Below are 230,686 nucleotides of genomic sequence, written 5' to 3' on the forward strand. Positions count from 1 at the left end.
AAGAAAGTTCAATTGCCATTATCCGAAAGGACATACAAATGCGACACTTGTGGAATGGAAATGGATAGAGATTTTAATGCCAGTTTAAATCTGAAATATGCAAAAGACTTTACGGTTATCACCGCTCGATAATCGAAAGTGAGTACGGGGGGCTACCTCGGAATGTACGCCTGTAGAGAGCCATACCACGATAGTAGCGGGCAAGTGGCGAGGTCGGGTTCCATGAAGCAGGAAAAATCTAGCGTAAATAAGTGGACATTGCGTACATTTGTTTATGTTTTTAGTAGCAGAGTCCTTATGAATTCATTTCGTCGTTTATTCCTTATCAATGTCATTACATTGATTGTATTAGTAGGGGGTGGCTTTCTTGGTTACTATTACTACAATCAATCATCAAGCTATTTAAAAACAAATAATGCCAAGATTGATGGAAAAGCCATTCCAATCGCAGCACCAACAGCAGGCAAGCTGATATCTTGGACGGGAGAAGTCGGTAAATCATACAATGCCGGCGATAAAGTTGGTACCGTAGAATTCCAAACACCAACTGCAATGCAGCAGGCAGATATTACAATGCCAGCTGGCGCAACAATCGTTCAATCTAATGCGACAGAAAAATCCTTTGTCGGGGCAGGAACACCAATCGCTTATGCTTACGATATGAACAATTTATATGTAACAGCAAATATTAAAGAAACAGATATTGATCAAGTACAAAAGGGGCAACAGGTGGATGTGTATGTGGATGCTTATCCGAATACGGTCTTAACAGGTACAGTAGATCAAATTGGATTAACAACATCCGGAACCTTCTCCTTACTGCCAAGCGGTAATACGAATGCGAACTATACAAAAGTTACACAGGTCATTCCAGTGAAAATTTCGTTAAACCACAATAAATCCTTAAACATTGTACCGGGAATGAATGTAACAGTTCGTATTCATAAATAAGGGGGGGGACTACATGCTCTCAACCATGATTGCAGTTTATGCACTTTTTTGTATCCTTGTATTTTTCATTGTGAACGTGCTGTTACGAAAACAAAAAAATAAGAGTGATCGTACAAAACCGCTTGCTTCTGCAATGCCAAAGCAGAAGGACACTTTGGTAGAAGAGAAAAAAGAAGCCAAAGAGTTAACACAAGCAGTGGAAGAAAACAAGCAAGAAGGAGCAGAAGAGATTCCAGCGCCAAAGAAAGCTGCTCCGAAGCTGGCAGCAGACCCTGCGCTTAATATCAGATTGGTATTACTCGTACTAATCTTAGGTATGTTTTTTTCCATTCTTAATCAAACCGTTATTAACGTAGCGTTACCAGATTTAATGAATGAGTTCAATGTATCAACATCTACTATACAGTGGTTATCCACCGGTTTTATGCTGGTAAACGGAATCTTAGTACCAATTAGTGCTTATTTGATTCAAACCTTTACGTATCGAAGACTTTTTCTAATCGCTATAGGGTTTTTCACAGTCGGCTCTATTATTTGTGCTATCTCTGGTAATTTTCCAATGATGTTAACAGGTCGGCTTGTGCAAGCAGTTGGAGCAGGTATTCTCATGCCAACAGGAATGAATATATTTATGACGCTCTTTCCGCCAGAAAAACGCGGCGCGGCGATGGGGCTTCTTGGTGTAGCATTGATTCTAGGACCAGCCGTTGGACCAACGATTGCTGGCTGGCTTATTCAAAACTACACGTGGAAGATCATGTTTTATGCAATGTTTGCCATAGGAGCTGTCATCTTTTTGATGGCCATACGTTGGTTTAAGCTCGTACAGCCACTGTCTAAACCGAAATTAGACGTAACCGGAGTTATTTTTTCTACCATTGGCTTTGGCAGTCTGTTATACGCATTAAGTGAAGCAGGAAATAAAGGATGGGACAGCACAGAAGTCGATGCCATGCTCGCAATTGGAGTGATTGGTCTTATTGTCTTCGTTTGGTGGGAGCTCAAGGCAGAAACAAAGCTCTTGGATTTAACCATTTTCAAGATTCCAGCTTTCTCCTTTACGATTATCATCAATTTCATTATTACGATGGCACTGTATGGCGGTATGATTCTGTTGCCTGTATACCTACAGAACATTCGCGGCTTTTCACCGCTTGATTCCGGATTGCTACTGTTGCCAGGATCATTAATTATGGGACTAATGGGACCATTTGCTGGAAAGCTATTTGATCGCTATGGTATTCGTCCACTTGCGATTTTTGGATTAATTTTGATGACATTCGGTACGTATGAGCTATCTAAGCTTACGCTGGATACCCCTTATGCTACGATTGTCGGAATTTACATCATGCGCTCCTTCGGGATGGCGTTTATCTCGATGCCAATTATGACAGCAGGAATGAACGCATTACCATTGAAGCAGATTTCACATGGGACAGCATCGCAAAATACACTTCGCTCAATAGCTGGTTCGATTGGGACAGCGATCCTTGTTACATTCATGACGAGACAAACAACGTTCCATGCGGCAGACTATGCAAGTGCGATTACATCGACGAATCCAATTATGAACCAGAATATTACGCAGATGGGTCAGAGCATTGCAGCCGTAGCAAATGTATCACCGCAAACGGGCTCGTCACTCGGCACGGCGGCACTATACGGTCAAGTTATGAAGGTTTCCTCGGTAAACGGTATTAATGACGCATTTTTAATCGCTGCAATTTTAGCAGGAGTAGCACTTGTATTATCCATTTTCCTTCCCCCAGGCAATAAGCCGAACAGGGGATAAGGGGAGAAACTTACGAAGAAGTTAGCTATCTTTTAGGTAGTTAGCTTCTTTTTTGCTTTTATCCACTTTTTAATAGAAACATTTAATTCTGAATAATTAATCAAATGTTGTTCTATAATTATAGTAATCATGTTATATTTTATAAATAGAAGCGTTCGTGACAAGAACAATAAAATTTAATAATAGGATATAGGTTTAATCAGTTTTGATTAATTAAAAGGGAATCAGGTGACATTCCTGAACTATCCCGTAGCTGTATTAGATGAATTTAAGTACAATATGCCACTTGCATACAGGGAAGGCGTACTTAAATAATGATTCTTGAGTCAGAAGACCTGCCTATATTTTGCTCTGTAACCTCTACGAGTGATAGGGAAGGCATTATAATGAAGATTAATTTGCTTATTTCATAGAATAGGCATATTTTATCATGAAATCCTTTTAACACTTCAGTTAAAAGGATTTTTTATTTGCATGGGATAAAAATTGAAGGGAGGTGCAACATGGGAATAATTATTATGTTATGTATTGTGATTTTAACTTCCATAATTTATCTTATATTGAAAAATAAGAAGTGTAGGGATGGGGAACATCGCCATCGCCATAGAATGGGACACAACCACGGCGAAGGGTTTTCAATTGATTATTATGCTTATATGTCTAAAATCAGACACTGGAATCCTACTTTTAAAGTATCTCTTTCTGTGCTGACACTGATTTTGTGTATTGTATTGAACAACCCATATGTATCTGTGGCAGTCATCCTTGCAATGGCCTATATAACAATTATAAAAGGCGAGCTTCCCATACATAAATATATGCCAATACTCCTGATTCAAATAGGTTTTATCCTTCTAGCCACTTTTACCATTGCCATTGATTTTTCAAGGCAGCCTATGGGACAGTATAACTTATATCTTGGTTTCTATTATATGTATACTTCTCAGGCAAAGCTTATGGAAGCGGTTTTTTTAATCTTGAAAGTGTTTGCAGCTATCAGTGCCTTGCAGATGATGGCACTGTCAACTCCATCATCAGAGATTATATATGTGCTTCACAAAGCACATATACCAAAGATTATTATAGAACTGATGAATATGATTTACCGTTATATTTTCATCTTAATGGATGTCTTTATTAAAATGAAAAATTCTGCAGAGTCTCGTCAAGGGTACTGTGATATGAAAACTTCCTATTTTACCTTTGGAAATATTGCTAGCAATATGCTGATAATTTCTTTGAAAAGGGCTAATGCATATTATGATGCCATGGAGGCCAGATGTTTCGATGGAGAGCTTATTTTTTTGGAGGAAGATAAAAAGGTTGAGACAAAACAGATTGCCACAGCAGTAGCATTCGTATTATTTTTAATTCTGCTCTGGGGCTTTACAAGATAGAAAGGGGCTATTATGGAAGATCCAATATTAAAAATCGAAGATCTGTATTACGTCTATGGAAATGGAAATCCTGCGCTGAACGGTGTAAGTGTGGATATATATGAAGGTGAGAAAATAGCTGTACTGGGTACCAATGGGTCAGGAAAGTCCACATTTTTCTTGAATATAAACGGTGTCTATACACCGGAGGCGGGAAACGTTATTTATCGGGGTACAATTATAAATAAAAAAAATGTAAACGAGCTTCGAAAAAATATAGGTATTGTATTTCAAGATGCAGATAATCAAATTATAGCATCTTCGGTCAGGGCAGAAGTTGGGTTTGGCCCTATGAATTTAAAGCTTCCCAAAGAGGAAGTGATAAGACGTGTTGAGGAAGCACTGGCATATATGAACATATCGGATTTTAAGGATCGTCCGCCTCACTATTTGAGTGGCGGTGAAAAAAAGCGTGTTACTATTGCGGATATCATTGCTATGAAATCTGAAATCATTATCTTTGATGAACCAACAGCAGCACTTGATCCTTTAAATGCACAGATGTTAGAAGAAGTTTTAGCAAAGCTTAGCTCAGAGGGCAAGACAATGATGATTTCAACCCATGATGTGGATTTCGCATACAGATGGGCTGAGAGAGTTCTTGTATTTTGTAAGGGAAAAATTATTGCAGATGGAAGACCGCTTGAAATTTTTCAGGATACGGAAATCCTAAAACAGGCAAATTTAAAACAGCCAACCTTGTTTGAAATTTATGAGTTATTTGTACATAAAAATCTGCTGGAGGATATAAAGTATTATCCCAAAAGCGTTCATGAATTCAAGGAAATGCTTGAGGAACAGTTTACTTCTAGGGGTTTAGTTTAGATAAATATAAATTTAAAAGGGAAAAGGGGAAAAAGAAATTGAATCAGAAAGAAAAGAAAATTATCACTTTTGTTACAGTTTTTGCATTAGTCTTTGCAATAACCCCAGTGACAAATGCAATGCACATCATGGAAGGATATCTTCCACCAAAGTTCTGTATTGCTTGGGGAGTTCTCTGTATACCATTTTTAGTGGCTGGATACTTATCAATAAAGAGAACATTGGATAAGAATCGTAAATCTATTACTATGCTTGCTATGGCAGGCGCATTTATTTTCGTACTATCATCTTTAAAGATTCCATCCGTAACAGGAAGTTGTTCACATATGACGGGTACCGGACTTGCCGCAATTTTATTCGGACCTGTACCGGTGAGTATATTGGGTATTATCGTACTTTTATTCCAAGCAGTTCTGCTTGCACATGGCGGACTGACTACTCTTGGTGCAAATACTTTTTCTATGGCCATTGCAGGGCCTCTACTTTCTTATGGGATTTATATATTATGCAAGAGACTGAAAGTAAGTAAGAATGTAAGTATTTTTCTTGCAGCTTCAATCGGGGACCTTTTTACATATTGCGTAACCAGTTTTCAGCTTGCACTGGCATATCCGTCTGCAAATGGGGGTGTCTTAGCATCTGCGACAAAGTTCCTTGCAGTATTTGCACCGACACAGGTTCCGCTCGCTATAATCGAAGGTATTCTGACCGTTGTTATCATTATGACCCTTGAAACCTATGCAAAATCAGAAATGAAAGGTATTGGATTTCTATATAGAGGTGAAAAATAATGTCAAAGAAGAAAAAAGTTATTATTTTATTAGTTCTTGCAGCCTTGATTGCTATCATACCATTATTTACTTTAAAGGGTGCTGAATTTGGTGGTTCCGATGATGCAGGAAGCAAAGTTGTTGCTGAGATTACAGGTACCAATTATAAGCCTTGGTTTACACCTGTTATGGAAACTTGGATTGGTGGGGAATTACCAGGCGAGATAGAGAGTTTACTATTCTGTGTACAGACAGGAATTGGAGTCGGTATACTAGCTTTCTTCATGGGAAGATTTGTAGAAAGAACGAAGCAAGAAAAACTTCAAAAAACGAAAGAAAGTTAAATACTTTTGCTATATAAGTTATAGATGATTTTTGTTACAGGCCGCCCGTTTTAGCAGGAGTAGCACTTGTATTATCCATTTTCCTTCCTCCAGGCAATCGGCCGAACAGGGGGTAAGGGGAGATTTAAAGAAGTTAACTATCGAGTAGGTAGTTAGCTTTTTTTGATTTTTAAGAACAAATATTGGGGTGTTGGTTTCTGGTTTCGGGGTTTATCTTGTATTTTTCAAATAACCAAAAAACTAAAAAAAGCGGTGAATCCCCGCCTTTTTGATTTTATCAGGTGTTTTAAATGGTGGTTGCCATCAACTCTCGATCGTTTTCTTGATTGAACACATGGAAGCGAGTGCAGATGTATTGAATCCTTTAATGATAAGCCATATTGCTAAAATCATTTCGTTAGCTGCTATGGGCAGACTTAAAATGGCTCCCCAAACAGAAAGTTGAGTAATGACACCAAACATTTCTAATAAGGCTGCAAGAAAAACGAGTGCTGAACCTGTCATACCTAAGATGGGTATAAACCTGGGTACGAGCTTGGATTTATAAAATATATAACTGTACATCATTGTATTGATGCCCAGCATAAAATTGGGACCAAGTAAAAATGTCCAATCATGTATTGCTTTTAATACTGTACCTGCAGCTTGAAAAGAGGCGATATCTGGAGTTGCAGTTGTAGCAAATTCCCGGCTTAAGGTCAATAGGGACAATACACTGATTATACCAACAGTAATAATAACGGCTTCAAGAAACCTAAAGCAAACATGCCAAAGAGCTATGGTTTCGTTGTACTTTCTTAAGTACGGAAACATCGTTGTTGAAGTACCGACCGCTGAAACGACAAGAATTAATTCCATAAGTGCTCCCAGTATCACCTGGTTGGCGTGTTCGGAACCTTTAATCAGGTAATCGGGACCATTTAGGATAGGGTCATATAAAATTAGACCTATTATTGCTGTAACTGCTGCAAGTATAAACAGTACCCCTATAATTAATGTACTTTTTTTGCTAGTATTCATTTTTTCATCTCCCCTTTTTAAACAAATTGTTTCACTGATACATTACGTTATGGGAGGTGTGAGTAGAACATGAAACGAACTTGCCCGGTAGTTAATAAAATCGGCCGAACAGGGGGTAAAGGGATAAGGAGAAACTTACAGTTGTGAAGAAAGAAGTTAGCTATCTAGTAGGTAATTAGCTTCTTTTTTTTGTTTCATTTATGGCTGGCAATCTCTCCTTTACTTTTCCCTGCAAACTCTTTTTGTAAAAAGAATGTTTGCTGGCGATATTTCAAGAAATGATGATTTTATAGTTGCTTTTTACTTATTAAACAAACATTTTTCTATTATGTTTGTTTAATAAATAAACATATGCATAATTCGTTCACTAATTTGATTGACGATGAATAAATTATATATTAATATGTTTGGTATTAAGCAAACATTTCTTTTATATGTTGTGTTTTAGAAAATAAAATTTGGAAGTGATTTTATAATGGAGCTATCGGATTTTTTTTGGAATGCCTCACTAGATGAACTGAAACGAGGATATATTCAGGAAAAGGATTCTTATATTTGCTTGCTATGCGGCAAGAAAATAGAAAAGGGAATGATTTACCCTTACGAGAATATGCTTTACGACGCAGAAAGGTATACGCGTATTCATATTGAGAGCACCCACCAATCGGTATTTGAATACTTAATCGGAATGGATAAAAAACTTACGGGTCTAACCGAACATCAGAATCATCTCCTTCGCTACTTTTATCAAGGAAAAAGCGATAAAGATGTCCAGCAAGAAATGGGTATAGGCAGCACTTCTACGATTAGGCACCACCGTTTTGCATTAAAAGAGAAGGAACGTCAAGCTAAGGTCTTTTTGGCAATTATGGAATTATTAAAAGAAAAAGATCAGTATGCACCAGCCTTTATCCCTCCTCATAAAACAGCGAGATTAGTGGATGATCGATATGATATTACACAAGAAGAGCAGCAAGAAATCATAAACAAATTTTTCACGGAAGGATCAAAAGGATGCTTAACGAAATTCCCTCCAAAAGAAAAGCAACGGCTTATTGTCCTTCGGGAAATTGCAAAACATCTGGATAGTGAACGTACGTATGATGAAAAGGAATTAAATCAAATTTTGAAGGCTGTTTATCATGATTATGTCATGATTAGAAGATATTTAATCGAATACGGCTTATTAGATAGAAAATCGGATGGAAGCGAATATTGGCTAAAAAAATAATCCAAGGAAGTAGTTGAAAATAAATGGACCGTAAAAAGGAACTAAAGCAACTTTATAAAGAAACTCCTATTGAAGCAGGAGTTTACCAAATTAAAAATATGAAAAACCAAAAGATTTTTATCGGAAGCACGAGAAACTTGAAAAGCTTAAATGGGGCAAAGTTTACGCTTGATATGGGTAGTCATACCAATAAAGAGCTTCAAGAAGAATGGCGCCAATTTGGGAAAGATGCTTTCACTTTTGAAGTATTGGAGATTCTTAAAAAGAAAGATACCCCGTATTTTAATGAGAAAGAAGCATTGTTAGAAATTGAGGACAAATGGGTAGAACAACTTCAACCATATGGAGAACGAGGATATAATCGCAAGAAATCCTGTTAATATAGGATCAATACAAGTGACAAGAGAGGGGTAAGATGTGGAAAGAAAGGTAGCAGTTGTTACAGGGACTTCAAGCGGATTTGGCTTGCTAACTGCATTGGAACTAGCAAAACGTGAGTATGATGTTATTGCAACGATGAGAAACGTAGATGCCCGCTTTAATCTAGTAGAGGAAGCGAAGAGAATAGGGGTTGCAAATCGGATTCAGGTTCACCAATTGGATGTAACATCTGAAGAGTCTATGAAACAGTTTCTTCCTGCTCTGGAAGAATTGCAACAAGTACATGTTCTTGTTAACAATGCTGGATATGCAGCGGGTGGGTTTGTCGAAGAGATACCGCTTGAGGAATACAAAAGACAGTTTGAGACGAATCTATTTGGCGTCATTCGAGTCACACAAGCTGTTCTCCCTTTTATGCGAAAACAACGATATGGAAAAATTATTAATATGAGCAGCATTAGCGGAAGAATCGGATTTCCAGGGATATCTCCTTATGTAGCATCCAAGCATGCGCTTGAAGGCTGGAGCGAATGCCTTCGTTTAGAAGTAAAACCGTTTGGAATTGAGGTTATTTTGATAGAACCCGGTTCGTATAAAACGAATATTTGGTCAAGTGGCAAGCACATAACCGAAGCATCTGAATCATCTCCTTACTATGATTATATGAGTCAAATAGAAAGCTATTTGGATAAAGGAGAAAGCAAATTTGGAGATCCAAAGGAAGTAGCAGAGAAAATTGCTCAAATAGCAGAGCAGCCAAATGTATCTCTTCGTTATCCGATTGGTAAGGGAGTAAAGGCAGGGATATTTTTTAAGCAATTGGTTTCGTGGAAACAGTGGGAACGCCTTGTTTTACAACGTTTACATAAAAAGATGTAACTTTGAAATAAAGTTTAATCCAAATCATGACACTAGCCCTGATAAACGAGCACAAGAATAGAGCATGTTTTGAAAAAAGATGAATCAAATTATGCTTTTCGTTTTAGCCTTAACATAAAAAACCTGCTCCTATTAGCAGGCTTTTCCATAAAGTCACACTTCTTTTTGGTTGGCAGTTTCACCTGAGTTGATTGCCGATCCATCTCCTGCCACTGCATGTTGCTGTTTGGTATTGGAGCTTTCAATGGCAGCGTTAGTTCCAGATGCACTATCATCTCCACCACCACTTGCAACCTGAGTAGCACTAGCCTGTGCTGTACTTGTTGTATTTACTTGATTATTTATGACAATTACAATTTCTTCGTCATTTTCCGAGTGCTCTTTATCCTTTTCATGTGGTTCAGTCTGGTCACCATTCATACCAGTATTGGTAGCTTGCCCCTTAGCGCCTACAACTTGTTGCTGCTCGGTATTCGATGAATCGATTGCCTCATTACTCCCGGCTGCGCTGTTTCGTCCAGCTCCACTGGCAATTTGTGTAGTATTGGGTGCACTTGTAAACTGGTTGTTAATGACGATTACAATTTTTCGTTTATCAGCAAGAGAACCAACATTAACTTCTTGTCCATCTTCTTTTACGATTCGGAGCCTAATCGTCTGATTAAGATTTTTTTCATTACTGCTCATATTCTCACCACTCTTCCATTATCACTCATACTATTAAATGGCAAGATTATAATTATGGCTTGGACAAAAGTATATGTTCTTACAAATATGTAATCCCCATTCTGTAACAAAAATTATGTAACGCTATTTTATCCCGATAGTTAAGTTAACAGGCAAGTTTCAATTGCAATCAATGCGTCAATAATTCCTCTAAAAATAAGAATTTAAGGGAGTGATGCATTTGTTATTATCTAAAGTCTGGGAAACTTACACTCAAAGAATAAGGAGGAGGGACTTAACTTTCCTTCTAACATAAAAACATTCCTATCAGGTTCTTCAGCAGTTAGTTTCACTCCAACGAACAAGGTACGCTTTCCAAAACAACAAGAACGGCTCTGTTGCACAATACAACAGAGCCGTTCTTTCTAAAGTTTGAGTATGTAGTTCATGATGGGAAAAGATTCGTATAAAAATCAGATCAATAAATTATTGATGTTGACCTTCAGTGAAAATTTGGAAACCAACACCGAACTTATCTATTACACTGCCATAAGCTGGGCTGAAAAAGGTTTTTTGCAATGGCACGGTCACTTGACCGTCTTGCTTTAATGCATCAAACATCTGTCTTGATTTTTCTGCGTCATCTGTTGTAATACAAATGGTAACTTGTGTTCCACTTGAATGTGGTTGACCTGGGAAAGTGTCAGAAAACATAAGTTCTGTTTCGCCAACCTTTAATGTAGCGTGAGATATAAGTTCCTTTGCATCTTCAGGTAATGGAAATTCTGGGTTTTCAGGCATTTCTCCAAAAGATTGGGAAAAGAGTATTTCTGCATTCAATGCCTTTTGGTAAAAATCAATTGCTTCTCTTGCATTTCCAGCCATTACTAAATACGGAATCAATTTCAGCGTCATGAATAGTCATCTCCTCTATTTTTAAATATAATCAATAACTAAAAAGCTGTGCTTCCATCGAAGTAATAAAAGAAGCATATTTCTATTATTACCCATAACTTAATGATACACAAAAGAACATTTGTTCGCAATATAAGTTTTTGTAAATTAATCGTAAAGTAAAGTCATTCCTTTAGTTTAAAAAAGAGTTTGAATTAACGCAAAGTGAGACTATATCTTATTTATCCAATGACTTGTGTGAGCCGTCACAGTTGGGCTGCTTTTGAGATAGCCCACAAGTACAATCATTTAATCCCTTTCCATCGAGAATTTTCTGGATATATTTTTCCACCCTTGACTCTCGAGTTTTGGATTGTTTGGGCTGAGAAAAGTAAAGAATGTATGCTCTTTGCCGTCCCGGTGTCAATGATTCAAAAGCAGTTTTAAAAGTAGGCATTTCATCGAATTTATTTTGAAGTTCTTCAGGTATTATGAACTCTTTATGTTCTTTCTTTTTCACTTCTAAACCGGCTTTTTCAACTTCAATGGCTTCATAAATATAGGCTTTCAAGATGGGTTCCATCAGGGCTATTTCTTGAACATTGGTGAACCGAATCTGGCGCCCCGCCTGTACATTCTCCGTTTGTTGGATTAGAATCCCATGGGCATCCTTTAACAAGGAACCTTTGTGAAACAGAAGCGCACAATAATCTTTAAATCCATGTATTAAAACTATGTTTTTTTTCTCATATGTGTAACAAGGATGCATCCACTTAAATTCTTCGGTCAGCTCACAGTCAAGAACGATATTTCTCAACTTCTCATATTCTTCCTTCCACTTTTTAGATTTACTTAAAAATTCATCAACCTTAGGATTCAATCTACTATTTGTCATAAAGGAACACCCTTCTGCAATTATATTCGGACAATATTGTTTTTAACTCCATTAAGTCATTTATTACTAAATCAGCCTGAGCAAGTTCATCTTCTTGTGCAAAATCAAAATTACATCCAATTGCAATCAATCCATTATCTTTAGCTGCATTTATATCAGATAGACGGTCTCCAACTACTGCTGCCTTTTTTATATCATATTTTTTTATAATTGTTTTAACTAAATCTCCTTTATTGAGCGTTTGTATTTGTTGAATACTAAATGTTTCAGTAACCCAATTATCCAATTTATAGTAACTCACAATTGCTTGTAAATATTCCGTTAAACCATTACTAGCTATGTAAATTGAACAATTATTTTCTTCTAAATAACTGAAAACTTCCTTTACATTAGGATATAAAGCACCTTTCCCACTTCTTATGTTTTCAACTAATCTTTCCAGAAAATAATCATCCGTTTGTTCTCTTACTTCATTGGAATGATTAGGTAACAAAGCTTCCCAAACTTTTGGTAAAGGTACACCCATAATTTCACGGTATTTATCAATAGGGGTTACTGTATCCCATAAATTTAGTGACCGTAAATGGTTAAAAGTATCATCAAGTGATAATTCTAGAATTTTTTCTGTTTGAAATAGAGTTCCATCCATATCAAAAATCAGTGATTGCAACATTGTTTTCTCTCCCTTTCTACCATTGCTGAATAACCTAGTCAATCCCTATTCAACAAATGTGAATCGATAGTTGAAGATGTAGATCCTGAGTTTCTTTTTCAACAATATTGGTAATAATTCCTCTAAAAATAAGCCAATTATTGCCCCTCCAATAACGCCTAATCCGAAGACATAAAAACTAAACAATAATTAATATTAAATTATAATAATTATTGTTGACATAAAAAATAAACACTATATAATAATAAATATAAATTAATAATAATTATAAACAAAGTTCAACAGTATGTTCTGAACAAAGTATCTATAATTTTTTAAAAATCAAATTTAGGAGGAATTTTATTATGTCTCTTATTGGAAAAGAAGTACAACCATTCAAAGCACAAGCTTACAGAAATGGAGAATTTATTGAAGTTACAGATCAAGATCTAAAAGGTCATTGGAGTGTCGTTTGCTTTTATCCGGCTGATTTTACTTTCGTTTGCCCGACTGAGCTAGAGGATCTGCAAGAAAATTACCCAACACTTAAGGAACTTGGAGTTGAAGTATTCTCCGTTTCAACAGATACTCATTTTACACATAAAGCATGGCACGATTCTTCAGAAGCAATCGGCAAAATTACTTATACGATGATTGGTGATCCTAGACATGTCATTTCCCAAAACTTTGATGTGTATATAGAAGAAGCAGGTCATGCTGATCGCGGTACTTTTATCATCGATCCAGATGGTGTCATCCAAGCTATTGAAATTAATGCAAATGGTATAGGCCGTGATGCTAGTTCGCTTATTAATAAAATTAAAGCAGCACAATATGTTCGTAACAATCCTGGTGAAGTTTGCCCAGCTAAATGGAAAGAAGGCTCCGTAACCCTTAAGCCAAGCCTTGATCTTGTAGGAAAAATTTAAGAGGTGTAGCAAATGATACTTGATGCAGAAATTAAGGTACAACTCAATCAATATCTACAACTGATGGAAAATGACGTCCTGCTCAAAGTCAGTGCAGGCTCTGACGATTTATCAAATGATGTGCTGGTTCTAGTTGATGAGCTGTCAGCCATGTCGTCAAAAATTAAAGTAGAGAAAACAACATTAGAGAGAACACCAAGCTTTAGTGTGAATCGCATCGGTGAAAATACTGGGATCGCTTTTGCTGGTCTTCCTTTTGGTCATGAATTTACTTCATTCGTGCTAGCACTACTGCAGGTGAGTGGTAGAGCTCCAAAGGTTGAAGAGAGCGTCATTGACCGGGTGAAAAGCATAAAAGAAGAATATCATTTTGAAACTTACGTAAGCCTGAGCTGTCATAACTGTCCAGATGTTGTGCAGGCATTGAACGTGTTAAGCGTTCTAAATCCCGGCATTACGCATACCATGATTGATGGTGCCGCGTTCAAAGAAGAGGTAGAAAGCAAGAACATTATGGCAGTACCAACTGTTTTCCTAAATGGGAAATTATTTGGAAGCGGTCGTATGACACTAGAAGAAATCCTTGCTAAGATGGGGAATACTTCAGATGCTTCAGAGCTTTCTAATAAGGAACCCTATGATGTGCTTGTTGTTGGAGGCGGCCCATCCGGTGCCAGCGCAGCCATCTATGCTGCACGCAAAGGCATTCGTACAGGTATTATTGCTGAACGCTTTGGCGGTCAGATCCTGGACACAATAGGCATTGAGAACTTTATTAGTGTAAAGCACACGGAAGGTCCTAAGCTTGCAGCAAGTCTTGAAGAACATGTAAAAGAGTACGACATCGATATCATGAATTTGCAGCGTGCTAAACGTTTAGAAAAGAAAAATTTTATTGAAATTGAACTGGAAAATGGTGCTGTTCTAAAGAGCAAGACCGTTATCCTTACAACAGGTGCCCGCTGGCGCAATATTGGTGTCCCCGGCGAAGCAGAGTTCAAGAATAAAGGTGTAGCGTACTGCCCTCACTGTGATGGTCCATTGTTTGCAGGGAAAGACGTAGCTGTTATTGGCGGCGGAAATTCCGGTATTGAAGCGGCGATTGATCTCGCCGGAATTGTAAAACATGTAACAGTTTTTGAATATAATTCAGAGCTCAAAGCTGATTCTGTACTGAAAGAACGTCTTTACAGTCTTCCTAATGTAACAGTTATTAAGAACGCTCAAACAAAAGAAATTACCGGCACAGACAAAGTAAACGGCATTACCTACGTTGACCGTGAAACAGGAAAAGAACATCATATTGAATTGCAAGGTGTGTTTGTTCAGATTGGTCTTGTACCAAATACCGATTGGTTAGGGGAAACGGTCGAACGTACTAGAATCGGTGAGATTGTTGTGGATAACCATGGAGCAACGAATATACCTGGAGTGTTTGCTGCAGGTGACTGTACCAATAGTCCATATAAGCAGATTATTATTTCTATGGGATCGGGTGCGAATGCTGCGTTAGGTGCATTTGATTATCTAATCCGAAATTATTGAACAAGCTTATAATATAAAGCCATCAGTGTAGTCATCTTCAGCCTGCGCTGATGGCTAATTATAAGTAATTGATCTGTTTTAGCTTGGTAACTTACACAAAACTGCTCAATAAAGAAAACACAAGATAAACTGCTGCCCCCCACATAACTAAGGCAGATATTTTATTTAAACTCATCAAAAACTTTCCGGATTTATCAAGTTTTCCACTTGCTCGTCCAATCAGTGAAAGTCCTAAAAACCAAATCCATGAAACCAAAATACACGCAGCAGCAAATATTATCTTTTCTTCTCCCTGGTATCTTAATGAACTTGTTCCAATTACACCAACAGTATCCATGATAGCATGAGGGTTAAGTAATGAAACGGATGCTGAAAACAAAACTTGTTTTTTTAAAGAAAAATTATCGGCAATTTCCTTTCTTTCATTACTTGGTTTACTATTCCAGGTGGTCCATCCCATATAGAGTAAAAAAATAAACCCTCCCCCAATTAAAATAGCTTTCATCCAGAATGATCCTAGAATAAGTAATGAGACACCTAAAACAGCTACCAAAATTAAAAGGGTATCACACAAAGAAGCTGTTATTATGACTGGTAATACTTTCATAAAACGTGGTTGTAGTGCTCCTTGATTAAAAACAAAAACATTTTGTACGCCAAGAGGTAGAATTAGTCCTAGTGCAAGAATAAATCCATGAATAAATGCTTCTAACATCTAAAGTTCGCCCTTTCTTTGACATGATTCTCTTATATTATTTTAAAGTTGTGCCTTTGTCTCCAACCAATTGGATGGAATCTAAACCAACCAAGTAATATAATAATGTACAAAAAGGAGGACTATTTTGATGTTTACAACCGATTGGAAACCAAATAAGTCTTCACCTGTACCATTACATAAACAAATAACGGATTATATCAAAGAAAAAATATCAAATGGAGAATGGACGATAGGATATAAGCTTCCTCCTCAGCGTACTTTAGCCAAGGTTTTAGGCGTAAATAGAAGTACAGTTGTAACAGCATACGATGAATTAATAGCAGAAGGACTTATTGAAGGGAAAAGCGGCAGTGGAACAAGAGTGGTAAATAATACTTGGAATCTCCTGGCTACAGCTCATCCACCAGATTGGGGTTCATACGTAAATATCGGAATTCACAAGCCAAACTTGCCAACTATTCAAGAAATAAATCAGGCTGAATTTATTCCTAACATAATTCGTTTAGGAACTGGAGAATTATCGCCACATCTTATTCCTAGCACATCAATGAAGAAAATTTTCCACGAATTGTCTATGAAAGAAATCTCTTATGGGTATGAAGAACCAAAGGGGTTGCTGTCATTAAGAGAAGAAATAGCCAAATATCTAAAGACAATTGGGATTCCTGCTTCTCCATCATCCATTTTAATCGTATCAGGAGCAATACAAGCATTGCAGCTAATTAGTCTTGGTTTATTGCATAGAGGTTCTACCGTATTAACGGAAAAGCCATCATACCTTCATTCATTAAATGTGTTCCAGTCAGCAGAGATGCATTTAGTTGGCATTCCATTGGATAAAGAAGGAATTCAAGCAAATCAGATTCCTCAATATAAAAAACAACATAAAGCTGCATTACTTTATACAATTCCTTCCTTTCACAACCCAACCGGAACTTTAATGACCGTTGAAAGACGCAATCAGTTATTCAATATTTGTAGTCGGGAGCAATTACCTTTAATTGAGGATGATGTGTACCGAGAATTATGGTTCGAGGAAAATTCGCCAAAACCAATTAAGAGTTTCGACAAAAATGGACTTGTACTTTATTTGGGAAGTTTATCTAAATCATTAAGTCCTGGTCTCCGTATTGGTTGGATAGTTGGCCCAGAACCAGTTGTCGAGCACTTGGCAGATATTAAAATGCAAACCGATTATGGGTCTAGTTCTTTATCACAGTGGGCAGCAGTAGAGTTGTTTTCCAGCGGACTTTATTATAAACATCTTCATGAAGTAAGAAAACAACTGAAAATTCGAAGAGATTTTACCTTAGATATTTTAAACAAGTATTTTTCTGATATTGCAGTTTGGGAAAAACCAAGTGGCGGATTTTACATTTGGGTACGGTTGTTACCGTCAATCTCTATTAGAAAACTATTTGAAATAGCACTTACAGAAGGAATATTACTTAATCCAGGAAATGTTTATGATAATCAAGCTGAACAATATCTGCGAATTTCCTATTCATTTGCTTCTCTTCCTAATATAGAAGATGGTCTGAGACGCTTATCAAAAATTGTAAAAACATTAGCAAAATAAGGGCTTCATTTAAAGCCCTTTGGTGCATGATTGTCATGTAAAACAAGTGAGCAAAAATATTTTCTTTGTCGGTTGCTGCTTATTTTTCCATTACTGCAAAGTAATTTTCTTCACTATCTGCAAAGTTAAATACTCTACCAGATGGCATATTTACAATTTCTCCGACTTTGATATTTTTATTTGATAAGTCGTGATGGAATTGATTGAGATTTTCCGAGAAAAACATTAAAGAAGGTGTACCAAGATTTATTTCAGGTGACATTTTCGCAATGAATTCCTTATTATGTAGAATAATACTTGTTTCTGCATCCTTTGTTGGAGCAATTTCAATCCATCTCATTCCCTGACCGTTATCTTCTTCAGAAATTACAGTAAATCCAACTTTTTCCGTCCAAAAATTCACTGCCTCATCTTGGTTATTAACATACAACATAATTTGACCGACTTTACTAATCATGTATTTCACTCCCTTGTTCAGTTTCCTGAAATTATATCACAACCACTATTAAATAATAAATTTGGACATACTGACACGTTCTAGTCTAGGTATTGGCGAAAAAATTCTATTTGTTCATTATTGAGTTTTGTTGCTTCATCTTTTCTTATGTCGAGGTGGAATACGTGTCGAATGGACTTGTCATTATGACCATATTCCTTATAGATATAATGAATTCCTGCATTCTTTAAATTATCAAGGAAACCTGGCTTAATCCCTACCAATCCATCATTAACACTGCATGTAACAAAAGACGGAGGATAAGATGACGTAATGTTTGACTGTATATCCATTTCCTTTTCATATTTGTATATTTCTTTACCCATATAGTCCTTCATCAAACGATTTAAAATATTCGTTACCCATCTTTTTTCTTCTTTGTTTTTCAATCTATCAAGAGGGTCATACATTCCGCAGTTTAATCCCAGTGCTTTTATTTTAATATCAGGGGTTTTGAAGTGAAACAGTTTTGCATACTTTGCATTGGTTAGGATAGCTGCATATTGACTTGCAATCTGTGCTCCTGCTGAATCCCCCACAACGAACAAATTATTTAGGTCAATATGAAACCTTTCTGAATTTCTCTTTACCCAATGAAAAACAGCATTCACGTCTTCTAGAGCTGCAGGAAATTTATATTTTGGTGCAAGACGATAATTGAGGTTTACTATTGTAAATCCCATTTGGGCTAAATACATGCAGTAAAACTGATATGCTTCCTTGTTCCCGTATACCCAACCACCGCCATGAACTGAAATAATTGCTGGTAAAGGTTTTTCCGTACGCTTTGGATAATATACATCAAGCAAATGATCTTCGATTTTATCCCCGTAGTAGTCTATGTTGACAATTCTTTCGACATTTTCAGGAGTAGTTAGACCCTTATCCCTTTTCGTGTCTCCCCTTTTAAATACCATATTGAAAACAACTGATATTAACGACATTTCTTTACACCTCTAATTTTTTTTATGAAAAATTACTCGATATTAGGTTATTTTGATACTTATTCGGATCTTTAATCATATTTATGAAACGACTTCATGAATTTATTATTTCTTCTTTAGAATGCATAACAAATTGCATGAATCATTTTTGGCTCAACGAACCGTAGATTCCAAGAAATGGTTTTATTATAATGGTTAGTAGAATCGTTTATATAAGGGAGGGATTAAATTGAAATTGATTTCCATTTGTCCGAGCAATACCGAATTAGTCGCATATTTAGGATTAACTTCGTCACTAATCGGGGTAGATAATTTTTCTGATTGGCCTGAAGAAATTAATGGATTACCAAGGTTGGGACCAGATTTGGACATAGATATGGATAAGGTAGAAGACTTACAGCCTGATTTGGTCTTAGCCTCACTTTCTGTTCCAGGGATGGAACGCAATATTAAGGAGCTGGAAAAACGCAATATCCCATATGTAATTGTTCCGAATCCACAAACCTTACAAGAGGTCGGAGACTGTCTTTTGTTTGTCGGAGAAGTAACGAAAACATATGAAAAAGCAAACCAACTATACGAAAAATTTACTCGTATTCTTACATACTACGAAACTTTAAGCCAGCAAGTAGATACACAACTAACACTGTATTGGGAGTGGTGGGCGAAGCCAATATTCACGCCAGGTGCCGGGAATTGGCTAACAGAGATCAGTAGGCTTGCAGGAGGACAAAACATTTTTGAGGATAAAGCGGAGGCGAGTGTTCAAACAGATTGGGAAGACATAAAGCACCGAAATCCTGACGTAATATGTGTTGTATGGGTAGGCGTTCAGAAAGAGAAAGTGAATCCAAAGGTAATTCTAAAGCGTCCAGGTTGGGAGTATATGAACGCGATCAAAAACAATCAACTTTACATCCTAGATGAACCTCTTTTTTGCAGACCATCCCCTCGGCTGTTGAACGGGTTGGCTAAAATTGCGTATCTCCTTCATCCTGACATTTATCCAAAATGTAATGAGGAAGTTGACTTGTTAATAACTAGATAGACACGGAAAGACTTCGGTAACGAAACCGAAGTCTTTTTTAGAAATCTAAGCGCTATCCAACTGTTGCAAGTTCTACTGAGCGAATCCCAGCGATAGAGCGAATTTCATCATAGATAGCGGTTGTATGTCTGTTTTCGTAAGTAGAGATAGAGTAGGTTAATTGACGGTTTCCGTTTTTTAAATCGCGGATTCGTACGTGATGAATGATAATTTCTTTGTTTTTGATGCTCGTTTGGAGGGCATCTAAATCGATCGTTTCACCGACAATAAGGGTTAATTCTAATTCTTTTTCCCGCAGTCGACCAGGACCGATTTTTCGCAGAAAAACAGGAAGCAGCTCCACAGAAACAATCATAAAGCCGAGCGCGAGGGCCGCTTCTTCCCAAAAGCCGGCACCAACTGCAATACCAATACCAGAGGCACCCCAAATCATCGCAGCTGTCGTCAGTCCAGTTACGGTTACTCCTTTGACAAGAATGACACCTGCGCCGAGAAACCCGACACCACTAACAATTTGAGCCGCTAACCGCAGCGGATCCATCGTAATGTTTTGCATTTTCGGAAATTGATAAGCCGATTCAATCGATACGATCGTAATTAAACAACTAGCAACACAAATGACCGTATTCGTCTTAAGACCAATTGGCTTGCGCTTTAATTCGCGCTCAAGTCCTAAAATCATACCTAAAAGAGTAGCAATTGCTAGCTTTAGAACGGTTGATGTAACGAGCATACCTTGGCCTCCTGTCCGACATTTGGATACGACTTAGAAAATTATATTTACTTCATCGTATTCAGCGCATGGGTCAAACAGAAGGGGAAGAATATCTTATAAAAAACAAAGAGGGGATAGCTATGATTCTATTTAATGTTTTTCTTAGCATTACTGTAGTATGTTTTGTCATTTCAGGATTGTCGTTAGGTGTATGGACGAGCGGAGACAGAGGGCGAGCAAATTTTTACGGTGAAACAAAGGAACATCGCAGTTTTCGAGAAAAATTGAGTCTTTGGAGTGGTTTACTTGGTGTCGTGTTTTTGATTGTAACGATTATCTTTTATTTAATATCGTGGTAAATAAGAACTAGGTAAAAGATGACATCGAGCAAGGCTATGCCTTGCTTTTTTCTTTTCTTTAAAGTATGCATCATTGACAAATAACACTAAGAATAATTTGGTATATATGGAAAAAGAAAATTTGAAATTCAAATAGAAGGAGTAAAAAAATGAAAGATATAAAATTATATAATATTGTTTTCCCAATATGGATGCTTCTGTTTGTTCCGCCAATAATTCTCTTCACGCTTATCGGGAATTTTATAAAATAGCCGAGAACACTCGTGACTTTAGTCATGAGATGAATCGGCTTCGGATAGGGCGTGGCTTATGCCACGTTAACTATCCGACATATGCTTAGCTGGAAATGTACAAAAAGCACTAATACAATGACAATATTTTCCATAAATCTTTTGACATATGTTATTATAAATATAAGGTGGAACATATGGCAGAAGTAAAGCATGGCAGAGGATAGGTATACTCCATTCAGTATCATCTTGTATGGTGCGTAAAGGATCGCCATGAGGTGTTAATTGGTGATATAGATGCAAGATTAAAAGAGATGCTGCACCAAATCGCAACAGATAATGGTTTTACAATTTCAGAAATCGAAACCGATTGCGATTCTATTCATCTTCTTATCGAATGCACTCCCCAACATTCCATTCTAACCATGATCAAAACAGTAAAAGGCGTCTCTGCAAGATTGCTATTTAAAGAGTTTCCGAGCTTAAAAAAGAAACTGTGGGGTGGCCATTTGTGGAATCCTAGTTACTTTGTCGCAACCGTAAGTGAAAATACAGAACAACAGATACGCCAGTACCTTCGTAATCAACAAAAGAAATAGCGAAAGGGGCTGAACCTAGGGTGGCAACGCCAACATACGTGATGCCTTTGCCTTTAAAAGTTGAAACATGGCAAGAACACATTTTAGAAAAACGCCTAAACATTGGGCGGAATATCTACAACGCCTGTCTAGGTGAAGCATGGCGTAGGTATAAATACATGATACGCAATCCTAGGTATTGGGAAGTGGTTCGTATGCCGAAAGGGAAAGAACGCAATCAACTTCTAGATCAATGGAAAGAACAATACGGCTTTCGTAAATTCGACTTAAATATGTACGTGCAAGAAATGGGGCGTAAGTTTAAGCAAAACATTGGTTCCCAAATGGCCCAGAATATCGCTGAACGTGCGTTTCGAGCAGTTGAGAAAGTCCTGTATGGGAACGGAAAGAAGGTACGGTTTTGTTCAGTAGGTCAATTCTTTTCGTTAGAAGAAAAGACAAACAAGACAGGATTTCGGTACTTCCCCGAAACCAAACGCATAGAATGGCTAGGGCTTATCCTGCCTGTCATTCTTAAAGATCATGATGAGTACGCACATATTGCCCTTCAAGATAAAATGAAATATTGCCGACTTGTAAAGAAAGTGATTCGTGGTAAAAATCGTTACTACGTTCAATTTGCGTTAGAAGGTTTTCCGCCAAAGAAACACAATCAGAATTATTCCAAAGATGAAAGCGCTCGCGTTGGATTAGATATTGGTACATCCACACTCGCCATTGCTTCTGAAAAGGAAGTGAAGCTACTCGAGTTGGCGGAGGGTTTGTCCACCCGCGAACACAAAAAACGCATCTTACAGCGTAAATTAGATCGTAGGCGTAGAGCGAATAACCCTAACAAATATAAGGAAGATGGCACAATCAATAAATCAAATCGAGAGAAATGGATGCAAAGTGAAAATTACAAAAAAGCTCGAAAAGAAGTAGCGGAAATGAGCCGAAAGGTAGCTGATAAGAGAAGACTTGCGCACAACATTCTAGCAAACCATATTCTCTCGTTAGGTTTAGATATTCGAGTGGAAACAATGAATTTCAAAGGACTTCAAGCAAAAACAAAGAAAACAGAGGGTAGTGAAAAGACTGGACGATTCAAACGTAAAAAACGTTTTGGAAAGTCATTAGCGAATCGTGCGCCATCGATGCTACTTACGATTATCGACAACAAACTAAACTATTTCGGCTTATCCCTAAAGCGGATTGACACCGCTAAAGTAAAAGCCAGTCAATTTGAACACTTCACACAAACTTACGTAAAGAAAAAACTCTGGGAACGTTGGAACCACTTCGAACAATGTAATGTTCAGCGAGATTTGTATAGTGCCTTCCTGATTATGAATACAAAAGATAACCTACGTGAAATCGATGTTGGACGAGCAAATAAAACTTGGGATCACTTCTTTGAAAAACACGAACAGGAAATGGAACGAATCAAACATTTGAACAAAAAACAATTACGTAGTATCGGCTTGTAAAACTTCAATATAAAAGGGTTTTGAACCGAGCCAACAGGGCGCTAATGGCAGCAAAAGTTGCCTTGCCCATGAAAGTCTAAGGGAAACAGCTGAGTGGCTGATGTTAGCCGAAAACTCGTTTTCGGTCATTCAGACGAAGGCTGAATGAATGTACCTTAGAACCTCGTGACTTTAGTCATGAGAGGTTCAGTATTGATTCACTAGTAGTACTAGCTTGCTTTTTTCTATTCAAACTATCTAACACTAGTTTAAAAACATTTTACAAGGAAAGTATTTTAAAAGTATGGTTATTTGGATTTTTAGCAGATATAATTGGGGCGGCGTTTTTATATCTAATAGGGGCAGGTCTTCTAGAACTACCCAATAAACTGAGTTATGCAATATGTTATGATCCATTTAGCAATCCTCTAGCAGTAATCATCATTTTAATCTCGATGATACTAGCATCAACCTTTATTTTTATTTTTAATTATAAAATTACTTTTAAGGCGATCATTGAAGAGACAAAAATGAGGTTTAAGGTTGCGCTTACGATTGCAATTGTCACCATACCATGGACATTTTTATTGCCAATGAAATGGTTTTATAAAATGTAAAGTGTCTCATGTAGTAATTTGATAAAGCTATATAAGACTCCCACCTCAAGATTCTGAGAAAACAAAGAAAATGGGTGGGGAATAACTTAATTTCCCCAACTAGTTTAAGAATTAAAGCTGTTTCTGCATAGAGACAACGTTTATATTGATACCGTTTGGTTTATGTACAACTTCCTCATTATAAATGCTATATCCTATGGAACGATATAAATGAATATTTTTAGGCACAGTCATACGAACTTTACATAGTAACGAAGAAATTTCTTTATTGTTTGCATATTCTTCTAAGGACTTTAATATTTTTTTCGCAATACCTTGACCCTGTTTTTCAGGAATAACTGATAGTCTATAAAAATAAAGACCATTTTCTTTTACTTGAAAACGAACCATTCCTACTGGCTCATGTTCAACATAGCCAATTAAGCCCTGCTCACCATTCTTTAAAGCGATTGCTATTGATTGAACCGTTTCCTCTAAAGCACTTGATGGTGGCACTTCATCTTTATATTCCATAAATGCCTGAATCATTAAATCGTGAATTAATGGAGCATCCGATACTTCTGCAAATTTAATTTCCATACATAAGCGCCTCCTTTTATGATAAATATACAATATTCTAAATTTTTATACAATGAGATGTTAGCTGGTAGTATTGTACAGTGAGGACAGTTAAGTTAATCGAAAATCAAGCATTTACTTTAACAAATCCATATTTTTAAAGTAATTGATCATATTCAGCTAGTTGCTCCAAAGGCACGCACATTAATAAAATTATGATATATGATGATTACTTTGTTAATTTTGAGAACAAGTGAATCTGAAACGGATATGTATACTTGGCAATTGGAAGAATTATTAGCTACACCCCACCTCTAAGCGTAGGTGGGGCATAGCTTTAATACAATTTTTAACATTATATTGTAATTATGAAAGAATGCGTTTTTCCCCTTGAATTTCTTGAATTGGGTTAATATTTTGCGTGAACTCAAGAGTACCCATATATTCGCCGCTTTCATTCCGTACTGCGAAATAGCGAATGTATACATATTTATCTTGGAATTTTATCCAGAAATCTTCACAATCTTTTGTACCTGACTTGAAGTCTTCCAAGAGCTTTTCAACGACATGAACACTTTTAGGAGGATGGCAGTTTTGGACTGTTCTGCCGATCACTGCTTTTGTGCGGGCAAAGATGCGTTCCTTTCCGTGAGAGAAGTAACGCACAACATCATTATTATCAATGAATGTAATATCTACAGGTAAGTGGTTTAACATCAGTTCTAATTGTTTTAAAGACAGGATACCGGTTTCGAAACGAATCATTCCTTCAGATATTGCTTCTGCTTGTATTGCTTTTCTTTCAGGTACCCATATAGTTGTAGGACTTGTTAAGCAATAGCCGATTTCATCACTTTCATGAGCGATTTTCATCCATTCATCCTCTGTAAGGGTTTGAAGAGCCATTGGAAATAAAATGTTTTCCTCTTTAAAAATCATTTCGCTTACTTCACGGATAACGAAATAGATGCTATCTAGGACTGTCTTCTTATCTCCGCTATATTTCATTAATTGTTGTTTCGCTTGTTTAATAGATTCGCGAATTCTGTCGTCAACTCCCCACATTACTTGTGTTGGACCGAAAATACCGTATTTCTCTAAATAAGGGAATAGTAGATTTTCTTTCCGACTGTAATGTTTATCAATATCTAGTAACAAATTTAAATCTGCTATTAATTTATATCTATTTACTTCACTATCTTCTTTTTCAAAACGTTCATAGTGAAGCTGAAGTTTGAAGTTAACAAGCATATCGACTTCTTTATTTTCCATTTTAAATGTATGAACCGGATGCCCAGGCTGATCCTCTGGATTATCAGATCGGTGAATTTCTTCAATGGAACCCTTAAAAACAGCCGTATGCACGGAGCATAGATGTTGTACTTCTTCCACTGGAATTCCTTCTTCTTCCATAAGTGCCTGTTCGAGTTGAGAGATTTCTGCGACGGTAATATTTCCAACTGCTTCTTCAAATTGAGATTTTACTTCTTCCACGCTTTTTCCATTATGAAGATCTTTAATGATTCTTTTTAAGATTGCTTGTCGTTCGGATTTATTGATACTTTCTTGTTCACGGTTATTAATGATTTCACTCATAAAGATTCTCCTTTACTCGTTAATGGTAAATCCATTGTTTTTTAAGGTTTCTTTCACAATATCGAATGAGATTCCTTTCATTCGGCATCCATTTGGAATCGTCATGACACGGCCAGCTGTTTGCAGCATGCCGGGTTTTATTATATTTTCAAAGCCTAAATCTTTTAATATAGGGATCATTTCAGGAAACTGGGTAGTTAATTCGTAAACAGTTAGATGAAAATTAATCGACTTTGTCATCATTCTTACCTCAAAAATAAGTGATAGTAATTCTCAATCACAATGTAACATATAGATAGGAATTAGATTGTGAGATGAATCACATATTTGGTTTTTTAAGATGATTTAATGGAGTTTCTCAAGGAGTAACTAAAAATTGAAGTGAGCCTAAACTTGCAATTGTCACAATAATAGTGGGGGATAGAATTTTTTGAAGAATATAAGACTCCCACTCAAGATTCTGAGAAAACGAAGAAAATGGGTGGGAGATAACTGATGATACGTCCTTACTTTTAGGAAGTTTCACTTTATTTGATTTCTTGTATGTCTGTACCTACAGGAATAGAATCACTAGTTAATTGTTGACCGAATACCAATTTCCATTGGTTAGATTCCCTCAACATAGGAATCGTTCCGGAAATCTTATAAGATCCAAAATCCTGTTCAAGTGTAACCAAAGCCAAATTCTTTCCAATAACGGTTAACTGCTTGAGCTCCATTTTTGTAGGATGCTTGCTTAAACGTTGGAAATGTTGCTTGACTTGTTCCTTACTAGTGGGAGAAACAATATACAGATGTGTTAATAAGTCGTCTATTCTGTCCGATTTTAAGGCTTCAATACAACTGTTAACAGCTTCTTGAGCCTCATGTTCTGATGTAGTTGCTTTATTTAAGGTACTGGTCTGTGTATAACCTTGTGGTGGAATTCCTCTTACTATTTTCCATTGATTATTTTCTTTATATACAGGAGTTGTGCTAATCATAATTCTATCTTTAAAGCGCATCTCAGTAGAAAGAATAACAAGTGAATCATTGACTACTTTTGCATGAGTAATGGAAGCTTGGAGCAAAGGGTGATGCTTAATTATCCTTGCATAGAACTCGTTTAGGTTTGATATATCATGTACATATGTAGAATATTTTATCATTTGTTCAACATTGCCTGATTTCTGAGCAGAGAAGAAATGAACTGCAGCTTGACGTGCTTCTTGTTCAACTTGACTATTTTCATGAACAGCAGCAGATACAGTTTTTATAGATGGAGTTAAACAGGTACCTCCAATGAACAGTGTGATTGCTATTCCGCCTGTAACAATGCCTTTACATAAAGTTTTCATTTTATAACCTCACTTTTTTGTTTCATTCTTTACGTTAGTTTGAGGAAATATATAAAACTTTATGTGTAATGCTAAAAATCTATTTATATAGCCGTTCTTAAGAAATACATAAATAACTGCTGTTTTCATAAAATTGCAGCTTTTTCAGACAAAAAAATTAATCGCTCTTATGAATTAACTACCACTTGTGAGTCTTTCATAAGATTTACTTATGTAAATAAATAACAAACATAACATTTTCTTATTCCTTAAATTGACATAAAATTGATAGTAGAAAAGTAAAAACGGTATAAAAGCAGAAGGGAAGGATGTAAAGTGTCGTTTATTTTTAAAACCATTGACCATATTCAGCTAGCCGCTCCATTAGGTAGTGAAGAAACTGCAAGAAACTTTTTTAAGGGCATTTTAGGGTGGGATGAAATTGAAAAGCCGAAAGATTTAAAGAAACGGGGCGGGGTGTGGTTTACATTCGGAAATCAACAAATACATATAGGGATTGAAGAACCATTTTCTCCAGCTAAAAAGGCACATCCTGCATTTGAAGTGGAACATATAGAGGAACTAAAAAGACATCTGATTACGAACGGTGTTCATGTGATAGAAGATGATAAACTTCCAGGAGCGAAAAGATTCTATATTTCGGATCCTTTTGGGAACCGTATAGAATTGTTAGAGTGGATCAAATAATGAAAAATAGTCTCTGTTAAATTTAAAGTATGTAAGTTTTATTTTTCTATCATTAAGTGAGAGGAGAACCAGATGAAGAATAAAATTCCATTATTTTTGTCGCTATTCGCCTTAGTAGGTCAATTTCTTTATTTTTTAATTGTGTCTCTATATACAGGTGAATTTAGATATATGATATGGAGTTTCATGGTTAGTATGATTATTGGTGTTCCTTCACTGATAAAAACATTACAAAAAACGAATAAAGGCGATCAAAACTCGAACCTAGATTGATTTTGTTTTTTTTAACTTCGAAATAAAAATAAATTTATGTAATTCAATTTAAATGTTGATATATTGAAAATAAAATGGCTTGGCTCTATTTTAGTAGAACTAAGCCTATTTTACCTTAGCTATCACCATTTCACTTTTTAAAAATAGTTGTATTTTCAATACGAATAGAATCAACTTCTCCACATTTTAAACAAAATGTATAAACCTTATTGGAGCCACTCCATGAAAACTTATTAGGTTTAATAGGTATATAATCTGTCCCTTCAGCAAATTCGCTGCTTCCACATTTACCACATTTTTTGTTTTCCATATTGAAAATTCCCCCTGTAATTTCTTTATATTTCTACTTTTTAGCTGAATATTAGCTTAAGGAATAACACTGGTAGACTAACTGTTGTTCCCTTTTATATCATTACTTGTCTTTTCAAAACATATATTAACTGTCCGTTCATTTGAACGAGTTCGATGCATTGTATTTGCAGGAATAGTAAATATATCACCTGGCTTCAAAGAAACTGTTTCATTGTTTTCTAAATCTATGAAAAGTTCACCTTCTAAAACATAAAATAATTCATCGCAATCTTCGTGTTTATGCCAGTGAAATTCTCCATTGATAACGGCTATTCTTAGAGCATGGTCATTTACTTCGCTAACGATAAAGTTGGTATATTCCTGTTGGTCTTGTATTAATTTATGTAGGTTAAGAACCTCTAATTGTCCTTTTTTTGGCATGGTCTTTCTCCTTTAGAAATCTAAATTTTGTTAATTTGACTAAATTCGACAGCAGAAAGAAATACCCTTTTTTTACTACATTGTCCAGAAGAAGAAATTTACAACCACAAATGAATCAAAGCAAAACGAAAAAGGATTGAGTCCTGTACAATACAGAATTCAATCCTTACTAGCTGTTTAAAATATTTATTGTTTTTTACGTTTGTTAGTTAGTGAAAAATATCACAATATCTTATATAAGGGGAGCGTTTAGATAATGGCAGGAATACATTGATAAAACTAAGTAACTGTGATAAATTAGTATAGAAACACAATTAATATATTTAATTATATATTATCCCAATTATAATTATACAAGAAATAGTCTCTTCAGTCAACCCTCATTTTCAATTTTTTTAAGGAGTGCATAATATGAACACAGATCTTCGTCAGGAGCAAGAACGATTGGACAGTGTAATGGAGACCATCACGGAGCAAATAAGGAAGATAGAAGACGAAACCAGCCGGCGTCGAAAAGAAGTGGTCAATATCCGTAAATACTTTTGGGATGACGTCAAGGTTAACACAGATACTTTTGACGATTATCTCGAGACGATCATCGGTTTAAGACAACAGGCAGGGGCTCTGTCCGTAAGCCAAAGTACCCACAGGCACGCCTTCAATCGGCTGTCCGTCCTGCACCGAATGCAGGAAGTACCTTATTTTGGTCGAATTGATTTCATCGAAGAAGGAACTTCTGAAGTGGAAAGTATCTATATCGGAGTCTCTACGCTTACGGATACAACAGGAGAGAATTTCCTAATCTACGACTGGCGCGCACCGATATCAAGCATCTACTACGATTACGCGCCCGGACCAGCCGAGTACGTTGCGCCAGAAGAAGTAGTTCATGGCTTGTTGGATAAAAAGTGGCAATATATCATCCGCGGCGGCGTTGTCAAGTCAATGTTCGATACGAGTCTCACCATTGGAGACGAGATTTTACAGCAGGTGCTTGGTAAAGGCACAGACAAACATATGCACAGCATAGTGGCCACTATTCAAAGGGAGCAAAATCAAATTATTCGGTACGATCGTGGGCGGCTGCTCATTGTTCAAGGCGCCGCTGGCAGCGGTAAGACATCAGCCGCCATGCAGCGGATCGCTTACTTGCTCTACAAGTATCGAGAAAACTTGAAAGCCGATCAAATTATTCTATTTTCGCCTAACTCGATGTTTAATAGCTACGTATCCAATGTGTTGCCAGAACTTGGTGAAGAGAATATGCAGCAGGTCACATTCCAGGAATACTTGGACCATCGGCTGAGCAACGGATTTCAAGTCGAGGGTCCTTATGAGCAATTGGAATATGTGTTGACTGCATCACATGACCCTTCCTACCGGACTAGGACTGCAAGCATCCGATTTAAGGCATCGACCCGTTTTTTCGAGACGATCAAAGCATACAGGCAGTCACTAGAACGATCCGGGATGGTATTCAAAGGAATTAAATTCAGAGGAAAACCGGTCGTCTCCGCCAAACAAATTGCGGAAAGGTTTTATAACAGCGACACCTCGCTACGTTTTCACAATCGGCTTGAGAAGTTGATGGAATGGCTAAACGAGCGAATAGATGAAACTGAAAAGCTCGAGCTAACCAAGCCATGGGTACAGGAAGAAATCGAGTTACTTAGCAAAGAGGAGTATCAAAAGGCTTATAACCTCTTACAGAAAAAACGAGGCTTTACGGAAGACTCATTTGACGATTATGAGAGAGAGAGAAAGGTGCTCGGGCGTATGATCGTTCGCAAGAAGTTGAAGCCGCTGCGCAAATCGATCCGAACGCTTCGGTTCATCGACTTTACAGGAATATACAAGCAGCTTTTCGCCGATCCAGCACGAATCAAACTGTGGATTTCCGGGAAAACACCAGAAGAGTGGAAGGATATTTGCCTGTTGACGATGAAAATGCTGGATGAAGGAAAGCTGTTTTACGAAGATGCTACTCCGTTTTTACTTTTAAAAGAGCTGATTCAAGGGTTTGAGACAAACGTCTTAATCAAACATGTACTTGTAGACGAGGCACAAGATTATACTCCATTTCAATTCGAGTTTTTGAAACGTTTGTTTCCTTCGGCAAAGATGACCGTTCTTGGAGACTTTAACCAGGCGATATTCACCCATGCCAGCGAAATGGTCGATTTCCACACACTTACCGGCTTATATGGACCGGATGCAACGGATTCGATCAACTTGACCCGCAGCTACAGGTCCACAAGACCAATCACCGAATTTACACGCGGACTTGTGCCTGGCGGTGAACGGATTACCGCTTTTGAACGCGATGGCGAGAAGCCTGTACTGACGCAATTGTCCAATCGTGCCGAACTGCACCGCCGCATCGCTTCCAAAGTTGCAGACTTGCGGAAGCGGGTGTATAATTCGATCGCGATTATATGTAAATCCGCTGTGGAAAGCACCACCGCATACGATGCCCTGAGCAACGTCGATAAAATTAAGCTCGTGAAAAGCGGCTCGATTGAATATGAACAAGGCGTTGTCGTCATACCGGCGTATTTGGCAAAAGGCATCGAATTCGACGCTGTCATCATTTATGATGCATCGGCGCAAGTATACGGTGATGATAGCCTGCGCAGATTGTTCTATACCGCCTGCACCCGGGCTATGCATCACTTACAGATATACAGTGTAGGCGAACCGAGCCCTTTTTTGCATGGCGTTGCGCCGGAAAGTTTCCTACTGAGTTTGACTTAATAAGTGAGAAAGAACAATAGAAAAGGGTATGCTAGGGCAAATCAATAGGTTTGCTCTTTTTTTTTACGGAAATGATGGAAAAAGAGCTTAATGAAGATCACTCCTGTATAGAGTAGTTGAAGGAAATAGTTGAAAAATGGTAGGATGGTCTTATAATTAGTACCTAGTCATAATATTAAATATAATATAAAGTGAAACTTCCCTCGGTGGGGGTTTTCTCTCATCCCCCACCGAGGGTTAGTTGAACCAATCGGACTTTTACGGGCAGTTGACCCCCACTTAGCCTTCTCCGATTTCTCTAAGCCTTTACGTGGGGGGCTTACTGCCCGTTAAAGCGGGATAAAAAATAATCGGGAGTGGTTTCAAGGGATGAGCACATCAAAGGCGCGGATTACAGCGATTGGTTCCTATGTTCCAGAACGGGTGTTAACGAATTTTGATTTAGCAAAAATGGTGGAGACAGATGATGAATGGATTGTGAAGCGGACAGGGATTAAAGAAAGACGAATCGCAGATAAAGAGGAATTTACGAGCGATTTATGTGTAAATGCCGTTAGAAATTTAATGAAATCATCGAATAAGTCGATTGAGGATGTGGATTTGATTATTGTTTGTACGATTACACCCGACTTTCATATGCCTAGTGTAGCTGCAACCGTACAAGCAAAATTAGGGATTCGTAGAACAGGGGTACTCGATTTAAATGCTGCTTGTGCAGGCTTTACATATGGATTACATGTGGCAAATGGTATGATTACAGCTGGTTTACACAAGAAAATTCTAGTTATTGGAGCAGAGACTTTATCCAAGATTACGGATTATAGTGATCGTACTACATGTATATTATTTGGCGATGGCGCAGGGGCAGTTCTCGTTGAATATGACGAAGAAAATCCAAGTTTCCTTGCGTATCATCTAGGTTCTGATGGTGAGGGTGGCAGCAATCTTTATAGTACGAATTTATCAAATCGTTTGGGTGAAACCGAACTGGTTGATAATGGCTTCATTGTTCAGAATGGACGACAAGTCTATAAGTGGGCTGTAACAACTGTTACACAAGGAATACAGACCGTTATGGAAAACAGCAGCATGAACCTGCAAGATGTCGATTGGTTTGTCCCGCATAGTGCCAACTTAAGAATGATTGAATCAATATGTGAAAAGAGTGATTTCCCGGTGAATCGCACTTTGAGTAGTTTAGTGGATTACGGAAATACCTCAGCGGCTTCCATCCCTCTCTCTCTAGATAAAGGTGTTCGTGATGGAAAGCTACAAGCTGGGGATACCCTTCTATTATACGGATTTGGCGGCGGATTAACCCATTGTGGATTGTTGGTGAGATGGGGATTAGATGAATAATAAACATAGGTGATAAATAGCCTGAGTCCAGAAAGTATCGGACCCAGGCTATTTGAGATTACTTGTTTAAGTGTTACAAATTATTACATGCAAAATACTTTTTTAACCATTGCGGCTATTTCTTCAATGCAGTCTTCGGCATGCGGATATATTCCGTATTTGTCGATAAAAGCATGTTCCATTCCTTTATAACAGATACACTTTACGGGAACATTCCCTGCTTGAAGCTTAGCGGCATATCTTTCACTTGATGGTCTTAGATAGTCAAATTCAGCGATAGCTATAAAAGTAGGTGGCATGTTAGAAATGTCATTTGCTAATAAAGGTGAAAACGTTGGATCAGTAGGATCCATTTCTTTGATATACACATTCTCAATGAGTAGGTGACTGTTTACCATGCCCATTAAGTTATCGTTTAGGTGATTGTACAGTTCGGGTGCAGGTTTATACTGATCAACAGTCCAACTGCACTCTTCCGTTTTTTCTGAGTCTAGACAGACGGTAGGGTAGATCAAAGCTTGCATACCAATGTAGTTTGTGCCTTTTTCACGGTCCAACCATGCAGTTGCAGCTGATAAGTTACCACCCGCACTATCCCCGCCAACAATAATTTTGGTAGGATCTACTCCTAAAGAAGCAGCGTTTTCATGTACCCATTTCACTGCCCCATAACAATCGTTCACAGCTGCAGGAGCGGGAAATTCGGGTGCGATTCTATAATCAACATTAATGACCACAGCAGGAATTTTTTCAGCAAGTCCCTTACAGGCATTTGCCACTACTTCCGGTTTACCACCGAAGAAACCGCCTCCATGATAGAAGACAAAGGCTGGTAACAAGTCTTGTCTATCATTATTTTTGTAGATGTAAACTTTTATCGTGTTTCCTTCACTCGTAAATGAATCTTCACTCTCCGAGATATTTTTTGATAAATCCTTATTTGGTGATCCCATTAACTTCCGTATTTCAAGTGCCATTTCTGCTGAATTAAGAACATCTGGTTTGTCAATGTCAAAAGGACTTTTCGCATCCGTATCATTGGAATCATCCTTAAGGATATATGGATCGAGTGAACCTTCTTTTAAATGAGGAGATTTTTTAAAAATGACCTCCGCTCCTTCTTCAATTGACACTTCCTGTTGTTGTCTTAGTGAAGTTAACGTTTCTTGATAGTCCATATTTATTATCTCCTTACTTCTTTATATTGTTTAGTGGTTACTTTTTTAAGAGCATGGTTTCAATTTCTTCAAGTGATTTGTCTTTTGTTTCAGGTAGATATTTCAAAGTAAAGAAGAAGCCGATAGCACAAAATACTGCAAAGATTGAGAAGGCGATACCCCCACCGAGATGAGCCATCATGCTTGGGAAGCTTTGTGTAATGGCCCAGTTGGCTACCCACATTAAAAATGTAGAAATACTCATTGCAACCCCGCGAACCGCATTTGGGTAAATTTCTGAAAGAATAACCCAGACCACGGGTCCAAGTGAGAAGTTAAAGATTAGTAGATAAAGCATAATAGATGCGATCGTAAAGAAGCCGGTATAGGAAGATAGGAAGCCAATTGCGATTAAAATTAGTGCAAAGGTCATGCCAACTATACCAATGAGCATTAACGTTTTACGACCGACTTTGTCGACGAGCCACATGGAAATAAAGACACCAATAAATCCTATTACTCCAATTAATAATGGCATCAGAAATGCCCATTCACCAGTGGCACCCGCACTAGCGAACACTTGTGGAGCATAATAAATAATGGCATTGATCCCTACTAATTGTTGCAAGATTGCGAGAATCGATCCAATCACTAATATTTTTCTATATCTATGTTCAAACACAGTTGAAAACTTAGTGTTAGAGTTTTGGGTGACGGAATGTTGAATAGCCTCTAATTCTGATTTCGCTACTTCTTCACCATTTACTCGTTTTAAAACGTCAAATGCCTCTGAAATACGTCTCTGTTGCACTAACCAGCGAGGGCTTTCAGGTATAGGAATTAAGAAAATTAGGAAGAAGAGAGCTGGAATTCCTGAGCAACCTAGCATATATCTCCAACCATGGTCGATATTCCAAACATCTGCTTTTCCGCTCATAATAGCGTAGTTAATAAAATAAGAACCCGTAATACCAATACCAACTGCAAATTGATAAATAGTGGCTAATCTTCCACGAATGGTTGGCGGAGCGATTTCAGAAATATAAGTCACAGATAAAACAGATGCTGCTCCGACGCCAAGTCCACCAATAAGTCTTGAAAGAATAAGCATAGGGATTGAGCTTGCAGAAGCTTGTAAAACAGAAGAAATCCCAAATAATATTGCTGAGATCATAAGGACTTTTTTTCGGCCAATCTTATCACTTAGTGAACCTGATGCGATGACGCCAACTGCACCACCAATGAGGATGCTAGATACAACAAATCCTTCGAGTTCTGGAGTGATTGTGAACTTTTGCGCAATAAATCCGATGGCACCGGAGATTACGGCAGTGTCATAACCGTATAATAATCCTCCAATGGCTGCTGCGCATGAAACAAGTGTAACAAATAGTATGGAGTGTTTTTTCGCTGGAGTAACACTCTGTTGAATTGCGTTCATCTGTATTCCCTCCTACTCTAGTAAACAGCGTATGTAAAGCGCTTTCATTTTACGAAAACGATATACGTAAAACGTTTTCATGAGGATAATATAAATCAATCGTTTATAATTGTCAACGCTTTCGACGGCAAAAATTCTAATAAATATCTTTGTTTTGCTATAATATAAGAAATAAAAAGATTAGGGAGATAGAACATTGGCAGATAAAATTACAATATCAGATGTAGCGAAAAAGGCTGGTGTTTCTCCGGCTACCGTGTCGCGTATTATAAATAAAAAAAGTGATGGATCTATCAAGATTAGTCCAGCAACAAGGGAAAAAGTTTTAAAAGTTGCCTCTGAATTAGGGTATAGAATTAATCCTTACGCTTCTGCTTTACGGTCTAACCAAACAGGATTGATTGGTGCGGTGGTGCGAGACATTGGCGACCCTTTTTTAAATAAAATGATAAAAGAACTCCAGAAACAATTTCAAACGAGAAAACATGAACTGTTTATCGGTCACTCTGCCTATAAAGAATCTGTTACAGAAAATCAATTAAGCATGATGATTAACCATTGGTTTGATGGACTCATTATTTTAACAGCACCAGATAAACAATTTATCGATGAAATACATAAATCTCAAATTCCGTATATTTTTATCTATGGTGGCTTAATCGATATGTATAAACCGACAATTCGAACTGATGATAAAGAAGGTGTGAAAGAAGCCATAGAATATCTAAAGGATTTAAAGCATGAAAAAATTGCTTTTATAGGGAAAAAGGGGACAGGGACCAGCCAGCGAACAAAGTTTTTTAGGGAGATTCTTGACGAGAACTTGTTAAAAGAGGAGTGGGTGACAGAGATCACCGATGAAACGGAAATAAAAAGCTTTATACAACAGACGATGGAAAAGGATGAAAAACCCACAGCGTTGTTTTGTTGCACAGATCGAATTGCTATGAAAGCGATATACGCCTGCAATGAATTAAATATTAAAATTCCTGATGAGTTGTCAATTATGGGATTTGATGATATTGATTCAGCTAGTGACATTTTCCCTAGATTGACGACCATTCGCCAGCCTTATGAACAAATTGCGAAAGAAACATTGAATTATTTATTTCAGAGGATTAATGAAGAAGAAAACATCATGGAAGATTCCGTTATCCTGAAGCCAACTTTAGTAATTAGGGATTCGTGCAAGGAGCGATAACCGTTGGCCAGATTGGGCGGTAAGATGGGGATTGGATTCATAATACATTTGAAATAATGTTAATATTTGGATAAAATAGAGGTAGGATACAAAAAGGCTTGATAATAAAACATACGTAGGTTCTTGGTTTAACTAGCATTTCCAGAAGGGAAAATACTTCTCTAAAAGAAATGAGGTGTTGAAATGAAAAGATTTTTTAAGTCTTTTATGTATGGAATATGCCTTTCTATATTGTATATCGAAGTTGTTTTGGGTTCTACACTTGCTTTGCTTCTCATGGGTTATTCAGAGGTAGATTCAAACCCGAAAATACTAGGATTTCCATTATATTCGATTCGTATAAATGGAGCCACTTTTCATTCCGAAGCTACCACATTAGGAGTACTATTATCATTATCGGCAGGGATGATTCTATATTATGTAGTTAGTAGGAAGAGAAGGATAACCCCAAAAATGTAAATCTAGATTACGTGCATGAGTTTTCTGGAAGTGTTCTAACTTCCAGAAAACTTTTTCACTTATTAGTGAAAATATTCACATACATAAGGTGGGCTTCGTACTTAGTTAATCATTTTTCTTTACCATAAAAGTTAAAATGAGAATAAATAGGAAGGAAAGAAAACTCAATAATGGTAAAGTAATAAACCCTAAAATTTCAAACTGCACATCAGAACAGGATACTCCAACATGACAGAAGTTACTTGTGAGGTGAAAGAATTGAATATAATATTGATACCCAGCAACCAATAATCCAAATAGGGATAAAATTCTTAGATTGTACACAACATTGTACTCTTCTCTTAGGAGTGCTACCCCCGTTAAAACAGGTATCGGGTAGATCGCAATTCTTTGGTACCAGCAAAGTGTACAAGGAACAAGCCCCACAATGTCACTGAAATATAAACTCCCTACTACAGAAAGAATAGAGGTCATAAAAATAAGGATTAGTATTTCTCTAAGGGTAAATATCTTCATTTTTTGCTCCTTCTAACAAGACGGTGAAAATAATTTTTGGCTAATATCCTAACAATAAACGAGTATCATGATTTCATCAAACCCATCCGTATTAATATGAATTTGGATTGGAATCGTAGTTTTAGAGATTCCATTTCCTTTCCTTTTACTTATCTACCTTAAGCCAAAAATCTATACAAAAGTAAGCACATTTCATCGTCCTTTTCTCCAGACAAAATCCCCCTTATTTTGCATAAAAGGGTCTTATAAAGGGAATCATTTTTTGTAATGAAACCTAGGAGGCTCTTATGATTCTTAATACTGATCAACTAAGAACTAGGGGACACGAGTTTGCCCTTATGCATGAAGTTTGTGAACCAAATCGTTTGAAGGTTCGGTTTTGGCCGGCTTTCCGTTCTGATATGACTCATTTGCATTCGTTTGCCCAGCAGGTAAGTAGGAGTGTAGGTCATTGTAAGCAGCCAGCCGAGGATTGGCTCTTGGATCATATTCATTTTCTACATACGCAGTCCCAAGAGGTAATGCGAAATCTATCACGGGCAACACTCCATCGGCTTCCACGGATACGAACAACAGGGGTGCCGCGTATTTATGCGCTTTGTAATGATTACTTGGAACATGTAGATGGTTGCTATGATGCGGGCTCCTTTGAACAGTACGTGCAGTCTTATCAGGAGGTTTCCGTCCTTCAAGTAATGGAATGCTGGGTTTTGCCTAGTGCACTTCGGGTTATGATTATTCGTCGGTTGGCGAAGGAGATGCGTGAGGTGCAGCATCGACATGAAGTGTGTCATTTTGTTACATCCTTGCTTGCTAGAATCGGTGAGAAGGAGCGGTCTGATGATGAGGTGCGTGCTCTTTTAGAGAGTGTGGCACGCAAAAGGACACTCGGTCCCATTGAAATTGTACATATTGTCCGTCATTTACGGGAGCAACAGCCGGATATACGTGTTATTCATGAATGGCTTGCAGCTTATGTAGGAAACAGTGAGGCAAGTCTTGATCACATTGTTTCGCTTGAGCATCAGCTTCAAGCTGAGCTTCAGGTAACATGCGGAAATTTAGTGCAAAGCTTGCATCGGATCGAGCGGCTGCCTTGGCGAAAGTCGTTCGCATTGATTTCCCATGTTGAGCAAATCCTTTTAGCTGATACAACGATTGAATACAAGGATATGGATGAAGCGAGTCAAAATGTCCTACGTTCACAGGTGACGGATATTGCGTACCGCCTTCGTGTTCCGGAACCAGTAGTTACTCAAACAGCCGCTTCGCTTGCGCTTTCAAAAGCTCAGGAGGCAAAGCAAGGACTGGAAAAGGATGCAAGTCTTGCGTATTATTTGCTTGATCCGCACGGAATGACAGCTTTACATAAAGCTCTTTCCAAAGTAACCCGTCCTCGAAAATTACCGCAGCTCGCAATACGTCGTCAACCGATGTATTCGTATGTAACGGTGTCTGCTGTATTGTTACTTGTTTTAATGGCATTAGCAGGGAAATGGGTTACGTTTGGAATAACCGTTTGGCCGCTTGCTTGGCTAGCGATAGGATTGGCGCTCCTGTTCCCAATGAGTGAATGGGCGGTAACGCTTGTGCATAATTTAATCAGTCGGTGCTGCCGACCGGTTACCCTGCTTCGCTATGATTTTTCTGAAAAGCTGCCAAAGGATGCAAGAACGATGGTTGTTATGCCAATCATTTGGTCCAGTATCGAAGAAGTAGATGATGTGATGGATCGTTTATTGGTTCATTACTTAGCGAACCTGCAACAGAATATTTATTTCGGTGTACTCGCTGACTTTGCTGATGCAAAGCAGGAAACAGATGCTTTTGATGAACAACTGGTAGCCCATGCGATTCAGCGAATCGATGCATTTCGCAAGAAGTATGGGTCCGATAAGTTTTTTCTTTTTCATCGATCACGTCTATATAACGAGATTGACAATGTTTATATGGGGTGGGAGCGAAAGAGAGGAAAGCTAGTTGAGTTTGTTGAACTGCTGTCAGGCAGTAAGGAAACGAGTTTTACAACCGTACATGGGGACAAAGAGATATTGCAAGATATTCGCTATGTCTTTACGGCGGATCATGATACGCAGTTACCGATCGGAGTGGTTGGCCGTATGGCAGGAACGATTCATTTTCCATTCAATCGGCCGCGTCTCAATAAGGATGAGACGCGTGTGGTGGAAGGATTCGGCGTACTGCAGCCTCGCATTGGGGTGAACTTCGCATCAACGCAAAAATCTCGTTTTGCCGCATTGTGGTCGGATGAGCCTGGTATTGATCCGTATGCATTTGCGGTATCCAATGTGTATCAGGATTTGTTTGGGCATGCTGTTTTTGTTGGCAAGGGAATTTTTGATGTGGAAGCATTTCGCAAGACGCTGGTGAATCGGATTCCAGATCATCATGTTCTAAGCCATGATTTATTAGAAGGTGGCTTTTTGCGAACGGGTCTAACCTCTGATATCGAAGTGATTGAGTCTCAGCCGTCTACGTATTATGCGTTTGAGCGCCGCGCTCATCGCTGGATACGCGGAGATTGGCAATTGCTTAAATGGCTTGGTTCGTCTTGTAAAGACCGCTTCGGAGAGAGCAAAAAAGTGGATTTATGTGGACTGACTCGCTGGCAGATCATTGATAATTTACGAAGAAGCCTTCTTGCTCCTGCACTTTTCTTGGTTGCACTGCTTGGGATTCATGTCTTACCAGGACGTGCATCGGTGTGGGAAGCGATTGTTCTGCTTACAATTTTTCTTCCATTTTTAATGAGTTGTGTGCATCTGCTACTTGGTAATGGAAGAATGAAGAGCGTTAAGGTGAGCTTGATACAATGCGTAGTCCAGCTATTAACTTTACCTTTTGCGGCGATTCTTTCGGTAGATGCTATCGTTCGCACGCTCTATCGCCTGTTTGTAAGTCGTCGTAAGCTGCTAGAGTGGGTGACTTCGGCATTAACGGATCGCAGTCCAGCTCGGGGACGTGTATTTATGTACGAGCTTGCAGGCTATGTCGTCATTGCTGTCTTTTTAGCAATCGCCTTTCTTTCCGGCGGCAGTCGCAGTATAGCATTTTCCTATGCGGTTATTTGGCTGCTGGCACGGCCTGTTATTGTGCAATTGAATCGTCCGCCAGAGAAAATTTCTCGTACGTGGGTGCAAAAGGCGAAGCCAGAGCTGCGAAATTTGGCGCTGCAAATTTGGTCCTTTTATGAGCAGTATGTAACAGAGAAGGAATCATGGCTACCGCCCGATAATGTGCAATATCAGCCGAGTGAGATTGTCGCCCATCGCACGTCGCCTACGAACATTGGCTTATATCTAGCCTGTGCTGTCGCAGCTCGTGACCTTCATTTTACCGATACAGAAACGATGCTCTCGCGCATCGAAGCTACCTTACAAACAGTTGAAGGAATGGAAAAATGGAATGGTCATTTGCTAAATTGGTACGATACATGTACGGCTTCACCTCTTTCACCGCGCTACGTTTCTACGGTGGATTCAGGGAATTTTATTGCGTATTTGATGGTCGTACGCCAGGCGCTTACGGAGAGTGAGGAAGAGGAGTTTGCTGCTCGCACTAAGCAGATTATTGAAAAAATTGATGGACTCGTGGAACAAACCGATTTTAAAGCATTATTTAACTATGATGAGAGTTTGTTCTGTCTAGGATATCATGTAGACACAAACCAAAAAGATACCATTCTTTACGATTTGCTAGCTTCAGAGGCGAGACAAGCAAGCTTTATTGCTATCGCTCTTGGACAAATTCCTGTTTCCCATTGGTTTACGCTTGGACGTACAATGACCATTATCAATGGGTGCAAGACACTGTTATCTTGGTCGGGGACGATGTTTGAGTATTTGATGCCAAGCTTACTGATGCGGACGTATCAAAAGACGATTTGGGATACTACGTATCAAGCGGTTGTGCATCGGCAGAAGACCTATGCAGATAGACTGCATGTACCCTTTGGTATTTCCGAAAGTGGTTACTATGCATTTGACTATCAACTGAACTATCAATACCGGGCGTTTGGTGTACCAGGACTTGGACTTCAGCGCGGATTAGAGCGCAATCGGGTTATTGCTCCGTATGCAACGATTATGGCGCTGCCGTATGCAGGAGAAGCAGCCATACAGGCACTTCATAAGTTGGACCAATACGGTGCCAAGGGGACCTACGGATTTTTTGAAGCGGTCGATTTTACAAAATCAAGAATGCCGCGCGGGACGGATCATCAGGTTGTGCGAAGCTTTATGGCGCACCATCAAGGAATGAGTATGCTTACGCTCGTAAATTTATTGCAAGAAGACATAATGGTGAACCGTTTCCATCGTGATGCGCGCGTCACTGCTGCCGAGCTCTTGTTACAAGAACGTATACCAACAAAAGTAGCCTTGCTTACGGATCCGCTTGGAGTAGAGGCGAAGGTATTGGAATTCGATTGTCCGCATGATGAAAGCCGGACATTTATAGAGCCAACTGCTGTTCCGGAGGTTAATGTACTGTCTAATGGCCGTATTTCAAGTGTAAACACGAACGTAGGAACTGGGATGCTAACGTGGAACGGCCTCGCTGTGACGCGCTGGCGAGAAGACCCGGTCATTGATTCATCAGGTCCTATTCTGTATATGTATGATGTGAGGAAGGAAAAAGCCTGGAGTGTGACGAGCTTTCCATATGGTTCGGAAGAAGTGAAAACACAGTTCCGCCTCGACAAAACAGCCTATGATAGCATGTATGATGATATTGCAGCGAAGCTAGAATTGGCGGTTGGCTCGGATCTAGATGCAGAGGTGCGTCGCCTTACTTTAAAGAACAATAGCAAGGAAGACCGGCTGTTAGAGGTAACGTCTTACCTTGAGATTGCGCTTGCTCATCCATCGGCAGATAGTGCCCATCCTGCGTTTAATAAATTGTTTATTGAAACGAGTCATGATTCCAAGCGGCAATGCTTAGTAGCGAAAAGAAGACGGCGCGAGGATGAAGAAGAGGAGACATGGGCGGTTCATACGATATATGTGGATCAACATGAGATAGGTGACTATGAATTTGAAACGGACCGAGCAGCCTTCATCGGACGGGGACATTCGCTGCAAGCACCAAAATCGTTGAGAACACGCTTAACCGGTGCAACCGGCTCGGTTGTAGATCCTTCCTTTGTGATGCGCCGTAGTGTTCAATTGGCACCTCACGAAAGTGCAACGATCTATATGGTAACAGGGGTTGCGAAAGAAAAGGAGCAGGCGCTTGCCATTATCGAGCAGCTGCGTGAGCCAAGACAAGCAGACCGAACATTCCATTTGGCATGGGTACGTACGCAAATTGATTTACGGCATACTCATCTTTCGCATAAGCAGGCAATGGAAGCACATGTCCTTGCAAGCAGACTTCTGTTTACACCGCCATTGACTTCTTTGCGAAAGGAAGCGATTTTACGAAATACATTAGGGCAGTCGTCCCTTTGGTCACATGGTATTAGCGGCGATATCCCGCTCCTTGTTATTTCCGTACGTCATCATTCTGATTTGCCGTTCGTTATAACCGTTGCGTGCCAGCACCAGTATTTGTGCATGCTTGGAATTGCAGCAGAGCTTGTCATTCTTGATGAAACAGCTGGCGGCTATCAGGATGAATTTCTGCATCGCGTACGCGAGAATTTGGCGGCCCGTGGTATTTGGAATATTCAGCGGCTGATTGGATTAAAGGCAGCTAGCTTGCCAGAAGAAGTACGAACCCTGCTTCTTACGGTTGCACGTGTCATCTTGCGGGCAGGAGGTCCGAGCCTTCGTACGCAGCTGCGCGTGAACAAGCACATGATGCCTTCGTTGCCGGCTGTTTTGTCAAAACAGCAAGTTAATAATCAAGCGATTCGATTCAAAACAAAGGGAGAATTTTTCAATGGCTGGGGCGGCTTTGTTAATGATGGCCGGGCGTATCAGCTCTATGTTGGAAAGGAAGGGTATTTACCACGGCCTTGGAGCAATGTATTGTCGAATCCAACATTTGGCTGCATCCTAACGGAATTAGGGACTGGCTATACATGGTGGCATAATTCCAGGGAATGTAAGCTAACGCCATGGACGAATGATCCTGTCCTCGATCGAGTTGGTGAGTGCTTGTATATTCGTGATCTTGCCCATAATGAAGTATGGTCTGCCACGCCAAAGCCAGCTGGAGATGGGCGAACATACAAGGTGACGCACGGCTTTGGATTGAGCACATTTGAACAAGTAGACGGCGACATTGTGCATACGATGGAAACCATTGTTCCAAAAGAGGATCCGCTAAAAATCATCCAGCTTCGTTTGAAAAATACGAGCGAAGAAGAGAAAAATATTTCTGTCACGTATTATGCCGAATGGGTTCTTGGTGTTCTACGGGAAGCACAGGCACCGTTCATCGTTACCGAATGGGACGAAGAACAAGGCATCTTGCTTGCTCGTAACATGTATCAAGAAACCTTTCGAGAGGCGACTGCCTTTTTGCATATTGCATTGTCTGAAGCAGCATCTAGCTCGGTTTCTTATACTGGGGACCGTACAGATTTTATGGGCTACGGCGGGGCAGAACAACCAGCAGCATTATTTCAGGACAAATTATCGATGCAGGTCGGTACCTTTTCGAATTCATGCGGAGCTGTGCAAACAAAGGTGAGCTTGCCAGTTAACGGTGAGGTGACCGTCACGATTTTACTAGGCTGCGGAACATCGAAGGAAGAGGTGCAGAGGCTCGTTGGGCAATATAGTCAGCCTTCTGCTTTTGAAAAGACGCTTGCAGATGTAAGTAAGTACTGGGAGCGTACGCTCGGACAGGTGCAGGTGAAAACACCAGACCGCGCGTTAGATATTTTGCTAAATGGCTGGCTATTATATCAAGCCCTTGCTTGTCGCTTATGGGCTCGTACTGCTTTTTATCAAGCAGGAGGTGCCTTTGGCTTCCGTGATCAATTGCAGGATGCACTGGCATTCTTGCATGTAGATGCAAGTATTGTCAGACGGCAGATCTTAATAAATGCTGCCCATCAGTACCAAGAGGGAGATGTGCAGCATTGGTGGCATATCGACACGAGTAAAGGAATCCGTACCCTTTTTTCTGATGACCTTCTATGGCTGCCTTATGCGGTATCGCGCTATATCGAACAAACCGGCGACACTAGTATTTTGAAGGAAGAAGTACACTTTTTGCATAGTGACGTGCTGCGTGAGGGTGAATTAGAGCGTTATGAGGATACGGTTGTGTCTGAAGAAAAGGGGACCGTACTTGAACATTGCTTGCGAGCGATAGGGCATGCACGTAAGTTTGGGGAACATGGTATCCCGCTTATGGGTATTGGCGACTGGAATGACGGCATGAGCCGCATCGGTGCAAAGGGCCGCGGCGAGAGCGTCTGGCTCGGCTGGTTTTTACTTGATATTTTAAAACGATTTATAAGATTTGAAAAAGGAATCCTTTCTCAAGATGTAGTCGATCAGTTTGAGCAGGAAGTTCATGATCTAACGAAGCATTTAAATGAGAATGCCTGGGATGGCGGTTGGTTCCGCCGTGCCTACACGGACGCAGGTACTTGGATTGGTTCGATTGAAAATAAAGAATGTCGTATTGATGCGATTGCACAGTCGTGGTCTGTTATCTCAGACGGTACAGAGACGGACAGACAAGAAAGGGCTATGCGCTCCTTTGACCGTGAACTGGTCGATCGTGATCTAAACCTTGCCCGTCTACTAACAAAAGCATTTAGCGAAACAAAGCCTAGTCCCGGATATATTCAAGGATATCCAGCCGGCATCCGTGAAAATGGAGGCCAGTATACTCACGGCGTAATTTGGGGAATTGTCGCATGGTCGATACTAGACCGACGTGACAAGGCATTTGAGCTCTTTAACATGCTCAATCCCATTACACATACGAAAACAACCCGAGATGTGCAAAAATACGGGAATGAACCGTATGTCATGTCAGCCGATGTATACACCGCTCATCCGCATGAAGGAAGAGCCGGCTGGTCCTGGTACACCGGAGCTGCTGGCTGGATGTACCAAGCAGGATTAGAATATGTACTTGGCGTCAAACGCCAGGAGGATAAATTATATATTCAGCCATGTGTCCCTTACGAGTGGGAATCATTTGACATTGACTACAGATACGGCGAAACCACGTATGCCATCACTGTCTATTGCGAAGAAAGTCCAACATCTTGGACAGTGGACGGGAAGAGCATCGGGGAGCATTCGTACTTACAGCTAGTGGACGATGGTAAGGTGCATAAGGTTGAAGTGTATAGCGCAGAGAAATTTCGTGCAAATCGATAGAAGAGAGTTATCAGGAACCCATGGTGGATGTTTTCACCGTGGGTTTTTATCGTTACTGTTTCTGTTAGAATTGAGGTCATATCGAACGGAACGCTAGTCATTAATCGAGTATTTATTAGTCGAGACAATAGATGATGGTAGATAGTGGGATAATTCATTATTCTTTCTTTTTTTTGTAGTATTTGAAGCGAATAGATGATGATTAAAGGAAAAAATAATTTCAAAAAAATCATTTTTTTGTTTCTTCTAAAGGCAGATAATGTTATAGGCTTACAAGTTGCCGACTTAGTACCCAATTCATTAAATCGTAAGTTATGTAACAAAACAATAAGGACTTATGGTTTTATGGATGCCTTCGAAAAAATCGCTTATGATGGTAAAAATGGAATTATTGATCGCTTTGGAATAAAAATAATACCTTGACCTTATAGGTTGAACCTTTTATAATCCTTTGTAGGAACTGTGTAAACTCTTCCTTATCTTTAAAAAAGGAATGGCGAAAGCTCTTCCAAAAAAAACATACGATCTTGAATTTTACTACAAGTATTTTGGCATAATAATTATTACAGAGAATGGCGAAAGCTCTTCAATCTGTATTCGAAGCAAAAAAAGGAATGGCGAAAGCTCTTCGTTTTTTTTCAGGCACCCTTTAGGGTGTCTTTTTTTGTAGACTTTAGTCTGTTGAGCCTGAAGAAGGTGAAACGTAAAAGCACCTGTTATGCGGGTGGGTAGTAAATGGTTACACAAAAAAACTCACTTTCAGTTTTATAATAGAGATTGTTCAAGCCTCTAAAATAAGAAAGGAAAGTGAGTATCAAAAGTATAGACGAAAAATAATTTACAATCAATATAGGAAGAGCATTGGAGAAATCTTAAGAACGCTATGTAAATATAAAGGTGTAGAAGGTCATTTGATGCCAGATTATGTGCATATGTTGGTAAGTATTCACCCAAAGTTAATTCAGACTAAAGACTGCCTTTTCACTTAGAAGATGTATGTGGAACTCCTGCCCATTGATTCTAAAATGAATGTATTACCGAAAAACAATTTATTATCGAAACCAGCATGTTTATTATCGAAAATCAAAATTTATTATCGAAACCAGCATGTTTATTATCGAAAATTAAAATTTATTATCGAAATCAACATGTTTATTATCGAAATTAAAAAGCATGATTTTTTGTTCAATGCTTAAAGTACGCAAATACAGGATCCAATAGACCAGTAAATCGTAGGATAAGATAGGTTATAGAGAAAATTGTAAGTCCCATACTTAATTTTGATGTTTTTTTTGGTTCACCTAGTTTTTCCATGATTTGATCTCCTTATATTTGACGTGGAACTTTTATAAAACATCGCCATTAAAACTATTTAAATTTCCTTGAGTAAAAAAATTCAGTAATAGGAAGGATTACAAAACCTAGGCAGACGACAATAAGCAATGGAACATTCTTGATTTCATTTAAATTGGTTTTCCCTTCTGAAAAAAACAGAATAATACCGGATAGGATAAGGAGGGCAAAGTAACTAATCTTTGCACTTTGCATGATGATATAATGATCCAATTCGTCTTTCTTTGATCTCCCTCTATGGTCTCTCCAATTGAGAACATTGAAAAAGTAAGCAAATGCTAGAGATAAGCTGAATATGGTTCCGCCATCAATCGTTCCAAAATGCCACCATTTATAGAATGCAAGACCACCTACTATGCAGATAAATACAAATGCTAAGGTTACTAGAATGTTTTGTGATTTACACATGTTTCTTTCCCGCGCTATACGATGGAATAAATAATTCTTCCATTTTTACTTCAAGCTGATGCGCAATATCAAACGCCAGCTGCAAGCTTGGATTATATTTGTTATTCTCGATGGCATTCATCGTTTGTCTACTAACATGGCAAAGCTCCGCTAGCTTTCCTTGAGAAAGCCCGTTCTTATCTCGAAGTTCCTTTATGCGATTATTCATTACACACACCACCTAACGATAGGATGTTAAGAATGTTTTACATAAATATGGTAAAACAGGATAATTATAGTGTCAAATATTATTTGGGATAAATTGGATATTGTGTGTGTCTTTGTTTGTATACAGGATAAAATAAATAAATTAATTAATTTTAAAAAAGACCCCCATAAAATTTGCAAGCCGTTCGATATATATAGTGAATAACTTACTGGGGGAAAACAGATGAACAAGCTAATTAAAGGTGCAATGTCAACATTTATCGCAGGAAGCATGATGGTAACTGGAACGGCAGCGTTCGCAGCAAGCAATGACGGAACACAAGCAACACAGACAACACAAGCAACTCAAACAACGCAACCAAAACTTGTACAAGGTGATTTCTTCTATTTTGTAAAAACGACGATGGAACAGATTCGTCTTGCTTTAACTACGAATGATTTAGACAAAGCGAAGTTATTATCCGAACAAGCAGCAGAGCGTATTGCAGAGGCAAATGTGCTAAATGAAAAAGGTAAAGATGCGTATACGCAGGATACACTTCATAAGGCAGCAGCAGATATTGACGATGCAGAAAAGCTAACTGGCGATGACACAACAGCACAACCGGCACAACCAGCGCAACCAGCGCAACCAGCGCAACCAGCACAACCAGCGCAACCAGCGCAACCAGTGCAACCAGCGCAACCAGCACAACCAGCACAACCAGCACAACCAGCACAACCAACACAAAAGGAAAGCAAAGAAAAACCGGAAGACCTACAAAAGAAAAAAGATGTAGAAGTACATATCGGGAATAATATTGAAGCGCTAGCCAAAGTACTTGATAAGGTGAAAAATCCACAAGCAAAAGAAGCGATTTCGAAAAACATCGAGAAGAGCTTCACTCATCTTGCTCAAAAAATTGAGAAATTACAAGAAACCCAAACAGCGCAACAATCTAATGATCCTAAACTTCAAGTAGTACCGGAAGCACAAGCAGCGCCAGCAACAAACTCTACAGTAGCGCCAGCAAATACGGATAGCCAACAACAAACAACAGCTACTGCAACACAAAACGGATCAACGCAGGCAACAACAAATGGACAACAAGCAAGTGTTTCTGCCCCAGCATCTACAGTTTCTCACCAAGGTAAAGGAGAGAATGAAGATGATCAAGGAGATCAAGGAAATAAAAAGGTAGAAAACAATCAGGGACATTCTGAATCTCACAAGGAAGATAAACAAGGTTCAGAAAACAAAGATCAGAAGAAGGATCAAAAGCAAGATCAAAAGAAAGATCATGGAAACAAAGACTAATATCCTAACTGCTTGGCAGTACAATATAGGACATCCGAATTCGGATGTCCTATTTAATTTTCCTACGATGGACCAGTTTAGTAGGTTATCATCACCATCAAGTAGCAATACTATAAAAATGAGATGGAGGTGAAAGGATGGGTGTAGTAGCTGCAACAGAATCAGATGTTTCCTTGCTAGCAAGACTCCTTCGTGCAGAAGCAGAAGGAGAAGGGACGTTAGGAGAGCAGCTTGTTGGAAACGTGGGGATTAACCGAATACGAGCGAATTGTTCTGATTTTAAGGGGCTTCGCACGATTCCGCAAATGGTTTATCAAGAGCATGCATTTGAAGCTGTACAGCATGGTTACTTTTATCAACGAGCAAGAGAAAGTGAAAAAGAATTAGCGCGAAAGGCCATTAATGGATTCAGGCATTGGCCGGCAAAATTTAGTTTATGGTATTTTCGCCCGCCAGGAGATTGCCCTGATCAGTGGTATGGGCAACCAGTAGTCGGGCGTTATAAGAAACATTGCTTCTTTGAACCAACGGCAGAAACGTGCCAAAATATTTATAATACGTATTAACAGGGTGAAACCTTCACGAAATAGAGAATCAGATATTCCTATATTTGTGAAGGTTTCTTTTCATTTTCACTGACTTGTATAAAAAATTTGGTATGTAAGTAGTTTCTATCCATATTTTTCAGTATAATAAAAAGTACAGTTGTAAAAAAGATTTATCATAATGAAAGAAGTTGGAGAACGGATTCCTTTATTGAATCTATTTTTTTATCTAAGTATATATTGTAATAACCCTATTTAAAGTTTCACTTTATCCCGCATTAACTAGAAGTATTACCCCAATAGAGGATCGTAAAAACACTCCCTAATAACAATTTTTGTTATTCATCTTTCCTTTTTACAATTTTTATCGTACTAGAGAGTAGGAGAAATAAAAATGACCAACTTACAGAGAATATTACATTTTGTAACGATTTTCATTATTATGGCTCTTTCATGGTATATGTTGTATTCACATAATGGGACATCTTCTGCCTATGTTCATTTATTTTATTTTCCAATTGTTCTTTCCGCTAGGTTTTGGAGAATAAAAGGTGGCTTGATTGTTAGTATCATAGCTAGTATATTATGTGGTGCTTTTACACCGTTTATGGTTATAGAACAAATAAAACAACCGACAGAAGCATGGATGGTTCGTAGTATATTTTTCGTTTCGTTTGGAATCCTTTCAGGATACTTATTTACAATTTTAGAAAATAAGCGAAATGAAATTGCAGCACAATCGAAAATACTACAGGATAAAAATAAGAAAATAACCAAGCAAAGAGATGAAATTTTACAACAAAACATCAAAATTAAAGAGATGAATGATGCCATCCAAAATTCAAGCACCGAAATCATTCAAGCGCTAGCGCAAGCGATTGAAATTCGTGATAGATATACAAGCGGGCATTGCTTTCGCGTATCTGAAATGTCATGTCAAATTGGAGAACAATTAGGATTAAGTCAAGAAGAGCTACTTTATTTGAAATGGTCAGGTATTCTCCATGATATTGGAAAACTCGGAATGCCAGAAGCGATTATGAATAAACCAGGAAAATTGACACCAGAGGAGTTCGATGTGATAAAACAGCACTCGGCAATGGGACTGCAAATTTTATCAGGAATCTCGCAAGCTTCTGATATTGCAGATGGTGTTTATTATCATCATGAGCGGATGGATGGTTCGGGTTATCCAGAGGGTATTGCTGGGGAAGATATTCCTTTACAGGCAAGAATCATTGCTGTAAGTGATGTTTGGGATGCGCTTACTTCAAAACGATCGTATCGTGATTCTCTTTCGAAAGAAGAAGCGTTAGCCATTATGGAAAAGGGAAGAGGAAATCACTTTGATCCTCATATATTAGACATTTTTATGAAGATAATTAGAGCAGATAAAAAGTAAATGGTCGCTTCTATGAAAGAGGCGACCATTTCGCTTACATGTATTTTTCCTTAATGATTGCAAGATGGTGGAGCTCATGACCAGCGATGATATATGCCAATGCACGTGCTGTAGTTGGATAATTTGCAACAGATCCACTGCGTTTTTGTGCATCTATCGATAAACTAGCAATCAAGGAACACGTACTCTGACGAACGAGAGCTAAATCAGACAGAATATCTGAAAGCTGGAGTTCATTGAAATCTGCATTTGCTACGTATTCATCTTGATCAAAGGATGGAAAAGCTGCGGTTTCCCCACGGCTGATAGCAAGAAGGCGATAGCTCATCACGCGTTCCGTATCGGCCATATGACCAAGTACTTCCTTAAGGCTCCATTTCCCAGGTGCATAGCAGTACTCCCCTTTTTCATTCGATACCTCTCGAAGTAAAGCTTGCAGCTCCTCATGCTGATTTTTTAAAAATACAAGAATATCTCCATCCGGAATAAGAGAGATATATTTCTCGTAATAAGGATTATATTCGTTTTGCTGCGGACACTGAATCATGATACTCGCCTCCATTTTTGGGTTTTATTTCATGGTAGCATTTTCCTTTCTATTCGTATATGTGATTCTCCGTATAATGGATCTTCACTTGTTACATATTATAAGTGGATACTTTAGGAAAGTTATGGAGGGAATCATATTTATGCCAATGCTGGATGTAGACGGAACGAGCCTATATTATTCTGTGAAAGGAAATGGGATTCCAATCGTATGTATTCATCCTCCTGTCCTTACTAGTGAAAATTTTGAATACCAAGTAAAGGAATTAAGCCAATTTTTTAAAGTGATTACGTTTGATATTCGAGGTCATGGCCGTAGTCAATATTCTGATCAACCTATCACCTATTCACTTATTGTACAGGATACTTGCCGTATTCTGGATCATCTGCAAATTAGCCAAGCTTATATATGTGGATATTCGACTGGAGGTTCGATTGTTTTAGAGTTTTTACAGACGTTTGCGAACCGGGCATTAGGCGGAATTGTCATAAGCGGTATGTCTGAAATGAAGGACCCACATATAGTGAATAGAATTATGCTTGCGATAAGAATTGCAAAGGCAGGAGCCATTTCTATTTTGGCATGGGCTATTGCATGGAGTAATTCCAATACAAAAAAGATATTTTTCAAAATGTTAAAAGCGGCTAAAAGAGGACATGCCAAAAATTTTAAACAGTATTACCAGTATATCCTGCAATATAACTGTACCAATCAACTCGTGAACATAAAGCATCCGATTTTAGTTGTTTATGGGAAGAAAGACAAAATATTTTCTTATTATGCAAAGCTCTTACATGAAAAATTACCGTGTCATGAGTTAATAGGTATTGAGAATGTAAAGCATCAAATCCCTACGAAAGCAGCGGGAAGTTTAAATACAGCAATTAAGAAGTTTATAGATAGTCGTGACAAAATTAACGGCTAAGTCCCTGCATTTCTATGATGCGGGGATTTTTTTATGTTTTCTACTTGAAAAGCTATGTACCCCCTTGGCATCCCCTTCTTAGTCCTATGCAAGTATTCAATCATAAACAAAACAAAAAAATAAAAAAAACAACTACAAGTAAAAAAATATTTCACTCCTTTTCCCAATTTTCTATTCTCCCACTTTATTTATAAAGTGAAGGTGCAAAAAAAAGTTGCGTAATAGATAGGAGGAAGAAAAATGGCAGTATACCGACTTGTACGAGTAAACTTTTGGCAGGATGATTTTGTTTTGGATTTAACTCCGGAAGAACGACATTTCTACCTGTATTTACTGACGTGTTCGAAAACGACGCAGTGCGGGATTTATACATTGCCTGCGCGAGTGGTTGAACTAGAGACGGGATACAATGGTGAAACAGTTGATAAATTACTGCAGCGGTTTATTGATTACGGAAAAATCATGTATGATGCAGAAACAACAGAAGTTTACATATTGAATTGGGTACGATATAACTCGATTACCAATGTAAACGTAGAAAAGTGTGTCTTGCGAGAGCTAAAGACTGTGAAAAATAAAATGTTTGTACAGCTGTTTCTGAAAAGATGTTTAGAGGAAGAGCTTCGTATTCCGTTGCTTCTTGCCCAATTTGGTCATCCGTTTGAAGAATCCGTGGAAGTTCCTTCTGAAAGCCCAAGTCCTGAAACAAATGTAGCTACTAAGGATGACGTGTTTTCATTTTACGAGCAGAATTTTAAGAAATTATCTCCTTACAGCATGAAAGAACTGACCAGGTGGATTAAGGCTTTGTCAGAGGAACTTGTCCTAAAAGCACTTCAAATTGCTTATGAATATAACAAACGATCGCTTGCGTATGTGAAGGGGATTCTCCGAGATTGGCAAGGAAAAGGTTTTACGTCGGTACAGGAGGTAGAGCAGGCACAGGATAAATTTCGGAAGAAGATTCTGCTAGAGGATGAGACAGATCGAATCATAGAAGAGCATAAGCAATGGGATAAGAATGCTTTATCCGAGGAAGAACTGCAGCAGTTCCTTAAAGATAGGAGCTGGAAGGAATGAGAATTCAAAACGTAGAAGCAGAGCAAATGGTACTCGGTTCTATCATTTTAGAGGGAGAATTGCTGAAAGAGTGCCGTTTAGCCGAGCAACATTTTTCCTTGGCCCTGCACCAAACGATTTTCAAATGGATGAAACAAGTGGTAGAAGAAAAACTTGATCTGATTACGCTTGTTAGCACAATGGAACCGGCATTTTTAGAGCAGATTGGCGGGATTTCATTTCTAGCCACGATGGCAGAGAGTGTTCCAACTACAGCTAATTTTTCGCATTATGAGGATCTAGTATTACGTGCATGGAAAATGCAAAGTGCCGCTAATATCGCACAAGGTATGTATGCGAAGCTGCATGAAACAAAGGATGAGAACGTGATTCGTACAAGTATTACAGCACTATGTGAAATAGAAGAAGCAGAGTATAAGGAAGATAATGATCTAAAAGACGGGTTAGAGGATTTATATGAAAGCTTCCAGAAGGATATGGGAGAGCTAAGCGGCATCGATACAGGATTCCAGGCTTTAAACCAACTAACGTATGGTCTGCAGGAGGGAGATTTTGTTGTACTTGGTGCACGTCCATCAATGGGGAAAACGGCATTTGCCTTAAATATTTCCATTCATGCTGCAAAGAATGCAGCAGTAGGTATCGTTTCCTTAGAAATGGGGCGAGAGCAGTTGTTAAGGCGGATGATGTCCTGCGTAGGAAAAATCTCCGGAGAAAAAATGAAAAACCCAAAACGTTGGTTTGACCGAGCAGATTGGGAAAACACGGTAAGGGCCACTGTAGAGCTAGCGCAGCTACTTATTACTATTTATGATAAGGCAGGAATGAAGCTTCACGAACTTTATTTACAGATCCGCAGGCTAAAACGAAAACATCCGGATAAAAAGCTGCTTATCATTATTGATTATTTACAGCTCCTATCCGGTGATGACAACTACCGAGGCAATCGGCAGCAGGAAATGAGCGATATCTCCCGAAAGCTAAAGCAGCTGGCACGGGACTTACACGTATGTGTCTTGGCGCTTTCACAATTGTCGCGCGCAATAGAATCACGAAACGATAAACGACCGCTTCTATCTGATTTAAGAGAAACCGGGCAGATTGAACAGGATGCAGACGTCATCCTGCTCATGTACCAAAACAAGTATTACGATAAAAAGACGGAGAATAAGGATATAACAGAAATTCAGGTAGCAAAGCATCGGAATGGGCCGACTGGGAAGGTTACGCTGAAATTTTTGAAGGAGTATGGACGGTTTGTAGGGAACTTGGTGAATTTGAGTTTTGCTGGGGGGATATAGGAAAGCTAAAATTCTTGCAGGATCAGATTGTGAGTTTCAAAGATATAAGGAGGGGAAAATAGGATTAAATATGCGGTGCACCACCTTAATTTACGTACTTGTTGTAAAAATTATAAAGACGAATGTGAATATACTAATAAATAAGTTGATGCTAGTATCAACTTATTTTAAGTTTTATAACCTTATTCTAAAGCCATTACTTTTAAAGTTTGGGAAAGTACTTTTTCCTGACGTCTGCTAAACTAAAGAATTCTACCGTTTTATCTTATATTTCTAAAAGTACTTCGGTATGCTTATAGTTTGTTCGTTTTCAGGAATTTATTACATAAAAGATTTATGTGATAAGGGCTACCTTATCACAATATTGTTCCTATCATCTGCCATATTAATATCTGCCTAGTGGTAAAAGAATAAGCCAGTCGAGGATTGACTGGCTTAATTTTAACGTAATAGTTTATTCTAATTTTGATGCTGAGGGTTTATGTGGAGTTGCATTAACAATTAATAAGCTGATTTTAAGATTATATTTTGAATTTATATTTGAAACTCTTTCCTGAATACCTTTAATCTTTTTTTGGTCACTTTCAGTATATATCGTAACAAGGAAAATCCCATCTCTTACAGAATCAATTTCAAGGTATTTAGGTAATTGTAATTCTAGACCATTCCAAAACTTTCCGTTCCTTGCAAGTTTGATTTCTAATAACACGCGTTTGCTATATCCAGATGAAAAGCGGAAATCGACAGGTCCTCTTCCTTGATTAACTTCTCTGGTAAAGTCGATATTATTAGCTATACAATATTGTTCTACGATTCCATTAAACAATAATTGAACTCCTTCCTCACTTTTTCCTCTTGTAAATTTATCATCCCAAAGAAGTTTATAACCTGACTTATTTTCTACAAAATTTTTAAAAACTTTTGATATCCCAATAACTATTTCCATGAATTTCTCATCGGATGTTGGCTCATTTATTGTTAAGGGGTGAGAGCTAGTAATTTCCTTAGCCTTAGCGTACCAAGTGTATCTTAGTAAAGGGTCTTTTTCTAAATCGTATGCTTTCGCTTTCTTGGATTCAACCAATACAATGTATTCTTTTACAAGATCATAATTTTCTAATGCAAGTTTAACCAACTCTTCCTTATTTAGATTCTTGTCTATCTCAAAGTTCAAATCATTTCTTAGTGTTTCGTTGAACAAGACTGTTGAATGAAAGTTATCCGAATTAATTTCAGGTATTACATTCAGGTAATTTTTTGGGATTAACAAAATGCCAGTTTTATTCTTATAGGGATTTATAGGAAGATCAACTTTTATATCATTCCATCTTAAAAATTGATGATCAAACTTTCCATTTCTTAATATAACCTTTTGAGTAGGAATATTATATTTCTTACAAATATTTTGGGTGTATGTTACCAATTTTTCCTTCATAAGATTTGCAGCAATGTCACTTATACTATCAGGCCCAATTCCTAGGGTGAATAAGCCAATCTCTTCTAAATGTTCTAATTTTAGAATGGATGATTCAATACATTGTTTGATGTTGTAAGCTAGTTTTTTAGACCATCCTGGGCCTGGTCCAGCCCCCTGTCTATTTGAAGAGTAACCTAAACATAGTTCATTTACTTCATGAAAACGCAACATGGATAAAGCTTTACCGTATAATACATTTCTCTCTCTTCCACCAGATTCAGCAATTAAGGAAAAAACCTTATTTATAAATTTCATCATGTCCTCATATGTATCTTGAAATAAAGGATTATCCGTTTTAAAAACAAGAAAGGGATCAATAAAAAGTTTAGTATCTTGGTGTAAAATCGGGTCAAACCAATCTTGATCTTCTGAATTCTTAATATTGAATTCTTCTGAAAATAACATAGTATTCCTCAATTCTTAATTTATTTTTGATAAATTGTTTATATAATAGGTAGTTTACGTGAATTGTCGCTGACAATTAATTAATATTATATTATCAACATTATAGGATGGTTTCGACAAAATATTCCATTTTCCTGCGTGGCTTCGATGAGTTTCAAACGAATCATAGTAATCCTTGTAATGTACAAAACAATATTGCGATATATAGAAATTATGATTTTTTTTTACAATAAATGATTGGAAATCTGCTAATCTAATATGATTTTCAACTAGTTTCATTTATTGTGGTCAAAAATGTTATCAAAAAGTCCTGAATGAACTAATTCATCATTTATATGCCTGTAATTAATTAGAGAAAGTTTATAGATTTTTTATGTTCAGAGATACTTTCCCGACTTTCATTTAAAAGATAGTTGTGAGTTTCTCCTGCTGTTATTTTTCAGCTAGAAGAAGAGTAGGGAGATAATGTATTTGGAACCCATAACCGAGGTCAATCTGAAGATTCTTCTGTAGATTATTTTGACATGATTCGCTCTTATATCGAAGACACCTCTTCTGTATTGGATTCCCTATCCCAAACAAAGAGGTGTTTTGTAGATTATCGATCCTTTAAACCCGATTTCTTCTTGAAAAAAATATCATATACCAAACCTATTATCCAAATAATAGATACTATGCTTTTAACCCATCTTAGTACTGTGTTATTAGGGAATATTAAAGGTAGAATAAACAATATTATTATAGAAATCATAACAAATAATATTGCTAACCATGTGGTTACTTTTGTATTTATCATGTGTAACACTCCTAAAATGTGAATGCTGTAAGGATTATTGCAGCCCACCATGCTTACCGTAGGAGAACAGCCTCGCTTACTTTTCCTTACTCATTCCCTTCCATGATAGTAGCAGCATCATAAGCCATTCCATTCTAATATTATTAAAGGTGTAGAAGTATGTATATATTCATTCATATCTGAATCTATTATTCCAAGTTTATGTAATTCCTCTTTATCCGGAGTATCCTTTTCAAGTGTAAAAACAGATTCAGTTTGTGCAAAGGCATTAGAATCTATTGATAAAGCTAATGTAGTTGCACTTATTTTAAATATATTTCTCTTATAAAACACATGCATTCCTCCTAAAGTTACGATAATTAATTTTTTGTTTACAAGTATATGTTAACATATACTAATGAAGGAAATGAAAGCGCTATATAAATTTTTTGTGACATTATTTTCAAAATAATATAAATTAATACTTCTAGAAAACAGAAATCCTAGTTTCCTAGTTCGAGAATGTTTGCAAAACAGCTTATTGGTAAAGTCGATATTCACAGATTGTAAAGCATAAGCTAACTATTCTGCAAATTTACCGTTAACTACTCCATAAAAAAGGACCGTACTAAATTTTTATAAAAGATACATAATCATCGCTACAACGGATTTCATACTGATTCTGTTTGGGTAGCGGCTATTTCGAACAGAGCTAAAAAAAATATCTTTTTAACATCCTATTATAGAAAGTTAATCCTATATTTTTTGACCATTGTAATCAGAATTAACATACCAAGAACGGAATGATTTTAATTTATTATTACATGATTATAAGTATGAATGGAGGAGCAATTTATGAAACGTAAATTTGTTTTGTTGATATTCTTTTTTTGCTTTTTACTAGGAGCATGTACAGATAAGGAATACGATAGGTTGAAAAATGAAGGCTATACTTTATTTAAAGGTGAGGAGTATGATAAGGCTCTATCAGATTTTGAAAGGGCTAAAGAGCGTAATAACAATGACGAAATAAATAATGATATATTCATAACAAAAGAAATGATAAAATCAATAAATACATTTAATAAGGGTAATTTTGAAAGTGTTCTTATTTATATAGGAGAAATAAAAGAAACAAAAGATGAAAGTTTAAAAACTATTGCAATATCAAAACTTGCAGAATTGGAAAAGGAAACAAATGAACTAAAAGAGACAAAACAGACTATTGAACAAAAATTAAAAGAGGCTGAAATCCAATTAAATAATAAGAAATTTGATGATGCAAATCAGTCTTTAATAGCAGTACTGGACTTAATTCCTAAGCATTCATCTTTTGCTCAATATGCAAACCAAACTAAAGATTTACTTGGTAAAGTGGAAGACGAAAGAGGAAAAGTAATAGCTGCTGCAAATGAGGTAAAGAAAAAAGAAGAAGAGCAAAATAAAAATCAGGAAGAGAAGAAGAAACAAGAGAGTGAACAAGGGACTACTGGTCAACAACAAGATACAAATCAATATCAGCAACAAAATCCAATGAATCCAGATAAAGCAGTTGTATACATAGCGAATAATGAAGGAATACATCTACATGCGAATATAATTGGAGAATATAAATTCACAAACGAAAAAGGGGAGTATGTGATATTGTATACATTCAATGAAGGCCCATCAAATGTCGTCCATAAAACATACAATATTAATCCCTATACAAAAGTTTATTATAAAACCAATTGAATATATAAGATTATCAAAATCAGCTTCAGACAACTCGATAAAATAAAGAGTACCATCTATATTTGATATGCTCCCCATTAGGTAGACAGATAAAAAATAAAATCTGTTTAATTTAATGGGGAGTATTTTTATGGCTAAAAGTAAATATTCAAAAAAATAGGAAAATAACAATTCTACACTCTATCATGAGGGGAAACATTCATTAAACGAGATAGCTGAACTCTTTTCTGTTAATCGTAGAACAATTGTTGATTGGCAAAAGAATTATCTAACGCTTGAGAGCAGGACCTGAATCTACTTCTAAATGGAATATCTATACAAAAGAGATAAAATTAGCAGCTGTTCGAGATAATTTATCTGGTCAATATTCATTAAATAGCTGATGGCAAGGGAAAGTTCAGCTATTTAGACGACGGCATTACAAATCGTCAATATGTAGTTGCAATAATAAGCTTCTTCAATGGTAGACTATATGACAAACTATAAGTAGAAAGAGAAACTCGCTCACTCTCAATACTAATACTTTTATCTAACTTACAGCTTGATTGGGATAAAATCATTGAGGAAATGTTATTGTACTTAGTGAACGATAGTGGAAATTGGTTAAAAGCTTCATTAGAAAGAATGGAGAGAAAAGGTGTAAATTTAAAGAAAGCAAAGCATAGTAAGAAAAATTTCAAGCATAGAGCAAAATTGTTATTTGAAAAAATAATATAAATGGGTTATTTGTCTTGAGATTTTGTTTTATATTATTTAATTTTTTCAGTAATTGATAGTATAAAATTTTTGTGTAAATGAATAAAGTTACAAAAAGGAAGACCTTTTCCTGCTAGAATTAAAGTCACCATAACCCACCCTATAGATGAATCTCATTGAATCGTTTAACAAATAAATCAACAATTACACGAAACGTAAAGAACAGTTTTCGTACGAAGTTTCGTTACAACTCTTCATAGTCGCAATTTGAGGATTATAGTCAACGCTTTTCGATTCGCTTGACGAATAGATTTTTAGCGAAATGATTATCTAGCTGAAAAGGTACGTGTAGCCATTTACATAAAATATTGATGCTCCATCTTTTTGTTATACAATTAATAAATGTAAGTATTTATAATTATATGTGATGTATTATCAAAAAATAAACATAAGTGATAAGGAGTGTAAAGATTGTTACAAGACAACTTAAAATACAATGAAGAAGTGAAACCTAATACTGGTTTTTTTAATGAATTAAAAGAAAAACTCCCAGAATTTTTCACGGCGAATAAATTTGATGAGGATGGTAATCTTGTTGAAGAAGGTAAGTTTGATCTAGAAAAATTTAAACGAGCTTTAAAAGAGAAAAATATCAATGAGCTAACAAGTGGATACCAGCTAGAGTTTATTGGAAAAGATTATGCAAAAAAACAATCTGGAGAATATGCAACAACAGTCATTGTTCCAGACAATGATCATAATAATTTGGAAGAGAATAAAATGAGTAAAAACTTGTTTTTCACCGGTGATAATTTAGAAGTATTACGTCACTTGCAAAATAATTATAGCAATTCTATTGATATAATTTATATTGATCCTCCATATAATACTGGAGATGATGGATTTATTTATCCTGATAATTTTGAATATACTGATCAAGTGTTAAAGAATATATTTGGTTTAAATGATAAAGAGTTAGAAAGATTAAAAAGTATTCAAGGAAAAGCTACTCATTCAGCTTGGTTATCTTTCATGTATCCAAGATTATGGTTGGCTAAAAGAATTTTAAAAGAAACTGGAATGTTGTTTATATCTATTGATGATAATGAGTCATCAAATTTGAAATTACTTTTAGATGAAATATTTGGAGAGTCTAATTTAGTGGCTGATTTAATTTGGTCTAACAAAGAAGGTGGAGGATCTTCTGATTCAGCACTTTTCAGAGTGAAACATGAACACATTTTAACTTATGGTAAGAATATGAATTTTGTTGGTATTAAAGGGGTGGATATAAATAACGAAGATAGATATAGATTAAGTGATGAACATGAAATGAATAGAGGTAAGTATTACCTACAAAAATTAGGAATGGGTTCAATTCAATATTCTAAATCATTGGATTATGAGATTGAGGCACCTGATGGTACTACTATAATGCCAGCTGATAATAACAAAGGTAAAAAGGCTTGTTGGAGATGGTCAAAAGAAAAATTTGAATGGGGTCTTCAAAATGATTTTATTGTTATAAAAAAAGATTCATCAGATATTTGGACAGTATATACTAAACAATATTTAAAAGTAGATAATAACGGAAATTATATAGATAGAACTCAAAGACCTATGGGAATAATAGATGCTTTTTCTAGTACACAAGGAAGTAAGGAGTTAGAAAAATACGAATTAGGAACTTTTTTTAGCTATCCAAAACCAACGAAATTGATTAAGTACTTAATAGATAGAATAGACAATAATAATGTAAGGATTGTAGATTTTTTTGCAGGGTCAGGAACAACTGCCGATGCAGTCATGCAATTAAATGCTGAGGATGGTGGAAATCGTCAGTATATCATGGTTCAAATTCCAGAAAAAACTTATTCACTCAATAGTGATGGAACAATGGTGCCAAATAAAGGAAGCGAACCTGCCTTTAATGCAGGCTATATGTCTATTGATGAAATCAGTCGTGAACGAATTAAAAGAGTAAGCAAAAAAATTCAAGAAGAAGCAGGTTTAACACTTTCTGAGAATTTTGATGGTGGATTTAAACATTATCGAGTTGTTTCACCAGAACAACCAACTTTGGATGATTTAGAAGCGTTTGATATAGAAACAGGGTTATTTAAAGATAGTAGTGGTCAGTTAAGACAGCTATCAGAAAATGGATTTGATGATATGATTCAGCCTTTTTCTTCTGAAGGATTAAAAGTGAATGGAAACGCTAATGGAGAGGATACGATTATAACAACTTGGCTAGTATCAGATGGTTATAAAATGGATGTAGAGGTTGAAAGTATTGATTTAAATGGTTATCAAGCAAGTTATGTAGATAATAGTCGTTTGTATTTAATTAACTCTCAATGGAATTCTGAACAAACGAGAGAACTTTTAAACTTGATAGGAACGAATAAATTGACTGTTCAAACGGTTGTTTTATATGGCTATTCATTTGAGTTAGAAAGTATAAGAGAATTGGAGCTTGGCTTGAAGCAATTAAATAGTAAAGTAAATTTAGTAAAGAGATATTAGAGAGGTAGTGAATAAAAGATGAAAATATTATTAGAAGAACTACCTCACCAAGAAGATAGTTTAAAAGCCGTTATGGAAAATTTGGAATTGATAGATAATATTTCTAGTGATTCTGATGCGAATGATGTATATGCTAACCCGTTAATTCGTGGAAGATATAATGAATCATCCAATATCGATGTAAAAATGGAGACTGGTACGGGGAAAACTTATGTTTATACGCGATTAATGTACGAAATGCATCAACAATATGATATTTTCAAATTTGTGATTGTAGTTCCAAGTCCCGCGATTAAAGAAGGGACTAAAAATTTCATACAAAGTGATTATGCGAAGCAACATTTCTCTCAATTTTATGAGAATACAAGAATTGAACTAAATGTGATTAATGCGGGTGATTTTAAATCTAAATCTGGACGCAAAAATTTTCCAGCACAATTACTTAATTTTGTTGAAGGCAGTCGACAAAATTCAAATACGATTCAAGTGCTTTTAATAAATGCGGGAATGTTAAATTCCTCAAATATGAAGAAAAACGATTATGATCAGACATTAATTGGTGGCGTGACAAATCCAATTGAAGGGATTCAAAATACTCGTCCAGTAGTGATCATTGATGAACCACACCGTTTTCCAAGAAATAAGGCAAATTATCAAGCAATTGAAGCCATTAAACCTCAAATGATTGTTCGTTTTGGTGCGACTTTTCCTGATATAACGGTAGGTAAAGGAAAAAATAAAATTATAAAGAAAGATTATTATCGTGGTAAACCGCAATTCGATTTGAATGCAATTGAAAGTTTTAATAATGGATTAGTTAAAGGAATTGATATTTATTATCCAAATTTAACGGAAGAACAAGCTCAAAACCGCTACGTTGTAGACAGTGTAAGTGCAAAAGAATTAGTGCTTAAACAGAATGGAAAGAGTTGGACACTTCAAGTTGGCGATAATTTAGCGGAAGTAGACTCAGGTTTTGAAGGAGATATTGAGTATGCTGGTTCAAAAATATTGAGTAATGAATTGGAACTCGATAAAGGGATGAGTTTGATTCCTGGAACGTACCGTTCTTCTTATCAGGAACTAATCATTAAAGATGCGATTGATAAACATTTTGAAATCGAACAGGCAAATTTTTTAAGAAACATTCAAAGAGAAAACAATGCACCAAGAATCAAAACATTAAGTCTTTTTTTCATTGATAACATTAATAGCTATCGTCAAGAGGATGGCTGGTTAAAAGAAACTTTTGAGCTTTTATTGAAAAAAAAGTTATCTCGTTTGGTGTCAGAATATGAATTTAAACGTCTACCAAGAGAACAGGAGTACTTAGATTTTTTAAGAGCTACTCAAGCAAGCTTAAGTTTAGGAAGCAGTAAACAAAACGTACATGCAGGGTATTTTGGTGAAGATCAAGGTTCTGGTGATGAAGCTATTCAAATACAAGTAGATGATATTTTGAAAAACAAAGAAAAATTATTAAGCTTTAAAGATGAAAAAGGTGGTTGGCAAACAAGACGTTTCCTATTTTCTAAATGGACGTTACGCGAGGGTTGGGATAATCCTAATGTTTTTGTTATTGCCAAATTACGTACGTCTGGTAGTGAAAATAGTAAAATTCAAGAGGTTGGTCGGGGGTTGCGATTACCAGTTGATGAAACAGGACATCGTATTCAACAAGATGAATGGCCATCTAGGCTTGCCTTCTTAATTGGTTATGATGAAAAAGATTTTGCCCAAAAACTAGTAGGGGAAATTAATAGTGATGTAAAAATTCAATTGAATGCAGAAAAACTAACAGAAGAGATGATTAAATTAATAGTCACGAAACGCCAAAAATCAGATCCAGAATTTACAGATGAAAAACTACTGAAGCATCTAGATGATTTAGGTATTATTAATCGAAAAAATGAGTTTAAACAATCTGTTGATATTGAAGGTGTTCAAAAAGATGGTTTTAAATGGATGCTTGAACTTTATCCTGAATTGAATACTAATCGACTACGTGAAGGTAAGGTTAGAGATACAACTAAAACTACAACAAAAGTTCGAGTAAAACTAAGAAAAGAAAATTGGGGAAAAGTGAAAGAGTTATGGCAACAATTTTCGAACCGTTATATGTTGGAATTTGAACGTATCCCAGAAACAATTAGTTTTATGGCTGAGCAAATAGTTGGTAACCCCGATTTATATGAGCGTGAAGTTCCTATGCAAATCAAAGAGTCACTACATGCAAGTGACGATAAAGGGAGTGTTAGCCTACGTGAACAAGAAACGGAATATCAACGAATGTACTTGCCAGGTATGACTTATGGTAAGTTTATCAAAGCAATTAATGTAGCAGCAGGTATACCTGTCAAAGAGGTTCATACAAATTTACTTAAACTTATGAGATCAGCTTTAAAAGGTGATGCTAGATATTTGAGTGAATTATCTCTTAATAATATTACCAGAGAATTTAAAAAGAGATTTGAAGAAGTATTTGCACAAGCTTATGAATACAAGAAGTTAGATTTTCAAGCTCGTACATCTATTTATAATCCTGAAATGGATAATTTTGTGGATGATATCAATGCAGAAGTTATTGGTGTAAATATAGATGAACGAGCACAAGAAGATAAACGCTATCTCTATGAACTTCCTCCGATGAGATACGATAGTGTAACACCGGAAAGAGAGCTATTACGACATGGATATAATGAAAAGGTCACTGTTTTTGGAAAACTACCAAAACGTGCAATTCAGGTTCCAAAATATACTGGTGGATCAACAACGCCAGACTTTATTTATATAATTGAAAAAAAAGATGATACATGTGTGTATTTGCTTGTTGAGACAAAAGCTGAAAATATGCGGGTAGAAGATCAACGAATTATCGAGATTCAAAAGAAATTCTTTGATACGTTGAAAGAACATCATGTTGAATTTGAAGAAGCTACTAGTGCGCAACAAGTATATTCTATGATTAGAAAACTGTCTGAGAGTGAGGAATAAGTTAATGGATAAAAATATTTCATTATTAGAATTAGTTCAAACGGGTCAATTGATAAAAACTGGAGCAAAACCTAAATTACCAATACAAATTCCAAATGTAAATGATGGTATGTTAGATGTTTACCGTATTCCCTTAGAACATCTTTATTATAATAACGAGAATGGCCGAATCGCTTCGGCTATTTCTCGGCAAGATGTTCAAATTGACCCAACATTAGATAGTGAAAATGCTGAATACAATCAACTGATAGAAAAAATGATCATTGAAGATAATCCGGGAAAATTAAATAAGACAAAAAAATCTATCAAAATAGATGGTCAAAAAGTTTTTGGATATGTGTTAGCAGATGGTCGAGTGATTGATGGAAATAGACGATATACTGCTTTGAGACAACTAGCAAAAGAGACTGGTGAAACTTACATGTTTGAAGCAGTTATCTTGCCATTTACCTATGAATCAAAGACAGAAAGAGCTGAAATTAAACGACTTGAACTCGCAATTCAAATGGGAACAGAAGAAAGACAGGCATATGATCCTGTAGATTTATCTGTAGATATTTACCAGACTGTAGTAGTTGATCAGTTGATTAGTGAAGCGGATTATTCCAAAGAAGCAAAAATTAGTAAAAAAGAAGTATCAGACCGTATAGAGACAGTCTTATTAATGCAAGACTATTTAAATTTCATTAATGCAAAATCTAATGCATTTCATATTATTAAAGATACTAAACTTTATACTCCACTTTTTGAACTTTCAAAAAAACTATCTAGGCAATTTCCCAAAAAGGGGCCGGTATATGAACAATCAAAAATTACTACTTTTGCTTTGTTAAGTAAAATGTTATCAGTTGGGGATGATATTGGGAGAGATATTCGAGAGTATTATAAAAATATTTTAGCAACTGATGCGAATAACAACTTTAATGAATCGGTTGAAGACGCAATTAACGATTTACAGGACAAACTGGAAGAAAAAACAATAAATTCTGCTACTGAGCTTCGACGTGCTTTAGAAACAACAACGCAAGAATTAAGAGAGATAAATTCAGAATTTGTTCGAACTATGAATCGACAAAATCGCGGAAAAAATGTGGATAGTTTTATAGGTGACGTTAAAGAGACTTTAAATAGTTTAAAAGATATGCAAAAAGGCGACGGATTAACTGGGAACTTGAACTTTAATAATTTTAGTAAAGATCAAATTAATGAAATTCGAGAGTGTTTAATTCAAATAAACTTAATAAGTAGAGAGTTGATAGAAATTTATGACGATGAAATCTAATCCTAAGCTTGTTACTGTAGTATTTGATGAAAAAGAATTTTTTCAACTTCAAGATACACCGGATGAATATTTTAAACAAAGCAGAGTGAAACGCATTTTAGATCGTTATCAAAGTTATTTTGTTAACTTTGATGACCTATTGATTGATAGTAAAATTAGTTATGTATCGTTACAAGAACTGATTGAAAAGATCAACAGAGAGTTATCCCGGGTAAGTGCCGGATCATTAGTGATTAGTTCTGAAATTCAAGCATATATTCAACAAAATAAATATGCGATTAAAGAGCAACGCATCGCAGGAAGCACGATTAAATCATCTGATGAACGATGGAAAGATGAGCTAAATACATTTAAGAATATTTTAGATGAAGAAATAACTCGACCATTGAAACCAGAACAGTTACAAGCGAGTTTTTATTTAGCTACGATGAAAAAAGCTGCTAACTTTTCTGTTCCTGGTGCAGGTAAGACTGCTATGATGTACGGAGCATTTGCTTATTTAAGCAGTAAAAAAATTGGACAGGTGAGGCAATTATTAGTTGTCTCACCAATCAATGCCTTTGAAGCTTGGCGTACAGAATATATTGAGGTATTTAAAGAAAAACGTTTTTTGAACTATATGAATTTAAGAGATGCTAAATACCGAAATATCGGAAAGATTCGAACAGATTGGGGAAAAAGTGACGTCATCGTTATCAATTATGAAGCTTTAGAAGGGAAACTAGCTATTTTAAATGAATTAATTGATGAACATACGATGATTGTATTTGACGAAGTTCACCGTGTAAAAGGGGTAGGGGGAAGACGAGCTATGGTAGCTTTAAACCTTGGCCCAAAAGTACAATATCATTATGTTTTGACAGGAACTCCGATACCTAATAGTTATAAAGATATCTACAATTTTTTACACCTACTTTATGATAAAGAATATGATTCTTTCTTTGGCTGGGAAGTAAGTGATTTAGAAAATCCTGAAGTTGAAGAGATTAATAATCGTATTCAGCCTTTCTTTTGGAGAACTAATAAATTCGATTTAAAAGTACCGGAAGCAGAACCAGACAAATTGATTGTTGTCGAACCTAATGAAAAGCAAAAACAATTAGTTCAAACAATATATGAAAACGAAGGGAATATTTTATCTCTTTATTTAAGATTATTGCAAGCGTCTACAAATCCTGCTTTATTGTTAGATAAAATTGAATATCAAGAATTAGGACTTTTAGATGATGAATTTGATTTATCACAAGTTAATGCCTTAAATGATGAAGAAAGAGAAATAGCAAGAAGACGAGCCTATCAACAATTACAAGTAGACACAATTCCATCTGCAAAATTTGAAAAAGGCATTCAATTAATCACCGAATTAGTGAAGAATGGAAAAAAAGTGATTGTGTGGGGAATGTTCGTAAAAACGATGCAAAAGATTAAACACGAATTACAACAAAAAGGTATATCTGTAAATTTAGTTTATGGAGGAACAGCTAAGGATGAACGTGTTGAATTGATTAATGATTTTCGTGATGGTGATGTAGAAGTAATGATTTCTAATCCAAATACTTTAGGAGAATCTATTTCGTTACATCAAACTGTTCATGATGCTATTTATTTTGAATACAACTTCAACCTAACATTTATGTTGCAATCTAGAGATCGTATCCATCGGCTAGGATTAAAAGATGATCAATACACACGATATTATTATTTGATGACAGAAGGCGACAGAGCTCATGGTGGATTTATTGATCAAGCAGTATATAAACGGTTGAAAGACAAAGAACAAGTAATGCTTGATGCTATTGATGGTGAATTACTGATTCCAGAGGTAACGGATGACTACCTAAATGATGTGAAAAGTATTATTCAAAATTACTCTGAATCTAACACAATTAATTTCTGAAATGACTCCTCATAAAATATTTTGTTTAAATGAATAAAGTGACATAAAAGGAAGACCTTTTCCTGCTAGAATTAAAGTCACCATAACCAATCCTAGAATAGAGGTCTTCCCTATGAATAAGTTTACAACAGAACTTGTCGATGCACTTGATGAATAGATTTTATGTGAATTGATTTTCTAGCTAAAGTGCAGCCATTTACACAAAAATATTAACGTTCTCCGATAAAATACTAGGTTCTAACTAATGGAGATACTAATATTATCAGATTTCTATGGAGTTTTAATCAATCCTTTTTATAAAAACTAAATCTATTTAAAAACCAAACCCACTCATTTTGATCAATCTTTTTTCAAAACAAGTGGTAACCTACTTTTAATCAAACTTTATTTCAAAGCTACACCTGGAATAAAATTGTTCTTTTTCTAAAAAAGATATAAAAGAGTTTAAAGATATGGGTTAAGATAATGATATTACCTTTTTACACAACGATAAGATTATAAATGAATTAAAACGTTGTTTGAAGATCTTAGGAATCGATATAGAATTAAGATATCTATTACTTAGCTGAAAAAACAAAATATACATGAAAAAGTATGTGATTCGTTATTACAAAAAATGAGTTCCTCTTACATAAATGGACGAAGGAAATCCGTGGATATCGATTACATTATTATTTTTATTGGAGGAAATAAGAAGCGGGGGAAAAGAGGAAAAATGGGATGTCTTTACTAACTTAATACTGAAGTATGTAATTTACAATATATTTCTTTATTGTAAAATGATCCGTAATCCTAATAAAATGAGTGGTTGATATGATAAACAGTAAAGATTTTTTAAATTCTATTGATAAAGAGTTTTGGAACACAGTCACAAAAAGGTTGAAATATGAAGATGTCATTAAGTTTAATGATGTCGAAAAGGAGTCTTTTTTAGTTGCATTGATAAATGAAATAAATAGCTATAATTATAATGTTTCTACCCCTAATTATTCTTTTTTGCCCAAAAATAATGGTGTTTTAAGAAGAATAAAGGTATTTAATATAAAGGATTTTTCTGTATATTATTATTGTGTAAAAAAGTTACAAGACGAACTTTCAAAAAAAATAAATCAAATTAAAAATGTATTTGGAGGATTTAAATTCTCGTCAGACAATAAATCGATTACAAAGAATTTTTTTCACGGCTTGCAACAAGAGTCGGAATATGAGGTATTACTTTCAAAGTATGAGTTTAGAAAAGATTGGTCTGACTATCAAAATATGGCTAAAGAGGCATACAATGATGGCTATAAATATTTTCTACACATTGATATCGCACATTTTTATGATGATATTAATTTGGATATTCTAGAGAGATTTATAAGAAATGGGATTAATGATAAATCAAATATAATTGATTTACTCTTTAATTTCCTTAGGCTATCTGATAAAAAGGATATTGGCTACTCAAGTAATAATGTTGGAATTCCACAAGAGGAATTGGGAGCAATGTCTAGAATTTTGGCAAACTTTTATCTTGTAAGATTTGATGAAGAAATCATTAAATATCTAAATAATTTCTTGGGTATAGATAAATATGTATATTTAAGATATTCTGATGATATGTGGATTTGCTTTAATGATAAAAAAATATATGCAAACAATATTATTCAAAAATCGTCACTGCTATTAAACAAATTAAAACTCCATATAAATCAAAAAACTAAGGTATATACACGAAAAGGATTTGAAGATTACTGGATGTTTAATGAATGGGATATTGTTCATACAAATAAAAAAAATAAGAAATACTTACTTAGCAAATATTTCTTATTTATCAAACACAAAAAAGGACGTTGGTCTTCTATATCTAAATACATAATGAAGGTAATTATATCTGATAAAAAAAACCTTAGTTTGTTCCAGAGTTATAGTGAGGGTAGAGATTTACTTTTTTCACTTATAGATAATCCAGACTTTTCGTTAAATCTTGAAGAAAAACACTATCGATTCTTAGTGGAATTAATACATATTTATCCTAAATTAATAGATGAAATGATGAAATATATATATGGTCCAAATAATATTTACCCTAATGTTGAGCATTTTATACTTAATTTATTAATTAAATCCCCATATAATAAAAGTATACTTAATTTTATGATCCGTTACCTAAGTCATAAAAAAGAGAACGTATTCCATTGGTATTCAAGATGTTTATGTATAAAGTATATATGTAAAAATTTATCTAACATACGAAATAAAGGATTATATATAAAGCATTTGAATTCAATAATACTAGCTAATATATCGAGAGTGTTTAATGAATATGAAAGAAGATATATCATTTATTTCTTATATCTGTATGGAGATATAGCTTCTGAAAAAATTATAATGAAATATTTCCAACTACCTAATGACTTAGCTTTTATAGGATTTCTTAAGAATAAACCAATCGTACAAAGGGGAAAAAAATGAATTTAGAGCCGCTAGTTTATTTTATAATAATTATTTTAATTAGTTTATTAGTTAATATATTTAATTTTTCTAATGATATGCTTTCCCTATTATTTGGTCTCTTGGCTTGTGCTATTTATGGAATAATTAAAATCTTCATTGACGGCACTACAAATATAAGAGAAGCTTGGTGGGCTGTCCAGAGCCAAACATTTTATAGGGAAAAAAAATTAAGACTGTCAATATCATATTTGTTTAGAATAAAAGTAAATAATAAGTATCTTCTAATAAAAGGTAATAGAATCAACCAATTTCAGCCTGTGGGTGGGGTTTATAAATATTATGATAGGGCATTTATTGAGGGGTTAGAGTTTTCGGAGGATTCTTTTATAAAAGCTGACGATGTTAGTAAAAATGACTTAAGAATATTTATTAAGGGGAAATATTTAATTAAATTTATGAATTGGTTTAAAAAGGGAGTAAGTAGAGAGTGCTCAGCAAATAGGGAATTTTTTGAGGAATTGATAGAGAGTGGTATTTTACCAGAGGATAAGTTTAAGATTCTTAATTATAAATATATTGGTCGTAAGACGAAAGGAATTTATTTAGATGATTATTTCAAGTGTCATCAAATTTTAATTGCGGATATTTTTGAATTTATCCCTTCTAATGACCAACTAAAAGCTCTTAAGGAATTATTAAATAATGAAACTGAGAAATATATATGGGCGGATGAAGAATTGATTCTTCAAAGAGGAGTAATTAAGGGGAAAGATAGAAATAATAATATTTCGTTAACTGCAGAATGGATTATAGAATAATAAAAACCTACTCCGTAATTTTTAAGAAACAATATGTTTAATATTTTAATTGAAGGTCTTTAATAATAGTATGGATAACTTCTGTTCAAACATTGGCATATATCGGATAAAGCTCTTTAGTGACGGGATTGTGGAGGAATTGGCATAAGCGCATGACTTAAAATTATGTTCCTGCGACTCTTTTTTGTATTACGAATAGATTTTAAATTATTAGCACATGTAGCCCACTGGGAGAATACGAAATTTATATCCACATATGTTGCTTTTTTTCCATATTCAAAAGTACAGAAAGACTTAGACTTACTTTACGTGATTAAGAAGTAAAGGTTTGTACTGTTGACTTAAGTAGAAAAGGAAGAACAGTCATTATCGTTTAATTGATTAACTCAAAGCGTACTGAATAGAAGTCGTAACAGTATTTTCTAAAAATTATATTAGCATCTTAGTTATATGTAAACAAAATTCCTTTCTTCTATTTTCCTTCCTCCAAAATTAATGTTAAAATTCCAATAAACGATATAAAGGGGAAGTACAAACCATGAAAAAAACAATAATAGTCGTAGGTGCAGCTCTATTCAATGACCGTAGCGAACTTCTATGCGCCTTGCGTTCACCAATTATGTCTTTGCCCAACCTATGGGAATTCCCGGGTGGTAAGATCGAAGCAGGAGAAACTTCAGAAGAAGCTCTTATCCGTGAAATTCAAGAAGAACTAGAATGCAAAATAGAAGTTTACGAAGAAATAGAAAATACAACGTTCGAATACCCAAAAATTATTGTAAACCTACATACATTCAAATCAAAAATTATAGAAGGTACTCCAAAGGCAAAAGAACATGCGGAATTAAGATGGGTGCCTATCCAAGAAATTAAATCTTTGGAATGGGCACCTGCTGATATTCCGGCTGTGGAGGCTTTGTTAGCAAATAAGGTTAATATATAAATATTCAGGCACGGGATGATGCAATTTCCATCTGATGATCATTAGCTTAGTTTCATGACTAAATACATAGTCGAGTTCGCCAAGATAGGTAAATGGAAACATCATTCCGTGCAATATCAAATTTGCGGACGAAGAGAAAGATGTAAATAAATGCTACGTTCTTTATGGTATCCATAGTTCTTTCGCGTTCTGATTCAAAGGATGTTTGCCTTTGACAAACCATTAAATAACCCCTTAAATAATAAATACTCTGAAACATCCTCTAATTTATTAAGATTCACAAACTACAAAAAGTAATTGTCTGTCCCTCCATTACGCCAAACCCATTCCTTCACATTGGCTTCCATAAGAAATATCAGAATCATTTCTCAAATAGTTTTATTAGAGTGTAAGCTTGTTTCCTCCTGTGAGAAAATTGTAATATAAAAATATTTACACACCCCAATAACCAGGATTACAATAAACATAAATAAATTGGTAATGAATGGTGATTATATGGAGAATTTAATTCGGGATTTACAAGAGTCTTTACATAAGGGGTTTATTGATCAAAAGGTTAACCAATCTAGAAGATACTTACCCATGCTATTAGTCAATAATGCGAAAAAAAGCGAAAATGTCTTAACTTCTTTACTGGAAGAGCTGGATCATTGTCAGTGTTTCATATTTTCTGTTGCTTTTATTACGGAAAGTGGTCTTGCTGTTTTAAAGTCCCATCTTTACGATTTAAAACAAAGAGGAATAAAAGGACGTATTTTAACTTCGACCTTTTTACTTTTCAATAAACCGAAAGTATTTAAAGAACTGCTGAAGATTAAGAATGTAGAAGTGAGATTGACTAATTTAGAAGGTTTTCACTCAAAGGGATACATATTTGAACACAAAAATTATTATTCTTTAATTGTTGGGAGCTCTAACCTAACCGCAAATGCATTAAAAGTAAACTATGAATGGAATATAAAACTGACCTCGCATGAAAATGGAGAAATCGTTCATCACTTCAAAGATCAATTTGAAGAGGTATGGCAATCTTCTCAGCCATTGACTGAAGCATGGATTGAAGAGTATGAGAAGAACTATAACCAAAACCATGATAATCAATTGATGGATCGTGTGCTGGAATTCCCTGCTCCATTTCAGGTTAATTCGATTAGAGATTCTTTAAAAATTGAGCCAAATAAAATGCAACGAGCAGCATTGCAAGAAATTCAGGCTCTTAGGGACACTGGGAAAGATAAGGGATTGGTGATTTCAGCAACGGGGACGGGAAAAACCTATCTTTCTGCCTTTGATGTAAGGCGTTTTGCACCTAAACGTATGCTATTTGTCGTTCACCGAGAGCAAATATTACAAAAAGCAAAATCAGACTTCCAACGGGTTTTAGGTGGAATTGATGATGAATTTGGGATTTTATCAGGTTCGAATAAGCAAACAAATGCAAAGTATTTATTTGCCACGATCCAAACCATTTCAAAGGAAGAGAATCTATCTCAATTTGACCCTGAAGCATTTGACTATATTTTAATAGATGAAGTACATAAAGCAGGTGCCAAATCTTATCTGAATGTGATCAATTATTTTCAACCTAAATTTTTAATGGGAATGACTGCTACACCAGAGCGTACAGATGATTTTAATATTTATGAGCTTTTCAACTACAATATTGCGTATGAAATTCGTTTACAAGAAGCCCTGGAAGAGGATATGCTTTGTCCTTTTCATTATTTTGGAGTGACTGATCTTGACTATAATGGAGAGACAATTGATGATACAACTGTACTATCGAAGCTTGTTACAGAAGAGCGTGTCGATCATTTGATGGAAAAGATTCAATACTACGGTTTTTCAGGTGACAAAGTAAAAGGGTTGATATTTTGTAGTCGTAAAGAAGAAGCAGGGGAACTATCTCTTGCATTAAATGAAAGAGGTTTACGTACGGTAGCATTAACGGGTGACGATTCTCAAGAAGAAAGAGTACATCGTGTCAACCAGTTAGAAAATGGTGACCTTGATTACATACTAACAGTTGATATTTTTAACGAAGGAATCGATATTCCATGCATTAATCAAGTAGTGATGGTAAGACAAACGCAATCGAGTATTATCTTTATTCAGCAGTTAGGAAGAGGACTTCGCAAGCATGAGTCGAAGGATTTCGTTACGATCATCGATTTTATTGGCAATTATAAAAATAACTATTTAATTCCAATCGCTCTTTCCGGAGATAAATCACAAAATAAGGATAATATTCGCCGTCATACAAATGATACAAGCTATATTAAAGGTGTTTCCACGATTAACTTTGAAGAAATTGCTAAGAAACAAATTTTTAAAGCAATTAATAGCAGTAATTTAACTTCAATGAAAGTCCTAAAAGAAGCCTTCGTGGAATTGAAAAATCGAATTGGTCGGGTTCCATATTTATATGACTTTATCACGAATCATTCTATCGATCCTGTTGTCATTGTTGATAAGTATTCGAACTACTATCAATTTTTATTAAAAATGAAAGAAGAAGTGCCTGCTTTAACAGAGTATGAAAATAAAGTGTTGACGATGCTGTCATTGGAAGTATTGAATGGAAAACGAAAACATGAAATTATATTACTGGATTTGTTACTACGTCAAAATCAAGTAGAATGCGACGAGTATCTTAAAAATTTGGCAGAATCGAATTGTCCAACTGATGAAGCGACGATTGCTTCTGTTCATCGCATATTTGATCTGTCCTTTTTCTTGCAAAATAATAAGAAGAACTACGGAGAAGATCCAATAATTACCTTGCAGAATAATAAGATTTATAGATTTAATGATTTACTTCGTAGTCGTCTTAATCAAAATCAATACTTCAAAAATATGATTATCGACATAGTAACAAGTTCGAAAGAAAAAAGTAGAATCTATCAAAGCTATCAGCCACTTACTTTGTATGAAAAATATACAAGAAAAGACGTATGTAAGCTTTTAAATTGGGAAAATGATGAAAGCTCAACGATGTATGGCTATAAAACGAAATATCACACTTGTCCAATTTTTATTACCTATCATAAAAACGATGAAATAGATACCAGTGTAGATTATGAAGATGAATTTATAAACCAAGAAATGCTTAAATGGTACACAAGAAGCAATAGATCTTTACAATCTAGAGAAGTTCAAACGATTATTGAATCGAAAGAAAACAATATCGATATTCATATTTTTGTAAAAAAGGATAATGATGAAGGAAGCGACTTTTACTATTTAGGCAAGGCCACTCCAGATAAAGAGAGTGTTCAACAAGCAGAAATGAAAGATAAAGATGGAAAAGATATTCCGGTAGTCCGTATGAATATGATCATGGAGCATGCAATTGATAATAAGCTTTATGATTATATACGGAATGGGACGGAAGTGTAAGAGCAGGTGATTTATTATGATTATTAGAGATCTTATAAAGGTATATGATAAAAATTTTAGCTTTTTTAATGCATTTAAAAATAGTTTTAAAGATAGTACGTTAATAATACTACCTTGTTCTTTTATATTAATTTCAATAATCGGATTTTACCACGGTTATTATCTAGAAACTAATAATCCATATAGAGTGTTGTTAATGTTAGCTTCAATAGCATTATATATAGTCTCAATATTTGGAATTGGCTTTATTCGAGGAAAAGGTATTGTACGTAAATATGGGAGTAATGATAAATTTGAAGAACATAAACTTAATGAAATAGATGAGTTTATTAAGAAAAAATTAGGATTAAAGTCAGTTAAACAATATGAATTATTAGATTCATTACTTAAAAAAGAGATTGAAATAATAGAAGATATCAAAAAGTTTCCATTCTCAAGTATAATAACACAGTTATTTGTAGCTGTTTTAATAACAGGCTTATTATCTTATAGTATTAAAGAATTAGTTAATGGAGATAGTAAGGTTGGACTATCGTTATTTGCATTGTATTTAATGATTATTGGGACAATTATTATGTTCGGATTATTGGTTTATAGTTTAAGGGATTTTGGAAAGATAAAAAAATTAAAACATATAAGTAGAATCATTTCAGAATTATCGATTACAATTTCTAAAACTGAGAATGGATTAGGAAAGCAAGAGAAGGAAGTAAATAAAAGTAATAAAAATAAAGGTAGGGCTAAAAATAAAAAATATAAAGTAAGAAAAATGAGAACAAGATACGAAAATGGTTATATGCACGCAAAGTTATCGAATCGTGTACAGATTGTTAAAAAAGAAGATGTGGAAAATTTAACCTAACCCTTGTTTCTACCCTAAATTCATGGCCTAAATTCATAGTAGAAAATTAATGTAAATAATAACCTAAAAGAAGACTTTGTCAAGTAGAAAATCGAATTGGCTGAGTCCTATAGTGAGTCCTATACTTATATAACTTTATAACAAATAATTTCATCAATTCTGATGTCATATCATCAATTCTGATGTCATAGTTAAAGCATTTCAAATTAAACAACGCCCACAGAAAATGTGGGCGTTGTTACATTATCTTTTTTTTACCGTATTAGGCGTAATATCATCCGCAAATTCGGCCAGTCCAGCTGCAGCTTTTGGTACTTGGGAAGCTGCTGAAGCTGCTTGATTTCTTAAATTACCCATTGCATTTTGAAGAGGGCGCAGTATATTGCCGTTTCGACTTCTTCCGAGTCCCCAAGCAACTGCACTAATGCCTATACCAATTAAAGACATCCACATCATACCTATACCTCTTCTTCTTCTGCCAAACATTCTGATAAGGTTTCGTATTCCCCAAATCTTCATAAGCATAAGCATCAAATTATTCATTATCCAGCACTCCTTTATAAAAAATTTGGACCCTCTTGCATCATTTAATATTTGCTTTTTTGGAGGTGATAATGCTGGCAATGTTTTGATATAGATTACCCAACACTTTTGACAAAAACTTTAATATAACAGCTCATTGACGGGCAAAATAATTTAAACCTCGAAATACTTTAGTAACTAGGATACTGGTCATGGTACCAATAAAGGCACTTCCGATAATATCAAATGGATAATGATGACCGATCCAAATTCGTGAGAAACCCGTGAATATAGATAAGATCCACATAATCAAGCCAAGAGTACGTTTATAAAGAAAAATCGAAGTCGATACCGCAAATGCAATCATCGTATGTTTACTTGGAAAGGAAGAATCTGTTTTTGATGGAATGAGAATCCCGACCCGATGTTTTACAAAAGGACGCGGTTTAAAATAAAACAATTTAATCAACGTGTTAAGAAACAAAGCTACCACTGCGGAAAGCAATGCATGGAAAGCAAACCTTTTACTCAAATCATTTCGAAACCACATAAAGATTAAAACAAACAGAAACACATACCGCAATTTATTTGATAATAGGATCATAAGTAAGTCAGTTGGAGAAGAACGTCCAGAACGCCGATTGATTGCTTTAAATAGTTTGTAGTTCATAAAGATATCTCCTTTTTTTCGATACCAATAAAATTCCCTGTTATGGATAAAAGTATGTAGAAGTCGAAGAGAATTGTCTGAAGATAGAGGGCATTTTAATGCTTGCTAGTAGAAATTTTTAAAAATTTTCCATTCTGACCCAAATACTACCACAACTCGGTATACAATAAACTCATCCTTACATAAAACCAATTCCTAACAAAGGAGAGATTTGTGTGAAAGAGCTTGTGATGAAACTTCATTCCATTTGTTCGAGCCATCCATATGAAGAGAAGGTGTTACTCGTAAGTCAGTATGCTACTGGGCAACAGATTCTTGAGGCTTATACGAAGGCTGGATTTGCAACGATTAATTTGAAGGTGAAGACAGTGCTAGATGTAGCGCTTGATATGCTGGATTCCCGGTCGGTGTTTGTGGAAAATCGGCTGGAGGAGACGGTTGGTGCGCAGCTTGTATATTTGGTTTTGACCCAGCTGAAAGAGGGCGGGATGCTTCGTTATTTTGATCAGATGGAAATTACGTCTTCGTTCAGTCGGGGGATGTATCAGACGATTCATACGCTGCGGATGGCAGGGTATCAGGCGGAATCACTTCGTCCGGAGATGTTTGTAACGAAGGAGAAGGGGGAGGATATGGTCCGAATTTTAACGGAGTATGAGAAGCTTCTTTCTACTTATCAGAAAATGGATGATGCCCAGCTACTTAAAATGGCGATGGCATATGAGCATAAGACGGGTGACGTTCTGTATGTGCTGCAGTCGAATCTATCGCTCACGTATACGGAGGAGGAATTCCTGCGTGCTCTTTTGCCTGATGAGGTGGAGATTCTCCCGCTCCCACCTGTGTACGGGATATCAATTCCGAAGCGGTCCGGACTTGGCAGGATTGTGTTCGGAGAGGCGACGCCACTTAGTTATTTATATGACCTGCATTCACGAAAAGGTAATGCGGATGTATCTGTATTTGCAGCTCGTACAGAGGAAACGGAGCTGAAGCAGGTTTTGCAGCAAATAAAACAGTCGGGCGAACAGCTCGATGAATATGTTATCTTTTACACGAGCAGTGAGAAGTATCTTTTGCACAGCTACCATCTTGCAAAGAAGTTGGACATTCCTGTGACATTTGGAGAGGGGATTCCGATTTCGTTAACTCGTCCGGGGCGTCTTGCTGCTGGTGTACTTACGTGGATGAGAGAAAATTATAGCACTATTACCTTTGTTAATTTGCTTCAAGAGGGTCTGCTTAATCTTGGAGATGAAGCGCCTAACCGAACAAGAATGATCCATTTGCTTCGAGACGCCGGGATTGGCTGGGGGAAGGAGCGATATGTTCCGCAACTTCAGGCGTATATAGACATGCTAGAGAAAAAGATGGAAAGGGCAGAGCCAGATAGAAAGGAATATTACACAAAACAGATAGACCAGGCAAAATGGACACTTCGCTGGTTTGAGCGTTTGATGAAGAAAATGCCGCCGTTTGAAGAGAAAATGGTGTATAAAGAGGCGTTAGTTGGAATGTCCTATATAATCAAGAATTTCTGCAGAACTTCATCGGCGGCGGATGAGTTGGCGAAGCAGACGATGTTAACGGAAATTGAGAAGGTACTTCCGTATGCAGATGAAGCATATGGACGGTTTTCACTCTTTGACAAGCTTTCGGATTTGCTGCTTTCTTTACGGATTCTCTCGTCTGGACCAAAGCCAGGGCATTTGCATATTACTTCTTATTTGAATGGGGTGTATCAAGCGCGGAAGAATGTAAGTATCGTAGGGCTTGATAATCACAGCTTTCCGGGCGAAGTAACTGAAGATCCCTTGTTGCTTGATACCGAACGAGAGCGTCTTGGTAGAGATATCCCGCTATTGCAAAGTAGTGGACAGGAGCGGCTATATACAATGGTGCAGCTTTTAACGCAGTGCGAAGGAAGAGTTACGATGAGCTATTGCAATTTTTCCATTTCAGATAACCGCGTCATCCGTCCAGCTTTTCTGCTTTTACAGACATACCGGTTCGTAACAGGACAACCTGATTGTGATTTTAACAAGATTGCTCAGCTTCCTTCACCGCTTATTCCCGACACTTTATTCCAAAAGCGGGATTATTGGGGTAGGAAATTTATGGAGGAAAAGAAGCGTGAGCTACAGGACGATTTACTTCAACAATTTCCAGGATTAGATAACGGACTGAAAGCGGAGCATAATCGCATACTACCGGAGTTTACGACATACGATGGACTTGTATCGGTTGATCCATCTCTTCAAGATCAGGATCGTGTGATGACTGCGAGCAAGCTTGAGACGCTTGCGACTTGTCCGTATTCGTATTTTCTTGGAAATATTTTAGGCGTGAAGCCGGTTGAGGAACTGGTATTTGATCCGAATCGTTGGTTGGATGCAGCTACGCGCGGAAGTTTGCTTCATAAAATATTTGAGCTCTACTATAATGAATCTACTATAAATGATAAAGAGCTAATCCGTGGAATTGCGATGGACTTAATCAAGCAAGAGCGGGAACTTCTTCCTCATCCAAGTGAACGTGTATACGATATGGAAGTACAGGATCTGCTCGCGTGTTGTGATTTGTTTGTTGCGGAAGAAGAGATTCATAGACAGGATTATAAGCCGCTTTATTTTGAATATGCGTTTGGTATGAATGGGAAAGAGCCGGCAGACGTTCAGCTTCCATCTGGCGATACACTTTCGATTGCCGGTAAAATTGATCGCGTCGACGAAGGTTCTTCAGGAACTTATCAAATTATCGATTATAAAACAGGTAGCACGTATCACTATAATCGCAACAAGCCGTTTCAAGGTGGTCGTCAGCTACAGCATTTTGTGTATGCCCTTGCGATTGAGCAGCATTTGCACTTGCAAGCCGGAAGTGTAGCAGAAAGTGCGTATTATTTTCCAACCGTAAAAGGGCAAGGAGAGCGATTCGTACGTATGCAAGATGATGGGATGCGGTCGAATGGCCTTGCTATTTTAGAGAAATTAGTAGCAGTACTAAGAAGCGGGCAATATGTAATGACGGACAATGAAGAAGACTGTAAGTTTTGCCCATACAAAAATGTTTGCCGTAGAGAATTCTATAAGAAAGATTTGTTAGATCAAAAACGAATGGATACGCGGTATGATGCGTTAGCATGTTTCAGAGGAGTGAGAGCGTATGACTAATATGGTAAAGGATCAAGCGGCCCGAAATCAAATTCAGCAGGAGCTTACGACGAATTTTCTCGTAGAGGCTGGAGCAGGATCAGGGAAAACAACAAGCTTAGTCGAGCGGATGGTCCAGCTCGTATACTCCGGCATCTGTACGATTGATCAAATTGTAGCGATTACCTTTACAGTAAAGGCAGCGGATGAACTGAAAGTACGGTTTCAATCAAAGCTTGAGCAAACGTGGAAAAACGAGACTGACGGCGCAGTTAAGATTCGTCTAGCAGCAGCGATGCAAAATATCGAGCAGTGCTTTCTGGGAACAGTACATTCCTTCTGTGCACGACTTCTTCGCGAAAGACCAGTGGAGGCACATCTTGATCTTGCCTTTTCGGAAATCAAGGAAGAAGATGACATAACGCTGTTAGAAGAAGCATGGCATGTCTATTTGCAAAGACTACAAAACGAACAGGCTCCTATTCTGCAAACGATGAACGAGCTGTCGATTTCGATGAAGACGTTATTTGAAAATTTGAAAGAAATGAAGGATTATTCGGATGTAATGTGGGTGAGGGAAGAAGTCGCAAATCCGGAACTTTTACCTGCTTTTCAGAACCTCATGCAGCTTGCAAGGGAAGCGAAGGGTTCAATTCCAGAAAAACAACCAGATAAAGGATACGATACGCTGCAAAATGCGATTATTAATGCTTGCAAAAAAGAACGTTATCTAAATCTTGAACACGATGCGGCGCTAATTGATGTCTTTGAAGAGTTTAATAAAAATTTAAAAATAACACAGAACCGCTGGAATTCAAAAGAGGATGCTAAATTTTATGCCGGAAAAATAAGCGATTTTGTGGAAACAACGATAAAGCCCCTTCTGCAACAGTGGAAGGAGTATTGTTACCCGACTATTCTTTCGTTTTTAACGGGTGCTTTGGAAACGTATGTACATATGAAGCGGGAACGCTCTCTTTTAAACTTTCAAGATTTGCTGCTCCACGCTGCTCGCCTTTTGCGTGACCATGCGGAGGTCCGACAATATTTTCAAGAGAAGTACCGAACCATACTCGTTGATGAGTTTCAAGATACAGATCCGATTCAGGCGGAAATTATGTTTTATTTGACTAGTAGTAATGTAACAGAGAAGGTTTGGACGAAATGCAAACCAAAAGCCGGTTCACTTTTTGTCGTGGGAGATCCGAAACAAGCGATATACCGATTCCGTCGTGCAGATATGGATACGTACAACCGCGTAAAGGAGCTCTTGATGAAGCACGGAGGCAAGGTACTGCAGCTTACGATGAACTTTCGGACGGTGGATACGGTAACGAGGGAGTTAAATAGGATATTTTCTCAGTATCTACCTGATGAGGAAACGATGTATCAGGCTACCTATCATCCGCTTGATTCCTTTCAGGAGGATACGCATAAGGAACTTTCAGGAATTAGAAAGCTTACCGTAGGTGCAAAGAAGAAGGATGAGGTTATTAGTGAGGATGCAGAGAAAATTGCGACAGTCATTCAGGAACTCATTCAACAAGGGTATAAACCGAGCGATTTTATGGTGCTAACGCGATATACGGATGGTTTGCCGATGTATGCAAAGAGCATCGAATCAAGAGGAATCCCGGTTAATATAAGCGGAGAAGTCATACTCGGAGAAATTCAGGAATTTTATGAGTTTCTCACTCTCCTAAAAACGTTCGTTGACCCTACGGACCAAGTCGCTTTACTAGCTACGCTTCGCGGCACCTTCTTTGGTATGAGCGATGAGGAGCTCTATGCATGGAAACGAAGTGGCGGCTTCTTTTCCATCTATCAGGAATGTCCCAAAACGTTATCTGAAGCGATGAAGGTGAAATGGGAGCTGACGATCGATACGTTAAAAACCTATGAAAAATGGGCGAGAACGCTCTCTCCGGTCAATGCGATTGAATTGATTATAGAAGACGCTGGATTTTATGCACTGCTAATGAAGAATGGAAGAGGCAAGCAGGAGTATCACAGTTTACTTCAAATTTTAGAAATGCTGCGCAAACAAGAAATGGAAGGGAGCGCCACGTTTAAGGAAGCATTTGAGCTAATACAAAAGCTAATAAACGAAAAAACGACTGTCCTTAATATTGAAGAAGATGCTGACGCTGTCCGCGTTATGAACATTCATAAAGCGAAAGGACTCGAGGCACGGATTGTGTTTCTCGCGCATCCGGCAAAGGTCGTTGATCATAAGCCGTTTAGACACATAAAGCGGGAAGACGACATCTCGAAAGGATATATTTCATTTACTAAAAACAAAGGACCACATATCAGGAATGAAATCAGTTTTCCACTAAATTGGCCGGCTTATCAAGAGGAAGAAGGACATTATGTAGAAGCAGAGGAATTGCGCATCTTGTATGTTGCGGCTACCCGCGCAGAAAAGGTTTTGTTCATTAGCGAAGGGAGCGATAAGAAGAAAAATCCTTGGCAAAAGCTACTTGACCTTCTTGATATAGAAGAATATGTACCAGGCATGGATGAAGTTGCAGCAAGTTATGAAACGGAAATCATCTCAGCTCACGAGTACACGAATAGCACGAGCAATCTCCTCTCATGGTTGCAAAATCGGAAAGAGAAATCCTTTGAACAATGGTCACCGACCAAAAATAAAGATTATGCAAAAGCTGCGTTAATAGAGCGGGAAGAAGGAGGCGGCTTGGCGTGGGGAACGCTCATTCACCACGTTTATGAGAAAATTGTAAAAGGGGCGGATGTAACCAATATCCCGCAGTTGCTAAAACACTACGGTCTTCCAGCCGAGAGGGAAGCTGATGTACGAGAAGCAATCACCATTTTAACAGGATCGAATCTTTGGCAGAAGCTACATACAGCCGAACTCGTCTTAACGGAAGTACCAATTTTGCTTAATGTAACGAAAGATCACCCGCTTTATGCGAAAGTTGATACATCCGAAGGCGTATGCCCGTCCTATCACGTAAATGGTGTAATCGATTTGATTTATAAGCAGGGCGGAGCTTGGCATATCGTTGATTATAAAACCGACCAACCGACTGACGCAGGGCAATTTGAAACGCTGCGCACGTTTTATCAGGATCAAATCGACTTTTACAAGCAGGCATGGGAAGAAATGACGGGGGAAACCGTGGAGAGCAGTGAATTGTTTTTTGTGAGGGAGGAAGGCAGCCGGTAGGACGCTTGTCTCTTACAATATGAAAATGGATTATTTACAATTTGTTTTTTCAAATAAGACGGCTATATCTAGCTGTCTTGTTTTTTATTATAATGTCTTATAAGTAAATATATGTAAACAAAAGTGTGGTAAAACGGATACTTAGAAGATCAAAAAGAGATGATCTGATTAGTGATGTATCGCAACAAACTTAGGTTTTTAAAGGTAAAAGAAATCCTAGAAAGAGAAATATGAAGTACATGAAGAGAAATTCATTGAAAAATTAAGGGTGCATTTTGGTGATCATTAAAGTTGAGCAAAAGGCTATAAAACGTGATCTTGACGACTTGAACTCTAAAGAATTTGAAGTATTTTAGACTGATGGAAAGTATGGCAAGAAGTTATATAAAAAATAGGAAGTTTGAACTTTTTGAATTAAGACTGCTAATTGATGCAGTTCTTTCAGTACGGTTTATTACAGATAAACAATCACAAAATCTAATTGATAAAATTAAAAGTTTAACAAGTATTTTTAATGCAAGGTATTTACCAGATATGGAATCCTAGTAGTTGTCGTTTCTTGAACTTTATAGGGGTTACTGCTTCTCTTTAGCTATTACCGCATATTATGGATATTGTTCTTGTTAAGTTTCATACCATTTAGATTGGGGCATTCCACTTGCTTTAAAATCTGCAACTTGACGTTCCCATTTTTTATGTAATTCCTTACGTATTATAAAAAAATCTCCTCTATTAATATAGTTGAGGAGATTATCATATATATTTAAATGTTTGAACATATGGTATTAATTTGCCACTTACGATTTATCCAATATGATACCAATAAATTCCCTAATTTTCGGTACTAGATTTTGTAAATCTTTCTTTATACTTTCAGTATATACATGTAACATATTACATAATTTCTCATAATTAAAGGTATACATATATATTTTTGTTAATGGAAAAATACTAATTGCTGCCAGTATGACAAAATCTCCTTTGTCTAACGAATTATTAATATGATATTGTGATAAATTAGTTGTAGGAAGGGCAGAATCTAGATTAAGATTAATTGAAATAGTATCAAAAATTTTAATGATGGTAAGAATTTCGTTATAAATAATATTTTCAATCTGTCCAGAATTTAATTCTTTAATAAAGTTGTATTTGTCATCTAGCAGTTTGCTATATATTTTTTCTCTATTAAATAAACCTATATTATTTTTGAAATATAATTTTTCATTTTCTTCCCATTTATTAACATATGCTTTTAATAGATACAAACAACGATAAGGAACACGGTTAATTAATGTTGTTTTAAAATGCTGTGAGATTTCTTGTTTTATATTGTCTTTTCCAAAAGGTTCCGTGGTTCCCCTTCTAGTTGCTTTTTTAACACTGCAAATTTTAATTGTATTTACAGAACTTCCGAATTCTCTGTATATTTCCGCTCTCATTTTTTCAATTTTTTCTTCCGAAACATTATCAGCTTTTGTAAATAAAACTGTTACAGGACATTTTTCTTTTATTAGCTTTTTAATAATTTTTAATTCAAAGTCTTGGACCCTAAACTTAGGTGCAGCAATACAAAAGAAGATAGAATGAATCCATTTATAAGCTGGCTGATCTGTCCCTCTATTACTTAAAGTATCTTCTAAGTCTTGCATCCATTCAGAAGCTTTATCAGGTTCAAGCCCCCAAGAATCAAAGACTCTTACAGATAGTTCTTCTAATTTGAATGAAATTGGATGGAATCCTCTTTCGGTAACAGCACTACCAGTTCCTGTCTTTCTAATATCTTCACCAAACAGATAGTTAATAAGAGAACTTTTACCAACACCTGATTGACCTATAATTGCAACATTGTATTGCATATTAATATCTCCTTCTATACATAAATAATAATGGATTTATTAGCTATCAATTAAGAAGGGGAGTGAGACACTCCCCTTCTGCTTATTTTTTATTATTCTTAAAAGCATTTATGACAACATCTTTAAAAACGGTTTCAATGTTGTTTAAAAATTCATTCAATCCACCTTTATCCCCATTTAAAGCATACTCATTTATTCTGAAACACACTTCTGAAACACCATAGCCTAGAGCGGCGGTAATACTACTAGCTACACTTCCTGTAATAATTGCTCCTCCTACTGATCCAACACCTGGAATTAGCTTCATTAGTTGTCCCACTATCCACACACCACTACTAGAAATAAGGGTTCCAACGCCTAAAGTTCCTACTAAACCAGTAATATTCGATAGTGACTCTTCCATATTATAAATAAAAGCAATTCTTGCAAACATTCCAGCTTGGTTTGCAAGTAGAATTGGAGCATCAGAAAAAGGAATTGGACTTGCACCAACAATAGCTGCTCCGCTTATATGTTGAAGTATAACCTTATTGGCTTCTTCACGTTTTACTCCCAAATCTAGTTTTTGTGCACTAATAAATGCGGATTTTAAGCCTTGAGGGAGGTTTTCAATAGTCCAGTGTATTAGTTTATTTATATCCATTAGTCCTAAATCAGGTAACTCTTCATTTGTTATTTCGAATATTTTATTTTTAAGTCCCGCATCTAGACATGCTTGCTCCATAAGTTGACTATCTTCTTCTGAAACTAAATCACTTTTAGTAAGAGCAAGCGCTACGGGAATACCTGTATCATTTAATTGTTTAATAACCGATTTATCAATATCATGGAAGCGGTGGCTTGATGCATCAATACAATACCACACTATATGTATTTTTTCTTCAACTTTCTTTGCTTTATTCTCGGTTACATACTTAACCACATCATTTAAAAAACTTGCTTGGTTTTCACTCCCAATTTCATAACCAACTGTATCATAAAGAACGATTGGTACTTCTTCCGATTTATAAAGTTTCATAGATTTAGTTACTGGCTTTCCTTCACCAACTTCAGCTAAATCTTTTCCGAAAATGACATTAATTAAAGAGCTTTTTCCTACACCTGTGCCTCCGATAATGAGAACATTTGGTTTGTCAATTTCTTTTTTATATCTATCGTACTCCTGTTGCATCTTACCATTTAATTGTTCAGTGTTAATGTTCATAATAATTGCCCCCATAGAGTTATAAGCTACTTTTATTATTTTACAATATATACCTTCCTATTTAAATATTAATAACTCAACTTTCGCAGAGTAGAATCGGTAAATAATTATCGATCTAGTAAGGTAAGTGCGATCCATTGTTGTAGTTAGCTATTGATTAACTTTTGAATTTTTTTGTTACTCCTTAAGGGTTTCTTCCAGAATCTCCATTAATTGTTGAGGGGAAAGAGTCCATTCAACGTCACTTTTTTCATCACAAAGTTCATAAAATATACCACCTAATGTTCTTATTCGTGCTACATCGGCTTTGCTAGATCACACAATGTATCGTTCCAATACAATGGTTGTATGACTAAGCACACATAAGAATGACATTGAAACATTTTTGGGAGTTTTAATAAAGATTTCGTTGTCTTAAAAAAGACTTAAATTAATCATTTTATAACATTAATCCTAATTATTTTTTGTTTGATTATCGTACAGTTTGTACTCGAGATAGCTAACCATTCACTCCTTTTATTATAGTTTTAAACAAAGACAGGCTTCTTTGATGGGAACTCCGTTTGCTTGCGCGGTAGGGATATTGTTACTGACGTTCTTTAATGACAATAAATTGACGGTGTTTATTGTTGATAATCTGCCGGAAATAGTATTCAAAGAAAAAGGGGAGGCTAGTAACTTGTTCTAGCTTCCCGTAAGTACGAAATATTAACTTCTCTATGATAATCAACCATTTATTTTTGGATTCTGTTCAGTATAATAGCTTCCTTAAAAGATTTGACCGTTATTGTAAAAATCTAATATTAAAAATAAAGAGAGGAATACTTTTATTTTCTTTGTTATGGCTGATTAAATAGTGTTCTTGATCCTTCACGAGCATCTAATCCCAACTCTGACAACGTGGAACTATTATAGCCTAGGGTATATTGATAACTTTGGTTCATATGACTTACTAAATCGATACAATTGCGCAGGTCTAGCTGAATATTGGTTAGACTTTTTTGGTGTTCCATCAGAATCCTTAACTTCTTCCAACATGCGGTCCCTTGTTTTTGTTTTTACGATGTCTCGGGTGAAATTTGAAGTAGACACCACAAAATTAGGAGCGATTGTTGAAATTACTTGGTGTAATTCTGCGATTGTAAACTCCTCCGGCAGTAACGTTTTTGCAATGGTCGTCGTCAATATCATGTTTTGTATGTGTTTCACTGCATCTTGAATAATATGGGCATGATCGAAGGCAAGCTCCGTTTTATTGATTGTAACCGTTTCGTCCTCAGATTCGAATCTAAGGATATTATCTTCCGTAAGTTGCAAACGAAACAGCTTTACTTCTTCCGCATCACCACCGGCTCGAAGCATTTGCAAATATTTCTCGTTAACTAAAGCAACATAAGCAACCGTAGGTGTGTATCCACGAGGATCCCTAGTTGGTGAATAATAAGCCTTCATTTGTTCGATATAAACCCCAGAAATTGTTTGATCCAATCCACCCGAAACTACGGCATCCAAATTTGTCTCCTCTTTTAATTCTCGTATCGCGGCCTCTTCAAGTGATTCATTTTGGATTTTGGTATAGCCTCCAGGTAATGCCCATCGTTGATGATAAGGTTCATTCAAACGCTTCACCAGTAGGATTTCCAGAAACCGTTTGGGAAGGGAACGGAGGGAGCGTTTATCGATGGTTTCATTTTCATCGACTTCCCGTTTTTCCGTTGTTACGGTAAAAATACATATATCCACTGGTAATCCGAGCAAAAGGGGGAATCCATCATTACTAAAATGTACTTCTCTCTCCACATTCAACATCCTTACATCTAAACTTTTATAAATTTACTGTAACAAATCATTGTACAATTAGCAATCGAAATGAAACAATTAAAGTGATATATTCAATATGAATATTACACATTGACAATTGCTTATTAAGGTAATATATTTGAGTTACCAAAAAGATGAAACTCAAATTGGGTTGAGGAGGGTAGACAATTAGGAAATTCAATTCTCAATTTTGGTTTATTTATTACAGTTGTAAGTAGTTGGAGATCTTTATTCGTTGGAAATTACTTCATCGCTTTTAGTGATTAGTAGCAAGGTAGAGATTGTGTATTCAGGGAAATTGAAATGGAACATGTGTCTCTTTAATTTGAAGGGAAATGGAGGATGAAGAGCCTGATGATGATTGAATTTGACAAGCTGAAACAAGATTTTATTGCCAAAAAGGTGAAGGATTGTCTGCGTGAATATCCAGATTACTATGAATACTGTGTAATCCAAGAATATGAAAACAAATATTCTGAATTTCAAATTCATGCAATTCAACTTGCTGATGTTTTTGTTCGTCTCCTTGAAAACCAAGGACAACTTAAGTTCGTATCGATTCAGTTTCCCAAAACGGAATTTCATTTATCTACTGTTTATTCATGGTTGTATGATAAAGCCGTCTATGTTTCAGAGGAAAAATCTGCAAGTGGAGTCATTTCGAATGGCTTTCAATTGATTAATAAAGTTCTCTTTAAAGGTCATTCCATCGTTTTGTATGAAAAGGGAAATAAAAATCTTTCATTTGATATGGATGGTTGTGTTGAAGTGAGCCAGGTTTACGATAGCTATCATCTAATTACAACTGCAAGTAATGCTGTCGAAGTTTTCCCAGAGGAACCGAGTAAAGTTCCTTTATTTTTCAATGGGGAAAAAGTTGCGAGTGTACCGAGAATCGATTTTAACATTGAAGAAGACTTGATCATTTCAAATGGTCACATCATGGTGGCTGATTATATCGAGGATTATTGTGGGAATATTGGATTTTACCAAAAAGAGAATCCGCATTTGCCAATTTCCTTTCCTTTAGATGATCAAAATCCTATCTATATTCATGTCATCATGAAGGAAGATGGGTCTAAAATCTATGTTTTTGAACAGGAGTACACCATTCAATATAAGGAACTGTAATCGAATGTAAATGAAATTCAATTTTAATATAATGATAGATTTTGATAAGGAGGAAAAAGAATGATAGATTTATTTGACCGTATTTCTGGGGGATTTTGGGGACTTTTAATTGGTGATGCTCTGGGTGTACCATATGAGTTTCATAGTTCGAACAGCATTCCCCCATTGAATCAAATTGAAATGAAGGTACCGAATGGTTTTAAAAGGACTTACAACGGTGTACCAGAAGGAACATGGTCTGATGATGGAGCACAAGCTCTGTGCTTATTGGATTCACTTTTGGAAGAAAATAGCCTAAACTTAAATCATTTTGCACGGAAACTTATCTCTTGGTATAAAAATGGAAACTGGGCCTTGGATCATTTTGTGTTTGATGTTGGAAAGCAGACTTCTGAAGCACTTGAAGCAATTCTAGGTGGCACGCCGCCTGAACGTGCTGGTTTTGTGCGTCGTGATGGTAAGGGGAACGGATCATTGATGCGCGTTTTACCTCTTGCATTGTGGCATACAGGAAATACAAAACAATTGGTCGAAAGCGCGCATACTCAATCCCTAGTTACGCATGGTCACATCACCAACCAGGTGTGTTGCGCATTGTATTGCTTGTGGGCTCGCGGATTACTGTTGGGGCACGATCAGGAAGAAGCTTATCAAGCTGCCGTACAGACGTTACGTACTATATATGGGAATTCGAACTACAGGGAGGAATTAGAGACAGTATTGCGACCTAATGACGATCCAGTTACTGACGGCAGTGGTTACGTCGTATCTACTTTTAACTGTGCTCGATTAGCGTTGAAGGAGAAAAGCTACGAAAACGCTGTTAAAGTTGCCATCTCGTATGGGGGTGATACGGATACAAATGCTGCTGTCGTAGGAGGACTTGCTGGTATATTATATGGTTTTGCTAATATTCCAGAAAGATGGAGAAAGAGTCTACGTGGTTACAATATGGCGGAAACACTTCTTAATAAGCTAATACGCAGCCTTGAAGATAAATCGAATGAAAATTGGAGTCAAAAACCTATTCCTTCCAGTGAATTAACTCCATTGGATATACCGCAATGCCCGCATGCGTTACAAATGGACGGAAGTACGCATAATGAAAGTGCTTTCACTGTATGGAATCAGATATGGAAATTTGCTTTAACTTTTAATGGATACGAATACTTAGGGGATCAATGTCATGAATTCTCAGGAAAAGTTTTTGATCATTATTCTCAATTTGATATGTTACCGAAAGACTTATCTTTCGATGATTTTCGTTCCCTTTTATTTTTAAAGCAACGTGGATGGCGTTGGAATAATGGGGGTATAGACGAGAGTGGAAAAATGTTTGTTAACCAGCTGTTACGAGAATTATATCAACGTCTTCGTACAGGAGAAAAAGGTTCTGTCCATGATGAAGCATTTTGGAGAGAAAAACTTTTTGAGATGATATCATTTTCAAAAGAAGGGAAAGCATACTTTCGACCTTTCGTATGTAATGGAAAAATTGATGAAATTGACATTTTTTTAGTGGGCATTAATCCAGCTACACCTATTTATCCGAATGATATTGATCTCCATGAGTACGTTGAACTTCTCTTACATAACGATAAATTTCTGGAACAATACGCTAAATTTCGGTTACTTCAAGGAAAAACGGAGATGTCCAGGACTCGTATCGGGATGAATGCCATGATCAATTTATTAAAACAGCACACGAACGTTTCCATTGCAGAGACAAATGTGATTTCCTATCCAACTAAATCTGTAAAAGAATTGAAAAAAGAACCACAGGAAGTGATTAACTATGGAAAAGATATATTTTATCAACTTTTAAGTTTAATCCAACCGAAAATATTGATTTTTCACAGTAAGGAAGCGTTGAAGGTCGCACTTGAAATCATGTCGGAACAGGAGCTATTACAGGTAGAACCTGGAATGATTCAGAAAACGAATATAAAAGAATTGGAATCAAAAGCGCCTTTATTAGAATTTACATATAAAAATGGGAAAAAAGGATACATTTTTGCTTGTCGCCATCTTATGTATTACGGAAAAAAAGGGGATTCATTTCAGGCTTTTACGGAAAATGTAATAAATATGATGAAAAGTTGAATAGAGAAATCTAAAATTAGAAAAAAGATAGACAGCTTCTAAGGTTCGAGTTCGGTGTTGCACTGAACTCAAGCCTTGAATATAGCTTCTATCTATCTTGTAAATTTGGGTGGATGTACTAACCTAGTCCATTATCACGGCTGATTTTTAATATATAGGTCTTGATAAGACAATCTCACCTTTAATCAAAGCTCACTTGATCTATTCCTTCAACAATAAACTCAAGTTCTGTTAAAAAGTTAAGTTCAAGCGGTGCAGGCAAGCGTTCAGTAATTTCTCTAATTTCAATAAGATTTTCGGCTTCTTCGATTGTAGTGGGCGGTTGTTCTAAATGATGATACCAAGCCTTTAATTCATCGATGAACTCATAAAAATGCATCTCAAATCGTTCGGCACTATCTTCACTTTCATCTTCTGAGGCTTTCGCCATCATTTCCCAATCCTCAAGAGCAACTTCTAATTTCTTTTTCACATCATGTATCACATAATCACTCCTTGGTTTTGGTACCTTTGCGTTGCGTCTACTGACAACTTGCAGAATTAAGCGATCAGAGGAAGGCGAAACATAAATCCACCTGCTATACAGGTAGACAGTAATTGGTTGCACTAAATACTCACTTCCAGTTTTCTAATAGATAAGAAAGGAAAGTGAGTATTTTAGCCAACAAAGTGAATACCAAAGTAATTATTTTGATACATCTCTACAACTATCCCTCTCAACGAGTTGGGTAGGAACAATGACTTTTTTTGCTATTTTCCTCTGTTTCTCAATTCTCTCTAAAAGAAGTTCGATTGCTGTTTCACCCATAAATTCTGTAGGGATTTGGACCGTTGTTATCGGTGGATTCGTAAAAGCTGTGATTGGATGTCCGTCAAAACTCACAATGCTAATATCCTCAGGAACCTGTATCTTTGCTTCATTAAGAGCTCTTAAAGCTCCAATGGCAATGGGGTCGTTTGCGATAAAGAAGGCTGATGGGATATTTTTGGATTGAATGGCTTTTAGCATGAGATCATAACCACTTTTTTCTCCTGGTTCTCCGATAAAAACAATCGAAGAATCATATACACCGGCTCTTTTCATATATCGTTTATATATAACATCACGGCGTTCATCTTCAGGAGTTTCTATATGTTGAATTGCCCCCATATATCCAATGGTTTGATGTCCTAACTTTTGAAGATAGTCCAAACATTGTGTAACAGCTATTCTTGCTTGAAACGAAATTGAATCATATTTAAGATCGTTTGGACAAATTCCTATAATGACAACATGTTCACATTCAATATTTTCTAGAAAATGTTCAATTTCATGTTTTGCATAATTCCCCAAAATAATGACTCCATGTAATTGAGTGATCTTTTCATAATCCGTTACAAGCTGAAAAACTAATTCAATATTGTATTCTAAGCAATTCCGTTCAATTCCCTTTCTAATAGAAAAGTAAAAATCACTATCAAGATAATCCTTAAAAATGACTTGCTTATAAATAATTCCAATTTTATATACGATTTTCTTTTTATGATTATGTCTTTCAACGATTGTTTTGTAGCCGACATCCTTTGCAATGGATAAGATCTTATTCCGAGTTTCTTCTGAAACTGAAAATGAATCGTCACTATTTAATACTCTTGAGACGGTTGTGCTAGAGACATTCGCTAATTTTGCTATTTCTTTAATTGTGGCCATAGTAACACCCTTCTACAAATTGATTACGATTATTATACTATATTTAAATTGTTAGTAAAAGTTTTACTAAAAGAATTGGCAAGAAAAACTTGGAAATTATATTATTTGAAGTAGAAAATCTTTGGTTTAATCAATTTTAATTGAATGCTTACATTACATTTACACCATTTTCATATTGAATTAATAAAAATCTTTTATATTTAACGTATAAATTAAGTGATAAAATCACTTGAAACAGTAAAAGTTTTACTAACGAACAAACGAGGAGAGATTCAATGGAGAAAAAATGAAAAATCACTGAAAGATTTCAAGTCGTTGAATTGGATTACGTAGGGGAAATTTTATGTCGATAACATTATTGGGAGTGGTTGCAGGCATACTAACGAGCTGCTCTTTTATCCCGCAAGCGTACAAAGTAATTAAAACGAAAAGAACGCATGATATTTCGATTCCAATGTATTGTTTATGTACATTAGGAGTATTTTATGGATAGTTTATGGATTGATGATTAAAGATATAGCTGTACTTTTAACGAATATTGTTACGTTTGTGCCAACGGTAATCATTCTAATACTCACATGTAAGTATAAAGATCAGGCTCCAGGTAATTGACTGGGACGATGAATGGATCGAATTAGCAGGAAATTAGACAAAAATACTTGTTAAAAGGGAGAAGAACTAAATGAAGAAGTTGATGTTAATCATGGTTGGACTCATGTTAAGTATTTCATTAGTGGCATGCGGTAAGGCTGATTCTGGAAATAAACCTGCAGGAGACAAAGCTGCAAAAGATAAAACTTTAGTTATCTATTCAAACTCTGCTTCTGACGGTCGTGGTGATTGGTTAACAAAAAAAGCCGCTGAAGCAGGTTTTAAGATTCAAGTAGTACAAGCTGGCGGCGGTGATTTACTAAACCGGTTGATCGCTGAAAAAAACAAACCAGTAGCAGATGTAGTTTATGGTCTTAATCAAACGAACTTCGAAACATTAAAAACAAATAATTTACTCGTCCCCTATCAACCAAAATGGATCAATGAAATACCAGCATCATACAGACAGCCAGGTAATTTCTATAACCCGCTTGTTGAACAAAGAATTATTATGATTTATAACAAAGATGTTTATACCCCGGAAACTGCACCTAAAGACTGGACAGATTTAATTGAAAATAAACAATTTGCAGGCAAATATAATGTTCCAACAGATTTAGGCAGTGCGACAAACCGCGCTGTTATTGATGGAATTCTAATGAGAAATTTAGACCCTAAAGGTGATTTAGGTGTATCTGATAAAGGATGGGCAGAGATTAAGTCTTTCTTTGATAATGGATATAAAGCACCTAAAGGGGAAGATGCCTTTAAAAACTTAGCATCAGGCAAAGTCCCTATTTCATTCACATATTCAAGCGGATTAGCAGGATATGAAAAACAATATGGTTTCAAGGCAGGAATTGTTTCTCCTGAAATCGGCGTACCATCATTAGTTGAACAAGTAGGAATTATCAATAAAGGAAAAGATCAAGATACAACCGTTGCGAAACAATTTGTTGATTGGTTTGGCAGTGCCGAGGTGCAAGGTGAATGGGCGAAACAATTTGGTACGTTACCTGTAAATGAGAAAGCAGTAAATCAAGCGTCTGACCAAATTAAATCGATCTCTCAAAATACAAAAGTCCAAAAAATGGATGACAATTTCGTTGCACAACATATTGACAAGTGGGTAGAAAAAATTCAATTAAATATCCTGAAATAAGGAATAAGCAAAGCTTATTAACTTACCCCTAATGAATACCTTTATAAACCGTCAATCCATAGTGGATTTGACGGTTTATAAAATAAGGAGGAAGTCATTTGATTCATTTTCAAGATATACAAGTAAAATTTGGTGATTTTGTTGCCATTAAAAATTTAAATCTAGATATAAAAGAAGGCGAATTTTTTACGTTTCTAGGGCCATCCGGCTGTGGGAAGACCACGACTTTAAGAACATTAGTAGGATTTATAACACCAGCTAATGGAAAAATCATCGTGGATGGTGAGGATGTTACAAATACTCCGATTGAAAAAAGGCAAATTGGAATGGTCTTTCAAAGCTATGCCTTATTCCCGACCATGACCGTTTTTGAAAATATCTCCTTTGGATTAAAGGTACAAAAGCAGAAAAAAGAAGATATTAAAAAACGCGTTGAGGAATTAGCGAGGGTTGTCGATTTATCAGATGAGCAGTTAATGAAAAATGTATCGGAACTATCAGGTGGACAACAACAACGAGTTGCCATTGCTCGTGCATTGGCACTTGCTCCCAAAATCATCGTATTAGATGAACCATTGTCAAACTTAGATGCAAAGTTACGCAAGCAATTAAGAAAAGAACTAAAAAAATTGCAGCTTGAACAAGGGATTACTACCGTTTATGTGACACATGACCAAGAAGAAGCCTTAACCATGTCAGATCGCATAGCCGTTTTTAATAATGGAGTTGTTGAGCAAGTAGGCACCCCGGAGGAAATCTACAATCATTCGAAAACGGAATTTGTATGTAATTTTATTGGTGATGCAAATGTAATGAGCCAAAACATAATCGAAGAAATAGCGAAAAAAACGGATATGAAAGTAGACCCCGCGAAAAAATATTATATTCGGACAGAAAAAATTAAAACAAAAGTGCTGAATAAAGATATTCATTCTGTTGCATTAAAAGCAAAAGTTAGATCAAAAGAATATTATGGGACATATTCCCAATATAAATATGAAATATTGGAATCTACTATGATGAACATTGAAAAAGAGGATGGTAATATTCAATATTCTGAAGGTGACGAGGTAACATTATTTATTGATCCAAAAGACATTCTGCAATATTAGGAGAACGATCATGAATAAATATTTAAACACTCATATTCATAATAAAATATACCTTTGGATAGTCGGAATTATATTCACTTGGTTCATTGCAGCCTTTCTTATTCTTCCAAATGTAAATATCCTATATACGACATTTTTTGCGGATGGTTCCTTTTCACTTGAGCCTTTTCACAAATTACTATCATCTGAAAGAGCGATGAAAAGTTTATTAAACAGCTTTATCTTAGGTGTTACCTTAGTTTTCACTGTCAACATCATCGGGATTTTCTTAGTCTTAGTGACAGAGTATTTTGCTATCAGAGGAGCTAAACTATTAAAACTTGGTTATTTTACAACGGTGATTTATGGGGGACTCATCTTAGTGTCTGGCTATCAATTTATTTACGGGAATTCTGGATTTTTAACGACTTTATTCGTGAAAATCTTTCCTAACATGAATCCAGATTGGTTTATCGGATATCCTGCAGTCGTTTTTGTCATGACCTTTGCTTGTACAACCAATCATATCCTCTTTCTTTCGAATGCGATTAAAAGCATTGATTTTCAAACCATTGAAGCGGCAAAAAATATGGGAGCTTCTCCTTGGAACATTCTTTCCAAAATTGTTTTTCCTGTATTAAAGCCTGTATTAACAACTTTGTCAGTATTGACATTTGCTACAGGTATCGGTGCGTTGTCTGCACCGTTGATTGTAGGTGGAAAAGACTTTCAAACGATTAGCCCAATGATTCTAACATTTGCTAATAGTGTAAGCTCAAGAGATCTTGCAGCCTTATTAGCCTTATTTTTAGGAATCACACAGATTATGTTACTGTATGTGATTACGAGATCTGAAAAAAAGGGATTTTATATGTCCATCTCAAAGGTAAAGACGAAAATTGTGAAGCAAAAAATTGAAAATAAGATTGGCAACTTTATCGTTCACTTTTTTGCATATGTCCTATTTGCCATCTATGTGTTGCCAATCGTAGCTGTCATTCTCTTTTCATTTACCGATACGTACAGTATCAGTAATGGAACCCTTTCATGGGCTCATTTCACATTAGAAAATTATGCGAAAATCTTAACAGACGTATCAGCCTATCAACCATTTGTGATCAGTATGATGTATTCAGGATTAGCTGCCATCATTGTTGTAACGGCTATGTTATGTATCGCCAGGTTCATTCACAAATACAATAATAAATTAACAACTGCTTTAGAATATTTACTGCATATTCCTTGGCTAATACCCGGTACTTTAATGGCTATCGGTTTAATCATCACGTATGATAAACCAATGCCCATTATGGGTAATATGGTGTTGACAGGTACATTAAGCATATTGTTAATTGCTTATGTGATTGAAAAAATCCCGTTTACGTTGCGGATTTTGAAGGCGGCTTATTACTCATTTGATAGCTCACTTGAGGATGCAGCGAAAAATTTAGGAGCCGGCACCATTTATACATTTATTCGGATCATTTTACCGATTATTTTACCATCAGCTCTAGCGATACTCGCGTTAAACTTTAATAGTCTATTAGCTGATTATGATTTAACGGTATTTTTATATCATCCCTTGTATCAACCGCTTGGTATCGTGATTCGAAATAATACTGACCCAACGGCTTCCGTTGATGCGACGGCAATGAATTTTGTCTACTCGGTCATTTTAATGGTGATATCCGCCATTGTCGTCTACTTCGTTTATGGTAGAGGAAATAATAAGAAGAATATTTTATAGAGGGTTCAATGTGAAAAGGGGATAAGAGAATGGAAGACTTACAAGCCGTTCATAAAAAAATAGTAAACTGGCTAAATGAAATTGTTCCAATGATTAAAAGTGATTTATCAAAGAATCTTACCATTGAAACAAAATTAAATCGAAGAGACCTTGTGACGAACATAGATAAAAAAGTACAAGATTTTCTTATTCAAAAAATTACGAATGACTATCCAACACATACCATTGTTGGGGAAGAATCTCCTGAAATATCAATTAGTGAAAATAGAGAGCATGTATGGGTGATTGATCCTATTGATGGTACGACTAACTTTGTGAAACAGCAAGACCATTTTTGTATTTTAATTGCTTACTATGAAAATGATATTGGAAAATTAGGATATATGTTTGATGTAATGAATGACAATTTATATTACGCAATTGAAAATAAAGGGGCCTATGTAAACGGGGAAAAGCTGCCAGCACCTGAAGAAATATCATTACAGGAAGGTCTTATTTCAATAGATGTGCGGCATTGGTATGGGAAAGAAGCATTTAGAAGGCTAGCTGAGGAATCTTTTGATATCCGTTATTTTGGTTGTGGCGGCATCGATTGTATTCATGTCATGACGGGAAAATTTGCCGCTTTTGCTACGACAAAATCCGGGCCTTGGGATTTAGCAGCACAACTCGTGTTTGCAAAGGAATTAGGATTGAAAGCTTCTCGTTTTGATGGTAGTGAATTACATTATTTAGATTATGGTGATTGGGTATTTGCTAATGCGGGGACTTATCAAGATCTTGTAACGATTATAAAAGATTGGGATTGTTAATGTACTAGATAATCTTAAAAATATATATCAATTTATCAAAAGTAAGAAAGGAACATGATTATGAAATATACAAACGTTTTAGAGAAACTATTAAAAGAAAATGAAGTGCTTATTGCATGTCACCAAGGATCAGCAGGTGGCAACATTACTTATAATACATATCGCTCAATGGTAAATGCGATTCATCAAGGTGCTCATATCGTAGAATTTGATATTAGTAAAACAAGTGATGGTATATTCCACGTTTTCCATGAATGTGAAGAACCGATTCGTTTTAATCGAAGCGAGAAGTTTCGAACATTTACTGCTAAGGAAATGAAGGAGCAATCATTATTGAATATGAACATGCAAGCAGTAGAGGCTCCACCTACATTAAAAGACTTCATGGAAAAGATGAAAAAACACCCAAATGTATTGCTGCATTTTGATCATGTGCAAAAATGGGGAAAAGAATTATTGGAAGAGTTAGACCAATATGAAGAGCAAAGACAATCCATCATAATAAAAACGGATGTTGCTGTAACGGAATGTTTAGAAGCATTGGCAGCACATGATGTGAAATATATGACGTTACCTAAAGTTTGGAATCAAGATGACTTTAATAAAATTATGGAATATAAAGAAAAAATTAATATTGTTGGGTTTGAAATGATTTTTGATGATCCAAATGCTGATTATGTTTCAAAAGAAAAACTGGAGCAATTGAGACAAATGGGCTATCACACGATGATAAATTCCATTGTTCTAGGGGGCGGTTTTCAATCGCTTTGCGGCGGATTTGATGATGATGTTTCATTATTAGAGAATCCTGATTTAGGCTGGGGTAAATTAGTTGAGATGGGATTTGATGTGATTCAAACGGACTGGCCGTTACCGCTAAGAAATTACCTTGAGGAAAAAGGTGTAAAGTTAGTTTATGAAAAATAGCTATTCTAATTTACGTTAAGAAATTATCAAGGTAAAAAGTATAAAAACCAAGTTAAGAGATATTCTCAACTTGGTTTTTATTTATATCGTACTTTCTCGAATAATTAATTCAGTCTCTTACCGCCGAGAAAACAGCATAATCACACCTTAATAACCAACTTCAACTGATACGATTACTATGTACATCATATCATTTTTATCTCCCTTTTCCTCTAGGAGGATTCCGCTAGTCAAGAATCAGTTTGAAGAGGTTTGGGGGAATCTTCTCAACCATTAACTGAAACTTGGATTAAAGATTATGAGAAGAACTATACGCAAAACTAGGGACTACTTTTAAGAGCACGTTATCTGCTAATCTTTCTGGTTGAAAGATATTTTAAAGGTGTCTAGACTGCTACTACTTCAGAGAAAGTTTGAATTTATAATGTATAAAAAAATGGTCAGAAATCTTAATTCGATTTCTGGCCATTTTTTATACAATAGGGTACCTCCATAGATTTTTAGACATTCTTTTTGTTGTTCCTGTTGGGTAGAAGCTATTTTCTGAGAGTATTCCTCTAAGTCAGTGTGTACTACAGGAATATCGCATATTTATAAAGACTTACCAATATACTGCTAAATGGCCTAAATTAACAGTTTGGTTATGGAACAAGACCCCGTTCATATTTCTAATCAGAATAGTAATGATTCAAACGCGCGAACAATTTTTGGCGGCTGGCTTACTGCATATCGTTTTGGTCTCCTCTTTGCATTATCTTTACCTATTCTTAATTTTGGAAAAACATATAATTTACACCAGATTAAAAATTCGTGTTTACAATCAAAGTGAACAAAAAAAAGCAAATAAGAATAGAAATTTGCAAAAATGAGCAATGTTTGCGCGAAAGGAGAAAGATGTTGTTAGCAATTGAGAGAAAAATGCGGATTATTGAATATGTAAGACAGAATCGAACGGCGACAATCTCCGCACTTGCAAAGAAATTTAATGTACACGAAGCGACGATCAGACGGGATCTGGCGGAAATAGAACAGAATGGCATTCTGAAAAGAACGCACGGTGGTGTGATTATGGAGAAGTGGACCTATGATGAGCCCCCTTTTATGGAAAGAACCACACTAAACTTAGATCAAAAAATGCGAATCGGCAAAATGGCGGCCAGTCTGGTGGAGGATGGGGAAAGCATTATTATCGACTCTGGGACGACTACTTTGCATATCGCCAAAAACCTAATTCACCGCACTGATATTACGGTAGTGACGAACGATATGAATGTTGCTGCAGAACTGCGGGATGCCCCTCGAATTAAAGTGATTTTGACCGGTGGCGAACTGTATCCATCCAGTTATTTTCTGAACGGCATGTTCACGGATCACGCTCTGAGATCGCTGCATGTCGAAAAGTCGTTTATGGGAACTACTGCTTTACATCCCCAATACGGTTTAATGCATCCGGATGCACAGGTGGTACCGGCTAAGCAAGAAATGATCTATGCAGCTGGGGAAATTATTGTGGTTGCTGACGACAGCAAAATCGGTAAGCTTTCTTTACATACGGTGGCCCCAAACAATGCCATCCACACGCTGATTACTGGAAAGGAAGCGTCAGAATACGACCTCCAGCCTTTTCGTGACATCGGCATCACAATCTATACGGTTTGAGAACCTATTATTCTATTAAAGGTGGTGATATTCAAAGAGAAGACAAGTATTAGGGAGACAAAATATTCAAAGTAAAAATGAAACAAGTTTAAAAAACAAGACGGTATGGTCCAAAATGGTTAAACGGAGAAAAGTAGTTTTAACAGCATGATTGCAGCAAAATTTGCGGGTTGTGGAAACGCGACAACGTTAAACATCCAACGATGCATAAAGACATCAGTTACTGAGTAAACGTTATTATTCGCTTTGAGTGTCACAACGTAATAATTCCAAAATAATCATTTTATAGGAGTGTAATCATGTTAAAAAAGTATTTTAAATTAGTACTAGGATTAGTTGCTCTAACAGTAGTTTTGGCTGCATGCAATTCATCTCAAACTAGCAAATCTTCTAACGCTAGCAACTCTTCTAAGAAGAGTCCAACCGTTATTGAGTATTGGTATCCAAACGCAGAAACACAAGGCGGAAAAACAGTTACTGAATTGATTAACAAGTTTAACACATCGCAAGATAAAATTGTTGTTAAGGGCGTATATAACCCAGGTATGTACCAAGGTCTAATGAAAAACTTACAATCTGCAGCGGCTGCAGGTAAGTCTCCAGCTTTAGTACAAATTGGTTGGTCGTATAGAGAATATTTTTCTAATAATTTTAAATATGTAGAGCCTCAAACAATCATCAATAAATATTATCCAAATGATAAAAACTTTTTAAAAGAAAAATACGCAAGTAATATTTTAAATTTAGCAGTTAACAACAAAGGAGCTCAAGTAGGGCTACCCTATTCACTAAGTGTTCCCGTTCTTTATTTAAACATGGATATTTTAAATAAAGCAGGTATCAATCCGGATGATTTGAAAACATGGGAAGCTGTTGCAAAAGCTTCAGAAAAAATAACTCAAGTTACTGGGAAAAAAGGGCTATACATTGCTGAGGCAGCAGATACTTGGAACGTTCAACAAATGATGGAAAGTAATGGTGCGAAAACTCTTACTAACGGTAAAGCGTCATTTGATAGTAATGAGGGAATCGCTACATACAAATTTTATCAAGATTTAGTTAAAGGCGGCAGCGCATTACACATTGGTGTTGACCAAGGTCAACAGGCATTTATTTCTGGAGATGTAGGTATGGCTCATTTAACGATTGCACAAAGAAAAAATGTTACCCAAAATGCAAAATTTAAAGCAATTGCAGTTCCATCTCCAACATTTGAAGGAAAGACATTAAAGGTTCCAGCAGGGGGTTCTTTCTTGGCAATTACTACTGATAAAGAAGAAGAGCAAAAAGCAGCATGGGAATTTGAAAAATTCTTATATGAATCAGATAGTGTAGCTGCCTGGACGCAAGGTACAGGATATCTTCCTGAAACAACAGATGCTACAAATAATAAAGAACTTGCATCTTTAATTAAAGACGATAATATGTTTGGCGCAGCATATTCAACCTTAAACAATCTTATTCCTTGGGCACCGTTCCCTGGAAACTCAGGTCTTCAAGCAGAGCAAATGCTTATTGATACGAGAGATCGTATTTTAGGCGGCGGAGATGTAAGTACGGAACTGAAGAAAACTCAAGATGCTATTAATGGATTAATCAAATAGGTTCTTGAATGTTAATAGGAAAATAGGTTACATACAGCTAATCTATTTTCCTATTTTAAAATGTTAAGCATAATGTTGGAGGACAATATGTTAGTTAATTTTAAAAAGATACAATGGAAAACAATCTTGCTTTTAACACCTGCAATCGTGATTCTTAGCCTATTTGTACTTTGGCCAACTCTGTATACACTGTACTTAAGTTTCTTTGATTGGAATATGATAGCACCTACGAAGAGCTTTGTTGGGTTAGCCAATTATACTTCTGTTTTAACGGACCCTATTACCTATAAAATATTGGTGAATACGTTTTGGTATATTGTTATTCTATTAATTTTAAATTTTGTTGTGCCTTACATTTTTGCTTTCGTACTTCATTTATTAATACGAAACTTTAAAAATTTCTTTAAGTCAGCATTTTTCCTTCCATCTTTTATATCATTAGTGGTTGGATCGATTTTGGCAACTTGGATACTCAATCCTATTTCCGGACCAGTAGCACGAATTGCTCAATCTATCGGTTTATCAATACCAAATTGGAGCCAAACGCAAGGTTTAGTTATTGTCGTAATTAGCTTCGTTGTGACTTGGAAAGTATTTGGATATAATTTCATAACCTTATATGCAGCGATTTCAGGTATTTCCAATGAAGTAATCGAAGCAGCAAAGATTGATAATATTCCAAGTTGGAGAATCTTAAAAGATATTGTCATGCCGATGAGTGGTTCAACAGGTGTTTATATCCTCATTATGACGATCGTGACAGGTTTGCAGTATGTTTATTCGCCAGTAAAAGTAATGACTCAAGGGGGACCTGATTCCGGAAGTTCAAACTTGATTTATCAGTCGTATCATCAGGCATTTGAAATATATAGCACTGGGACTTCTGCAGCATTTTCTATGCTGACATTATGTTTGTTTGTGTTGCTGCTGTTTTTAGAGTTTTGGTTTGTAGAGAGAGGGGTCCACTATGAAAATTGAGAGTAGATTACCTTCCGTTATTTGGACAGGGGTATTTATAGTGGTTGTTATGATTTGGCTGATCCCAATTTTATTTGCATTGGGAACTTCGTTTCGAACCTTACAGGATGTATATAATAATGTACTTGCTATATTTCCTGCTTCACCAACCTTTGAAAACTACAGTCAATTATTTCAGCAATTACCGTTGTTCCAAATTATCTTGAATAACTTTACGATTGCGTCAACTGTAACGATTTTAAAATTAGTAACCTCATTTTTAGCAGCCTATGCCTTTGTTTACTTTAATTTTATAGGAAAGAAATCTTTGTACTTTTTATTAATTGCAACGATTTTTATTCCATTTACTGTAACGATGGTTCCTAACTATATCATGCTCTCAAAAGTTGGGTTAACGGATCATCTCTTAGGTGTTATTTTACCTCAAATTGCGGATGCAGCGGGGATATTTTTATTCACTCAAGTAATGAGATCGATTCCGTATTCGTTAATCGAATCTGCAATGCTTGATGAGATTGGCCATTTTAGAATTATGAAAGATATTGTTTCACCACTCATAAGACCACAAATTACATCAGTAGGAATTTGGTTTTTCGTGAATTCTTGGAATGAATTTGTCTGGTCGTCATTGATTTTAAAATCAAAAGAAAGTTATACTTTGCCGCTAGCACTACAGATGTTTATTAGCTCTGAAGGCGGTACGAATTTTGCGGTAGCCATGGCTGTGTCAGTGATTACCATGTCAATTCCACTATTACTTTATCTGATTTTCCAAAAATATATTATTGGAACATTTACATCATCGGGAATTAAATAGGAGGAATAAAGAATGGCAAATATTAGGTTTGAAAATGTGAGAAAATCATACGGAGATAATGTGGTTATTGACCACTTGAATTTTGAAATTCATTCAGGTGAACGTCTCGTGTTGTTAGGTCCTTCAGGTTGTGGAAAATCAACCATTTTAAGAATGATTGCTGGTCTGGAAGATGTTACTGAAGGCGATCTTTACATGAGAAATGAGCGGGTAAATGATATTCCGCCAGGTAAGCGTAATGTTGGAATGGTTTTTCAAAATTACGCATTATATCCGCATATGACTGTTAAAGAAAATATAACGTATGCTCTTAAAGTAAAGAAGCAGCCCAAAAATGAAATTGAAAAAAGACTGGATGCAGCAGCTGAATTTCTTCAATTAAAACAGTATTATGACAGAAAGCCGAGTGAACTTTCCGGTGGTCAAAGACAAAGGGTAGCATTGGCAAGATCTGTCGTTAAGAATAGTGATTATTTTTTATTGGATGAACCACTTTCTAACTTAGATGCTCAATTGAGAATCTCAGCTCGTACAGCACTTATGGATATTCATAATCAATTTAAACAAACCATGGTTTATGTTACGCATGATCAAATTGAGGCAATGACGTTTGGCACTAGAATTGCCTTGTTAAATAAAGGAGTATTACAAATGCTTGATACTCCAGAAAATGTTTATCATCGTCCAGCAAATATTTTTACTGCAAAATTTATTGGAAATCCACCTGCAAATATTTTAGAAAATGTACAATATTCAAATGGAATTCTACATATTGGAAAGCAGTCCATTAAGCTAAGTGAGGATTGGAAGCAGTATCTTGAAAAAAGTGCTTCCAATACATTCGTTTTAGGCATCCGTCCTGAACATATTCAATTAGCAAAAACACCTATTGAAGGAAGTATTCGTGCAAAAGTAAAACATTCAGAAAACCAAGGAAGTAATTTTGCCATTCATTTAGATGTAGAAGGTAAAATGTAATTGCAATCGAGGAGTTTAATGTTTTTAAAGATGGTGAAGAAGTATTCGTCAATATTACGATGGATCAAATCCATTTCTTCGACAAAGAAACAGAAAAAAATATTGGTTATCCGGAAAGTATCATTTTGAAAAAGAAAGCGGCAAGTGGAATAGAAAGTGATGTTCTTGAAAATTATCAAACTGAAAAAATTGCAGTTATCAAATAGGGGGGACAGACATGAATCAATTATCATTTATTCAGTTATCCGATACACACTTTAGAAATAACTATCTTAATGATCCGCTGGAAGAAGTTTTTAAAGGAGTTATAAATCCAGCAGAAAATCTTGTTGCTATACTTAGAAATATTGATTTTAAAGAAATAGATTTTATTGCTATTACGGGAGATCTTGTCCATGATGGGAGCTCGGAAGACTATAAATACTTAAAAGGGCTAGTGGAAGACAATATTCCGTTTGGTTTTCCGGTATTTTATTGTTTAGGAAATCATGATGATAAACAAAACTACTATCAAGGCTTTTTTAATATCCAAAATAAATCCGATTCATTAGATTATATGGAAGAGGTTAATGGATATCGACTTATTTTCTTAGATACTTCCGTTGACGATTATCATGAGGGAGTTATAACCGACACACAATTAGACTGGTTAGAGGAAATCTTAAAAGAAAAATCAGAAGCTGGAACACTATTATTTATGCACCATCCATTAGTCTGGAATGGTGATAAAACAACAGAAGTATCTGATCGATTATTTGATATTCTTAAGAACAGTGACATTATTAGTATTCATAGTGGACATCTCCATTACGCAGGCATTAATCAAATCGGGAAAATACCGCAATTTTCAATTGAAAGTCTTGCATTTGGTGTTCATAATTCAAAAGATATGGTGAATTATACAAGCCGAAATTCTTACAATTATTTTTCACTTCGTAACCAAGAAATCTTTTCACATCCTATTCCTGTAAATCCTCAAGAGAAGATTATTTGGGCTCTGACTCATGAAGAAAATAAAAGACATACTGCTGAACATTATGGAAAATAATTATTTGATTTTAAGGAGAATCTACAATGTATCTAACAGACTATCACCATCACACTGATAATTCATTTGACTCTCAAGCATCTATGAAATCGGTATGTGAAGCAGCGATAAAGAAAGGTATTACTGAAATCTGCTTCACCGAGCATTTCTCTGTCAATCCTATGGCGGTAACCTATGGTCATATGGACTTTACACGATATTTTTCACAAATTGAAGAATGTCAACATGTTTTCGAAGATCGTTTGAAGATTAAAGCAGGACTTGAATTATGCGAGCCACATTTATTACAAGAAAAATATAAAGAACAATTAGAAGGGCTTTCACTAGATTTTATCCTTGGTTCTGTACACAATATTGAAAATCAGGATATTAGATCTTTAATGATAAATAAAGAACCAGTACCGCTTTATCAAAGATATTTTGAAGAAGTTTATCAATTAGCTTCATATGCGAATATTGATGTAATTGCTCATTTTGATTTGATGAAACGATACGCTGTTGACTTGGATTATTTAGGTAAGTATGATTTTAATCTATTTAAAGAAATATTAATCGAAATTCTAAGAAAAGCAATTAACAGAAACATTGGTATCGAGATTAATACCTCCGGATTATCTAAAAAGGCTTTAAATGAGACACTACCTTCTATGAAAGTATTAAAACTATATAAGGAGTTAGGCGGAGAAATTTTGACGATTGGTTCAGATTCTCATAAAGCCGCTACAGTAGGGTCACATTTAGAAATAGCTTTAGATATGGCTAAAGAGGCAGGTTTCCAGTATATTTACACATTTAATAGAAGAGTACCTAAACCTATAAAAATAGATTTGTTTCCAAGTAGTACGAAACATTCCAAATAAAGAAGAGAATGTATTACTTCAAACAATTACCGTTTCAAATAAAAACTCGGTAGTAAGAGTCCTGTACTATACAGAACTCTTACCACCGAGAAACATCATAATCACATCTTAATAACCAACTTCAACCGATGCGATAACGATGTACATCATATCATTTTTATCTCCCTTTTCCTCTAGGAGAATCCCGCTCGTTGTCATCATTCCGCCGTCCATAACTTCCACCGTTACGATTCCAAATGGTAATGTTTTTTTAACAGCTTCAATATCAAGTTTCTCTTTATCACAAGGAACTGCCAATTTTACATTTACTCTCATATTATCTCTGTTGTTTCCTGGCAGTACAGACCGAATCCCAGGCATAGAATTATAGTGAATCGCATTTTTTATAGCTCGAATGGCTGCAGTTGTAACATTTTGACCATGAACATCGATTCCCATCCCTGTTTCAATAAACATGATTTTTTCCATAATAGTTTCCTTTCCTTTCATTCTTTTTTCAATTTTATTTTACTCTTATCGTTTTTTCTTTGCATTTGTAATGTCGAATTCCCAAAAGGATTAATCATCATAACGTATACGATCTTTACCTTCAATGATTAACTCAAGTTCTGTCAAGAAGTTAAGTTCAAGCGGTGCAGGTAAGCGTTCCGTAATTTCTTTGATTTCAATAAGATTTTCTGCCTCTTCGATTGTAGCGGGAGGTTGTTCTAAATGCTGATACCATGCCTTTAATGCATCAATAAACTCATAAAAATGCATCTCAAATCGTTCGGCACTATCTTCACTTTCATCTTCGGAGGCTTTCTTCATCATTTCCCAATCTTCAAGAGCAACTTCCAATTTCTTTTTAACATCATCTATCACATAATCACTCCTTGGTTTTTGGTAGTTGCGTAAACTGATAAATTGCTTGGATATATAAAATACTTCGAAATAAAGCTATATGGTTAAAAGTATACAAAAGTAAACATAGTAAGACAAAGAATCCGATTACTACTATGAAGTAATTGAGCAATTCATAAAATGGAGCGTTGACGGGATTTCTAGCTGGCTATTCACTCGTAGAGAGTCTAGATCAAATATTATCTAATAAAAGCTATATTAATTTGTGCTTCAGTACTAATGAGGAAAATGAAGGGAATTATTACTAGGTAATTAAATGGAAAAGTTTTAGCCATAATAATAAGGTGGAGACGATGCCTATTTTTTTTTTGGAAAAAGAAACACCAAGGAAAAGGTAATCCTTAAAAACTTAAAAAGGAGATGAGTGGGATGGCTAGAGACAAAGAAGAAGACTATCTTACAACTGCCCCCAAAAAACAGCAAGTTATGATAAATACTGAAAATACATTCCCGGACATGAAAAATATTCCAGGCAATTCGGTTGATGAGCATAGGAGTTTGGAGGAGGCTAATGCCATCATCGCTCAGAATGAAATCGGTCAACAAAATGAAAATCTTTAATGCGTTGTAAACAAATGAGCTTTCACTCAAGGGCTTCATTTGACCACAAAACATGTAAATGACCTAAAAAAAGCCTATAAATAATAGGCTTTTTTAGGTATTCATACTTTTTTGTCTTGTTTGGCTTTTAATCATCACATTGATAAGTAAAACAATCACATCAACTAGGGGACACATAATCCCAGTTCTCATGAGTTCCTTCACAAGGGAAGAAGATAATTATCTCTTTAAGCCCTCAAGTATGATACGCATTATTTTTTGATTTTCCAATACAAGGTCAAAATCAATATCGGTAATGCACCAATCGAAAAGGGTTGCACGTATACACCGTGTAATTGCCTTGGTAATCTCGTTTGCTGAAAGATCCTCTTTGAATTCTCCAGCTTTTTGTCCTTCATTTATAAACGTATGAACAATCTTAAAAAGGGCTCTATTTTGATCTAAAAAATAATTATGAGTTGGCGAAGCGTTTGTATATAGGGTTCGAAACAAGCCACTCCCCCAATGATCCCTTATAAAAAGCATTTGGGATTCAGAAAAATTTAACAATTTTTCACTAGCACTTGCATCTTTAGGGAGTGACTTAGCGATTTCTGAATAAAACTCATCGATTTCCTTAAATCTTTCATAGAAAATTTCATATTTTGAGCTAAAGTGCGTATAAAATGCACCTTTTGATGTACCGCTTAGCTTAACGATTTCATCGACAGTAATATCATCAAAGGACTTCTTGCTAAAAAGATCTAAAGCCGCTTCTAATATCTTATTTTTTGTTTGTCTTGCTTTTACTTTTCTGGGAGTTAAACCTGACATGCTATAAATCTCCTTAATCTAACTGTAATGATTTGGGTTAGTAGTCTATTAGTATGTAATTTTAACATAAATGAATCAAATGATGCGAATCAAGAAAGAAAATTTTTACAATTGGCTATGTGAAAGCTTGTTGTTGGTTTATCAATAGAACTTTTTAAACTTATACAGTAGGAAGGGAAAAGTATTGTTGGAAAAATTATTGTTATATAGAATATATTGACAATTGTAAGCGCTTAAATTAAACTTTAAATACAGACTAAGGTCTCGGACTGTGGTCTGCTAATAGAATAATTTTCTTCTTCAAAATGGCTAGCTAGTTTATAAGTCTACTAGTTGAAATGACAGATGTGTTAGGTGATATTTCTGATCTTTAGGAGGAAATGAAACAATGGGAAAAACAGTAATTGTTAGTGCGGCAAGAACGCCTTTTGGAAAATTTGGAGGAGTTTTCAAGGAAATACAAGCTGTAGATCTAGGTGGGATCACGATTAAGGAAGCATTGGTTCGTGCCGGGATTCAAGGGGATCAGGTAGACGAAGTGATCATGGGGATGGTTCTGCAAGGTGGTGCGAAACAAATTCCTTCGCGACAAGCAGCTAGAAAAGCGGATTTGCCTTGGGAAGTTCAGACTGAAACGATTAATAAAGTATGTGCTTCTGGTCTTCGCAGTGTCACATTAGCAGATCAGATTATACGAGCTGGAGATGCTGACGTCATTGTTGCTGGTGGAATGGAGAGCATGAGCAATGCGCCTTATATTCTGCCTAATGTACGCTTTGGTATGCGTATGGGTGATGGAAAAGCGATAGATTTAATGCTAAATGATGGGCTAACCGATGCCTACGATGGACTACATATGGCAGTTCACGGCAGCAATGTTGCCGCCGAATATGAGATTTCACGTGAAGCGCAGGATAACTGGGCACTGCGCAGTCAGCAGCTTGCGCTTAAGGCTATAGAAACAGGTAAGTTTAACGAAGAGATCGTAGCTGTACCAGTACCGCAGCGTAAGGGTGAACCGATTCTAATTGATACAGATGAATCACCGCGTGAAACATCCATCGAGCAACTACAAAAATTGCCACCTGTTTTCACAAAAGATGGATCGATTACTGCTGGTAATGCTCCTGGAGTAAATGACGGTGCCGGTGCGATGGTTTTGATGTCAGAGGAGAAAGCAGCACAACTGGGCAAAAAGCCACTTGCCACAATAATTGGCCATGCTGCTGTAGGACAAGAAGCGCCATATATCGCTACAACCCCGGGCCTTGCTATAAATAAGCTTTTAAAGAAAACAGGATATACGATTGATCAGATAGATTTGTTTGAAGTCAATGAAGCATTTGCTGCTGTTACGCTTACAAGTGAAAAAATTGCTAGATACGATCTTGAAAAAGTAAATGTTAATGGAGGAGCAATAGCATTCGGTCATCCGATTGGCGCCAGCGGAGCGCGTATTATCATGACATTAATTTATGAACTGCGCCGTCGCGGTGGTGGTCTCGGCATTGCAGCAATCTGCTCAGGAGCTGCACAGGGGGACGCAATTCTTGTGGAAGTACGATAGATAATCAAGAAATAAGAGATTGATAATACCGCCCGTAAATATGTCAAAGCTAGCTGGTTGGAAAAATCAAGTCTTGGATTCTACCAATATAAATAAATGAAAAAGAAGTAGAAGAAAAAGTAGACCTAGAAAGGTAGTGGAAAATATGTGTTTGGAGTTTACAGAAGAGCAAGAGATGATGCGAAAAATGGTTCGGGATTTTGCAGAGAATGAAATTGCCCCCTTTATCGAAACAATGGAAGAGACGGACGAATATCCATTGCAGATTATCCGCAAGATGGGTGAATACGGCCTGATGGGTATCCCAATTCCACAAGAATATGGTGGAGTAGGCGCAGACTTCACCTCCTATATCCTAACGATTAATGAGATTGCCAAGGTTAGCGCCACTGTCGGGGTAATTTTATCGGTTCACACCTCTGTTGGGACGAATCCGATTCTTTATTTTGGAACGGAAGAACAAAAGCAAAAATATATACCGAAACTGGCATCTGGCCAGTATATTGGAGCTTTCGCATTAACAGAGCCGAGTGCAGGTTCGGATGCAGGAAAAATACGCACTACCGCAGTGAAAAAAGGCGATAGATATATTCTAAATGGCTCCAAAATCTTTATTACGAATGGCGGGGCTGCTGATACGTATATAACGTTTGCCGTAACCAATCCTGATGCAGGGACTCGAGGCATTTCTGCATTCATTGTTGATAAAGATACCGTGGGCTTCTCTGTAGGAAAAAAAGAAAAGAAAATGGGGTTACACGGTTCCAATACAACGGAATTAATTTTTGAAAATGCGGAAATTCCCGCAGAAAATCTGTTAGGTCAAGAAGGAGAAGGATTTAAAATCGCCATGGCTAACCTAGATGCAGGTCGGATTGGTATCGCTGCACAAGGCCTAGGAATCGCTGAAGCAGCCTTGGATTACTCCATTCAATATGCGCAGGAACGGATTCAGTTTGGAAAGCCAATCGCGGCAAACCAAGGGATTTCCTTTAAAATCGCCGACATGGCTACAGAGGTAGAAGCAGCTAAGCTTCTCGTGTATCAGGCGGCTAAGCTTCGCAGCCGCGGCATTGCATGTGGAAAAGAAGCTTCTATGGCCAAGCGATATGCTACGGATACAGCCATGAAGACAACTACAGAGGCAATCCAAATTTACGGAGGCTATGGCTATACAAAGGACTATCCGGTTGAACGGTTATTCCGTGACGCAAAAATAACACAAATCTATGAAGGAACCAATGAAATTCAAAGAGTAGTCATTTCAAAATATATTTTAGAAGATAAAAAGAATGCAACGAGAGACATTTCTACGAAAAAGCAAACTACTCCAGTGTAAAATGCAACACAAATTTAGCCCCTTTGTACAGACATAATGAGCGAAAAATACATTTGCCTACAGATAGGAGCGAAAGAAGTATGAAGGATAAGCAGTGTTCTTTAAAAGAGGCAGTGCAAAGCATACCAGATGGCAGCATGATAACTTTCAGCGGATTTACCATTTGGCGTCGTCCGATGGCTGCCATCTATGAAATGATTCGCCAAGGTAAAAAAAATCTTCATCTTATCGAGGTCAATTCCGGAACGCATTCTGAGATGCTGATTGGTGCTGGTGCTGTATCAATCTGGGAATCGTGTTGGAGCGGCCATGAACTGTACGGAAAAGTTCCTTATTGTTTAGGTAGGAGTATTAAATCAGGAGAGGTTATTGCGGAAGATTACAGCCATCAACACATTCTTTACCGAATGCAGGCCGGAGCAACAGGAGTTCCTTACCTTCCTACATGGGCCTCACGGGGAACGGACATTTTAAACCCCGATTATGACATGCTCGGAAAAGCAGGCTTACGGGATGGACTGAACCCGCACATTCCTCGTCAAAAGTTTGCGTTTGCACAAGACCCTTTTTATGATGAAGGAGAAATCGTTCTTGTTCCTGCTGCCAAACCAGATGTATGTATCCTTCATGTGCAACAGGTAGGGGAAGAGGGAACCGTCCGGGTGAAGGGGCAGACCTTTTCCGATGAACAAGCCGCTAAGGCAGCCGATAAAGTCATTGTTCTTGCTGAAGAAATTGTTCCTGAGTCCTATCTAAGGGAGAACCCAGACAGCAACTTGCTCCCTAGTTATTTGGTTGATGCCATTGTAGAAGTTCCTTGGGGTGCCCATCCAACCGGTATTTACGGCTGTTATGATGTGGACGGTGCCTTTATTCATGAGTTTGCAACCGCTTCTAAAAATGAGTCCACCCTGGCAGCATGGCTCGATGAGTGGGTATATGGAGTCGACAGCCATGAGGAATATTTGGATAAGCTGAATGTCTCTCGTCTTCTGGACTTGAGGGCTAACAACTATTATAAATACAGTACGCGAGCAAAAAGGGGGAGTAAGTAATGGAAACAGTAAAGATTCAAAATAACTCTTATGCATCCCTTGGTGAGTATACGTCTGCCGATTTGCTTGCCGTGGCTGCTGCCCGAGAAGTGAACGATCATGAGGTTGTTTTTGCCGGCACCGGACTTCCGATGCTCGCAATCATGCTAGCAGCTCAGACCAATGCGGCGGACTGTAAGGTCATTTACGAGGCTGGAACAATCGATTCTAAGGGTTCCTCTCTCCCTTCGTCCGTTGGTGATCCTCGCTGCGCTACGGGCTGTTCGGTTGCCTCCGGGTTAATGGATGTTTTCAATCAGTTACAAAGAGGAAAAGTTGATTTAGCATTCTTAGGCGGAGCAGAAATCGATCAGTATGGGAATGTGAATACGACTGTTGCAGGAGATTACTTAAATCCGATTGTACGTTTCCCTGGCAGCGGAGGAAATTCCGATATTAATTCTCTGTCGAAACGAACAGTCTTCATGATGGCCCAAGAAAAACGACGTTTTAAAGAACAAGTAGACTATCTTACCTCACCTGGATGGCGTGTCCGTCAATGGCCATCTGGTGAATGGGTGCACCGTCGTCAAGCTTACGGCAAAAAATTTATTGGTGGTCCTACCGCTGTTATTTCGAACATGGCAGTGTACCGCTTTCATGAAGAAACTGGACTCATGTATGTAGATACCATTCATCCAGGGATTACAAAAGAAATGCTGCAGGAAAATACCGGGTTTACCCTTGACTTCTCCCGTTGCCAAGGAGAAACCAAACCTCCAACCTATGAAGAGTTGGATATCCTCTATCGCGTGGTCGACCCAGAAGGGATCTTCCTTACGAAAAAGTAACACATAAAACGGTGGTAAGAGTCCTGTACTGTACGAAGCCACTGAAAAGCTTGCGTTATTTATAAATCAATTTTTTTGTCTATTTATTACTCTTTTTCATTCAGAAGCTTAAAGATTCTTTTTAGATTGACAGCGAATATCGTCGTTGCTCCCTGAATGTGCATGCTTGAATTTAGAAACTGGACAAGCAACAAGAAGTTAAGGATCCCATCTTTCCATAGTTGGCCATAAAACAACCTAAAAAGGTTGTTTCAGACTGTAGACAAACTCGAAGAAATTCGAGCTTGTCTACAGTCTTTTATCTTTGCGTGCCCGGCAAGCCGTTAATTGCTAATTGGTGAAAGTCCAATCTGAGTAAGTGCCAAGACGCTCAGTAGCTGACAGGCAACTGGTGAAGAAATTCTAAGGTTGAAGCTCCGTGATAACTCTCTAGAAGAGTGCTAGCAACCTACAAGAAGGAGGCAAAAAGTGGAAATAATTAATGAATCAGATTTTGGCGGTACGCCGTATCAAAAATTATTGAAACACAAAGCAGGTTTTAGGTTGCACTTGGTGAGGTTTTAGAAACACCGTTTCAGGTTAGCAAAATAAAGAAAAAAACCATTCAACTTAAGAATGGTTTTAGTGGTAGATAAGAGAATTCAGAACAATATTGTTTAAGAAGCCTGTAAACTCGATCTATATAGAATTCCTATTATTAGAAGAAGTATAGAGACGAACCAAATGGCTTTATTACCAATAACTTGAATTAAAAATGCCCCGCTTAAAACACCAATTACAAAGCAAGCGATAATAATCATCAATTTGAAAAACTGAATTGCTGCTTCCTTGTCTCCTGTGGTGATAGCGGAATAAATGGATTTCGTTGCGGTCAATAAATTACCTGTTATCATTGTATTGCTATAAGCCAAGTCAGAGATTTTTCGAAAATAAGAATATTGAAGGGATGCAGCAAAAGAAAGCATGAATGTTACCGCAATATTCGGAAATGTGGAAGGTAACAAGCCAATGATTGTAAAGAACAACATTTCCAATAAAATAATGGTTTTTCCTGATATCCCACACAGCCTTAGTTTCTTCTGGCGTTTCAATATTTCTGCAACCACAACTCCTATCATAAAGGCTATGATAGGGAGAATGTGAAGTAAAGCTTGATATAGATTTCCCTGAATCAAATTAATTCCAAATAAAACGAAATTTCCAGTTTGGACATTAGCAAATACTCCGCCTCTCGTTACAAAAGCATATACGTCCAAAAAACCACCTATCATTGTTAATAACATTCCAAAATAAATGGAGTTTGAAGGTAAAAACTTGGGATTTAATTTACCATTTGCACTAAATATTTTATACATCATTTATTCCTTCGTTCTATGTCATCGTGTTGTACCAGAAAAAGTATTCTATACTTTCTCATTCTGGGTGTTAATAATAACTCCTAACCAAAATACATCAAAAAAATTTATAATTACCATTTATATATACAGTAGAAAATCAAATTATTGTTTTGTTGAATGAATCAGACCAAAATTATCAATTAGTTTAAAGGCTTTATTCACAAAAATTAGGCTTGAAAATTTTTTGTTTAACAAAGGGTGCAAGAGTTAAACATTTAGGTCGATGCGATGATCCTTCTTTCTTGTTGTACTAACAACTGGCTTTCGTGAAATATTGAACATAATAATTTAGAGCACGATTTAGGTCTTGATATGTTAATCACACCTTAATAACCAACTTCGACCGATGCGATAACGATGTACATCATATCATTTTTATCTCCCTTTTCCTCTAGGAGAATCCCGCTCGTTGTCATCATTCCGCCATCCATAATTTCCACTGTTACGATTCCAAATGGTAAAACTTTTTTAACAGCATCAATATCGAGTTTCTCCTTATCACAAGGAACTGCCAATTTAACATTTACTCTCATATTATCACGATTGTTATCAGGAAGTACAGACCGAATACCAGGCATAGAATTATAGTGAATCGCATTTTTTATAGCACGAGTTGCTGCAGTCGTAATATTTTGACCATGAACATCGATTCCCATTCCTGTTTCAATAAACATGATTTTTTCCATAATTCGTTTCCGTCCTTTCATTCTTTTTTCTATTTTATTTTACTCTTTTCGTTTTTTCTTTGCATTTGCAGTGTTCGAGTTAATCCCGCTTAATATAGAGCTTGAAGATATTCGTTTTGAGATAATCTAGTGAATAGAAGACAGGATTGTCATTAAAGTCAAAATGAAGCTGTTTTAACAGTATGACCTCGTCACCAAGTTTGTCCGCGGCATTTCGGTCCATGTCGCTGGAGTTGCTTAGCGCACAAATTTCTGTTATTGCATAAGCAATGCTAATTCCCATTCTATGTTTGAGAAAATCAAAGATTGATCCGGAAAATCCTTCGTCAAAGTGGTTAGAGGCGAGTGTCTGCGGAAAAATATTATAATAAAAGGCTACCTTTTTCCCGTCTGCCGTTCTGGAACGTTCCAATACAACAACAGGTTCATCAATCAACAATTGTTTTTTCCATTCTTCCTCAGGATGGCGCGTATAAATATTGATATCCGATTCACTCACCTTATATCCTTCGTTATTCATCATTTGGCCAAGGCTTTGGAGCCTGCTTAGCGGATTAAGGATAAAATCAGAGTTGTCGTTTACATATGTGCCGACTCCGTTCTTACTGATGAGGATTTTTTCCCACTGCAGCATCTTAAGCGCTTCACGGAGTGTGGGACGGCTAACATCAAATTTTTTCGCCAATTCTGGTTCGGAAGGAAGCCTTTCTCCTGGTTTAAATTCTCCTTGTCTGATCCTGCTTTCAATTTCTTCTTTGATTTTAAGATAACGCGGTTTTTCCTTCATCTCTGTTTTATTCCTTTCGGTACATTCGCAATAGATATCATTTTGCCATGTCTAGCATTCTAAGTATATAAAATTGACTGTATATTTACAATTTACTAAAAAAGGAATACATAAATTTAACATTTTATGGATTGAACTTGATAGGGGGCTTGTCTAAAATGAAGATGTCAGACAGCTATAAAAATACAAATAAAAAGGGGGAAAATATTTTTGAGGAAGATCATTGCAAGTTTGATGTCTGTACTGATACTTGCTGGTTCTTTGGTTGTTAGTCCGGCTACTACTCATGCCGCCGTAAACTATTCAGACTTAGCTGCACATTGGGCTCCGCAGATTTTTCAGGATGTCAATGCTGATCTTAACGTAAGAGCAGATTTTATCACGAACTTCAATTATGATGGCGATTATTTAGCGCTTAACAACTGGGACAATCTCGACAACTACAATGAAAATGGTTATGTCTATTACAAAGTATCTGAAACAAATACGCATTACTTCATCGAATACGACTTGTTTCATGCAAGAGATGATGCTTATACTGCGCCTCTTGATGCGCATGAAAATGATTTCGAAGGCTTAATCCTTGTTATTAGGAAGGATGGCTCGACCTATGGACAGTTTCAGTTGATGGAAACGATGGCGCACAACCAGTGGTATGATTATACGAATGATCCGAACATTACATCAGGTTCAGACAACGTTGACGGAGGTGTTCTGTTCAACGGAAGCCATCCTCAAGTATTCTGCCAGGCGAACGGCCAGAGTCCGAGCGGCGGTCATGGTGTACATGCTTACGACGGTTCTTCTGCCCCCGGCGGTGACGGTATTGTATACGATTATACGGGTACAGCCCAATTTCCGACTAATACGTCAGGGAGTTACATGAACCATTACGGCTACGCATTGGTTGAATGGGGAGATCTCTGGAACAGAAGAAATGACCCGAATATTTTCTCTTCCTGGGGCACGTTTGCAGGTGATAATAATACCCCAAATTCTGCAAATGCACCGTGGGGTTGGGATGACAAAGATGACGGCCCTACCTTCCAAGGGTTTAACTGGTCAGACCCGGCTCACCAGGTGGATGTACATCTAGGCGGACTTGGCACTTTTTCACATAGTTATGTTTACAACCCGTATTACTCCCATAAAATTGTGCTCGTCAACACCCAGAGTATGGCGAACCGTGACCCATTCGGCGGCAGCAGCGACATTTACCTCAAGGCATACGTTAACGGTCAAGGCCAGACAGACGCCAGGTTTTGGAAGAAAAACGATGCTCCTTTGTATCAGAATTATAATATCTCCTTTGGTGCGAATGACGCAGAATTCGGCCCTAACTTCTCAGAAAATTACAACACTATCTTTGTAGCAAAACCTTCTAACACGAATGTTGAAATTCATGTATATGATTCAGACGGAACCTCCGGCGACGACGATATGGGTTATGTATCGGCTGTCGTAGCCCCTGGAAACTCAGTAACATGGAATAATGTCGTTACAAGTAATGGCCAAGCAAAAGTATCTGCATATGTGGAAGCAAAATAACTAAATTTTCACAGCGGGAATGTGAATCTATTAAAAGCCTGTCATGAGGTTTCTAGACATCAATTTCAAAAAGGATGGTAGCGATGAAAAAAGTAACGAGTATGGTCTTAATGTTATCTATTTTGGTGTTGATGCTTGCCGGTTGTGGATCAAATGATTCAACGAGTGCAAGTGCAAGTAAGGACAGCAAAGGATCTTCGAATAATAACAGTTCAGCACATATTACTTTAAACGTAGCAACCGCAGGGGATACCAATATGGCGGATTTACAAACGAAACAAGTTGCACCTGATTTCACTAAAGCACATAGCAATGTAGAGGTTAATGTCATCGGTACCGGTCCTGGAGACGCTGGTTCCAGTAAAATCTATGATAAATTAAAAGCTCAAAAAGATGCAGGAAAAACAGATTGGGATATTGATGTTGCAATCGTACATCAAAGCATTATGCAGCAAATGATTAAAGACGATCTTGTTGAAAAGTGGGTTCCAATGTCAGATAACAAGCAATATGTAACATCTCCAGACAGCAAAAACAGTTTAGGTACAAATGTTGATGGTTATGTCATTCCATTGTTCCACAGCCAGGTTGCGATTGCCTACAATCCGGAAAAAGTCAAACAGGTTCCACAAAACTTTGACGAGCTTGAGAAATGGATTAAGGAACATCCTAAACAGTTTGGTTACAACGGAATTAAAAATGGTATGAGCGGTGTTGCGTTTTCTACAGCGTTTCTTTACTGGAAAACGGGTGATTATAAGCAATTAACTGAAGGCCCTTACGACAAAAAGCTGGAAGATAAATGGCCTGCTGTCGTGAAAGAATTGAAATCCCTTCCAGTAACTTATACAAACGGGAATAATGGTACGTTAGATATGTTGAACCGCGGCGAAATCGATATGGGACCTGTATGGGTAGACATGTTCAACCTTTGGAAAGATCAAGGCCGTATGAATCCAAACCTGCACTTGAAAGTCACAGATCCTGGACTGCCAGGACAGCCAATGTATATTGTTATTCCTAAAAATGCTAAAAACAAGGATATGGCCATTAAATATGCAGATAACTTAGCATCACCTGAAACGCAAGCCAAAGTCATTGTTGAATTTAGCAACTGGTATCCTGGAATTGAGGCGAATGCCGTTCTTCCTAAAGTATCTCAACAAGGTAAAGATAAATTATTTAAGGATGTTACATCGGAAGATTTAACGAAGCGTGGTCAATCTTTCCCAATCACAGAATATTTCACAGACCTTAACAAAGCCTTCGAGTAAAATGAAATGATTATTTTAGGGGGAGAAGAAATATGCAGCTTATCCAGCAGCGTAAAGGATTAAATATCATCAGGACCTCCCTCAATTGGCTAGCAGGAGTATTGATATTCACTCCTGCTGTTGCCATTGTGGGTGTGCTATTTATTTATCCATTTTTTCATTCTATGTTGGTCAGTTTTCAAAATAAGGAGAATCAATGGACATTCGATAACTACATAGAAGTGTGGCATCTCTATTCACAGGACTTTTTCTATACGGTTTGGATTTGTTTCGTAAGTCTCGTCTTTCTGCTTTTTCTTACGATTATGCTCGCAGGCTATTTAAGAATTTATCAAAATCGTTTTATCGAGTTTTTATTTAAAGTTCCCCTTTTTGTCCCTTTTGTCGTCGTGGGGCATGCCGTCCGCGTTTTTTTGGCGCCGCACGGAACGTTGAACTCGGCCTTAGTTTTTCTTACAAGCGGCTTGTATAATCCCGATTCTTTCCCGTCGCTGGCATTTACGACAACCGGACTGATTTTTGCTTTATTATGGAAAAATATTGGACTTGCCCTCCTGCTTGTTATAGGAGCTTTTCGAGGGGTGAACAATAGCTATCTTGAGGCGGCAAGTAATTTTTCCGCAGGTGCATTCAGACAAATCTGGGATATCCTTGTTCCAATGTCACGCAAAGCGATTGGTGTCGTAGCGGTATTGATTTTCACTTCCATGATGGGATGTTTTTCGATTCCAGCTATGATGGGAAACGGCGGCGGACATCAAGTATTAATGATGGATTTGTATTATGAAATTGATTATCAGCATAATGCTGGAGCGGCAAATGCGATTGGCGTATTATCTTATCTTGTTTCAATTGGAGCGGCAATTTACTATTTAAAGGCGGTGGCTCATCATGACTAATTTAGCGGTTAATCAACGTTCGAGTTACCCTGTTTCCCAAGGAAGAACGATATCGTTCAAACGATTAACATTAAGATTATTGGTATATGCAGTCTCTATTTTTATTATTCTAGGGCCTTTAACAAGTTTGCTTATTTGGTCATTTGCTGAGAAATGGTATTGGCCCCATCCCATACCGACACAATGGGGCTTTCAATATTGGAGAGAATTAATGTCGGGAAAAATGATCCATTCGTTAGAATTGAGTTTTGGAATCGCCATCATGGTAACCGTTGTTGGGATTATTTTTACCGTGCCCCTTTCTTATTTACTGGCAAGATATAAAATCCCGGCAAAATCTATTGTACTGCTCATCTTTTTACTGCCTCAGGCGTTTCCGCAGCTGCCTGTATTTACAAATACAATGACATTAATGTACCGCTGGGACTTAGTAGGGACTCTGTCTGGTGTTGTGCTCATTCATCTTGTCGGTGCGTTAGTTTTTTCGGTATGGACATTAATTTCCGTGTTCCAATCGATTACTCCGGCTTATGAAGAAGCTGCGATGATGCTTGGTGCTTCGAAATTGAGATCGTTTTTTACGATTGCCTTACCATTGGCATTTCCCGGAATTCTAGCAGCAGCTCTGCTTGTCTTTTTGTACTCATTAGATGAATTTACTGGAAGCTTGTTAATTGGGGCGCCATTTATCACAACCATGCCTATTTATATGTACAACTCCGCAATGGGTTATGAAATGCAGATTGCTTCTGTTACAGCTTTAATATTAATGATTCCCGGTATTTTATTACTTATTTTACTTGAACGGTTTATGAAGTCAGAATATCTTGCAGCTTTCGGGAGGGTTTAACATGGATTTGCTTAAAAGTGGGATTTATATACAGCGCGTGACAAAAAATTATGCAAAGAAACGCGGGATTGAAAATGTTGAACTTGAATTGCCGGGAGGCGGTCTTACAGCAATTGTCGGGCCAAGCGGCTGCGGTAAGACGACACTGCTCCGGTCTTTAGCAGGCTTTTTGCAAATTGATAAAGGTAATATTTTTTTTGGAGACAAAGATGTAACCCTTCTTTCTCCTCAAGAACGGGGTGCGGCAATGGTTTTTCAAAATTATGCACTTTGGCCGCATATGAGTGTATTTGATAATATTGCATACGGCTTAAAAATTCTTAAGGTTCCTCGCATGGAAAGGGAACATAGAGTTTATAAGATCTTGGAAAGCGTTGAAATCAGTGCGGAAGATATCAAAAAAAGGCGGCCATCCGAATATTCAGGAGGCCAGCAGCAGCGAATTGCCCTGGCTCGCTCACTGGTGATTCAGCCCAAAGTATTGCTTTTAGATGAACCACTGTCAAATCTTGATGCCAAAGTACGTCAACGGCTGAGAGTGGAAATTCGGGAAATCCAGCAAACATTTGGCATTACTACTGTATATGTAACGCACGATCAAGAGGAAGCATTATCCATGGCCGATTATGTTGTGGTTATGAATGAGGGGAAAGTGGAGCAGGCCGGAAAACCGGAGGAAGTGTACCGCAATCCTTCATCCTATTTCACAGCGCAATTTCTTGGTGAAAGTACAACCATACAGATTGATTATCATGGTAAACCGATGCTGCTGGTGATTCGGGCAGAGGATGCTAGGCTCTCCAAAAACGAAGCAATGGTTTCTACACCTTCAAGTTTGCAAATCACGGAAAACGATTCAGTTTTGATCCTGCAGGGCTATGTGAAGGAACAGCTCTTTGTAGGATCAAGATATCGACATGTTATCGATATTGGCGGTCAAATTGTTTTTGTTGATGACAATCAGCCCTGGCGGCATGGTCCTATCCTTGTGACTTTGCCAAAAGAGAGGGCGTTTTGGTTCAACGACGTGAAGCAGGCCCATTCCTTGGGGGTATCTTAATGAAAAAAACACAAGTTTATTTTCTCAATGTAGGATGGGGGGACGCCCATTTTATTGTACACCCGTCCGGCAGATTGACACTAATCGATGGCGGGGATGCAGACCCCAGTCAACAGGAAGATTATCCTCTTAGCTGGATGGACCGTCATGGGTTTGATACTTTGGACTACATGATTTTAACGCATCTCCACGATGATCATATGAACGGATTATTAGATGTTGTTAGGCATAAGAACGTTTTACGGGCGGTTTTGCCTTACGAACCTTTTACTTTGCCGGAATTAGCAACGGAAGCCACCCAGAATAATGCTGTTGCCTTGCAAGCTTACCTTTTGCTTAAAAGATATATCGAGTTTATTAATCTATTAAATGAACATCATGTAACTATTATTTGGCGACGGGAATTTAAGAAAACAGGTCAAATCGTATGGGACGAGAAAGGGGTCACTCTTAACCACCTTTATCCATCGATTCATGACCCGCTTCCTGCACATCAAGCCTTGGAATATTTGTTGGAAAATCTGAAGGAACAGCAAACACTTAAAGAAGTCGAACAGCAGCTTACCCATTTTTTTCACCTGTCCAACCACGATAGTTCTGTTTTTCTTTTAGTGGACGAACAAGAAAAAGATAAAGGTGTCCTATTCGGAGGAGATCTAATGAAGGAGGAGTGGGAAATCCTTTGCAGGAACCCACATTTAAAAGCAAAAGTATGGAAGGCTCCGCACCATGGGTTAGATGATGCGTGCACCATCGAAACGTTGCGGAATCTTCATCCTGCACATGTTATCATACCAGTTTGTACAGCGCGATCCGGCCGTCAGCTAAAAATTTGGAAAACATTAATGGAAGCTGTTGATATTGAACTGGACCTGACTGGAAATTATGACAAAGGATCTTACCGTAAGCTGGAAGGCCCTATTGAGGTATTTATTGGTTCAAAATAAAGGAGTATGAGTGTATATGATAGAAGAATATCTAAAATTTGCAGAAGCAATTGCCCGGGAGTCAGGTGAATGGATTGTCAGTCATCGCGGAAAATTCACAGATTTGCAGTGTAAACGTAATCATGTGGATTTAGTGACAGAGATTGATAAAGACAGTGAGTCTTTCCTAATCGAGCTGATTACAAGAAAATATCCAAATCATTGGATTTTATCTGAAGAAATGTCCGGATTGAGCAGAGACTTTCATATTATTGAGAATAAAGACGAAATCGGGTGGATTATTGACCCTTTAGATGGAACGATGAACTTTGTACACGATGTCCCGCATTTTGCTGTTTCCATTGCTATAGTGAAGCATGGGCGTCCTATTGTGGGGGTTGTTTATGAGCCTAATCATAAGGAGCTTTACTCAGCAGCAATAGGCATGGGGGCTTTTTTAAATGGTAAAAAAATGACTGTTTCAGAGACAAAGGAAATCAAAAATAGCTTACTGCACACGGGGTATTGTGCAATGGATTGGATTGAGGGAGGCGATAAAAATAAAGAATTTCCGCTATTTTTTGGGAAATGCCGTTATTTGAAAGTTTCCGGCTCAGCTGCGTTAGATTTGGCTTATGTTGCAGCGGGACGATTAGAGGGCTATTGGCAAAGTGGATTGTCACCCTGGGATATTGCTGCAGGCGTTCTCTTGGTCGAGGAAGCCGGAGGCAAGGTTACGGGAATCAATCAGCCCTTTTTACTTGAAAGCGGAGAGGTTATAGCAAGTAATGGCAGGATTCATGAACAAATCCAAGCCACATTACAAAATTAGCTTACATAATGGCAGGCTCGCTCGTAGAAAAATAGTTTAAAAGAAGAAGTGAGGGTGTCCCAAAAGTTTGGGACACTTTTTATGTTTAGAGGTGAGGTATTTTTGAAAATCATTAATTCAAATGCACTTAAAAAAAGAACAAAACTGTTAATTTTGCAAGGGCCATTCCAATTTTGTAAAAAGGAATGAAGCGTTTTTAAATAGAATTATTAGAATCATTGGCAAATGTATTTTGTAAAAAATACAGTATACATAAATCGCCCCTTACTTTTTGACCAATTTCAATATAACCGTTAGGAGAGGATAAAATGGTGATCAAACGAGGAAATGGAGAAATAATCGAAGATATGGATGTATCAGTTATTCCTGTGATAAATCCAGCGAATGGTGAAGTAATTTCGACTGTTCCAAATGGTGGTGCAGCGGAAGCAAAACAGGCAGTGGATGAAGCTTATGAGGCATTATCCGGTTGGTCGAAAAAAACGGCAGCCGAACGGGGAGAACGTTTACTGGAGTGGTACAAGCTAATTGATGAGGAAAAAGAAGAAATTGGGGAAATCATGACCCTAGAACAAGGAAAGCCATTAAAAGAAGCAATCGGCGAAGTCGTGTATGGAAACAGTTTTGTCTCATGGTATGCAGAAGAAGGGAAAAGAATATATGGGGAAACAATTCCTGCCTCACATGAAAAGAAACGGATTATTGTCTTAAAACAACCGGTTGGTGTTGTCGCAGCGATTACACCTTGGAATTTTCCTGCTGCTATGATTACAAGAAAAGTAGCACCGGCATTGGCAGCTGGATGCACGGTAGTCGTGAAACCAGCAGAACAAACCCCGTTAACTGCTCTGAAACTGGCAGAGTTAGCCCACAAAGCAGGTATTCCAAAAGACGTATTCCATGTGGTTACTGGCGATGCCAAGGCAATCGGCGAAACATGGCTGCAGGACGAACGGGTTAGGAAAATCACTTTCACTGGTTCAACAGAGGTTGGGAAACTCTTAATGCGCGGCGCTGCCGATACAGTGAAAAAAATCTCACTTGAACTAGGCGGTCATGCACCGTTTATCGTCTTTGAAGATGCTGATTTAGATCAAGCTGTTTCGGGAGCAATTGCTTCTAAATTCAGAAATGCAGGACAAACTTGTGTATGTGCCAATAGATTCTATGTTGAAGAATCCATTGTGGATGCTTTTTCAGAGAAATTTAGTGCAGCAGTAAAAGAATTGAAAATTGGAAATGGGTTGAAAGCAGAAACGGAAATTGGACCGCTTATTGATGCAAGAGCCATTCATAAGATGGAAGAGCATATTTCCGATGCGGTACAAAAGGGCGGAAAGATAAAAGCAGGAGGAAACCAATTTTTCTTAAGTGGTGGCTACTTCTTTGAACCGACCGTTTTACTGGATGCCAACGATGATATGCTTTGTATGAATGAAGAAACATTTGGACCGCTTGCTCCGATTGCCACCTTCAAAAGTACAGAAGAAGTGATTCAAAAGGCAAATGATACGCCATACGGACTAGCTGCCTATGTATTTACGCAAAACATAAATAAAGCAATTCAAGTCTCCGAGCAATTGGAATATGGAATCGTCGGTTTAAACGATGGAGTTCCGTCTGTCGCCCAAGCTCCATTTGGCGGCTATAAACAAAGCGGCTTAGGCCGTGAAGGTGGACATCATGGAATAGAAGAATACCTTGAAACCAAATTTATTTCTATTGCGCTTACTTAATATTATAGAAGGAAAACGCACGCGAGTTCTAAAGCGTGCGTTTTTTTATTACAGCGTAGATTAAAGCATCTAGTGATAAAGCATTTTTTAACTTGTAATTTATTTCAATCTCCTATATATTTAATAAGCATTAAATATTAATTATATTATTGGATTAGGTTGTAAGATAAAGGGGGATTCAAGATGGAGAAAAGGGATCCGCTTATTGATCGAGTTCAGACGGCGCTTCAAGAAGTGATTCGAAAAATGCAGGCAGAAATGTTGAAAGATATGAATGCCCAAGGAATTACCTTGTCACAATTTATCGTGCTATCACTGATTCAAAAGCAAGGAAGCTGTAAAGTATCAGAGCTTGCTGAACATATGGATGTGAAGCCGAGTGCGGTGACATTTATGATGGACCGTTTGGAGCAGCATAATTTTATTATGCGAGAGCACGATAAAAAGGATCGACGTGTAGTAAATATTCGCCTTACTGAAATAGGTGAAGAGAAATTTCAAACCATATTAGTGGAACGAAAAGCAATTGTCAAACGGTATCTTTCTCATTTATCAGAAGCTGATCTTACGCAGTTTGCAGAGATTGCTGAAAAACTTGCCGAAGCATCTGCTTTAGAAGAAAGAAAAGAATAAGGAGAGATCATCATTGGAAACACATCATTATAATCGAACATTATTGTTAATCGGACTGATTATTGCAATGTTCTTTGCTGCGCTTGATGGTACGATTGTAGGAACGGCCATGCCGCGCATTGTAGGAGATCTTGGCGGTCTTAGTATGATGACATGGATGACAACGGCTTATTTGCTTACGTCAACAACGGTTGTCCCGATTGCTGGGAAGTTATCAGATTTACTCGGACGCCGGTCAGTTTATGTGACAGGGCTCATTATATTTATGGTTGCTTCTGCTCTATGCGGAACGGCTACTACGATGACGCAGCTCGTTTTATACCGGGCTTTGCAGGGAATCGGTGGCGGCGTCTTAATGCCAATGGCGATGATCGTAATTGGCGATATTTTTACAGGAGCACAACGTGCAAGATTTCAAGGAGTCTTCGGCGGGATATACGGTCTTGCCTCTGTGATTGGGCCGCAAATAGGCGGCTGGATTGTTGATCACTTAAATTGGCACTGGGTATTTTATATTAACCTGCCTGTTGGAATCATTGCGACGATTTTTATCGCAATGGGGATTAAAGCGAAGAAGCATACTGGACCGATTGAATTCGATATTGCAGGTATGATTACGATGATTGTCGGTATCGTTAGCTTACTTCTTGGTCTTAGCTTTGGCGGAAAAGATTATGCTTGGAATTCCTGGCAAGAGATTGGCATGTTTGTACTAGCTGCGATTGGGTTAGTAAGCTTTGTAATCGTAGAAACGAAAGCGAAAGAACCAATTTTGCCCATGCATTTGTTTAAAAGCAGAGTCTTTACCCCTCTTAGTATGATTGGATTTTTCATGAGCATCGGGATGTTTGGTGCTATTACGTTTGTTCCGTTCTTTATGCAAGGGATTGTTGGGGTAAGTGCGACACAATCAGGTACGATTATGACCCCGATGATGCTTTCGCTTATTGTGGCGAGTATTATCGGTGGGCAAATTGTATATAAAATAGGGATGAAAACGCAAATTATTCTAGGCATGATCATTATGGCTAGCGGCTTCGGTCTCTTAACTACGTTAAATATGCAAACGACCCAGCTCGTTGCGACTTCTTATATGGCTATTATTGGGTTAGGGATGGGATTTGTTATGCCAACACTAACGCTTGCGTTGCAGGAAACCTTTCCACCAAAAGAACTTGGCGTAGTTACTTCATCGAGCCAATTTTTCCGCTCCATTGGGGGGACGTTTGGTATTACCGTATTAGGAGCTGTTATGAACAGTAAATCCGGAACACTGCTCACCGACAATCTGGTTCCGTATTTAAATACACTGCCTCCACAAGCAGCGCCTATTGCTGCAAAGATGAAGGACACCATCGCAACCAATCCGGAAAGTCTGTACCAAATGCTCTTTAATCCCGATGTATTAAAGCAGCTACCAGCAGCCTTAACGGATAAAATCGTCCCAATCTTAAAAACATCTTTAATGGATACGCTCCACAGCGTATTCTTCACAGGACTGGTATTTATCATTGTTGGGGGTGTATGCACCCTATTCTTACAGAAAATAAAATTGAATAAACGGCAAAAACCAGAGGGAAGAAAAAAGAAGGTAGAAGAGGTCGCGGTACCAGCGACGGATCATTAAAGAAGAGAAAAGCTGCACCTTGATACATAGGTGCAGCTTTTTTTTAGTATTATATTAAATCCCTTTTAAAAATCTAAATCATGGCAGTACTTTCGGACCAATCGTGATGCTTTTGATTGGCTGATGGATAAGTGATCGGCTACTTTCCTTGTGCTTCTGAATTTCTTATAAGAATGGACAATGAGGTCTTTTTCGAGTTCTTCTAATGCTGCGTGTAATGTGGAATTTTGGAGTTTTTGCATTTGGTTATCTTGGACCTTTCTATTTTGGTTGTGTGCTTCTTTACTTAGGGGTTCTAGTTCATTTTTTTGCAGAAATAGAAATGGTAAATCAGCAACTTGAATACTGTTGTCGCTTGTTACAACAAGGCTTTCCACTGTATTTTCTAATTGACGTATATTACCGGGCCAAGAAAAGTTATAAAAAATATTAAGGACTTCTGGCGATATAATGCGATTGACTTGATACTTTTTATTGAATTCGGAAAGAAAATAGTAAGTGAGTGGAATGATATCTTCTTTCCTTTCTCTTAGTGGTGGTATTTGTATGTTCACTACATTCAGTCGATAATATAAATCTTCTCTAAATTGTTTTTTCTGTACCATTTCATATAAATCACGATTTGTAGCAGAAATAATACGAATATCGACTTTCTTCACTTGTCTGCTTCCAACAGGGAGAAATTCATTATCTTGAATGACCTGTAGAAGCTTTGCTTGAATATGCAAAGGAATTTCCCCAATTTCATCTAAAAAAACTGTGCCGCTATTTGCTATTTCAAGTAATCCTTTTTTACCGTTTTTGGCTGCACCGGTAAAAGCTCCTTCTGTGTATCCGAAAAGCTCTGATTCTATTAAATGTTCTGGAATAGCAGCGCAGTTAATAGACAAGAAAGGTGAGTTTTTTCGATGGCTCCTATTATGGATGGTTTTGGCCAACACCCCTTTTCCTGTACCAGACTCCCCTTGAATTAAGATGGTAGTGTCAACTGAAGAGATTTTATCGCAAACCTTTAATACATTGTTCATCTTTTCATTGTTTGTAATGATGTTTTCTTTGAACGAATTATTTTCAATCGTTACTTCTACTTCTTGCTCAACTGGGATAAACAGCTCTTTATAGTTTGCTTCTTGAGCCGTCGTAATGATCATTTCAATTTCCTGATTATCATTTAGCAAAGGTATGGCAGTTGTAATGAGCTCCTTCCCAACATGAGACATTTGCTTTATTGTAACGGGCTTCTTTTCTTTTAACACGAATGGAAGAATACTAGGTTTCCAATATCCTTTGGAGAATAGTTCATCATTATGCTTTCCTACGATTTCACTTAGTAGTGTTCCATAATGCCTTTCACATGCTTTATTTGCGTAAATAATGTAAGCATCTTTGTTTACAACATAAATTTCGTTAGGCGAATGATCTAAAATTTTTTTCAATATTTCAGCACTCATTTCGATTTTGTCTTCATTATTCATTAGCATGATCTTGGCCTCCTTACGATATAGGATGAGTCTAAACAGACTTAAATGAGTCTAAAGTGTATAAATTGAGTCTATTATAAACTATATTTATATGGTAAAAAAAGTAAAAATACTGAATTAGAGATAATTTTAAAGTTGGCATCAATCTTGCATTAAAAGTAATGAAAGCAATTTTAAAAGGGAAAGGGGGAACTTGCTACATGAATACAAAGGAAAACGTAGAAAAAGTAGAGTATACATTACCTTACCATCAATATGTTGATCCGAAGGTCTTAGAGGAAGAAAGAAAAAATATCTTTTATAAAAATTGGATTATGGTGGGGCATACAAGCCAAGTGGAGAAAGTTGGAGACTTTTTCACATTCGATTTAGCGGGAGAGCCAATTATCGTAACACGGGGGGAGAATGAAGAGCTTCATGCCTCTTATAATATTTGTCCACACCGTGGTGCAATTGTGGAACGTGCGGAATACGGAAATAAAAAAGTTTTCCAGTGTATCTATCATGGATGGACCTTTCATTTAGACGGAACAGTGAATAAAACTCCAAATTTCAAGGAAAACGAACTGCAAGATCATAAGTGTATGACTTCTATTCGTTTAGAAGTATATCAAGGGATGATTTTTGTCAATCTCGATCCGGACGCACCTGATCTTCAAACGATGTATCGAACATTTTTAGATCAGATCGACGAATATACTTTTCTTCCTTCATTGAAGCTAGTTAGAGAAAATCGCCGTGTGATTCACGCAAACTGGAAGTCTGTTATTGATAATTACTTAGAATGTGATCATTGTAGAATTGCACATCCAGCTTTTACAAAAACATTTGATTTGGAAAATTATAGCATTATTCCTTATGATAATTTTTCCTATCAATGTACGGTTGGAAGCAATGGTGAAGAGGAATCAGGTGCTCGTTTTTATTGGATATGGCCAAACACAATGATCAGTATCTATCCGGGGAGCGAGAATATTTCAACGACGCAAATTATCCCGGTTGATGAAAAAAGTACATTAGCAATCTATCGTTATTATTTTGTGAATGAAAACTTAACGAAAGAAGATGAAGCTTTAATTAAATTTGTTGATCAGGTGCGAGAAGAAGATTTTGAAATAGTTGAGCTTTTGCAAAGTGGATTACATTCTCAAGCGTTTGGAAAGGGAATCTATTCACCGACCGAGCATGCTCTACATCATTTCCATCAATTGTGGAAACAAGCTATGGAATGATTCAATCGATTCACCTATCCACCTGCATTAGCAGGTGGATATTTATGAAAGCGCTTTATGGAGAGGGTTACGCAAATATCAGATAAGAAGGAAGGGGAGGATCTACGATATGAAACAATCAAATGTAGAGAAAGGTATCTTTTGGTCGGCTCTAGCTATAGTTGCTGCTTTAGTGATACCCGTTTTGTTTAATCCGAAACAAGGAACCGCCGTTCTTGGAGATCTTCATCATTTGATTGCAAAAAGTTTGAGTTCCATATATTTATGGTCTGTCGTAGTTGCGTTAGGCTTCTTGATGTGGCTAGCCTTTAGTAAATATGGAAAGATAAAATTTGGTGAACCAGATACGAAACCGGAATTCTCAACATTTAGCTGGTTAGCCATGTTATTTACAGCTGGTATTGGTGCAAGTATTACGTACTGGAGTGCCATTGAATGGGCTTATTATTACACAGAACCTCCTTTTGGGGCTCAGCCTAAAACGATCCAAGCAGCGGATTGGGCGGCTACGTATGGATTATTTCATTGGGGCTTTAGTGCTTGGGTATTGTATTGTCTACCTGCATTGCCGATTGCCTACAACTTATACGTGAGGAAAAACTCGAGTGTAAAATTAAGTGCAGCTTGCGGGGGAGTTCTCAAAAAGGGAGAAAATGGTTGGATAGGAAAGTCTATTGACGTTTTCTTTATGGTAGGTCTTGTTGGAGGCATAGGAGCAGCTTTAGGACTAGGACTTCCATTGATTTCAGAAGGTATTTCTAATTTATTTCATATAACCCGAACTTCTACGCTAGATATAACCCTCATCGTAATATTGACATTAATATTCTGTGTTAGCACGTATTTTGGACTAAAAAAGGGCTTGAAACGATTAGCTAATATCAATACGTATCTCTTCTTAGCACTATCTGCCTTCGTTCTTTTAGCTGGCCCAACATTGTTTATTATTTCAAGATTTACAGATAGCGTTGGTATTTTACTACAGAACTTCTTCCGTATGAGTTTCTATACTGATTCTATCGCTCATTCTGGCTTTCCAGAGGCTTGGACTGTATTTTACTGGGCATGGTGGATCACTTGTGCTCCGTATATGGGAATCTTCGTAGCGAAAATTTCAAAAGGAAGAACGATCAGACAAGTTATTTTTGCCGAATGTATTGGGGGAACAATCGGATGCTGGACAGCCTTTTCCATTTTTGGCAATACAGGACTTTACTTTGAACTTCACAAACTTGTACCTGTAATCGACATTTTAGAGAAAAAAGGTGGAGAAGCCGCCATTGCTGCAATATATCAAGGGCTTCCTGGCGGTAATATTGCATTGTTAGTCATCGTTATCATTACCCTTATATTTCTATCTGCTACACTAGATTCTTCTTCTTACACGTTAGCAAGTGCAGCTTCTAAAACATTATCATTGGACGGGGAACCAGCTCGTTGGCACAAAATATTTTGGGCTTTCGTGATTGAACTTGTGGCATTTTCAATGATGTTTGGAGGAGGTCTACATGCACTTCAATCCGTAGTAGTTATTACATCTGTTCCACTTATATTAATAATGGCAATGGCAGCAATATCACTAGTTAAATGGATAAAAGAGGATCAAATTAAGAAAGAAGTAGAAATATACAATGAACAAACCTCAAAACGTTCTTCTTGATAGAATCAATCCGGCAGAAAAATAGTTTTCTGTCGGATCTATTATTTTATTAAATTTCTGCCTTCCTCTTATATCTACCCTTCCTTGTCTTCTGTACTTGCTGAAACCTCTTACTAACCAATTCCTTCATTTTGATAAAATAATTTACTTATATTTTTATCAATGTTACACTTCAAATTGCCTATTAACATTGCTAAATAAGAGAGGAGACAATACATGCAGAAAGAAACCAAACTTGTTCCAGTTATGGCTGCACTTATTTTAGGTATTTTCGTGGCATCATTAGATAATACAATTGTTGCGACGAGTATGGGATCGATTATTGGCGACCTAGGTGGTCTAGATAAATATGTATGGGTAACATCTGCATATTTAGTCTCAGAGATGGCTGGTATGCCAATCTTCGGGAAGTTATCAGATATGTATGGTCGAAAAAGGTTTTATATGATTGGGATTTTGCTGTTTTTAGCTGGATCCATGTTATGTGGAACTGCACAAACGATCGTGCAGTTATGTGTTTTTCGTGCGATTCAAGGAATTGGTGGAAGTGCGCTGATGCCAATTGCATTCACGATTATTTGGGATGTCGTTCCTATGGAAAAACGCGGCAAACTGAGTGGCGTATTCGGTGCGATCTTCGGTTTATCGAGTATCGTTGGTCCTTTATTAGGTTCGTTTATTACCGATAATTTTCACTGGCGTTGGATTTTCTACATTAACATTCCAATTGGTTTAATTGCATTATTCTTAATTCTTACCTTTTACAATGAATCAAAAAGACACACACATCAGAATATTGACTGGCTTGGAGCCATTCTTCTTGTTGGCTTCTCCGTATCACTTATGTTTGGACTTGAATTAGGCGGGGGTACATACGCTTGGGATTCATGGCAAATCATTTCGTTATTTGTCTTAGCTGTATCTTGCTTTGTCATTTTTATGTGGGTAGAGAAAACGGTAAAAGATCCGATCTTACCTTTTGCATTATTTAAAGAACGTTTGTATACAAGCAGTGCTTTAATCGGAATGTTTTACGGAGCTGCCTTTATGGTGTCTACCGTGTATATCCCGCTATATATCCAAGGGGTAACTGGTGGAACGGCGACAAACTCAGGTTTATTATTATTACCGATGATGGTTGGTACAAGTATCGGTGCCCCAATTGGCGGAGCACTTGCAAATAAGATCAGTTATAAACGCATTATGATTATGTCTGGAATTGTGATGGGGATAGGAACGTATTTCCTTACCACATTAGAACCTAATACACCAAGATGGATGTTAACCATTTATATGTTCATTGTTGGAATTGGAGTAGGGCCTTCATTTTCTGTACTTAGTATGGCTTCTTTGCAGAAAGCATTGCCACAACAACGAGGAATTGCAAGTTCAACAAGTAACTTCTTACGTTCATTAGGAATGACCCTTGGAATCACGATCTTTGGTGTCATTCAAAAAAATAGTTTCTCTGCAGGATTACCAGAAAGCTTGAAACAAGGTGGGCTTGGCAAAGATAGTAGAGCCTTACTATCTCCTCAGTTACGTTCGCATATTCCGCCAGACATTTTAAACCATATTACAGAAGTGTTAACGAACTCTATCACAACGACATTTTTATGGACGTTTGTTCCACTCGTCATTTCTTTTGTCTTTATTCTTTTCATGAGTAAAGAAAAATTATCTGATGCCAAAAGACAACAACAAGCGGGATAGATAAGTATTTTGTCCCTATTAAATATTAAAATTAATTGCAGCAAATTATGTTTTTGCAGGAGATGATACTCCTGCATTTTTTTGTAGTGAGGCTAGTTGTTAAATTATAGACAAATTTAATTCTGGAAAAAGCTATTAAAAATACCTAATTATATAGTAATATAATGAAAGCAGGAAATTTCTAAGAGTTTTTAGAACCTGTAGATATGAAATTTTTAAACTTTGTGAAGGAGGAAAAACAGATTTAAAAAGAATATAATTAGCGAAAAATATAATGTATTAATCGAATATTTCGGTTATTAATAAATAAATGAGGGTAGGGATCTATATGTTTTGTCATAATTGCGGTGAAAGAGTAGAGAGGAATGGGGCTAAATTTTGTTCTTCATGTGGAGCTCCATTACAAAATATTAGAACTACTGATTTACAGGAAACAGCAGCAGCTTCGCAAGAGAGAGAAATAACGAATGAGTCTGCATGGAACGATTCATCAGAACATGTTACGGATAGAGAAGAAAAACTATATTATCAAGAGCAATTCCGTAAATTTGATGAGAACAATGGTGCTTTCAAAGTGACTTGGAATTGGGCAGCTTTCTTTTTCGGATGGATATGGTATTTGTATAAAGGAATGGTTGGAAAAGGTATTCTCTATTTATTTCTTCTTGCTTTTCTTGCCTTTAGCATTCAATTTCCGTTTGTAATTTGGATACTTACTGGTATCATTGGAAACTATGATTATTACTTGTATAAAAGAAAAAACACACAATGGTGGTAAGATCCTTACAATCTACTGAGAGATGAAAATTATTTTACGTTACTTTACATATGGGGAGAAGAGTTATAAACGCCATCTCATAGAAATTTGAGATGGTATTTTTCTATTTTCAGGATTTTTAGTATACTTACTATCTCGTAAATTATGATTCATAATTAGGATTTTCGAAAACATAAAATAATGAATACAGTTTGAGAAAGGAAAGCCTTAAAATACATAAATAATAGAGGTGTTGATTAACATGGGGCTTAGATTTCGAAAGAGTTTTAAAGTCGCACCAGGTATTCGTATGAGTGTTAGCAAAAGCGGTGTTGGTATGAGTGTCGGAGGGAAAGGGCTGCGGTATAGTGTGCATTCTAGTGGAAGACGACAAACAACTGAAAGTATACCAGGTACCGGAATTTGAGGATATAGTTTATCATTAATAGTGTGGAACCATATCATAATTAAAGTAGACTTTGTTCTTAAGGTATTGATAATACTATAGTTACAGGGTTCTTATACATCAAAATTGTAGTATGTTCTAAGGAATGCTTTGTGTTGGTAACACTAAGTATTCCTTAGAATATTTTTTTGTTTTGGGATATTGGTCATAATGTTGTTAAAGATTGTAGTATTACACAGTTTTAAATTAAATTCACATCGTATTGTTTCAGCAAAGTCATTATAGCATCTTTGGGTGCAGTCTCTGTAATAATACCATGGAAATCTGCTATATTTGAAAAATTAAAGATTCCATATAGATTGAATCTCTCATTTGGCGCCATTAGGTATAATTCTTTAGATATACTCATAATTGCCTTTTTAGTACCTGAATCCTCGGAGACGCCAGAACTAACGCTTCCGTCACTAAGATCTATTCCACTACAACCTAAAAATGCTTTATTGCAACGATAAAGATTAATTTGTTCAATAGCAACTGAACCTATATTTCCACCTACAAAAGGATTAAAATCTCCTCCAATAAAAATTACTTGCATCTTTAAATCTAAGTGAAGTAGTGATGATATTTCAACCATATTTGTTATTAGAGTAATATTCTTAGGATTTTGTATAAGCAGTTTTGTAAGGAAATAGGAAATACTTGATGAATCTAAAAAGATTGTATCAGTATCTTTAATTAGCTCATATGCTTTTTTAGCTATGATTTCTTTTAAATCTGTAATATTTTCAACTCTTTTAAAGAAACTCTCTGCATTTGTAATAGTACGATTTATATTAATAGCACCGCCATAAGTACGTTGTAATAAGTTGTTATTCTCTAAAACACGAAGATCTTTTCTGATCATACTTTCACTTACTTTAAATTGTTTACTTAAATCTTTTACTAATACTTTTCCTTCTCTTTCTAATTGCTCTAATATATGCTTGTGCCTTTCTTCGATAAACATAGTTTCCTCCAATTGATTCTCATTTAATTCTATTTTAATAACAATAATATAAAAATACAATTAAATTGTTGATTAAATGGGAATGAATGATATAAAATGTGATTAAATAGGATGAAACGCAACAAAGCAGGAACGTTTAATAGTGGAGGACGATGGAATTATGAAAAAGGCAATATTTTTTGATATTGATGGAACTTTATTAGATTGTTTAAATGGAATCATAGATATTACATCAAGAGTAAAAAAGGCTATACATGCGTTGCAAGCGAATGGTGATTATGTTTTTATTGCATCAGGCAGACCATACGCTTTTTTAAATGAGGCTATACGTAATTTTGGGTTTGATGGTCTTGTACTTACTAATGGATCATATGTAAAAGTCAAAGAAAAATGCATATATAAGGAGTCTATGAAGAAAGATTATGTAAAAGATTTGGTATATAATTTTGAACAGCGCAATATTCAGTATATATTACAGGGAGAAACTTATTCATATATAAAAGATGAAAACAAAAAATTGCATTCATATTACGATTCATATAATATACCTAAAACATATTTAGAAGGTAATTTTAATCATGAAGAAATAGACATATATAAAATTGAAATGTTATGTTGTGATCTAAAAGGAATAGATTATTGTCTTTCATTAGGAAATGGCGAATATACTTATATGCATGATGAAGAGAACGGTGTTTTTGAATTATATTCAAAAACAAACTCAAAAGCTTCAGGAATAATAAAAGTGCTGGATTATTTGAATATTCCATTAGAAAATAGTTATGCATTTGGTGATGGAAAAAACGATATTGAGATGTTATCAACAGTAGGTTGTGGAATAGCAATGGGTAATGCGGATGATTATGTAAAAAGTTTTGCTAAAAAAATTACAGATACAGTGGAAAATGATGGAGTAGCTTTAGAAATAGAAAGGTTTATTTTATAAAGAAACTTTAGAAAACACTAGTCTCCATTCTCTATCGTAATTGTGGTGAAGTATTGCTTTTTTTATATAAAGATTTTCAACAATCAGGCGCAATTCTGCAGCAAGAATGGTGCTCTTTCTTTATGTTAAGGGTCATTTTATGGAGTAACAAAAATACCCAATTTCTCAACTAATGAAGAGAAATTGGGCTTTTTATTTAAATTTGGTGTTTGGATTTCTTAAACCGATAGAATCCAGTCGGCAATGTCATTTATAACTTGTTTATCTACATGTTGCGAAACATCATACTCTTCTTTCACTTTTAATATATCACCATAAACAGAAGGCATAAACAAATGATTCAAGTTCGGATAAAGTTTACATGTTACATTTCGCATATCACTCAATAAATGTTTGTAACCATTAAAATCTTTTTCTACTGATACATGGAAGTCTTTATCTCCTTGTAAAATGAATACTGGCTTTTTCAATATCTTTAGATAATTTGTAGATGGATGTTCGCCCATTTCTTTAAAGTAGTAGGCTCTAACATGTTCTCCTAAAACTGCGGTTGATTTTGCTTCTTTATCGCTTAGATTATAGATGTTGTCAAATTTTGATGATAGTGCTGCTACTTGTTCCTTATCAACCATTTTCGAAAACTGTTCCATCATAATTTCCTCTAATTTACGTGGAGAACCGCCCATAATAATGATTCCAGCAAAATTTCCACCTTCTGCATCAATTCGTGGAGCTAACATCCCTCCTAAACTATGGCCGATAATAAATATTTTGTTTGAATCAATACGTGCATCTTTTCGTAAGAAATCAGCTGCAAGGATGGTATCTTCAATGGTTTCTTCTTTAACTGATATTCCAGTATCGTTGATCATTTCATTGCCATATACGAATGTTCTCTTGTCATATCGCAGCACTGCAATTCCTTGTTCTGACAAACCTTCGGCAAGGTCTTTAAAAGGGGTATTATTTCCGACTTTTTCATCCATGTTACTTGGGCCAGAGCCTTGAACCAATACAACCACAGGAAACAAAATATTAGCTTCATCAGGAATGGTTAATATTCCATTAAGAGGATATTTTGTTTCAGCACCTATAACAATTTTTTCATCAGCCATTAGTATTCCCTCCTAAATTTTCCTTAAGTTTATCAACGATACGTTTGAATTTCGGTTCACCCTGCAAAGGTAAAAAAACAGGATTTTCTGCAACACTTTGTACTATGCTTTCTTTTATTGTCTTTTCGTCTCTTGGAGCTTCAATATCATAATCCTTAAGCCAGTTCTCAATGCTGTCAAAAAAAGTATCACCTTTCAATTTGTAAGGTAAAAGGGATGTCGTGCAAATATACGAGTAATTTTCCAACATTTTAAGTGCATTATCCAAATTGTTTTGCATTGTATATCCTTGTGCAGCCGTTAAATACAGCAGGCACATCAAATTAGGGTCTAATTTTTCTACTTCAAAGATTTTAGAAACTTGGATAAAACGTTCAAAGGCTTGCTCAAACTTTTCAGGTTGATCGGCAATTAATAGTAAATAGGACTGTGCTGGTCCAAGAAGACCACGCAGGTGCTGATATAGACTTACTTGTAAAGCTGATTTTGCTTTCTCTATATTTCCGGTCATTTGATAAGCCTGAGCAAGCAAAAAGTTATCACTTATAGGTGGTTTCATTGATTCATCAAGCAGTTCCAAAGCTTCCAACGGTTGATTCATTGATATACGACATAAAGCTTCTAAGGAGTTTGCTTGTTTAACGATCCAAACATCAGCGCTTTCCTTCGTAATCCGAGCACACAAATCGGCAATTTCCTGTAATAGTGCTTCCTGTTTTTCTTTTTCCTTTTCAAGCATGTAGTGATTTAACAATAAAATTGCCATTCGTAGTAAAAGGGGGAAACAGGCGTAATACTTTTTAATAACTGAACGGCATTCATCAAGAACTTCATCAAAAGGCTTGCAACTAAATTCTGTGGCTAGATGGTGATACGTTTTATTTATATCTTCCTTCGTCATTTGCGGGATATAACCAATAAGTTCATCAATACTAATATTAAAATAGGATGCTAATTGCGGAAGTAATGTTATATCCGGATAGCTCTGAGCCGTTTCCCATTTGGACACGGAAGCCTTTGATACACCGATATACTCAGCAAGTGTATCCTGTGTGATGCCTTTTTCTTTTCTTTTTGCTGTAATAACTTGGGCAATATTTATTTCTCTCATTAATTTCCCCCCCTATATACTATTAAAATGTATTCTACTGACAATTCCAATGGAGTTATACTATACTTTAGCTGATAAAATCAACCACAAGGAAACATAGTTTACTTAGGATGCCTATGGGGTTCTTATTAGTATTTCGTCTTTATCAAATATGTAAAATAATTGAATCAAACTATGTTTTTGCAGGAGATACTCCTGCATTTTTCTTTTTTGTAGAAAGGTATTTCTTACTTTACAATCATAATAGATATTGCTAAATGTTATATTTATTTAATACAATATTATAAGATAAATGTGTATAGAAATTCTATTATGAAGGGGTGAAACGATGCTAAACCAAACACAGAAAAATTTCAGAAAACAAATGAAGGGGATAAAGAACAAAGGATATGGAGAATCTATTTATTCCTCACATCCGAGGACGCATTGGAAAAAGAAACGATCATTTGGCTGGATCGCTATTCTCTTATTTGTTGGCATTATTATTTTCTCCTATACCAACCCACTGAAATTAAACCCAATCAATCCTACAACACGAGTCATTCATAATTATTTAGTAAAGACAAAAGATGCAGACAAAATAAAAACAGATTCCTTTACCATGGCCTCAGCTGCACTTACTCATCAAAATCCGAGTACACCTGAAGAACTGCAGCGAAAAATAACAGAAATAGATAATGTCATGAAGGATATGCTAACAAGCGAATCCTACCTTCAGCCCATCCAAGACGTTATTGAACGAGAGTTAGCTTTATCCGAGCAAGCATTACAGTTTGCGCTCAATCATTATAATGGTACCTATACAAAAAATGTGAGTGAACAATACAGCTCTATCGTAAGTGAAGTCAACACACTCCCGACACAGGAAAGACAGGCTGTTATCAATTTATTCAACAAATACAATATCAATTATAAAATTCTTCCAAATGGAACAATTGAGTATTCGTATATGGCTTGGTAAAGATGCTATAAGGATGCCTTTCTAGATTAGTTAGAGGGGAAAATTAACTCCTATCGAATTGTATGAATGAGGAGGGATGACAGTGAAACATCACGCATTACAATTGTATGAATATAACGTATGGGCAAACAAAAGAGTTTTTGAACATTTAAAAGAACTGCCACGGGACATTTACCTTAAGGAGCTTCAAAGTGTTTTTCTTTCTATTTCAGAGATGTTAGTTCATATTTACAAAGCCGATACGATTTGGTTAAGCGTTATGTCTGGTGACAGCTTTGATGAAACAATGACTGTAGTTGGCCAACTATCGGAGGAAACGAAAGCAAAAAGTTTAGAAGAAATGGAAACGATGTTTTTGGACCTATCCAAACGTTACCAAGCGTTTTTCGACCGTCAAGAGGATTTGGATAAAGCTATTTCTTGTGAACATCCCCAATTTGGGAGGTTAGAAACCCATCTTTTCGAATTGGTACAGCATGTTGTTAATCATGGAACATATCACCGGGGAAATATCACGGCCATGTTACGACAAATGGGCCACCCTGGTGTTTCAACGGATTACGTTTTTTATTTGTATGCGATCACCTCTAACGGGTGAATCGCATACAAAATTTTATCCTTATTTCGTTTCAAAGCTCAGCTTTATGCGAAGTTGACGACGAACGAAAAGCTACAAAAAACCAACCAATATTGACAAGTAATGTTGCAATACAAAGACTTATGACCCATATTAAATCAGGGAGTTTAAATGCATATAGACCCAATGTAATGAATAGGATGGAAAGACTTATTAGTAAGCCAAAACCACAAAGAACGGCCATGACATATCTCATCGCATCTGCTCCGACGGCATAAAAAATTAAAGGAAGGATATAAAATGCAAGAACAACGCCTATTGCTTCCCACATACCTAAACTGCCAAATTTATTTGCTTTAGGTCCTGAATCAGCAAGTGGAGAAAATGAGCACACAACCACCAAGGAGCAGAAGAGTATGGCAGAAATCCAAGTCATCATAACAACACCATTTTTCTTTGTCATTGTACATTTCATTCCTTTCACTATTACTTATAATTTTGAAGTATATACAAAAAAGTAATAACTTCTAAAACTTCCAAAGATTACTTTCTCTTAAACCGTACCATATATTTTAATTCTTACTACAACAAAATTGAAAATTTCATATTATTGTCAAACAATGTTTAGAAAACGTTTACATAAATAATTCCTAATACTGGTATAATTTAAGTATCAAACGAGAGGTGGATGGTTCTATGAATATTACGACAATAATTGAATTAGATAATAAAGAAGTAGAAGAAATGTTAGGTGCAAAAATGAAGTTTATGGAAGAATATATTCAAGATAATATCGTCAACACATGTGTGGAAGGGTTTGTAGATGTAAAAACAAATGAGCCACTCGATATTGACGATGCATGTGAAAAATTATTTGCGGAACTTCAAAATAAGCAAATTATTTCTTCAGCTGTTGAAGATTTCTCTTGCAAGCTCCCTTCTTGTGAACGTGTGAAGGAGTTCGGTGAAGAAGAATTTAAACCTGAAAAGGTTGTCATTTCTTACATGGAAGAGAAATAATCTGTAGACTTACACGACCTGTCCTCTAATCGTAGGGGACAGGTTGTTTCCTTTTGTCCGAATACTCATTTTATCGTTTTTCAATCTCTCCAAAGTGCTACAATATCCATATGTCATCTACTATACAACAAACTAGGGAGAGCGAGACGATTGAAACAAGTTACCGAAAAAATTCTAAAATTCCGCGATGACCGCGATTGGAAACAATACCATACGGAAAAAGATTTAGCGATATCCATTGCATTAGAAGCAAGTGAACTTCTTGAAAACTTTCAATGGAAAACAAGTGAACAAGCAGTAGCAGAGACCAAGCAAAATATGAAAGAAGAAATCTCTGATATTTTTATCTATCTCATCCAACTTGTAGATAAACTAGGAATTGATTTAGAAGAGGAAGTCTATAAAAAGCTTGAAAAAAATGCGATTAAATATCCGGCTCCAGAAAAGTAACGGGATGCAAGAACTCCTTTTCATAAGTACCTCATACAGGTGCTTTTTCTTTTAGAAAAATAGCCAAAACGAAGCAGAAATAGACAGGATTTTATGATAGATACTTGGTAGTATTTCAATAAGGAGTGAATCATATGGCATGGGTTGAATCGATACAGAAATCAATAAACTATATAGAAGATCACTTGCTTGAAGAGATAACAATTGAATATATTGCAGAGCAAGCAAATGCGTCGGTTTTCCATTTTCAACGTACGTTTGCGATATTGACAGATATACCAGTTGGTGAATATGTGAGGCGTCGCCGGCTTACATTAGCTGCGCAGGAATTAGCTAGTACAAACTGTAAAATAATCGATTTAGCCTATAAGTATGGTTATGACACTCCTGAGGCTTTCTCAAAGGCATTTCGGAGGCAGCATGGGATAACACCAAGTGAAGCTAGAAAGTATATTGGAAAGCTTAAGCTTTATGAACGCCTAATTATACAGGTAATCCTGAAAGGAGCTGAGCCAATGAAGTATAATGTTGTGGAAAGAGATACGTTTCAAGTGGCAGGGGTAAAGAGAGAGTTTTCAGTAGTTAATGGAGAAAATCTTATCGGTATTCCAAAGTTTTGGGACGAAGTAAATCAAGATGGAACATGTGAGAAGATATGTAAGCTGAACAACGGCACAATCAAAGGTGCGTTAGGTGTATGTGCTGCTGGCAGTAATAAGCAAGCGATAGACTATTGGGTGGCGGTAGATCATGATGGCAAGCTGCCGGAAGGAATGGAAAGTCTTATCATACCGGCATCGAAGTGGGTTGTATTTGAAGTTCACGGTCCTATGCCAGATGCTATTCAAGCAGCTTGGAAGAAAATTTTCTCAGAATGGTTTCCGACTAGCGGGTATGAGCATGCGGATGCACCTGAATTAGAAGTATATCCAGATGGTGATGTTTCTCACCCAGATTATTATTCTGAGATTTGGATACCGGTAAAATAATAGGAATTTTTTTACTTTTCTAAAATAGCGAAATACCTTACTCCCTTTAGCAGGGTATCATACCGACTTCGTGGAATTACATACTTACAAAGCTAAAGAGGGGGAGAAGGATATGCTCGCTTCTATATTAGAACATGCTAAGTACCCAGTCGTCCTAACAGGTGCAGGTATGAGCACTGAATCAGGACTACCCGATTTTCGTTCCAGTCAAAATGGGCTTTGGAAAAACCGAGATCCTTTAGAACTTGCCTCGGTACATGCAATGCAGCATAATAGGTCGAACTTCATTTCCTTTTACCGCAGCCGTATGAACGCTTTACGTGAGATCATTCCGCATAAGGGTTATGACATTCTTGCAAATTGGGTGCAAAGAGGAAAGGTGAAGGCGATTATTACGCAAAACGTGGATGGCCTTCATTCTATCTCTGGTGTACATAACGTTGCAGAATTACATGGTACTCTTCGGACATGTCATTGTCATACTTGCGGGAAAAAGTATCCGAGTGAAGTTTTTTTAGAATCCGACGATCTGCAATGTAGCTGCGGTGGGTTTATTCGTCCTTCTGTTGTCTTATTTGGGGAAAGTCTTTCTGAGGAGCCGCTTCACTTTGCAGAAAGGGAAAGCCAAAAAGCCGATTTGTTTCTCGTACTTGGCACATCCTTGCAAGTAACGCCTGCAAACCTCTTTCCGCAAATTGCAAAACGAAACGGTGCTTCACTTGTTATTGTTAATCGAGAATCAACTCCTCTTGATCCAATTGCCGACCTTGTTATTCATGATCAGAATATCGGGGATGTACTATACGAGGCAGATGAGAAGCTGGGGTATTAATAGAAAAGAAGGGTGTTCCTTATTTTAGGAACACCCTTCTTACATGTCAAAGATTCATAATATCTGTAGAGTGACAATAAAGTTGTTAAACAATCGCACCTTTTAATGGAATAGAATGTAGCTATTATTAGCTGGTTTCACTGATTACTTGTTCACCTTTATTTCTATAGCTTCTTATTGTGTAATTAACCAAAAGTTTCTTTAGAGATTAAATAGATTTACGGCATTCTTATACATTAGTTTGTCAGCAAATCCTTTTTTTATAGCGTATGATTCTAAATCATCCCTTCTTTTTTTGACTATTTCCTTTGGTGTGTAAGGATAATCGCCACCGAAAAGAATATGATCTTCATCAGTTAAAGTCATTAATATTTCTGTACCTCTAGGTAACGCGTCACCAGCCACATCAAAATAAAGATTTTTTAGACTCTTCGATACATCAATTTCTTTACCGATTCCCATAGAGGATAACGCTTTAGTTATACCTTCTAAACGATCAATAACATTAGGTAAAAATGAACCACAATGAGGCACTACAACTTTAATATTCGGGTACTTTTCTAATGTACCATTTGCAATCATATTAATAACAGCTCTTGTTGTATCAGCAATATATTCGAAAAGTGGTGCTAGTTCACTTGTAAAGCAGTTTTTAGGTACTTCCTCAGGTTTAGAAGGATGAATAATTACTACTGCATTTCTATTATTTAATTCTTCAAAGAAAGGGCTTAATAATTTATCGCCTAAATATACACCATTAGCTTGAGAAGGTACTTTTATAGCATCAGCATCTAAAATGTCATATGAATATTTTACTTCTTCAATAGATGAATCAACATCTGGTAAAGGAACACACGCGCCAAATAAAAATTTATCTGGATATTGTTTTTTGATTTTTGAAATATATTCGTTTAAATATCTTGTTAATTCCTTAGCTTCTTCTAAATTTCCAAAGTGTTGATGAGGTGTAGATAATGATAATAAACACATATCAATATTTGATTCTTCCATAAACTTTAAATGTTCGTCAATATTCCAGGATGGATGGGGAAAACCATCAACATGTTCAACATTATGTTTCTTTAATGCTGTTATATATTTATCTGTTAAAAAGTGGGAATGAATATCAATTGTTTTAACCATTTAAATATCTCCTTATATTTTTATCCTAATAGTTCACATTATAGCAAACAATTTATTGACATAAGATATCGTAATAAATCCTTTTAGTTATAAGAGTTAGAATCAAACAACTTTATTATCTCTGAATATCCCTCTTTCTCCCTTTACAATGATAATGATAGAATAGAAGAAAAACTACATATAAGAAGACATCAGGGGGAGTAGAGGTTGCAAAATAAGAAGCCGTATTCAACATTGTATCGTAAATTTGTGCTAGCAGGAGGAGTTGTACTGCTTTTGGCACTTCCCGTTCAAGCTGCAGATAATCCTCCTACAACTAGTGTACAAGAGAATCAAATGGTGGCATGGACAAATGGAAATTCGATTTGGACGCTTCCTTATGGATTAACCGGTGCTAGTTATGTAGGATCTACGAATGATTATGCGGGTCAAGATATTCAGCTTGTTCAGAAAATGACTTTGAATAATGTATTATGGTATCAATTTAGTATAAATGGTCAAGTAATCGGTTGGCTTGATAGCCGAGCGTTAAGTGCTTTGACAAATATCCAAACAATCAATCAGGCTGCTGTGATGGGGGCAACGACAGTTAATGGAGTATGGTCGATGCCGTACGGTGTGTCGGGTGCGAATTATGTAGGTTCAACGGATCTTTATGCTTACCGTGATATTCAGTTGGTTGAAAGTGCTACATCAGGCGGCGTGCAGTGGTACAAATGTAGCGTAGATGGCAAGATAATCGGCTGGATGGACAGCAAGGCGTTAGATAATGCCGGAGAAGCAAAGCCTGCTAATTTCTCCGTGACGATTGGAAGTACGCCGAATAATGGAATATGGACGACCCCTTATGGGATTATCGGAGCGCAGTATGCAGGAAGCACCAATGCATATGCTTATCAAACGGTTCAAGTAGGAAAGACGGTAACAAGAGGAAATGTAACCTGGTATCAAATTTCTAAAGATGGAAAGCTATTAGGCTGGATCGATGGACAGAAGGCCTTAACCGATTTAACGAATGTAAAAGATGAAAACCAATCTGCTGTGATGGGCCTTTCCGTTAAGGGAGACGGGATTTGGAGTGTTCCTTACGGTGAATATGGTGCAAGCTGGGTAGATTCTACCAATAATTATAGCTATCAAAACGTACAAGTTGTACAAAGTGCCATGCAAGGATCGGTTACGTGGAATAAAATTATGGCAGGAAACCAAGTATTAGGCTGGGTGGATGCGAGAGTTTTCACAAATACAGTATCGAATATAAAAAATGAAAATCAAACTGTACTTATTGGCGATACAGATGGTCATGCGGTATGGAGTGCGCCTTATGGGGAAAATGGTGCATCCTACGTTGGTTCTGCAAGTAATTATGATAATCGTCCGCTTCAGATTACCCGCAGTTTAGACAAGGATGGGGTGCATTGGTATTACTTTAAAGTAGATGGTCATGATGAAGGCTGGATTGATTCACGGGCGATTTCCAGTGCAACGAACATTCAGACCTTAAATCAAGTTGGGCACGTGTCCAATGCAGCTGGTAATGCTGTCTGGACGAAACCTTACGGAATGCAGCATGCTGCATATGTTGGCGCTTCAGATTTTGCCAATCAAAACTTAAGTTTGTTACAATCTGCAACCTATAACGGGGTAACGTGGTACCAAATTCAGCAAAATGGCCGTACTGGTTGGCTCGATAGCCGAGCGGTTAGCTTAGGCGGAATCACCCTTGCAGATAGCTTTCATACAGTTGGCGACAATAATCAATTAATCGTCGTTTCAGCGACTGGCTACGGAACAAACCTAGCACGTATTCGGACGTTTGAACGTGTAAATGGTGTTTGGAAACAGCTATTAGACATTAACGGGCATATTGGCCGTGATGGCTTTGCATCGCAAATGAGTGAATATGTCGTGCAGTCGCCAAGAGGGAAGTACTCCATCGGTACCGCATTTGGTCGCTATGGCAACCCAGGTACAAAATTACCGTTCCGTCAAATTACGCCAGATGACGTATGGGTCGATGATTCGAATAGTTCTCTTTATAACACATGGCAGTCTCGCAGTGCGACGCAAGGACAATGGAGCAGTGCTGAAAATATGGATATATCTGCTTATAATTATGGATTTGTTATTAACTATAATATGAACCGAACTCCGGGTGCCGGAAGTGCAATATTCTTCCATGTTTCCGATATGTATACGAATGGTTGTACCGCCACGGATCAACAAGATGTTATTTCCATCTTAAAGTGGCTAGACCCAGCTAAAAATCCAGCGATTATTCAGAGCCCTGACTCTGAGTTGGGGAATTATTAAAAAGGCTGAGCAAGAGAAGTTTTTAAGAGTGTAGAGTTATGTAAAAAACAGACATAAATGATTTATTTTTAATAATATGTTTTTAAATACGGTAGCCAGATTCTATGGCTACCGTAAATTTTTTAGTTGATTTTTTGTTTCTAATGTTTGATTATTTAATAGAAAACATTTAAGAGGATAATCCTCTTTTCTCTATTTACTTCTGAGACGGTTCTACATATGTAACATCAAATTTATTTTCTAATTTGTCGATAATTTGTTTAGCGTTTTTAAAGTCTGTGTCGGCAATATCCACTTGTTCCGTTAGTGTCTGATTAGTATCTGTACTATTACCACCAAATTGTTGAAGTATTGCAACTTGCTTATCGAGAGAAGATTGTAAATATTGTAATGCCAAATGTAGTGAAGACTCTTCATCATTATTAAGAACTTTACTGTAATTATTTATTTCAGATTGAAGTTGATTTAAAGGCTTATATGTAAAACTATTAATAAGACTTATATCATCTTTAGCATTTTTAATTTTTTCCTCTGTGGTTTTAGAATTATCACTGTTAATGTCTACATACATATGTAATTTATTGTTACTGCTTTGAAGGTCGGTTGAATCCATTATTAAATGCAAGTCATTCATAAATACTTCTTTATAGATTGTTTTGCTGGAATTCATACGTTTTTTAGCTTGTAATGCTTCTTCATTTGATAATGATTCAGTATTTTTTTCTAAATCAGTAATGGATTTCTTCATATATTCAGTATCATTCATTTTAATTTTAGTAGAACTATTGATGGATTCTGCAATAATATTTATTTTATGTTCATATTGCTGAAATTCGTCTGACTTTAAGTAACCATTTTTTTTAGTTATATCATTTATTTCATCTGTATCTTTTTTTAATTCAGAGATAATTTCATCTTTAGCTACTTTTCCATTTGTATCATTACTTGTATATTGTGAACTGCAACCTGTAATTCCTATGATACATAACAAAATAAATGACGAAAATATAATTTTTTTGTATAACATATGTGCCTCCTAATTCAATTAAACATCGTATTTAGATGTGGCTATTCAATAACAATGCTCCAGTCTCCATCTGCCTTTATGGAAAAGCCATTTAATCCATCTGAAAAATCTTCTCTTGTACTTCCACTGTAGCTTCCAATTTCATTAACAATTCCTTTTCCATTTTCCAGGGAATCGACAATGAAGTTAGAGTCACCAGAATGTCGTAATGTTAATTTATGTGAACCACTTGTAATATTAAAGAAAACTACATCATCCCCATGTCCATTTAAAGTGGTCGGAGCATTTTGAATCGTGTCTGGATTGGGACCTTGCGTTATAATTGCATTCCAATCGCCATCCGCTTTAATATTTAAATAGTAATCTCCATCACTAGGAATATTAGTTATTACTTTTCCTTTATAATTTCCTATCTCATTTACTAAACCCTGATTACCACTACCACTCATGTCAACCATAAAGTTTGAATCACCGTTGTGTGTGAATTCAAATATAGCAAATCCTTTTTTTAGTTTAATAGGATCAGTAGCAGTATCCCCATGTCCGTTTATTTGTTGCTTGGATGCTAAGTAAATGTCATTCATAGCTTGTTTCTCATTTTCTAAATTTGAAGACTTTTGAGTACTTGTATCGTTTGAGGTATTGGTATTATCTGATACATTTTGTGTAGTATCTTCTTGTGAAGGTGAGAGGGATGAATTATTTTCTGAGTTGTATGTATTGTCATTAGCAATAGTCATGCAAAAACCGATAAAAAAAAGGAATACTGATACTGAAAATACAATAATATTTCGTTTTATTTTTCCGTTGCTGTTTTTTATAGAAAATGCAAGCATTATTCCAAAGATAATACATAATATTAAGGATAAAATTGTAAAAAACCTCACGATATTCACTCTTTTCTATGCAATGTAAATTAATAACATAATAATGCATATTATAATAATATAATAATACATATTACAATAATATTTTTCAATAATATTTTGTAAGATTTTATATTATATCTATGGTATTCATATATTGTAATGTTGAAATAAATGAAGGAATTTCAATAAATATGCACAGTGAATTTAGCTTAAAAGTTCAATTTATTTCTATTAACAAAAACTATGATACTGTTTTACAAAATCAATAAGTACTAAATGAAACAGATTTTCAAAAAAATTAGTAACATTTGGGTAAGTTAAGTCAGTGTACTGAAATAAGAAAAATTTAACTACCTGTTCCCTATAGAACATAGAGAACAGGTAGTCTAGGTGTTTTGAAATGTGGCACATTTTAAGGGTGCACTTTAATTGCATAGTTTTTTAGTATTAGAACTCGAATAACGATAGATAAGTCTTAAATTTCCTTTTTTAGACTAGCTTATATAAGAATCCAAATGATATGTAAAATACAAAATGTTATGAGGTGATGATTAGCAGCAGAATCTTACCTTGTTTTCTTTTCAATAGGTTTATCACTCTTACCCATACTTTATATATCATGATTGGAAAGGAAATGATAACAAAAGGAAGGCATAATAACCCCTATAAGAAAGAAAAACATTACAATTGAAACACCTTATAATATAACGTTTCCAATCATTATTGCTATAGCTATAAAAATATATTTTATATAACTCAATATATTTTTATTCATTTCTATCCTACTACTTTTAGGAGTATTGAGTTATGTAAAGGAGAAAGAAACGAACAACTATTTAATCATAACAAGCTATAAATAATCATAAAAAATCACGTATACCCATTCGATGTTTGGTTTACCTTATTAGTAATTGAATACATAGGAGGATGGGATTCATGTTGAAAAGTGCTTCACTTTGGTCTGGAATCATTGCCGGTGGAATTTCTCAAATGAAAGATACGAAAGCTATGTCAGATGGGTTACTATCTAAAAAAAGGTATGCAGTCCATACATCTAAGAATGTCGTTGGATCTGTTGGTATTGCTGCTGGAATTGAATATGGAGCATTGGTAGGTACTTCCATTTTACCAGGTGTGGGCACGATAATCGGCTCAATTGTAGGAGGAATGGTTGGCGATGGTTTAGGTTCTTATTTAGGTATGCAAACAGGCGAGTTGCTGTTTGGTATGAATGAAAGAACGCAGGAGAATACCATTGTATTCTAGATCTTTACGAAATGAAAAAGAAGCGTATCAGTGCTTGTAGCAATGATGCGCTTCTTTTTTTTAGTGAAGTTGGTTTTCAATCTCATTTAACTTTTCTTTAATTTTATTATTATCCATTACATTACATGTATTAGAATCATTATTATTTTCTGGTGTTTGATTTGTTTGTTCGGAATTCGTTCCTATATCATTGAATGCAGCTTTTGTCTTTTGAACTATACTTTCAAGTCCTTCTTTCATTGCATGCCCCGTTTCTTGAATGGACTGTGGCAGATTCATATGTTCTTTCTCTGGATTTGCTTCATCTATAATAGAGCCTAATTGTTTTACAGCACATGTAGTTGCATCCCTTACTTGGTTTCCAAGTGCGAGAACCGTTCCTGCTCCTTTTACAAGAAGTCTTCTTGTACCTTGCCTTGCTCGGGGAGAAAGTACAAGCAACAAAGTAGCTGATGTCAGAATAAGTCCAACAGGATTATTGATTAATCTTTTATACATGGTGGGTCCTCCTTAACTTATATTTAACTTTAATCGTTTCCAATATTGTTTTTATTAATACTGCTTACATTATTTTTTATTTCTTGTATAGTGAAAAAACAAATTGCTCATAATACCATGTATGTAAAAAAAGTAACCTGTAACAAGAAAGCAAGGAATACAAGAGAGAAGGGGCATGATTTATGCAAGACATATTGCATAAACCGTATTCTCAGCTACCTGGAAGAATAAGAACTGAGATATACGGTTTAAGGGATCATTCATATGTGAAGGAAAAATTTGAGACTATTTTTTCTTCCATTGAAGGAGTCATACTCGCTACGGCGAGTACAATTACAGGAAATATCTTACTTATTTATGATGAATCTCAAATTTCAGTCGATATCCTAAATCTTTTCCTTCACAAGTTTGAAGAGGTTCTTTTTCGAAAATTTGAAAAAGAACATGTAGCTATTTCGGAGATTGCTGCTGGAACAAGAGATGATGGCACACCTACTGTACCATTGGGTAATGAACCAAGCTTTTCTAAAATTAAAAATCTCCTTTACATGCCTACTCAAACGCCAAATGGAAATAGCATGTCATCGGAAGACGAAAAAGTCCCTTTCCCTCTTGTTTTATCTGTTGGTGGATTAGGAATTCTAGGGATAAAACAATTATTGTTTGGAAGATCAAGCTTGGCTAGACACCCTGTTCCTTTTTATCTAAGCGGACTTCTTGCTATAAGTACAGGTTATCCGTTTATCAAACGAGGTCTAGCGAATATACAGAAAAAAAAGGGGATAAACATTGATTTCATTTTAGGTGCTGGGGCTTTATCTTTGGCATTAGTAAGGGAAAACTTAGTCGTATTAGCTGGTTTAAGCATGTTACAGTATTTAAATTGGAAACGGCAGAAAAAGGAAGAAGATATTTTAGAACCGAATTATATTTCAACAGAAATGCAACAATATAGCCAAACAATGAGTGTAGCAGGAGTTGGAGCTGCAGCTGTTAGCTTGGCACTCTCACTTAATCCGATTACAGCTTTCTCTGTATTACTCGCTGCCAATCCTCGTCCCATTACTTTATCAACAGAGTACACGTGGAAGCAGGCTGAGTATATAGCTAGAGAGGAGAAACTAGATGTTCCATTGAATGGATCTTTTCATCAACTATCACATGTTAAGACAATCGTCTTTGATGATGCAGATATGTTAATAGAAAATGGAAGAATACGTTCGGAATATGCAGTGTGTTTCGAACAATTACGTAACGAAGAAATGCAAATTTCCGTGTTACATAACAAAAAACAAATCAATCTTGAGAAACTGCAAGAACGATTACACAAAGACTATAATCTTCCTATGGTAGATGTTACGAGAGCTTTTCCAAAACAAAGAGAAGATGTGCTATTTGTATTCGATCAAGCTCTGAATCGATCAGATAATATTATTTCCTATTATCCTTCCATTCCTAGCTCTCAGTTTGCTTCTATATGTAAGAACCTTTCCCTTGCAAAAGCATTAAATAAAAAAGTGCAAAGAAACTTTCGAGTTACAAAAATATGGAATACTGTAGGGGCAGTAATGGCTGCATCACTTGCAAGGAATGCACCGCTTATTCCATTAGTCGGAGATGCGTTAAACTTAGTATTTATGTCACGTTCAAACCGCTGGATTGATAAAAAGATGCGGCGGGAAAAACAATCTTCCAAACAAATCGCTACAGAAGAAAAAAGCGAAAGAAGTGCATGGCATACAATGGAGGGTGATCAGGTCGTATCCTTATTCCAAAGTGACATAGTTCATGGTTTATCTAGTCATGCAATTGATACTGCTTTTCAAAAGTATGGGAAAAATGAACTCATTAGTAAACCACGACCGCATTGGATATACGGTTACCTCTCACAATTTAAAGAATTTACTACCATTATTTTAGGTTCAACCGCGTTGTTAAGTATACTTAGTGGACATTTAATTGATGGAATCATAATGGGAACGATTCTTCTTTTTAATGCTGGAGTTGGCACTATACAAGAAAGAAAAGCAGAGCAAGCAGTAGAAACACTAACGAAATTTGTCCCACCAGATTGTCATGTGATCCGTGATGGGAAAGAACAACAAATTCCAGCTTCTGACCTTTTGCCTGGTGATATCATTTTACTTGAAGCTGGGGATCGAGTACCAGCCGATATCCGATTGTTAGAAAATTGGAACGTAGAAGTAAATGAATCAGCGTTAACAGGAGAATCCCTCCCTGTAAAGAAAGAAGCGGAAAAGGTTGAGGAGCATACAGGGCTGGCTGATCGGCGTAACCTACTTTACCTAGGCACACATATAACGCGTGGAAAATTAAAAGGGATTGTAGTTGAAACGGGTAGTCGGACTGAGATGGGACATTTGCTGACGATGTTATCTGAAGAAGAAATAGAAGATACACCATTACAAAAGCAAGTTACAGCTATTAGTAAAACCTTTATGAAAGTTGCATTAGTTGCCGGAAGTTTCGTGTTTCTTGCAGGATTATTAAGAGGGATGCCGCTAGGACAATTAGGCATCACGTCGGTTGCACTTGTTTCATCTGCAATTCCAGAGGGCTTACCTGTAACAATAACGATCGCGTTAACTGCTGGAATACTACGAATGGCGAAGAAAAACACAGTGATTCGTAAATTATCTTCTTTGGAGACGTTAGGAAGAGTTACTGTAGTATGCTCCGATAAAACAGGAACGTTAACAAAGAATGAAATGACAGTGAAAAAGATAGCTACCGTACGTTCTATCTATGATGTGTCAGGTAATGGTTATATACCAGAAGGAAAAATATGTGATTGTAATGGTGAAGATGTAGAGTGTGAAGAATTAAATCAACTTTTGATGATAGGTATGCTTTGCAATAATTCTAAATTGGATAAGCAAGAAGATGGATGGGAAATGGTCGGGGATCCAACGGAAGGTGCTATTTTAACGTTAGCAGGAAAACGAGCAAAATGGGTCCAAGATCATACGCGATGGAAGCGCATTTATGAAGTGCCATTCGATTCAAAAGATAGAAAAATGAGTGTTGTTTGTACAGAGGATAAAAATAATAAAGAAGATTGCTATTTGATGACAAAAGGGTCTATTGAGAAAATATTGGAAAAATGTACAACTTATCAACAAAACGGAAAAGCCTATCTATTAACAGAAGAAATTAAAAATGAGATTTTAAAACAAAATGACGAGTTTGCTGATCAGGCCTTACGTGTCTTAGCTTTTGCCTATCGACCACTAATGGAAAGACCAAAAGATGGCTGTTTGGATGATATCGATCAAGATCTTATTTATGTTGGAATGGTTGGTATGATGGACCCACCGAAAGATGACGTTCAAAAAAGTGTAGAAGAATCGATTGCACTTGGAATCAAACCGATTATGATTACTGGCGATCATCCTAAAACAGCCTTAGCAATTGCGAAAAACATTGGTATTTGGAATGAATCACAGAAAATAGTAACGGGTAATGAATTAGATGAACTATCTGAAGAAGAGTTACGAAAGGAAATTAACAATATTGCCATTTTTGCAAGGGTAACACCCGAGCATAAATTAAAAATTATTACCACGTTGCAACAGGCCGGACATATTGTTGCGATGACAGGAGATGGCGTAAACGATTCACCGGCTATTAAACGTGCTGATGTCGGGATTGCAATGGGAGTATCCGGTACACAAGTAACAAAAGAATCAGCAGATATGATTTTGCAAAATGATGGATTCAGTTCCATTATCGAAGGGGTAAAGGAAGGAAGAACAATCATCGGCAACATTAGAAAAGCACTTGGTTGTTTATTAAGCGGAAATTTAGCTGAAATCGTTGTTACGAGTACAGCAGTTATCGCCGGCTTGCCTCTTCCAATCATACCGGTACAAATCTTGTTAATGAACTTGTTAACGGATGCATTGCCTGCGATGGTGTTAGCTATAAATCCAGGAAATAAGGCATTGCAAACGAAGCGCCAAGGAATAGCTGATAAGGAACTTTATTCGCAAGTGATCACGAGAGGTATTTTATTAGGGGCTGGTTCTGTCGGATTGTTTGTTGCAAGCTTAGCTGCTGGATTACCGCTCGGAGTAGCACAAACAACGGCATTTGCTGCACTTGTTGCAGGACAATTAGTACAAACCTTCTCATGGCGCCAAGAAAATTCTGCTGAATCGATCAAGGATTGGTCAAAGGATAAATTTTTACTTGGAGCTTTAGGTGTATCATGGGCGGCTATGTTAGCTGCAATTTATGTCCCTATGTTTGCAGGTGTATTCCAAACAACAGCATTACCTTTAGCTGCTTGGGTGCCAATCCTCGCTGTTGCGGGTGGATCAGCACTGATCGTTAAACCATTAACAAAAATATGGAGTAATCAAAAAGGTTTAGAGAATCCTATCGGCTTGGCTGCTGCTTAATTGTAAAGTTGCTTAATAATACCAAATTATTTTATAGACATTCCCTTTTAAAAAAGGAGGAGGTTCATCCTCCTCAACTGAAGGGTGCTCCCATTCGATTGGAGGTTTGTTATGGTAGAGAAATATGTACACCGAGTGATTGTGGGTTCTGCGTTATTACTAGCAGCTACTGCTGTTATTCCTATTGCCAAAAAAACATTACGGCCCATTGTAAGAGATTTATCAAAGCAGACAAAGTATTGGATCGTTTCTGCAAAGGAAGGGGTCGAGGACATTGTTGCAGAAGTTAAATTTGAAAGAATGAAAAAACGATTAGATCAACAAAATGTTATTGAATGCGATGTATGTGATGTAGAAATCGTACCAAATACGAAGCAACGGATATTTCAGTAATACGGGAATGAAAATGAAAGGAGAAATATTTTGGGCAATCGAGATGAAGAGATTATCAATCAGTTAAAGCAAGCTCTTACCCATTTAGAACTTGCAGCTAACATTTCAATCGATACGTTAAAGGAAGCGCCAGCATCCAAAAAAATTATAGTTGTCATTTGGGAAGAGTTTTTAAGCACATTTTTGGCTAGGGTAAAGGAAAAAGGGAAAGCAAACAACATAAATCCACTTAGTTTAGTATCATTTTCGAAGTTGTGGAAGTTTTAATTATAAAAAGGTACGGAACTGATTTACACAAACTTGTTACACATTAAATATAGGTAAAGAGGATAGATACAAGCAGAGAGAGATACTGCCTGTTCTATCCTTTTTTTGTACTACAAATGATTATTGCTTTTAATATTACAAGGAATCATTTACTTTTTAAGATATAATAATTACAAGTGTTTATTCAGCAAACAAGGGGGAACTAAAATAATGTTTGAAGAATTAACAGTCAATATTACATCTTTAAATAGAAGTAGAAAAATACGTATTTTTCTTCCGAATGACTACGAAAATAACGATAAGAAATATCCAGCTTTATATATGCACGATGCGCAAAATTTATTTCAAGATGAAGACGCTTTCTATGGTGCAAGTTGGAGAATACTAGATTGTATAAAAAAGAGTGGATTAGAACTTATTGTTGTTGGTATCGATTGTAACGGTGAAGGAACAAAACGTTTTGACGAATTTGGACCTTGGATTTGTGATAAAAGAATTAATAAAGGTTTGTCTATAGATAAATCAATAGATTTAGGTGGAGAAGGGGAACAGTACATAGATTTTATCGTAAACGAATTAAAGCCTTGGATTGATAATAAATACAGAACACTAAAAGATGATACTGCGATGGCTGGAAGTTCGTGCGGGGGACTAATATCTACATATGCTATGTGTAGATATCCTTCTATATTTAGAAGAGTCGCTGCACTATCAAACGCTTATTGGTTTAGTCAAAATGAAATCGAGAACCTAGCTGAAAAATGTGACTTAACGAATGTAAAAAGGTTTTATTTTGATGTAGGAACGAAGGAACAAACTGTAACATTTGGACCAGATGCTTATCTTAGTTCTAACATTTCCTTCAAGAATGTTATCGATAAAAAGGGTCTTACTTATCGTTTTGAAATTGTGGAAGGTGCTGAACATAATGAAACCGCTTGGCGCGAACGCTTCCCTGAAATACTTACATATCTTTACCAAGAAGAATAAAGGTCTTTTTAACAATGGCTCTGTTAAATTTTAATGTTGATAAATGCGAAAAATTTAAAGGAAACCCTCATAAGTAGGGCTTCCTCCATTCTTGTTGATCTAACGCCCCAGTCAGCGGAACAAATTTTAAAACAGGAGTTTTTGAAAAACCGAAAGAGTAATAACTAAAGTTGATAAAGAGGCTAAAGAGGCTAAAAATATAATTTTTCGGTTGTTTTTCTTTTTTGAAGGTTTATTTAGTTCATAGATTACTGAACACCATAAAAGTATGGATGCTAAAGTAATAATACTCATATACATTAAATGCCCCCTTTTATTATTAGTATATCTTGTAACTCTACTATACATAGGTGTATCTCTCATAGGTTGACCAAAGCAATTTATAACGATTTGACAATCTCTGAGTAGTAGTTCTATTGTATCAATATTCTCTACAGCACCTGTCACAACCTCAATTCTACCGTCCCTATATTTTAATTTTTCAGGATTTCGAACAAGCATACGAACCTGGTAGTCATTTTTTAATGCTTCTGAAGCTATATAACGTCCTACTTTACCAGTACCACCAATTACAGCTATTTTATATGCATTATTCATACAATCACCCTTAAGTCTTCTGAATGTAATTCCTATTTTACCGTATTGTGATAGAATGCTTTCAATTGCGCGTGCGCACGAATTTAAGAAAAGTAGACTACCTGTCCACTATAGATATAGAAAACAAGTAGTCTAGGTGTTTTGATATGTGTCCCATTTTAAGGGTGCATTTCATTACATAGTTTTTATTAGCATTAGAAACCGAATAACGATAGATACGTCTTTAAATTTCCTTCTTTAGACCAGCTTATATAAGTATCCAAACGATAGGTAAGATACACATATGTTAGGTAGGTGATGAGTAGCAACAGAATCTTACCTATTTTATTTTCAACTGGTTTCATCACGATTGGAAAGGCAATGATAACAACAGGAAGCATAAGAACCCCTATAAGAAAGAAAAACATCACAACTGAAAGACCTTATAATGCAACATATCCAATCATCATTGCGATAGCTATTAAAATATATTTAACATAACTCAATTTATTTCTAACCCCCTACTCTTTCAAACAAGATAAAGTGAACCTTCCTCAAAGTAGGGGGAAACGAAAATATTCTCAGCAAAAGTGAACCCCATCACCCAATCAATATTTTCTCTTCTGCATAGCGAATCTTACTATGATTCGCGCCGACCATACCAAGGGTAAATGCCATAGTGAGTGGACCTAATCTACCAATAAACATCATAATCGTGATCAAGATACGTCCGATAGGAGTAAGGTCTGGCGTTAATCCAGCAGTCAATCCTACCGTACCAAAGGCAGAAACGGTTTCAAACAGGATTTTTGAGAATTCTGCCCCTTGTTCCGTTATCGTTAATAAAAAGACAATAATAAAAATAAACAAAATAGAGGTTATGACAATCGCGATCGCTCGATTAACTAGATTTCTTGGAATGCTTCTCTTAAAAACATGAATATTATCTTTATTTTTTATAATCGCCCATATAGAAAGTAGGAGAAGGAAAGCGGTCGTAATCTTAATTCCACCGCCAGTTCCACCCGAAGATGCCCCAATAAACATTAAACCGATCATAAAAAACTGAGAACTTAATGATAATTGGCTTAAGTCAATGGTATTAAATCCAGCTGTTCGGGTTGTAACTCCTTGAAAATAAGATGCCCATAGCTTATCTCCTAATGGCAAGGGACCGAGTGTATTTGGATTATGATATTCTAACCCTAAAATGACGAACAAGCTAAGCACATTCAGAAAAAGAGTGCCGATTAAAGCAATCTTGCTATGTACAGATAGTTTTCGGAGGCTTCTTTTCTTATAAATATCTATAATCACGGTAAATCCAAGACCTCCGGTTATAATTAACGTCGTAATCATGAAATTGACGACCGGATCTCCTACCCATTTGCTTAGGTTATTTGGTTCTAATCCAAATCCAGAATTATTAAATGCTGAAATCGAATGAAAGATACCGTAATAGATAGCTTTCGGCAGCGGCATTTCATAGGACCAACGAATTGCTAAAACGATTGCTCCTATAGCCTCAGTGACCAGAGTAATCAAAATAATTTGTTGAACCATTTTGATAATTCCGTGTAAAGATAAGGAGTTAATAGACTCCTTTAGTACCAGTCTTTCTTTATAGCCAATTTTCTTGCCGAGTATGAGAAACATCAACACTCCGCTTGTCATAAACCCCCAACCGCCAAATTGAATAAGGGTTAGTAATACAATTTGTCCGAACACAGTAAATGTGCTTCCCGTATCCACTACTGACAGCCCTGTTACACACACAGCAGATGTAGCTTCAAACAAGGCGTCAATAAAGCCTAATTGATGTCCTGCTTGAGTTGATATAGGCAACATGAGTAAAAGAGTACCAGTCAAAATGAAACATAGAAACCCCAATACAAGGATATGTGCTGGATTTAATTGAATGATATGTTTTTTGGGCTTGTGAAGAATACCAGTCACAATAGCAACTCCAATCTTATGTATATAGCATATTATTTTTTCAAAGCTAGTAATATTTTACAACATATATTAAGATATGTAACTATGAGTACTCCAGATTTACCCAAAATAGTAATGGACATGATACAATTATGGTAACATATTGATATTCATAGAGGAGAGTAAATACATATGAAACAAGAATACGCAGTAATTGGGCTAGGCAGATTTGGTTTAAGTATTGTAAATACGCTAACAGAAGCAGGGAATGAAGTACTGGCTATCGATATTGATGAAAAACGGGTCAATGAGGTAGAAGGCATTGTCACACAAGCAATTATTGCGGATTCGATGGATGAAGAAGCATTAAAAGAAATTGGTATTCGTAATTTCGATACGGTTATTGTAGCGATTGGAAATGATATTCAAGCTAGTATTTTAACAGTATTGGTACTTAAGGAGTTAGGAGTTAAGAAAGTAGTAGCAAAGGCACTTAGTAAACGCCATGGAGAAGTGTTGTCTAAAATAGGAGCAGATTGGGTCATATTTCCTGAATGGGATATGGGAGAACGGGTAGCTCATCAGCTTATGCAGCCGAATGTTCTGAATTTTATCGAACTTGCGAAAGACTACAACATTGAAGAAATTAAAGTACCTGCTGGGATGGCAGGGAAAACTTTAACCAAGTTAAACATTCGAGCGAAATATAGATTAAACGTAATTGCAATTAAAAACGAAGGGAATATCAGTATTTCTCCTTCACCTAATGAAGTCATTCAAGAAGAAGATGTGCTTGTTATGATTGGTAAAAAAGAAGATTTACATCGCTTTGCAAATTTGCAATAGACTATATACTTTTAAAAATTTAGTTACTCTCTCAGCTAATCTATGATTACATGTTTCGTTTCAGCTTTGCTTCATGTTCTTTAGAACGCTGAGAGAGTAACCTAATAACGTCTCCCTGTTTTGCTACTTCATTTGATATTTGTTTTATTTCGCTACGTAGTTCTAAGCATACATGATCTACTATTTCATCTAAGCTGTCAAACCTAGCATCCACTTTGTCGAATCGTTTACTTACTTCTTGTTTAAACTCGTTCATTTCTGTTTTAAAATCTTTCATTTCGGCTTTCATGCTTTGAATCTCTAATAGAATTTGCTTCAGCATTTCTTCCATGCTTTCACTCCTATCTGTGTCCTTTAGTTATATGATACATTGAATTGTCCTTTTACGGAATCACAATATTTTCGTGAGGTGATGTGAAATGAATAATATACAAGTTATGATATGGCTGTTTCCTATCCTTTTTATTTTTCATGACTTTGAAGAAATTATTTTCATGAAAGCATGGATAAGTACAAATAAAAGTTTTCTATCTGAAAGATTTCCTACCTTATCAAAAAAGATACTCCCTCATTTTGATACGATTACAACATCATCTTTTGCTTTAGGGGTAGCGGAGGAATTCCTCTTAATTAGCATTATTACAATTGTTTCCTATCTGACGAATTGGTACGATTTATGGATAGGATCATTTATTGCATTTACTTTGCACTTGATCATACATTGTTTGCAAGCATTAATAGTAAGAAGATATATCCCTGTTATTGTTACAAGCGTTATTTGTTTGCCTATTTGTATGTATATGATTATGCAAGTAATACAGATATCTCCGCTCCATACTATCGTTTTGTATTCTATTTTGTCCTTAATCATTATGGTAATGAATCTGTATATCCTTCATAAAGCTATGTCTAGATTTGGAAAATGGATCGCCCAGTATGAACATAAATAGAACATTTGATAATATGTAAAAAGGGAGAGAGTTACTATGATAATTGAAACTGATATATCTCTAGAAGGAAATACAATTTCACTTATTCCTCTCGACATGAAGTATAAGGAATTATTATTTGAAGCTTTAAAAAGCCCTAACGTATGGAAATATACTTGGCGGGAAGTTAACACAGCGGAGGATTTGGAACAAATATTAATGATAGCTGTTAATAATAAAAAGGATGGTAAACAAATACCTTTTATTGTTAAGGATAATCTGACAGGTCAAGTAATAGGGACAACTCGAATTGGCGATATTGATAAAGCAAATCGTAATGTGGAAATAGGTTGGACTTGGCCTTCACCAGAAGTTTGGAAAACAAAGGTAAATACCGAATGTAAATTTTTGTTACTTACGTATTGTTTTGAAGAATTGAAGGTCATTCGTGTCCAATTTTCAGTTAGTGGACAAAACATACAATCTCAAAGAGCAGTTGAACGAATAGGGGCAACAAAAGAGGGAACGTTTCGTAAACATAGGGTAAAGGCAGACGGTACCATTCACGACAATATATTTTACAGTATTATTGAAAGTGAATGGGAGTCAGTAAAACAAAGATTGATATATTTATTAGCGAAAAAATACTGATTTTCTTACCTGCATTTCTACAAGTAAGTGAGTATAGATTAATTATATTTTCTAAATGGAGGTATATATGGGAAAAGATTTGTCAGAAATGACGCTGGAGGAATTGTGGGAGTTATTTCCCATCATCTTAAAAGAACATAATACAGATTATAAAAATTGGTATGAAACTGAAAAACAAAGACTTTTAAATTTTATTGATAAAAAAATGATCATACGCATTAATCATATTGGCAGTAGTGCTGTTGAAGGATTAATTGCTAAGCCAACAGTCGATATCTTATTGGAAATAGATAACGAAAGTAATATTGAAAAGTTAACAGATATCCTACTACATAATGGATGGCTCTTGATGTCATCTCAAAAGCAGCCATTTTTTAATATGGTATTTAATAAAGGATATACAAAAGATGGATTTGCAGAAAAAGTATATCACTTACATGTTCGATACTATGGCAACTGGAATGAATTGTATTTTAGAGACTATCTTATGGAACATGAAGAAGTTGCTAACGAATATGGCAAACTTAAATTAAGACTGATAGAAAAATATGAGCATGACCGTGATGGATATACAGATGCTAAATCAGATTTTATTTTGAAATATACAAAAAAGGCAAAAGAAGAATATGATGACAAATATAACCCAAGAAAATAAGCATAATCTGTACAGTTACAAGGAATCTTAACCTTATGTGTAACAAGGGTTGTGAAGGGGTTAACAAAAATTAGGATTTGTTAATTGTGAAATTATGTATATAAGAATATTTGAGGATTAATAAAAACAAAAAGGGTAACGGTACGTCACCCTACATTTATTTTAGTTAGTTATCTTCAAATTACGCTCCTCAAAAATTTGTTTAGCTACAAAAATGGCGTTTAGAACTCTGGGAAAACCTGTGTACGGAACACAGTGAGTAATCGCCTCAATCACTTCATTGGGTGTTAGTCCTACGTTAAGAGCAGCATTGATATGGACATTTAGTTGTGGCTCACATCCTCCCTGAGTAGTAAGAGAGGCAATTGTTACGAGTTGACGTTGTCTTAAGTCTAATTCCTTACGGGAATAAATATCCCCAAAGGCAAATTCGACAACATATTTACCAAGGTCAGGAGCAACGTCTTTTAATGATTCTATAACTCGTTCTCCTCCTTCTCCGTCAATTTCCATAAGCCGTTCCCAACCTCTCTGATAACGTTCATTTGACATCTGATTTTCCTCCTTAGCATTAAATTTATTTGAATAAGTAGTTCATGAAATAAATCTACACTTTAGAGTGCACTCTAAAGCAATACTTTTTTTCATATGCTATAATTAAATTTATGGAAAAGGAAGTTTTTACAATTCAACAAATCTCAAATATCACAGGACTATCCGTGCATACATTACGTTATTACGAAAAAATTGGACTACTTAACAGAGTAGACCGAGATGTAAATGGCTATCGACAATATACTGAGTCGGATATTTCTTGGATTAATTTTTTAATTCGTTTACGAGTAACGGGTATGCCAGTGTCTGAAATGAAACAGTTTTCTGACCTGCGAAGTCAAGGCGATTCTACAATAAGCTTGCGGCGTGAGTTATTAGAAAATCATCAAAAAAATGTCCTGGAGCAAATAAAAGAATTAAAAGATAATCTTGATAAGATTGAAGGTAAAATCCACTATTATAAGGGCTTAGAGGAAAACAAAGCTGATAGTGGGAACAAATCAGAAACTCCTTAAAGATGTTTAATTTACTGTTTGCGATTCTTCAAGATGAAGGTCGCATTTTTTATATTTCATTAGCAAGATTGTGGGGAAATGTACTTAAAGTACGGGGGCAAGAGAAAAACAATGGCGTTGTAGCGGCAACTCTTTTTTTCTTACTGAATTCTTTTTTCGATATAGGTTTTCAAATGGTTTAGTTTAGATATGACATAGGGAGTTGATAGCTTCAAGAATTCAGGAACATACTCGAAATTCGCTTGTCTAGACCATATTCTTTAATAGAGTGTTCCGATACTTTTATATGATAAAATTAGAAGAAAGTTCAGAATAGTAAAAATAAAATTAAAGGAGAGGATAAGATGGCATTCAAAACACCAGAAGGCGAGGAACTTTTTCACCGAGCCTATAGCAATAATTTAAATCGTTGGAATGTTACATATGAGACTCTGAATATACCGACAACATACGGGAGTACGTATGTCATAGTAACTGGGGAAAAGGAACTTCCGCCAGTTATCATGCTGCATGGGGCAGGAATGGGATCAACTATTTGGTATGCGAATATTGATGCATTGAGCAAGATTCGACGCGTCTATGCAGTTGATGCAATCGGGGATATAAATAAAAGTGAGCCTCTTCGTTCCATCAGCAATCCTGAGGACATGGGGAAATGGATGGCTGAGATTTTGGATCATCTTGGTATTGAAAAAACAGATTTTATCGGGCATTCGGCTGGTGGATATATAACATTGAATATAGCAACATACATACAAAGTAGAATAAACAAGATGGTCCTCTTAGCCCCTGCTGCTTCATTTGTCCCGTTTCATCAACAATTTTTCCTTCGTCTTGCTTTTATAAATGCCATAAGGCGCAAAGGATTCATCCGACAACTTTTCTGTCATTGGTTCATCGCAAAAGGGAATACAATCGATGACGAAGTCTTTGATCAATTCATTTACGGGGTCTTGCATTACAAATGGAAGGTGAAACCAGTCATCCCTAAAGTGATTCCAAAAGAAAAACTGAAGACCATACAAGTTCCAACCTTTTTATTGATGGGCGAAAAAGAGGTCATCTACAATCCTAAACGGGCTCTAATGCAAGCAAAAGCTAGCATTCCCCATATAGAAACCATGATGTTGCCAAATACAAGTCACTGTTTATTTATAGAGGATGCCAAAAAGGTAAACGATTTGATCATTAATTTTTTACATAAAAAAGCCGCCGTGTAAACTGAACTTTCTAGTAACGGGTGCTTATGTGAAAGATGGGATTGCTGAGGCGATTCAATTTTTTATTGGCTAACGGTACAGTTTAACTGAAGAAACGGATACATTCTAGATTTTTGGAAGCAGTTGTACAGAAGTAAGGTATATCTTGAAGTTTGAACTTCTTCTCAAATGAACAACACCTTACGTAGAAAGGCATAAGGACAACTTTTTCTAGGATTGGTATCCTTTTGGAAGGGGATAATAAACATACATTCTCCTGTTCCAGCGACGAAAACCCACAACGTATGTATAATTACAATACCAAACTAATGGAGGAGATTCTAAATGTCGCATAACAACTCAAGTAATAATACAGAAAAAATACACTTTATGTTAAAATCCACTCCGCCGAGAATAACGTTTCACCAGGACATGACAGAAGAAGAGCGGAGCATTATGCAACAACATATTTCCTATTGGATGGATAAGCAGAATCAAGGGATTGCTTTGGTTTTCGGACCGGTTCTTGATCCTTCAGCCCCACATGGACTAGCAATTATTGAAGTCGAGAATGAGGAACAAGTCCCAAAACTTATCGCGGAAGATCCAGCCGTTGTTACAGGAATAATGACAACGGAATTTTATCAGATGAAAGCAATTATAAAGAAATAATAGAATCCCTTTATAATAGGTAAGCCTCCGTTTTGCTGTACTAACGGAAGCACAAGTTAAAGATGTGATCGCTGCGGCGGTCTTTTTTTTCTTATTAAACAGACAGGTTAGTGGGAGATGATAATCCACTTCTTTTTTAAACCAATTTACATCGATTTGCGGAATTGAAATGACAAAAGCACCATATAAAGTTATGAAAGGAGGAGAGGCATAAAATGCAGATAATGAACAACTATTTTCGTGCTGCGGGTATGGTTTATATTATGAGCAATAATGAAGTAATGAATTAAATCATTGCTTTTTACAGGGATATGAATGGAATGCTCACCTTTGCGGGTTCCTACTCAACTTATGGCAGGGGTACTGGTACAAGGGAAGTCTCAACTGCAACTGCAAACGATGGTATTGATCCTCTTGCGTCACAAGGCTCCCTAACTTTGTCCCGTGATGGCCGGTTCCTACTTGCAGTTAACGCAGGCAGCGATAGTATCAGTAGTTTCATAATAAACGACAGCGGAGTACACGTTTTCGTGGATGTGAAGTCATCAGGAGGTGCTCAGCCCAATAGCGTAGATGTGTTTGGTAATCTTCTCTATGTTTCCAATGTAGGTAATGCCGCTAACAATTTTGCATCAATATCACTGGTTTTCGTATAGATGATAACGGACGCCTTACTCCTATTCCTGGATCAACCCATTCTTTAAGTACAATCAATGCTCAGCCGGCGCAGGTTCTCTTCACTCCAGATGGCAGTAAAATCGTTGTATCCGAGCTTACTTCAGACCATCTCAGTGTATTTCATGTGAATAAAAATGGAACGGTTAAAGGACCAATTATAAACGATTCAAGTGGTAAGGGACCGTTCGGCTCTTGTTTTCTATCCTCAGGAATATTTTTAGTTACGGAAGCCTCTTCTAGTACGCTGTCATCCTATTCAATGAGCGATAACGGGGTTCTTACTGTTATCAGCGGCTCTGTACTGAACGGCCAGAAGACCACTTGCTGGGTTGTAACAACGAAGAATGAAAAATATGCTTTTACCACCAACACCTTAAGTGGCACAATCACCACATATCGTATAGATTCAAGTGGAGCACTATCGGTTCTCGGGCATACTACCAGTACACCAGCAGGTACATCTACAGGTCTGCCGATAGATGGTGGAGTGAGTAAAGATGGCCGCCATTTTTATACACTGAACGGGAATCAGGGTACAATCTCAGTATTTAATATCCAAGATGATGGTAGTCTTGTTAGATTGCAGGTTGCTGCTTGGACTGACTTTCCTTATTTCGGATCGCAAGGTTTAGCGGTTCTTTGATTCTATTGGGTTCACTATATTTGGTAGAATAGAAAATAAAGGAGTTATATTTAATCATTTTAGTTAAGAAAGAGTATGGGGCAGTACCCCTTACTCTTATATACAATCTAGAGAACATCTGACTTAAGGAGTGGTTATCATGGCACGTGTTTTATTTATAAATGGTGGATCAGAAGGACATATCAACCCAACAATTGGAGTTGTCCAAGAGCTTATTTCGCGTGGAGAAGAAGTAGTGTATTTTACAATAGAAGCTTTTCGAGAACGTATTGAGAAGACGGGAGCTACTGTACGAACATTCGACGGTGATAAATTTATAAAAGCTTTTATCTCAGGTGGAAGAAATTATTTACCCGAAAGAATCAACGGTCTTTTACATACGGCTGATATCATGATACCTAGTGTTCTAGAGCAAATCGAAGGAGAACATTTTGATTATATCATTCACGATTCCATGTTTGGTTGTGGACGTTTACTTGCACAAATACTTAAACTTCCGGCAATTAATTCTTGTACATCTTTTGCTCAAACTGAAATATCATTTGAAAGAATGCTAGAACATCTTTCGCAAAATATCCCAACAGAAATTGCGAAAAGGATAAATAATGATTTTCAAAACCTAACAACAAAAATTAATGAAAAATATGGTGTTGAAATCACTTCTCCTTATGAAGTTTTTTGTAATCCTGCACCACTTACAATTGTTTATACAACTAGGGAGTTTCAACCTTTTGGAGAAACATTTGACCAAACATACCAATTTGTAGGACCATCCATCTCTACACGATTAACACAAGAAGACTTCGACTTTACTGCAATCAAAGGAAAAAGCCCAATTTACATTTCACTAGGTACTGTCTTTAACCAAGCAATTGATTTCTATAAGACTTGTTTTAAGGCATTTAAGGACACGGATCATACCATTATTATGTCTATTGGGGGAAAAACGCAAATATCTGATTTAGGGGAGATTCCTAAAAACTTCATTGTGAAAAATTATGTTCCACAAACTGAGGTGCTTACATACACGAAATTATTTATCACACATGGTGGAATGAACAGTACCAATGAAGGTCTCTATTACGGAATTCCACTAATTGTGATCCCACAAAGCGCAGATCAGCCAGTAATTGCCGGGCGAGTTGCCAATCTTGGAGCCGGCGTTCCATTACAAATGCAAGACTTGACTGCAAGTAGGCTAAGTGAAGCCGTAGATCATGTGTTAGGACATCCATCTTTTCATAATGCTGTCGCAAATATTAGGGAATCCTTTCAAAAATCAGGTGGGTATCAGCAAGCTGTTGATGAGATTTTCAAATTTAAAAGGGGAAATATACATTGAAAAGAAAAGAACTATACTTGAAAATTGTAAAAGCAGACAATGAACATTTGAAATTCCTAATTTCTAAACTTGATCAACATCTATCTAAACTATATCCAAGTGAAGGAATCTTTGGCTTGAATTTAAATGATCCTAAAGTTAACGATACTACATTCGTAGTTGCTTATATAGGTGATACTCCTGTGGGTTGCGGGGCAATACGACCATTGGATATTGAAACGATCGAGTTAAAAAGATTTTATGTCGATAGTAATTATAGAAATAGAGGCATTGCATCACAATTATTAAAGTTCCTTGAGACAAAGGCAAAAAATTTTAACTACCATAATTTAGTTTTAGAAACTGGAAATGAACAACCAGAAGCAATAAGTCTTTATAAGAAAAATGGGTATAACGAGATTCCTCCATATGGCGAGTATATTGGTTGTGACAATAGTGTTTGTTTTGCAAAAAGGATTATTTAGTCAAGTAATTTCGTGAATTATAAATAATAACACCGTTCATATTGAACGGTGTTACATGCTATTTGTATATGACATAATTAATATACGTACTACCCTTTTGTTGTAAAAGTACTGGGCATTACCACAGCCACAACCTCTCCGCGAGCACAAAGTAAGTCATTCGCATAGACCTCTGTATCTACCTTCCACTTTTTCGGATGGATCTCTTGAACAGTCCCGATTGCTTTTAATGGAACGCCATGTGGAGTCGGTTTTAAAAAATCCACTTTTAAGGAAGCCGTCACAAATCTTGGAGGTTCGATTCCATCTCCGATTTCATGTCCATTTTTACGGTGCAATGTTAATGATGCTGAACCTGTCCCATGACAATCAATTAACGACGCAATCAATCCTCCATAAACAAAACCTGGTATCGCCGTATGCTCTGGTAAAGGATTGTATATCGTCACCGTATTGTCCCCTTGCCAAACCGTTTGAAAATGATGCCCCTCTTTATTTAACCGACCACACCCATAGCACCATGCATAATCATCTGCATAATCATCTTGAATGGCATTTAACACTTTCTCCATCATAACTCCCCCTTTTTTATGTTATTATAACACAATAAAAGTAAAATAAAGGAATAATTGAATATTATTGCTATGTATTATTCCAATATAAGTAAATATATAAGTGATTTTCTGTGTTTTTTGATAGAAGAAGGATTTTCCAAGAGCAGGACTTAAAGGAGCTTTATCAAGGTGTTATAAATGTATTATTTTAGATATCATGAAAAATAGGGGGAAGGAAATGAAACTTGATCAGAAGTCAGTTTTGTCAGTACTAAACCATACTTTTCAATGCATGAATAATGGGATAGCAATCTTAAATCATGAAAGAATCATAACATTTTGTAATTCATCCTTATGTACGATATTAAAAAAGAAAGAAAATGAATTATTCGGCAGACATATAACACCTTTTCTATTAGAACTTGAAAATGATTTTATTATAAATGAAATTCCTATTTATTTGAATGAACAGGAGAACGGATTATTTATTGTATTTGAAAGCAAACAACAGAATGCAACCGACATACAATTATTACAAAAAAGAATTGTTCAATTTGAAAATGCATTACATATTTTATCGGAATGCATATTAGGAGTGGATGAACAAGGAATCGTCAATTTTCTAAGTTCTTCTTATGCTCAGTTTTTAGGGATAGATGATCCAAAGGATGCGATTGGGAAGCATTGTACGGAAGTAGTGGAAAATACGAGAATGCACATTGTTGTGAAGACGGGACAAGCCGAAGTAGGACAGATTCAGCGTGTAAATAACCAAAATATTATCGCCACCCGCATGCCTGTAATTGAAAATGGGAAAATCATTGGGGCAATTGGAAAAATCATGTTTCACGATGTAGAACAGGTGAAAGTATTAGCGGACCAAATTAGCACAATGGAATCGAAGCTTTCTTACTATCAAACAGAATTAAAACGGCTGCAAGAGGCGAGGTACTCCTTTCAAAGCATAATCGGGGAGAGCGAGAAGATGCTAAAGGTGAAGAATGAGGCGATGAAGCTTGCCAAAAGTCGTTCTACTGTTTTAATTCAGGGAGAGAGCGGTACAGGGAAAGAGCTATTTGCTCATGCAATTCACAATGCGAGCCCGCGTGCTACAGGTTCATTTATTCGATTAAACTGTGCGGCGATTCCTCGAGATCTGTTGGAGGCGGAGTTATTTGGATATGAGGAAGGGGCATTTACGGGTGCGAAAAAAGGCGGGAAGCCTGGGAAGATCGAGTTAGCGGATAAGGGAACGCTTTTCCTAGATGAAATTGGGGATATGCCATTGGATATGCAAGCAAAATTGTTACGGGTTCTTCAGGAAAAAGAGATAGAAAGAATCGGCGGAACAAAAACAAGGAAAATTGATGTCCGTTTTATTGCGGCAACACATCAAAACTTATTTAAGATGGTACAAGAGGGTGTATTTCGAGAAGATTTGTATTATCGATTACACGTTTGTACCATCGATATCCCATCGTTACGAGAACGAAAAGAAGATATAAAGCAGTTAACAGCTTATTTGATTGGTAAATTAAATACAGAGCTTGGAACATTCTTTCATTCGGTTGATGAAAGAGTACATCAACTATTCGCATCCTATAATTGGCCGGGAAATATTAGGGAACTTGAAAATATATTAGAAAGAGCGATGAATATGGCAGAATACGATTGTATTCAAGTCCAGCATCTGCCTTTATCTCTACAAAAGCAAGATATTTCCATGAATTTGGGTCGAGAAGAATCGATTTTGGAAGATAAGCTAGAGAGGAATTATTCTTTACAAGAAGAAATAGAAGCAGCCGAAAAACGGGTGATTCAAAGGGCATTAAAGCAAACATTTGGAAATAGAAAAGAAGCAGCCGAGCTCTTAGGTATTCATCGGGCAAGCCTATATCGAAAAATAGAAAAGTATGAACTTTGTAGAGAAAGTGGTTCTCCCATTTTTCCATCCAATTATGAAAAATAAAGGATTATTTCTCTTTAAACTTCACATATTAAATAATGGATTACATAGTAAACGGCGAAATTTTAATTATTAGGTGAAAGAGAAATGAAGAAATGGTACTGTAACATTCTAATTGTGATACTTTTATTTTTTTATCAGGATATCATGTCTGTGCGAAAGAAAGTGACAGCATAATTTACATTAATTTATGGAAGAATAAACTGTATTTGCTTCAACAAAATAAGGTAATAGAAGAATACAGTATTTCTCCAGGAAAAAATGAGTCTCCTACCCCGGTTGGTCAATTTCGTATTGTACATAAATCAAGGGGATGGGGAGGCGGATTTGGCTCACGCTGGCTTGGGCTTAATGTTCCTTGGGGAAAATATGGTATACATGGTACAAACAAATCGTGGTTAATTGGAGAAAGAGTAAGCAGTGGATGTATCCGTATGCGTAATAAGGATGTCGAAAGGCTGTTTGATAAGGTACCAGTCGGGACCATTGTTCAAATTGATGGACCGATTACGGGTATGGGAAAATACGAATTGAAAAACTTATCAAGAAATTCACGAGGAAATTTAGTACAAATCGTTCAACAAAGACTAAAAGCAGCAGGATATTATAAAGGTCCATGCAACGGAATTTTTGATATACAAACAGAAGTAGCAGTAAAAAAGTTTCAAAAAGAGCACCATTTTAAAGTGAACGGTACGATTTCAAATAAAGAGTATATTCAACTTGGCTTGTTAGAATAATCTTGTGAAGGTCTTATTGGTATAAAGAAAAACAAATATGTTGATTTTAGAAAATAGCAAAGCATTCGCCGAGCTATTTTTATTTTTTAATGCCCTTTTTACAAAAATAACCTTACTTAATTAGTTTGAATGGTCAACATTACGTATTAATATTAGTTTAGGAGGTCTTGAATCATGCAAATCATATCAAGTGTTTTTCCTTTTATCGCCCTTATTGTTGACATAGTAATTATGATTACGTGTTTAAGAAAAATTTCTACTCAAATTTATTTCAACTATTTCAACAGGACCATATGGATGTTCATTGTTGTTTTTGGTAGCATTTTTGGACAACTGATGTATTTTTTAATGGAACGTAATGAAAATAATAAATAAACCTATTATAATCATAATCCTTTAACATATTTCCGAAAGAAGTCTCCCTCTTCAAGCGTGTAAAGGGCGTAGCCAGGCGGTAAGGGGGAGATGAATTTCGGTTGGCGATAGCCAACACTCTCTCCTCTATGTTATAATAGAACATATATTCGGTATCTAAATGAGGTGAGGGGCATGGCAAACAAAGCATATAAATTTCGCTTATACCCGACAGAGGAACAATGCGTCTTTTTTGCAAAGACATTTGGTTGTATTCGTTTTGTCTATAATAAAATGCTGGCAGAGCGAAAAGAAACCTACGAGACATACAAAGACGATCAAGATAGGCTCAAACAACAAATGTTTCCGACTCCCGCTAAGTACAAAGATGAGTTTCCATGGCCCTAAAGAGGTGGATTCTTTAGCCTTGGCAAACGCACAGCTTCATCTCCAAAAAGCATACAAGAGCTTTTTCGATGGAAATACGGCATTCCCCAAATTCAAGACTCGTAAAGCAAGACAATCGTACACAACAAATGTGGTAAACGGAAATATTGTGCTATGGGATGGCTCTATTAAATTGCCTAAGATAAAAGAACCTGTCAAATTGAAACAGCATCGAAAAATTCCACGTCATCATATCATCAAATCCTGTACCATTTCCCGAACGAAGACGAATAAATATTATATTTCAATTCTCACAGAATACGAGCATCTTCATAGAGCAAAAGAGATACAAAACGCTGTTGGATTGGACTTTGCCATGAACGGCTTATTTGTCGAGAGTGAAACAGGTAAGAAAGCCAATTACCCCAATTTTTATCGACAAGCCTTAAAAAAGTTAGCAACAGAACAACGCATATTGTCACGTAGAACAAAAAATAGTAAGCGTTGGCATAAACAACGCTTGAAGGTAGCAAAACTTCATGAAAGAATTGCAAATCAACGAAGAGATTTTCTTCACAAAGAATCGTATCGCTTATCACAAATATATGATTGTGTGGTTGTAGAAGACCTCAACATGAAAGCTTTGTCACAAGCGCTTCACTTTGGAAAAAGTGTCACAGATACTGCTTGGGGTAGGTTCACAAAATTCCTCCAATACAAGTTAGAGGATCAAGGAAAAAAGCTTATCAAAATAGATAAGTGGTTCCCATCATCCAAAACTTGTTCCTGTTGTGGTCAAGTAAAGGAGTCTCTATCTCTTTCTGAGCGTATATTCCACTGTGAATGTGGTTTTGTGGCAGACAGGGACTGGAATGCTGCTATCAATATCAAAAGGGAAGGATTACGCCTAGTAGTGTTATCATAATTAGAAAACTCTTGGAACAAGAGGGTTAGCTCAGTCAGTTTTCGTTGGCTACTAAAAGCAATGATAAGTCGAGAAGCCCCCACTTCAAAAATCGTAAGAGTTTAAGTGGTGGGTAGTTCACCTTAATATTCTTTTATATCTTATCTAAAAAAGTACAGTGAACTCTGTACTTTTTATTTATTTAATAACTTTTTGTTGCGTGATTGCGACTTGTCTTAACATTGCAACACGTTAGAAACGATTTGTTGCATATTTACGACAGCGCTAAAATCATAATACATGATGATTCTATTCGTTCCTAGGTTTTGGGAGGTTGGCACATTTCTTGCATCAAGAAAGAACAGAACCAATCTCATGATAGAAATCTATGAGTCTAGGAAAGGGGATAGGATGATCATGATGGAGAATCTACCGTATTTTCTGCTACGGAGTATTGAAAAAAGCCCTGATAAAGTTTATATGCAATTTGAAGACGAAAGGATTACGTATCAAGAACTGCATCATCGAATTGGAAAAGGAATAGCGGGCTTTCGTGAATTAGGGATTCAAAAGGGTGACAAGGTTTGTATGATGATGAATAATGACCCAAATTACGTAGATATTTGGTTTTCCTTATCGTTTATGGGTGCAGTTATTGTTCCCTTAAACGTTCATTTAAAGGGCGAAGGACTGCAATATATTTTGTCTCACTCAGATTGTAAATTGATTGTTACGGATAAAGAATTTGTATCCAAAATTCAGGCGAGTCTAGCTTTCATAGAAAGGGATATTACAATTATTGTTCACGATAACAATGAAAACGCTGACACAAATGATAAAAACATAATCCAGCTGAATCGTATACTGCAAATAAATCATAGCTTTTTTCCAAATGAAACGATTGATTCTTCTTCGATTAATAGCATCTTATATACATCTGGAACAACCGGGCTGCCAAAAGGGGTAATGCTAAGTCATCATGCATATGTTCATTCTGCGCAGTCTTTTGCAGACCTGATGGTAGGTGCACGTGCAGATGATATTTTATATACTGCTCTACCTCTCTTTCATATAAATGCCGAGGCCCATACTGTGCTTGGTTCTATTCATGCTAATGCTACGATTGCCCTTGGAAAACGATTTAGTGCTTCAAAGTTTTGGGACGAAATTCGCTATCATGGTGCTACCATCTTTAATTCACTAGGATCTATGATTCCTATACTCTGTAAACAGCCTGAAACAGAAAATGATTCTATCAATCCAGCAAGAATAACAGCCTGCGCTGCTACACCGAAAGAGTTTTGGAAAGTATTTGAGGAGAGATTTGCTGTACGTATTGTCGAGGGATATGGATTAACGGAGACAACTGGTTTTTGTGTAGCAAATTCGAATCCAATTCCTACTCTATCATCCATTGGAAAACCGTATTCTTACGTAGATACAAAAATTGTGAATGAACAAGGGGAAGAAGTTCCGATTGGTCAAATAGGGGAAATTGTGATTCGTTCATCTGCCTCACATACCTTTATGGAAGGCTATTATAAAATGCCGGATAAGACAGAAGAGTCTATTAAAGAAGGCTGGTTTCATACAGGGGATCGCGGTTATCAAGATGAAAATGGATTTTTATATTTTTGTGATCGGATTAAACAGTGTATTCGCCGAAGAGGAGAAAATATTTCCTCCTGGGAAATTGAAACGGTTATGAATCACCATCCAAAGGTGCTTGAATCCGCGGCGATTGGTGTTCCATCTGAAGTAGGGGAAGAAGATGTGAAACTATATGTCATTTTGAAGAAGGACGAAATGATGACCTATGAAGAGGTTTTGGATTGGTGTCAAGAACGAATGGCGTATTTCATGGTACCTCGCTATGTTGAGTTTAGCGAATCCTTTCCTAAAACAGCAACAGAACGAATTCAGAAGTTTAAGCTGAAAGAAGAAGGAATTGGAGATGCGTGGGATCGTGAAAAGGCAGGGTATGAAATTACTAAGCGCTAGGATAGGGGGAGAAAGATATGATGAATTTATTGATTGTATTGCTTGCACTCGGTTTACTAATATTTTTAGCATACCGAGGGTTTTCAGTTATTTTATTTGCTCCGTTATGTGCCCTGCTCGCTGTATGTCTAACCAATCCGGAGCAAGTACTTCCGTTTTTTTCGAATGTGTTTATGGTAAAGATGGTTGGATTTATTAAACAATATTTTCCTGTGTTTTTACTTGGAGCTATATTCGGAAAAATAGTAGAAGTAACAGGGATAGCCGAAAAAATTGCAAAGGTCATTGTCCGTTTCATAGGAGCGAAACGAGCCATTCTTTCTATTGTATTAATGGGAGCAATTTTAACTTATAGCGGGGTAAGCTTGTTTGTAGCCGTATTTGCGATTTATCCGTTTGCGGCACAGCTTTTTCGCGAAGCAAATATCCCAAAACGATTGATTCCAGCTACCATTGCTTTTAGTGCTTTTACATTTTCAATGGATTCACTGCCCGGTTCTCCTCAGATTCAAAATGTAATACCAACTACATTTTTCAAAACGACGATTTATGCTGCGCCAACACTTGGGATGATTGGAGCACTCTTCATCTTTACCGTAGGAATGCTGTATTTAGAACGATGCCGAAAGAAGGCTGCTGCAAGGGGAGAAGGCTATTATAGAAATTCGTCTGAAGCAGAGGCGGAAATGGCAGCAACAGTTAGCGTAGAACAGCTACCCCAAACAAGAGCTGCTGCTAGAGAAGCGATTACAATTGAACACTGGATTGCATTTCTTCCCCTTATTTTAGTTGGGGTTATGAATAAAGTATTTACCTTGTTCATTCCAGTATGGTATGCAAAAGGATTTGATTTTGCAGAAATTGGGCTTAAGGATCTTGGTAAAATCGATATGTCGCAAGTGTTAGGAATATGGTCCGTAGAGCTGGCGCTTCTGTTTGGCATATTGTCTGCTGTCATACTAAATTTTCAAGCAGTTCGAGAACACTTTCAAACGATTACAAATGTTGGGGTAAGCGGTTCGATTCTTGCAGCGATGAATACGGCAGCTGAATATGGCTTCGGTGCCGTCATTGCAGCACTTCCTGGCTTTGTGATGATTCAACAATATTTAACGGGAACCTTTTCAAATCCTATTATTAGTGGAGCAGTCATGACCAATATCTTATGTGGATTAACGGGATCAGGATCCGGCGGCATGAGCATTACACTTGGACTTATGGCAGAAAAGTATATCGAATCCGCAGCCCATTTTCATATTCCATTAGACGTTTTGCATCGTGTTATTGCTATGGCAGCCGGAGGTATGGATACGCTGCCGCATAATGGAGCTGTTATTACATTACTTGCTGTTACAGGCTTGACACATAGAGAAGCGTATAAAGAAATTTTCGGAATTACTATTATTAAGACGCTGGCGGTGTTCGTGGTGATTGGTTGCTATACGCTTTTCTCCATTGTGTAAGAATGTTAGATTATTCGTAATATATAAAAGGAGAGCACATAGTATATATGACTACTATGTGCTCTCCTTTATTTTATAAAATTGATGCCAATTAAAACGCAATAGGCAATTCTGTTAATCCCCTCATTAAATAAGTTGGACGCCAATGTAGTGTTTCTGGATCTGTATTTAGATGTAGATTCGGCATTCTTTGAATCAGGGTTTGAATGGCAATTTGACCTTCAAGTCGGGCCAATGGGGCACCTAGACAATAGTGAATTCCCATTCCGAAGGCAAGATGACGATTGTTATTTCTAGTGATATCAAAAATATCCGGATTTTCAAATTGCATCTCATCGCGGTTGGCAGATGCTAAAGCTACTACTACAGCATCTCCTTTTTGTATTAACTTTTCGCGTATTTGAATATCTTCGTTAGCCCATCGATTTGTCGCTAACTCAACAGGTCCATAGAAACGTAGTATTTCTTCAATAGCGGATGAAATAAGGTCTGGATTTTGCTTAAGTTTCTCCAGTTGTTTAGGATGCTGTAGCAATGCCAATACACCGTTTCCAATCAAGTTAACTGTTGTTTCGTGTCCGGCAATAATCAACAAAAAGATCATAGAATACAATTCTTTTTCCGTAAGTTTTTCACCTTCAGCCTCGGCATGAACCAAAGCGCTAATAAGATCTTCCCCTGATTCATTCCGGCGCTCTTCAATTAAATTTCTAATGTATTGAACAAAGGACTGTAGCGCTGGAAGGGCTTGCTGGATTTTCTCTGGGAGGTTAACGGTATCAACTAAAGTGTTAGACCATTCTCGAAATCTATCACGATCAGTTTCACGAATTCCTAACATTTCACAAATTACAATAATAGGTAAGGGGAATGCAAACTCTTCAATTAGATTTATATTTCCTTTGTTTTGGAATCCATCGAGTAAAGAATCAGCAATCTCTTGAATTCGAATGCGTAACCCCTCAATCATTTTTGGAGTGAAAGCCTTATGAACTAAGTTACGTAAACGGTCATGATCAGGAGGATCAGAATTTAGCATATGATTTAGGAGTACATCTCTTTCTAGAATTGGAATCATTTTGTTCAGTTGTTCAGGACTTAAAAGAGTATGAGGATTTTTAATAAACCGATTATCTCTTAATACTTGCAAAGAATCATCGTATCGAGTAATAAGCCAAGAAGTTTGACCGTTAGGAAGGGTGAAACGATAAACGGGATCAACCTCCCTTAGTTTTGCGTAAAAGGAATAGGCTGTTTTTTTAAATTCAGCAGAAAACAAATCTAATTGAGGTGTTTCATGGTTTAGATTCATACCTTGCTCCCTTTTCATAACTTTAATTGAAAATGCAGGTACAACTTCATTCCATGTTCATTTACACAGATTGCTTACAACGTTATTATAACTACTGATCGAAGGAGATGGAAATAAATTCAAAAAAATTACGTTAGTTTTGTTCATGTTTTTTTCTTTTTATTAATGAAGCTATGATTTAGTTGTCATAATAATAGAGCGTGGGTAAAATCCCAATTTCTGATAAAATAAAACTGCTTCATTCCCGTATACGACTGTTAGTTCAATGTCACTTATATGTTTTTCCTTAAACCATTCCATTGCACTACTCATTAATGTGACACCTAATCCATTTCTTCGATATTTTTCATCAACAAATAGAACTTCAATCTTCCCGTTTTCTTTTTTGCTATATGCTATGCAAAACCCTATTATGTTATTTGTTTCTGAATCAATCAGTAGTTCAATCCTGTATTCTCCAGATATTGAATTTTCTCGATACTTCTCAATACGTTCTTCGAAGGTGATTCTTGGATAATCACCAGCAAAATATGTTGATTTACTATTATGGTATTCGTGTAATTTATCTAGTGGTTTTCTTATTATTTCTATTTCATCTAGAGTTATCTGTTTTTTAATAATATCCATACTTCAACATCTCCCATCATATATATTTATTTACATACAGGCACGATTGCCTAGTTTAAAGTGTACTCTTTGTGATATTAAAAAAACCTAGGTAGATTCGTTAATATAGTTTTCTAGAAATTCCCTCTAAACCCTTGACTTATATGCTTCATTTTTAATAAAATTAATTTTCAACTGTAAATTTCAACGAATAGGAGGGAATTACAGAAATGAACGAAATATTCGAGCAAGAACTAGAGAAATTAAATCATACGCTTTCGCAAATTAATTACCAATTGCATAAGCTAGAGAGTATTCCAGTTTACCACGGATCAGGTTTTACAGAACAAGTACTTGAAACGATGCGAGAATCGAGTCGGCAAAGACTTCGAATCGCCAATCAGGAACCCTATTTTGGACGTTTAGATTTTCAAGAAGAAGGACATGTACAGCCAACTCCGATTTACATTGGTAAAGTTGGTGCTTCTAATGAAGAAACGCAGCAACCAATCGTTATAGATTGGCGAGCGCCCGTTGCAAGTATGTTTTATTCCTTTACTGGAGGAGAGGACGCAGCTTTTTATGATTCTTCAGAAGGAAGAGTGGAAGGAATTGTTTACTTAAAACGTAACATTGCGATTCGAAAGCAAATATTAGAACGTGTTGTTGATACATATGTAAGGGGAAGTGAAGATCTATCCTTATCAGATGATTTTCTTCTCTATCGTTTAGGGGAAAATAAAGATAACAAATTAAAAGACATTGTTTCAACGATTCAAGCAGAACAAAATGATATTATTCGTGCTGAAAAAAATGTTCCTCTTATTATTCAAGGGGTTGCAGGTAGTGGAAAAACAACGATTGCCTTGCATCGGCTTGCTTTTTTAATTTATCAATTTCATGAGCAGCTGAGCGCGGAGAAAATGATTGTGTTTGCACCTAATAGTATCTTTCTTGATTATATTTCTAGCGTATTACCAGAACTTGGTGTTGGGGATATTCATCAAACTACATTTCAAGACTGGGCACTGCAGACTTTAGAAAATATTGTTTCTGTACAAAACACGGATAAACAACTACAACAAGCATTCTCTATTCATAAAGCTAAAGATGAGATAATGGCTGGAAAATTAAAAGGATCAATCGAGTTTCAAATCTTTATCAAGCAAAGTCTGTCGGGCTACGAGAAAAGCGTAGTGCCAACGAAAGATTTTGAGCCTTGGGATCATTCGGTATTGCAAGGAACGATAATCCGCCAGTGGTTTGAAACAGAATATAAACACTATCCAGTTGGAAAGCGAAGAGAGCGAATTGTTGCTCGTATGAAGCGTTGGATTGAGCTGAAACTTAAGATGATTGCAGACCCGAATAAAAAGAAGTTACTAAAAAAACAAGCAACGCAAAGACTTAATGCTTATTTAAAATCTTGGCCTAAGGTGAATGCATTATCTTTTTACGGTATGGTAATGAAACAAGAAGATATTTTACGTGTGTTGCCAGCTGAACTTGTAAAAGAAACAGCCAAAAACTGTAGAAAAAAAGAAGTTGCACTAGAAGATTTAGCACCACTTATTTATATTCATCACTATCTAGAGGGAATCACACTTGGGCAAAAATTTCATCATGTTGTGATTGATGAAGCGCAAGATTTCTCACCATTTCAACTTTCCATTTTAAAAGAAATAACATTAGGAAATTCTTTTACGATTTTAGGTGATTTATCACAAGCCATTCATGAGTATCAAGGAATTGACGATTGGCAGCAGTTTCAAGATGTATTTGATCACCAGGCGCAGTATTTTGAATTAACGAGAAGCTATCGCTCAACAAAAGAGATTATATCTTTTGCAAATGAAGTGATTCAAAATGCCAATATTCCTGTAGGGCTTGCTAATCCTGTTTTTCGCAGCGGCGAAAGTGTAAAAATTACCTCAACAAATGATCAATTTCAATCTGTCTTATCTACTGTAAAAACCATGCAAGAACAACAGGTAAAAACGATTGCCATTGTCGGGCGAACGGAGGAAGAGTGCCGTGAAATATACGACAAACTCACAGAAGCTGGTATTTCTACAAATATAATAGAAGCAAAGCTAAGTAAATATGAAGGCGGTATTTCAGTCGTTCCTGTTTATTTAGCAAAAGGATTAGAATTCGACGCAGTCCTACTTATCGATGTAGATGAGGCTCACTACAAACAATCAAAACAAGATGCCAAGTTGCTATATGTCGGATGTACCCGCGCGCTCCATGACTTACGGATTTTTTATTCCGGGACATGTTCACCTTTAATTCAGCAAATTCCAAGAGAATTGTATGAAGAAAGGATAGATGTTTAATTCAACAGAAAGGAAAAGCTATAATTCTGACAGCACTACTTTTAGAATTATAGCTAGTATTCCTCTGTTACTTACTACGTTTTTTTATTTGTTGTACTATGTTCTTTTTAAAATCCTCAAATGGAACACTTTCTGATTGTTGATCCCCGTACTTTCTAATATTGACCGTATTTTCTTTTACTTCATTATCTCCTAACACTAGCATATAGGGGATTTTTTGCATCTGTGCTTCTCTTATTTTGTACCCTAGCTTTTCATCCCTGTTGTCCATTTTCACTCTTACACCTAATGACTTCAGCTCCGACTGAATCTTTAAACAGTAGTCCAAGTGAACTTGTGAAACAGGGATAATTTCTACTTGTATCGGTGCAAGCCAAACAGGGAAAGCGCCAGCATAATGTTCGATTAATATACCAAAGAAACGATCAATCGATCCAAAAATAGCCCGATGAATCACAACAGGGCGTACTTTTTCATTCTTTTCATTAATATAAGTCAAATCAAATTTTTCTGGCATCTGAAAATCAAGTTGGATTGTTCCACATTGATGACTCCGTTTTAAGGCATCTTTAATATGGAAATCAATTTTCGGTCCATAAAATGCCCCGTCACCTTCGTTTATGCGATAGCTGATTTCTAATTTTTCAAGTACATTCTGTAATGCTCCTTCAGAAATATCCCAAAGGTTATCCTCACCCAATGAATCCTCTGGACGAGTCGAAAGCTCTACCGAATATTCGAAACCAAAAGTGCGATATACTTGGTCAATGAGAGAAAATACCTGTTTTATTTCACTTTCAATTTGATCCTCTCGAACAAAGATATGAGCATCATCCTGACAAAAAGTCCGAACACGCAGCATTCCATTTAAAGCACCGCTATATTCATGACGGTGAACTTGACCGAACTCAGCTAAACGAATCGGTAAATCTCGATAAGAGTACAGATTGTTTTTAAAGATAAGCATATGACCTGGACAATTCATTGGTTTCAGCGCAAATTTTGTATGATCGACTTCGGAAAAGTACATATTTTCATGGTAATGATCCCAGTGACCCGATTGCTCCCATAACCGTTGGTTCATCATAAATGGCGTACGAACCTCATCATAATTGGCACTACTTTGCAGTTCACGAGAAAAGTTTTCTAACTCATTTCTAATAATTTGCCCATTTGGTAAATAAAATGGCATTCCCGGTGCTTCCTCGGAAAACATAAATAACTCCAATTGTTTTCCTAACTTACGGTGATCTCGCACTGCAGCTTCTTTTAAAAACTTTAGATACTCTTGTAAGTCCTTTTTCTTTGTAAATGCCACTCCATAAATTCGTTGAAGAACTTCGTTTTCACTATCACCTCGCCAATACGCACCAGATACGTGAGTCAATTGAAATGCCTTTATAAAGCCAGTAGAGGGAAGGTGAGAACCACGACAAAGATCAATAAACTCGCCTTGTTGATAAAGCGTTATTTTTTCATCCTTTGGAATGTCCTTTAATATTTCTAATTTGAATGGCTCACCTTTCACTTCGAATAACATTTCAGCATCTTCATACGAAACATCCATTCGTTTGATTTCTAAATTCTCATTGATGATGTTTTCCATCTCTTTTTCAATAGCGTGTAAGTCATCGGAAGTCAAACTATGTTCGAGTTTTACATCATAGTAAAATCCATCTTCAATAACTGGTCCTATCCCCAATTTCACATTCCCATAAAGTCGCTTCACGGCTTGTGCCAAGACATGTGCCGCTGAATGTCTTAAAATATGCAATCCTTCTTCTGAATCTAGAGTTAAAACAGAGAGTTTCGCATCCTGTTCGAGCTTGTAGCTTATATCGACCAGTTGTTCATCAACTTTCCCTGCTACTGCTTGTTTTCTTAGACTTGAGCTAATGGACTCAGCTACATTTGCCACTGTAATGCCTTTTGAAAATTCCTTTATTCTTCCATCAGGAAATTGAATTTTAATCAATTCTTCACTCATAGCTTTAACACTCCTTTAAAGTAAAATAAAAAAACACACGCATCCCTAAAGAAGGGACGAGTGTGTTTAACCCGTGGTTCCACCCAAATTCCCATAAGCTAAAAAAGAAAAACTTATGACTCTGGTGCTTGTAACGTAGCATGGACGGTATTGGATACTAGTTTCCCCAATACAGCTCAAAGGCGGTAAATTACTTTCCTAAGCTAGGAAGATCGCAGCTATCCTTCCCTCTCTGAAAACCGTAAAAATAATTCATGTCCTTTTCATCGCAATTATTATTTTCTTGTAAAACAAAAAACACACGCATCCCTAAAAAAGGGACGAGTGTGTTATAACCCGTGGTTCCACCCAAATTCCCATAAGTTAAAAAGATAACTTACGGCTCTGGTGCTGTAACGTAGCATAGACGATATCAGATACTAAAGTTCCCTGATATAGCTTAAAGGCGGTAAATTATTTCCCTAAGCTAGGAAGATCGCAGCTATCCTTCCCTCTCTGAAAACCGTAAAAATAATTCGTGTCCTTATCATTGCTTATTAAAATTTAAATAGTTATTTTAGATTATTTTACATACTACAATAAAGTTCCTTAAATAGCAATATTTTATTCCAAAAGGAGTGTATGAATTAAGCAACTATTCAAGACTATTATTGTTTGAAGAAGGGTTTGCTAATTTAAGAAATACTTCATTTATATTTTTCATTCGGTCTTCAACTTTTTTAGCTGCCGCATCGAGAGTGAATCCATCATCCATTAGTTCTTGGATTAGAAGGATCTTTTTTATGTTTAAGTAGTTATACCTACGAGTAGTCCCTTCACCCGCGTTTTCAGACTCAATGATGCCTTTTTCTTCCCAATAGCGAATTTTTCTGGTAGGTACCCCTGTTATATCGGACACTTCTCCTATACCAACAACTAGTTTTTTTAATAAGTCAAAATCAAGTAGTGGCTCTATCTCATGTTTATCACTCATTCGTTTCCCTCCGATACTTTACGTAAATATTTTACAATGAAAGTAGAAAACTTACAAATTATTTGTGTAATCTATTGACTTAGTTTGTAATTAAGTTACAATAAATGAAAATAAAATACATTACAAAATATTCCTAATTAGGGGATGTATCTTATGTGAGTTAATTTAGGAGGGGATTGGTTTGTCAAAAAACCCAGATTTTGAACGATTCAAAGAAGAATTTCCTGAGCCTGCAAAAATTTTTAGTAATTTATATCAAAGTGTGAGTTCAAAAGCATTAGATGAAAAAACCAAACAATTGGTGTATCTCGGTGTACTAACCGCAAATCGATATGGTCCGGCTATTCGTGTCCATATTGCAAAAGCCTTAGAGGCAGGGGCAACACCGGATGAAATTAAGGAAGCGATGATGTTGGCTATCCCTGCTGGAGGACTTTGTAATTTTCTTTCGGTCCTTCCGGAGATGATGGATGAACTAAACAAATAAGGAGGTTTTTGTACTTGGAAGAGCTTGTTAGAATTGAAAACGCTGTTAAAGAGCGAAGTTACTCTTGGATAACGGCCATACTGTTTTGGTGTGGTTTAGTAGTTGTCTCTAGTCTTTATTTAACGATACCTTTAGTATCAATCTTTGCATATATCTTTAAAGTGACTGCTGCTCAAGCAACCTGGACCAGTAGTGCCTTTTCTTTTTTCTATGCATTAGGTTTTTTATTCTTTGGGCCACTTTCAGATCGTTATGGCCGTAAACAAATTATCTTATTCGGTTTAATTATTTTAACGATTGTTTCCCCAATATTGGGATTTCTAGATAGTCTGCCAACTCTGGTTGTATTTCGAGCTTTACAAGGGGTTGCAGCAGCAACATTTGCACCATCTGCACTAGCTTATGTAGTAGAAATATTCCCAGAAGAAAAAAGAGTAACAGCGATTGGGTTTGTTAGTACAGGTTTTTTAATGGCTGGAATAGTTGGACAGGTGTTTAGTAGCTTTATTAGTCAACAGTTAGGCTGGAATAGCGTATTTTACTGTCTTGGTGGTATTTATTTCATAACAGCTATTCTCGTTACTTTGTTTATTCCTAAAGGGGGTATTCAAAATAAGGATGGTAGTCTGCTAGTTACCTATAAACAAATGGGAGCCGTTCTTACTAACAAATCTCTACTATTTTGTTATCTCATTACGGTTACCTTGTTGCTTTCATTTGTTGGTATGTATGCAACGTTAGGAAACTATTTAAGTTTAAAGTTTAATTTAGGGAACCAGCAAATCCTGTACATTCGATCTGTAGGGATTATTGGAATGTTTCTTTCTCCATTTGCGGGTCGTTTAGTAGCAAAATTCGGTATTTATAATGTTTTGCGTGGGGGATTAACACTTGCGGTCATTGGTCTCACCATTCTTGGATTTAGCTCTAACTTACTATTTCTTATTATGATGAGTGTGGTTTTTGTTGCTGGAATTTCCATAATCGTTCCAACACTGATATCGCTTGTTAGCCAACTAGGTGGGCAAGCGCGGGGAATTGCAGTCACCCTTTACACTTTTATTTTATTCATCGGTGCAACTATAGGGCCAATCATTGCCGTTTCAATTTTGAAAACGGGTAGTTATCTTTTGACATTTGAAGTTCTAGCAATACTCCTTGGAATAGGATTATTTGTATCGTTTGCTATTAAACCTGATAAGCAGGATTACCAAAAATCAGCTAAAAATGAGGTGGAATTCATGAGTCAGATTCAACAAAACAATAAAGATAAAACCTATCAAAATGCACTAAATGAAGTCCTTGAGACCATCTCAGTCCCTATAGGATATGAATTCAAAAAAGTTCACAGTGGAAAGCAGAATGACGCAGATGTTTGGATTTTCCGTTTTGAAAAGGCCAATCAGAAAAATAATGGACTAGGTGGTGAACATTATTCCTTTACTGTTGACAAAGATAGTCATACTATCTTAGGAATTACATGGATGGATCAGCGATTTACTTCAGGTCAACAACTTCCCTCTGAAAAACGGACAGAAGAGCTAGTAAAATCATTTCTTAACAGTATTCAAGTTGGATTATTTGACCGTCTAGAGAATCATTGGATCCGTCCGCATGATGAAATCATTAGCGTTAATGGTGGTGAAAAAATAACCGTTACCGGCATGAAATACAAATGCTATTTACCAGATGAAGATACGTGGGCTTGGGTAATTGTTGGTCCAGATGAAAAGATTATTACATTTGAACAAGGAATCAAATGGGAAGGTGGACGAGTAACAGAAAAATGGCTGCATGACAATTGGCTTTTAGAAAACCAGTATTGAAAAGAGTCGGAACAATAAATTTTTAATCTATTCTTTTGGTAATGCTTCATCATCTATACAGAGTATATAAAAGTAAGTAATTTTATTGATATTTATTAAAAGGGGAGCCTAATTTTTTCTTGTATTTCAAGACAGAAATTAGGCTTTTTTATGTATTCAATCGGTTATGCTACTGGACTTTTCATTCAGGCTAACCAGTGTTTTCAAAGGAAATAAATTGAAGGAGAACTATTCTCGTGTTAACCTAATAATATAAAAATGGAAAAAAGAGCTAAAACTAGGAGTTGGATAACATGGTGATAGGCAAAAAGAGTTCAAGACATATTGTATGGCTATTTTTATTATCAGTTGTGTTAGCTACAAACTTTTCTATATATCGTTCTTCACTAATGGTTAATTTGTTGCCTACAGATATAAATGGTGTTGTACTAGGTTCCATTTTCGATTTTACAATTATGGTTCCAATTTTATTTTTAGCATGGAGACGTAACCTGAGCTGGAAGAATTTCCTTATGTTGATGCCGGTAGGGCTCATTGTCGTGCGTTTTATTATTCCACTGGAGTATTTAGCTCCATTTAAGGCACTTACTTGGGTAGGATTTATAATAGAAGGTGCATTCGTATTACTCGAAATCTTATTAGTAGTGACATTGTTTACATATATACCTAAAATCATTCAAACAGTGAAAAAAAGTTCTCTACCGCTTTTGTTTTCATTTCCTTATGCAGTGGAAGAGAAGGTAAGGATACATCAAATGATACAAATAATTTGTTCAGATATACTCATGTTTTATTATGCATTTGGTATTTGGAAGAAGAAGCCGCAGCAGAAAGCAAATACGTTTACACTGTACAAAAATTCGAGCTTAATCGCTTTTCAAGTGATGATAATTCATGCAATTGTGATTGAAACACTCGGTATTCATTGGTGGTTGCACGAAAAATCATTTATTTTATCGCTTATTTTACTAGTAATAAACATTTATTCAGTCATTTTCTTTTTAGGCGATATTCAAGCAGTGCGTTTTAATCCTCTACAGATAGAGCATGATCGTATGTATGTTTCTCTTGGATTGATGAAGCGCATGGAAATACGCTGGGAAGACATTGAGGAAGTAATCGAGGATCGCAAAATATTAGAACAAAAGCTTTCAAGGAAAACGATTGATTTTGTAGCGCGTGATTTTGAAAAAGTCTATCCAAATGTAATCTTAAAATTAAGATACCCAGTTGAAGCAACACTGTTGATGGGGATGAAGAAAAAATATGAACAAGTAGCAATTCGCGTAGATGATTCTGAAACATTTAAAGAAATGTTGAAACAAAAGTTGTAACGAAAGGAGAATGAAAATGACAACCATAACAAAATTGATTGTATTAGATGGTGGCAAGGGAGATTATGTTTTTGAAGTTGGAGAAATTATATTTGGTCATAAAATCTCTTCAATTGAACGCAATACATTAGGAAATGAATATATAGTCTCATTCAATGATGGAGATTGGATGAATGTTAGTTCGACGAATACAATCTCATTGTACGAGGATAAAGAAAAATAACATCAATTTCTTATATGTTAGGAGATGTAAAAGTGTATATACCAAGTGCTTTTGAGGTGAAAGATAAAAGCAAATTAGTTGATTTTATAAAAAAGAATAGCTTTGGGATATTATTTTCACAGGAAAGTGGAGGTCCATTCGCGACCCATTTACCATTTTTAATGGATGAAAATGCAGGCGATAACGGTGTGTTGATGAGTCATATGGCAAAATCTAATCCTCACTGGCAAGACTTACATGATAAAGAGGTACTGGTTGTTTTTCCTGGTTCACATGCTTATATTTCTGCATCTTGGTACAACGAGTTACATACTGTTCCTACATGGAATTATGTTGCTGTTCATGTTTATGGGAAAATGAAAATAGTGGAGAATAAAGAAGACTTAAAAAAGATGATAGAGAAAACGGTTAACTTTTATGAATCATCCATGCCTAATCCATGGAATCCTAATTTTGATGATGTATTTATAGATGGTTTAATGAATGGCGTTGTAGGAATTGAATTAGTAATAAGTAAAATGGAGGGCCAATGGAAGTTGAGTCAGAATCATTCTGATACGAGACAACAAAATCTTATTAACGGTTTGAAAACGAATAACCAGTATGACTCAATATGACTCACAAGAAATAGCCGGATTAATGGAACGGAATTTATCGGAAAAGAATTAAAATGGGGAAATCTTATTTGACGTAAAAGAATGTGTATTACACGGGGCCCCCGTAAAAGTCAAATTAAGGTATGTTCATATAAATTGGTACTGAAAAAGACGGCTCTAGGTCGTCTTTTTTCGATATATAAGAGGTTCTAAATGGGCCGCGGAGGTTTTATCGACGAAATCGATATATTTATCAACGAAAAAGCATCGTTTATCGACGAAAATTAAAATATATCGACGAAAAGAAGACTTTTATCAACGAATTTCCTCGATTTATCGATTATTCGCAAAATCCGACGCGTTTCGCCTCGCGCGCCACCCGTTTCATGCACGCCCTCTACTTATTCCTAAATACTCGCTTCAAACGCAGCTTGCAGCTGTTTTGTGATGGATCCTGGGAAGTCTGCCCCAACTTGATTGCCATCTAGCTGAATCATTGGCATGACTTCAATACCGGTTGAGGTAAAGAAGCATTCATCGGCCTGAAGGACATCCTCACTTTTTGCAGCAATATTACCTAGCAAAAACTATCTATCATCGTCATCTTCATCTTGGGAGCGTTTTTTTCGCAGGTAGTAAGAATAGGAGAATGCACATAAGAATGAAAAAAACATAACCGCACCAAGGATAATAGCATTTTTTCCTGTACCTTCTGGACCCAAGAGGACGATAAGGCCAACAATAACGCCAATTGCTAAGGATTGTAAGACAACTTGATAATAGTGTGGTTGCTTTGCCTTTCGTTGTCCTTCTTCGGAATCAATAGAAATACCCATTTGTAAATAGCTTAATATTATACCCGTACCCATGAAGACAAGCCAGAGCGGATTGTCGGTTACATGTATAAAACCTTTGGTAAGGCCATCATAAATTAATATTCCTATTATACATAATGTTTGAAATAAGAATGCAATCCGAATATTTTTTAAGTTTTTTAGAATTAAACGTTCATCCGTGATCTTTCTCATCTTGAATTCCCCCTTCTTCAACCCAAAAGAGTTCATCTAGTGTTTTATTTACTGCGTAACAAATATCTAAGCATAATTTCAGAGTAGGATTATACTTTCCTTTTTCAATAAGACTAATGGTTTGCCGCGTAACGCCAATTTGATCTGCTAGTTGTTGTTGGGTTAAATTTACCTGCACACGAGCTGCTTTTACAAAATTTTTCAATGAATTCCAAATCCTCCTTCCAATAAAATTGTAACATATATATTCCGTTATGCAATATATATATTACATAGCTAGTGACAGAAATCCTATTTTTTTGAAAATTATGATTTGTGGATGTTGCCTATATATGTAATATTTTACTAAAATGAAAGTATACTACGCTCTAAGACGGAGCGATTAAGTATTTTATACGAAGGTTTTCATGCATAAGGATTAATGTACATCAAAATACATGATGTGAAAGGGGGGATAGCTTGGTTATGATTGCTGTACCATTACTTATTGTAATCATCATAGTTGCGAGTGCTTTTTATATGATGAAAAAACAAGGTGCACCATTACAGGAAGGAGAGGTGGAGGATTTGGTTAAAGTATTCTATTATTATCTCGTTCTGTTTGTGACGTTGATGATGGTGATTGGCGGAAGTATTGGCGTGTTCATGTCAGTAGCAGATTATTTATTTCCACAATCATTTGTGCAGCCGTTTACTGATTACGCTGCAAAAGATACAAATCCTTCGGTGCAACCATCACCAGAGGAGCAGAAAAAAATATATGAAGAAATGGTCACGGCAGATAAAACACGAATCCAAAATAATGCACGAAACGGCATGATAAAAAGTCTTGGTTGGATTATCATTCCATTGCCAATCTTTCTCTATTTCCAGCGGCGTATCCGGAAAAAAGAATAGAATCTACTGAAAATCATGGTTTTTTAACGCAGTGATGATTGCTGTGACTTGTTCATTTTTTTGCTGAAAATAATCGAAAAACGGACACCCTACCTCTGAAATTCGTTTGCGCATCGAAGAAAGATGAAAATCCTCTATATGCAAAGTGTCTGTTACTTCGTCCCAGTATAACGGAGCTGCCACGGTAGCTCCTTCCTTACCTCTTGCAGAATATGGACAAATAATGGTCTTTCCGTCTGCGTGCTGTACATAATCTACGTATAATTTATTGCCGCGATTTTTCTTAAATCGCTCTGTCGTAAATGTATTTGGATTTTTTTCCACGATATACTTTGCAATAAATGAAGTAAAGAGACGTGTATCATCGAAGGATAGGCCGGATCCTGCAATGGGAATGTGAATGTGCAATCCTTTGTTGCCGGAAAGTTTTGGGTAGCTTTTGATTTGAAATTGGTCAAAGATGCGCTTCATTTCCATAGCTGCTTGGATGGCGAGCGGGAAGTTTTCGCGGCTCGGCGGATCTAAATCAAAGACAATTTCGAGGGGATCTTCCTCATGTACGGTTCGAAAGGAAATGTGGAATTCTAAGGCAAGCTGGTTCCCAAGCCATAGCAGAGTAGATAGATCATTGCAAAGAATATAGGAATTTCCCTTGTGCTGATAGGTTTGAATAAACGACGGGGCATAAGGTGGTACATGTTTTTGATAAAATGCTTCTCCCTTTATTCCACTTGGAAAGCGAATAACCGTTAGAAATCTGTCTCGTAAAAATGGCAGCAAATAAGGGGATAGGTCTACTAAATACGATAAATAGGCTGATTTGTTTATATGCTCCCAAATGGGCTTATCGGGATGTGTAATTTTTACTTCCTTATGAATCATATTATCGATCCTCTTTATGTGGGAGTATACAGCTTTTTGGCGGTACGTCTATAAATGCTTGGATACTAGGTTGTCGTAGGGAATTCTTCCATTCGAGATATTGGATTTTTACCGTGAGCTTTGGTACAACCCAAACCGTATCCTTCCTTATTTCTGCACCGTGTGGAAATGGACTTGTCGATGTAATAAGTGGTTCAATAAGACGGGTTAAAGTATGCCAATCTTTGTTCGTCAGTTTTCCGGCTCCAACATGTCCGATATACACAAGGTCGCTCTTCTCATCATACATTCCTACCAATACAGAATTCACAATACCTGAACGGTAGATTACACCGCCAATAACAGCAATAATGTCCTTATAATTTTTGATTTTGCGCCAATTGTCATTTTTACCGTTGATGACATACGGACTATTTACGTTTTTCGAGACAATTCCTTCCATGCCGTGCTGCTTAACCACATCAAATAAAGCATGCCCATTGTTATAAGAAGGGACCAATTGAATCGTTGGAGTTGGCTCGATATATTTACGTAACAGGTCCATTCTTTCTTTATAGGGCAGGGCATGGACCCACTTTTCATTGACGAACAAAATATCAAACACCATATAGTAGACAGGAACAGTATGCGTCATTTGCGGAATTCGGTCCATCCGTCGAATTGCATCTCGCCGCATTACTTCATGAAATGATGGTCGTTCCTTTTCATCTAACGCAATGACCTCCCCATCCAAGATGAGAGAAGAGGCAGAGGTTTGAAGTGCATGCAGTTCAGGAAAATGCTGCGTCCGTTCACGGCATTTTCGATTAAATAATCGAAGCTCATTACGATTGTAGTAGGTGAGAATGCGTACCCCGTCCCATTTGATTTGCGAAATCCATTCTGCAGAATCTGGTATATGGCTAGAGATAGTAGGCTCAAAGGGAATAATCGGTTTGATATTCATGTAATCCTACTTTCCTACGCCTTCTTCGTCGTCTTACTAGCTCTGGCACGCGGTTTCTTCGGTTTGGTCGCCTCTAAACTTGCTTCCAATGCTTCCATTAAATTGATGACATTTGTCGTTGGAGCGGGCTGCACGCCTTTTTCCTTCGCTATTTTTTCATCAATGAGCTGCTGTAGATTAATGCGATACGTATCCGTGTATTTTGCAGGCTCAAAGGGAGTAGTAAGCTGATTAATTAAGAGAATCGCGATGTCTTTTTCCTTCTCAATTAATGTAATTTGCGGTGTTTTTGGAATATCAGCAACGCTGCGAACTTCATCTGGATAGTGAAGGGTTTCAAGTACCAAATAATCCTCGAATACGCGAATCGCAGCCAGCCGTTCTTTAGAACGGATTGTGATTTTGGCAAGTCCAATTTTTCCGGTTGTTTGTAGTGATTCACGAAGAAGAGCGTATGCTTTATTGCCGTTTGCATCAGCTTGCAGATAATAGCCTTTATCAAAATAAAGCGGGTCAATTTCCTCTAATTTCACGAAGTCGAGTATCTTTACTGCTTTATCTTGTTCTTCATCTTGTTTTACTTTTTCGAGTTCCTCTTTATCGAGGACAATATATTTTCCATCTGCGTACTCATACGCTTTGACCAGATCCTCATAGGCTACTTCTTCATTACAAATCGGGCACATTCGTTTTTGTTTAATCGGATTCTTGCATTTATTATGCAAATTCGTAAGTTTAATGTCCTTGTCTTCGGTTGCCGCATAAAGCTTAACAGGGATCGATACTAATCCAAAGCTAATGGTACCTTTCCAAATTGTTTGCATATTCGACCGCTCACTTTCCCATTTTAGAACTAGTATTTGCCTGTTAAACAAATTTATTCTGTAATGGGAATACGGCTTTTCAAATTATTCCTCCATACTTGAAGAAAGCTCAATTAGCTTGTTCACTGTTTTCCAGTTGCGTGTGGTCGCATGAACGCAAAGCTTTTTTTCGATAAAATTATTGGTGATTTTCGCACGGCCGTAGCTGTTCCGATACAGCATATACACAACCTTTTCACCAATAAAAATTTGTTCCTCTTCCTTTTCATAGCTTCGTAACAGATCAGCATGTTCTAATGTTGGCTTCTCGGATAAAAAGGCAATATAGAGCATGTCTATGGTTACATCTGTTTGCGAAAGATGAGGGTTAAAATTAGCTGCTTGCTTTAGTTCATCATGAGAGAGAACGATAACCGGAATATCATACCCAAATACATCCTGTAATTGCTTCTCGATTTGCCGCTCCAAAGCTTGTTCGTTAGTGTTCTCATCGGTTTGAAACACAACATTCCCGCTTTGCAAATAGGTAGTTACATGTGTATAACCTAGGTCAAGAAACACCTGTTTCAAATCCAACATTTTAATTTTCTTCTGGCCGGAGACATTAATTCCTCGCAATAATGCAATATAGGTTTTCATATGATATGATGTCCCTTCCCTCGATAATTTGTGCCTATTTAAAATTCCAAAGTATGGACAGTTATTGAAAAAGTAGCCATAAGTTTATAATATCAAGTATCATGTCGTAGGGGTAACGAAATAAATGACAAGATATGACAACAAAATAATTTCTATTTGTTTCAGCCTGTATTTTGTCTTATATTTCTAGAAAGAGAGCTTTCTAATTTTATTAGGATTCAAGGTATTATTTTTGTATGTTAAGGAGCTGAAGAAAATGAAGGATTCTACCCTCTCTCGTTTTGGGGTATCTATGGATGAAAAATTATTAACAGAGTTTGACAAGTTAATTGCAAATAAAGGGTATTCCAATCGTTCAGAAGCTGTTAGGGATTTAGTTAGAGAAGCGCTATTGCTTGAAGATTGGAAGGATCCTGAGCAGTATGTAGCAGGTTCTATCTTATTGTTTTATGACCATAATCAAAAAGGATTATTAGAACAGATGACAGCTATTCAACATAGTTTTCATCACGAAATATTAGCAACTACGCATTTCCATTTGGATGAGCACAATTGTTTAGAATTAATTATTGTGAAAGGAAAAGCTGGTAGAATGCAATTACTAAGCGATCAGTTGGTTTCGATGAAAGGAGTAAAATACGGTAAATTCACTGTGGCCCCTATAAGAGATATGCACTAATGTTCAATATATTGTAATTTTCTCCTTCGTGTTACGTATTAACAAATTCGTGTTACTTGTTATAATGTAAAACGACCACTTCATATATTGAACAGCAAGTAAAGTTTAGGTTGTCGCTTGTTCAAATTTTTAAGGGGGAAAATGATGTATGCATATTCCAGACAATTATTTAAGTCCAACTACTTGTGTGGTGATGGGCGCAGCAATGATTCCTGTATGGACTGTTGCAGTGAAAAAGGTGAAAAACGAAGTAACGAGTGCGAAAATGCCGATGATTGGCATTGGTGCGGCATTTTCATTTCTTATGATGATGTTTAATGTACCGCTTCCTGGTGGGACAACTGGACATGCTGTTGGAGGCACGTTATTAGCTATTCTCTTAGGACCTTACGCCGCCTGTATTGCTATTACAGTTGCTCTATTCATTCAGGCATTACTATTCGGAGACGGCGGTATACTGGCATTTGGGGCAAATTGTTTTAATATGGCCTTTATTCTTCCATTCCTTGGCTATTTTATTTATAAGTTTATTAAAGAACGAACTACAACGAAAACAGGTGAATATTTAGGAATAGCAGCAGGTTCATATGTTGGTATTAATATGGCGGCATTAGTAGCAGCAATAGAGTTTGGTCTTCAACCACTCCTCTTTACGAATGCACAGGGTCAGCCCTTATACTGTCCTTATCCACTTTCAGTATCCATTCCGGCAATGGTGATTCCTCACCTTTTAATTGTAGGCGTTATAGAAGTACTTTTTACAACTGCCATCTACGCTTTCATAAAAAAAGTATCTCCAGGAAGCATATTTGAAGGGACAAAACAAAAAATTCATCCAATCTATGGCTTACTTGTTGCCCTAATTTGTTTAACTCCACTTGGTCTTCTTGCTACAGGAACAGCTTGGGGGGAATGGGGAGCTGACGAAATCCAAAACGTGGTACACGGTGGCAAGCAATTAGGCTATGTTCCCGATGGCATGAAAAATGGATTCAGTTTTCATGCACTCATGCCCGATTACAGGATTAACGGCTTACCTGAAATGGCAGGATATATATTATCAGCAGTTGCAGGCGTGGCCATTATGATTATTATCTTTAAAATCTTTAGCAGCTTTAAGAAAAACGAAATATAGAGACATTCTTAATGAATGGTAAGGAGAATCCTGAATCATGCCTGACTGGCTATTAAAAGAGGAAAATTACATTCCTCCATCCGATAAGGATCAATTTATTAGCAAAAGTATCCTATCTATATTGAGCATCCTGTCTAAGATAAAGGCTCAAAGTGGATATAAAATGGATACATTTCATGTAAATGCTGCCTTGAAGGTTGCATTTACGTTTATACTTGTTGTCCTCCTTTCTTTATCAACAAGTTATGCATTTATTTTTGTAATAGATGTATACTTACTTGTCATTCTGAGCTTTATGGAAGGAAAAGAAATTGTAAAAATTCTTAGTGTGAGCTTGGCTATGTCAGTTTTTACATATATTATCCTTTTACCTAGTGTCCTTTTAGGAAATACGTATACCGGCATGATGATCACTTTAAAAGTATTTTCAACGATAACAGCTGTAAATATAGTGTCTCATTCAACAAGATGGAATTCGATTACTGCAGCATTAAGAAGGTTTTACGTTCCTAATATTTTTATTCTTGTATTGGATATCACGTTAAAATATATTTCCATGCTTGGGGATTTTTCATTGAATATGCTGTATTCATTAAAGTTGAGATCTGTAGGCAGAAATAAAAACAAATATGCAACGATTGCAGGAATCACAGGTACGATGTTTATTAAATCAAAGGAAATGGCTGAAGAGATGTATGCTGCCATGGAATGCAGAGGATTCACTGGAGAGTATACCGTTCAAAGTAAATGGAAATTATCCTTTGGAGACTATATTACTATTTTTATTATCATCACAGTAATTCTTGCATTTATATTTTGGGGAAGGATTTAATACATGATAGAACTAAAAGATGTTTCCTATTCTTATGAAGGTACTACTGCTTTGAAAAATATAAATCTACACATTCATAAGGGTGAAGCTGTGGCTTTAATGGGGGCAAACGGCAGTGGTAAATCTACTCTACTGAAATTGATTAATGGACTTTTGTTCCCTAATCAAGGTGTTTACAAATTTAATAATGAAGAGATAACACCAAAAAAACTTAAGAATCAAAAATTTTCCAAGATGTTTCACCAAAAAATAGGCTTTGTGTTTCAAAATTCTGATACACAGCTTTTTTGCGCAGATGTATATGATGAGATTGCATTCGGACCTAGACAAATGGGGATGAATGAAGATGATGTTGCGAAAAGAGTAAATGACTGCCTTGACTTATTGAACATTCAAAATTTTAAACACCGGCAACCTTATCACTTATCAGGTGGTGAGAAACGCAAAGTTGCAATTGCATGTGTTTTGGCACTTAATCCTGAAGTTCTCGTGCTCGATGAGCCAATGAACGGATTAGATCCCAGAACGCAAAGATGGCTGGTTCATTTCCTGGATTCATTGAATAAATCAGGAAAGACATTAATTACATCAACCCATAATCTTGATTTAGTACGTGAGCTTTCTAAAAGAGCTATATTGTTTGATGAAAATCATGGCGTTGCAGCAGACTTACCAACAGACAGCTTGCTTCTAGAAATTGACTTGCTAAAAAAGGTTAATCTTGTTGACGAAAACTATCAAAATCATTAAGGGTTCTACATATTTAAAGCAAATCTAGCGACCTTGTAATCAAATTAAAAGTGATTGCAAGGTCGTTTATATTCTGAGAGAAAAAATTAATGTTTTATTTACTCATCCTTAATATGATTATAATGAAGAGATTATATATTTACGGAGATTAGATTCTTTTATTACGTATAAGAAACTTATAGATGAGAAGGTGATCCATTGACTACCACAATTAAAGATATAGCAGCATTATCAGGAGTATCAAAGTCTACTGTTTCACGGGTGATATCTGGAAATGGGTATACAAGTCCGGAATCTCGCGAGAAAGTGTTGAAAGCAATTAAGGAGTTGCAATATAAACCAAACGCTGTCGCTAGGGCTATGGTTTCAAACCGAACGTACAATATAGGCGTCATTATATATCGCCAGCATCATCCAATTGCTTCCCATCCTTTTTACGGAAAAATTCTAGACGCGATTCTTATGAGTGCAGCACGCCTGAACTACTCGGTGTTTGTGACAACAGATAAGGAAATGTCATTAATATCTGCTAACGATATGCTTGAAAAAAGGGTAGACGGGTTAATTTTAATCAGCAGGCTTAGCGAAGAAGTCATTGGCTATATTGATAAATTTAACATTCCTTATCTTATGGTAAATGGCACAATGGAAAAGAATGATGTGATTCAGATATTTAACAACGATAAAAAAGGTGGGAAGATGGTTGCGAATCATTTATACGAACTAGGTCATAGACATATTTCTGTTATTGCTGGCCCGCAAGACCACCGCAGCCATCATTTGCGACTACAGGGATTTTTAGAAGGTATGCATGAGTTAGGGTGCCAGGTTAGCCAAGAAGATATATTTTATTCTCCTACTTCTACGTTTGAAGATGGGTATAACATCTGGGAACATTTCTGTATTCATAAGCCGACAGCCATTTTCGCTACAAACGATATGTTAGCATTAGGAGCGATGAGGGCACTTTTGGAAAAGGGCATACGTATACCGGAAGATGTTGCTATCGCGGGATTTGATAACATTGATTATGCAGGTATGTTTTATCCGTCTCTTACAACGGTGCAAGTTGATAAGATGAGAATGGGGGAAGATGCCGTACGACTACTTGATGACTTAATAAGTAATAGGCAAGTGACGCAAAAGAGAATCGAATATGATCCTAAATTGATTATACGGAAATCTACAAAGTTAGTATGAAGGTTTTTAGGACGTTACGAATTTACATCATCTTAAAACTTTATTAAAAGTTCCTAAATATTTATATTTTATAGTGATAAATGAAAAGGGAAGAGAATCTATGGGTATATAAAGGCGAACATAGAATTCTTAACTTTTGAAGATGTGGGAACGTTCCCATACCGTTCCCATTTCTTAACTATTGTATAGGAAAAGGAGGAAGTTAATATGAGATTACCGTTGATTACTGCTCATAGTGGCTGTATGAATACCCCTGAAAATTCCATTCCATCCGTATTGGAAGGTGTGAAGGCAGGAGCAGAAATAATTGAGGTAGATGTCATGGCTACGAAAGATCAGGTTGTTGTCCTTCGACATGATGATTATGTCCCTACACCTTTTGGTAATACCTTAGTACAGGATTTGACCTTTGAAGAATTAAAGAATCATATGAAAAAAGAAGAGATTATCAAACTTGAGGATGTTTTACCTCTTATTAAAGAATCTAATCGAATGATCAATCTCGATGTGAAAGAGGACAGTGCGATTCATCCGATGATTCAAGTAATCGAACAATACAAGATGAGAGATTCCGTTATTATTAGCGGATGTGGAAAAGAAAGAGCAACGTATTTAAAGAATAATTACCGTTCCTATCAAGTTCTGCTAAATACAAATCAGTCTATCGGAATGGATTATGAAGCTTTTATTAAAGAAACGTGCCAAGATGCGATTTCTGCCTCATGTTGTGGAATTAATATTGACCGGAACCTATGTCGAGAGGAATTGCTGGATTTTGCTAGATTGCGCTGCCTGCCTGTTTTAGTCTGGACTGTTGATGATGTAAATGACATGAGAAAATTTATAGACATGGGCGTTCACTCTATTACTACCCATGAAGTCAAAAAATTGAAGGAACTAAGAGAAAGTAAAAATTGATAATCTATTGGAGGAAATTACCTTGATTGATACATTTTTGTATGAATTTAAGAAGAAAAACGAAGAAATCATTAGTTTTACAAGTGAAAATAAAATTTCCCTCATTGATTTCTATCAGTTGGGAATCATGCAGCTTGAGCTTTTAAAAAAAGTGGACCCAACGAATGCATCCTATGTATCACAACAAGCGGAATTCTATCATTTAGACGGCAATTTGCGTAGAGCTGGCGATCAGTACCGTAAAGTATTTGAACTGGATCCGCTCATCCCGCTTACGACAGAGGAAGAACGGTTAATTCAAAAGTTTTGCCCTATTCTTCTACTAACCAAGGAAGAATGTTTCCCGCTTAAGGATATTGTTGCTGTCCATCATCCATTAAAGCCTTTGATTGGCTATCATTTATTTTGGGAAGATGATTATGATTTCCCAGATGATTATGAACCATGTGATCATGAAGAGGTTTGGGTGGAATACAATCCAGAAAAAGAAGAAGTAACAAATGTTATGTGTTGGTTCCATGCCCGCGTACTGGAATCCCAAGCAGCCGTTGAAGAGGCCCATAGCAATCAGCAGCGGCCGTTAATCAGGATTGAATGGGGCAAGCATGGATCGATGCTTTATGGTTGGGAAAACATGCAAGAACCATTAACTGGGGTACCATTAACTCAATGGCTAAGGGAAAGCTATGAACATGTGAAAACAGGAGGCCGAGTACCTTCCCACCCGTTAAAGAAATTTTGGCCTAAAGGATTTCAAGGAACTTTTGAAGAGTATACTGATTTTTCATTGCACCTGGATCCATTGGAAATGCTACAGAAAAAGCCTCTCTGTTTTAAAACCAGATGGGTAAATGCCGTCATATTTACGCATGCCCTGCTTTATAATTTTCATGCCAAAATGGAGTGGCCTGACCGTTTCTTCCGTTCTTTAAGGTAAGCTATTTTTTACAAGATAAATAAACGCATGCTTGTTTATGGAAACCAACCTTTAAAGAAATAAAGGCTTTTAAAACTACTCTATCTTTATTAAGAAGTAAGTAGAGGCCACGTCAATTCATAAGATGTTTTTTTCGAAAAATAAAATAATAAGAGGTTCTGCGCCATTTCTATGTAAATAAAGCAACTTGAAAAGACAAATACAAATTTACAACATCTTAAAACTATATTAAAAGTGAATTTATAATTATCTTATATAGTTAAAAATGAAAAGAGAAGTTTTTACATAAGGAGGTGTGGGAACGTTCCCACAATCTGGTTTATCCGATTTCATTATACAAAAGCAATAAAGAAAGATGATGATGTGGGAACCTAGAAAGTAGATGGGTCTATGTTTAGATAACATAAGATGAGAAAGCAAGTACCAACCATCTAAGGTACAAGAAATGTACGAATTATGTAAAAGAAACTAGAATAGGTGAGTGTAGAAATGTGGTACTTAAAAAAAGTGGGCTCAAAGAAATTAATTGAGTTTATCTTTCTATCAGTGTTTATACTTTTCTTCTTCGGACCATTACTTAATTTGCTATTACTTGCATTTTCGGGACAGTGGCATTATCCGGACAAACTTCCGGAAAGCTGGTCATTAGAATGGTGGAAATTTACCCTGCAAGATCCGCAAATCATTAAATCAATGGTGCTATCTTTTTCGATAGCAACGATTGTGACAATTGCATCTATCATTCTATGTATTCCTGCAGCATATGCGTTTGCCAGACTACAATTTCCATTTAGACGTTTTTTTCTCTTTTCTTATTTAATGACAAATGCCTTTCCAAAAATGGGACTGTACGTTGCAATTGCTGTTATGTTTTATCAAGTTGGATTAATGAACACTTTAACAGGAGTTGTACTCATTCATATTATTAATACGTTAATGTATATGACATGGATTCCTTCTGCTGCCTTTGAAAACGTGCATCGTTCGCAAGAGGAAGCTGCGCGAGATGCTGGAGCGTCTCCTTTCAAAATCTTTTGGCATGTTACACTTCCTATGGCTAAGCCAGGAATTATTGTTGCTTCCGTTTTTACGTTTCTTTCTTCATTGGATGAAGCGCAAGGAACATTTCTTGTCGGGATTCCCGATTTTAAAACCATGCCAGTGATTATGTACTCAATTATTTCAGATTATCCGAGTACGGCAGGAGCAGTCTTCTCTATAATTTTGACATTGCCTTCCATTTTATTATTGTTACTGGCAAGAAAATTTGTCGGCGGAGAAGCATTTGCACAAGGAATGAAGATGAAATAAAGATAGTAGAGGTGAAAGGGATTGGCATCTGTACAACTCGCAATTGAAAACTTAACGAAGCTCTATCCTACTGGAGAAGGTGTAAAAAATATTAATATTGATATTCAGCATGGAGAGATGGTTTCGTTACTTGGACCTTCAGGATGTGGAAAGACAACGGTGCTGCGTTCTGTGGGGGGATTTATCAAGCCAGATAGTGGAGATATAAAAATCACAGGTGAGAGTGTATTATCCTTGCCACCAGAGAAAAGACCGACAGCAATGGTCTTTCAAAGCTACAACTTATGGCCGCATATGACAGTGTTCGACAATTTAGGTTTTAGTTTAAAACTAAAGAAAGTTCCTAAGGCAGAGATAAAGAAAAAGGTCGAGTGGGCATTAGAACTGGTGCAGCTACCGGGCGCCGAGAAAAAGTACCCAAGTGAGCTTTCTGGAGGACAACAGCAGCGAATTGCTGTCGCTCGTACACTCATTATGAATCCAAAGGTATTACTGCTTGATGAACCATTCTCAGCTCTTGATGCGAAGCTTAGACACGAACTGCGGGCAGAGCTTCGTGAAATCCAAGCACGGGAAAAGCTGACAATGCTCTTCGTGACGCACGACCAAGAAGAAGCACTCTCGATTTCTGACAAAATTGTTGTCATGAATAAAGGAAAAATTGAACAAATTGCAACTCCTCAGGAAATCTATACGAAGCCAGCTTCTTTATTCGTAGCACAGTTTATCGGGAAAATGAACTTTATTTCAGCTGTTAATTCGAAATCGTTTCTTGAGGTAGGTCCGCTAAGGCTCCCTACACAACATTCATACAGTGGGAATGTTACGATTGGGGTTCGTCCGGAAGATGTTGTTTTAGTAAAAGAAAAGAACCAAGGAATGGGTGCAACTGTGACTAAGGTTATGATGCTAGGTCACTATGCAGAAATTACACTCCATACCCTGGTAGGATCATTAAAAATGTTCGTAGACCGTAATAATATCACAGATTATCATATTGGACAAAGTATTTTGATTACATTTTCACGTTTTCAAATTTTTTCTGAACAAATAGAAGAAAAAATACAGGAGGCAATAATCTGATGAACAAGAATAAAATGTGGAAGAAAATGCTCGTTACAATGGTAGGCGTCACAACATTGGTAGGTCTTTCTGCGTGTGGAAACGATAAAGCGGCATCTACTCAAGACAAAAATCAAAAAACAACCATCTCATTATATTCTAGCGGATCGCTTAATGTGAAGGATTATTGGAATAAGGTTATTCCGATGTTTGAAAAACAGCACCCTGAGATAGACGTTAAATTAGTCTTTGTTGACTCAGGAACGAGCGGTCAGACATCTCTAGACCGGATTATTGCAGCTAAGAAAACAGGAAAAGATTCAGGAATTGATATTCTTGAAGGTAGTAACTCCGATATTGCTAAAGGTCAAAAAGAAGGTAATATTTTCGTTCCACTTAATCAAAAGGATGTACCAAATTTAGAGCGAGTTGATCCTGAAAATTTGAAAGGAACGAATAACTTTGGTTTGCCGTACCGAGCTTCTTCTGTTGTTCTTGCTTACAATTCAGATAAGGTAAAGAATGCACCAAGTACACCTGATGAATTGTATCAATGGATAAAAGCGAATCCTGGACGATTTGCTTATAATGATCCAAGCACGGGTGGTGCAGGGGATTCATTTGTAATCACTTCGATTTACAATTCTCTTCCAGCAGACGCAATGAATAATACAGACAAGAGTATCATGAACCAATGGGATAAAGGCTTCCAATTACTTAAAGATTTAAATCCTTATATGTACAAACAAGGGGTATATCCTAAGAAAAACCAAGGTACATTAGACTTGCTTACAAGTGGAGAAGTTGACATGATTCCAGCTTGGTCTGATATGGCACTTGAACAAATAAATAAAGGTTTATTACCGAAATCAACGAAATTGAAACAGCTAACTCCTCAGTTTACAGGTGGTCCATCTGATTTAATGGTCGTTGATAATGGAGATAAAAATAAACAAAAAGCAGCAGATACATTTCTAAATTATGTGTTATCAACAGATGCACAAGTTGCCGTTGTGAATGATATGTACGGATATCCTGGAATTAAATGGAGCTACTTACCACAAGAAATGCAGAAGAACTTTGAATCTGTAAGCGGCGGATATCGTTCATTTAATGGAGGATCAGACTTATCGAATGAGCTTCATAAACGTTGGCAGAAAGAGGTTGCCACGAAATGAGGAAGCCAGTAAACATGGTAGGGATGGCGATGGTTATGCCATCCTTCCTTATCCTTCTCTTTCTTGTTATCTATCCGGTTTTTCTTTCTATTAAAGAGAGTTTTACTGGGGCGAACAATGCATTTTCTTTTGAGAATTATGTATATCTATTTACCGATCCCTCAATGGTTAGCAATATTAAGTTTACATTAATGATTACAGTAATTTCAACGATACTTGTACTTGGGCTTGCCTATGGCCTTGCATGTTATTTGCGCTTTTCAAAAGGATGGATGGCCAATCTGATTAATCGGCTTTACTTAATTCCTATCTTTATTCCAGGTGTTATTGCTGTCTATGGGTTTATTAACTTTTATAGAGACAATGGATGGGTTGCTCGTTTTATCGGACAACAAAATATGCCTTCCATCATCTATAATGAGCCTGGGCTTATTATGATAAACATTTGGTTTAATATTCCGTTTACGACGATGCTGCTCGTATCAGCTCTTAGTGCGATTCCTGATTCAATGATTGAGAGTGCAAGGGATGTTGGGGTGAAGAAATGGCAAATTTTCACTAAGTTCCTTCTGCCCTTATCATATAGAACGTTGCTAGTAGGTATTACGTTCGTTTTTATGGGGATTATCGGAAGTTTCACGGCGCCATTTTTGATTGGAAAAAATGCACCGCAAATGCTAGGTGTGAGTATGCAACAACATTTTTCACAATTTAATGAAGTGGGTCAGGCAAGTGCCATTGCAGTGTTCCTCTTTGTTATGTGTGCCATTGTTGGCTCCTTCTACATTCGTAACAATTTAAAGACGAGTAGAAAGGGCAGTTTTTAATAGTTAAAGTAACGTAGAAAAACAAACACAAAAACGCCTTCGGTGACAAGTGGTATTCCTCTTCAGCCTGGTCGAACGAAGGAACTAAGATGAAAAGGATGAAGTGTACCGGAGGTGTTCTTTGTGTAGAATTTGGGATGGGTAGGAATCGATTATTATGAAGATGACTGAAAAGAAACTTTGCTTATTTCAAACGAAGAGTACTTTAAACCATACAAGTACGCAAACACATACAGAACACCGTTTCTTTGTACCGCAAGAAACAACGGAAATACAGATTACCTTTAACTATTCGCCAGTTCTAGTTGATGATCAAGAACGACAAAGTATCTTAATTGAAGAGGCGCTTAAGTATGATAAAGAACTCGACCCGGCAGAAGTGAAGGATGTAATCCTTCGTAATTTATTAACCATTTCTATCGATGATCCGGATGGATTTCGAGGTGCTGCTCATCGCTCAGCCGGTTTGCAGAATATTGTCATAGGGGAAAAAGAGGCAACAGCCGGATTTTGGAAAGGGTCTATCCAAGCAGGTTTATGGTCTGTTACCGTAAGTGCTCATGCCATTTTAACAGAAATGTGTACCTATGAACTTATTATTGAAGGAACGGGTCAATTTGCCGATAACTTTGATCGTGACCGAATTTGGCGAAATTATGATGGATTAGAGAATATTAAGGCAAACGACATCGAATATCAACCGCAATATATGGGAAACGCCCCAACGCGTTGGGTAGCAGCAGAACTTCATAGTCACACGAACCATAGTGATGGGATCCAATCGCTAGAAGAGCTAGCATCAATTGCAAAACAAAGAGGACTTGAAGTGGTCGCAGTTACAGATCATAACACGACGAGTCCTTTGCAGGAAAAAGAACAGGTGGAACAAGAAACGGGTATTCGGATCATCAATGGTCTTGAGTGGACAACGTTTTTTGGGCATGTACTGACGCTTGGATATAAATCACCGCAATATAGTGAATGGCGAAAAGTTGGACCAACAGACATTCATCGCGGAATTAGAGAAATTAAGGCGCTAGGAGCACTTGTTGGCATTGCCCATCCATTTCGAAAGGGGAATCCCTTCTGCACTGGCTGTTATTTTGAGTATATGATTACCAATTTACAAGATTTTGATTATATTGAAGTATGGAATTCGGATTCTCCATCATTAAAACGTTACAATCAGCGTGCATTCCAGCTCTGGACGAATTTACTGAATAAAGGCTATCATCTTCCAGCGGTATCTGGACGTGATTGGCATCATAACATAGGTGATAACCCTTTAGTTGCAACAACTCATATACTCGTTAAAGAAGAAAGTACGCAAGAAGCTTTTGAACAGGAGATGCTTGATGCAATAAAGCAAGGAAGATTATCAATCTCGTACGGAGGACCTTTCATTCTTACTGCCAACGTTCGAGGATTACAAGTGCAAATTGGAGATTGCGTGAAAGTAGAAGAAGAAGCAGTTACATTTGAAGTTAGTTTTCCAGATCCTTCTCTTTGGCATTCAGCTATTGACACTGAATCTCTAAGACTCCAACTTGAGAGCAATCTAGGGACATTGTACAGCAAAGCTATGCGGAATGAGCGTTTTTCTGTTGAAGGAAGCGGTCTGAAGTGGGCGAGAGCAGAGCTTTGGGGTTTAATCGATGGACAAGAGTTACTAGTGGCGTTCACAAATGCGATTTACTTCGAATGATAAATCTGTAAAAGAAAATAGTCTCCATGTCACTTTGCAAAATCGCTTCGGACTTTTGATGTTAGCATGGCCGATTTTTTTAGATCAATTTCTAAAAGTCGTGTTGGTAAATGTAGATACGCTCATGCTTAGCGGGTATTCAGACCAGGCTGTTGCTGCGGTCGGTGTCAGCTCTCAGATCATCCTTGTCACGACATTTATATATGGATGCATTGGGATTGGTTCGCAGATCATGATTGCACAACTCGTCGGAGCCAAAAACATGAAAAGAATTCAGGACGTGATTTCTGCAGCGCTATGTTTGGCAACCTGGTTTGGACTCGTACTAAGTCTTGTGTTTTTATTTGCCTCTAAATGGATGTTATCCCTGCTAGGAAGTTCGGGAACTTTCCTTGATTATGCTCAAACCTTTTTAGTCGGTGTCGGATCCATTACTTTATTTGTTTGTCTTCAATCAACGATTGTAGCCATTCTACGAAGCTATGGATATGTAAAATACGCGGTATTGGTTCCAATTATAATTAATCTCTTGAATCTATTTGGAAACTATCTCTTAATTTATGGGAATCTTGGATTTCCTAAGCTTGGCGTTACTGGTGTCGTAATATCGACAACAGTCAGTAATGTAATTGGGTTCGTACTTGCTATCATCTTACTAAAACAGTTGCTTGGTTATCGTTTGCGATGTAAGGAACTACTGTTCGGAAAAAAACAGGAAATGAAGAACATCCTAAATATCGGTATCCCATCCTCGGGAGAAACGTTCTCATACAACGCATCCATGCTATTAGTTACAGTAATGGTGACGTTTCTTGGAGAGACGGAACTGACAACAAAAATCTATGTACAAAATATAACCCAGTTTGTAACACTTTTTAGTATTTCTATTGGTGGGGCAACACAAATTTTGATTGGCTTTCTCATTGGAGCTGGGGACCAGACAGCTGCGTACAAACGGGCGTTCAAAAACCTTCGAATCGGCCTTGTCTTCACAGCTGTCAGCAGTACACTATTATTCTTACTAAGTGATCCATTGATGAGATTGTTTACAGAAAATCAGTCTATCATTACGTTGTCAAAGAGCATTTTTCTTTTGACGATTATCCTAGAGATCGTTCGAACCATTAACATTATCATAATTGGGTCCCTTAATGCCGCGCTCGATGTACGCTTTCCTGTATATGTTGCTATTGTCGTCATGTGGTTCATTTCCATTCCGTTAACTTATTTTTTTGGTCTCCACACATCATTAGGTTTAAAAGGCATTTGGTTAGGATTGATCGCAGACGAGGGCATTCGCTCTGCACTCATGCTTTATCGATGGAGTTCCGGAGTATGGAAGAGGAAAAGTTTGGTGCATGTGTCGCCCAAAAATTTGTCGGAGATTGATAGAGGATAACAGCCTTTCGGAATAAGTTCCGAAAGGTTTTTTGTGTGCAAGAAGTGTTAACGGCAGAAAACAAAGGTTTAACGGCGAAAAAAGGAAGGTTAACGGCGAAAAACCGCTGTGTAACGGCAAACCCACCAGATCAGAGGAAGAAAAGCGAACCCTCGAATAAGTTAACGGTGAAAAACAAAGGTTTAACGGCGAAAATAGAAAGGTTAACGGCGAAAAAGCGTCGTGTAACGGCAAAAGGACCAGATCAGAGGAAGAAAAAGGAGCCCAGAAACAAGTTAACGGCGAAAGGCAGAGGTTTAACGGCGAAACTCAATAGGTTAACGGCGAAAAAATGTCTTGTAACGGCAAAAGGACCTGTTCAGAGGAAGAAAAGGGAGCCCAGAAATAAGTTAACGGCGAAAAAGAAAGGTTTAACGGCGAAAAAGAAAGGTTTAACGGCAAAAATAGAAAGGTTAACGGCGAAAAAGCGTCGTGTAACGGCAAAAGGACCTGTTCAGAGGAAGAAAAGGGGGCCAAACAATAAGTTAACGGCGAAAAAGAAAAGTTTAACGGCGAAAAAGAAAGGTTTAACGGCGAAAAAAGGAAGGTTAACGGCGAAAAACCGCTGTGTAACGGCAAACCCACCAGATCAGAGGAAGAAAAGCGAACCCTCGAATAAGTTAACGGCGAACAACAAAAGTTTAACGGCAGAAACAGGAGCGCTAACAGCGAAAACCCATCTTGTAACAGCAAAACCCACCAGATTAGAGAAAGAACGAGAACCCGTGAATAAATTATTGGCAAATAACAATAGTGGAACAGCAGAAAAAGAAGTGTGTAATGACACTTTTGGTCTTGTATCAGCAAAAACTAATGATGAAACAGTAAAAAACAGTCACATTTTGTTCAAATGTGAACTTCTTATGAACTTTCCGATAATTAAGACTATATTTATTAGGATAATACTATAATCAATATAGAAATACATATCAGCTATAAAGGGGTGGATTAGCATGTTTTCTAATATTGGTGTTCCTGGCTTAATTTTAATTTTAACTCTTGCACTTATTCTATTTGGACCTAAGAAGCTCCCCGAAATTGGTCGTGCGTTTGGTCAAACGTTAAAGGAATTTAAGAAATCTACAGCTGAATTAACGAATGATGTAGTAAGTGAAGTGAAGGAAGAGAAGAAGGAAGAGCAAAAGGTTGAAGCGAAATAAGGTGTAGTGGTTTTGCTCTTCGGCATGAAAACGATTTCGTATGTATTAATGCGAGTCGTTTTTTTGTGAAGCGGTAGCCGTAAACCTTATGAATGGGCAGGGGAAGAGGATGATAGATAAAGAATTGCAGATTGTAGACCATTTAGAGGAATTGCGGAAACGGATTATTATTTCAGCGGTAGGGTTTGTTGTGTTTTTTATCGTTGGGATTGTGTTTTCCGTCGACATTTATAAATGGTTTGCAAAGAGTATTGATATGAAACTATCGGTACTCGGACCAAGTGATATAGTATGGGTGTATTTTATGCTTGGGATGGTGATCGCGGTTGTAGGGACGATTCCTGTTATTGCCGTGCAGATTTGGTTGTTTGTGCGTCCGGCTCTGCGACCGAAGGAGAGAAAGGTTACGCTTACGTATGTGCCGGCACTCTTTTTCTTATTTATCATCGGGCTTGCGTTTGGTTATTTTGTAGTGTTTCCTATGATTCTTTCGTTTTTGCTTCATTTGGGCCAGGATATGTTTGCGGCCCAGTTTACGGCACAGAAATATTTTCAATTTATGTTGAATGTGACGTTGCCGTTTGGGGTGTTATTCGAGCTTCCGGTCGTCGTTATGTTTTTAACTTCGCTTGGTATTATAAATCCTTATGTATTATCAACCATTCGTAAGTATGCCTATTTTGTTTTGGTAGTAATTGCTGTTGTTATTACACCGCCAGAATTTGTGTCCGATATACTCGTAACGATTCCTTTATTAGTGCTCTATGAAATCAGTATTCTTATTTCTAAGTTTGTTTTTCGAAAGAAACTGAAGCGTCAGCGGGAAGAAGAGGAGGATTTCAAGCAAGAGGATGCTACCTAATCGTTATGACGTTTTCACTATACAAATAGTGATTAAGAAGTTTTTGTGAACAATTCTAACATACTAGGACGAAAACCCTATTGGTATGTTACATTTACCCTGAATTTTTAGTATCTACATAGTTATTCCATGGAAAATGGAGGGATCTAGCAAATGAAGAAGCAGAAAACAATCTATGAAACTGCAATGGATAATGGGGTTACCCGAAGAGATTTTTTGAAGATGTGTACCGTATTGGCTGCGGCGGTTGGTCTTGACTTTTCCCAAACAGATCAAGTCGTAAAAGCAATGGAAACGAGTACAAGAGTACCTGTCGTATGGTTGCAATTCCAAGATTGTACAGGCTGTTCAGAGTCGTTTATCCGTTCTTCTCAGCCTAAAGTTGAAAGCGTTCTATTTGATATGATATCACTCGAATACACTGAAGTTCTTTCGGCTGCATCCGGATTTCAAATTGAAGCAGCGATGGAACAGGTGTTGAAAAACTATAAAGGAAAGTATGTTCTTGCGGTTGAAGGAAGTATTCCTCAAGATGGCTTCTTAAATATTGGGGGAAAATCAGGAAAGGATACCTTCATTGAAATGGCTTCGAATGCGCAAGCTGTCATTGCCTATGGATCTTGTTCCGCATGGGGCGGTATTCCTGCTGCTTATCCGAATCCAACAGGAGCAAAACCAATTACGAGTTTTCAAACGAGCACACCTACTATTCTCGTTCCAGGGTGCCCGCCGATTGCAGAGGTAATGACTGGTGTGATTGCTCATATTATAACATTCGGAAAATTGCCAGAATTGGATCATCTCGGACGTCCGAAGGCCTTCTATCGCCATCGTATCCATGATAAATGTAACCGCCGTGCATATTTTGATGCAGGCTTGTTTGTGGAGTCCTTTGATGATGAAGGAGCAAAGCAAGGGTATTGCTTATATAAAGTAGGCTGCAAGGGACCAACAACTTATAATTCCTGTGCTGAAATGCGCTGGAATGGAGGGGTTAGCTATCCGATTCAATCGGGAAATCCATGTATTGGCTGTTCAGAAAAAGGCTTCTGGGATAACGGTCCTCTTTACACAAGAAGAGCGAAAGTTCCTGGTTCGCAAACGACGATTAGTCCGGATACGGTTGGATTAGCAGCAGTTGGTGTTACGACAGCTGGTATTGCTGTTCATGCAGCAGGAACTGTAATTAAGAAAAAAATCGATGACAAACGAGGGGAAGACGAATGAGCGAGCGCATAGTAGTAGATCCAATTACGAGAATTGAAGGCCATCTTCGCGTTGAGGTTGATATCGATGAAACGGGTATGATTAAGGATGCATTTAGTTCTGGGACAGCGGTTCGAGGACTAGAGTTAATCGTACGAAACCGTGATCCTCGTGACGTGTGGGCGTACATTCAACGTATTTGCGGCGTTTGTACATCGACTCATGCTCTTGCGTCACTTCGGTCTGTTGAAGATGCACTAGGAATTACAATCCCAAGAAATGCCCATTTGATACGTGACATTATGAATATGGTTATCTTCTTTCATGACCATGTCGTTCACTTCTATCATTTGCATGCGTTAGACTGGGTCGATGTAATCAGTGCCTTAAAGGCAAATCCTGCTGAAACATCACGAATTGCGCAGTCGATTTCAAGCTGGCCAAAATCTTCTCCTGGCTATTTTGCAGATGTACAAAACAAAGTGAAGAAGCTAGTTGATAGCGGACAACTTGGCATTTTTGCAAATGGATACTGGGGACATAATGCATATAAGCTTCCACCAGAAGTGAACTTATTAGCGGTTGCTCACTATTTAGAAGCATTGGATTGGCAAAAGGAAGTTGTTAAGGTACAAACGATTTTTGGTGGTAAAAATCCGCATCCTCACTATGTAGTAGGAGGTATGGCAACTCCTCTAGATATTAATAGTGATAATGGTATTAACGCAGAGCGATTAATGCATGTATCACAAATCATTGACCAAGCTCGTGAATTCGTAAGCCAAGTGTATGTGCCTGACGTGATTGCCATCGGTTCTTATTATAAAGATTGGACGTATGGCGGCGGTTTAGATAACTATTTATGCTATGGTGATTTCTCAACAGGCAGCATATATGATACGAAATTATACCGTTTTCCACGAGGAATTATATTAAATGGAAATATGAATGAAGTACATGATGTTGATCTTAAGGATCCTGAACAAGTGAAGGAGTTTATTGATCATTCTTGGTATACATATGATGGTAAGGAAGGCGGCGGAGTTGGTAAGCATCCGTTCGAAGGAGAAACTGCTCTTCATTATACAGGACCGCAAGCACCATATAAGAATCTGGATACGAATAAGCAATATAGCTGGCTGAAAACACCGCGTTGGAAGAATCAACCGATGGAAACGGGCCCGCTTGCTCGGATGATGGTCGGTTATGCATCAGGAAATCAAGAGATTGTAAGCTTGATGGACGATACGTTGAAAAAACTAGGTCTTCCAATTACCGCAATGAAATCAGCGCTTGGTCGTACGGTGGCACGCTCGCTAGAAACAATTCTTCTTTCGAATTGGCTTCGTCACGACATGGATGAGCTGCTTACCAATATTAAGAACGGAAATCAGGTTACATTTGACCGTACGAAATGGGAGCCAGAAACTTGGCCGAAGAAAGCACAAGGAGTGGGCTGGGTAGAAGCACCACGCGGAGCACTCGGTCACTGGATTGACATTGAAAATGGAAAAACGAAGAACTATCAAGCCGTTGTTCCATCTACTTGGAATGCATCGCCGCGTGATCAGAATAATAATATTGGAGCCTATGAAGCAGCTTTGAAGGGAACTCCGATGCTAAATAAGGAACAGCCATTAGAAATTTTGCGTATTATTCATTCCTTTGATCCTTGTCTTGCTTGTGCAGTACATTTAACAGATTTAGAATCTAACAAAACGACTGAAATTCGATTAGGTTAGGAGGAGACAAGCTATGTCAGACCTCATGCCAACAGCACATAATACCAATACTCATGTTCCTGGCAAGGATAGTGAAGCGACGTTTCATCCGGAACGTCCCATTAAATATAAGACAATAAAACAAGATGTCGTTAAAGTTTATGTGTGGGAATTACCAGTTCGAATTTTTCATTGGATCAATGTAGCGGCAATTATCATGCTTATGATAACGGGGATTTATATCGGAAAACCATTTGTTGGTTCAACTGTACCAGAGGAAGCATATTATTCCTATGTCATGGGCTGGGCGAGATATATACACTTTTTTGCAGCGTTCCTTTTCACAATCAATCTTCTTTATCGATTGTACTGGGCGTTTATAGGAAATAAATTTGCCACATCGAATCCATTTCGCTTGGTGTTTTGGAAAGAAGTATTCGAAACAATTAAATTTTATCTATTCTTAAAAAATAAGAAACCGCATTACATTGGCCATAACCCACTTGCACAGCTTAGTTACTGGATCTTTATCGGTCTTGGTTCTTGGGTAATGATGCTAACAGGCTATTATATGTATTTTGAGCCACAGCCAGAATCATTCTGGGGTAAGCTATTCGTTTGGGTTCCGACTCTGTTTGGCGGAGATAGCTATTCGGTTCGTTCTTGGCACCACTTAGTAGCATGGGCATTTATGTTATTTACAGTTATTCACGTCTATATGGCAGTTCGCGATGATTATCTCGAACGAAATGGTACCATTTCTTCGATGTTTACAGGCTACAAGACTGAACCGAAAAAATTAGTTGGTGATAAGAATGATGAATCGAAATAAAGATAAAATCACAATACTTGGAATTGGCAACACCCTCTTCACAGATGAGGGTGTTGGTATTCATTTGTTGCCGCTCCTTGAAGAAGCGTATAAGGATGACGAACAAATTGAGATTATAGAGGGATTAACGGATGGGATGAAGCTTCTCGGTCCGGTTGAGGAAGCGGAAAATCTTATTATCATTGATGCGATTAATGCAGGTGTAGAAGGCGGAACCATTCTTTCATTAGAAGGAGACGAAATTCCTGCTTATTTTGGTATTAAGATGTCCGTTCATCAGATGGGTTTTCAGGAAGTGCTATTTGCAGCGAAATTTAGAGAGCGCTATCCGAAACGAATTATTATGTTTGGTATGCAGCCTACTTCATTAGAACTAGGTGTAGACCTAACCGAAACGAATCAAGCAAACCTAGGTGAATTAGCTGAAGCGGTTATGAATCAAGTAAAATGCTGGAGACATGTATCATGAATCGTCTCGATTTCTTAAAAGAAGTGGCGGGAAGCATATTTCAAACTGTGAAATATGTGTATGAGCCTTTTTTAAAGGATGATATAGAAAAAGTGGAAGAAGCAGCAGATCGTGCTCTTGGAATTACATGGGTACCTGTGATGAAGCATGATGAAATGGGTAACCGGCCGGAAGTTCGTTATGCTTCTGGCAAACCGGTTATCATTTTCTCACATGAAGAAAAGCTTCATGCGATTAGCGGAATTTGTCCGGCTTGCTCCAATCTTATTCAAGTTCGGACGTATGATCATGTAGCAACATGTATGAGTTGTGACAAGGAATACAATTTGAAAACAATGGACGGAGAATTATCTGTCCAAAGCTTACAGATAAAAAGGAAGGACCAAATGTATGTTGTTGGCCTTACAGACAACGGTAAAAGGTGATCGTGATGCATGAAATGTCATTGATGGGAGATATTTTGCAGCTCGTTCAAGAGGATGCAGCAAAAAGGGGTATCGTTCAAATAAAGAAAATCGAATTAATTGTAGGAGAAATAAGCAATGCGATGCCAGACGCATTGGAGATGGCCTTCGAAATTTTTCGTGATCAAAACCCGTATCTTTTTAAGGAAACAGCACAATTAATGATTCATACCGAGGAAGCGAAGGCAGAGTGTGTCATTTGTGGTCTGACGTATCATCCGACCCAGAAGATTGCACTCTGTCCGAACTGTAACATTCCATCTGGTAAAGTATTAGCAGGGGAAACATTTCAAGTGTTATCTTATGAGGGGAGCGATGAATCATGAATATAACGTTACGAACAGATGTATTAACGAACAATAATAAGGCGGCTGATTTTAACCGCGATCTTTTTGAAAAAACGAATACACTTGTGATTAATTTAATGAGCTCTCCCGGAGCCGGTAAAACGACATTGTTAGAGGAAACGGTAAAGGCGTTATCTGGATCCTATCGTATTGCTGTTATTGAAGGCGACTTAGCGACGGAGCGAGATGCTGATCGTATACGTGCAATGGGGGCAAAGGCTGTCCAAATTAACACCTATGGCGGCTGCCATTTGGATGCAAGAATGGTTGCAGCAAGCCTTGGTGAATTGGATTTAGATGAAATCGATTTATTATTTATTGAGAATGTAGGGAACCTTGTCTGTCCATCTGGATATGATTTGGGACAGAACCATAAAGTTGCCGTTCTTAGTGTTCCTGAAGGAAATGATAAGATTCCGAAATATCCGCAAATGTTTATGCGTACCGAGCTTGTTCTTCTTAACAAAATTGATTTACTTCCTTATCTTGATTTTAATGTAGAGGAAGCGAAGAAGGATTTACTAGATATTAATCCAAATTCAGAGCTGATTCCTCTTTCAGCAAGAACAGGAACAGGACTAGAAGAATGGTATGCATGGATTCAAGAGGCGTATAAAAAATGTATGCAGTAAATGTCAGCATCTGCGGGCGGGTACAAGGGGTAGGATTTCGGCCGTTTGTATACCAGCTCGCCCATGCTCATCATCTAGCGGGAACGGTACAAAATAATATGGACGGTGTAAAAATTACAGCCGAAGGAGCGAAGGCGGATGTACAGCAGTTTTTGCATGAACTGCAAAGTAAAGCGCCTCGTCTCTCGCATATTAGTAATATAATTGTAGTAGATACAGTACCAACCAATGCAACCGATTTTACCATTATCGAAAGTGAGCGCACCGGAACCTCGTCTCTTGTCATTCCAATCGATTCTGCAGTATGCGACGATTGCTTAGAAGAGATGAATGATGAGACTAATTTTCGCTATGAATATCCGTTTATCAATTGTACGCAGTGCGGGCCAAGGTATACGATTATTGAAGAGCTTCCTTATGACCGGCCGTACACAGTGATGAAGAGCTTTGCTATGTGCCCAGATTGTCAAAGAGAATATGAGGATCCGACCAATCGGCGTCATCATGCACAGCCTATCGCTTGTCCTACATGTGGTCCATCCGTTACACTTTTGGATCAGCATGGACATAAGCTTGAAACGCAGCAACCGATAAAGCAAGCTATGCAGTTGATACAAGCAGGTCATATAGTGGCGATCAAAGGACTAGGCGGTTATCATCTTTGCTGTGATGCAGCGAATGAACAGGCTGTCACACTGCTGCGAAAACGTAAAAACCGTCCAGCACGGCCGCTTGCGGTTATGGCCGCATCTCTTTCTGCTATTAATGCTTTCGCCTTTGTGAATGAGGCAGAGAAGAAGCTGCTGAAGAGTCCTGAGGCACCTATTGTCATTGTAAAGAGAAAAGAAGGGAAGCTGGCAAGAAGTGTAGCACCGAAGATGACAACGGTTGGCGTAATGCTTCCGTACACACCGCTCCATCATTTGCTGTTTAAGGATAATGAGAATGGTTGTTTTGTCATGACGAGTGCCAATCCTTCCGGGATGCCGCTTCTCTATAAAGATAACGAAGCACTCACCTACTTAGATGGAATCGCTGATTATTATCTTGTTCATAATCGGGAGATCATTCATCCTGTTGATGATTCGGTTGTACAAGTAAGTGATGGTCGTTTAGATTTCTTCCGAAGAGCGAGGGGCTATGTTCCTGATCCTTTCGTGGCAAGTAACGATGTATCTGGAATGGTTGCCTTTGGGGGCCAACAAAAAACAACGTTTACGATTGGTAGAAACGAGCAAGTTTTTCTTGGACCGCACATCGGTGATTTGGAGAATATGGAAACGATTCATCATTACCGGCAGGAGTACGACCATTTAATGAAATGGATGGATATTAAGCAGGACATCGCAGTGATCGATATACATCCAGGTTATGCAACGAGACAGCTTGTGGAAGAATTTCATACGGTACTGGAAGTACAGCACCATCATGCTCATATGGCTGCCTGTATGGAGGAACATCATCTTACAGGAAAAGCCTATGGAATCATCCTCGATGGAACCGGATACGGACTTGACGGAAACGTTTGGGGATTCGAAGTGTTTTACGGAGATGCCAGCAGTGCACAAAGACTTGCTCATTTGCAATATACACCTCTTCCCGGCGGAGAAGCTTGCATTCGCGAGCCATGGCGAAATGCAGTCGCTATGCTGCTAGACTTACTTGAAGAAGAAGGAGAAAGCTTAGCACGTTCTCTATTTCCAGATAAAGAAAAAGAGATTCATATTTTGAAAAAAATGATAGAAAATCATATTAATATTGTTCAGGCGGGTACTTGTGGCCGCTTGTTTGATGCGGTTAGCGCATTATGCGGGATTACGAAAATTGCGAGCTATGACGGAGAGGCAGCCATTTTGCTCTCGGAATTAGTGGATGAAACGAACGTGTACGAGCCTTATTCGTATGAATGCATAGAGGGTGAGCTTGTAACGATTCAAATGAAAGCAATGATTAAGGAAATTGCACGCGACGTGTTAGCAGGCGAAGAAGCAGCAAATATTAGCGGACGCTTTCATGAAACGGTTGTACAGTCTATTCTTACCGCAATAGAAAGAGTAGCCGATATGCAGCCTGAGCAAAGCAGAACCGTCGTATTAGGCGGTGGCAGCTTACACAATCGTTATTTACGTAAACGATTACGAGAAGAGTTAACGAAACGAAAGTTTAACGTATATGTACCGGAACAAGTGCCGTGTAATGATGGAGGCTTATCATACGGTCAATTGGCCGTGGCAGCAGCGAAAAGGAGGGCTAAATCATGTGTGTAGGTGTACCAGCAAAGGTAGTGAAGAAAATGGAATATACGGCGGTAGTTGATGTGATGGGATCACAAACGACCGTTGGTATTATTTTCGTTCCAGAGGTAGAAGAAGGGGACTTTGTTATTGTTCATGCAGGACAAGCGATGAGTATCGTCGATGAACAATATGCAAATAATAGCGTTTTGGAATGGAGGAAGTTGGTCGATGCTCGAAATTCTGAAACAGTCGAATGATCCAGACCTATGTATGCCGCTTGTAGAAGCCGTTCTTGAAAAAGCAAAGGAATTTCAAAAGAAATTTGGACGAAAGCCAGCTTTCATGGAAGTATGCGGATCTCATACGATGGCCCTTGCTAGAACAGGCGTAAAGCAATGTTTAAAGAATGATGTGAATTTAATATCTGGTCCAGGATGTCCGGTTTGCGTAACGGATCAAAAGTCAATTGATGCCATGATTGCGCTTAGCGAAGGGGATAACCGCATTATTTGCACGTTTGGTGATATGATGCGCGTTCCGGGGTCAAACAAAACGCTACTAGATAAAAAAATCGCAGGAAGTGATATTCGGATTGTCTATTCTCCGCTTGATACGGTTACAATCGCTGAAGAAAATCCGGATAAAGAAGTTATCTTTTTAGGTATAGGATTTGAAACGACTATTCCGATTCTGACGCTAATGGTTGGAGAAGCAAAGAAGAGAGGAATTACGAATTTCTCTATTTGGATGACAACGAAATTGGTGGAGCCCGTTCTTCGCTATTTATTAGAAGCAGGAGATGTAAAGCTAGATGGTTTTATCCTTCCAGGCCATGTATCGATTGTACTAGGGGAATCATCCTATAACTATTTAGTGGAAGAGTATCATATATCCGGTGTAATCACAGGATTTGAAACAGCTGAATTGCTTTCTAGCATCTATAAACTTATTGATCTCGCATTACAAGAAAAGACTGCGATTGAAAATAATTATTCATCGGTTGTAAGCAAAAACGGAAATAAAGTTACCCAGCAATGGATGGAAACGTATTTAACAACCTGTGATGAAGCATGGCGCGGCATCGGCGTTATTCAACATAGCGGATTGGACCTAAAGCCAGAATACGATTTGTATAATGCCAAAAAGCGATTTAAGGTGGAAGTAGGAGAACCGCGGAAAACGAAATGCCGTTGCGGGGAAGTGATCCGAGGTTTGATTTCACCTAGTGAATGTCCTTTGTTTGGAAAAGCATGTCAGCCGTTAAATCCAATTGGTCCATGTATGGTATCTGCAGAAGGTAGCTGTGCTGCCTATTATCAATATATGAGGGAGAGTTTGTAATGGAGACGTTCATCAACTTAGCGCACGGAGATGGCGGGGAATTAACGCATCGTCTCATTCGCGATGTATTTGTAGCTGCATTTGGCGAGAAGGATGCGGCATTATTTGATGCAGCATCCTTGCATATTCCAACCGGAAACATAGCTGTTACAACTGATTCCTTCGTTATTAAACCGATTTTCTTCCCAGGTGGTTCAATCGGAAAATTAGCCGTTGCTGGTACAATCAACGATTTAGCTGTGAGCGGTGCAAAGCCGCTTTATCTTACATGCGGTTTTGTCATTGAAGAAGGCTTTCCAATTGCCGATTTAAAGAAAATCGTAATCGATATGGCGAATGAAGCGAAAAAGACGGGTGTTACGATTGTTGCTGGTGACACGAAGGTAGTGGAAAAGGGAAGTGCCGACGGTGTGTTTATTAACACAACTGGGATTGGCGTGTATGAACCGAATAAAGGCTGCAGCCTAGCCTTTGAAGAAGGCGATGCAATTATTATCTCAGGAACGATTGGTGATCACGGTATTGCCGTCTTAACAGCAAGAGGAGACTTAGGAATAACTGCTCCTACGCAAAGCGATTGTGCTTCCCTGAATGGAATGATTGATAGCGTACTTACAGAGTGCGATGGCGTTCGCATTATGCGTGACCCAACGAGAGGCGGTCTTGCTACAACCCTTGTAGAAATTGCCGAAGATTTTCAAGTTACGATGAAAATTAACGAACGGTTGCTGCCGATTAAACAAGAGGTACACGGTGCTTGTGACATTCTAGGCTTCGATCCGCTTTATCTTGCAAATGAAGGGAAAGCCATTTTTATCGTGGCAGACAGTCAGAAAGAAAAAGTCATCGATCTATTAAAATCCTGCCCCGAAGGAAAAGATGCTACCATCATTGGCAGTATCATCAGCAAAGAAAAAGGGCAGCTGCTTTTGGAAACTCCAATTGGCTCCAAACGAATGCTGACTCGATTATCGGGCACTATGTTCCCGCGTATTTGTTAAGCTAGCGCCTCCCTAGCTGATATGATCCCCTTATAGTAGACAGAAAAAAGAAAGCACTTTTATCTGCCTACTATGGAGGGGGATTTTTCTATGGGGAAAATTAGACGTGTAAACAGCTACTCTTTTACATAAGTCGAAAGACATTCAATCGTTATGATAAATCTTTAGTATTATCTTAAAAAACCAATAAAACACAAAAAAGTTAAAGATAAACCCTAATGGATTAAATCTCAACATCCATCCACCAGCATAGAAGAAATTTTCTGCAGGTATCCCCAAATAAAGAAATTCCCCATTATTCCCATTGTTTAGTCCTGTTGTAGGAATAAAGACAAAAACAATAGCGAAAATCAGACTTATAAAGCACAACTTTCTTTTAGCTGAATCCATTCTTTTCTTGTCTCTTAACAACCAATAAGTTATGAAGAATACGATCCCTAAAAAAAGTATTCCTCCCATTTGACACCCCCACACTTATATTTTTGCATATTCATATTTTAGTTATTTTAATCCCAAAAATACTAGGTTGCATTAAATAAACAGATTCTATTTATTTATCTGTCTACCTAATGGGGAGCATATCAAAGCACGGAGGTGTTTTTTTCTTTAGCTGCTCTTGATCAGCAGATTATGCAGTATGATAGAAGGACAAGGATGAAACAATTTTCCTAAATTGGAGTCTGCTTACTGGAGGAAATAATATGATTGGCAAACGAATCAAACATGCGAAGCGATACCAGGAAATTAGCAATGCTTGTATCCGAAATGGCTTTAGCTATATCATCTACCGCTTAGGCTTAACCGATAAATCTATATCAAAGAAGAAGCTTGAGGAAGAAGAAAATATGAATTTGCGCACGATCGGTGTAAAGCTGCGCACGACCCTGCAAGAATTAGGTCCAACCTTTATTAAACTTGGACAAATTGCAAGCACGCGCCGTGATCTTATTCCGGAAGAAATTACAAATGAATTAGAACAGCTTCAGGATCAAGTTTCTTCCTTCTCTTTTGAACAAGTACGAGCCATCATCGAAGAAGAGCTGGGAGGTACGCTAGAGACTTTGTTTCAAGACTTTAACAGGGAACCTCTTGCCACAGCGTCAATTGGTCAGGTGCACATGGCTCATTTGCCTACAGGCGAAGCGGTTGCGATAAAAATTCAACGGCCTGACATTACAAACATAGTGAAAACGGATTTAGAAATTTTAGATGATCTAGCGCAGCTTATGGAAGCAAAACTGTCCTTTGCAAAAAACTATCCAATTCGTAAAATGCTAGAGGAATTTTCTAAATCCTTACTCGCAGAGCTTGATTACACGTTGGAAGGAAGAAATGGCGATCGGGTTGCCAAGCAATTTCTTGACCAACCGGAAATCCGTATCCCAAAGGTATATTGGGAATATTCAACGAAAAAAGTACTCACGATGGAATATGTGCAAGGAATTAAAGTGAATCATTTAGAGGAGCTGGATAGACAAGGCTATGACCGTAAGCTACTAGCTGAGCGAATTACGAATGCCATGCTCCATCAGATATTAATAGAAGGATTCTTTCATGGCGATCCTCATCCAGGTAATATACATATTTTACCGAATCACGTCATCAGCTTCATCGATTTTGGTATGGTTGGCAAGCTAACGGAGGAAATGAAATACAATCTTGCTTCGCTCGTCATTTATTTGCAGCGTAGCAATACGAGAGGTCTTATACATACATTTTCATCTATGGGTATTTTGCCGGATGATACGGATATGAATGCCCTGTACCAAGATATTGAGGATTTACAAATGAAATATTATGATATTCCGTTAAGCAAGATGAGTCTTGGCGGAGCGATTAATGATTTATTTTCTGTCTGTTTTTATCACCAAATTCAAATTCCTGTAAGCTTTACCATTCTCGGAAAGGCGCTTCTCACGGTCGAAGGTATTGTGGAAAATCTAGACCCTGAATTTAGTATTATGACTGCAGCGCAGCCGTTTGGCCAAATCTTACTTCAAAATCGCTATCATCCGAAAACCATTGCAAAAAAATCATGGGATCAATTGATTGAACAAGCGGAAATGCTATCGGGCTTGCCGAAAGATTTAAAGGAAATTACAACGACGATTAAAAAAGGAAAGCTGCGCCTTGATATCCATGTAACCGAACAGCAAGTTTTGTTACAAAAACTAGACACGATTGTAAACCGACTTTCCTTCAGCATTATATTACTATCCTTTAGTATCCTAATGGTTGGACTCATTGTTGGTTCTGCGATTGCTGGTCAAACAACGTTATTGTGGAAAATACCTGCTATCGAGATTGGTTCTGTTGTTGCAACCCTTATGTTCATCTTCATGATTATTTCGATTATAAAATCAGGGCGTATGTAGGGGGAACGAACTGATTGTTGTGACAAGAAAATGGGTACAGATTTATGAGGGAGTAGCCTTGGAATAAAGTTTGATTAAATTAACTTAATAAACCTTGATAAAAGAGCAAATAGAAAAAGCGTGTTTTGAAAAAAGAATGATCAAAACACGTTTTTATTTTTGTGATCCTTGCTCAATTAAAGCGCCTGATTACGGAACAACAGCTTTAAATGGAATTTAAATACCTCATTAATGGAACAGTTGTTATATCAGCAAATAAACTTATCAAAGTAATTAAGTTGATGATTATGAAAAAGGATTTTTAAATATCACTTTGGGATTCGCATAGATATAATATTCCATTTTGTTTTCTTTAGACCAACCTGTTTGCAAAAGCATTTGAATATGTCTGAGTTTCCATTTTTCTGACAAACATATAGCATATTCATCAAATATCTCGGTGTTGCCAAAAGAATAGATGATTACGTTATACTTATCCTTTAGTAGATTCAACACTGATTTTTCTCTATCCAAATTGTCTTCGTCTAAGCGGAAATTATTTAGAAAATAAAGTTCTCCGGACACATCTTTTAATTCATCCTTATGTTCAAATAAAAACCACCATAAATCAGAACACAGTTGAGAAACAGCATCCAGTTCTCTTAAAGAGTTTCTTTCGGAGAACATATCACTAATAATAAGAGGAATGTTCGTTTGATACCCTGTAATAATACCAATATTCTCATTGTAATCATCCTTAATATCCATCCAATGAGGGTGTATGTACTTTGTTTGTATATCATCGCAAATAAACTCTACTTCTTTGTTCATTATATTTTTCACCAATTGCATATCGTTAGCTCCTTCATTTTTTTAAAATGAAACCAAAAATTACAACTAGAAAACAGCTATATTACCACTCTAAAGTAAGTTTTTTGTCAAAACAAGCAATTCATTAACTAACCTGAACATTCAATTTCTATTATCGGATTACCTCTTGATATTACATCTGTTGCCTGTGTGAAAATTAGAACATTAAATAATCCATGAGTAATTGAAGTGCAGATAAGCGATGATGATTTTTCTCTTATGTAACATTGTAGTATATTAAACGAAACCAAAATACAAGTGTGTATAATAAGAACTTCTATTTCTATTACCTGGATATATTAGACCAGCAAATATTTGAGGAAAATGAAATATTGACACATATCCTAATAAAAATATTTCTTCCTTATATTTAATTCTTATCATCCTAGCAAGGACCTTTTCTGGATATTTAAGCGTCATTTTTTAAACCCTCCTCCTTAGAAGTTATTCGAACGAAGAGATAGGAAATTACTTTATATCTGTTACTGCTTATTCCCTAATCTAGTTCTCTAAAATTATTCCATCGCATACATTATTACAGGTAATAATATCCAGTTTAGGACCGAATTTCATTTAACTTGGAGGATGAAGAATGGAGAACGTGGTCGGTATACCGAACATTTATAATGATTCAACTGCTTCCAGTATTTCAGGTGTAAGAAATACGTATATGAAACCAAGAATTGTTGCTTTTATTCCGGCGCATAATGAAGAAAAATCGATCCGCGACTGTTTAGCTGGCTTAGGAGATCAATCCCTGCCAAAAGATGTTGAACTAGATGTTATTGTGATAGCTGATAACTGTACCGATCGAACAGAGGAAGTTGCGTTAGAAGCTGGAGAGGAATTTAATCTGAGACTGAAAGTTCTCACCACAAAAAATAATAAACACAGAAAGGTAGGAGCATTAAACGCGGCATGGAAAAGTATTTATGGAGATCCTTTAGACTTATATGATAAAAAGCTAACAATCTTTCAGGAATATTATAAAAACTCAGTCAAGGCTATACTTGGCATGGATGCAGATAGCCGGCTTGCGCCAGACGCATTATTTGAATTATGGGAAGGTCTCATGAGTTCCCGAAATATTGGCGGAGTAATGGCAAAGTACACTATGAGAATGCCAAAGAAGAAAAGTCTTATTTCAAAAGATGACACTCATTACGAAGCAAAGATTGCAAGCGGTGAGTATGGAGGACCCATTACACGTTGGTGGACACATCAACAAAAACAAGATATGGCAAGCTGGTTGTTAAGTCTTCAATACAGTGGTGGAAGTACGTATGTATTAGGGGGACAAGCAACTTTGTTTCGACCCGAAGCACTACAAAATGTAATCGATGAAAACAAATTGGATGGTCCATGGCAAGATGAAAGTGACGTAGAGGACATGCTTCTAACTTGGCAAATCCAAAAAAAATGGAAGACACTTATCAGTCCTACGGCTCGTTGTTTTGTAGACGCCATGAGGTCCTATCATACCTTTCGGCAGCAACGAAATAAATGGCAATCGGGAACAGTTGAGTTACTAACAAATAGTAACATTGGGGTTAAATCAAGACACAGGGGAAGGATATGGCGTTCGCAAATAAAATCATTTAGTGACCTTACTATACGCTTATTATTCATTTTATTATTAGTCACAGCCCTCGCTACAAACCAGTTTTATTGGTCCTGGATATGGCTTACACCTATAGCCTTAGCGTCGATTCTTAATACTATACTTGCACTAAAGACTCCTATGCATAGATCAATAGATGTTATTTTGGCTACACTACTGATTAGTCCTGAAATTTATTTATGGGTCAATCTAATCACCTTTGCAAATGTATGGTTAGGAAAATTATCTGCAAACAAAAAAGATGGCTGGGCAATACAGTATAGCGCTGAGCGGGGTCAAACAAGAAGTAAATTGGTTGAGGGTATCCTTGTCATAGTCGCTTTAGTAGCGATAGGCACTTATCTGTGTATAGATCATAGAGCCTTTTTAACAAGTGAAACTGTACAATTAGCGGTAAAACCTTATTTAAAAACAGGCTGGAATATATTAACCTATTTAACCGTTTATACATCAATTGCTATGCTCTATCAAATTTGGACGTTACGAGGCAGACATTCCGCTTAAAGAATTTCTAAATAAATTATTTTTTAAAAAGAAGTATCTACGAAAATAAAGAAAGCGATTATTCCCGCGGCCGGATTTGGTACAAGATTATTGCCAGCTACAAAGGCCCAACCAAAAGAAATGCTGTCTATTGTAGATAAGTCAACCATCCAATATATTGTGGAAGAAGGTATCACCTCGGGAATTGAAGAAATTATTATTGTTAACGGCAAGGTGAAACGATCCATCGAAGACCATTTCGACATGCCCCCGAGCTTGAGTAAAACCTATTCTTGCCATAATGGGTCGATATATTCTTACAACTGATGTCTTCATGTTTTTGGATCAGCAAGAGGTTGGAACTGGAGGAGAAATTCAATTAACAGATGCCATTGAAAAATTAAACCAAATCCAACGTATTTTTGCCTATCATTTTGAAGGAAAAAGATATGATGTTGGAGAAAAGATTGGCTTTGTGAAAACAACAATTGAATTTGCCCTTCAACATGAGGACCTTAGAGATGAACTGATTAGTTATTTTAAAGAATTAGTTAAGACCACTGAAGATGCCCTAATACTAAATTGAATATAAACCATTATGAAAGCTGAAGTATTAACTTTTTTCTTAAATATTTCAGCTTTCTGTTTTACATAATCACGCTATTGCCACTCTCCACTATGTATCAATGACTCAACCCACTTAAAAACCTCATTTACTTATGCTTCGGCTCACCTTGCTTAATGTAAAGCCAATAATAATTCATTCCACAATCTGGATCTGAACCAAAATAAGCGTGTTCCTTATTTAAGAGATACGCTATAACTAAATTGCTAAGAAATTCATATTTTGATTAATGTTTTTGAACTAACTCTAATTTCTCTAAATTAATGATAAATTTTCCATTCATTAGGATATCAAGCCCTATGAGACCATTGATACCCCAATCATCTAAATTTCCAAAATCCAGCTTCATTTCTGTTATTTCATGCATACCTAACAGAATAAAATCAACTGGTTTTCGGAAAGAATATTCTTCACCGCCAATTCCGTAAGCACTGACTAAAGGATCTCCATTTTCAAAGTAAATACCTATGTCCTCAACAATATCAGATGAGATAAGAGAATGAGCTGCACCAGTATCAATAACAAGCTTATCTATTATCTTCGTTTTTCCTTTATAAGAAATCACCATTTCTACTTCAAGTAAACGATTAACTAATTCTAACTTCATAATCTGATACCTCTTAAGCCTGTTGGGTTTCTCATTTCAATTACAATTTTTTCGGAACCAGTATGATAAACAATAGTATCACCTTTTGATTTTAGCAACTCTTTTGTAGCTAATTTTGAATCTTCAATGACATTGATTAATGCGACGTCCGTTACAATTTTTCTATCATCTTCTAAGTAAAAATCAAGGATATTAAGTTTTACATATTGATCTGGGTATAAATTACGAACCTCTTCCCATCTCATTGTTTATCACTCCTTGTTTTGTATCTATCATTACCATAGCATTTCCCTTCTTTTTTTAGAATAAATTTTTTACATTTTTTGTATATTATATATTTACACATTTTCCTTTATATGGTATCTTTTGCTTATATAACAGATTATTTATTATCGTTTCATAATCGTTATATAAAATGTAAGCGTTTTATATTCTGTGTATTTGTATAGGGGGGCAAATAGCTTGATTCTTCATGATATAGAAACGTATTCCAGATATGAAATTGAAGAATTACAACTAGAGCATCTTAAAAAAACAGTACACCAAGTATACGCCCATAGTAAAGTTTATAGGAAGAAGTTTGATGAATTAAATATGAAACCGTCAGACATACAGTCTTTAGATGACGTTAGAAAATTACCGTTTACATGTAAGAAGGATTTACGAGATCATTACCCGTTTCAGATGTTTGCTACTGATTTGAAGGATGTAATTCGTATCCATGCATCTTCTGGTACGAGTGGAAAACCAACGGTAGTTGGGTATACAAAACAAGATATTATTAATTGGTCGGATATTGTAGCAAGGGCAATAGCTATTGCAGGTGGAAAGCCAGGAGACGTGTTCCAAAACGCTTATGGATACGGCCTATTCACTGGTGGATTAGGACTGCATTATGGCGCTGAG

The 230,686-nt window shown here is 36.8% G+C and carries 208 protein-coding genes, 6 pseudogenes, 1 riboswitch and 2 other annotated features (1 of these 217 cut by a window edge); of the genes and pseudogenes, 145 read left to right on the forward strand and 69 right to left on the reverse strand.

Going from position 1 to position 230,686, the window contains the following annotated elements; genetic code table 11:
* Window positions 1-12: 12 nt before the first annotated feature.
* The 7 genes from ACM5BR_RS00005 (at window position 13) to ACM5BR_RS00035 (ending at window position 6,118) form a co-directional block, all read left to right on the forward strand.
* Window positions 13-132, forward strand: a complete 120-nt coding sequence (locus ACM5BR_RS00005) for a zinc ribbon domain-containing protein (RefSeq protein ID WP_416827797.1) — start codon at window positions 13-15, stop codon at window positions 130-132.
* A 165-nt stretch (window positions 133-297) separates the two neighbouring features.
* Window positions 298-951, forward strand: coding sequence for an HlyD family efflux transporter periplasmic adaptor subunit (locus ACM5BR_RS00010; RefSeq protein ID WP_416827798.1), 654 nt, complete (start codon window positions 298-300; stop codon window positions 949-951).
* 13 nt (window positions 952-964) lie between these two features.
* Window positions 965-2,743, forward strand: coding sequence for a DHA2 family efflux MFS transporter permease subunit (locus ACM5BR_RS00015; RefSeq protein ID WP_416825096.1), 1,779 nt, complete (start codon window positions 965-967; stop codon window positions 2,741-2,743).
* Window positions 2,744-2,917: 174 nt separating this feature from the next.
* Window positions 2,918-3,100, forward strand: a riboswitch (cobalamin riboswitch).
* Window positions 3,101-3,246: 146 nt separating this feature from the next.
* The gene (gene cbiQ, locus ACM5BR_RS00020; RefSeq protein ID WP_416825098.1) at window positions 3,247-4,140 is read left to right on the forward strand and encodes a cobalt ECF transporter T component CbiQ; all 894 of its coding nucleotides are present in this window, start codon (window positions 3,247-3,249) and stop codon (window positions 4,138-4,140) included.
* A gap of 12 nt (window positions 4,141-4,152) precedes the next feature.
* Window positions 4,153-5,004 carry an energy-coupling factor ABC transporter ATP-binding protein gene (locus tag ACM5BR_RS00025; protein WP_416825100.1) on the forward strand — a complete coding sequence of 284 codons (852 nt, stop codon included), beginning with the start codon at window positions 4,153-4,155 and terminating at the stop codon, window positions 5,002-5,004.
* Between the two features lie 119 nt (window positions 5,005-5,123).
* Window positions 5,124-5,795 (forward strand): energy-coupling factor ABC transporter permease, encoded by a 672-nt coding sequence (locus tag ACM5BR_RS00030; protein ID WP_416827799.1) that lies wholly within the window; start codon window positions 5,124-5,126, stop codon window positions 5,793-5,795.
* Window positions 5,795-6,118 carry an energy-coupling factor ABC transporter substrate-binding protein gene (locus ACM5BR_RS00035; protein WP_416825102.1) on the forward strand — a complete coding sequence of 108 codons (324 nt, stop codon included), beginning with the start codon at window positions 5,795-5,797 and terminating at the stop codon, window positions 6,116-6,118. The genes ACM5BR_RS00030 and ACM5BR_RS00035 overlap by 1 nt, the downstream gene beginning before the upstream one ends.
* A 303-nt stretch (window positions 6,119-6,421) precedes the next feature.
* Here the strand turns inward: ACM5BR_RS00035 and ACM5BR_RS00040 are convergent, their stop codons facing one another.
* The gene (locus tag ACM5BR_RS00040) at window positions 6,422-7,138 is read right to left on the reverse strand and encodes a DUF4386 domain-containing protein (protein WP_416825104.1); all 717 of its coding nucleotides are present in this window, start codon (window positions 7,136-7,138) and stop codon (window positions 6,422-6,424) included.
* Window positions 7,139-7,613: 475 nt separating this feature from the next.
* On the opposite strand from ACM5BR_RS00040, the gene ACM5BR_RS00045 reads away from it, so the two are divergent.
* From ACM5BR_RS00045 to ACM5BR_RS00055, 3 genes are read left to right on the forward strand one after another with little or no spacing between them, the layout of a single operon-like run.
* Window positions 7,614-8,369 carry a DUF2087 domain-containing protein gene (locus ACM5BR_RS00045; protein ID WP_416825106.1) on the forward strand — a complete coding sequence of 252 codons (756 nt, stop codon included), beginning with the start codon at window positions 7,614-7,616 and terminating at the stop codon, window positions 8,367-8,369.
* Between the two features lie 23 nt (window positions 8,370-8,392).
* Window positions 8,393-8,749, forward strand: a complete 357-nt coding sequence (locus ACM5BR_RS00050) for a GIY-YIG nuclease family protein (protein WP_416825108.1) — start codon at window positions 8,393-8,395, stop codon at window positions 8,747-8,749.
* Between the two features lie 37 nt (window positions 8,750-8,786).
* A complete protein-coding gene (locus ACM5BR_RS00055; protein WP_416825109.1) occupies window positions 8,787-9,629 on the forward strand; it encodes an oxidoreductase in 843 nt (280 codons plus the stop codon).
* Between the two features lie 153 nt (window positions 9,630-9,782).
* On the opposite strand, the gene ACM5BR_RS00060 is transcribed toward ACM5BR_RS00055, so the two are convergent.
* From ACM5BR_RS00060 to ACM5BR_RS00075, 4 genes are all read right to left on the reverse strand, one after another.
* Window positions 9,783-10,316: a hypothetical protein gene (locus ACM5BR_RS00060; RefSeq protein WP_416825111.1), complete on the reverse strand. Its 534-nt coding sequence runs from the start codon at window positions 10,314-10,316 to the stop codon at window positions 9,783-9,785.
* A gap of 465 nt (window positions 10,317-10,781) precedes the next feature.
* Window positions 10,782-11,210 (reverse strand): VOC family protein, encoded by a 429-nt coding sequence (locus tag ACM5BR_RS00065; RefSeq protein WP_416825113.1) that lies wholly within the window; start codon window positions 11,208-11,210, stop codon window positions 10,782-10,784.
* Between the two features lie 217 nt (window positions 11,211-11,427).
* Window positions 11,428-12,084, reverse strand: a complete 657-nt coding sequence (locus ACM5BR_RS00070; RefSeq protein WP_416825115.1) for a DUF1801 domain-containing protein — start codon at window positions 12,082-12,084, stop codon at window positions 11,428-11,430.
* The gene (locus tag ACM5BR_RS00075) at window positions 12,074-12,757 is read right to left on the reverse strand and encodes an HAD family hydrolase (protein WP_416825117.1); all 684 of its coding nucleotides are present in this window, start codon (window positions 12,755-12,757) and stop codon (window positions 12,074-12,076) included. Before ACM5BR_RS00075 ends, ACM5BR_RS00070 begins: the two co-directional genes overlap by 11 nt.
* A 344-nt stretch (window positions 12,758-13,101) precedes the next feature.
* Between ACM5BR_RS00075 and ahpC the strand changes: the two genes are divergently transcribed.
* Together ahpC and ahpF are read left to right on the forward strand one after the other, a co-directional pair.
* Window positions 13,102-13,665 (forward strand): alkyl hydroperoxide reductase subunit C, encoded by a 564-nt coding sequence (gene ahpC, locus ACM5BR_RS00080; protein ID WP_416825119.1) that lies wholly within the window; start codon window positions 13,102-13,104, stop codon window positions 13,663-13,665.
* A gap of 12 nt (window positions 13,666-13,677) precedes the next feature.
* The gene (ahpF, locus tag ACM5BR_RS00085) at window positions 13,678-15,210 is read left to right on the forward strand and encodes an alkyl hydroperoxide reductase subunit F (RefSeq protein WP_416825121.1); all 1,533 of its coding nucleotides are present in this window, start codon (window positions 13,678-13,680) and stop codon (window positions 15,208-15,210) included.
* Window positions 15,211-15,301: 91 nt separating this feature from the next.
* Here ahpF and ACM5BR_RS00090 read toward each other — a convergent pair whose 3' ends face one another.
* Complete coding sequence (locus ACM5BR_RS00090; protein ID WP_416825123.1) at window positions 15,302-15,925, reverse strand: LysE/ArgO family amino acid transporter; 624 nt, start codon at window positions 15,923-15,925, stop codon at window positions 15,302-15,304.
* A 130-nt stretch (window positions 15,926-16,055) separates the two neighbouring features.
* On the opposite strand from ACM5BR_RS00090, the gene pdxR reads away from it, so the two are divergent.
* Window positions 16,056-17,507: a MocR-like pyridoxine biosynthesis transcription factor PdxR gene (gene pdxR, locus ACM5BR_RS00095; RefSeq protein WP_416825125.1), complete on the forward strand. Its 1,452-nt coding sequence runs from the start codon at window positions 16,056-16,058 to the stop codon at window positions 17,505-17,507.
* Between the two features lie 79 nt (window positions 17,508-17,586).
* On the opposite strand, the gene ACM5BR_RS00100 is transcribed toward pdxR, so the two are convergent.
* Window positions 17,587-17,964 (reverse strand): VOC family protein, encoded by a 378-nt coding sequence (locus tag ACM5BR_RS00100; RefSeq protein ID WP_416825127.1) that lies wholly within the window; start codon window positions 17,962-17,964, stop codon window positions 17,587-17,589.
* Window positions 17,965-18,044: 80 nt separating this feature from the next.
* Window positions 18,045-18,947 (reverse strand): alpha/beta hydrolase, encoded by a 903-nt coding sequence (locus ACM5BR_RS00105; protein ID WP_416825129.1) that lies wholly within the window; start codon window positions 18,945-18,947, stop codon window positions 18,045-18,047.
* 229 nt (window positions 18,948-19,176) lie between these two features.
* Here ACM5BR_RS00105 and ACM5BR_RS00110 point away from each other — a divergent pair, with 229 nt between their 5' ends.
* Entirely contained in the window at window positions 19,177-19,995 is an 819-nt protein-coding gene (locus ACM5BR_RS00110; RefSeq protein WP_416825131.1) for a cobalamin-binding protein, read from the forward strand.
* 52 nt (window positions 19,996-20,047) lie between these two features.
* Here the strand turns inward: ACM5BR_RS00110 and ACM5BR_RS00115 are convergent, their stop codons facing one another.
* Window positions 20,048-20,728: an MgtC/SapB family protein gene (locus tag ACM5BR_RS00115; protein WP_416825133.1), complete on the reverse strand. Its 681-nt coding sequence runs from the start codon at window positions 20,726-20,728 to the stop codon at window positions 20,048-20,050.
* A gap of 122 nt (window positions 20,729-20,850) precedes the next feature.
* Here ACM5BR_RS00115 and ACM5BR_RS00120 point away from each other — a divergent pair, with 122 nt between their 5' ends.
* The 3 genes from ACM5BR_RS00120 (at window position 20,851) to ACM5BR_RS00130 (ending at window position 23,367) form a co-directional block, all read left to right on the forward strand.
* Window positions 20,851-21,069, forward strand: coding sequence for a DUF5316 family protein (locus ACM5BR_RS00120; protein WP_416825135.1), 219 nt, complete (start codon window positions 20,851-20,853; stop codon window positions 21,067-21,069).
* A gap of 466 nt (window positions 21,070-21,535) precedes the next feature.
* On the forward strand, window positions 21,536-21,898 hold the full coding sequence (gene tnpA, locus ACM5BR_RS00125) for an IS200/IS605 family transposase (protein WP_416827800.1): 363 nt from the start codon (window positions 21,536-21,538) through the stop codon (window positions 21,896-21,898).
* 20 nt (window positions 21,899-21,918) lie between these two features.
* The gene (locus tag ACM5BR_RS00130) at window positions 21,919-23,367 is read left to right on the forward strand and encodes an RNA-guided endonuclease TnpB family protein (protein ID WP_416825137.1); all 1,449 of its coding nucleotides are present in this window, start codon (window positions 21,919-21,921) and stop codon (window positions 23,365-23,367) included.
* A 707-nt stretch (window positions 23,368-24,074) separates the two neighbouring features.
* Here the strand turns inward: ACM5BR_RS00130 and ACM5BR_RS00135 are convergent.
* The 4 genes from ACM5BR_RS00135 to ACM5BR_RS00150 all read right to left on the reverse strand — a co-directional run bounded on the left by ACM5BR_RS00135 (window position 24,075) and on the right by ACM5BR_RS00150 (window position 27,454).
* Window positions 24,075-24,542: a GNAT family N-acetyltransferase gene (locus ACM5BR_RS00135; protein ID WP_416825139.1), complete on the reverse strand. Its 468-nt coding sequence runs from the start codon at window positions 24,540-24,542 to the stop codon at window positions 24,075-24,077.
* Window positions 24,543-24,887: 345 nt separating this feature from the next.
* The gene (locus tag ACM5BR_RS00140) at window positions 24,888-26,117 is read right to left on the reverse strand and encodes a DUF438 domain-containing protein (protein WP_416825141.1); all 1,230 of its coding nucleotides are present in this window, start codon (window positions 26,115-26,117) and stop codon (window positions 24,888-24,890) included.
* Window positions 26,118-26,129: 12 nt separating this feature from the next.
* Window positions 26,130-26,357: a DUF1858 domain-containing protein gene (locus ACM5BR_RS00145; protein WP_416825143.1), complete on the reverse strand. Its 228-nt coding sequence runs from the start codon at window positions 26,355-26,357 to the stop codon at window positions 26,130-26,132.
* 287 nt (window positions 26,358-26,644) lie between these two features.
* Window positions 26,645-27,454 carry a hypothetical protein gene (locus ACM5BR_RS00150; protein WP_416825145.1) on the reverse strand — a complete coding sequence of 270 codons (810 nt, stop codon included), beginning with the start codon at window positions 27,452-27,454 and terminating at the stop codon, window positions 26,645-26,647.
* Between the two features lie 315 nt (window positions 27,455-27,769).
* Here ACM5BR_RS00150 and ACM5BR_RS00155 point away from each other — a divergent pair, with 315 nt between their 5' ends.
* A complete protein-coding gene (locus ACM5BR_RS00155; RefSeq protein WP_416825147.1) occupies window positions 27,770-28,141 on the forward strand; it encodes a VOC family protein in 372 nt (123 codons plus the stop codon).
* Between the two features lie 403 nt (window positions 28,142-28,544).
* Here ACM5BR_RS00155 and ACM5BR_RS00160 read toward each other — a convergent pair whose 3' ends face one another.
* Entirely contained in the window at window positions 28,545-28,724 is a 180-nt protein-coding gene (locus ACM5BR_RS00160) for a hypothetical protein (RefSeq protein WP_416825149.1), read from the reverse strand.
* Window positions 28,725-28,801: 77 nt separating this feature from the next.
* On the reverse strand, window positions 28,802-29,146 hold the full coding sequence (locus ACM5BR_RS00165; protein ID WP_416825151.1) for a cupin domain-containing protein: 345 nt from the start codon (window positions 29,144-29,146) through the stop codon (window positions 28,802-28,804).
* A gap of 411 nt (window positions 29,147-29,557) precedes the next feature.
* On the opposite strand from ACM5BR_RS00165, the gene helD reads away from it, so the two are divergent.
* Together helD and ACM5BR_RS00175 are read left to right on the forward strand one after the other, a co-directional pair.
* Window positions 29,558-31,900: an RNA polymerase recycling motor HelD gene (helD, locus tag ACM5BR_RS00170; protein WP_416825153.1), complete on the forward strand. Its 2,343-nt coding sequence runs from the start codon at window positions 29,558-29,560 to the stop codon at window positions 31,898-31,900.
* A gap of 369 nt (window positions 31,901-32,269) precedes the next feature.
* Complete coding sequence (locus ACM5BR_RS00175) at window positions 32,270-33,259, forward strand: ketoacyl-ACP synthase III (protein ID WP_416825155.1); 990 nt, start codon at window positions 32,270-32,272, stop codon at window positions 33,257-33,259.
* Window positions 33,260-33,342: 83 nt separating this feature from the next.
* Here the strand turns inward: ACM5BR_RS00175 and ACM5BR_RS00180 are convergent, their stop codons facing one another.
* Together ACM5BR_RS00180 and ACM5BR_RS00185 are read right to left on the reverse strand one after the other, a co-directional pair.
* Window positions 33,343-34,437, reverse strand: a complete 1,095-nt coding sequence (locus ACM5BR_RS00180; RefSeq protein ID WP_416825157.1) for an alpha/beta hydrolase — start codon at window positions 34,435-34,437, stop codon at window positions 33,343-33,345.
* A gap of 37 nt (window positions 34,438-34,474) precedes the next feature.
* Window positions 34,475-35,857: a sugar porter family MFS transporter gene (locus tag ACM5BR_RS00185; protein WP_416825159.1), complete on the reverse strand. Its 1,383-nt coding sequence runs from the start codon at window positions 35,855-35,857 to the stop codon at window positions 34,475-34,477.
* Between the two features lie 196 nt (window positions 35,858-36,053).
* On the opposite strand from ACM5BR_RS00185, the gene ACM5BR_RS00190 reads away from it, so the two are divergent.
* Complete coding sequence (locus ACM5BR_RS00190; RefSeq protein ID WP_416825161.1) at window positions 36,054-37,058, forward strand: LacI family DNA-binding transcriptional regulator; 1,005 nt, start codon at window positions 36,054-36,056, stop codon at window positions 37,056-37,058.
* Window positions 37,059-37,622: 564 nt separating this feature from the next.
* Here the strand turns inward: ACM5BR_RS00190 and ACM5BR_RS00195 are convergent.
* A complete protein-coding gene (locus ACM5BR_RS00195; protein ID WP_416825163.1) occupies window positions 37,623-38,033 on the reverse strand; it encodes a disulfide bond formation protein B in 411 nt (136 codons plus the stop codon).
* Window positions 38,034-38,320: 287 nt separating this feature from the next.
* On the opposite strand from ACM5BR_RS00195, the gene ACM5BR_RS00200 reads away from it, so the two are divergent.
* The 3 genes and pseudogenes from ACM5BR_RS00200 to ACM5BR_RS00210 form a co-directional block, all read left to right on the forward strand.
* Window positions 38,321-46,348: a glycoside hydrolase family 94 protein gene (locus ACM5BR_RS00200; RefSeq protein WP_416825165.1), complete on the forward strand. Its 8,028-nt coding sequence runs from the start codon at window positions 38,321-38,323 to the stop codon at window positions 46,346-46,348.
* Between the two features lie 198 nt (window positions 46,349-46,546).
* Window positions 46,547-46,771, forward strand: a complete 225-nt coding sequence (locus ACM5BR_RS00205) for a hypothetical protein (protein WP_416825167.1) — start codon at window positions 46,547-46,549, stop codon at window positions 46,769-46,771.
* Between the two features lie 395 nt (window positions 46,772-47,166).
* Window positions 47,167-47,307: pseudogene (locus ACM5BR_RS00210) on the forward strand (transposase); the annotation flags it as partial.
* A 226-nt stretch (window positions 47,308-47,533) separates the two neighbouring features.
* On the opposite strand, the gene ACM5BR_RS00215 reads toward ACM5BR_RS00210, so the two are convergent.
* From ACM5BR_RS00215 to ACM5BR_RS00225, 3 genes are read right to left on the reverse strand one after another with little or no spacing between them, the layout of a single operon-like run.
* Window positions 47,534-47,662, reverse strand: coding sequence for a hypothetical protein (locus ACM5BR_RS00215; protein ID WP_416825169.1), 129 nt, complete (start codon window positions 47,660-47,662; stop codon window positions 47,534-47,536).
* A 54-nt stretch (window positions 47,663-47,716) separates the two neighbouring features.
* Entirely contained in the window at window positions 47,717-48,109 is a 393-nt protein-coding gene (locus ACM5BR_RS00220; RefSeq protein ID WP_416825171.1) for a hypothetical protein, read from the reverse strand.
* Window positions 48,102-48,317 (reverse strand): helix-turn-helix transcriptional regulator, encoded by a 216-nt coding sequence (locus tag ACM5BR_RS00225; protein WP_416825173.1) that lies wholly within the window; start codon window positions 48,315-48,317, stop codon window positions 48,102-48,104. Before ACM5BR_RS00225 ends, ACM5BR_RS00220 begins: the two co-directional genes overlap by 8 nt.
* 222 nt (window positions 48,318-48,539) lie before the next feature.
* On the opposite strand from ACM5BR_RS00225, the gene ACM5BR_RS00230 reads away from it, so the two are divergent.
* From ACM5BR_RS00230 to ACM5BR_RS00240, 3 genes are all read left to right on the forward strand, one after another.
* Window positions 48,540-49,613 carry a DUF5667 domain-containing protein gene (locus tag ACM5BR_RS00230; RefSeq protein WP_416825175.1) on the forward strand — a complete coding sequence of 358 codons (1,074 nt, stop codon included), beginning with the start codon at window positions 48,540-48,542 and terminating at the stop codon, window positions 49,611-49,613.
* 137 nt (window positions 49,614-49,750) lie between these two features.
* Entirely contained in the window at window positions 49,751-50,179 is a 429-nt protein-coding gene (locus tag ACM5BR_RS00235; RefSeq protein ID WP_416825177.1) for a cell wall hydrolase, read from the forward strand.
* 373 nt (window positions 50,180-50,552) lie between these two features.
* Window positions 50,553-51,560: an HD-GYP domain-containing protein gene (locus ACM5BR_RS00240; protein ID WP_416825179.1), complete on the forward strand. Its 1,008-nt coding sequence runs from the start codon at window positions 50,553-50,555 to the stop codon at window positions 51,558-51,560.
* 34 nt (window positions 51,561-51,594) lie between these two features.
* Here ACM5BR_RS00240 and ACM5BR_RS00245 read toward each other — a convergent pair whose 3' ends face one another.
* Window positions 51,595-52,107, reverse strand: a complete 513-nt coding sequence (locus ACM5BR_RS00245; RefSeq protein WP_416825181.1) for a DinB family protein — start codon at window positions 52,105-52,107, stop codon at window positions 51,595-51,597.
* Window positions 52,108-52,249: 142 nt separating this feature from the next.
* Here ACM5BR_RS00245 and ACM5BR_RS00250 point away from each other — a divergent pair, with 142 nt between their 5' ends.
* The 3 genes from ACM5BR_RS00250 to dnaB all read left to right on the forward strand — a co-directional run bounded on the left by ACM5BR_RS00250 (window position 52,250) and on the right by dnaB (window position 55,413).
* Window positions 52,250-53,032 (forward strand): alpha/beta fold hydrolase, encoded by a 783-nt coding sequence (locus ACM5BR_RS00250; RefSeq protein WP_416825183.1) that lies wholly within the window; start codon window positions 52,250-52,252, stop codon window positions 53,030-53,032.
* 240 nt (window positions 53,033-53,272) lie between these two features.
* Window positions 53,273-54,112 carry a DnaD domain-containing protein gene (locus tag ACM5BR_RS00255; protein ID WP_416825185.1) on the forward strand — a complete coding sequence of 280 codons (840 nt, stop codon included), beginning with the start codon at window positions 53,273-53,275 and terminating at the stop codon, window positions 54,110-54,112.
* A complete protein-coding gene (dnaB, locus tag ACM5BR_RS00260; RefSeq protein ID WP_416825187.1) occupies window positions 54,109-55,413 on the forward strand; it encodes a replicative DNA helicase in 1,305 nt (434 codons plus the stop codon). Before ACM5BR_RS00255 ends, dnaB begins: the two co-directional genes overlap by 4 nt.
* A gap of 454 nt (window positions 55,414-55,867) precedes the next feature.
* Here dnaB and ACM5BR_RS00265 read toward each other — a convergent pair whose 3' ends face one another.
* Together ACM5BR_RS00265 and ACM5BR_RS00270 are read right to left on the reverse strand one after the other, a co-directional pair.
* A complete protein-coding gene (locus tag ACM5BR_RS00265) occupies window positions 55,868-57,295 on the reverse strand; it encodes a hypothetical protein (RefSeq protein ID WP_416825189.1) in 1,428 nt (475 codons plus the stop codon).
* 913 nt (window positions 57,296-58,208) lie between these two features.
* Window positions 58,209-58,424, reverse strand: coding sequence for a hypothetical protein (locus ACM5BR_RS00270; protein WP_416825191.1), 216 nt, complete (start codon window positions 58,422-58,424; stop codon window positions 58,209-58,211).
* 501 nt (window positions 58,425-58,925) lie between these two features.
* Between ACM5BR_RS00270 and ACM5BR_RS00275 the strand changes: the two genes are divergently transcribed.
* The 10 genes from ACM5BR_RS00275 to ACM5BR_RS00320 all read left to right on the forward strand — a co-directional run bounded on the left by ACM5BR_RS00275 (window position 58,926) and on the right by ACM5BR_RS00320 (window position 77,660).
* A complete protein-coding gene (locus ACM5BR_RS00275; RefSeq protein ID WP_416825192.1) occupies window positions 58,926-59,804 on the forward strand; it encodes a hypothetical protein in 879 nt (292 codons plus the stop codon).
* Window positions 59,805-60,971: 1,167 nt separating this feature from the next.
* Window positions 60,972-63,026: a site-specific DNA-methyltransferase gene (locus ACM5BR_RS00280; RefSeq protein ID WP_416825193.1), complete on the forward strand. Its 2,055-nt coding sequence runs from the start codon at window positions 60,972-60,974 to the stop codon at window positions 63,024-63,026.
* Between the two features lie 18 nt (window positions 63,027-63,044).
* Window positions 63,045-66,020: a type III restriction-modification system endonuclease gene (locus ACM5BR_RS00285; protein ID WP_416825194.1), complete on the forward strand. Its 2,976-nt coding sequence runs from the start codon at window positions 63,045-63,047 to the stop codon at window positions 66,018-66,020.
* A gap of 4 nt (window positions 66,021-66,024) precedes the next feature.
* The gene (locus ACM5BR_RS00290; protein ID WP_416825195.1) at window positions 66,025-67,302 is read left to right on the forward strand and encodes a hypothetical protein; all 1,278 of its coding nucleotides are present in this window, start codon (window positions 66,025-66,027) and stop codon (window positions 67,300-67,302) included.
* Entirely contained in the window at window positions 67,286-69,199 is a 1,914-nt protein-coding gene (locus tag ACM5BR_RS00295; protein WP_416825196.1) for a DEAD/DEAH box helicase, read from the forward strand. The genes ACM5BR_RS00290 and ACM5BR_RS00295 overlap by 17 nt, the downstream gene beginning before the upstream one ends.
* Window positions 69,200-70,012: 813 nt before the next feature.
* Window positions 70,013-71,656 carry a reverse transcriptase domain-containing protein gene (locus tag ACM5BR_RS00300; RefSeq protein WP_416825197.1) on the forward strand — a complete coding sequence of 548 codons (1,644 nt, stop codon included), beginning with the start codon at window positions 70,013-70,015 and terminating at the stop codon, window positions 71,654-71,656.
* Entirely contained in the window at window positions 71,653-72,456 is an 804-nt protein-coding gene (locus ACM5BR_RS00305) for an SMODS-associated NUDIX domain-containing protein (protein ID WP_416825198.1), read from the forward strand. Before ACM5BR_RS00300 ends, ACM5BR_RS00305 begins: the two co-directional genes overlap by 4 nt.
* A gap of 538 nt (window positions 72,457-72,994) precedes the next feature.
* Window positions 72,995-73,399, forward strand: coding sequence for a (deoxy)nucleoside triphosphate pyrophosphohydrolase (locus ACM5BR_RS00310; protein WP_416825199.1), 405 nt, complete (start codon window positions 72,995-72,997; stop codon window positions 73,397-73,399).
* 495 nt (window positions 73,400-73,894) lie between these two features.
* The gene (locus tag ACM5BR_RS00315; protein ID WP_416825200.1) at window positions 73,895-76,798 is read left to right on the forward strand and encodes a DEAD/DEAH box helicase; all 2,904 of its coding nucleotides are present in this window, start codon (window positions 73,895-73,897) and stop codon (window positions 76,796-76,798) included.
* 16 nt (window positions 76,799-76,814) lie between these two features.
* Complete coding sequence (locus ACM5BR_RS00320; protein WP_416825201.1) at window positions 76,815-77,660, forward strand: hypothetical protein; 846 nt, start codon at window positions 76,815-76,817, stop codon at window positions 77,658-77,660.
* 243 nt (window positions 77,661-77,903) lie between these two features.
* Here ACM5BR_RS00320 and ACM5BR_RS00325 read toward each other — a convergent pair whose 3' ends face one another.
* On the reverse strand, window positions 77,904-78,203 hold the full coding sequence (locus tag ACM5BR_RS00325) for a hypothetical protein (protein ID WP_416825202.1): 300 nt from the start codon (window positions 78,201-78,203) through the stop codon (window positions 77,904-77,906).
* A gap of 133 nt (window positions 78,204-78,336) precedes the next feature.
* Window positions 78,337-78,852, reverse strand: coding sequence for an undecaprenyl-diphosphatase (locus tag ACM5BR_RS00330; protein WP_416825203.1), 516 nt, complete (start codon window positions 78,850-78,852; stop codon window positions 78,337-78,339).
* 215 nt (window positions 78,853-79,067) lie between these two features.
* Between ACM5BR_RS00330 and ACM5BR_RS00335 the strand changes: the two genes are divergently transcribed.
* Both ACM5BR_RS00335 and ACM5BR_RS00340 read left to right on the forward strand, forming a co-directional pair.
* Window positions 79,068-82,025 carry a PD-(D/E)XK nuclease family protein gene (locus ACM5BR_RS00335; RefSeq protein WP_416825204.1) on the forward strand — a complete coding sequence of 986 codons (2,958 nt, stop codon included), beginning with the start codon at window positions 79,068-79,070 and terminating at the stop codon, window positions 82,023-82,025.
* A complete protein-coding gene (locus ACM5BR_RS00340; RefSeq protein WP_416825205.1) occupies window positions 82,018-85,200 on the forward strand; it encodes a UvrD-helicase domain-containing protein in 3,183 nt (1,060 codons plus the stop codon). Before ACM5BR_RS00335 ends, ACM5BR_RS00340 begins: the two co-directional genes overlap by 8 nt.
* A 797-nt stretch (window positions 85,201-85,997) precedes the next feature.
* On the opposite strand, the gene ACM5BR_RS00345 is transcribed toward ACM5BR_RS00340, so the two are convergent.
* From ACM5BR_RS00345 to ACM5BR_RS00355, 4 genes and pseudogenes are all read right to left on the reverse strand, one after another.
* Window positions 85,998-87,056 (reverse strand): GTPase, encoded by a 1,059-nt coding sequence (locus ACM5BR_RS00345; protein ID WP_416825206.1) that lies wholly within the window; start codon window positions 87,054-87,056, stop codon window positions 85,998-86,000.
* 82 nt (window positions 87,057-87,138) lie between these two features.
* Window positions 87,139-88,260, reverse strand: a complete 1,122-nt coding sequence (locus tag ACM5BR_RS00350; protein WP_416825207.1) for a GTPase — start codon at window positions 88,258-88,260, stop codon at window positions 87,139-87,141.
* A 76-nt stretch (window positions 88,261-88,336) separates the two neighbouring features.
* Window positions 88,337-88,860: pseudogene (locus tag ACM5BR_RS18635) on the reverse strand (IS4 family transposase); the annotation flags it as partial.
* Between the two features lie 309 nt (window positions 88,861-89,169).
* A complete protein-coding gene (locus ACM5BR_RS00355; RefSeq protein WP_416825208.1) occupies window positions 89,170-90,060 on the reverse strand; it encodes an NUDIX hydrolase in 891 nt (296 codons plus the stop codon).
* A gap of 375 nt (window positions 90,061-90,435) precedes the next feature.
* Between ACM5BR_RS00355 and ACM5BR_RS00360 the strand changes: the two genes are divergently transcribed.
* Window positions 90,436-91,212, forward strand: a complete 777-nt coding sequence (locus ACM5BR_RS00360; protein ID WP_416825209.1) for a hypothetical protein — start codon at window positions 90,436-90,438, stop codon at window positions 91,210-91,212.
* A gap of 60 nt (window positions 91,213-91,272) precedes the next feature.
* Window positions 91,273-93,315: an ADP-ribosylglycohydrolase family protein gene (locus tag ACM5BR_RS00365; RefSeq protein WP_416825210.1), complete on the forward strand. Its 2,043-nt coding sequence runs from the start codon at window positions 91,273-91,275 to the stop codon at window positions 93,313-93,315.
* A gap of 181 nt (window positions 93,316-93,496) precedes the next feature.
* Here the strand turns inward: ACM5BR_RS00365 and ACM5BR_RS00370 are convergent, their stop codons facing one another.
* Both ACM5BR_RS00370 and ACM5BR_RS00375 read right to left on the reverse strand, forming a co-directional pair.
* Window positions 93,497-93,922, reverse strand: a complete 426-nt coding sequence (locus ACM5BR_RS00370) for a hypothetical protein (RefSeq protein ID WP_416825211.1) — start codon at window positions 93,920-93,922, stop codon at window positions 93,497-93,499.
* 78 nt (window positions 93,923-94,000) lie between these two features.
* Window positions 94,001-95,005 carry a LacI family DNA-binding transcriptional regulator gene (locus ACM5BR_RS00375; RefSeq protein ID WP_416825212.1) on the reverse strand — a complete coding sequence of 335 codons (1,005 nt, stop codon included), beginning with the start codon at window positions 95,003-95,005 and terminating at the stop codon, window positions 94,001-94,003.
* A gap of 343 nt (window positions 95,006-95,348) precedes the next feature.
* Here ACM5BR_RS00375 and ACM5BR_RS00380 point away from each other — a divergent pair, with 343 nt between their 5' ends.
* The 7 genes from ACM5BR_RS00380 (at window position 95,349) to ACM5BR_RS00410 (ending at window position 101,335) form a co-directional block, all read left to right on the forward strand.
* Window positions 95,349-95,498 carry a SemiSWEET family sugar transporter gene (locus ACM5BR_RS00380; RefSeq protein ID WP_416825213.1) on the forward strand — a complete coding sequence of 50 codons (150 nt, stop codon included), beginning with the start codon at window positions 95,349-95,351 and terminating at the stop codon, window positions 95,496-95,498.
* Between the two features lie 11 nt (window positions 95,499-95,509).
* Window positions 95,510-95,617, forward strand: coding sequence for a hypothetical protein (locus ACM5BR_RS00385; protein WP_416827801.1), 108 nt, complete (start codon window positions 95,510-95,512; stop codon window positions 95,615-95,617).
* Window positions 95,618-95,687: 70 nt separating this feature from the next.
* Entirely contained in the window at window positions 95,688-96,758 is a 1,071-nt protein-coding gene (locus tag ACM5BR_RS00390; RefSeq protein WP_416825214.1) for an extracellular solute-binding protein, read from the forward strand.
* 98 nt (window positions 96,759-96,856) lie between these two features.
* On the forward strand, window positions 96,857-97,870 hold the full coding sequence (locus ACM5BR_RS00395; protein WP_416825215.1) for an ABC transporter ATP-binding protein: 1,014 nt from the start codon (window positions 96,857-96,859) through the stop codon (window positions 97,868-97,870).
* Window positions 97,871-97,880: 10 nt separating this feature from the next.
* Window positions 97,881-99,596: an ABC transporter permease gene (locus ACM5BR_RS00400; protein WP_416825216.1), complete on the forward strand. Its 1,716-nt coding sequence runs from the start codon at window positions 97,881-97,883 to the stop codon at window positions 99,594-99,596.
* Window positions 99,597-99,625: 29 nt separating this feature from the next.
* Window positions 99,626-100,408, forward strand: a complete 783-nt coding sequence (locus tag ACM5BR_RS00405) for an inositol monophosphatase family protein (RefSeq protein ID WP_416825217.1) — start codon at window positions 99,626-99,628, stop codon at window positions 100,406-100,408.
* A gap of 60 nt (window positions 100,409-100,468) precedes the next feature.
* Window positions 100,469-101,335, forward strand: coding sequence for a glycerophosphodiester phosphodiesterase family protein (locus tag ACM5BR_RS00410; RefSeq protein ID WP_416825218.1), 867 nt, complete (start codon window positions 100,469-100,471; stop codon window positions 101,333-101,335).
* A 147-nt stretch (window positions 101,336-101,482) separates the two neighbouring features.
* Here the strand turns inward: ACM5BR_RS00410 and ACM5BR_RS00415 are convergent.
* Window positions 101,483-101,566 (reverse strand): annotated as a pseudogene (locus ACM5BR_RS00415) (Lin0512 family protein); the annotation flags it as partial.
* A 666-nt stretch (window positions 101,567-102,232) separates the two neighbouring features.
* Here ACM5BR_RS00415 and ACM5BR_RS00420 point away from each other — a divergent pair.
* The 7 genes from ACM5BR_RS00420 (at window position 102,233) to ACM5BR_RS00450 (ending at window position 109,279) form a co-directional block, all read left to right on the forward strand.
* The gene (locus ACM5BR_RS00420) at window positions 102,233-102,994 is read left to right on the forward strand and encodes a DeoR/GlpR family DNA-binding transcription regulator (RefSeq protein WP_416825219.1); all 762 of its coding nucleotides are present in this window, start codon (window positions 102,233-102,235) and stop codon (window positions 102,992-102,994) included.
* A gap of 299 nt (window positions 102,995-103,293) precedes the next feature.
* Window positions 103,294-104,598: an extracellular solute-binding protein gene (locus ACM5BR_RS00425; protein WP_416825220.1), complete on the forward strand. Its 1,305-nt coding sequence runs from the start codon at window positions 103,294-103,296 to the stop codon at window positions 104,596-104,598.
* Between the two features lie 87 nt (window positions 104,599-104,685).
* Window positions 104,686-105,576: a carbohydrate ABC transporter permease gene (locus tag ACM5BR_RS00430; protein ID WP_416825221.1), complete on the forward strand. Its 891-nt coding sequence runs from the start codon at window positions 104,686-104,688 to the stop codon at window positions 105,574-105,576.
* On the forward strand, window positions 105,566-106,393 hold the full coding sequence (locus ACM5BR_RS00435) for a carbohydrate ABC transporter permease (RefSeq protein WP_416825222.1): 828 nt from the start codon (window positions 105,566-105,568) through the stop codon (window positions 106,391-106,393). The genes ACM5BR_RS00430 and ACM5BR_RS00435 overlap by 11 nt, the downstream gene beginning before the upstream one ends.
* 12 nt (window positions 106,394-106,405) lie before the next feature.
* Window positions 106,406-107,371, forward strand: coding sequence for an ABC transporter ATP-binding protein (locus ACM5BR_RS00440; protein WP_416825223.1), 966 nt, complete (start codon window positions 106,406-106,408; stop codon window positions 107,369-107,371).
* Between the two features lie 217 nt (window positions 107,372-107,588).
* Window positions 107,589-108,419, forward strand: coding sequence for a metallophosphoesterase family protein (locus tag ACM5BR_RS00445; protein ID WP_416825224.1), 831 nt, complete (start codon window positions 107,589-107,591; stop codon window positions 108,417-108,419).
* Between the two features lie 26 nt (window positions 108,420-108,445).
* Window positions 108,446-109,279, forward strand: coding sequence for a histidinol-phosphatase HisJ family protein (locus tag ACM5BR_RS00450; RefSeq protein ID WP_416825225.1), 834 nt, complete (start codon window positions 108,446-108,448; stop codon window positions 109,277-109,279).
* Between the two features lie 108 nt (window positions 109,280-109,387).
* Here ACM5BR_RS00450 and ACM5BR_RS00455 read toward each other — a convergent pair whose 3' ends face one another.
* Window positions 109,388-109,747: a Lin0512 family protein gene (locus tag ACM5BR_RS00455; RefSeq protein WP_416825226.1), complete on the reverse strand. Its 360-nt coding sequence runs from the start codon at window positions 109,745-109,747 to the stop codon at window positions 109,388-109,390.
* A gap of 90 nt (window positions 109,748-109,837) precedes the next feature.
* Window positions 109,838-110,143 (reverse strand): hypothetical protein, encoded by a 306-nt coding sequence (locus tag ACM5BR_RS00460; RefSeq protein ID WP_416825227.1) that lies wholly within the window; start codon window positions 110,141-110,143, stop codon window positions 109,838-109,840.
* 408 nt (window positions 110,144-110,551) lie between these two features.
* Between ACM5BR_RS00460 and ACM5BR_RS00465 the strand changes: the two genes are divergently transcribed.
* The gene (locus ACM5BR_RS00465; protein ID WP_416825228.1) at window positions 110,552-110,743 is read left to right on the forward strand and encodes a hypothetical protein; all 192 of its coding nucleotides are present in this window, start codon (window positions 110,552-110,554) and stop codon (window positions 110,741-110,743) included.
* Between the two features lie 219 nt (window positions 110,744-110,962).
* Here the strand turns inward: ACM5BR_RS00465 and ACM5BR_RS00470 are convergent, their stop codons facing one another.
* Window positions 110,963-111,556, reverse strand: coding sequence for a TetR/AcrR family transcriptional regulator (locus tag ACM5BR_RS00470; RefSeq protein WP_416825229.1), 594 nt, complete (start codon window positions 111,554-111,556; stop codon window positions 110,963-110,965).
* 388 nt (window positions 111,557-111,944) lie between these two features.
* Between ACM5BR_RS00470 and ACM5BR_RS00475 the strand changes: the two genes are divergently transcribed.
* The 4 genes from ACM5BR_RS00475 (at window position 111,945) to ACM5BR_RS00490 (ending at window position 116,347) form a co-directional block, all read left to right on the forward strand.
* Window positions 111,945-113,123, forward strand: a complete 1,179-nt coding sequence (locus ACM5BR_RS00475) for an acetyl-CoA C-acetyltransferase (RefSeq protein WP_416825230.1) — start codon at window positions 111,945-111,947, stop codon at window positions 113,121-113,123.
* Window positions 113,124-113,274: 151 nt separating this feature from the next.
* The gene (locus tag ACM5BR_RS00480; protein WP_416827802.1) at window positions 113,275-114,462 is read left to right on the forward strand and encodes an acyl-CoA dehydrogenase; all 1,188 of its coding nucleotides are present in this window, start codon (window positions 113,275-113,277) and stop codon (window positions 114,460-114,462) included.
* An 80-nt stretch (window positions 114,463-114,542) separates the two neighbouring features.
* Window positions 114,543-115,517 (forward strand): CoA transferase subunit A, encoded by a 975-nt coding sequence (locus tag ACM5BR_RS00485; protein WP_416825231.1) that lies wholly within the window; start codon window positions 114,543-114,545, stop codon window positions 115,515-115,517.
* Window positions 115,517-116,347 (forward strand): CoA-transferase subunit beta, encoded by an 831-nt coding sequence (locus ACM5BR_RS00490; RefSeq protein WP_416825232.1) that lies wholly within the window; start codon window positions 115,517-115,519, stop codon window positions 116,345-116,347. The genes ACM5BR_RS00485 and ACM5BR_RS00490 overlap by 1 nt, the downstream gene beginning before the upstream one ends.
* A gap of 656 nt (window positions 116,348-117,003) precedes the next feature.
* Here ACM5BR_RS00490 and ACM5BR_RS00495 read toward each other — a convergent pair.
* From ACM5BR_RS00495 to ACM5BR_RS00505, 3 genes are all read right to left on the reverse strand, one after another.
* Window positions 117,004-117,705, reverse strand: coding sequence for a YoaK family protein (locus ACM5BR_RS00495; RefSeq protein ID WP_416825233.1), 702 nt, complete (start codon window positions 117,703-117,705; stop codon window positions 117,004-117,006).
* 365 nt (window positions 117,706-118,070) lie between these two features.
* Window positions 118,071-118,430 (reverse strand): Lin0512 family protein, encoded by a 360-nt coding sequence (locus ACM5BR_RS00500; protein ID WP_416825234.1) that lies wholly within the window; start codon window positions 118,428-118,430, stop codon window positions 118,071-118,073.
* A 79-nt stretch (window positions 118,431-118,509) separates the two neighbouring features.
* Window positions 118,510-119,217 (reverse strand): GntR family transcriptional regulator, encoded by a 708-nt coding sequence (locus ACM5BR_RS00505; RefSeq protein ID WP_416825235.1) that lies wholly within the window; start codon window positions 119,215-119,217, stop codon window positions 118,510-118,512.
* Window positions 119,218-119,427: 210 nt separating this feature from the next.
* Here ACM5BR_RS00505 and ACM5BR_RS00510 point away from each other — a divergent pair, with 210 nt between their 5' ends.
* The 10 genes from ACM5BR_RS00510 (at window position 119,428) to ACM5BR_RS00555 (ending at window position 130,602) form a co-directional block, all read left to right on the forward strand.
* A complete protein-coding gene (locus ACM5BR_RS00510) occupies window positions 119,428-120,765 on the forward strand; it encodes a hypothetical protein (protein WP_416825236.1) in 1,338 nt (445 codons plus the stop codon).
* A gap of 110 nt (window positions 120,766-120,875) precedes the next feature.
* Complete coding sequence (locus tag ACM5BR_RS00515) at window positions 120,876-122,039, forward strand: extracellular solute-binding protein (protein WP_416825237.1); 1,164 nt, start codon at window positions 120,876-120,878, stop codon at window positions 122,037-122,039.
* Window positions 122,040-122,071: 32 nt separating this feature from the next.
* Window positions 122,072-122,938, forward strand: coding sequence for an ABC transporter permease (locus ACM5BR_RS00520; RefSeq protein ID WP_416825238.1), 867 nt, complete (start codon window positions 122,072-122,074; stop codon window positions 122,936-122,938).
* A complete protein-coding gene (locus ACM5BR_RS00525) occupies window positions 122,931-123,788 on the forward strand; it encodes an ABC transporter permease (protein ID WP_416825239.1) in 858 nt (285 codons plus the stop codon). The genes ACM5BR_RS00520 and ACM5BR_RS00525 overlap by 8 nt, the downstream gene beginning before the upstream one ends.
* 1 nt (window position 123,789) lies before the next feature.
* Entirely contained in the window at window positions 123,790-124,848 is a 1,059-nt protein-coding gene (locus ACM5BR_RS00530) for an ABC transporter ATP-binding protein (protein ID WP_416825240.1), read from the forward strand.
* Window positions 124,848-125,795 carry a ComEC/Rec2 family competence protein gene (locus tag ACM5BR_RS00535; protein WP_416825241.1) on the forward strand — a complete coding sequence of 316 codons (948 nt, stop codon included), beginning with the start codon at window positions 124,848-124,850 and terminating at the stop codon, window positions 125,793-125,795. Before ACM5BR_RS00530 ends, ACM5BR_RS00535 begins: the two co-directional genes overlap by 1 nt.
* 16 nt (window positions 125,796-125,811) lie before the next feature.
* Entirely contained in the window at window positions 125,812-126,606 is a 795-nt protein-coding gene (locus ACM5BR_RS00540; protein WP_416825242.1) for an inositol monophosphatase family protein, read from the forward strand.
* A 308-nt stretch (window positions 126,607-126,914) separates the two neighbouring features.
* Window positions 126,915-128,342: an NAD-dependent succinate-semialdehyde dehydrogenase gene (locus ACM5BR_RS00545; RefSeq protein WP_416825243.1), complete on the forward strand. Its 1,428-nt coding sequence runs from the start codon at window positions 126,915-126,917 to the stop codon at window positions 128,340-128,342.
* Between the two features lie 183 nt (window positions 128,343-128,525).
* Complete coding sequence (locus ACM5BR_RS00550; RefSeq protein ID WP_416825244.1) at window positions 128,526-128,975, forward strand: MarR family winged helix-turn-helix transcriptional regulator; 450 nt, start codon at window positions 128,526-128,528, stop codon at window positions 128,973-128,975.
* A 67-nt stretch (window positions 128,976-129,042) separates the two neighbouring features.
* Window positions 129,043-130,602 carry an MDR family MFS transporter gene (locus tag ACM5BR_RS00555; protein WP_416827803.1) on the forward strand — a complete coding sequence of 520 codons (1,560 nt, stop codon included), beginning with the start codon at window positions 129,043-129,045 and terminating at the stop codon, window positions 130,600-130,602.
* Window positions 130,603-130,667: 65 nt separating this feature from the next.
* On the opposite strand, the gene ACM5BR_RS00560 is transcribed toward ACM5BR_RS00555, so the two are convergent.
* Window positions 130,668-132,083: a sigma-54 interaction domain-containing protein gene (locus tag ACM5BR_RS00560; protein WP_416825245.1), complete on the reverse strand. Its 1,416-nt coding sequence runs from the start codon at window positions 132,081-132,083 to the stop codon at window positions 130,668-130,670.
* A 200-nt stretch (window positions 132,084-132,283) separates the two neighbouring features.
* Between ACM5BR_RS00560 and ACM5BR_RS00565 the strand changes: the two genes are divergently transcribed.
* From ACM5BR_RS00565 to ACM5BR_RS00585, 5 genes are all read left to right on the forward strand, one after another.
* Window positions 132,284-133,315: an aromatic ring-hydroxylating oxygenase subunit alpha gene (locus tag ACM5BR_RS00565; protein WP_416825246.1), complete on the forward strand. Its 1,032-nt coding sequence runs from the start codon at window positions 132,284-132,286 to the stop codon at window positions 133,313-133,315.
* A gap of 109 nt (window positions 133,316-133,424) precedes the next feature.
* Window positions 133,425-134,975, forward strand: a complete 1,551-nt coding sequence (locus ACM5BR_RS00570; RefSeq protein WP_416825247.1) for a BCCT family transporter — start codon at window positions 133,425-133,427, stop codon at window positions 134,973-134,975.
* A 216-nt stretch (window positions 134,976-135,191) separates the two neighbouring features.
* Complete coding sequence (locus ACM5BR_RS00575) at window positions 135,192-136,688, forward strand: MDR family MFS transporter (protein ID WP_416825248.1); 1,497 nt, start codon at window positions 135,192-135,194, stop codon at window positions 136,686-136,688.
* Window positions 136,689-137,016: 328 nt separating this feature from the next.
* Entirely contained in the window at window positions 137,017-137,466 is a 450-nt protein-coding gene (locus ACM5BR_RS00580; protein ID WP_416825249.1) for a DUF2628 domain-containing protein, read from the forward strand.
* A 241-nt stretch (window positions 137,467-137,707) separates the two neighbouring features.
* Window positions 137,708-137,872, forward strand: a complete 165-nt coding sequence (locus tag ACM5BR_RS00585) for a DUF4236 domain-containing protein (protein WP_416825250.1) — start codon at window positions 137,708-137,710, stop codon at window positions 137,870-137,872.
* Between the two features lie 220 nt (window positions 137,873-138,092).
* Here the strand turns inward: ACM5BR_RS00585 and ACM5BR_RS00590 are convergent, their stop codons facing one another.
* Window positions 138,093-138,857 (reverse strand): DeoR/GlpR family DNA-binding transcription regulator, encoded by a 765-nt coding sequence (locus tag ACM5BR_RS00590; RefSeq protein WP_416825251.1) that lies wholly within the window; start codon window positions 138,855-138,857, stop codon window positions 138,093-138,095.
* A 160-nt stretch (window positions 138,858-139,017) separates the two neighbouring features.
* Between ACM5BR_RS00590 and ACM5BR_RS00595 the strand changes: the two genes are divergently transcribed.
* On the forward strand, window positions 139,018-139,803 hold the full coding sequence (locus ACM5BR_RS00595; protein ID WP_416825252.1) for an HAD family hydrolase: 786 nt from the start codon (window positions 139,018-139,020) through the stop codon (window positions 139,801-139,803).
* Between the two features lie 218 nt (window positions 139,804-140,021).
* Here ACM5BR_RS00595 and ACM5BR_RS00600 read toward each other — a convergent pair whose 3' ends face one another.
* Both ACM5BR_RS00600 and ACM5BR_RS00605 read right to left on the reverse strand, forming a co-directional pair.
* Window positions 140,022-140,918, reverse strand: a complete 897-nt coding sequence (locus ACM5BR_RS00600) for an alpha/beta hydrolase family protein (protein ID WP_416825253.1) — start codon at window positions 140,916-140,918, stop codon at window positions 140,022-140,024.
* Window positions 140,911-142,029, reverse strand: coding sequence for a helix-turn-helix domain-containing protein (locus tag ACM5BR_RS00605; RefSeq protein ID WP_416825254.1), 1,119 nt, complete (start codon window positions 142,027-142,029; stop codon window positions 140,911-140,913). Before ACM5BR_RS00605 ends, ACM5BR_RS00600 begins: the two co-directional genes overlap by 8 nt.
* A gap of 328 nt (window positions 142,030-142,357) precedes the next feature.
* On the opposite strand from ACM5BR_RS00605, the gene ACM5BR_RS00610 reads away from it, so the two are divergent.
* Complete coding sequence (locus tag ACM5BR_RS00610) at window positions 142,358-142,990, forward strand: hypothetical protein (protein WP_416825255.1); 633 nt, start codon at window positions 142,358-142,360, stop codon at window positions 142,988-142,990.
* Window positions 142,991-143,066: 76 nt separating this feature from the next.
* Window positions 143,067-143,588 (forward strand): DinB family protein, encoded by a 522-nt coding sequence (locus ACM5BR_RS00615; protein ID WP_416825256.1) that lies wholly within the window; start codon window positions 143,067-143,069, stop codon window positions 143,586-143,588.
* Between the two features lie 31 nt (window positions 143,589-143,619).
* On the opposite strand, the gene ACM5BR_RS00620 is transcribed toward ACM5BR_RS00615, so the two are convergent.
* Complete coding sequence (locus ACM5BR_RS00620) at window positions 143,620-144,030, reverse strand: DUF5391 family protein (protein WP_416825257.1); 411 nt, start codon at window positions 144,028-144,030, stop codon at window positions 143,620-143,622.
* Window positions 144,031-144,263: 233 nt separating this feature from the next.
* Between ACM5BR_RS00620 and ACM5BR_RS00625 the strand changes: the two genes are divergently transcribed.
* From ACM5BR_RS00625 to ACM5BR_RS00640, 4 genes are all read left to right on the forward strand, one after another.
* Window positions 144,264-144,587 carry a hypothetical protein gene (locus tag ACM5BR_RS00625; RefSeq protein ID WP_416825258.1) on the forward strand — a complete coding sequence of 108 codons (324 nt, stop codon included), beginning with the start codon at window positions 144,264-144,266 and terminating at the stop codon, window positions 144,585-144,587.
* Between the two features lie 150 nt (window positions 144,588-144,737).
* Window positions 144,738-145,037: a nucleotide pyrophosphohydrolase gene (locus ACM5BR_RS00630; protein WP_416825259.1), complete on the forward strand. Its 300-nt coding sequence runs from the start codon at window positions 144,738-144,740 to the stop codon at window positions 145,035-145,037.
* A 134-nt stretch (window positions 145,038-145,171) separates the two neighbouring features.
* Window positions 145,172-146,026 carry an AraC family transcriptional regulator gene (locus ACM5BR_RS00635; RefSeq protein ID WP_416825260.1) on the forward strand — a complete coding sequence of 285 codons (855 nt, stop codon included), beginning with the start codon at window positions 145,172-145,174 and terminating at the stop codon, window positions 146,024-146,026.
* A gap of 112 nt (window positions 146,027-146,138) precedes the next feature.
* Window positions 146,139-146,858: an NAD-dependent deacylase gene (locus ACM5BR_RS00640; protein ID WP_416825261.1), complete on the forward strand. Its 720-nt coding sequence runs from the start codon at window positions 146,139-146,141 to the stop codon at window positions 146,856-146,858.
* Between the two features lie 201 nt (window positions 146,859-147,059).
* Here the strand turns inward: ACM5BR_RS00640 and ACM5BR_RS00645 are convergent, their stop codons facing one another.
* On the reverse strand, window positions 147,060-148,001 hold the full coding sequence (locus tag ACM5BR_RS00645) for an amidohydrolase family protein (RefSeq protein WP_416825262.1): 942 nt from the start codon (window positions 147,999-148,001) through the stop codon (window positions 147,060-147,062).
* Window positions 148,002-148,208: 207 nt separating this feature from the next.
* Here ACM5BR_RS00645 and ACM5BR_RS00650 point away from each other — a divergent pair, with 207 nt between their 5' ends.
* Window positions 148,209-150,314 (forward strand): GW domain-containing glycosaminoglycan-binding protein, encoded by a 2,106-nt coding sequence (locus tag ACM5BR_RS00650; RefSeq protein WP_416825263.1) that lies wholly within the window; start codon window positions 148,209-148,211, stop codon window positions 150,312-150,314.
* Window positions 150,315-150,510: 196 nt separating this feature from the next.
* Here ACM5BR_RS00650 and ACM5BR_RS00655 read toward each other — a convergent pair whose 3' ends face one another.
* Together ACM5BR_RS00655 and ACM5BR_RS00660 are read right to left on the reverse strand one after the other, a co-directional pair.
* Window positions 150,511-151,341 carry a hypothetical protein gene (locus tag ACM5BR_RS00655; protein WP_416825264.1) on the reverse strand — a complete coding sequence of 277 codons (831 nt, stop codon included), beginning with the start codon at window positions 151,339-151,341 and terminating at the stop codon, window positions 150,511-150,513.
* 41 nt (window positions 151,342-151,382) lie between these two features.
* On the reverse strand, window positions 151,383-152,228 hold the full coding sequence (locus tag ACM5BR_RS00660) for a hypothetical protein (RefSeq protein ID WP_416825265.1): 846 nt from the start codon (window positions 152,226-152,228) through the stop codon (window positions 151,383-151,385).
* Window positions 152,229-153,146: 918 nt separating this feature from the next.
* Between ACM5BR_RS00660 and ACM5BR_RS00665 the strand changes: the two genes are divergently transcribed.
* Window positions 153,147-153,476: a hypothetical protein gene (locus tag ACM5BR_RS00665; protein WP_416825266.1), complete on the forward strand. Its 330-nt coding sequence runs from the start codon at window positions 153,147-153,149 to the stop codon at window positions 153,474-153,476.
* Window positions 153,477-153,536: 60 nt separating this feature from the next.
* Here ACM5BR_RS00665 and ACM5BR_RS00670 read toward each other — a convergent pair whose 3' ends face one another.
* Window positions 153,537-153,974 carry a hypothetical protein gene (locus ACM5BR_RS00670; protein WP_416825267.1) on the reverse strand — a complete coding sequence of 146 codons (438 nt, stop codon included), beginning with the start codon at window positions 153,972-153,974 and terminating at the stop codon, window positions 153,537-153,539.
* Between the two features lie 182 nt (window positions 153,975-154,156).
* Between ACM5BR_RS00670 and ACM5BR_RS00675 the strand changes: the two genes are divergently transcribed.
* The 4 genes from ACM5BR_RS00675 (at window position 154,157) to ACM5BR_RS00690 (ending at window position 160,048) form a co-directional block, all read left to right on the forward strand.
* Window positions 154,157-158,398, forward strand: coding sequence for a cation-translocating P-type ATPase (locus tag ACM5BR_RS00675; protein WP_416825268.1), 4,242 nt, complete (start codon window positions 154,157-154,159; stop codon window positions 158,396-158,398).
* 111 nt (window positions 158,399-158,509) lie between these two features.
* Complete coding sequence (locus tag ACM5BR_RS00680) at window positions 158,510-158,791, forward strand: DUF5132 domain-containing protein (RefSeq protein WP_416825269.1); 282 nt, start codon at window positions 158,510-158,512, stop codon at window positions 158,789-158,791.
* A 30-nt stretch (window positions 158,792-158,821) separates the two neighbouring features.
* On the forward strand, window positions 158,822-159,058 hold the full coding sequence (locus ACM5BR_RS00685; RefSeq protein ID WP_416825270.1) for a hypothetical protein: 237 nt from the start codon (window positions 158,822-158,824) through the stop codon (window positions 159,056-159,058).
* A 210-nt stretch (window positions 159,059-159,268) separates the two neighbouring features.
* On the forward strand, window positions 159,269-160,048 hold the full coding sequence (locus tag ACM5BR_RS00690) for an alpha/beta hydrolase (RefSeq protein WP_416825271.1): 780 nt from the start codon (window positions 159,269-159,271) through the stop codon (window positions 160,046-160,048).
* A 126-nt stretch (window positions 160,049-160,174) separates the two neighbouring features.
* On the opposite strand, the gene ACM5BR_RS00695 is transcribed toward ACM5BR_RS00690, so the two are convergent.
* From ACM5BR_RS00695 to ACM5BR_RS00705, 3 genes are all read right to left on the reverse strand, one after another.
* On the reverse strand, window positions 160,175-160,645 hold the full coding sequence (locus ACM5BR_RS00695; RefSeq protein WP_416825272.1) for an NAD(P)H-binding protein: 471 nt from the start codon (window positions 160,643-160,645) through the stop codon (window positions 160,175-160,177).
* A gap of 194 nt (window positions 160,646-160,839) precedes the next feature.
* On the reverse strand, window positions 160,840-161,025 hold the full coding sequence (locus ACM5BR_RS00700; protein WP_416825273.1) for a hypothetical protein: 186 nt from the start codon (window positions 161,023-161,025) through the stop codon (window positions 160,840-160,842).
* 199 nt (window positions 161,026-161,224) lie between these two features.
* Entirely contained in the window at window positions 161,225-162,580 is a 1,356-nt protein-coding gene (locus ACM5BR_RS00705; RefSeq protein WP_416825274.1) for a TrkH family potassium uptake protein, read from the reverse strand.
* A 171-nt stretch (window positions 162,581-162,751) separates the two neighbouring features.
* Between ACM5BR_RS00705 and ACM5BR_RS00710 the strand changes: the two genes are divergently transcribed.
* Complete coding sequence (locus ACM5BR_RS00710) at window positions 162,752-163,405, forward strand: potassium channel family protein (protein ID WP_416825275.1); 654 nt, start codon at window positions 162,752-162,754, stop codon at window positions 163,403-163,405.
* Between the two features lie 46 nt (window positions 163,406-163,451).
* On the opposite strand, the gene ACM5BR_RS00715 is transcribed toward ACM5BR_RS00710, so the two are convergent.
* On the reverse strand, window positions 163,452-163,736 hold the full coding sequence (locus ACM5BR_RS00715) for a hypothetical protein (RefSeq protein ID WP_416825276.1): 285 nt from the start codon (window positions 163,734-163,736) through the stop codon (window positions 163,452-163,454).
* A gap of 88 nt (window positions 163,737-163,824) precedes the next feature.
* On the opposite strand from ACM5BR_RS00715, the gene ACM5BR_RS00720 reads away from it, so the two are divergent.
* The 3 genes from ACM5BR_RS00720 (at window position 163,825) to ACM5BR_RS00730 (ending at window position 165,640) form a co-directional block, all read left to right on the forward strand.
* Window positions 163,825-164,355 carry an HXXEE domain-containing protein gene (locus tag ACM5BR_RS00720; RefSeq protein ID WP_416825277.1) on the forward strand — a complete coding sequence of 177 codons (531 nt, stop codon included), beginning with the start codon at window positions 163,825-163,827 and terminating at the stop codon, window positions 164,353-164,355.
* A 36-nt stretch (window positions 164,356-164,391) separates the two neighbouring features.
* Entirely contained in the window at window positions 164,392-164,985 is a 594-nt protein-coding gene (locus ACM5BR_RS00725) for a GNAT family N-acetyltransferase (RefSeq protein ID WP_416825278.1), read from the forward strand.
* A 67-nt stretch (window positions 164,986-165,052) separates the two neighbouring features.
* Window positions 165,053-165,640, forward strand: a complete 588-nt coding sequence (locus ACM5BR_RS00730) for a GrpB family protein (RefSeq protein ID WP_416825279.1) — start codon at window positions 165,053-165,055, stop codon at window positions 165,638-165,640.
* A gap of 162 nt (window positions 165,641-165,802) precedes the next feature.
* Here the strand turns inward: ACM5BR_RS00730 and ACM5BR_RS00735 are convergent, their stop codons facing one another.
* Window positions 165,803-166,192 carry a carboxymuconolactone decarboxylase family protein gene (locus ACM5BR_RS00735; protein WP_416825280.1) on the reverse strand — a complete coding sequence of 130 codons (390 nt, stop codon included), beginning with the start codon at window positions 166,190-166,192 and terminating at the stop codon, window positions 165,803-165,805.
* Window positions 166,193-166,305: 113 nt separating this feature from the next.
* Between ACM5BR_RS00735 and ACM5BR_RS00740 the strand changes: the two genes are divergently transcribed.
* The 6 genes and pseudogenes from ACM5BR_RS00740 to ACM5BR_RS00765 all read left to right on the forward strand — a co-directional run bounded on the left by ACM5BR_RS00740 (window position 166,306) and on the right by ACM5BR_RS00765 (window position 171,708).
* Window positions 166,306-166,710: a MerR family transcriptional regulator gene (locus ACM5BR_RS00740; protein ID WP_416825281.1), complete on the forward strand. Its 405-nt coding sequence runs from the start codon at window positions 166,306-166,308 to the stop codon at window positions 166,708-166,710.
* Window positions 166,711-167,054: 344 nt separating this feature from the next.
* Window positions 167,055-167,930 (forward strand): alpha/beta fold hydrolase, encoded by an 876-nt coding sequence (locus tag ACM5BR_RS00745; protein WP_416825282.1) that lies wholly within the window; start codon window positions 167,055-167,057, stop codon window positions 167,928-167,930.
* Window positions 167,931-168,254: 324 nt separating this feature from the next.
* Window positions 168,255-168,581, forward strand: a complete 327-nt coding sequence (locus ACM5BR_RS00750) for a YciI family protein (RefSeq protein WP_416825283.1) — start codon at window positions 168,255-168,257, stop codon at window positions 168,579-168,581.
* Window positions 168,582-168,796: 215 nt separating this feature from the next.
* Window positions 168,797-169,902 (forward strand): annotated as a pseudogene (locus tag ACM5BR_RS00755) (lactonase family protein).
* A 139-nt stretch (window positions 169,903-170,041) separates the two neighbouring features.
* On the forward strand, window positions 170,042-171,244 hold the full coding sequence (locus ACM5BR_RS00760; RefSeq protein ID WP_416825284.1) for a macrolide family glycosyltransferase: 1,203 nt from the start codon (window positions 170,042-170,044) through the stop codon (window positions 171,242-171,244).
* Window positions 171,241-171,708 (forward strand): GNAT family N-acetyltransferase, encoded by a 468-nt coding sequence (locus tag ACM5BR_RS00765; protein WP_416825285.1) that lies wholly within the window; start codon window positions 171,241-171,243, stop codon window positions 171,706-171,708. Before ACM5BR_RS00760 ends, ACM5BR_RS00765 begins: the two co-directional genes overlap by 4 nt.
* An 89-nt stretch (window positions 171,709-171,797) precedes the next feature.
* Here the strand turns inward: ACM5BR_RS00765 and ACM5BR_RS00770 are convergent, their stop codons facing one another.
* Window positions 171,798-172,283: a PaaI family thioesterase gene (locus ACM5BR_RS00770; RefSeq protein WP_416825286.1), complete on the reverse strand. Its 486-nt coding sequence runs from the start codon at window positions 172,281-172,283 to the stop codon at window positions 171,798-171,800.
* A 217-nt stretch (window positions 172,284-172,500) separates the two neighbouring features.
* On the opposite strand from ACM5BR_RS00770, the gene ACM5BR_RS00775 reads away from it, so the two are divergent.
* The 6 genes from ACM5BR_RS00775 to ACM5BR_RS00800 all read left to right on the forward strand — a co-directional run bounded on the left by ACM5BR_RS00775 (window position 172,501) and on the right by ACM5BR_RS00800 (window position 180,077).
* Window positions 172,501-174,231 (forward strand): sigma 54-interacting transcriptional regulator, encoded by a 1,731-nt coding sequence (locus ACM5BR_RS00775; RefSeq protein WP_416825287.1) that lies wholly within the window; start codon window positions 172,501-172,503, stop codon window positions 174,229-174,231.
* Window positions 174,232-174,410: 179 nt separating this feature from the next.
* Window positions 174,411-174,968, forward strand: coding sequence for a L,D-transpeptidase family protein (locus ACM5BR_RS00780; protein WP_416827804.1), 558 nt, complete (start codon window positions 174,411-174,413; stop codon window positions 174,966-174,968).
* Window positions 174,969-175,517: 549 nt separating this feature from the next.
* On the forward strand, window positions 175,518-175,730 hold the full coding sequence (locus ACM5BR_RS00785) for a helix-turn-helix domain-containing protein (RefSeq protein WP_416825288.1): 213 nt from the start codon (window positions 175,518-175,520) through the stop codon (window positions 175,728-175,730).
* Window positions 175,711-176,634, forward strand: coding sequence for an RNA-guided endonuclease InsQ/TnpB family protein (locus tag ACM5BR_RS00790; protein WP_416825289.1), 924 nt, complete (start codon window positions 175,711-175,713; stop codon window positions 176,632-176,634). Before ACM5BR_RS00785 ends, ACM5BR_RS00790 begins: the two co-directional genes overlap by 20 nt.
* Before the next feature lie 396 nt (window positions 176,635-177,030).
* Window positions 177,031-178,614 (forward strand): ATP-dependent acyl-CoA ligase, encoded by a 1,584-nt coding sequence (locus ACM5BR_RS00795; RefSeq protein WP_416825290.1) that lies wholly within the window; start codon window positions 177,031-177,033, stop codon window positions 178,612-178,614.
* A 20-nt stretch (window positions 178,615-178,634) separates the two neighbouring features.
* Complete coding sequence (locus ACM5BR_RS00800; RefSeq protein ID WP_416827805.1) at window positions 178,635-180,077, forward strand: GntP family permease; 1,443 nt, start codon at window positions 178,635-178,637, stop codon at window positions 180,075-180,077.
* 91 nt (window positions 180,078-180,168) lie between these two features.
* On the opposite strand, the gene ACM5BR_RS00805 is transcribed toward ACM5BR_RS00800, so the two are convergent.
* Both ACM5BR_RS00805 and ACM5BR_RS00810 read right to left on the reverse strand, forming a co-directional pair.
* Entirely contained in the window at window positions 180,169-181,407 is a 1,239-nt protein-coding gene (locus tag ACM5BR_RS00805; RefSeq protein WP_416825291.1) for a cytochrome P450 family protein, read from the reverse strand.
* 153 nt (window positions 181,408-181,560) lie between these two features.
* Window positions 181,561-182,016, reverse strand: coding sequence for a GNAT family N-acetyltransferase (locus ACM5BR_RS00810; RefSeq protein WP_416825292.1), 456 nt, complete (start codon window positions 182,014-182,016; stop codon window positions 181,561-181,563).
* Between the two features lie 209 nt (window positions 182,017-182,225).
* Between ACM5BR_RS00810 and ACM5BR_RS00815 the strand changes: the two genes are divergently transcribed.
* Window positions 182,226-184,334, forward strand: coding sequence for a HelD family protein (locus ACM5BR_RS00815; RefSeq protein WP_416825293.1), 2,109 nt, complete (start codon window positions 182,226-182,228; stop codon window positions 184,332-184,334).
* 67 nt (window positions 184,335-184,401) lie between these two features.
* Here the strand turns inward: ACM5BR_RS00815 and thrS are convergent, their stop codons facing one another.
* Window positions 184,402-186,321 (reverse strand): threonine--tRNA ligase, encoded by a 1,920-nt coding sequence (gene thrS, locus ACM5BR_RS00820; protein WP_416825294.1) that lies wholly within the window; start codon window positions 186,319-186,321, stop codon window positions 184,402-184,404.
* A gap of 49 nt (window positions 186,322-186,370) precedes the next feature.
* Window positions 186,371-186,597, reverse strand: a binding site (T-box leader).
* A gap of 37 nt (window positions 186,598-186,634) precedes the next feature.
* Window positions 186,635-186,860 (reverse strand) — a binding site (T-box leader).
* Between the two features lie 95 nt (window positions 186,861-186,955).
* Window positions 186,956-187,294, reverse strand: a complete 339-nt coding sequence (locus ACM5BR_RS00825) for a MerR family transcriptional regulator (RefSeq protein ID WP_416825295.1) — start codon at window positions 187,292-187,294, stop codon at window positions 186,956-186,958.
* A 181-nt stretch (window positions 187,295-187,475) separates the two neighbouring features.
* On the opposite strand from ACM5BR_RS00825, the gene ACM5BR_RS00830 reads away from it, so the two are divergent.
* From ACM5BR_RS00830 to ACM5BR_RS00850, 5 genes and pseudogenes are all read left to right on the forward strand, one after another.
* Window positions 187,476-187,781, forward strand: a complete 306-nt coding sequence (locus tag ACM5BR_RS00830; RefSeq protein ID WP_416825296.1) for a carboxymuconolactone decarboxylase family protein — start codon at window positions 187,476-187,478, stop codon at window positions 187,779-187,781.
* Between the two features lie 32 nt (window positions 187,782-187,813).
* A pseudogene (locus ACM5BR_RS00835) lies at window positions 187,814-189,007 on the forward strand (MFS transporter); the annotation flags it as partial.
* An 893-nt stretch (window positions 189,008-189,900) separates the two neighbouring features.
* Complete coding sequence (locus ACM5BR_RS00840; RefSeq protein ID WP_416825297.1) at window positions 189,901-190,941, forward strand: beta-carotene 15,15'-monooxygenase; 1,041 nt, start codon at window positions 189,901-189,903, stop codon at window positions 190,939-190,941.
* A gap of 16 nt (window positions 190,942-190,957) precedes the next feature.
* Window positions 190,958-191,164, forward strand: a complete 207-nt coding sequence (locus ACM5BR_RS00845) for a hypothetical protein (protein WP_416825298.1) — start codon at window positions 190,958-190,960, stop codon at window positions 191,162-191,164.
* 32 nt (window positions 191,165-191,196) lie between these two features.
* Window positions 191,197-191,781, forward strand: a complete 585-nt coding sequence (locus ACM5BR_RS00850; RefSeq protein WP_416825299.1) for an FMN-binding negative transcriptional regulator — start codon at window positions 191,197-191,199, stop codon at window positions 191,779-191,781.
* A gap of 386 nt (window positions 191,782-192,167) precedes the next feature.
* Here the strand turns inward: ACM5BR_RS00850 and ACM5BR_RS00855 are convergent, their stop codons facing one another.
* From ACM5BR_RS00855 to ACM5BR_RS00865, 3 genes are read right to left on the reverse strand one after another with little or no spacing between them, the layout of a single operon-like run.
* Entirely contained in the window at window positions 192,168-192,344 is a 177-nt protein-coding gene (locus ACM5BR_RS00855) for a hypothetical protein (RefSeq protein ID WP_416825300.1), read from the reverse strand.
* 3 nt (window positions 192,345-192,347) lie between these two features.
* Entirely contained in the window at window positions 192,348-192,788 is a 441-nt protein-coding gene (locus ACM5BR_RS00860; RefSeq protein WP_416825301.1) for a branched-chain amino acid ABC transporter substrate-binding protein, read from the reverse strand.
* Window positions 192,769-192,993 (reverse strand): helix-turn-helix transcriptional regulator, encoded by a 225-nt coding sequence (locus ACM5BR_RS00865; protein ID WP_416825302.1) that lies wholly within the window; start codon window positions 192,991-192,993, stop codon window positions 192,769-192,771. The genes ACM5BR_RS00860 and ACM5BR_RS00865 overlap by 20 nt, the downstream gene beginning before the upstream one ends.
* 260 nt (window positions 192,994-193,253) lie before the next feature.
* On the opposite strand from ACM5BR_RS00865, the gene ACM5BR_RS00870 reads away from it, so the two are divergent.
* A complete protein-coding gene (locus ACM5BR_RS00870) occupies window positions 193,254-193,685 on the forward strand; it encodes a hypothetical protein (protein WP_416827806.1) in 432 nt (143 codons plus the stop codon).
* 3 nt (window positions 193,686-193,688) lie between these two features.
* Here the strand turns inward: ACM5BR_RS00870 and ligD are convergent, their stop codons facing one another.
* The 4 genes from ligD to ACM5BR_RS00890 all read right to left on the reverse strand — a co-directional run bounded on the left by ligD (window position 193,689) and on the right by ACM5BR_RS00890 (window position 196,976).
* Window positions 193,689-194,567, reverse strand: coding sequence for a non-homologous end-joining DNA ligase (gene ligD, locus ACM5BR_RS00875; RefSeq protein ID WP_416825303.1), 879 nt, complete (start codon window positions 194,565-194,567; stop codon window positions 193,689-193,691).
* Window position 194,568: 1 nt separating this feature from the next.
* A complete protein-coding gene (locus ACM5BR_RS00880; protein WP_416825304.1) occupies window positions 194,569-195,513 on the reverse strand; it encodes an ATP-dependent DNA ligase in 945 nt (314 codons plus the stop codon).
* Window positions 195,514-195,527: 14 nt separating this feature from the next.
* Window positions 195,528-196,337: a non-homologous end joining protein Ku gene (ku, locus tag ACM5BR_RS00885; protein ID WP_416825305.1), complete on the reverse strand. Its 810-nt coding sequence runs from the start codon at window positions 196,335-196,337 to the stop codon at window positions 195,528-195,530.
* Between the two features lie 84 nt (window positions 196,338-196,421).
* Window positions 196,422-196,976, reverse strand: a complete 555-nt coding sequence (locus tag ACM5BR_RS00890) for a DUF1697 domain-containing protein (RefSeq protein ID WP_416825306.1) — start codon at window positions 196,974-196,976, stop codon at window positions 196,422-196,424.
* 256 nt (window positions 196,977-197,232) lie between these two features.
* Here ACM5BR_RS00890 and nikR point away from each other — a divergent pair, with 256 nt between their 5' ends.
* From nikR to hypE, 27 genes are all read left to right on the forward strand, one after another.
* On the forward strand, window positions 197,233-197,655 hold the full coding sequence (gene nikR / locus ACM5BR_RS00895) for a nickel-responsive transcriptional regulator NikR (protein ID WP_416825307.1): 423 nt from the start codon (window positions 197,233-197,235) through the stop codon (window positions 197,653-197,655).
* Between the two features lie 148 nt (window positions 197,656-197,803).
* Window positions 197,804-198,790: a cobalt transporter CbiM gene (gene cbiM / locus ACM5BR_RS00900; protein ID WP_416825308.1), complete on the forward strand. Its 987-nt coding sequence runs from the start codon at window positions 197,804-197,806 to the stop codon at window positions 198,788-198,790.
* Between the two features lie 37 nt (window positions 198,791-198,827).
* Entirely contained in the window at window positions 198,828-199,622 is a 795-nt protein-coding gene (locus tag ACM5BR_RS00905; protein ID WP_416825309.1) for an energy-coupling factor transporter transmembrane component T family protein, read from the forward strand.
* Window positions 199,623-199,625: 3 nt separating this feature from the next.
* Window positions 199,626-200,372: an energy-coupling factor ABC transporter ATP-binding protein gene (locus ACM5BR_RS00910; protein ID WP_416825310.1), complete on the forward strand. Its 747-nt coding sequence runs from the start codon at window positions 199,626-199,628 to the stop codon at window positions 200,370-200,372.
* Window positions 200,373-200,570: 198 nt separating this feature from the next.
* Window positions 200,571-201,572: a LacI family DNA-binding transcriptional regulator gene (locus tag ACM5BR_RS00915; RefSeq protein WP_416825311.1), complete on the forward strand. Its 1,002-nt coding sequence runs from the start codon at window positions 200,571-200,573 to the stop codon at window positions 201,570-201,572.
* 207 nt (window positions 201,573-201,779) lie between these two features.
* Window positions 201,780-202,490 carry a glycerophosphodiester phosphodiesterase gene (locus ACM5BR_RS00920; protein ID WP_416825312.1) on the forward strand — a complete coding sequence of 237 codons (711 nt, stop codon included), beginning with the start codon at window positions 201,780-201,782 and terminating at the stop codon, window positions 202,488-202,490.
* Window positions 202,491-202,512: 22 nt separating this feature from the next.
* Window positions 202,513-203,427 carry a hypothetical protein gene (locus ACM5BR_RS00925; RefSeq protein WP_416825313.1) on the forward strand — a complete coding sequence of 305 codons (915 nt, stop codon included), beginning with the start codon at window positions 202,513-202,515 and terminating at the stop codon, window positions 203,425-203,427.
* A 489-nt stretch (window positions 203,428-203,916) separates the two neighbouring features.
* Window positions 203,917-204,738: an ABC transporter permease gene (locus ACM5BR_RS00930; RefSeq protein WP_416825314.1), complete on the forward strand. Its 822-nt coding sequence runs from the start codon at window positions 203,917-203,919 to the stop codon at window positions 204,736-204,738.
* Window positions 204,739-204,759: 21 nt separating this feature from the next.
* On the forward strand, window positions 204,760-205,821 hold the full coding sequence (locus tag ACM5BR_RS00935; protein ID WP_416825315.1) for an ABC transporter ATP-binding protein: 1,062 nt from the start codon (window positions 204,760-204,762) through the stop codon (window positions 205,819-205,821).
* On the forward strand, window positions 205,821-206,978 hold the full coding sequence (locus tag ACM5BR_RS00940; RefSeq protein ID WP_416825316.1) for an extracellular solute-binding protein: 1,158 nt from the start codon (window positions 205,821-205,823) through the stop codon (window positions 206,976-206,978). Before ACM5BR_RS00935 ends, ACM5BR_RS00940 begins: the two co-directional genes overlap by 1 nt.
* Window positions 206,975-207,805 carry an ABC transporter permease gene (locus ACM5BR_RS00945; protein WP_416825317.1) on the forward strand — a complete coding sequence of 277 codons (831 nt, stop codon included), beginning with the start codon at window positions 206,975-206,977 and terminating at the stop codon, window positions 207,803-207,805. The genes ACM5BR_RS00940 and ACM5BR_RS00945 overlap by 4 nt, the downstream gene beginning before the upstream one ends.
* Window positions 207,806-207,962: 157 nt before the next feature.
* Window positions 207,963-209,510: a CehA/McbA family metallohydrolase gene (locus ACM5BR_RS00950; protein ID WP_416825318.1), complete on the forward strand. Its 1,548-nt coding sequence runs from the start codon at window positions 207,963-207,965 to the stop codon at window positions 209,508-209,510.
* Window positions 209,491-210,909: an MATE family efflux transporter gene (locus ACM5BR_RS00955; protein ID WP_416825319.1), complete on the forward strand. Its 1,419-nt coding sequence runs from the start codon at window positions 209,491-209,493 to the stop codon at window positions 210,907-210,909. Before ACM5BR_RS00950 ends, ACM5BR_RS00955 begins: the two co-directional genes overlap by 20 nt.
* A 35-nt stretch (window positions 210,910-210,944) precedes the next feature.
* The gene (locus tag ACM5BR_RS00960; protein WP_416825320.1) at window positions 210,945-211,859 is read left to right on the forward strand and encodes a hypothetical protein; all 915 of its coding nucleotides are present in this window, start codon (window positions 210,945-210,947) and stop codon (window positions 211,857-211,859) included.
* Between the two features lie 42 nt (window positions 211,860-211,901).
* Window positions 211,902-212,108, forward strand: a complete 207-nt coding sequence (gene tatA / locus ACM5BR_RS00965) for a twin-arginine translocase TatA/TatE family subunit (protein WP_416825321.1) — start codon at window positions 211,902-211,904, stop codon at window positions 212,106-212,108.
* A gap of 109 nt (window positions 212,109-212,217) precedes the next feature.
* The gene (gene tatC / locus ACM5BR_RS00970; RefSeq protein ID WP_416825322.1) at window positions 212,218-212,970 is read left to right on the forward strand and encodes a twin-arginine translocase subunit TatC; all 753 of its coding nucleotides are present in this window, start codon (window positions 212,218-212,220) and stop codon (window positions 212,968-212,970) included.
* A 153-nt stretch (window positions 212,971-213,123) separates the two neighbouring features.
* Window positions 213,124-214,197, forward strand: coding sequence for a hydrogenase small subunit (locus tag ACM5BR_RS00975; RefSeq protein ID WP_416825323.1), 1,074 nt, complete (start codon window positions 213,124-213,126; stop codon window positions 214,195-214,197).
* Window positions 214,194-215,918, forward strand: coding sequence for a nickel-dependent hydrogenase large subunit (locus tag ACM5BR_RS00980; RefSeq protein ID WP_416825324.1), 1,725 nt, complete (start codon window positions 214,194-214,196; stop codon window positions 215,916-215,918). Before ACM5BR_RS00975 ends, ACM5BR_RS00980 begins: the two co-directional genes overlap by 4 nt.
* A gap of 13 nt (window positions 215,919-215,931) precedes the next feature.
* Entirely contained in the window at window positions 215,932-216,729 is a 798-nt protein-coding gene (gene cybH / locus ACM5BR_RS00985) for a Ni/Fe-hydrogenase, b-type cytochrome subunit (RefSeq protein ID WP_416825325.1), read from the forward strand.
* Window positions 216,716-217,198, forward strand: a complete 483-nt coding sequence (locus ACM5BR_RS00990) for a HyaD/HybD family hydrogenase maturation endopeptidase (protein WP_416825326.1) — start codon at window positions 216,716-216,718, stop codon at window positions 217,196-217,198. Before cybH ends, ACM5BR_RS00990 begins: the two co-directional genes overlap by 14 nt.
* Entirely contained in the window at window positions 217,195-217,623 is a 429-nt protein-coding gene (locus ACM5BR_RS00995; RefSeq protein ID WP_416825327.1) for a Rieske (2Fe-2S) protein, read from the forward strand. The genes ACM5BR_RS00990 and ACM5BR_RS00995 overlap by 4 nt, the downstream gene beginning before the upstream one ends.
* A gap of 5 nt (window positions 217,624-217,628) precedes the next feature.
* Entirely contained in the window at window positions 217,629-217,988 is a 360-nt protein-coding gene (locus tag ACM5BR_RS01000) for a hydrogenase maturation nickel metallochaperone HypA/HybF (RefSeq protein WP_416825328.1), read from the forward strand.
* Window positions 217,985-218,641 carry a hydrogenase nickel incorporation protein HypB gene (hypB, locus tag ACM5BR_RS01005; RefSeq protein ID WP_416825329.1) on the forward strand — a complete coding sequence of 219 codons (657 nt, stop codon included), beginning with the start codon at window positions 217,985-217,987 and terminating at the stop codon, window positions 218,639-218,641. The genes ACM5BR_RS01000 and hypB overlap by 4 nt, the downstream gene beginning before the upstream one ends.
* A complete protein-coding gene (gene hypF, locus ACM5BR_RS01010; RefSeq protein WP_416825330.1) occupies window positions 218,629-220,908 on the forward strand; it encodes a carbamoyltransferase HypF in 2,280 nt (759 codons plus the stop codon). Before hypB ends, hypF begins: the two co-directional genes overlap by 13 nt.
* Window positions 220,899-221,135 carry a HypC/HybG/HupF family hydrogenase formation chaperone gene (locus ACM5BR_RS01015; protein WP_416825331.1) on the forward strand — a complete coding sequence of 79 codons (237 nt, stop codon included), beginning with the start codon at window positions 220,899-220,901 and terminating at the stop codon, window positions 221,133-221,135. Before hypF ends, ACM5BR_RS01015 begins: the two co-directional genes overlap by 10 nt.
* Window positions 221,107-222,219 carry a hydrogenase formation protein HypD gene (gene hypD / locus ACM5BR_RS01020; protein WP_416825332.1) on the forward strand — a complete coding sequence of 371 codons (1,113 nt, stop codon included), beginning with the start codon at window positions 221,107-221,109 and terminating at the stop codon, window positions 222,217-222,219. Before ACM5BR_RS01015 ends, hypD begins: the two co-directional genes overlap by 29 nt.
* On the forward strand, window positions 222,219-223,220 hold the full coding sequence (hypE, locus tag ACM5BR_RS01025; RefSeq protein WP_416825333.1) for a hydrogenase expression/formation protein HypE: 1,002 nt from the start codon (window positions 222,219-222,221) through the stop codon (window positions 223,218-223,220). The genes hypD and hypE overlap by 1 nt, the downstream gene beginning before the upstream one ends.
* Window positions 223,221-223,364: 144 nt before the next feature.
* Here hypE and ACM5BR_RS01030 read toward each other — a convergent pair whose 3' ends face one another.
* Complete coding sequence (locus ACM5BR_RS01030) at window positions 223,365-223,679, reverse strand: hypothetical protein (RefSeq protein WP_416825334.1); 315 nt, start codon at window positions 223,677-223,679, stop codon at window positions 223,365-223,367.
* Between the two features lie 242 nt (window positions 223,680-223,921).
* On the opposite strand from ACM5BR_RS01030, the gene ACM5BR_RS01035 reads away from it, so the two are divergent.
* Complete coding sequence (locus ACM5BR_RS01035; RefSeq protein ID WP_416825335.1) at window positions 223,922-225,595, forward strand: ABC1 kinase family protein; 1,674 nt, start codon at window positions 223,922-223,924, stop codon at window positions 225,593-225,595.
* Between the two features lie 285 nt (window positions 225,596-225,880).
* Here ACM5BR_RS01035 and ACM5BR_RS01040 read toward each other — a convergent pair whose 3' ends face one another.
* A complete protein-coding gene (locus ACM5BR_RS01040) occupies window positions 225,881-226,426 on the reverse strand; it encodes a hypothetical protein (protein ID WP_416825336.1) in 546 nt (181 codons plus the stop codon).
* Window positions 226,427-227,036: 610 nt separating this feature from the next.
* Between ACM5BR_RS01040 and ACM5BR_RS01045 the strand changes: the two genes are divergently transcribed.
* Both ACM5BR_RS01045 and ACM5BR_RS01050 read left to right on the forward strand, forming a co-directional pair.
* Window positions 227,037-228,569 (forward strand): glycosyltransferase family 2 protein, encoded by a 1,533-nt coding sequence (locus tag ACM5BR_RS01045; protein WP_416825337.1) that lies wholly within the window; start codon window positions 227,037-227,039, stop codon window positions 228,567-228,569.
* Between the two features lie 45 nt (window positions 228,570-228,614).
* Window positions 228,615-229,134 (forward strand): annotated as a pseudogene (locus ACM5BR_RS01050) (sugar phosphate nucleotidyltransferase).
* 265 nt (window positions 229,135-229,399) lie between these two features.
* On the opposite strand, the gene ACM5BR_RS01055 reads toward ACM5BR_RS01050, so the two are convergent.
* Together ACM5BR_RS01055 and ACM5BR_RS01060 are read right to left on the reverse strand one after the other, a co-directional pair.
* Entirely contained in the window at window positions 229,400-229,780 is a 381-nt protein-coding gene (locus ACM5BR_RS01055) for a retropepsin-like aspartic protease (protein WP_416825338.1), read from the reverse strand.
* Window positions 229,777-230,025 carry a hypothetical protein gene (locus ACM5BR_RS01060; protein ID WP_416825339.1) on the reverse strand — a complete coding sequence of 83 codons (249 nt, stop codon included), beginning with the start codon at window positions 230,023-230,025 and terminating at the stop codon, window positions 229,777-229,779. Before ACM5BR_RS01060 ends, ACM5BR_RS01055 begins: the two co-directional genes overlap by 4 nt.
* Window positions 230,026-230,242: 217 nt before the next feature.
* Here ACM5BR_RS01060 and ACM5BR_RS01065 point away from each other — a divergent pair, with 217 nt between their 5' ends.
* On the forward strand, window positions 230,243-230,686 hold the 5' end (the start) of the coding sequence (locus ACM5BR_RS01065; RefSeq protein ID WP_416825340.1) for a phenylacetate--CoA ligase family protein. Its footprint extends 882 nt past the window's final position; only the first 444 of its 1,326 coding nucleotides appear in the window; it begins with the start codon at window positions 230,243-230,245; its stop codon lies beyond the right edge, outside the window.

The organism is Ectobacillus polymachus (assembly GCF_048159605.1).
GTDB classification, from domain to species: Bacteria; Bacillota; Bacilli; order Bacillales; family Bacillaceae_G; genus Ectobacillus; species Ectobacillus polymachus.

Coding starts and splice junctions, on each gene's coding strand:
- ACM5BR_RS00010 (WP_416827798.1), top strand. CDS start 298: ATGAATTCATTTCGTCGTTTATTCCTTATCAATGTCATTACATTGATT.
- ACM5BR_RS00015 (WP_416825096.1), top strand. CDS start 965: ATGCTCTCAACCATGATTGCAGTTTATGCACTTTTTTGTATCCTTGTA.
- cbiQ (WP_416825098.1), top strand. CDS start 3,247: ATGGGAATAATTATTATGTTATGTATTGTGATTTTAACTTCCATAATT.
- ACM5BR_RS00025 (WP_416825100.1), top strand. CDS start 4,153: ATGGAAGATCCAATATTAAAAATCGAAGATCTGTATTACGTCTATGGA.
- ACM5BR_RS00030 (WP_416827799.1), top strand. CDS start 5,124: ATGCACATCATGGAAGGATATCTTCCACCAAAGTTCTGTATTGCTTGG.
- ACM5BR_RS00035 (WP_416825102.1), top strand. CDS start 5,795: ATGTCAAAGAAGAAAAAAGTTATTATTTTATTAGTTCTTGCAGCCTTG.
- ACM5BR_RS00040 (WP_416825104.1), bottom strand. CDS start 7,138: ATGAATACTAGCAAAAAAAGTACATTAATTATAGGGGTACTGTTTATA.
- ACM5BR_RS00045 (WP_416825106.1), top strand. CDS start 7,614: ATGGAGCTATCGGATTTTTTTTGGAATGCCTCACTAGATGAACTGAAA.
- ACM5BR_RS00050 (WP_416825108.1), top strand. CDS start 8,393: ATGGACCGTAAAAAGGAACTAAAGCAACTTTATAAAGAAACTCCTATT.
- ACM5BR_RS00060 (WP_416825111.1), bottom strand. CDS start 10,316: ATGAGCAGTAATGAAAAAAATCTTAATCAGACGATTAGGCTCCGAATC.
- ACM5BR_RS00065 (WP_416825113.1), bottom strand. CDS start 11,210: ATGACGCTGAAATTGATTCCGTATTTAGTAATGGCTGGAAATGCAAGA.
- ACM5BR_RS00070 (WP_416825115.1), bottom strand. CDS start 12,084: ATGACAAATAGTAGATTGAATCCTAAGGTTGATGAATTTTTAAGTAAA.
- ACM5BR_RS00075 (WP_416825117.1), bottom strand. CDS start 12,757: ATGTTGCAATCACTGATTTTTGATATGGATGGAACTCTATTTCAAACA.
- ahpC (WP_416825119.1), top strand. CDS start 13,102: ATGTCTCTTATTGGAAAAGAAGTACAACCATTCAAAGCACAAGCTTAC.
- ahpF (WP_416825121.1), top strand. CDS start 13,678: ATGATACTTGATGCAGAAATTAAGGTACAACTCAATCAATATCTACAA.
- ACM5BR_RS00090 (WP_416825123.1), bottom strand. CDS start 15,925: ATGTTAGAAGCATTTATTCATGGATTTATTCTTGCACTAGGACTAATT.
- pdxR (WP_416825125.1), top strand. CDS start 16,056: ATGTTTACAACCGATTGGAAACCAAATAAGTCTTCACCTGTACCATTA.
- ACM5BR_RS00100 (WP_416825127.1), bottom strand. CDS start 17,964: ATGATTAGTAAAGTCGGTCAAATTATGTTGTATGTTAATAACCAAGAT.
- ACM5BR_RS00105 (WP_416825129.1), bottom strand. CDS start 18,947: ATGTCGTTAATATCAGTTGTTTTCAATATGGTATTTAAAAGGGGAGAC.
- ACM5BR_RS00115 (WP_416825133.1), bottom strand. CDS start 20,728: ATGCTCGTTACATCAACCGTTCTAAAGCTAGCAATTGCTACTCTTTTA.
- ACM5BR_RS00120 (WP_416825135.1), top strand. CDS start 20,851: ATGATTCTATTTAATGTTTTTCTTAGCATTACTGTAGTATGTTTTGTC.
- ACM5BR_RS00135 (WP_416825139.1), bottom strand. CDS start 24,542: ATGGAAATTAAATTTGCAGAAGTATCGGATGCTCCATTAATTCACGAT.
- ACM5BR_RS00140 (WP_416825141.1), bottom strand. CDS start 26,117: ATGAGTGAAATCATTAATAACCGTGAACAAGAAAGTATCAATAAATCC.
- ACM5BR_RS00145 (WP_416825143.1), bottom strand. CDS start 26,357: ATGACAAAGTCGATTAATTTTCATCTAACTGTTTACGAATTAACTACC.
- ACM5BR_RS00150 (WP_416825145.1), bottom strand. CDS start 27,454: ATGAAAACTTTATGTAAAGGCATTGTTACAGGCGGAATAGCAATCACA.
- ACM5BR_RS00160 (WP_416825149.1), bottom strand. CDS start 28,724: ATGGAAAACAAAAAATGTGGTAAATGTGGAAGCAGCGAATTTGCTGAA.
- ACM5BR_RS00165 (WP_416825151.1), bottom strand. CDS start 29,146: ATGCCAAAAAAAGGACAATTAGAGGTTCTTAACCTACATAAATTAATA.
- helD (WP_416825153.1), top strand. CDS start 29,558: ATGAACACAGATCTTCGTCAGGAGCAAGAACGATTGGACAGTGTAATG.
- ACM5BR_RS00175 (WP_416825155.1), top strand. CDS start 32,270: ATGAGCACATCAAAGGCGCGGATTACAGCGATTGGTTCCTATGTTCCA.
- ACM5BR_RS00180 (WP_416825157.1), bottom strand. CDS start 34,437: ATGGACTATCAAGAAACGTTAACTTCACTAAGACAACAACAGGAAGTG.
- ACM5BR_RS00185 (WP_416825159.1), bottom strand. CDS start 35,857: ATGAACGCAATTCAACAGAGTGTTACTCCAGCGAAAAAACACTCCATA.
- ACM5BR_RS00195 (WP_416825163.1), bottom strand. CDS start 38,033: ATGAAGATATTTACCCTTAGAGAAATACTAATCCTTATTTTTATGACC.
- ACM5BR_RS00200 (WP_416825165.1), top strand. CDS start 38,321: ATGATTCTTAATACTGATCAACTAAGAACTAGGGGACACGAGTTTGCC.
- ACM5BR_RS00205 (WP_416825167.1), top strand. CDS start 46,547: ATGATTAAAGGAAAAAATAATTTCAAAAAAATCATTTTTTTGTTTCTT.
- ACM5BR_RS00215 (WP_416825169.1), bottom strand. CDS start 47,662: ATGGAAAAACTAGGTGAACCAAAAAAAACATCAAAATTAAGTATGGGA.
- ACM5BR_RS00220 (WP_416825171.1), bottom strand. CDS start 48,109: ATGTGTAAATCACAAAACATTCTAGTAACCTTAGCATTTGTATTTATC.
- ACM5BR_RS00225 (WP_416825173.1), bottom strand. CDS start 48,317: ATGAATAATCGCATAAAGGAACTTCGAGATAAGAACGGGCTTTCTCAA.
- ACM5BR_RS00230 (WP_416825175.1), top strand. CDS start 48,540: ATGAACAAGCTAATTAAAGGTGCAATGTCAACATTTATCGCAGGAAGC.
- ACM5BR_RS00235 (WP_416825177.1), top strand. CDS start 49,751: ATGGGTGTAGTAGCTGCAACAGAATCAGATGTTTCCTTGCTAGCAAGA.
- ACM5BR_RS00240 (WP_416825179.1), top strand. CDS start 50,553: ATGACCAACTTACAGAGAATATTACATTTTGTAACGATTTTCATTATT.
- ACM5BR_RS00245 (WP_416825181.1), bottom strand. CDS start 52,107: ATGATTCAGTGTCCGCAGCAAAACGAATATAATCCTTATTACGAGAAA.
- ACM5BR_RS00250 (WP_416825183.1), top strand. CDS start 52,250: ATGCCAATGCTGGATGTAGACGGAACGAGCCTATATTATTCTGTGAAA.
- ACM5BR_RS00255 (WP_416825185.1), top strand. CDS start 53,273: ATGGCAGTATACCGACTTGTACGAGTAAACTTTTGGCAGGATGATTTT.
- dnaB (WP_416825187.1), top strand. CDS start 54,109: ATGAGAATTCAAAACGTAGAAGCAGAGCAAATGGTACTCGGTTCTATC.
- ACM5BR_RS00265 (WP_416825189.1), bottom strand. CDS start 57,295: ATGTTATTTTCAGAAGAATTCAATATTAAGAATTCAGAAGATCAAGAT.
- ACM5BR_RS00275 (WP_416825192.1), top strand. CDS start 58,926: ATGAAACGTAAATTTGTTTTGTTGATATTCTTTTTTTGCTTTTTACTA.
- ACM5BR_RS00285 (WP_416825194.1), top strand. CDS start 63,045: ATGAAAATATTATTAGAAGAACTACCTCACCAAGAAGATAGTTTAAAA.
- ACM5BR_RS00290 (WP_416825195.1), top strand. CDS start 66,025: ATGGATAAAAATATTTCATTATTAGAATTAGTTCAAACGGGTCAATTG.
- ACM5BR_RS00295 (WP_416825196.1), top strand. CDS start 67,286: ATGACGATGAAATCTAATCCTAAGCTTGTTACTGTAGTATTTGATGAA.
- ACM5BR_RS00300 (WP_416825197.1), top strand. CDS start 70,013: ATGATAAACAGTAAAGATTTTTTAAATTCTATTGATAAAGAGTTTTGG.
- ACM5BR_RS00305 (WP_416825198.1), top strand. CDS start 71,653: ATGAATTTAGAGCCGCTAGTTTATTTTATAATAATTATTTTAATTAGT.
- ACM5BR_RS00310 (WP_416825199.1), top strand. CDS start 72,995: ATGAAAAAAACAATAATAGTCGTAGGTGCAGCTCTATTCAATGACCGT.
- ACM5BR_RS00315 (WP_416825200.1), top strand. CDS start 73,895: ATGGAGAATTTAATTCGGGATTTACAAGAGTCTTTACATAAGGGGTTT.
- ACM5BR_RS00320 (WP_416825201.1), top strand. CDS start 76,815: ATGATTATTAGAGATCTTATAAAGGTATATGATAAAAATTTTAGCTTT.
- ACM5BR_RS00325 (WP_416825202.1), bottom strand. CDS start 78,203: ATGAATAATTTGATGCTTATGCTTATGAAGATTTGGGGAATACGAAAC.
- ACM5BR_RS00330 (WP_416825203.1), bottom strand. CDS start 78,852: ATGAACTACAAACTATTTAAAGCAATCAATCGGCGTTCTGGACGTTCT.
- ACM5BR_RS00340 (WP_416825205.1), top strand. CDS start 82,018: ATGACTAATATGGTAAAGGATCAAGCGGCCCGAAATCAAATTCAGCAG.
- ACM5BR_RS00345 (WP_416825206.1), bottom strand. CDS start 87,056: ATGCAATACAATGTTGCAATTATAGGTCAATCAGGTGTTGGTAAAAGT.
- ACM5BR_RS00350 (WP_416825207.1), bottom strand. CDS start 88,260: ATGAACATTAACACTGAACAATTAAATGGTAAGATGCAACAGGAGTAC.
- ACM5BR_RS00360 (WP_416825209.1), top strand. CDS start 90,436: ATGATGATTGAATTTGACAAGCTGAAACAAGATTTTATTGCCAAAAAG.
- ACM5BR_RS00365 (WP_416825210.1), top strand. CDS start 91,273: ATGATAGATTTATTTGACCGTATTTCTGGGGGATTTTGGGGACTTTTA.
- ACM5BR_RS00375 (WP_416825212.1), bottom strand. CDS start 95,005: ATGGCCACAATTAAAGAAATAGCAAAATTAGCGAATGTCTCTAGCACA.
- ACM5BR_RS00380 (WP_416825213.1), top strand. CDS start 95,349: ATGTCGATAACATTATTGGGAGTGGTTGCAGGCATACTAACGAGCTGC.
- ACM5BR_RS00385 (WP_416827801.1), top strand. CDS start 95,510: ATGATTAAAGATATAGCTGTACTTTTAACGAATATTGTTACGTTTGTG.
- ACM5BR_RS00390 (WP_416825214.1), top strand. CDS start 95,688: ATGAAGAAGTTGATGTTAATCATGGTTGGACTCATGTTAAGTATTTCA.
- ACM5BR_RS00400 (WP_416825216.1), top strand. CDS start 97,881: ATGAATAAATATTTAAACACTCATATTCATAATAAAATATACCTTTGG.
- ACM5BR_RS00405 (WP_416825217.1), top strand. CDS start 99,626: ATGGAAGACTTACAAGCCGTTCATAAAAAAATAGTAAACTGGCTAAAT.
- ACM5BR_RS00410 (WP_416825218.1), top strand. CDS start 100,469: ATGAAATATACAAACGTTTTAGAGAAACTATTAAAAGAAAATGAAGTG.
- ACM5BR_RS00425 (WP_416825220.1), top strand. CDS start 103,294: ATGTTAAAAAAGTATTTTAAATTAGTACTAGGATTAGTTGCTCTAACA.
- ACM5BR_RS00430 (WP_416825221.1), top strand. CDS start 104,686: ATGTTAGTTAATTTTAAAAAGATACAATGGAAAACAATCTTGCTTTTA.
- ACM5BR_RS00435 (WP_416825222.1), top strand. CDS start 105,566: ATGAAAATTGAGAGTAGATTACCTTCCGTTATTTGGACAGGGGTATTT.
- ACM5BR_RS00440 (WP_416825223.1), top strand. CDS start 106,406: ATGGCAAATATTAGGTTTGAAAATGTGAGAAAATCATACGGAGATAAT.
- ACM5BR_RS00445 (WP_416825224.1), top strand. CDS start 107,589: ATGAATCAATTATCATTTATTCAGTTATCCGATACACACTTTAGAAAT.
- ACM5BR_RS00450 (WP_416825225.1), top strand. CDS start 108,446: ATGTATCTAACAGACTATCACCATCACACTGATAATTCATTTGACTCT.
- ACM5BR_RS00455 (WP_416825226.1), bottom strand. CDS start 109,747: ATGGAAAAAATCATGTTTATTGAAACAGGGATGGGAATCGATGTTCAT.
- ACM5BR_RS00465 (WP_416825228.1), top strand. CDS start 110,552: ATGGCTAGAGACAAAGAAGAAGACTATCTTACAACTGCCCCCAAAAAA.
- ACM5BR_RS00470 (WP_416825229.1), bottom strand. CDS start 111,556: ATGTCAGGTTTAACTCCCAGAAAAGTAAAAGCAAGACAAACAAAAAAT.
- ACM5BR_RS00475 (WP_416825230.1), top strand. CDS start 111,945: ATGGGAAAAACAGTAATTGTTAGTGCGGCAAGAACGCCTTTTGGAAAA.
- ACM5BR_RS00485 (WP_416825231.1), top strand. CDS start 114,543: ATGAAGGATAAGCAGTGTTCTTTAAAAGAGGCAGTGCAAAGCATACCA.
- ACM5BR_RS00490 (WP_416825232.1), top strand. CDS start 115,517: ATGGAAACAGTAAAGATTCAAAATAACTCTTATGCATCCCTTGGTGAG.
- ACM5BR_RS00495 (WP_416825233.1), bottom strand. CDS start 117,705: ATGATGTATAAAATATTTAGTGCAAATGGTAAATTAAATCCCAAGTTT.
- ACM5BR_RS00500 (WP_416825234.1), bottom strand. CDS start 118,430: ATGGAAAAAATCATGTTTATTGAAACAGGAATGGGAATCGATGTTCAT.
- ACM5BR_RS00505 (WP_416825235.1), bottom strand. CDS start 119,217: ATGAAGGAAAAACCGCGTTATCTTAAAATCAAAGAAGAAATTGAAAGC.
- ACM5BR_RS00515 (WP_416825237.1), top strand. CDS start 120,876: ATGTTATCTATTTTGGTGTTGATGCTTGCCGGTTGTGGATCAAATGAT.
- ACM5BR_RS00520 (WP_416825238.1), top strand. CDS start 122,072: ATGCAGCTTATCCAGCAGCGTAAAGGATTAAATATCATCAGGACCTCC.
- ACM5BR_RS00525 (WP_416825239.1), top strand. CDS start 122,931: ATGACTAATTTAGCGGTTAATCAACGTTCGAGTTACCCTGTTTCCCAA.
- ACM5BR_RS00530 (WP_416825240.1), top strand. CDS start 123,790: ATGGATTTGCTTAAAAGTGGGATTTATATACAGCGCGTGACAAAAAAT.
- ACM5BR_RS00535 (WP_416825241.1), top strand. CDS start 124,848: ATGAAAAAAACACAAGTTTATTTTCTCAATGTAGGATGGGGGGACGCC.
- ACM5BR_RS00540 (WP_416825242.1), top strand. CDS start 125,812: ATGATAGAAGAATATCTAAAATTTGCAGAAGCAATTGCCCGGGAGTCA.
- ACM5BR_RS00545 (WP_416825243.1), top strand. CDS start 126,915: ATGGTGATCAAACGAGGAAATGGAGAAATAATCGAAGATATGGATGTA.
- ACM5BR_RS00550 (WP_416825244.1), top strand. CDS start 128,526: ATGGAGAAAAGGGATCCGCTTATTGATCGAGTTCAGACGGCGCTTCAA.
- ACM5BR_RS00555 (WP_416827803.1), top strand. CDS start 129,043: ATGTTCTTTGCTGCGCTTGATGGTACGATTGTAGGAACGGCCATGCCG.
- ACM5BR_RS00560 (WP_416825245.1), bottom strand. CDS start 132,083: ATGCTAATGAATAATGAAGACAAAATCGAAATGAGTGCTGAAATATTG.
- ACM5BR_RS00565 (WP_416825246.1), top strand. CDS start 132,284: ATGAATACAAAGGAAAACGTAGAAAAAGTAGAGTATACATTACCTTAC.
- ACM5BR_RS00570 (WP_416825247.1), top strand. CDS start 133,425: ATGAAACAATCAAATGTAGAGAAAGGTATCTTTTGGTCGGCTCTAGCT.
- ACM5BR_RS00575 (WP_416825248.1), top strand. CDS start 135,192: ATGCAGAAAGAAACCAAACTTGTTCCAGTTATGGCTGCACTTATTTTA.
- ACM5BR_RS00580 (WP_416825249.1), top strand. CDS start 137,017: ATGTTTTGTCATAATTGCGGTGAAAGAGTAGAGAGGAATGGGGCTAAA.
- ACM5BR_RS00585 (WP_416825250.1), top strand. CDS start 137,708: ATGGGGCTTAGATTTCGAAAGAGTTTTAAAGTCGCACCAGGTATTCGT.
- ACM5BR_RS00590 (WP_416825251.1), bottom strand. CDS start 138,857: ATGTTTATCGAAGAAAGGCACAAGCATATATTAGAGCAATTAGAAAGA.
- ACM5BR_RS00595 (WP_416825252.1), top strand. CDS start 139,018: ATGAAAAAGGCAATATTTTTTGATATTGATGGAACTTTATTAGATTGT.
- ACM5BR_RS00600 (WP_416825253.1), bottom strand. CDS start 140,918: ATGGCTGATGAAAAAATTGTTATAGGTGCTGAAACAAAATATCCTCTT.
- ACM5BR_RS00605 (WP_416825254.1), bottom strand. CDS start 142,029: ATGAGAGAAATAAATATTGCCCAAGTTATTACAGCAAAAAGAAAAGAA.
- ACM5BR_RS00610 (WP_416825255.1), top strand. CDS start 142,358: ATGCTAAACCAAACACAGAAAAATTTCAGAAAACAAATGAAGGGGATA.
- ACM5BR_RS00615 (WP_416825256.1), top strand. CDS start 143,067: ATGACAGTGAAACATCACGCATTACAATTGTATGAATATAACGTATGG.
- ACM5BR_RS00620 (WP_416825257.1), bottom strand. CDS start 144,030: ATGACAAAGAAAAATGGTGTTGTTATGATGACTTGGATTTCTGCCATA.
- ACM5BR_RS00625 (WP_416825258.1), top strand. CDS start 144,264: ATGAATATTACGACAATAATTGAATTAGATAATAAAGAAGTAGAAGAA.
- ACM5BR_RS00635 (WP_416825260.1), top strand. CDS start 145,172: ATGGCATGGGTTGAATCGATACAGAAATCAATAAACTATATAGAAGAT.
- ACM5BR_RS00640 (WP_416825261.1), top strand. CDS start 146,139: ATGCTCGCTTCTATATTAGAACATGCTAAGTACCCAGTCGTCCTAACA.
- ACM5BR_RS00645 (WP_416825262.1), bottom strand. CDS start 148,001: ATGGTTAAAACAATTGATATTCATTCCCACTTTTTAACAGATAAATAT.
- ACM5BR_RS00655 (WP_416825264.1), bottom strand. CDS start 151,341: ATGTTATACAAAAAAATTATATTTTCGTCATTTATTTTGTTATGTATC.
- ACM5BR_RS00665 (WP_416825266.1), top strand. CDS start 153,147: ATGTTGAAAAGTGCTTCACTTTGGTCTGGAATCATTGCCGGTGGAATT.
- ACM5BR_RS00670 (WP_416825267.1), bottom strand. CDS start 153,974: ATGTATAAAAGATTAATCAATAATCCTGTTGGACTTATTCTGACATCA.
- ACM5BR_RS00675 (WP_416825268.1), top strand. CDS start 154,157: ATGCAAGACATATTGCATAAACCGTATTCTCAGCTACCTGGAAGAATA.
- ACM5BR_RS00680 (WP_416825269.1), top strand. CDS start 158,510: ATGGTAGAGAAATATGTACACCGAGTGATTGTGGGTTCTGCGTTATTA.
- ACM5BR_RS00690 (WP_416825271.1), top strand. CDS start 159,269: ATGTTTGAAGAATTAACAGTCAATATTACATCTTTAAATAGAAGTAGA.
- ACM5BR_RS00695 (WP_416825272.1), bottom strand. CDS start 160,645: ATGAATAATGCATATAAAATAGCTGTAATTGGTGGTACTGGTAAAGTA.
- ACM5BR_RS00700 (WP_416825273.1), bottom strand. CDS start 161,025: ATGCTTCCTGTTGTTATCATTGCCTTTCCAATCGTGATGAAACCAGTT.
- ACM5BR_RS00710 (WP_416825275.1), top strand. CDS start 162,752: ATGAAACAAGAATACGCAGTAATTGGGCTAGGCAGATTTGGTTTAAGT.
- ACM5BR_RS00715 (WP_416825276.1), bottom strand. CDS start 163,736: ATGGAAGAAATGCTGAAGCAAATTCTATTAGAGATTCAAAGCATGAAA.
- ACM5BR_RS00720 (WP_416825277.1), top strand. CDS start 163,825: ATGAATAATATACAAGTTATGATATGGCTGTTTCCTATCCTTTTTATT.
- ACM5BR_RS00725 (WP_416825278.1), top strand. CDS start 164,392: ATGATAATTGAAACTGATATATCTCTAGAAGGAAATACAATTTCACTT.
- ACM5BR_RS00730 (WP_416825279.1), top strand. CDS start 165,053: ATGGGAAAAGATTTGTCAGAAATGACGCTGGAGGAATTGTGGGAGTTA.
- ACM5BR_RS00735 (WP_416825280.1), bottom strand. CDS start 166,192: ATGTCAAATGAACGTTATCAGAGAGGTTGGGAACGGCTTATGGAAATT.
- ACM5BR_RS00740 (WP_416825281.1), top strand. CDS start 166,306: ATGGAAAAGGAAGTTTTTACAATTCAACAAATCTCAAATATCACAGGA.
- ACM5BR_RS00745 (WP_416825282.1), top strand. CDS start 167,055: ATGGCATTCAAAACACCAGAAGGCGAGGAACTTTTTCACCGAGCCTAT.
- ACM5BR_RS00750 (WP_416825283.1), top strand. CDS start 168,255: ATGTCGCATAACAACTCAAGTAATAATACAGAAAAAATACACTTTATG.
- ACM5BR_RS00760 (WP_416825284.1), top strand. CDS start 170,042: ATGGCACGTGTTTTATTTATAAATGGTGGATCAGAAGGACATATCAAC.
- ACM5BR_RS00770 (WP_416825286.1), bottom strand. CDS start 172,283: ATGATGGAGAAAGTGTTAAATGCCATTCAAGATGATTATGCAGATGAT.
- ACM5BR_RS00775 (WP_416825287.1), top strand. CDS start 172,501: ATGAAACTTGATCAGAAGTCAGTTTTGTCAGTACTAAACCATACTTTT.
- ACM5BR_RS00785 (WP_416825288.1), top strand. CDS start 175,518: ATGGCAAACAAAGCATATAAATTTCGCTTATACCCGACAGAGGAACAA.
- ACM5BR_RS00790 (WP_416825289.1), top strand. CDS start 175,711: ATGAGTTTCCATGGCCCTAAAGAGGTGGATTCTTTAGCCTTGGCAAAC.
- ACM5BR_RS00795 (WP_416825290.1), top strand. CDS start 177,031: ATGATGGAGAATCTACCGTATTTTCTGCTACGGAGTATTGAAAAAAGC.
- ACM5BR_RS00800 (WP_416827805.1), top strand. CDS start 178,635: ATGAATTTATTGATTGTATTGCTTGCACTCGGTTTACTAATATTTTTA.
- ACM5BR_RS00805 (WP_416825291.1), bottom strand. CDS start 181,407: ATGAAAAGGGAGCAAGGTATGAATCTAAACCATGAAACACCTCAATTA.
- ACM5BR_RS00810 (WP_416825292.1), bottom strand. CDS start 182,016: ATGGATATTATTAAAAAACAGATAACTCTAGATGAAATAGAAATAATA.
- ACM5BR_RS00815 (WP_416825293.1), top strand. CDS start 182,226: ATGAACGAAATATTCGAGCAAGAACTAGAGAAATTAAATCATACGCTT.
- thrS (WP_416825294.1), bottom strand. CDS start 186,321: ATGAGTGAAGAATTGATTAAAATTCAATTTCCTGATGGAAGAATAAAG.
- ACM5BR_RS00825 (WP_416825295.1), bottom strand. CDS start 187,294: ATGAGTGATAAACATGAGATAGAGCCACTACTTGATTTTGACTTATTA.
- ACM5BR_RS00840 (WP_416825297.1), top strand. CDS start 189,901: ATGGTGATAGGCAAAAAGAGTTCAAGACATATTGTATGGCTATTTTTA.
- ACM5BR_RS00845 (WP_416825298.1), top strand. CDS start 190,958: ATGACAACCATAACAAAATTGATTGTATTAGATGGTGGCAAGGGAGAT.
- ACM5BR_RS00860 (WP_416825301.1), bottom strand. CDS start 192,788: ATGAGAAAGATCACGGATGAACGTTTAATTCTAAAAAACTTAAAAAAT.
- ACM5BR_RS00870 (WP_416827806.1), top strand. CDS start 193,254: ATGATTGCTGTACCATTACTTATTGTAATCATCATAGTTGCGAGTGCT.
- ligD (WP_416825303.1), bottom strand. CDS start 194,567: ATGATTCATAAGGAAGTAAAAATTACACATCCCGATAAGCCCATTTGG.
- ACM5BR_RS00880 (WP_416825304.1), bottom strand. CDS start 195,513: ATGAATATCAAACCGATTATTCCCTTTGAGCCTACTATCTCTAGCCAT.
- ku (WP_416825305.1), bottom strand. CDS start 196,337: ATGCAAACAATTTGGAAAGGTACCATTAGCTTTGGATTAGTATCGATC.
- ACM5BR_RS00890 (WP_416825306.1), bottom strand. CDS start 196,976: ATGAAAACCTATATTGCATTATTGCGAGGAATTAATGTCTCCGGCCAG.
- nikR (WP_416825307.1), top strand. CDS start 197,233: ATGAAGGATTCTACCCTCTCTCGTTTTGGGGTATCTATGGATGAAAAA.
- cbiM (WP_416825308.1), top strand. CDS start 197,804: ATGCATATTCCAGACAATTATTTAAGTCCAACTACTTGTGTGGTGATG.
- ACM5BR_RS00905 (WP_416825309.1), top strand. CDS start 198,828: ATGCCTGACTGGCTATTAAAAGAGGAAAATTACATTCCTCCATCCGAT.
- ACM5BR_RS00910 (WP_416825310.1), top strand. CDS start 199,626: ATGATAGAACTAAAAGATGTTTCCTATTCTTATGAAGGTACTACTGCT.
- ACM5BR_RS00920 (WP_416825312.1), top strand. CDS start 201,780: ATGAGATTACCGTTGATTACTGCTCATAGTGGCTGTATGAATACCCCT.
- ACM5BR_RS00930 (WP_416825314.1), top strand. CDS start 203,917: ATGTGGTACTTAAAAAAAGTGGGCTCAAAGAAATTAATTGAGTTTATC.
- ACM5BR_RS00940 (WP_416825316.1), top strand. CDS start 205,821: ATGAACAAGAATAAAATGTGGAAGAAAATGCTCGTTACAATGGTAGGC.
- ACM5BR_RS00945 (WP_416825317.1), top strand. CDS start 206,975: ATGAGGAAGCCAGTAAACATGGTAGGGATGGCGATGGTTATGCCATCC.
- ACM5BR_RS00950 (WP_416825318.1), top strand. CDS start 207,963: ATGAAGATGACTGAAAAGAAACTTTGCTTATTTCAAACGAAGAGTACT.
- ACM5BR_RS00955 (WP_416825319.1), top strand. CDS start 209,491: ATGCGATTTACTTCGAATGATAAATCTGTAAAAGAAAATAGTCTCCAT.
- tatA (WP_416825321.1), top strand. CDS start 211,902: ATGTTTTCTAATATTGGTGTTCCTGGCTTAATTTTAATTTTAACTCTT.
- tatC (WP_416825322.1), top strand. CDS start 212,218: ATGATAGATAAAGAATTGCAGATTGTAGACCATTTAGAGGAATTGCGG.
- ACM5BR_RS00975 (WP_416825323.1), top strand. CDS start 213,124: ATGAAGAAGCAGAAAACAATCTATGAAACTGCAATGGATAATGGGGTT.
- ACM5BR_RS00980 (WP_416825324.1), top strand. CDS start 214,194: ATGAGCGAGCGCATAGTAGTAGATCCAATTACGAGAATTGAAGGCCAT.
- cybH (WP_416825325.1), top strand. CDS start 215,932: ATGTCAGACCTCATGCCAACAGCACATAATACCAATACTCATGTTCCT.
- ACM5BR_RS00990 (WP_416825326.1), top strand. CDS start 216,716: ATGAATCGAAATAAAGATAAAATCACAATACTTGGAATTGGCAACACC.
- ACM5BR_RS00995 (WP_416825327.1), top strand. CDS start 217,195: ATGAATCGTCTCGATTTCTTAAAAGAAGTGGCGGGAAGCATATTTCAA.
- ACM5BR_RS01000 (WP_416825328.1), top strand. CDS start 217,629: ATGCATGAAATGTCATTGATGGGAGATATTTTGCAGCTCGTTCAAGAG.
- hypB (WP_416825329.1), top strand. CDS start 217,985: ATGAATATAACGTTACGAACAGATGTATTAACGAACAATAATAAGGCG.
- hypF (WP_416825330.1), top strand. CDS start 218,629: ATGTATGCAGTAAATGTCAGCATCTGCGGGCGGGTACAAGGGGTAGGA.
- ACM5BR_RS01015 (WP_416825331.1), top strand. CDS start 220,899: ATGTGTGTAGGTGTACCAGCAAAGGTAGTGAAGAAAATGGAATATACG.
- hypD (WP_416825332.1), top strand. CDS start 221,107: ATGCTCGAAATTCTGAAACAGTCGAATGATCCAGACCTATGTATGCCG.
- hypE (WP_416825333.1), top strand. CDS start 222,219: ATGGAGACGTTCATCAACTTAGCGCACGGAGATGGCGGGGAATTAACG.
- ACM5BR_RS01030 (WP_416825334.1), bottom strand. CDS start 223,679: ATGGGAGGAATACTTTTTTTAGGGATCGTATTCTTCATAACTTATTGG.
- ACM5BR_RS01035 (WP_416825335.1), top strand. CDS start 223,922: ATGATTGGCAAACGAATCAAACATGCGAAGCGATACCAGGAAATTAGC.
- ACM5BR_RS01040 (WP_416825336.1), bottom strand. CDS start 226,426: ATGCAATTGGTGAAAAATATAATGAACAAAGAAGTAGAGTTTATTTGC.
- ACM5BR_RS01045 (WP_416825337.1), top strand. CDS start 227,037: ATGGAGAACGTGGTCGGTATACCGAACATTTATAATGATTCAACTGCT.
- ACM5BR_RS01055 (WP_416825338.1), bottom strand. CDS start 229,780: ATGAAGTTAGAATTAGTTAATCGTTTACTTGAAGTAGAAATGGTGATT.
- ACM5BR_RS01060 (WP_416825339.1), bottom strand. CDS start 230,025: ATGAGATGGGAAGAGGTTCGTAATTTATACCCAGATCAATATGTAAAA.